At 70.5% G+C, this 228,675-nt stretch carries 222 protein-coding genes, 1 tRNA gene and 4 pseudogenes (2 of these 227 cut by a window edge); 81 read left to right on the top strand and 146 right to left on the bottom strand.

Features of this window, described 5'->3' with window-relative positions; all coding sequences use genetic code 11:
* A protein-coding gene (locus LY12_RS07395; RefSeq protein ID WP_253854244.1) for an MmcQ/YjbR family DNA-binding protein crosses the window boundary here: on the top strand, nt 1-413 show its 3' portion. Its footprint begins 1 nt before the window's first position; 413 of the gene's 414 nt are visible here — the last part of the coding sequence; its start codon straddles the left edge of the window (only 2 of its three bases are visible, at nt 1-2); the stop codon is at nt 411-413.
* Here the strand turns inward: LY12_RS07395 and LY12_RS07390 are convergent.
* From LY12_RS07390 to pafA, 7 genes are all read right to left on the bottom strand, one after another.
* On the bottom strand, nt 376-1,281 hold the full coding sequence (locus LY12_RS07390) for a diacylglycerol/lipid kinase family protein (protein ID WP_253854242.1): 906 nt from the start codon (nt 1,279-1,281) through the stop codon (nt 376-378). The genes LY12_RS07395 and LY12_RS07390 overlap by 38 nt on opposite strands.
* A complete protein-coding gene (gene tatC / locus LY12_RS07385) occupies nt 1,278-2,234 on the bottom strand; it encodes a twin-arginine translocase subunit TatC (RefSeq protein WP_253854241.1) in 957 nt (318 codons plus the stop codon). The genes LY12_RS07390 and tatC overlap by 4 nt, the downstream gene beginning before the upstream one ends.
* A 32-nt stretch (nt 2,235-2,266) precedes the next feature.
* Complete coding sequence (gene tatA, locus LY12_RS07380) at nt 2,267-2,638, bottom strand: Sec-independent protein translocase subunit TatA (RefSeq protein WP_253854240.1); 372 nt, start codon at nt 2,636-2,638, stop codon at nt 2,267-2,269.
* A 14-nt stretch (nt 2,639-2,652) separates the two neighbouring features.
* A complete protein-coding gene (locus LY12_RS07375; protein ID WP_253854239.1) occupies nt 2,653-2,916 on the bottom strand; it encodes a hypothetical protein in 264 nt (87 codons plus the stop codon).
* 4 nt (nt 2,917-2,920) lie between these two features.
* A complete protein-coding gene (locus LY12_RS07370; RefSeq protein ID WP_253854238.1) occupies nt 2,921-3,901 on the bottom strand; it encodes a helix-turn-helix transcriptional regulator in 981 nt (326 codons plus the stop codon).
* On the bottom strand, nt 3,898-4,881 hold the full coding sequence (locus tag LY12_RS07365; protein WP_253854237.1) for a helix-turn-helix transcriptional regulator: 984 nt from the start codon (nt 4,879-4,881) through the stop codon (nt 3,898-3,900). The genes LY12_RS07370 and LY12_RS07365 overlap by 4 nt, the downstream gene beginning before the upstream one ends.
* A gap of 81 nt (nt 4,882-4,962) precedes the next feature.
* Complete coding sequence (gene pafA / locus LY12_RS07360; RefSeq protein ID WP_253854236.1) at nt 4,963-6,321, bottom strand: Pup--protein ligase; 1,359 nt, start codon at nt 6,319-6,321, stop codon at nt 4,963-4,965.
* A gap of 101 nt (nt 6,322-6,422) precedes the next feature.
* Here pafA and LY12_RS07355 point away from each other — a divergent pair, with 101 nt between their 5' ends.
* Complete coding sequence (locus tag LY12_RS07355; RefSeq protein ID WP_253854234.1) at nt 6,423-7,925, top strand: bifunctional phosphatase PAP2/diacylglycerol kinase family protein; 1,503 nt, start codon at nt 6,423-6,425, stop codon at nt 7,923-7,925.
* 64 nt (nt 7,926-7,989) lie between these two features.
* On the opposite strand, the gene prcA is transcribed toward LY12_RS07355, so the two are convergent.
* The 4 genes from prcA to dop all read right to left on the bottom strand — a co-directional run bounded on the left by prcA (nt 7,990) and on the right by dop (nt 11,625).
* Nucleotides 7,990-8,793, bottom strand: coding sequence for a proteasome subunit alpha (gene prcA, locus LY12_RS07350; RefSeq protein ID WP_253854232.1), 804 nt, complete (start codon nt 8,791-8,793; stop codon nt 7,990-7,992).
* Nucleotides 8,794-8,892: 99 nt separating this feature from the next.
* On the bottom strand, nt 8,893-9,753 hold the full coding sequence (gene prcB / locus LY12_RS07345) for a proteasome subunit beta (protein ID WP_253854230.1): 861 nt from the start codon (nt 9,751-9,753) through the stop codon (nt 8,893-8,895).
* A gap of 79 nt (nt 9,754-9,832) precedes the next feature.
* A complete protein-coding gene (locus LY12_RS07340) occupies nt 9,833-10,027 on the bottom strand; it encodes a ubiquitin-like protein Pup (RefSeq protein WP_183787437.1) in 195 nt (64 codons plus the stop codon).
* Nucleotides 10,028-10,122: 95 nt separating this feature from the next.
* Nucleotides 10,123-11,625, bottom strand: a complete 1,503-nt coding sequence (gene dop / locus LY12_RS07335) for a depupylase/deamidase Dop (RefSeq protein WP_253854228.1) — start codon at nt 11,623-11,625, stop codon at nt 10,123-10,125.
* Between the two features lie 38 nt (nt 11,626-11,663).
* Here dop and LY12_RS07330 point away from each other — a divergent pair, with 38 nt between their 5' ends.
* The gene (locus LY12_RS07330) at nt 11,664-12,173 is read left to right on the top strand and encodes an NUDIX domain-containing protein (protein ID WP_253854226.1); all 510 of its coding nucleotides are present in this window, start codon (nt 11,664-11,666) and stop codon (nt 12,171-12,173) included.
* A gap of 8 nt (nt 12,174-12,181) precedes the next feature.
* On the opposite strand, the gene LY12_RS07325 is transcribed toward LY12_RS07330, so the two are convergent.
* The 4 genes from LY12_RS07325 to arc form a co-directional block, all read right to left on the bottom strand.
* Nucleotides 12,182-12,856 (bottom strand): hypothetical protein, encoded by a 675-nt coding sequence (locus tag LY12_RS07325; RefSeq protein ID WP_253854224.1) that lies wholly within the window; start codon nt 12,854-12,856, stop codon nt 12,182-12,184.
* Between the two features lie 48 nt (nt 12,857-12,904).
* Nucleotides 12,905-13,843, bottom strand: a complete 939-nt coding sequence (locus LY12_RS07320; protein WP_253854222.1) for an aldo/keto reductase — start codon at nt 13,841-13,843, stop codon at nt 12,905-12,907.
* Between the two features lie 60 nt (nt 13,844-13,903).
* On the bottom strand, nt 13,904-14,293 hold the full coding sequence (locus LY12_RS07315) for a hypothetical protein (RefSeq protein ID WP_253854220.1): 390 nt from the start codon (nt 14,291-14,293) through the stop codon (nt 13,904-13,906).
* 162 nt (nt 14,294-14,455) lie between these two features.
* Nucleotides 14,456-16,270, bottom strand: coding sequence for a proteasome ATPase (arc, locus tag LY12_RS07310; RefSeq protein ID WP_253854218.1), 1,815 nt, complete (start codon nt 16,268-16,270; stop codon nt 14,456-14,458).
* Between the two features lie 631 nt (nt 16,271-16,901).
* On the opposite strand from arc, the gene LY12_RS07305 reads away from it, so the two are divergent.
* Nucleotides 16,902-17,705 (top strand): hypothetical protein, encoded by an 804-nt coding sequence (locus LY12_RS07305; protein WP_253854216.1) that lies wholly within the window; start codon nt 16,902-16,904, stop codon nt 17,703-17,705.
* A gap of 102 nt (nt 17,706-17,807) precedes the next feature.
* Here LY12_RS07305 and LY12_RS07300 read toward each other — a convergent pair whose 3' ends face one another.
* Nucleotides 17,808-18,629, bottom strand: a complete 822-nt coding sequence (locus LY12_RS07300; protein WP_253854214.1) for a tRNA (adenine-N1)-methyltransferase — start codon at nt 18,627-18,629, stop codon at nt 17,808-17,810.
* A gap of 76 nt (nt 18,630-18,705) precedes the next feature.
* Nucleotides 18,706-19,848, bottom strand: a complete 1,143-nt coding sequence (locus LY12_RS07295; RefSeq protein ID WP_253854212.1) for a site-2 protease family protein — start codon at nt 19,846-19,848, stop codon at nt 18,706-18,708.
* A 145-nt stretch (nt 19,849-19,993) separates the two neighbouring features.
* Between LY12_RS07295 and LY12_RS07290 the strand changes: the two genes are divergently transcribed.
* Both LY12_RS07290 and LY12_RS07285 read left to right on the top strand, forming a co-directional pair.
* Entirely contained in the window at nt 19,994-20,956 is a 963-nt protein-coding gene (locus LY12_RS07290) for a RecB family exonuclease (protein ID WP_253854210.1), read from the top strand.
* Nucleotides 20,957-21,069: 113 nt separating this feature from the next.
* Nucleotides 21,070-21,999, top strand: coding sequence for a ParA family protein (locus tag LY12_RS07285; protein ID WP_253854208.1), 930 nt, complete (start codon nt 21,070-21,072; stop codon nt 21,997-21,999).
* 97 nt (nt 22,000-22,096) lie between these two features.
* Here the strand turns inward: LY12_RS07285 and hisG are convergent, their stop codons facing one another.
* The 3 genes from hisG to LY12_RS07270 all read right to left on the bottom strand — a co-directional run bounded on the left by hisG (nt 22,097) and on the right by LY12_RS07270 (nt 23,982).
* Complete coding sequence (hisG, locus tag LY12_RS07280; protein ID WP_253854206.1) at nt 22,097-22,942, bottom strand: ATP phosphoribosyltransferase; 846 nt, start codon at nt 22,940-22,942, stop codon at nt 22,097-22,099.
* A 17-nt stretch (nt 22,943-22,959) separates the two neighbouring features.
* On the bottom strand, nt 22,960-23,223 hold the full coding sequence (locus LY12_RS07275) for a phosphoribosyl-ATP diphosphatase (RefSeq protein WP_253854204.1): 264 nt from the start codon (nt 23,221-23,223) through the stop codon (nt 22,960-22,962).
* A 63-nt stretch (nt 23,224-23,286) separates the two neighbouring features.
* Complete coding sequence (locus tag LY12_RS07270) at nt 23,287-23,982, bottom strand: HAD family hydrolase (protein WP_308292079.1); 696 nt, start codon at nt 23,980-23,982, stop codon at nt 23,287-23,289.
* Between the two features lie 172 nt (nt 23,983-24,154).
* Between LY12_RS07270 and LY12_RS07265 the strand changes: the two genes are divergently transcribed.
* Nucleotides 24,155-24,982, top strand: a complete 828-nt coding sequence (locus tag LY12_RS07265) for a PAC2 family protein (RefSeq protein ID WP_253854979.1) — start codon at nt 24,155-24,157, stop codon at nt 24,980-24,982.
* Complete coding sequence (locus LY12_RS07260) at nt 24,979-26,115, top strand: MFS transporter (RefSeq protein ID WP_253854202.1); 1,137 nt, start codon at nt 24,979-24,981, stop codon at nt 26,113-26,115. The genes LY12_RS07265 and LY12_RS07260 overlap by 4 nt, the downstream gene beginning before the upstream one ends.
* A 35-nt stretch (nt 26,116-26,150) precedes the next feature.
* Here the strand turns inward: LY12_RS07260 and LY12_RS07255 are convergent, their stop codons facing one another.
* Genes LY12_RS07255 through LY12_RS07245 form a run of 3 tightly spaced genes read right to left on the bottom strand, consistent with a single transcriptional unit; the run spans nt 26,151 to nt 28,878 of the window.
* A complete protein-coding gene (locus LY12_RS07255; protein ID WP_253854200.1) occupies nt 26,151-26,984 on the bottom strand; it encodes a metallophosphoesterase family protein in 834 nt (277 codons plus the stop codon).
* A 22-nt stretch (nt 26,985-27,006) separates the two neighbouring features.
* Nucleotides 27,007-28,257, bottom strand: coding sequence for a cysteine--1-D-myo-inosityl 2-amino-2-deoxy-alpha-D-glucopyranoside ligase (gene mshC, locus LY12_RS07250; protein ID WP_253854198.1), 1,251 nt, complete (start codon nt 28,255-28,257; stop codon nt 27,007-27,009).
* Between the two features lie 9 nt (nt 28,258-28,266).
* Nucleotides 28,267-28,878: a TetR/AcrR family transcriptional regulator gene (locus LY12_RS07245; RefSeq protein WP_253854196.1), complete on the bottom strand. Its 612-nt coding sequence runs from the start codon at nt 28,876-28,878 to the stop codon at nt 28,267-28,269.
* A gap of 192 nt (nt 28,879-29,070) precedes the next feature.
* On the opposite strand from LY12_RS07245, the gene LY12_RS07240 reads away from it, so the two are divergent.
* Nucleotides 29,071-30,426: a cytochrome P450 gene (locus LY12_RS07240; protein ID WP_253854194.1), complete on the top strand. Its 1,356-nt coding sequence runs from the start codon at nt 29,071-29,073 to the stop codon at nt 30,424-30,426.
* 70 nt (nt 30,427-30,496) lie between these two features.
* On the opposite strand, the gene LY12_RS07235 is transcribed toward LY12_RS07240, so the two are convergent.
* Together LY12_RS07235 and LY12_RS07230 are read right to left on the bottom strand one after the other, a co-directional pair.
* Complete coding sequence (locus LY12_RS07235; protein WP_253854192.1) at nt 30,497-32,449, bottom strand: vWA domain-containing protein; 1,953 nt, start codon at nt 32,447-32,449, stop codon at nt 30,497-30,499.
* Nucleotides 32,450-32,489: 40 nt separating this feature from the next.
* Complete coding sequence (locus LY12_RS07230; RefSeq protein ID WP_253854190.1) at nt 32,490-33,917, bottom strand: sigma 54-interacting transcriptional regulator; 1,428 nt, start codon at nt 33,915-33,917, stop codon at nt 32,490-32,492.
* A 79-nt stretch (nt 33,918-33,996) separates the two neighbouring features.
* Between LY12_RS07230 and LY12_RS07225 the strand changes: the two genes are divergently transcribed.
* Entirely contained in the window at nt 33,997-34,812 is an 816-nt protein-coding gene (locus LY12_RS07225; protein WP_253854189.1) for an Rv1486c family protein, read from the top strand.
* Nucleotides 34,813-34,904: 92 nt separating this feature from the next.
* Here the strand turns inward: LY12_RS07225 and LY12_RS07220 are convergent, their stop codons facing one another.
* From LY12_RS07220 to fabG, 3 genes are all read right to left on the bottom strand, one after another.
* Nucleotides 34,905-35,951, bottom strand: coding sequence for a ferrochelatase (locus tag LY12_RS07220; protein ID WP_253854977.1), 1,047 nt, complete (start codon nt 35,949-35,951; stop codon nt 34,905-34,907).
* A 157-nt stretch (nt 35,952-36,108) separates the two neighbouring features.
* Nucleotides 36,109-36,876, bottom strand: a complete 768-nt coding sequence (fabI, locus tag LY12_RS07215; protein WP_253854188.1) for an enoyl-ACP reductase FabI — start codon at nt 36,874-36,876, stop codon at nt 36,109-36,111.
* A gap of 165 nt (nt 36,877-37,041) precedes the next feature.
* Nucleotides 37,042-37,746 carry a 3-oxoacyl-ACP reductase FabG gene (gene fabG, locus LY12_RS07210; RefSeq protein WP_308292078.1) on the bottom strand — a complete coding sequence of 235 codons (705 nt, stop codon included), beginning with the start codon at nt 37,744-37,746 and terminating at the stop codon, nt 37,042-37,044.
* A gap of 330 nt (nt 37,747-38,076) precedes the next feature.
* Between fabG and LY12_RS07205 the strand changes: the two genes are divergently transcribed.
* The gene (locus LY12_RS07205) at nt 38,077-38,553 is read left to right on the top strand and encodes a tRNA (cytidine(34)-2'-O)-methyltransferase (protein WP_253854186.1); all 477 of its coding nucleotides are present in this window, start codon (nt 38,077-38,079) and stop codon (nt 38,551-38,553) included.
* A 32-nt stretch (nt 38,554-38,585) separates the two neighbouring features.
* Here the strand turns inward: LY12_RS07205 and LY12_RS07200 are convergent, their stop codons facing one another.
* From LY12_RS07200 to LY12_RS07180, 5 genes and pseudogenes are all read right to left on the bottom strand, one after another.
* On the bottom strand, nt 38,586-39,569 hold the full coding sequence (locus LY12_RS07200; protein WP_253854185.1) for a VWA domain-containing protein: 984 nt from the start codon (nt 39,567-39,569) through the stop codon (nt 38,586-38,588).
* Nucleotides 39,566-40,555, bottom strand: coding sequence for a DUF58 domain-containing protein (locus LY12_RS07195; RefSeq protein ID WP_253854184.1), 990 nt, complete (start codon nt 40,553-40,555; stop codon nt 39,566-39,568). The genes LY12_RS07200 and LY12_RS07195 overlap by 4 nt, the downstream gene beginning before the upstream one ends.
* 9 nt (nt 40,556-40,564) lie before the next feature.
* Entirely contained in the window at nt 40,565-41,638 is a 1,074-nt protein-coding gene (locus tag LY12_RS07190) for an AAA family ATPase (RefSeq protein ID WP_253854182.1), read from the bottom strand.
* Nucleotides 41,639-42,119: 481 nt separating this feature from the next.
* Nucleotides 42,120-42,503: pseudogene (gene mobA, locus LY12_RS26350) on the bottom strand (molybdenum cofactor guanylyltransferase); the annotation flags it as partial.
* Nucleotides 42,500-43,879, bottom strand: coding sequence for an NlpC/P60 family protein (locus LY12_RS07180; RefSeq protein ID WP_253854180.1), 1,380 nt, complete (start codon nt 43,877-43,879; stop codon nt 42,500-42,502). The pseudogene mobA and the gene LY12_RS07180, both read right to left, overlap by 4 nt.
* Before the next feature lie 155 nt (nt 43,880-44,034).
* Here LY12_RS07180 and LY12_RS07175 point away from each other — a divergent pair, with 155 nt between their 5' ends.
* The gene (locus LY12_RS07175) at nt 44,035-44,547 is read left to right on the top strand and encodes a hypothetical protein (RefSeq protein WP_253854179.1); all 513 of its coding nucleotides are present in this window, start codon (nt 44,035-44,037) and stop codon (nt 44,545-44,547) included.
* 283 nt (nt 44,548-44,830) lie between these two features.
* A complete protein-coding gene (locus LY12_RS07170) occupies nt 44,831-46,324 on the top strand; it encodes a flagellar basal body protein FliL (RefSeq protein WP_253854177.1) in 1,494 nt (497 codons plus the stop codon).
* 111 nt (nt 46,325-46,435) lie between these two features.
* Here the strand turns inward: LY12_RS07170 and LY12_RS07165 are convergent, their stop codons facing one another.
* Together LY12_RS07165 and LY12_RS26235 are read right to left on the bottom strand one after the other, a co-directional pair.
* Nucleotides 46,436-46,729 (bottom strand): nitroreductase family protein, encoded by a 294-nt coding sequence (locus LY12_RS07165; protein WP_253854176.1) that lies wholly within the window; start codon nt 46,727-46,729, stop codon nt 46,436-46,438.
* Nucleotides 46,730-46,889: 160 nt separating this feature from the next.
* Nucleotides 46,890-47,102, bottom strand: a pseudogene (locus LY12_RS26235) (nitroreductase family protein); the annotation flags it as partial.
* A 298-nt stretch (nt 47,103-47,400) separates the two neighbouring features.
* On the opposite strand from LY12_RS26235, the gene acnA reads away from it, so the two are divergent.
* Nucleotides 47,401-50,226: an aconitate hydratase AcnA gene (acnA, locus tag LY12_RS07160; RefSeq protein ID WP_253854175.1), complete on the top strand. Its 2,826-nt coding sequence runs from the start codon at nt 47,401-47,403 to the stop codon at nt 50,224-50,226.
* Nucleotides 50,227-50,403: 177 nt separating this feature from the next.
* Here acnA and LY12_RS07155 read toward each other — a convergent pair whose 3' ends face one another.
* Nucleotides 50,404-51,000 carry a hypothetical protein gene (locus LY12_RS07155; RefSeq protein ID WP_253854174.1) on the bottom strand — a complete coding sequence of 199 codons (597 nt, stop codon included), beginning with the start codon at nt 50,998-51,000 and terminating at the stop codon, nt 50,404-50,406.
* Between the two features lie 94 nt (nt 51,001-51,094).
* Between LY12_RS07155 and LY12_RS07150 the strand changes: the two genes are divergently transcribed.
* The 3 genes from LY12_RS07150 to LY12_RS07140 all read left to right on the top strand — a co-directional run bounded on the left by LY12_RS07150 (nt 51,095) and on the right by LY12_RS07140 (nt 53,238).
* Nucleotides 51,095-51,634, top strand: a complete 540-nt coding sequence (locus LY12_RS07150; RefSeq protein WP_253854173.1) for a TetR/AcrR family transcriptional regulator — start codon at nt 51,095-51,097, stop codon at nt 51,632-51,634.
* 47 nt (nt 51,635-51,681) lie between these two features.
* Nucleotides 51,682-52,359, top strand: coding sequence for an NAD(P)H-dependent oxidoreductase (locus LY12_RS07145; RefSeq protein ID WP_253854172.1), 678 nt, complete (start codon nt 51,682-51,684; stop codon nt 52,357-52,359).
* Nucleotides 52,360-52,677: 318 nt separating this feature from the next.
* Nucleotides 52,678-53,238: a GNAT family N-acetyltransferase gene (locus LY12_RS07140; protein WP_253854171.1), complete on the top strand. Its 561-nt coding sequence runs from the start codon at nt 52,678-52,680 to the stop codon at nt 53,236-53,238.
* Here LY12_RS07140 and LY12_RS07135 read toward each other — a convergent pair.
* The 5 genes from LY12_RS07135 to LY12_RS07115 all read right to left on the bottom strand — a co-directional run bounded on the left by LY12_RS07135 (nt 53,210) and on the right by LY12_RS07115 (nt 58,520).
* On the bottom strand, nt 53,210-53,755 hold the full coding sequence (locus LY12_RS07135) for a nitroreductase/quinone reductase family protein (protein ID WP_253854169.1): 546 nt from the start codon (nt 53,753-53,755) through the stop codon (nt 53,210-53,212). The two genes, LY12_RS07140 and LY12_RS07135, sit on opposite strands and share 29 nt — an antisense overlap.
* 207 nt (nt 53,756-53,962) lie before the next feature.
* Nucleotides 53,963-54,934: an L-histidine N(alpha)-methyltransferase gene (egtD, locus tag LY12_RS07130; protein WP_253854167.1), complete on the bottom strand. Its 972-nt coding sequence runs from the start codon at nt 54,932-54,934 to the stop codon at nt 53,963-53,965.
* Entirely contained in the window at nt 54,931-55,704 is a 774-nt protein-coding gene (gene egtC / locus LY12_RS07125; protein ID WP_253854165.1) for an ergothioneine biosynthesis protein EgtC, read from the bottom strand. Before egtC ends, egtD begins: the two co-directional genes overlap by 4 nt.
* 3 nt (nt 55,705-55,707) lie before the next feature.
* Nucleotides 55,708-57,003: an ergothioneine biosynthesis protein EgtB gene (gene egtB / locus LY12_RS07120; protein WP_253854163.1), complete on the bottom strand. Its 1,296-nt coding sequence runs from the start codon at nt 57,001-57,003 to the stop codon at nt 55,708-55,710.
* A gap of 263 nt (nt 57,004-57,266) precedes the next feature.
* Entirely contained in the window at nt 57,267-58,520 is a 1,254-nt protein-coding gene (locus LY12_RS07115) for a glutamate-cysteine ligase family protein (RefSeq protein WP_253854162.1), read from the bottom strand.
* A gap of 481 nt (nt 58,521-59,001) precedes the next feature.
* Between LY12_RS07115 and LY12_RS07110 the strand changes: the two genes are divergently transcribed.
* The 5 genes from LY12_RS07110 (at nt 59,002) to LY12_RS07090 (ending at nt 64,557) form a co-directional block, all read left to right on the top strand.
* Nucleotides 59,002-59,580 (top strand): TetR/AcrR family transcriptional regulator, encoded by a 579-nt coding sequence (locus tag LY12_RS07110; RefSeq protein ID WP_253854161.1) that lies wholly within the window; start codon nt 59,002-59,004, stop codon nt 59,578-59,580.
* Between the two features lie 241 nt (nt 59,581-59,821).
* Nucleotides 59,822-61,138, top strand: coding sequence for a hemolysin family protein (locus LY12_RS07105; RefSeq protein ID WP_253854160.1), 1,317 nt, complete (start codon nt 59,822-59,824; stop codon nt 61,136-61,138).
* Nucleotides 61,135-62,181, top strand: a complete 1,047-nt coding sequence (locus LY12_RS07100; protein ID WP_253854159.1) for a hemolysin family protein — start codon at nt 61,135-61,137, stop codon at nt 62,179-62,181. The genes LY12_RS07105 and LY12_RS07100 overlap by 4 nt, the downstream gene beginning before the upstream one ends.
* Complete coding sequence (locus tag LY12_RS07095) at nt 62,171-63,067, top strand: 3-methyladenine DNA glycosylase (RefSeq protein ID WP_253854158.1); 897 nt, start codon at nt 62,171-62,173, stop codon at nt 63,065-63,067. Before LY12_RS07100 ends, LY12_RS07095 begins: the two co-directional genes overlap by 11 nt.
* Before the next feature lie 86 nt (nt 63,068-63,153).
* Complete coding sequence (locus LY12_RS07090) at nt 63,154-64,557, top strand: YdhT family protein (protein ID WP_253854157.1); 1,404 nt, start codon at nt 63,154-63,156, stop codon at nt 64,555-64,557.
* Between the two features lie 249 nt (nt 64,558-64,806).
* On the opposite strand, the gene LY12_RS07085 is transcribed toward LY12_RS07090, so the two are convergent.
* Nucleotides 64,807-65,376 carry a MerR family transcriptional regulator gene (locus LY12_RS07085; RefSeq protein ID WP_308292076.1) on the bottom strand — a complete coding sequence of 190 codons (570 nt, stop codon included), beginning with the start codon at nt 65,374-65,376 and terminating at the stop codon, nt 64,807-64,809.
* A 358-nt stretch (nt 65,377-65,734) separates the two neighbouring features.
* Between LY12_RS07085 and LY12_RS07080 the strand changes: the two genes are divergently transcribed.
* Nucleotides 65,735-66,319, top strand: coding sequence for a TetR/AcrR family transcriptional regulator (locus LY12_RS07080; protein WP_253854155.1), 585 nt, complete (start codon nt 65,735-65,737; stop codon nt 66,317-66,319).
* Nucleotides 66,320-66,325: 6 nt separating this feature from the next.
* Here LY12_RS07080 and LY12_RS07075 read toward each other — a convergent pair whose 3' ends face one another.
* From LY12_RS07075 to rpmB, 19 genes are all read right to left on the bottom strand, one after another.
* Nucleotides 66,326-66,799: a bifunctional nuclease family protein gene (locus tag LY12_RS07075; RefSeq protein ID WP_253854153.1), complete on the bottom strand. Its 474-nt coding sequence runs from the start codon at nt 66,797-66,799 to the stop codon at nt 66,326-66,328.
* A gap of 293 nt (nt 66,800-67,092) precedes the next feature.
* Nucleotides 67,093-67,860 carry a transcriptional regulator FtsR gene (ftsR, locus tag LY12_RS07070; RefSeq protein ID WP_253854151.1) on the bottom strand — a complete coding sequence of 256 codons (768 nt, stop codon included), beginning with the start codon at nt 67,858-67,860 and terminating at the stop codon, nt 67,093-67,095.
* Nucleotides 67,857-68,309, bottom strand: coding sequence for a glycogen accumulation regulator GarA (gene garA, locus LY12_RS07065; RefSeq protein WP_183652303.1), 453 nt, complete (start codon nt 68,307-68,309; stop codon nt 67,857-67,859). Before garA ends, ftsR begins: the two co-directional genes overlap by 4 nt.
* 138 nt (nt 68,310-68,447) lie before the next feature.
* Nucleotides 68,448-68,840 (bottom strand): glycine cleavage system protein GcvH, encoded by a 393-nt coding sequence (gcvH, locus tag LY12_RS07060; RefSeq protein ID WP_253854149.1) that lies wholly within the window; start codon nt 68,838-68,840, stop codon nt 68,448-68,450.
* 117 nt (nt 68,841-68,957) lie between these two features.
* Complete coding sequence (clsA, locus tag LY12_RS07055; RefSeq protein ID WP_253854970.1) at nt 68,958-69,527, bottom strand: cardiolipin synthase ClsA; 570 nt, start codon at nt 69,525-69,527, stop codon at nt 68,958-68,960.
* Between the two features lie 309 nt (nt 69,528-69,836).
* Nucleotides 69,837-70,085: a hypothetical protein gene (locus LY12_RS07050; protein WP_253854147.1), complete on the bottom strand. Its 249-nt coding sequence runs from the start codon at nt 70,083-70,085 to the stop codon at nt 69,837-69,839.
* 141 nt (nt 70,086-70,226) lie between these two features.
* Nucleotides 70,227-71,963 (bottom strand): AMP-binding protein, encoded by a 1,737-nt coding sequence (locus tag LY12_RS07045; RefSeq protein ID WP_253854145.1) that lies wholly within the window; start codon nt 71,961-71,963, stop codon nt 70,227-70,229.
* A gap of 56 nt (nt 71,964-72,019) precedes the next feature.
* The gene (locus LY12_RS07040) at nt 72,020-72,868 is read right to left on the bottom strand and encodes a crotonase/enoyl-CoA hydratase family protein (protein ID WP_253854143.1); all 849 of its coding nucleotides are present in this window, start codon (nt 72,866-72,868) and stop codon (nt 72,020-72,022) included.
* Between the two features lie 102 nt (nt 72,869-72,970).
* Nucleotides 72,971-73,240: an HPr family phosphocarrier protein gene (locus LY12_RS07035; protein WP_253854141.1), complete on the bottom strand. Its 270-nt coding sequence runs from the start codon at nt 73,238-73,240 to the stop codon at nt 72,971-72,973.
* A 21-nt stretch (nt 73,241-73,261) separates the two neighbouring features.
* Nucleotides 73,262-74,821 (bottom strand): PTS fructose transporter subunit IIC, encoded by a 1,560-nt coding sequence (locus LY12_RS07030; RefSeq protein ID WP_253854140.1) that lies wholly within the window; start codon nt 74,819-74,821, stop codon nt 73,262-73,264.
* A complete protein-coding gene (locus LY12_RS07025) occupies nt 74,818-75,270 on the bottom strand; it encodes a PTS sugar transporter subunit IIA (protein ID WP_253854138.1) in 453 nt (150 codons plus the stop codon). The genes LY12_RS07030 and LY12_RS07025 overlap by 4 nt, the downstream gene beginning before the upstream one ends.
* A 1-nt stretch (nt 75,271) precedes the next feature.
* Entirely contained in the window at nt 75,272-76,216 is a 945-nt protein-coding gene (gene pfkB, locus LY12_RS07020) for a 1-phosphofructokinase (protein WP_253854136.1), read from the bottom strand.
* The gene (locus LY12_RS07015) at nt 76,213-76,974 is read right to left on the bottom strand and encodes a DeoR/GlpR family DNA-binding transcription regulator (RefSeq protein ID WP_253854134.1); all 762 of its coding nucleotides are present in this window, start codon (nt 76,972-76,974) and stop codon (nt 76,213-76,215) included. Before LY12_RS07015 ends, pfkB begins: the two co-directional genes overlap by 4 nt.
* A gap of 814 nt (nt 76,975-77,788) precedes the next feature.
* Complete coding sequence (cobA, locus tag LY12_RS07010; protein ID WP_253854968.1) at nt 77,789-79,036, bottom strand: uroporphyrinogen-III C-methyltransferase; 1,248 nt, start codon at nt 79,034-79,036, stop codon at nt 77,789-77,791.
* Nucleotides 79,037-79,075: 39 nt separating this feature from the next.
* Nucleotides 79,076-79,528, bottom strand: a complete 453-nt coding sequence (locus LY12_RS07005; protein WP_253854132.1) for an ankyrin repeat domain-containing protein — start codon at nt 79,526-79,528, stop codon at nt 79,076-79,078.
* Between the two features lie 55 nt (nt 79,529-79,583).
* Nucleotides 79,584-79,814 carry a 30S ribosomal protein S18 gene (gene rpsR / locus LY12_RS07000; protein ID WP_253854130.1) on the bottom strand — a complete coding sequence of 77 codons (231 nt, stop codon included), beginning with the start codon at nt 79,812-79,814 and terminating at the stop codon, nt 79,584-79,586.
* Nucleotides 79,815-79,824: 10 nt separating this feature from the next.
* Nucleotides 79,825-80,130: a 30S ribosomal protein S14 gene (gene rpsN / locus LY12_RS06995; protein WP_253854128.1), complete on the bottom strand. Its 306-nt coding sequence runs from the start codon at nt 80,128-80,130 to the stop codon at nt 79,825-79,827.
* Nucleotides 80,131-80,281: 151 nt separating this feature from the next.
* Nucleotides 80,282-80,449: a 50S ribosomal protein L33 gene (gene rpmG, locus LY12_RS06990; RefSeq protein WP_253854126.1), complete on the bottom strand. Its 168-nt coding sequence runs from the start codon at nt 80,447-80,449 to the stop codon at nt 80,282-80,284.
* The gene (gene rpmB / locus LY12_RS06985; RefSeq protein ID WP_253854124.1) at nt 80,449-80,685 is read right to left on the bottom strand and encodes a 50S ribosomal protein L28; all 237 of its coding nucleotides are present in this window, start codon (nt 80,683-80,685) and stop codon (nt 80,449-80,451) included. The genes rpmG and rpmB overlap by 1 nt, the downstream gene beginning before the upstream one ends.
* Nucleotides 80,686-80,735: 50 nt before the next feature.
* Here rpmB and mrf point away from each other — a divergent pair, with 50 nt between their 5' ends.
* Together mrf and LY12_RS06975 are read left to right on the top strand one after the other, a co-directional pair.
* Entirely contained in the window at nt 80,736-81,992 is a 1,257-nt protein-coding gene (mrf, locus tag LY12_RS06980) for a ribosome hibernation factor-recruiting GTPase MRF (protein WP_253854122.1), read from the top strand.
* A 7-nt stretch (nt 81,993-81,999) separates the two neighbouring features.
* Nucleotides 82,000-82,260: a type B 50S ribosomal protein L31 gene (locus LY12_RS06975; RefSeq protein WP_253854120.1), complete on the top strand. Its 261-nt coding sequence runs from the start codon at nt 82,000-82,002 to the stop codon at nt 82,258-82,260.
* A 49-nt stretch (nt 82,261-82,309) separates the two neighbouring features.
* On the opposite strand, the gene LY12_RS06970 is transcribed toward LY12_RS06975, so the two are convergent.
* The 4 genes from LY12_RS06970 to LY12_RS06955 all read right to left on the bottom strand — a co-directional run bounded on the left by LY12_RS06970 (nt 82,310) and on the right by LY12_RS06955 (nt 87,373).
* Entirely contained in the window at nt 82,310-83,791 is a 1,482-nt protein-coding gene (locus tag LY12_RS06970; protein ID WP_253854118.1) for a pyridoxal phosphate-dependent decarboxylase family protein, read from the bottom strand.
* Complete coding sequence (locus tag LY12_RS06965; protein WP_253854116.1) at nt 83,788-85,134, bottom strand: MFS transporter; 1,347 nt, start codon at nt 85,132-85,134, stop codon at nt 83,788-83,790. Before LY12_RS06965 ends, LY12_RS06970 begins: the two co-directional genes overlap by 4 nt.
* A 142-nt stretch (nt 85,135-85,276) precedes the next feature.
* The gene (locus LY12_RS06960) at nt 85,277-86,296 is read right to left on the bottom strand and encodes an LLM class F420-dependent oxidoreductase (RefSeq protein ID WP_253854114.1); all 1,020 of its coding nucleotides are present in this window, start codon (nt 86,294-86,296) and stop codon (nt 85,277-85,279) included.
* A gap of 102 nt (nt 86,297-86,398) precedes the next feature.
* Nucleotides 86,399-87,373 (bottom strand): oxygenase MpaB family protein, encoded by a 975-nt coding sequence (locus LY12_RS06955; RefSeq protein ID WP_253854112.1) that lies wholly within the window; start codon nt 87,371-87,373, stop codon nt 86,399-86,401.
* A 104-nt stretch (nt 87,374-87,477) separates the two neighbouring features.
* On the opposite strand from LY12_RS06955, the gene LY12_RS06950 reads away from it, so the two are divergent.
* Complete coding sequence (locus LY12_RS06950; protein ID WP_253854109.1) at nt 87,478-88,089, top strand: TetR/AcrR family transcriptional regulator; 612 nt, start codon at nt 87,478-87,480, stop codon at nt 88,087-88,089.
* Between the two features lie 12 nt (nt 88,090-88,101).
* Here the strand turns inward: LY12_RS06950 and dmpG are convergent, their stop codons facing one another.
* The gene (dmpG, locus tag LY12_RS06945) at nt 88,102-89,130 is read right to left on the bottom strand and encodes a 4-hydroxy-2-oxovalerate aldolase (protein ID WP_253854106.1); all 1,029 of its coding nucleotides are present in this window, start codon (nt 89,128-89,130) and stop codon (nt 88,102-88,104) included.
* Entirely contained in the window at nt 89,127-90,044 is a 918-nt protein-coding gene (locus tag LY12_RS06940; RefSeq protein WP_253854105.1) for an acetaldehyde dehydrogenase (acetylating), read from the bottom strand. Before LY12_RS06940 ends, dmpG begins: the two co-directional genes overlap by 4 nt.
* Nucleotides 90,045-90,084: 40 nt before the next feature.
* Between LY12_RS06940 and LY12_RS06935 the strand changes: the two genes are divergently transcribed.
* Together LY12_RS06935 and LY12_RS06930 are read left to right on the top strand one after the other, a co-directional pair.
* Complete coding sequence (locus LY12_RS06935) at nt 90,085-90,954, top strand: IclR family transcriptional regulator (RefSeq protein WP_253854103.1); 870 nt, start codon at nt 90,085-90,087, stop codon at nt 90,952-90,954.
* 88 nt (nt 90,955-91,042) lie between these two features.
* Nucleotides 91,043-91,441, top strand: a complete 399-nt coding sequence (locus tag LY12_RS06930; protein ID WP_253854101.1) for a pyridoxamine 5'-phosphate oxidase family protein — start codon at nt 91,043-91,045, stop codon at nt 91,439-91,441.
* 30 nt (nt 91,442-91,471) lie between these two features.
* Here the strand turns inward: LY12_RS06930 and LY12_RS06925 are convergent, their stop codons facing one another.
* Entirely contained in the window at nt 91,472-92,179 is a 708-nt protein-coding gene (locus tag LY12_RS06925) for an MBL fold metallo-hydrolase (protein ID WP_253854099.1), read from the bottom strand.
* 210 nt (nt 92,180-92,389) lie between these two features.
* Between LY12_RS06925 and LY12_RS06920 the strand changes: the two genes are divergently transcribed.
* From LY12_RS06920 to LY12_RS06910, 3 genes are all read left to right on the top strand, one after another.
* Nucleotides 92,390-92,860 (top strand): hypothetical protein, encoded by a 471-nt coding sequence (locus LY12_RS06920; protein WP_253854097.1) that lies wholly within the window; start codon nt 92,390-92,392, stop codon nt 92,858-92,860.
* A gap of 109 nt (nt 92,861-92,969) precedes the next feature.
* Nucleotides 92,970-93,713 carry a decaprenylphospho-beta-D-erythro-pentofuranosid-2-ulose 2-reductase gene (gene dprE2 / locus LY12_RS06915; protein ID WP_253854095.1) on the top strand — a complete coding sequence of 248 codons (744 nt, stop codon included), beginning with the start codon at nt 92,970-92,972 and terminating at the stop codon, nt 93,711-93,713.
* Between the two features lie 197 nt (nt 93,714-93,910).
* A complete protein-coding gene (locus LY12_RS06910) occupies nt 93,911-94,822 on the top strand; it encodes a universal stress protein (RefSeq protein ID WP_253854093.1) in 912 nt (303 codons plus the stop codon).
* A 13-nt stretch (nt 94,823-94,835) separates the two neighbouring features.
* Here LY12_RS06910 and LY12_RS06905 read toward each other — a convergent pair whose 3' ends face one another.
* The 7 genes from LY12_RS06905 to LY12_RS06875 all read right to left on the bottom strand — a co-directional run bounded on the left by LY12_RS06905 (nt 94,836) and on the right by LY12_RS06875 (nt 100,876).
* On the bottom strand, nt 94,836-95,831 hold the full coding sequence (locus LY12_RS06905) for a DUF3048 domain-containing protein (RefSeq protein WP_253854091.1): 996 nt from the start codon (nt 95,829-95,831) through the stop codon (nt 94,836-94,838).
* A 142-nt stretch (nt 95,832-95,973) separates the two neighbouring features.
* Nucleotides 95,974-96,558 carry an Rv1733c family protein gene (locus tag LY12_RS06900; protein WP_253854088.1) on the bottom strand — a complete coding sequence of 195 codons (585 nt, stop codon included), beginning with the start codon at nt 96,556-96,558 and terminating at the stop codon, nt 95,974-95,976.
* 266 nt (nt 96,559-96,824) lie between these two features.
* Nucleotides 96,825-98,054, bottom strand: a complete 1,230-nt coding sequence (locus LY12_RS06895) for a styrene monooxygenase/indole monooxygenase family protein (RefSeq protein ID WP_253854086.1) — start codon at nt 98,052-98,054, stop codon at nt 96,825-96,827.
* Nucleotides 98,047-98,688 carry a GTP-binding protein gene (locus LY12_RS06890; RefSeq protein ID WP_253854084.1) on the bottom strand — a complete coding sequence of 214 codons (642 nt, stop codon included), beginning with the start codon at nt 98,686-98,688 and terminating at the stop codon, nt 98,047-98,049. Before LY12_RS06890 ends, LY12_RS06895 begins: the two co-directional genes overlap by 8 nt.
* Nucleotides 98,663-99,004: a DUF742 domain-containing protein gene (locus LY12_RS06885; RefSeq protein WP_183653775.1), complete on the bottom strand. Its 342-nt coding sequence runs from the start codon at nt 99,002-99,004 to the stop codon at nt 98,663-98,665. The genes LY12_RS06890 and LY12_RS06885 overlap by 26 nt, the downstream gene beginning before the upstream one ends.
* Before the next feature lie 64 nt (nt 99,005-99,068).
* On the bottom strand, nt 99,069-99,506 hold the full coding sequence (locus tag LY12_RS06880; protein WP_183785860.1) for a roadblock/LC7 domain-containing protein: 438 nt from the start codon (nt 99,504-99,506) through the stop codon (nt 99,069-99,071).
* Nucleotides 99,503-100,876, bottom strand: coding sequence for a sensor histidine kinase (locus LY12_RS06875; RefSeq protein ID WP_308292075.1), 1,374 nt, complete (start codon nt 100,874-100,876; stop codon nt 99,503-99,505). Before LY12_RS06875 ends, LY12_RS06880 begins: the two co-directional genes overlap by 4 nt.
* 501 nt (nt 100,877-101,377) lie before the next feature.
* Between LY12_RS06875 and LY12_RS06870 the strand changes: the two genes are divergently transcribed.
* The 3 genes from LY12_RS06870 to LY12_RS06860 all read left to right on the top strand — a co-directional run bounded on the left by LY12_RS06870 (nt 101,378) and on the right by LY12_RS06860 (nt 103,335).
* Nucleotides 101,378-101,893, top strand: a complete 516-nt coding sequence (locus LY12_RS06870; RefSeq protein ID WP_253854080.1) for an ATP-binding protein — start codon at nt 101,378-101,380, stop codon at nt 101,891-101,893.
* A 50-nt stretch (nt 101,894-101,943) separates the two neighbouring features.
* Nucleotides 101,944-102,600: a 5,6-dimethylbenzimidazole synthase gene (bluB, locus tag LY12_RS06865; RefSeq protein ID WP_253854966.1), complete on the top strand. Its 657-nt coding sequence runs from the start codon at nt 101,944-101,946 to the stop codon at nt 102,598-102,600.
* A 99-nt stretch (nt 102,601-102,699) separates the two neighbouring features.
* Complete coding sequence (locus tag LY12_RS06860) at nt 102,700-103,335, top strand: phosphoribosyltransferase (RefSeq protein WP_253854078.1); 636 nt, start codon at nt 102,700-102,702, stop codon at nt 103,333-103,335.
* A 26-nt stretch (nt 103,336-103,361) separates the two neighbouring features.
* Here the strand turns inward: LY12_RS06860 and LY12_RS06855 are convergent, their stop codons facing one another.
* The 3 genes from LY12_RS06855 to LY12_RS06845 all read right to left on the bottom strand — a co-directional run bounded on the left by LY12_RS06855 (nt 103,362) and on the right by LY12_RS06845 (nt 107,200).
* A complete protein-coding gene (locus LY12_RS06855) occupies nt 103,362-103,916 on the bottom strand; it encodes a DinB family protein (RefSeq protein ID WP_253854076.1) in 555 nt (184 codons plus the stop codon).
* A gap of 208 nt (nt 103,917-104,124) precedes the next feature.
* Nucleotides 104,125-105,864 (bottom strand): pyruvate dehydrogenase, encoded by a 1,740-nt coding sequence (locus LY12_RS06850; RefSeq protein WP_253854075.1) that lies wholly within the window; start codon nt 105,862-105,864, stop codon nt 104,125-104,127.
* A 124-nt stretch (nt 105,865-105,988) separates the two neighbouring features.
* Entirely contained in the window at nt 105,989-107,200 is a 1,212-nt protein-coding gene (locus tag LY12_RS06845; protein WP_253854074.1) for a TetR/AcrR family transcriptional regulator, read from the bottom strand.
* A gap of 155 nt (nt 107,201-107,355) precedes the next feature.
* On the opposite strand from LY12_RS06845, the gene LY12_RS06840 reads away from it, so the two are divergent.
* The 12 genes from LY12_RS06840 to LY12_RS06785 are packed head-to-tail and all read left to right on the top strand — an operon-like array spanning nt 107,356 to nt 120,643.
* Complete coding sequence (locus LY12_RS06840) at nt 107,356-108,243, top strand: oxygenase MpaB family protein (protein ID WP_253854073.1); 888 nt, start codon at nt 107,356-107,358, stop codon at nt 108,241-108,243.
* A complete protein-coding gene (locus LY12_RS06835; protein ID WP_253854072.1) occupies nt 108,243-109,052 on the top strand; it encodes an MlaE family ABC transporter permease in 810 nt (269 codons plus the stop codon). Before LY12_RS06840 ends, LY12_RS06835 begins: the two co-directional genes overlap by 1 nt.
* Nucleotides 109,052-109,897: an MlaE family ABC transporter permease gene (locus LY12_RS06830; RefSeq protein ID WP_253854071.1), complete on the top strand. Its 846-nt coding sequence runs from the start codon at nt 109,052-109,054 to the stop codon at nt 109,895-109,897. The genes LY12_RS06835 and LY12_RS06830 overlap by 1 nt, the downstream gene beginning before the upstream one ends.
* Nucleotides 109,898-109,899: 2 nt before the next feature.
* A complete protein-coding gene (locus tag LY12_RS06825) occupies nt 109,900-111,213 on the top strand; it encodes an MCE family protein (protein WP_253854964.1) in 1,314 nt (437 codons plus the stop codon).
* Nucleotides 111,210-112,244, top strand: coding sequence for an MCE family protein (locus LY12_RS06820; RefSeq protein ID WP_253854070.1), 1,035 nt, complete (start codon nt 111,210-111,212; stop codon nt 112,242-112,244). Before LY12_RS06825 ends, LY12_RS06820 begins: the two co-directional genes overlap by 4 nt.
* Nucleotides 112,241-113,248: an MCE family protein gene (locus tag LY12_RS06815; RefSeq protein WP_253854069.1), complete on the top strand. Its 1,008-nt coding sequence runs from the start codon at nt 112,241-112,243 to the stop codon at nt 113,246-113,248. The genes LY12_RS06820 and LY12_RS06815 overlap by 4 nt, the downstream gene beginning before the upstream one ends.
* The gene (locus LY12_RS06810; RefSeq protein ID WP_253854068.1) at nt 113,245-114,354 is read left to right on the top strand and encodes an MCE family protein; all 1,110 of its coding nucleotides are present in this window, start codon (nt 113,245-113,247) and stop codon (nt 114,352-114,354) included. The genes LY12_RS06815 and LY12_RS06810 overlap by 4 nt, the downstream gene beginning before the upstream one ends.
* Complete coding sequence (locus LY12_RS06805; RefSeq protein ID WP_253854066.1) at nt 114,351-115,604, top strand: MCE family protein; 1,254 nt, start codon at nt 114,351-114,353, stop codon at nt 115,602-115,604. The genes LY12_RS06810 and LY12_RS06805 overlap by 4 nt, the downstream gene beginning before the upstream one ends.
* Complete coding sequence (locus tag LY12_RS06800) at nt 115,601-116,875, top strand: MCE family protein (protein WP_253854064.1); 1,275 nt, start codon at nt 115,601-115,603, stop codon at nt 116,873-116,875. Before LY12_RS06805 ends, LY12_RS06800 begins: the two co-directional genes overlap by 4 nt.
* Entirely contained in the window at nt 116,875-117,678 is an 804-nt protein-coding gene (locus tag LY12_RS06795; protein WP_253854061.1) for an Rv1363c family protein, read from the top strand. The genes LY12_RS06800 and LY12_RS06795 overlap by 1 nt, the downstream gene beginning before the upstream one ends.
* An 11-nt stretch (nt 117,679-117,689) precedes the next feature.
* On the top strand, nt 117,690-119,528 hold the full coding sequence (locus LY12_RS06790; RefSeq protein WP_253854059.1) for an AMP-dependent synthetase/ligase: 1,839 nt from the start codon (nt 117,690-117,692) through the stop codon (nt 119,526-119,528).
* Nucleotides 119,525-120,643 (top strand): acyl-CoA dehydrogenase family protein, encoded by a 1,119-nt coding sequence (locus LY12_RS06785; RefSeq protein WP_253854057.1) that lies wholly within the window; start codon nt 119,525-119,527, stop codon nt 120,641-120,643. The genes LY12_RS06790 and LY12_RS06785 overlap by 4 nt, the downstream gene beginning before the upstream one ends.
* A gap of 95 nt (nt 120,644-120,738) precedes the next feature.
* On the opposite strand, the gene LY12_RS06780 is transcribed toward LY12_RS06785, so the two are convergent.
* Nucleotides 120,739-121,950, bottom strand: a complete 1,212-nt coding sequence (locus LY12_RS06780) for an ROK family transcriptional regulator (protein ID WP_372493480.1) — start codon at nt 121,948-121,950, stop codon at nt 120,739-120,741.
* A 399-nt stretch (nt 121,951-122,349) separates the two neighbouring features.
* Between LY12_RS06780 and LY12_RS06775 the strand changes: the two genes are divergently transcribed.
* On the top strand, nt 122,350-123,360 hold the full coding sequence (locus tag LY12_RS06775; RefSeq protein ID WP_253854053.1) for a sulfite exporter TauE/SafE family protein: 1,011 nt from the start codon (nt 122,350-122,352) through the stop codon (nt 123,358-123,360).
* A 64-nt stretch (nt 123,361-123,424) separates the two neighbouring features.
* Here LY12_RS06775 and LY12_RS06770 read toward each other — a convergent pair whose 3' ends face one another.
* Both LY12_RS06770 and LY12_RS06765 read right to left on the bottom strand, forming a co-directional pair.
* Complete coding sequence (locus tag LY12_RS06770; RefSeq protein ID WP_253854962.1) at nt 123,425-128,953, bottom strand: ATP-binding protein; 5,529 nt, start codon at nt 128,951-128,953, stop codon at nt 123,425-123,427.
* 360 nt (nt 128,954-129,313) lie between these two features.
* A complete protein-coding gene (locus LY12_RS06765; RefSeq protein WP_253854051.1) occupies nt 129,314-130,027 on the bottom strand; it encodes a GntR family transcriptional regulator in 714 nt (237 codons plus the stop codon).
* A gap of 359 nt (nt 130,028-130,386) precedes the next feature.
* On the opposite strand from LY12_RS06765, the gene LY12_RS06760 reads away from it, so the two are divergent.
* Nucleotides 130,387-131,346 (top strand): HTD2 family dehydratase, encoded by a 960-nt coding sequence (locus LY12_RS06760; RefSeq protein ID WP_253854049.1) that lies wholly within the window; start codon nt 130,387-130,389, stop codon nt 131,344-131,346.
* A gap of 49 nt (nt 131,347-131,395) precedes the next feature.
* Entirely contained in the window at nt 131,396-132,577 is a 1,182-nt protein-coding gene (locus tag LY12_RS06755; protein ID WP_253854047.1) for an acyl-CoA dehydrogenase family protein, read from the top strand.
* Between the two features lie 66 nt (nt 132,578-132,643).
* On the opposite strand, the gene LY12_RS06750 is transcribed toward LY12_RS06755, so the two are convergent.
* Together LY12_RS06750 and LY12_RS06745 are read right to left on the bottom strand one after the other, a co-directional pair.
* Complete coding sequence (locus LY12_RS06750) at nt 132,644-133,405, bottom strand: 3-hydroxyacyl-CoA dehydrogenase (protein WP_253854045.1); 762 nt, start codon at nt 133,403-133,405, stop codon at nt 132,644-132,646.
* A 107-nt stretch (nt 133,406-133,512) separates the two neighbouring features.
* The gene (locus LY12_RS06745; RefSeq protein WP_253854042.1) at nt 133,513-134,487 is read right to left on the bottom strand and encodes an NAD(P)H-dependent flavin oxidoreductase; all 975 of its coding nucleotides are present in this window, start codon (nt 134,485-134,487) and stop codon (nt 133,513-133,515) included.
* Nucleotides 134,488-134,750: 263 nt separating this feature from the next.
* Between LY12_RS06745 and LY12_RS06740 the strand changes: the two genes are divergently transcribed.
* A complete protein-coding gene (locus LY12_RS06740; protein WP_253854040.1) occupies nt 134,751-135,845 on the top strand; it encodes a CaiB/BaiF CoA transferase family protein in 1,095 nt (364 codons plus the stop codon).
* Between the two features lie 79 nt (nt 135,846-135,924).
* Nucleotides 135,925-136,137 carry a hypothetical protein gene (locus LY12_RS06735; protein ID WP_253854038.1) on the top strand — a complete coding sequence of 71 codons (213 nt, stop codon included), beginning with the start codon at nt 135,925-135,927 and terminating at the stop codon, nt 136,135-136,137.
* Nucleotides 136,138-136,194: 57 nt separating this feature from the next.
* Here LY12_RS06735 and LY12_RS06730 read toward each other — a convergent pair whose 3' ends face one another.
* The 6 genes from LY12_RS06730 to LY12_RS06705 all read right to left on the bottom strand — a co-directional run bounded on the left by LY12_RS06730 (nt 136,195) and on the right by LY12_RS06705 (nt 143,854).
* Entirely contained in the window at nt 136,195-138,234 is a 2,040-nt protein-coding gene (locus LY12_RS06730) for an acyltransferase family protein (protein ID WP_253854037.1), read from the bottom strand.
* A 441-nt stretch (nt 138,235-138,675) separates the two neighbouring features.
* The gene (fahA, locus tag LY12_RS06725; protein WP_253854036.1) at nt 138,676-139,845 is read right to left on the bottom strand and encodes a fumarylacetoacetase; all 1,170 of its coding nucleotides are present in this window, start codon (nt 139,843-139,845) and stop codon (nt 138,676-138,678) included.
* A gap of 4 nt (nt 139,846-139,849) precedes the next feature.
* On the bottom strand, nt 139,850-140,710 hold the full coding sequence (locus LY12_RS06720) for a hypothetical protein (protein WP_253854035.1): 861 nt from the start codon (nt 140,708-140,710) through the stop codon (nt 139,850-139,852).
* Complete coding sequence (locus LY12_RS06715; protein WP_253854034.1) at nt 140,707-141,906, bottom strand: homogentisate 1,2-dioxygenase; 1,200 nt, start codon at nt 141,904-141,906, stop codon at nt 140,707-140,709. The genes LY12_RS06720 and LY12_RS06715 overlap by 4 nt, the downstream gene beginning before the upstream one ends.
* Before the next feature lie 178 nt (nt 141,907-142,084).
* Nucleotides 142,085-142,618 (bottom strand): MarR family winged helix-turn-helix transcriptional regulator, encoded by a 534-nt coding sequence (locus LY12_RS06710; protein WP_253854033.1) that lies wholly within the window; start codon nt 142,616-142,618, stop codon nt 142,085-142,087.
* A gap of 324 nt (nt 142,619-142,942) precedes the next feature.
* Nucleotides 142,943-143,854: an oxygenase MpaB family protein gene (locus LY12_RS06705; RefSeq protein ID WP_253854032.1), complete on the bottom strand. Its 912-nt coding sequence runs from the start codon at nt 143,852-143,854 to the stop codon at nt 142,943-142,945.
* A 170-nt stretch (nt 143,855-144,024) separates the two neighbouring features.
* Here LY12_RS06705 and LY12_RS06700 point away from each other — a divergent pair, with 170 nt between their 5' ends.
* Nucleotides 144,025-144,645, top strand: coding sequence for a TetR/AcrR family transcriptional regulator (locus LY12_RS06700; protein WP_253854030.1), 621 nt, complete (start codon nt 144,025-144,027; stop codon nt 144,643-144,645).
* A 129-nt stretch (nt 144,646-144,774) separates the two neighbouring features.
* Here the strand turns inward: LY12_RS06700 and LY12_RS06695 are convergent, their stop codons facing one another.
* The 8 genes and pseudogenes from LY12_RS06695 to LY12_RS06665 form a co-directional block, all read right to left on the bottom strand.
* Nucleotides 144,775-145,326, bottom strand: a complete 552-nt coding sequence (locus LY12_RS06695; RefSeq protein WP_253854028.1) for an RNA 2'-phosphotransferase — start codon at nt 145,324-145,326, stop codon at nt 144,775-144,777.
* Between the two features lie 903 nt (nt 145,327-146,229).
* Nucleotides 146,230-146,643, bottom strand: a complete 414-nt coding sequence (locus tag LY12_RS06690; protein ID WP_253854026.1) for a hypothetical protein — start codon at nt 146,641-146,643, stop codon at nt 146,230-146,232.
* Between the two features lie 607 nt (nt 146,644-147,250).
* Nucleotides 147,251-147,439, bottom strand: a complete 189-nt coding sequence (locus tag LY12_RS26345) for a DUF7878 domain-containing protein (protein WP_443678882.1) — start codon at nt 147,437-147,439, stop codon at nt 147,251-147,253.
* An 11-nt stretch (nt 147,440-147,450) separates the two neighbouring features.
* Entirely contained in the window at nt 147,451-147,885 is a 435-nt protein-coding gene (locus tag LY12_RS06685; protein WP_253854023.1) for a hypothetical protein, read from the bottom strand.
* Nucleotides 147,886-148,494: 609 nt separating this feature from the next.
* Nucleotides 148,495-149,151 (bottom strand): hypothetical protein, encoded by a 657-nt coding sequence (locus LY12_RS06680; RefSeq protein WP_253854021.1) that lies wholly within the window; start codon nt 149,149-149,151, stop codon nt 148,495-148,497.
* Nucleotides 149,152-149,801: 650 nt separating this feature from the next.
* Nucleotides 149,802-150,983, bottom strand: a pseudogene (locus LY12_RS06675) (IS3 family transposase).
* Nucleotides 150,984-151,151: 168 nt separating this feature from the next.
* Entirely contained in the window at nt 151,152-151,544 is a 393-nt protein-coding gene (locus tag LY12_RS06670; protein ID WP_253854016.1) for a hypothetical protein, read from the bottom strand.
* Nucleotides 151,541-161,926 carry a LamG-like jellyroll fold domain-containing protein gene (locus LY12_RS06665; protein ID WP_253854014.1) on the bottom strand — a complete coding sequence of 3,462 codons (10,386 nt, stop codon included), beginning with the start codon at nt 161,924-161,926 and terminating at the stop codon, nt 151,541-151,543. The genes LY12_RS06670 and LY12_RS06665 overlap by 4 nt, the downstream gene beginning before the upstream one ends.
* Before the next feature lie 726 nt (nt 161,927-162,652).
* Here LY12_RS06665 and LY12_RS06660 point away from each other — a divergent pair.
* The 3 genes from LY12_RS06660 (at nt 162,653) to LY12_RS06650 (ending at nt 164,480) form a co-directional block, all read left to right on the top strand.
* Nucleotides 162,653-163,654 (top strand): NucA/NucB deoxyribonuclease domain-containing protein, encoded by a 1,002-nt coding sequence (locus LY12_RS06660; protein ID WP_253854012.1) that lies wholly within the window; start codon nt 162,653-162,655, stop codon nt 163,652-163,654.
* Nucleotides 163,651-164,238 carry an SMI1/KNR4 family protein gene (locus tag LY12_RS06655; protein WP_253854010.1) on the top strand — a complete coding sequence of 196 codons (588 nt, stop codon included), beginning with the start codon at nt 163,651-163,653 and terminating at the stop codon, nt 164,236-164,238. The genes LY12_RS06660 and LY12_RS06655 overlap by 4 nt, the downstream gene beginning before the upstream one ends.
* 89 nt (nt 164,239-164,327) lie before the next feature.
* Nucleotides 164,328-164,480 (top strand): hypothetical protein, encoded by a 153-nt coding sequence (locus LY12_RS06650; protein ID WP_253854008.1) that lies wholly within the window; start codon nt 164,328-164,330, stop codon nt 164,478-164,480.
* A gap of 120 nt (nt 164,481-164,600) precedes the next feature.
* Here LY12_RS06650 and LY12_RS06645 read toward each other — a convergent pair whose 3' ends face one another.
* Complete coding sequence (locus tag LY12_RS06645) at nt 164,601-165,362, bottom strand: SDR family NAD(P)-dependent oxidoreductase (RefSeq protein WP_253854006.1); 762 nt, start codon at nt 165,360-165,362, stop codon at nt 164,601-164,603.
* A 25-nt stretch (nt 165,363-165,387) separates the two neighbouring features.
* Between LY12_RS06645 and LY12_RS06640 the strand changes: the two genes are divergently transcribed.
* Nucleotides 165,388-165,531 carry a hypothetical protein gene (locus LY12_RS06640; protein ID WP_253854004.1) on the top strand — a complete coding sequence of 48 codons (144 nt, stop codon included), beginning with the start codon at nt 165,388-165,390 and terminating at the stop codon, nt 165,529-165,531.
* A gap of 18 nt (nt 165,532-165,549) precedes the next feature.
* Here LY12_RS06640 and LY12_RS26230 read toward each other — a convergent pair.
* Nucleotides 165,550-165,747: pseudogene (locus LY12_RS26230) on the bottom strand (MarR family transcriptional regulator); the annotation flags it as partial.
* A gap of 81 nt (nt 165,748-165,828) precedes the next feature.
* On the opposite strand from LY12_RS26230, the gene LY12_RS06635 reads away from it, so the two are divergent.
* A complete protein-coding gene (locus LY12_RS06635) occupies nt 165,829-167,154 on the top strand; it encodes an ISL3 family transposase (protein WP_253854960.1) in 1,326 nt (441 codons plus the stop codon).
* A gap of 179 nt (nt 167,155-167,333) precedes the next feature.
* Here the strand turns inward: LY12_RS06635 and LY12_RS06630 are convergent, their stop codons facing one another.
* Nucleotides 167,334-167,855: a DnaJ family domain-containing protein gene (locus tag LY12_RS06630; protein ID WP_253854002.1), complete on the bottom strand. Its 522-nt coding sequence runs from the start codon at nt 167,853-167,855 to the stop codon at nt 167,334-167,336.
* A gap of 143 nt (nt 167,856-167,998) precedes the next feature.
* Between LY12_RS06630 and LY12_RS06625 the strand changes: the two genes are divergently transcribed.
* A complete protein-coding gene (locus LY12_RS06625) occupies nt 167,999-168,199 on the top strand; it encodes a PspC domain-containing protein (protein WP_253854000.1) in 201 nt (66 codons plus the stop codon).
* A gap of 18 nt (nt 168,200-168,217) precedes the next feature.
* Here the strand turns inward: LY12_RS06625 and LY12_RS06620 are convergent, their stop codons facing one another.
* Nucleotides 168,218-169,141 (bottom strand): LysR family transcriptional regulator, encoded by a 924-nt coding sequence (locus LY12_RS06620; RefSeq protein ID WP_253853998.1) that lies wholly within the window; start codon nt 169,139-169,141, stop codon nt 168,218-168,220.
* A 265-nt stretch (nt 169,142-169,406) separates the two neighbouring features.
* Between LY12_RS06620 and LY12_RS06615 the strand changes: the two genes are divergently transcribed.
* Nucleotides 169,407-170,651: a Glu/Leu/Phe/Val dehydrogenase dimerization domain-containing protein gene (locus tag LY12_RS06615; RefSeq protein WP_372493457.1), complete on the top strand. Its 1,245-nt coding sequence runs from the start codon at nt 169,407-169,409 to the stop codon at nt 170,649-170,651.
* A gap of 140 nt (nt 170,652-170,791) precedes the next feature.
* Here the strand turns inward: LY12_RS06615 and LY12_RS06610 are convergent, their stop codons facing one another.
* Complete coding sequence (locus tag LY12_RS06610) at nt 170,792-171,625, bottom strand: acyl-CoA thioesterase (protein ID WP_253853996.1); 834 nt, start codon at nt 171,623-171,625, stop codon at nt 170,792-170,794.
* A gap of 165 nt (nt 171,626-171,790) precedes the next feature.
* On the opposite strand from LY12_RS06610, the gene LY12_RS06605 reads away from it, so the two are divergent.
* Nucleotides 171,791-172,369, top strand: coding sequence for a YdcF family protein (locus LY12_RS06605; RefSeq protein ID WP_253853994.1), 579 nt, complete (start codon nt 171,791-171,793; stop codon nt 172,367-172,369).
* A gap of 192 nt (nt 172,370-172,561) precedes the next feature.
* Here LY12_RS06605 and LY12_RS06600 read toward each other — a convergent pair whose 3' ends face one another.
* Nucleotides 172,562-173,026 carry a hypothetical protein gene (locus tag LY12_RS06600; protein ID WP_253853992.1) on the bottom strand — a complete coding sequence of 155 codons (465 nt, stop codon included), beginning with the start codon at nt 173,024-173,026 and terminating at the stop codon, nt 172,562-172,564.
* A 365-nt stretch (nt 173,027-173,391) separates the two neighbouring features.
* Between LY12_RS06600 and LY12_RS06595 the strand changes: the two genes are divergently transcribed.
* A tRNA-Pro gene (locus LY12_RS06595) sits at nt 173,392-173,465 on the top strand.
* Nucleotides 173,466-173,555: 90 nt separating this feature from the next.
* Here LY12_RS06595 and LY12_RS06590 read toward each other — a convergent pair.
* From LY12_RS06590 to LY12_RS06460, 27 genes are all read right to left on the bottom strand, one after another.
* Nucleotides 173,556-174,701 (bottom strand): tyrosine-type recombinase/integrase, encoded by a 1,146-nt coding sequence (locus LY12_RS06590; RefSeq protein WP_253853990.1) that lies wholly within the window; start codon nt 174,699-174,701, stop codon nt 173,556-173,558.
* Nucleotides 174,685-174,891, bottom strand: a complete 207-nt coding sequence (locus LY12_RS06585; protein ID WP_253853988.1) for a helix-turn-helix domain-containing protein — start codon at nt 174,889-174,891, stop codon at nt 174,685-174,687. The genes LY12_RS06590 and LY12_RS06585 overlap by 17 nt, the downstream gene beginning before the upstream one ends.
* A gap of 198 nt (nt 174,892-175,089) precedes the next feature.
* Complete coding sequence (locus LY12_RS06580) at nt 175,090-176,337, bottom strand: DUF3631 domain-containing protein (protein WP_253853987.1); 1,248 nt, start codon at nt 176,335-176,337, stop codon at nt 175,090-175,092.
* Entirely contained in the window at nt 176,338-176,691 is a 354-nt protein-coding gene (locus tag LY12_RS06575; protein WP_253853986.1) for a WhiB family transcriptional regulator, read from the bottom strand.
* Entirely contained in the window at nt 176,691-177,209 is a 519-nt protein-coding gene (locus LY12_RS06570; RefSeq protein ID WP_253853985.1) for a hypothetical protein, read from the bottom strand. Before LY12_RS06570 ends, LY12_RS06575 begins: the two co-directional genes overlap by 1 nt.
* A 91-nt stretch (nt 177,210-177,300) precedes the next feature.
* Nucleotides 177,301-177,765, bottom strand: coding sequence for a single-stranded DNA-binding protein (gene ssb, locus LY12_RS06565; RefSeq protein ID WP_253853984.1), 465 nt, complete (start codon nt 177,763-177,765; stop codon nt 177,301-177,303).
* Nucleotides 177,766-177,767: 2 nt separating this feature from the next.
* Nucleotides 177,768-177,971 (bottom strand): hypothetical protein, encoded by a 204-nt coding sequence (locus LY12_RS06560; protein ID WP_253853983.1) that lies wholly within the window; start codon nt 177,969-177,971, stop codon nt 177,768-177,770.
* The gene (locus LY12_RS06555) at nt 177,968-178,393 is read right to left on the bottom strand and encodes a hypothetical protein (RefSeq protein ID WP_253853982.1); all 426 of its coding nucleotides are present in this window, start codon (nt 178,391-178,393) and stop codon (nt 177,968-177,970) included. The genes LY12_RS06560 and LY12_RS06555 overlap by 4 nt, the downstream gene beginning before the upstream one ends.
* Nucleotides 178,394-178,448: 55 nt before the next feature.
* Nucleotides 178,449-179,081: a hypothetical protein gene (locus LY12_RS06550; RefSeq protein ID WP_253853980.1), complete on the bottom strand. Its 633-nt coding sequence runs from the start codon at nt 179,079-179,081 to the stop codon at nt 178,449-178,451.
* A 50-nt stretch (nt 179,082-179,131) separates the two neighbouring features.
* On the bottom strand, nt 179,132-179,362 hold the full coding sequence (locus tag LY12_RS06545) for a hypothetical protein (protein WP_253853978.1): 231 nt from the start codon (nt 179,360-179,362) through the stop codon (nt 179,132-179,134).
* Nucleotides 179,363-179,400: 38 nt separating this feature from the next.
* Nucleotides 179,401-179,904: a M23 family metallopeptidase gene (locus tag LY12_RS06540; protein WP_253853977.1), complete on the bottom strand. Its 504-nt coding sequence runs from the start codon at nt 179,902-179,904 to the stop codon at nt 179,401-179,403.
* Nucleotides 179,905-180,105: 201 nt separating this feature from the next.
* Nucleotides 180,106-182,421 carry a hypothetical protein gene (locus LY12_RS06535; protein WP_253853976.1) on the bottom strand — a complete coding sequence of 772 codons (2,316 nt, stop codon included), beginning with the start codon at nt 182,419-182,421 and terminating at the stop codon, nt 180,106-180,108.
* A complete protein-coding gene (locus LY12_RS06530; RefSeq protein ID WP_253853975.1) occupies nt 182,418-183,254 on the bottom strand; it encodes a DUF2637 domain-containing protein in 837 nt (278 codons plus the stop codon). The genes LY12_RS06535 and LY12_RS06530 overlap by 4 nt, the downstream gene beginning before the upstream one ends.
* Entirely contained in the window at nt 183,251-183,586 is a 336-nt protein-coding gene (locus LY12_RS06525; protein WP_253853974.1) for a hypothetical protein, read from the bottom strand. Before LY12_RS06525 ends, LY12_RS06530 begins: the two co-directional genes overlap by 4 nt.
* Before the next feature lie 14 nt (nt 183,587-183,600).
* Nucleotides 183,601-183,810 carry a hypothetical protein gene (locus LY12_RS06520; protein WP_253853973.1) on the bottom strand — a complete coding sequence of 70 codons (210 nt, stop codon included), beginning with the start codon at nt 183,808-183,810 and terminating at the stop codon, nt 183,601-183,603.
* Nucleotides 183,807-184,205: a hypothetical protein gene (locus LY12_RS06515; protein WP_253853972.1), complete on the bottom strand. Its 399-nt coding sequence runs from the start codon at nt 184,203-184,205 to the stop codon at nt 183,807-183,809. Before LY12_RS06515 ends, LY12_RS06520 begins: the two co-directional genes overlap by 4 nt.
* Before the next feature lies 1 nt (nt 184,206).
* The gene (locus LY12_RS06510) at nt 184,207-184,440 is read right to left on the bottom strand and encodes a hypothetical protein (RefSeq protein ID WP_253853970.1); all 234 of its coding nucleotides are present in this window, start codon (nt 184,438-184,440) and stop codon (nt 184,207-184,209) included.
* A gap of 8 nt (nt 184,441-184,448) precedes the next feature.
* Nucleotides 184,449-184,865 carry an SsgA family sporulation/cell division regulator gene (locus LY12_RS06505; protein WP_253853968.1) on the bottom strand — a complete coding sequence of 139 codons (417 nt, stop codon included), beginning with the start codon at nt 184,863-184,865 and terminating at the stop codon, nt 184,449-184,451.
* Nucleotides 184,865-185,119, bottom strand: a complete 255-nt coding sequence (locus tag LY12_RS06500) for a hypothetical protein (protein WP_253853966.1) — start codon at nt 185,117-185,119, stop codon at nt 184,865-184,867. The genes LY12_RS06505 and LY12_RS06500 overlap by 1 nt, the downstream gene beginning before the upstream one ends.
* Nucleotides 185,116-185,412, bottom strand: coding sequence for a hypothetical protein (locus LY12_RS06495; protein WP_253853965.1), 297 nt, complete (start codon nt 185,410-185,412; stop codon nt 185,116-185,118). The genes LY12_RS06500 and LY12_RS06495 overlap by 4 nt, the downstream gene beginning before the upstream one ends.
* 46 nt (nt 185,413-185,458) lie before the next feature.
* Nucleotides 185,459-186,016, bottom strand: a complete 558-nt coding sequence (locus LY12_RS06490) for a transglycosylase SLT domain-containing protein (RefSeq protein ID WP_253853963.1) — start codon at nt 186,014-186,016, stop codon at nt 185,459-185,461.
* 158 nt (nt 186,017-186,174) lie between these two features.
* Complete coding sequence (locus LY12_RS06485; protein ID WP_253853961.1) at nt 186,175-186,399, bottom strand: hypothetical protein; 225 nt, start codon at nt 186,397-186,399, stop codon at nt 186,175-186,177.
* Between the two features lie 100 nt (nt 186,400-186,499).
* Nucleotides 186,500-186,718, bottom strand: a complete 219-nt coding sequence (locus LY12_RS06480; protein ID WP_253853959.1) for a hypothetical protein — start codon at nt 186,716-186,718, stop codon at nt 186,500-186,502.
* Entirely contained in the window at nt 186,715-187,236 is a 522-nt protein-coding gene (locus LY12_RS06475) for a hypothetical protein (RefSeq protein WP_253853957.1), read from the bottom strand. Before LY12_RS06475 ends, LY12_RS06480 begins: the two co-directional genes overlap by 4 nt.
* Nucleotides 187,233-187,436, bottom strand: a complete 204-nt coding sequence (locus LY12_RS06470) for a hypothetical protein (RefSeq protein WP_253853955.1) — start codon at nt 187,434-187,436, stop codon at nt 187,233-187,235. The genes LY12_RS06475 and LY12_RS06470 overlap by 4 nt, the downstream gene beginning before the upstream one ends.
* A gap of 221 nt (nt 187,437-187,657) precedes the next feature.
* Nucleotides 187,658-188,119 (bottom strand): NUDIX domain-containing protein, encoded by a 462-nt coding sequence (locus tag LY12_RS06465; RefSeq protein ID WP_253853953.1) that lies wholly within the window; start codon nt 188,117-188,119, stop codon nt 187,658-187,660.
* The gene (locus LY12_RS06460; protein WP_253853951.1) at nt 188,119-188,403 is read right to left on the bottom strand and encodes a hypothetical protein; all 285 of its coding nucleotides are present in this window, start codon (nt 188,401-188,403) and stop codon (nt 188,119-188,121) included. Before LY12_RS06460 ends, LY12_RS06465 begins: the two co-directional genes overlap by 1 nt.
* A 115-nt stretch (nt 188,404-188,518) precedes the next feature.
* Between LY12_RS06460 and LY12_RS06455 the strand changes: the two genes are divergently transcribed.
* From LY12_RS06455 to LY12_RS06430, 7 genes are all read left to right on the top strand, one after another.
* Nucleotides 188,519-188,887, top strand: coding sequence for a GntR family transcriptional regulator (locus LY12_RS06455; protein ID WP_253853949.1), 369 nt, complete (start codon nt 188,519-188,521; stop codon nt 188,885-188,887).
* 247 nt (nt 188,888-189,134) lie between these two features.
* Nucleotides 189,135-190,349: an NsdA family TPR-like regulatory protein gene (locus LY12_RS06450; RefSeq protein ID WP_253853947.1), complete on the top strand. Its 1,215-nt coding sequence runs from the start codon at nt 189,135-189,137 to the stop codon at nt 190,347-190,349.
* Nucleotides 190,346-190,867 carry an rRNA adenine N-6-methyltransferase family protein gene (locus tag LY12_RS06445; protein ID WP_253853945.1) on the top strand — a complete coding sequence of 174 codons (522 nt, stop codon included), beginning with the start codon at nt 190,346-190,348 and terminating at the stop codon, nt 190,865-190,867. Before LY12_RS06450 ends, LY12_RS06445 begins: the two co-directional genes overlap by 4 nt.
* A gap of 378 nt (nt 190,868-191,245) precedes the next feature.
* The gene (locus tag LY12_RS06440) at nt 191,246-191,893 is read left to right on the top strand and encodes a DUF5753 domain-containing protein (protein ID WP_253853943.1); all 648 of its coding nucleotides are present in this window, start codon (nt 191,246-191,248) and stop codon (nt 191,891-191,893) included.
* Nucleotides 191,894-191,895: 2 nt separating this feature from the next.
* Complete coding sequence (locus LY12_RS06435) at nt 191,896-192,093, top strand: DUF397 domain-containing protein (protein WP_183652512.1); 198 nt, start codon at nt 191,896-191,898, stop codon at nt 192,091-192,093.
* A 1,836-nt stretch (nt 192,094-193,929) separates the two neighbouring features.
* Nucleotides 193,930-194,310, top strand: a complete 381-nt coding sequence (locus LY12_RS26225; protein WP_372493456.1) for a DUF6281 family protein — start codon at nt 193,930-193,932, stop codon at nt 194,308-194,310.
* 357 nt (nt 194,311-194,667) lie between these two features.
* Complete coding sequence (locus LY12_RS06430; RefSeq protein WP_253853941.1) at nt 194,668-195,159, top strand: hypothetical protein; 492 nt, start codon at nt 194,668-194,670, stop codon at nt 195,157-195,159.
* A 118-nt stretch (nt 195,160-195,277) separates the two neighbouring features.
* Here LY12_RS06430 and LY12_RS06425 read toward each other — a convergent pair whose 3' ends face one another.
* Nucleotides 195,278-196,366: an oxygenase MpaB family protein gene (locus tag LY12_RS06425; RefSeq protein ID WP_253853939.1), complete on the bottom strand. Its 1,089-nt coding sequence runs from the start codon at nt 196,364-196,366 to the stop codon at nt 195,278-195,280.
* Nucleotides 196,367-196,463: 97 nt separating this feature from the next.
* Between LY12_RS06425 and LY12_RS06420 the strand changes: the two genes are divergently transcribed.
* A complete protein-coding gene (locus tag LY12_RS06420) occupies nt 196,464-197,150 on the top strand; it encodes a TetR/AcrR family transcriptional regulator (RefSeq protein ID WP_253853937.1) in 687 nt (228 codons plus the stop codon).
* Nucleotides 197,151-197,211: 61 nt separating this feature from the next.
* On the opposite strand, the gene LY12_RS06415 is transcribed toward LY12_RS06420, so the two are convergent.
* Complete coding sequence (locus LY12_RS06415; protein WP_253853935.1) at nt 197,212-198,348, bottom strand: AI-2E family transporter; 1,137 nt, start codon at nt 198,346-198,348, stop codon at nt 197,212-197,214.
* A 252-nt stretch (nt 198,349-198,600) separates the two neighbouring features.
* Here LY12_RS06415 and LY12_RS06410 point away from each other — a divergent pair, with 252 nt between their 5' ends.
* Nucleotides 198,601-199,635, top strand: a complete 1,035-nt coding sequence (locus LY12_RS06410; protein ID WP_253853933.1) for a DUF389 domain-containing protein — start codon at nt 198,601-198,603, stop codon at nt 199,633-199,635.
* 13 nt (nt 199,636-199,648) lie between these two features.
* On the opposite strand, the gene LY12_RS06405 is transcribed toward LY12_RS06410, so the two are convergent.
* The 4 genes from LY12_RS06405 to LY12_RS26070 form a co-directional block, all read right to left on the bottom strand.
* On the bottom strand, nt 199,649-199,870 hold the full coding sequence (locus tag LY12_RS06405) for a lipopolysaccharide assembly protein LapA domain-containing protein (protein ID WP_253853931.1): 222 nt from the start codon (nt 199,868-199,870) through the stop codon (nt 199,649-199,651).
* 13 nt (nt 199,871-199,883) lie between these two features.
* Complete coding sequence (locus LY12_RS26075) at nt 199,884-202,481, bottom strand: winged helix-turn-helix domain-containing protein (protein ID WP_253853929.1); 2,598 nt, start codon at nt 202,479-202,481, stop codon at nt 199,884-199,886.
* Nucleotides 202,482-202,604: 123 nt separating this feature from the next.
* Nucleotides 202,605-203,114, bottom strand: coding sequence for a DUF1269 domain-containing protein (locus LY12_RS06395; protein WP_253853927.1), 510 nt, complete (start codon nt 203,112-203,114; stop codon nt 202,605-202,607).
* Nucleotides 203,115-203,170: 56 nt separating this feature from the next.
* A complete protein-coding gene (locus tag LY12_RS26070) occupies nt 203,171-205,864 on the bottom strand; it encodes a LuxR C-terminal-related transcriptional regulator (RefSeq protein WP_253853925.1) in 2,694 nt (897 codons plus the stop codon).
* Between the two features lie 243 nt (nt 205,865-206,107).
* Here LY12_RS26070 and LY12_RS06385 point away from each other — a divergent pair, with 243 nt between their 5' ends.
* The 3 genes from LY12_RS06385 to LY12_RS06375 are packed head-to-tail and all read left to right on the top strand — an operon-like array spanning nt 206,108 to nt 208,662.
* Nucleotides 206,108-206,494, top strand: a complete 387-nt coding sequence (locus tag LY12_RS06385; RefSeq protein WP_253854956.1) for a DUF7144 family membrane protein — start codon at nt 206,108-206,110, stop codon at nt 206,492-206,494.
* Nucleotides 206,495-206,527: 33 nt separating this feature from the next.
* Entirely contained in the window at nt 206,528-206,770 is a 243-nt protein-coding gene (locus LY12_RS06380; protein ID WP_253853924.1) for a DUF8691 family protein, read from the top strand.
* Nucleotides 206,767-208,662 carry an alkyl/aryl-sulfatase gene (locus LY12_RS06375; RefSeq protein WP_253853922.1) on the top strand — a complete coding sequence of 632 codons (1,896 nt, stop codon included), beginning with the start codon at nt 206,767-206,769 and terminating at the stop codon, nt 208,660-208,662. Before LY12_RS06380 ends, LY12_RS06375 begins: the two co-directional genes overlap by 4 nt.
* 76 nt (nt 208,663-208,738) lie before the next feature.
* Here the strand turns inward: LY12_RS06375 and LY12_RS06370 are convergent, their stop codons facing one another.
* The gene (locus LY12_RS06370) at nt 208,739-210,190 is read right to left on the bottom strand and encodes an MFS transporter (RefSeq protein WP_253853920.1); all 1,452 of its coding nucleotides are present in this window, start codon (nt 210,188-210,190) and stop codon (nt 208,739-208,741) included.
* 98 nt (nt 210,191-210,288) lie between these two features.
* Between LY12_RS06370 and LY12_RS06365 the strand changes: the two genes are divergently transcribed.
* The 3 genes from LY12_RS06365 (at nt 210,289) to LY12_RS06355 (ending at nt 212,991) form a co-directional block, all read left to right on the top strand.
* Nucleotides 210,289-210,873 carry a TetR/AcrR family transcriptional regulator gene (locus LY12_RS06365; protein WP_253853918.1) on the top strand — a complete coding sequence of 195 codons (585 nt, stop codon included), beginning with the start codon at nt 210,289-210,291 and terminating at the stop codon, nt 210,871-210,873.
* Between the two features lie 159 nt (nt 210,874-211,032).
* The gene (locus tag LY12_RS06360; RefSeq protein WP_253853916.1) at nt 211,033-211,716 is read left to right on the top strand and encodes a YdcF family protein; all 684 of its coding nucleotides are present in this window, start codon (nt 211,033-211,035) and stop codon (nt 211,714-211,716) included.
* Nucleotides 211,717-211,860: 144 nt separating this feature from the next.
* On the top strand, nt 211,861-212,991 hold the full coding sequence (locus LY12_RS06355; protein WP_253853915.1) for a hypothetical protein: 1,131 nt from the start codon (nt 211,861-211,863) through the stop codon (nt 212,989-212,991).
* Nucleotides 212,992-213,070: 79 nt separating this feature from the next.
* Here LY12_RS06355 and LY12_RS06350 read toward each other — a convergent pair whose 3' ends face one another.
* Together LY12_RS06350 and LY12_RS06345 are read right to left on the bottom strand one after the other, a co-directional pair.
* Nucleotides 213,071-214,309, bottom strand: a complete 1,239-nt coding sequence (locus tag LY12_RS06350) for an RNA polymerase sigma factor (RefSeq protein ID WP_253853912.1) — start codon at nt 214,307-214,309, stop codon at nt 213,071-213,073.
* On the bottom strand, nt 214,306-214,674 hold the full coding sequence (locus tag LY12_RS06345; RefSeq protein WP_253853910.1) for a YciI family protein: 369 nt from the start codon (nt 214,672-214,674) through the stop codon (nt 214,306-214,308). The genes LY12_RS06350 and LY12_RS06345 overlap by 4 nt, the downstream gene beginning before the upstream one ends.
* A gap of 220 nt (nt 214,675-214,894) precedes the next feature.
* Here LY12_RS06345 and LY12_RS06340 point away from each other — a divergent pair, with 220 nt between their 5' ends.
* The 3 genes from LY12_RS06340 (at nt 214,895) to crcB (ending at nt 216,456) form a co-directional block, all read left to right on the top strand.
* Complete coding sequence (locus LY12_RS06340) at nt 214,895-215,539, top strand: dihydrofolate reductase family protein (RefSeq protein ID WP_253853908.1); 645 nt, start codon at nt 214,895-214,897, stop codon at nt 215,537-215,539.
* A 138-nt stretch (nt 215,540-215,677) separates the two neighbouring features.
* Nucleotides 215,678-216,082 carry a fluoride efflux transporter FluC gene (locus LY12_RS06335; RefSeq protein WP_253853906.1) on the top strand — a complete coding sequence of 135 codons (405 nt, stop codon included), beginning with the start codon at nt 215,678-215,680 and terminating at the stop codon, nt 216,080-216,082.
* The gene (crcB, locus tag LY12_RS06330; protein ID WP_253853904.1) at nt 216,079-216,456 is read left to right on the top strand and encodes a fluoride efflux transporter CrcB; all 378 of its coding nucleotides are present in this window, start codon (nt 216,079-216,081) and stop codon (nt 216,454-216,456) included. Before LY12_RS06335 ends, crcB begins: the two co-directional genes overlap by 4 nt.
* Nucleotides 216,457-216,481: 25 nt before the next feature.
* Here crcB and LY12_RS06325 read toward each other — a convergent pair whose 3' ends face one another.
* Both LY12_RS06325 and LY12_RS06320 read right to left on the bottom strand, forming a co-directional pair.
* The gene (locus LY12_RS06325) at nt 216,482-217,435 is read right to left on the bottom strand and encodes an LLM class F420-dependent oxidoreductase (RefSeq protein ID WP_253853902.1); all 954 of its coding nucleotides are present in this window, start codon (nt 217,433-217,435) and stop codon (nt 216,482-216,484) included.
* Entirely contained in the window at nt 217,432-219,525 is a 2,094-nt protein-coding gene (locus tag LY12_RS06320; protein WP_253853900.1) for a S9 family peptidase, read from the bottom strand. The genes LY12_RS06325 and LY12_RS06320 overlap by 4 nt, the downstream gene beginning before the upstream one ends.
* 179 nt (nt 219,526-219,704) lie before the next feature.
* Here LY12_RS06320 and rocD point away from each other — a divergent pair, with 179 nt between their 5' ends.
* The gene (gene rocD, locus LY12_RS06315; RefSeq protein WP_253853898.1) at nt 219,705-220,961 is read left to right on the top strand and encodes an ornithine--oxo-acid transaminase; all 1,257 of its coding nucleotides are present in this window, start codon (nt 219,705-219,707) and stop codon (nt 220,959-220,961) included.
* Nucleotides 220,962-220,997: 36 nt separating this feature from the next.
* Complete coding sequence (locus tag LY12_RS06310; RefSeq protein ID WP_253853895.1) at nt 220,998-222,365, top strand: DUF2252 domain-containing protein; 1,368 nt, start codon at nt 220,998-221,000, stop codon at nt 222,363-222,365.
* A 57-nt stretch (nt 222,366-222,422) separates the two neighbouring features.
* On the opposite strand, the gene LY12_RS06305 is transcribed toward LY12_RS06310, so the two are convergent.
* From LY12_RS06305 to LY12_RS06285, 5 genes are all read right to left on the bottom strand, one after another.
* Complete coding sequence (locus LY12_RS06305) at nt 222,423-223,859, bottom strand: NAD-dependent succinate-semialdehyde dehydrogenase (protein ID WP_253853893.1); 1,437 nt, start codon at nt 223,857-223,859, stop codon at nt 222,423-222,425.
* Between the two features lie 163 nt (nt 223,860-224,022).
* Nucleotides 224,023-225,438 carry an Nramp family divalent metal transporter gene (locus LY12_RS06300; protein WP_253853891.1) on the bottom strand — a complete coding sequence of 472 codons (1,416 nt, stop codon included), beginning with the start codon at nt 225,436-225,438 and terminating at the stop codon, nt 224,023-224,025.
* 82 nt (nt 225,439-225,520) lie between these two features.
* Complete coding sequence (locus tag LY12_RS06295) at nt 225,521-226,138, bottom strand: bifunctional 4-hydroxy-2-oxoglutarate aldolase/2-dehydro-3-deoxy-phosphogluconate aldolase (RefSeq protein WP_253853889.1); 618 nt, start codon at nt 226,136-226,138, stop codon at nt 225,521-225,523.
* A gap of 40 nt (nt 226,139-226,178) precedes the next feature.
* Nucleotides 226,179-227,933 carry an IlvD/Edd family dehydratase gene (locus LY12_RS06290; protein ID WP_253853887.1) on the bottom strand — a complete coding sequence of 585 codons (1,755 nt, stop codon included), beginning with the start codon at nt 227,931-227,933 and terminating at the stop codon, nt 226,179-226,181.
* Between the two features lie 253 nt (nt 227,934-228,186).
* Nucleotides 228,187-228,675, bottom strand: partial view of a mandelate racemase/muconate lactonizing enzyme family protein gene (locus LY12_RS06285; RefSeq protein WP_253853885.1) — the end only. It continues 648 nt past the right edge of the window; the window shows 489 of its 1,137 coding nt (coding positions 649-1,137); the start codon falls outside the window, past its right edge; its stop codon occupies nt 228,187-228,189.

Below are 228,675 nucleotides of genomic sequence, written 5' to 3'. Positions count from 1 at the left end.
TGACCCCGGAGCGGCTGAAGGCGGCGTGTCTGGCGCTGACGGGCGCCGGCGAGGAGTTCCCGTTCGACGAGCACCTGAGCGTGTTCAAAGTGAGCGGGAAGATGTTCGCGTTGTCGGCACTCGGGCGCAGGCCGCTCAGCGTGAATCTCAAGTGCGATCCGGAGCTCGCGCTGCAGCTGCGGGCCTCGTATCCGGCGATCACGCCCGGGTGGCACATGAACAAGCGGCACTGGAACACGGTGGTGCTCGACGACGGGTCACTTCCCGAGCAACTGATCCTCGACCTCGTCGAGGACTCCTACGACCTCGTCGTCGCCAAGCTGCCGCGGGAGATGCGGGAGCGGCTCGGGTGGAGGACGCTCGCCGAGGAGAACGTCAGGCGAGGACCGTCAGGGCCTGCGGGACGCAGCTGATCGACACCGGCAGCGTGTCCAGCGGATCGCCGTCGGCGAACACCGGCCAGCAGGCCCCACCGGCCGTGCCGGCGTGGGCCAGCTCGACGGTCCGTGCCCGCAGTGTCGTGACGGCAGGGTGCTCGACGTGCCTGCCGGAGCGCAGTCGCGGCAGCACCCGCGCCAGTTCGCGGTAACCCACCTTGCCGACGACGGTCACGTCGAGCAATCCGTCGTCGGGGTCGGCGCCGGGACACACCGGGATGCCCGCGCCGTACCAGGGTGTGTTGCCGACGGCAACGAGCATCGCCGGCAGGGTGCGCACCTCGCCGTCGGTGGTGACCCGGATGTCGCCGGCCCGGAAGGACGCGATCTCCGCGGCGATCGCGACGTCGTAGCGGCGTGGACCGCGGGGCCAGCGGAGCCGGTTGGCCCTGTCGTTGACGGCGGCGTCGAAACCGCTGCACAGCACGGTACCGAACCACGTGTCGTCGGCTCTGCCGAGGTCGAGCCTGCGCCGGTGGCCGGTGTGCAGGGCGTGGACGAGCGCATCCACGGCCGCGGCGGGGTCGCCGGGCACGTCGAGGGCTCGGGCGAGGTCGTTGCCGGTGCCCGAGGGTACGAGACCGAGTGCGACGGGCGTGCCGGCACAGAACTGCACGGCTTGATGGGCCGCGCCGTCGCCGCCGACGACGACCAGCGCGTCGAGGCCGGCTTCGCGGGCCGTCTCCAGCCGCCGCCGCGCGCCCTCGACGGTGTCGGCGTCGATCACCTCGAGCCGCGCGACGTGGGGCCGCAGCCGTGAGGCGACGGCCCCGGCCAGCCGCGCGGCGGCTCCCCTACCGGATCCGGGGTGGAAGGCCAGCGCGACGCGAGGACCGCCGGTCACGTGATGTCGTCGGTGCCGCCGCGCCGGCGGCCGTCGGCGTCGTCATCGTCCACGGTGCTCGGGGTGTACTCGAACGGGGCAGGCTCGTCGTCGGCCAGCTCGTCCCAGCCCTCGACACCGCGTTTCCGGTCGAGTCTGCGGTCGTGGAAACGCGTGATCTGGAGCGACACCTCGAACAGGATGCACAGCGCGCCCGCGAGACCGATCATCGAGAACGGATCCGCGGGCGTCACGAACGCCGCGAACACGAACATGATCATGATGATGCCGCGGCGCCACCGCTTCAACGTCTCGTAGCGCACGACGCCGACCCGGTTGAGCATGATGATGAGCAGCGGCAGCTCGAAGCTCACACCGAAGATGAGCAGCAGCGACAGCACGAACGAGATGTACTTGTCACCGGTGAACCAGGTGGCGAACTCGCCGGCACCGAAGGTCGTGAGGATCTCCAGTGCGTGCGGGGCCATGAAGTAGGCCAGCAGCGCGCCGCCCGTGAACAGCAGCGACGCGATCCCGACGAACGTCATCGCGTACTTGCGTTCCTTGGAGTACAGCCCGGGCGCGATGAACGCCCACAGCTGGTACAGCCACAGCGGCGAGAGCAGGACGGCCCCGGCGCTGAGACCGACCTTCATCTGGATCATGAACGCTTCGAACGGCACCGTCTGCAACAGCTGACAGTCCCCGCCCTTGGGGTAGCGCTGTTCCTGCGGGATGGCGCAGTAGGGCTCGGTGACCAGGTCACCGAGCGTCGGGATCGGGCCGATGCTGTGACCGAACCACAAAAAGCCGATGATCCCGCCCGCGACCAGGGCGAGCAGTGCGTAGCCGAGCCGGCGGCGGAACTCGTAGATGTGCTCGACGAGCGACATCGTGCCGTCGGGGTTGTGCCGACGATTTCGAGCCTTCCGTTTACCGCCCCGGCCCTCGCGCTGTGCGGAGGTGTCTCCCACGAAAGCGTCCGTTCTCGATCCTTGCGGTGCGGTCAGCCGTTCCTCTGTGCCTGCTCGGCGGATTGCTGCTGCTTGAGCTCGTCGAGCTGGCGCTGCAGCTGCTCCACCTGGTCACCGGTCGGGTCCGCCGACTTGGCATCGGTGATCTCGGCGTCGGCCTTGACCGTCGTGGCCGGGATCTGCCTGGCGTCCGCCGTCGTGGTGGACGTCTTCGTGGAGTCGGTCGAGGTGGACTCGTCGGAGTCCTGCTCCGACTGGTCTCCGCGCATATCCTTGGTCTCGGCCTTGAAGACCTTCATGGACTTGCCGATCGAGCGGGCCGCGTCCGGCAGGCGCTTGGCGCCGAACAGCACCACGACGACGAGCACGAGGATGATCAAGTGCCACGGCTGAAGGGCGTTCATATTGGGTGGCCTCCCTATTCGTTCAGACCCGATCGTACTGGCTCGGACGGCGATTCCGAACCGATTCGGGCACGGCGGGTACGAAGGTCGCGAACGGCGACGCCGACCGCGGCCGCGCGGGCGCGGAGCATGCCCAGGCGGGATTCCACGTCCGACCGCACGACCTCGGCGGCGCGGCCGAGTCTCCTCGCCGCGCTCGCCGATCGGAGCACTGCGAGGACGAGCACGATGAGCCCGGCCACGGCGACGGCGGCACTCAGCACGTAGAACACGTCCACCAGCCTACTGTGAGCCGGTGATCGACAGGTGACGTGCTCGTGCCAACCCGGCGGCGGCACGGCGCTGCACGGCCACCGCGAGTTCACCGGGCCGTTCCACCGTCGCGCGACCGCCGAGCCCGAGGACGAGCCTGACCATCCACGACTCGTCGCCATAGCGCATCCGGACCCGCAACCGGCCGCCGTCGAGTTCGGCCAGCTCCTCACACGGGTAGTACTCGGCGACCCACCGTGCGTCGGGTTCGAGCACCAGGTCGGCCTCCGGGTAGCTCTCGTGGGCGGAGAACACGCCGTCGGAGACGTCGGCGTGCCGCGCGTGGGGCGGCGGCGCCGCCGGTTCGTCGAGCACGTCCAGTTCGTCGATGCGGTCGAGCCGGAACAGTCGCACGTCCTCGGCACGGCGGCACCAGCCCTCCAGGTAGCTGTGTGCCTGCACGATGAGCAGCCGCATCGGGTCGACCGTGCGCTCGGTGACCCGGTCGTTGGACGCCGCGTAGTACCGCATCCGCACGGCACGGCCGAGCTGCAGCGCCTCCCGGACGGTTTCCCGCGTGCGCGCCGTCGCCTCGTGTTCGCGGACACCGTTGCCGACGACCACTCCCGCGGGCTCGGCGGCACCCGCCGCCTCCTCGATCTTCGCGATCGCACGGCCGACGGCGTCGGTGTCGACGACACCGGGCGTCTCCGCGAGCGCCTTCAGCGCGATGACCAGTGCACTCGCCTCACCACCGGTGAGCCGCAGCGGCCTGCGCATCCCCGCGTCGAACGTCACCGACACGGTGTCGCCGTCGAACGACAGGTCGATCAGATCGCCGGGGCCGTACCCCGGCAGGCCGCACAACCACAGCAACTGGAGGTCCTTGCGCAGCTGTTTCGGCGTGACGTCGAAGTCCTGGGCCGCCTGGTCGATCCTGATCCCCGGCCGGGCCAGCAGATACGGCACGAGAGCCAGCAGCCTCGGCATCCGGTCCGTGGCCGCGCTCATCGCATCCCTCCACCGGCGGCGGCGACCCGTTCGAGCCGGTCCACCACGGCCTTGGCCAGCACGTCGGGCGCCAGTACGGCCACGTCGGGGCCGTGGCCGGCGATCCAGTCCGCGGCACCCTCCGGGTAGTGCAGCTCGAGCTCGACGACGTCGCCGTCCTGGCCGTCGACCGTGCGGCGTTCCAGCACTCGCGCGTGCCTGCGGATCCCGGCGGCCCTGCCTTCGGCGAGCCACAGCCGGGCCGTCGTGGCCGGGGAGCCGTCGTCACTGACGGACGTGCCCACCACGAAGTCGAGCAGGTTGACGTCCTCGGGCCTGCGTACGGCTGCCCGCTCCCCCGTCGTCACGACCTCGCCGCTGATACGTGAGAGCCGGAAACAGCGCGGGGCGGCGCGGTCCCGGTCGTGGCCGACGACGTACCAGCGCCCGCGCCACGACACCACGCCCCACGGTTCGAGCGTGCGCGTACGCCGCTCGGGCGAGTCGGACCGCCGGTAGTCGAACCGCACCGTCCGGCCTGCCTGCACCGCCGCCAGCAGCGGCGCGAACGCGGGTTCGGTGTGCACCCGCGGTTCGACCATGGCGTGTGCCCGGTCGTCCACCTCGACACCGGCGGCGCGCAGCTTCACCAGAGCGCCGTGGGCCTGCCCGGTCAGGTCCGGCGAGTCCCACAGCCGCGCCGCGAGCGCCACCGCGGTCGCCTCGTCGGGCGCGAGGTCGATGTCGCCGAGCTCGTAGTCACGGCGCGCGATCCGGTACCCCTCGGGGTCGAACGCCGAATGGGTGCCGGTCTCCAGCGGGATACCCAGCTCACGCAACTCGGCCTTGTCACGTTCGAACATGCGTAAGAACGCCTCGGTGCTCGCCGCATCGGCGTAGCCGGGCACGATGCCCCGAATGCGCTCGGCCGGCAGGTACTGCCGGGTGGACAGCAGCGCCAGCACCAGGTTGACCAGGCGTTCTGCACGGGCGGTTGACACCTCACCAACCCTAGCTCCCCCGGCTTCGCACGTCCGGGAGGTCTCCCCCTGCGCGCCCCGCACGCCACGCGACCGGCACGGCTAGAGCGAGTTGATCAGCCTGTCGACGCGTTCGTCGACGGCCCGGAACGGGTCCTTGCACAACACCGTCCGCTGCGCCTGGTCGTTCAGCTTCAGATGCACCCAGTCGACGGTGAAGTCACGGCCCGCCTGCTGCGCCGCGGCGATGAAGTCGCCGCGCAACTTCGCCCGCGTCGACTGCGGCGGCGTGTCCTTGGCTGCCTCGATCTCTCCGTCGTCGGTCACCCGCTGCACCAGCCCCTTGCGCTGCAGCAGGTCGAAGACGCCGCGGCCACGCCGGATGTCGTGATAGGCCAGGTCCAACTGCGCGACCCGGGGATCCGACAGGTCGAGGTTGTGCTTGGCCCGATACCGCTCGACGAACCGGTGTTTGATCGCCCAGTCGATCTCCGTGTCGACGAGGGAGAAGTCCTGCTGCTCGATCGCATCGAGCGCGCGGCCCCACAGGTCCACCACCCGGCGCATCAGGGGACTCGCGTCGGTCGCCTCGACGTGCTGCACCGCCCGCGCGTAGTACTCCCGCTGGATCTCCAGCGCCGAGGCCTCCCGACCCCCGGCCAGTCGCACCTGCCTGCGGCCGGTCATGTCGTGGCTGATCTCGCGAATCGCACGGATCGGGTTGTCCAGGCTGAAGTCCCGGAACTGCACACCCTGCTCGATCATCTCCAGCACCAGGTGCGCCGTGCCGACCTTCAGCAACGTCGTCGGCTCCGCCATGTTGGAATCCCCGACGATCACGTGCAGCCTGCGGTACCGCTCGGCGTCGGCGTGCGGCTCGTCGCGCGTGTTGATGATCGGCCGGGACCGCGTCGTCGCGCTCGACACGCCCTCCCAAATGTGCTCCGCCCGCTGCGACAGGCAGTACACCGCACCCCTCGGCGTCTGCAGCACCTTGCCCGCGCCGCAGATCAGCTGCCGCGTCACCAGGAACGGCAACAGCACGTCCGCGATCCGCGAGAACTCGCCCGCGCGCGTGACCAGGTAGTTCTCGTGACAACCGTACGAGTTGCCCGCCGAATCGGTGTTGTTCTTGAACAGGAAGATGTCGCCGCCGATGCCCTCGTCGGCGAGCCGGCGTTCGGCATCGACCAGCAGATCCTCGAGGATCCGCTCCCCCGCCTTGTCGTGCGTGACCAGCTGGGTCAGGTCGTCGCACTCGGCGGTCGCATACTCCGGATGCGAACCCACGTCGAGGTAGAGCCGTGAACCGTTGGACAGGAAGACGTTCGACGACCGGCCCCACGACACGACACGCCGGAACAGATACCGCGCCACCTCGTCGGGCGAGAGCCTGCGCTGCCCGTGGAACGTGCAGGTCACTCCGAACTCGGTTTCGATCCCAAAGATCCGCCGCTGCATCCCTCAAGCGTAGGCGGTCAGCGCCCGGAACTGGGGAACGAAATCGCGGCCTCCTCGGACTCCACCCCCGGCCCCCAGTGCCGTACGGCAGCATATCGGCCATGACACCGCCGCTGCTCCGCCGCGTCGCCGCACTTCAGCGCGTCGGCCGCCCCGACCGCAGGCTGATGGCCCGCAGCGCAGCCCTACCGCGCACCCGCGCCGACACCGCGCTGACCATGATCACCCGGTCGGCGGACAAGGCGCTCCTGTGGTGGGTCGTCGCAGGTCTCCTCGCAGCTCGGGGCGGCGCATCCCGGCGAGCCGCACTCCGCGGCATCGGCAGTGTCGCCTTCGCAAGCCTGAGCGCCAGCTTCGTCGCCAAGGAACTCCTGCCACGGCGCCGCCCCGCGGCCACCGCCGTCCCGCACCATCGCAGGCTGGCCCGCCGGCCCGAGTCGTCCTCGTTCCCCTCCGGCCACGCCGCCTCGGCGGCCGCGTTCATCACCGGCACGTTCCAGGAATCGCCCGCCGCAGGCCTGGCGCTGCTGCCGCTCGGCGCGACCGTCGCCTACTCCCGCGTCCACACCGGGGTCCACTGGCCCACCGACGTCGGCGCCGGCGCCGCACTCGGCATCGCCGCCTCGTTCGCCACCCGCCACTGGTGGCCCGTACACGACGACCGGCCCGGCCGCACCGCCCACCGCGCCGACGCACCCCTGATGGTCGACGGGGAGGACATGCTCGCCGTCGTCAACCCCGCCTCCGGCGACCCCGCCGACGACCCGACCGCCGAGGTCCGTTTCGCATGGCCGAAGGCCGACCTGCTCTACCCCACCCCCGAACACGACCTCCGCAGCCAGATCACGGCCGAGATCGCCCGCCGAACCGACCACGGCCACCCCGTCCGCGCGCTCGGCGTGGCGGGCGGTGACGGCACCGTGGCCGCCGTCGCCTCGGTCGCCGCCGACACCGGCCTGCCACTCGCCCTCATCCCCGCGGGCACGCTCAACCACTTCGCCCGCGACGTCGGCGTGCGCTCCATGCCCGACGCCGACGTCGCCACCGAACACGGCTCGGCGGTCGGCATCGACCTCGGCGAGGTGTCCGTGCACGGACCGAGCGGCGCGCACCGGCGGTGGTTCGTCAACACCGCCGGCCTCGGCGGCTACCCGGAAATGGTGCGGTTACGCGAAAAAATCGAACAGCGGCATCCCAAATGGCCGTCCGCCGTCCTCGCGACGGTCCGCGTCCTCCGCCGCGCGAAACCGTTCCCGGTGCGCCTGAACGGCAAGCAGGCCCTCGTGTGGCTCGTGTTCGTGGGCAACGGCACCTACGCGCCCAAGGGATTCTGGCCCAACCGCAGGCCCGCACTCGACACCGGACTGCTCGACGTGCGCTACCTGCGCGCCGACGTCCCCTACTCGCGAGCGCGCTTCGTGCTCTCGGCCGTCACGAAGACACTCCACGCCAGCCACGTCTACCGCCAGCGCGACCTGCCGGCGCTCGACGTCGAACTACTCGACGGCCACCGCAGGCTCGCCACCGACGGCGAAATCGGCCCGCTCGGCCGCCAATTCCGCTTCCGATCGCGGCCCAGCGCGCTGACGATCTACCGTCGATGACCGGCGGCCACGGGCCCGGCAGCACCGGCGCGACCCGGTGCCACCGCCGAACCCGCGAAACCGGTCAACCGTCGGACTTCCCGTCACCTTCGGGGTTCCCGTCACCTTCGGAACCCGAATCGCTGCTGTCGGCCGCCTCCGTGCGAGCGGGCAACAGCGCATCGAGCGCGGCGCCGGTGATACGGCGGAACTTCCGCCCCGGCCGCTCCCGCTCCAGCACCGCGACCTCCAACTTGCTCGGCTCGCCCTCCTGCGCCGAACTCGACGAGCTGCCGCCGTTCGTCCCGCTGCCGGACGAGGCGGACGGGCGGAACGCCTCCGCCGCGACCCGCACCGCGTCGGACAGCTCCATCCCGTCGGAGAAGGTCTCCTTCAGCTTCGTGTTGATCGCATCCGTCTGGCCGCCCATCACCACGAACTGCGGCTCGTCGACGATCGACCCGTCGTAGGTCAAGCGGTACAGCTCGTCCGCGTCGGCGTTCGCCCCGACCTGGGCGACACAGATCTCCACCTCGTACGGCTTGAGCTGCTCGGTGAAGATCGTGCTCAGCGTCTGGGCGTAGACGTTCGCCAGCGCCCGCGCACTGACGTCACGCCGGTCGTACTGGTAGCCCTGCAGATCCACGTGCCGGATACCGCCCCGGCGCAGGCTCTCGAACTCGCTGTAGCGGCCAACCGCGGCGAACCCGATGCGGTCGTAGATCTCCGACACCTTGTGCAGCGTCGGCGACGGATTCTCCGCCACGAACAGGACTCCGCCCCGGTATTTGAGCACCACGACGCTCCGACCGCGGGCAATACCCTTCCGCGCGAGTTCGGAACGCTCCCGCATCAACTGTTCGGGCGAGGCGTACAGCGGCATCGACACTTGCGTTGGCTCCGCTCTGTTCGGGGATGGGAAGCTGACGGATGGCGAACCGGGCGCGACCGAGCCGTGTGCCGGGCCACGTCGGGCCCGGCACACGGATCAGCTGCGCCAGTCCTGCTGGGCCGCGCGGTCGGCGACGACGGCCTCCGCGACGGCCGAGGTCTCCTCCGTGGGCAACTGCACGGCACCGTGCTCCGCGGTGATCGTGACGACGCTCGGATAGATCTTCCGCGCGATGTCCGGTCCACCGGTCGCCGTGTCGTCGTCGGCGGCGTCGTAGAGCGACTCGATCGCCGCCCGCACCGCGCCGTCCTGATCGGCGTCGGGGTCGTAGAGCTTCTTCATCGCCGACTTCGCGAACACCGACCCGGAACCGATCGCGTGGAAACCCGCGTTCTCCTCGTACCGGCCGCCCGTGACATCGAACGACACGATGCGCCCCGCCCGCTTGGGATCGGACGCCTCGATGTCGTAACCGACGAACAGCGGGACCACCGCGAGCCCCGCCATCGCGGCGTCGAGATTGCCGCGCACCATGGTCGCCAGCTTGTTCGACTTGCCGTCGAGCGAGAGCGACACACCCTCGATCTTCTCGTAGTGCGCCAGCTCCACCGTGTACAGCCGGACGAGCTCAAGAGCGATACCCGCCGTGCCCGCGATCCCCACGGCCGAATAGGCATCGGTGACGTAGACCTTGTCCATGTCACGGGTCGCAATGAGGTTGCCGCTCGTCGCGCGCCGATCGCCCGCGATCAGCACCCCGCCGTTGAACGTCGAGGCCACGATCGTCGTGCCGTGCGGCGCGTCGAGGTCACCGCCCGAGGTGCCCATGCCCGCGGACCGCTTGCTCGGCAGCAGATCCGGCGCCTCGGCGCGCAGGAAATCGGCGAAGGACGACGTCGTCGACGACAGGTAGGCGGAGGGCAGCGCAAAGCCCGAGTTGCGCGGAATCTGTTCCATGCGTGCTCGTAGTTCCCATCGACGAAAGGGACAGTACCGAAATGTTGATCAGCGAGCCTAGGTCACGCGAGCGCCTGCGTCACTCGCCGCCCTTCTGCACGTAGGCCCGCACGAAGTCCTCGGCGTTCTCCTCGAGGACGTCGTCGATCTCGTCGAGGATCGTGTCGACGTCCTCGCCCATCTGTTCACGACGTTCCTGACCGGCCGGGGCTGCGCCTTCGGCCTCGTCCTCGGAGTCGCCGCCGCCGTGCTTCTCGACCTTCTCCTGAGCCATTGCCGCCTCCCGGTGTGACCGATGAGCCTTCTGCGCCCAGCCTACCCAGAGGAAGGGCGATTCGGGACGATCGTTGTCGGAGTGGTGATCTTCTCCTACTCCGATCCGGTCAGTGCCTCGACCAGTTCCTCCGCCGTCTCCGCCCGGTCCAGCAGGGCACCGACGTGCGCCTTCGTTCCCCGCAGCGGCTCCAGCGTCGGAATCCGCACCAGCGAATCCCTGCCCACGTCGAAGATGACCGAGTCCCACGACGCCGCCGCGATCGAACTGGCGTACTTCTCCAGCGTGCGACCACGGAAGTAGGCCCGCGTGTCCTCAGGCGGCGTCGTGACCGCCCGCTGCACCTCGTCCTCGCCGACCATGCGCTTCATCGACCCACGCGTCACCAGACGGTTGTACAGGCCCTTGTCGAGGCGCACATCCGAGTACTGGAGGTCGACCAGGTGCAACCGCGGCGCAGCCCAGCCGAGCTGGTCACGTTCGCGATAGGCCTCGACCAGCCGCAGCTTGGCGGGCCAGTCCAGCCGGTCGGCCGCGTCCATGGGGTCGTTCGCGAGCGTGTCGAGCACCTCGCCCCACACCCGCAGCACCTCCTTGGACTGCTCGTCCCCACCGGTCCGCTCGACGTGCGCCGACGCCAGCTCGTGGTAGGCGAACTGCAGGTCGAGCCCGGTGTACTTACGACCACCCGCGACGTCCACGGTCGTCTTCAGTGACGGATCGTGACTGATCTCGTGCACCGCGCGCACCGGCTCGTCGAGTTTGAGGTCGTCGAACCGCACCCCCGCCTCGATCATGTCGAGCACCAGCGCGGTCGTGCCCACTTTCAGGTACGTCGAGTACTCGGCCAGGTTCGCGTCGCCGATGATGACGTGCAGCCTGCGGTACTTGTCCGCATCGGCATGCGGTTCGTCACGCGTGTTGATGATGCCGCGCTTGAGCGTGGTCTCCAGCCCGACCTCGACCTCGACGTAGTCCGAACGCTGGGACAGCTGGAACCCCGGCTCCTCACCCTGCGGGCCGATACCCACCCGGCCGGAACCGGTGACCACCTGACGCGACACGAAGAACGGCGTCAGCCCCGTGATGACGGACGTGAACGGGGTCGCCCTGTCCATCAGGTAGTTCTCGTGCGTGCCGTACGAGGCGCCCTTGCCGTCCACGTTGTTCTTGTACAGCTGCAGTTGCGGCTGGCCGGGCACGGTGGCGGCACGCATCGCCGCCTGCTCCATGACCCGCTCGCCCGCCTTGTCCCACACCACGGCGTCCCGTGGATTGGTCACCTCCGGAGCCGAGTACTCCGGGTGGGCGTGGTCGACGTACAGCCGCGCGCCGTTGGTGAGGATCACGTTGGCCGCGCCGAGGTCTTCGACGTCGTTGTCCTGCGTGGGCTGGCTGGGGCCGGTGAGATCGAAGCCCCGCGCATCCCGCAACGGTGACTCGACCTCGTAGTCCCAGCGCGCGCGCCGGGCACGCGGAATGTCGGCCGCCGCCGCATAGGCCAGCACGACCTGAGTGGAAGTCAGCACCGGGTTGGCGGTGGCATCGCCCGGGACCGCGATCCCGTATTCCACCTCGGTTCCCATGATCCGCCGCATGCCACCACCCTACGGGCGCCTCGTGCCACGATCACCTCATGGGCGGTGACGAGCTCGTTGCGATCTACGACGCACACGCACGCGCCGTCGGCGCGACGACCAGGGCCGACATGCGCAGTCGCGGGCTGTGGCACGCCGCCGCCGTCGTACTGGTCCTTTCAGGCGACGGCGGGTCCGTCTACGTCCACCGGCGGACCGCGACCAAGGACGTCTACCCGTCGGCACTCGACTGCTGGGCCGGCGGTGTCGTCGCCGCGGGGGAATCGCCGGACGAGTGCGCGGCACGCGAGCTCGCCGAGGAGCTCGGCATCCGCGGCGTGACGCCGCGCCCCCTGTTCGTGTGGCCGTTCACCGCCGGCTCCGTACGCTGCCACAACTTCACGTACGAGGTGCACTGGGACGGCCCCGTGGTGCACCAGCCCGAGGAGGTGGCCGACGGCTGGTGGACGCCGCTGCCGCTGCTGCGGCGGCGGCTCGCCGACGACGACGGCACGTTCGTGCCCGACGGCCGCCTCGGCGCCCTCGAATGGTTCCGCCGCTACGCCTGACGGGCCGCTCAGGCGTACTTGCCGACGGCGAGCGGCGCGAGGCGGTGCACGGCCTCCGTCGCACTGCCCTGGTCGGCCGCCCGCACCTCGACCGTCGACAGCGTGTCCTCGGCCGCGATGACGACGGTGCAGGTCGCCACCTGGCACCACGCGTTCGTCTCGACACCCTCGGGTGCGCCGCTGACAGGGAGCTCTTCGCCGCCGCACGCGACCTGCCCCGCAAGCACGTCGGCGGCGGATCGGTCCTCGTAGCGCGTCACGAGATGGTGCAGCGTCGAACCCGTCGGGTAGCGCCACGCACGCTCCTGAACCTCCGCGGCACCGGACTGCTGGGCGATCGTCGCGAGACACGTCGGCGCGGCGGGATCCGCACCCGCGGTCGACGGCGCGATCGGCACGACGCCTTCCTCCGCGACGTCCTCGGCGGTGAGTAGAACGCCCTGCCCTGCGGGTTGCGCGGGCCCGGTACCCGCAGGCCCGTCCCGCCGCTGCGACGGCGCACTTCGGGAGCCGCCGTCGGACGGCGGCGCCGCCGCGGCGTCGTCGGAGCGCTCACCCGTGGCCTGCCGGTCGTCGTAGTACGTGTCCAGGTCGTTCTCGCGGTCGGCGCAACCGGCCACGACCGTCAGCAGCGTGATCGCCACGGGCAGACCGGCCATGGTGGTCGTTCGTGCGCGTCGCACCTGTGTCTCGTCCTCTCCGACTCGCTCACTGGGCGCTCGCGACAGTAGTCACTCCCACACGAGCTGCGACCGGCGGGCCCAGTATTCGTGCGGGTTCTCGCGCAGCTCGGCGAGGTTCTCCAGGTCATCGCCTGTCAGCTGCAGATCGGCGGCCGCCAGGTTCGTGTCGAGCTGCGCCACGCCGGCCGGGCCGACCAGCACGACGTCGGCCCATTCCTCCGCGTACGCAGCTGCGAGCGCCACCGCGTCCGGGGTGGTTCCGTGGGCCCGCGCGATGCCGGCGACGACCTCCGGCGGGTCGACGGCCAGCACGCCGTTGGCCAGCGTCTCCTTCAGCTGCACCAGCACGCCCGCCCGGTACGCCTCGGCGAGCGCCAGCCCGGCCGACGATTCGAGCACGTTCCACGTCGACTGCACGGCCGTGAACAGCCGCCTGCCGTCCACGGTCAGCTCCAGTGCCCGTCGGATCGTGTCGGCCTGAGCGGGACCGGAGGTCGAGAACCCGACCCGCACGCCCGCGTCGACGAGTTCGGCGAGTGCCGCCTGCAGTCCCTGATCGGCGAACAGCGCACTGTCGGGCGTCAGCGAATGCACCTGGTACAGCGCGGGCGCGGCGGGCAGCGTGTCGCGCGTCTCGGCCCACTGTTGCCGGAACCGCGCGAGTGAGTGTTCCTTGACCTCGTGCACGTCGGCGTCGGTCCGCCAGTCGCCGACGTAGGCGTATCCCCACTTACTGGACACCGTGACGTCGGCGTACCCCCTGGCGGCCAGCCACGCGGCGAGGAACTCCTCGGCCCTGCCGTACGAGCGCGCGACGTCCACGCGGCGAACTCCGGCCTCGTATGCGCGGTCGAGCAGGGCGAACGTCGCGTCGCGCATCGCCTCGACGGTGCGTTCCGCGGGCAGTTCGGAGCTGCGGCCGAGGTTGATGTACGCGGGCCGTCCCAGCGAAGCGAGACCTACCGCCGTCCGTGCGATGTTGTTCATGATGGGCACGGTAGCTGGCCGGGCTCAGGGTGGCCGCTTAATGCCCCGCCGTATAGGCCGTTATACAGTTGGCTCGGTTGCGCGCCGTCGCATCAGCTCGAGGAACTGGTCGGCCGACAGCACCTCGCGATGCAACTTCTCGAGCCGCGCCGCAGGCGCGCGGACATACCCCTTGCCGAACACCGGTGCTATCTGCCGCAGGCTGGCGCCCGCCTCACGGGCAGCCAACAACGTCCAGTCGGAGGCGTTCGCACACGCCGTCGATGCCTGCCGCAACTCCCCGAGCAGCGCGATCAATTCCTCGGCCTCCAACTCCCCCACTGCGACCGCCTCCGCCGTCTCCTCGAGCCACGCGAGTACCGCCGCCGCCGTGACGGGCGCGGCGGTACGCCGCTCCCCTGCGTCAGCCAACGCGTCCGACTGTTCGCTGGAAGAAACGTCATCACTCATGGGCCGCATTGTATAGGACGTTATACGCCGTCATGGCGTGCGACACGCGAGTGGCCCGCCCCGAACTCGCCGGGGCGGGCCACTCGATCGCCCGTGCCAGCGCCGTGGACATCACAGCGCTGTAGTCGGCTCGGCGCCGTGACTGTCACCGCACCGAGGTCGTCACAGGTACTGGCCGGTGTTGGTCGCCGTGTCGATCACCCTGCCGGAGTCCTGATTCTTGCCGGTGACGAGCGTGCGGATGTAGACGATCCGCTCGCCCTTCTTGCCGGAGATCCGGGCCCAGTCGTCCGGGTTGGTCGTGTTCGGCAGGTCCTCGTTCTCCGCGAACTCGTCCACGATCGCGTCCAGCAGGTGCTGCACCCGGAGACCCGACTGGTCGGTCTCCAGCACCGACTTGATCGCGGCCTTCTTCGCGCGGTCCACGATGTTCTGGATCATGGCACCCGAGTTGAAGTCGCGGAAGTAGAGCACCTCCTTGTCCCCGTTGGCGTAGGTCACCTCCAGGAACCTGTTCTCGTCGGACTCCTCGTACATCCGCTCGACGGTGTGCTGGATCATCGCATCCAAGGTGGCCTGCGAGTCTCCCGCGAACTCGAGAAGATCGTCGGAGTGGATGGGCAGGTCCGCCGTCAGGTACTTCGAGAAGATGTCCTTCGCACCCTCGGCGTCCGGCCGCTCGATCTTGATCTTCACGTCGAGCCTGCCCGGACGCAGGATCGCCGGGTCGATCATGTCCTCGCGGTTGGAGGCGCCGATGACGATGACGTTCTCGAGCCCTTCGACACCGTCGATCTCCGCCAGCAGCTGCGGCACGATCGTCGTCTCGACGTCCGACGACACCCCGCTGCCACGGGTGCGGAAGATCGACTCCATCTCGTCGAAGAACACGATGACGGGCGTGCCCTCGGACGCCTTCTCCCGAGCGCGCTGGAAGATCATCCGGATGTGCCGCTCGGTCTCGCCGACGAACTTGTTCAGCAGCTCGGGGCCCTTGACGTTGAGGAAGTACGACTTCGCGTCGGCGGCGTCGCCGGACACCTTCTTGGCCAGCGAGTTCGCCACCGCCTTGGCGATCAGCGTCTTACCGCATCCGGGCGGGCCGTACAGCAGGACACCCTTCGGTGGCTGCAGCTGGTACTGCCGGAACAGATCGGCGTGCAGGAACGGGAGCTCGACGGCGTCCCGGATCTGCTCGATCTGCCCGAAGAGGCCGCCGATGTCCTCGTACGCGACGTCCGGCACCTCCTCCAGCACCAGGTCCTCGACTTCGGCCTTGGGAACCCGCTCGTAGGCGTACCCGGCTTTGGAGTCGACCAGGACCGAGTCCCCGGACTTCAACTCCTCCGCCGCGAGCGGATCCGAGAGCCACACGACACGTTCCTCGTCGGCGTGCCCGACGATCAGGCCGCGGGCGCTGCCGCCCTCGGCCTCCGGGGAAAGCACCTCACGCAACGTGCACACCTCACCGGTGCGCTCGAAACCTCCGCTCTCGACGACCGTCAGTGCCTCGTTCAACCGCAGGGTCTGCCCGCGTTGCAACGATTCGGCCTCGACGTTCGGCGACACGGCGACGCGCATCTTCCTGCCGGACGTGAACACGTCCACCGTGCTGTCCTCGTAGGCCTCGACGAAGACGCCGTACCCGCTCGGCGGCTGCGCGAGCCGGTCGACCTCCTCGCGGAGCGTCAGCAGCTGGCTCCGGGCCTCACGCAACGTCTCGACGAGCTTCTCGTTCCGCTCGGTGAGCTGATCGACGCGCTCGGTCGCCTCGGCGAGTCGTTGTTCGAGGACGCGATTCTGCCGCGGCGAGTCGGTCAGCTTCCGGCGCAGCAGGGCGACTTCCTCCTCCAGCTGCCGGATCTGGCTGGCCTCGTCGCCGGCCGGGGTTTCCGCGGGAGACCCCGCGCTGGTCGCTCCGTTCGGTTCTGAAGAGTCGGCCTCCTCGTGCCGACCACCGGGAAGGTCGTGTTGCATTTCGGCACCTCCTCGGAATGCATTTGCTTCCACGGTACCGGCGATCACCGACAAGAAAAGCCTTCGGCACGTTACGGAATCGGTGCGTCGCGCGGGCACGACCGACTACCCACAGCTCCGCGCAGGGATGCAGAACTCCGCCGCACTGCGCATTTTCCACCGAACGGCCGCGGTCGCCCGCGCGCGTCGCGATCCCGCGGTACCCGCCGATGTGGACCGGACAACTCGACCACCCGCCACCGGCACGCACGCCCTGATCGACATGCGCCGCGACGTGGGCGGCCCGCGTCGCCGCAGCTCACCGCACGCACGAACCCGCCACAGCGCCCCCGGACCGGCGCCGCGGGCATCCCGTAGCACCCCGCCGCACCGCCCCGCCCGGCCCGCGACACCACGGGTCACAACCCCCACGGCCCGCACCGGTCGCCTCCCCCGACCGGCCACGGCGGGACGCGCGCAACCGCCGCGGAACACGACGGTCATGTCCGACCTGCTCGGTGCCGCCGACGTCACCGCCGACGCCGACGTGACCGACGGTGGTACACGGGTGGATGAGTGGCCGGAACGCACGCGGATACGATCTGGTTCCACCGAGGGGACCACAGTTCGCGCCGATGGTAAGGGGACCCGCATGACCTATCCGCCACAGCAGCCCGGTCAGCCGGATCCGTACGGCCAGCAGCCGGGCCCCTACGGCCAGCAGCCCGATCCGTACGGGCAGCAACCCGGTCCCTACGGGCAGCCCGGACCGCAGCACTACGGGCAACAGCCGCCCCAGCCCGGTCCCTACGGCCAACAGGACCCCTACGGCCAACAGCAGTTCGGCCAGCAACCGTACGGGGGCCAGCAGTTCGGCCAGCAGCCCTACGGCGCCCACCCCGGCGGTCCAGGCGGCCCCGGTGGTGAACCGCCCAAGAAGAAGACCGGCCTCATCGCCGGGATCTCGGCAGGAGCCGTCGTCCTCCTCGCGGGCGTGTTCGCGTTCACCGCATGGGTCGCCCCCGGTTTCCTCCTCGACGACGAGGAACAGTCGGCCGACGGCAACAACAACGCCTCGCCGGCGACGAGTCAGTCGGGTGAGCCGACGTCGTCCGGCTCGGAGACCTCTCCGGAGACCGAGACCAGCGAGAGCGCGCAGTCCGGTGAGCGCGCTCCCGGCGCCAAGACCACCCCCGAGGCGACCGCGCAGGTCATCGTGGCCGGATTCAACGCCGGTGACCGGCAGGCCGTTTCCGAGACGATCTGCCTGAGCAAGCCGCAGGACGTACCGCCGATCCCCGACGGCGTGCAGATCGAGATCGCCGGTTCCGCGCAGGTCAGTGGCGACGCGGCGAAGGTTCCCGCCAAGAACGCCACGCAGAACCGCGACTACTTCATCGTGCTCAAGAACGAGGGCGGCGCCTGGTGCTACCTCGGCGACCAGGTCACGTCCTGACGCGACGTCCGAGCGAGCGTCGGAGCGGTACCGGCGGTCCGGTGCAGACACCACCACCGGCACGCCCGGCGCCGGGCCGGTGCCTCCCCGGCGCCGGCCCGCTCAGCCCCGGCTGGGCCTGCGCTGCTGCCGGGGCGGGGTGACCCCGTCGGCCAGCCGACGGGTCGTCAGCAGGAACGCGGTGTGCGCGACCATCCGGTGTTCCGGCCGCACCGCGAGGCCGACGACGTGCCACGGCCGCAGCACGGTCTCCCACGCCTGCGGTTCGGTCCAGCACTGCTGTTCGCGCAGCGCCTCGGTGACGGCCGACAGCTGCGTCGTCGTGGCCACGTACACCACCAGCACGCCGCCGGGGATGAGATTCCGGTGCACCGTCGGCAGCACGTCCCAGGGCGACAGCATGTCGAGGATCACCCGGTCGACCTCGCCCTCGTGCTCGGCGAGATCACCGCGGTGCAGCTCCCAGTTCTCGGGCCGGTGCCCGAAGAATCGCTCGACGTTGCGCTCGGCGTGCTCGGCGTGATCGTCCCTGACCTCGTAGGACGTCACGCTGCCGTCGGCCCCGACGGCCCGCAGGAGTGAACAGGTCAACGCTCCGGAGCCCGCACCGGCCTCCAGAACCCGCGCCCCAGGGAAGACGTCGCCCCACATCACGATCTGGGCGGCGTCCTTCGGGTAGATGACCTGGGCGCCGCGCGGCATCGACAGGACGTAGTCCGACAGCAGCGGCCGTACCGCGAGATAACTCGTGCCGCCGGCGGACGTGATGACGGACGCCTCGGGCTTACCGATGATGTCGTCGTGAGCGAGCGCGCCGCGATGGGTGTGGTACTGCTCGCCCGCCGCGAGCACGATCGTGTAGTGCCGTCCCTTCGGGTCGGTCAATTGCACACGATCCCCGACACGGAACGGTCCTGCGCTCACGAAACTCCCAATCTCACACCCGCTGCGGCACGCCTTCGGCGGCGCTCGATCGTCCCAGACCGGCCCGGTGAGCGGCTCAGCGGGTACGGCGGCCCGCCGACAGCGCCGCGCGCAGATCGTCGCGGTGCAACACGCCCGCGGGCCTGCCCTCGTCGTCGACCACGAGGAACTGCCAGGCGGCGACCTCCGCGACCCGTTCGATCACGGCGTCGCCCGCTTCGGACTCGAGCAGCACCGTCTCCGCGCGGATCGGCTCGGCCGCAAGTTCGGCGGGCGCGCGGGGCGATTCGGCCGCGAGTTGTTCGGCCGCGGTCTCGTCGAGCAGCCCCGCCGCGACCCCGTCGGCCCGCACGAGCACCACTCCCCTGCCCGCCGACGCCGACAGCGCCGACTCCACCGGGCTCTCGGCCGGCAGCTGCAACACCGGACGGGTCAACTCGCCCAACGCGAGCCCGACCGGCCAGCTGCGGCGCTGTTCGGCGGCCATCTCACCGGTCGCTCCGGTGACGACGAACCACGCCGTCACCGCGCAGACCCCGAGCCGCAGCCAGCGGTCGTCACTGCCCTCCGCCAGGCCCCACAGCGCCCACACCAACAACGCCAGCGCGACCAGGCCGCCGCCGAACACGGCCACACGCGTGCCCGACGCCCGGTTTCCCGTCAGCGACCACACGCCGGCCCGCAGCATGCGCCCCCCGTCGAGGGGCAGGCCGGGAAGCAGGTTGAACACACCGACCGCGAGGTTGGCCACCGCGCACTGGGCGACGAGCAGCCACACCGCGCCGCCCGGAGGAACGGCCACCAGCAAGAGCCCGCAGAACACCGCGAGCAGCACCGACACGAGCGGCCCCGCCGCCGCGACCAGGCCCTCCTGCTTCGGCTTCTCCGGACTGCGCGCCACCTCGGACAGCCCGCCGAGCAGGAACAGCCGCAGCCTGCGCACCGGGATCCCCAGCCGGAGCGCGACGAGCACGTGGCCGAGCTCGTGGGCCAGCACGGACAACCCCAGCAGCACCGCGAACGCGCCGGCCAGCGCCCACGACACGCCGGGACCCGCTCCCGGCAGCAACCTGCCCACCAGCGGGCTGTACAGCACGACGATGAGCAGCGACCCGACCCACCAGGACGGGGAGAGCAGCACGGGCACACCGTCGACCCGGAACAGCAGCAACCCGCCGTCGGTGACGGTCCCGCGCCGGGACCGGCTCGTCGTGTTCACCAGGCGAGGGTAGAACGCACCGTGTACGAGCCCCGTTACCGCCGCGCCCTGCCGGCGCCGTTCCCACACCCGCGCCGCGCCGGTGGCCGTGATCCGTTCCTGTCGGGAGCGCTCGTTAGGGTTCCGGGCATGACCGAGGGCACGCATGACTGACACGACGGCCTCCGCCGAGCCCACCGCAACCGTGACCACCGGAACCGAGCCCGCCGGAACGTCGTCGCCCGGCGCCGCGGCGGCGACGGACGGTGACCCGGCTCCGCGCCGGCGCCCCGCGCTCTCGCCGTCCCGCGCGGGCGATTTCAAGCAGTGTCCGCTGCTCTACCGGTTCCGGGCGATCGACCGGATTCCCGAGCCGCCCACGAAGGCACAGGTCCGCGGCACGCTGGTGCACTCGGTGCTGGAGCGGTTGTTCGCACTCCCCCGCGGCGACCGCAGCCAGGAGCGGGCCCACGCGCTGCTCGCCCCGACGTGGGAGGAGCTCTCGCGGGAGAGCCCCGAATGGGCGGAGCTGTTCGCCGAGGACGAAACGGGCCCGGACGGCCATGCGGCCGGGTGGCTCGACGGTGCGGGCAAGCTGCTCGACGCGTACTTCGACCTCGAAGACCCCGACCGCCTCGAACCGGAGGCGTGCGAGCTGCACGTCGAGACCCAGCTCGGGTCCGGCGTACGACTGCGCGGCTACGTCGACCGGCTGGACGTCGCACCGACCGGGGAGATCCGGGTCGTCGACTACAAGACGGGCGCCGCACCCCGCGCGATCGGCGAGGCCAAGGCGCTGTTCCAGATGAAGTTCTACGCGGTGGTGCTGTGGCGCACCCGGGGTGTCGTGCCCCGGCAGCTCAAACTCATGTACCTGCGCGACGGCCAGGACCTGGCCTACACCCCCGACGAGGACGAACTGGCACGGTTCGAGCGCACCCTCGAGGCGATCTGGTCGGCGATCCGCACCGCGGGCAGGACCGGCGACTTCCGCCCCAGCCCGAGCAAACTGTGTGACTGGTGCGCCCACCAGTCACTGTGCCCTGCGTTCGGCGGCACGCCACCGGAGTACCCCGGCTGGCCCGAACCCGACGACGGGGAGGAGACCGCGGCCGACCGCGCGGATTGACCTCGCCGAGAGCCGTGACAGGATCGACCGGCACGCCGGGCGCGATCAGCGCCGCACGCGAGTGCTGATCGACTACTCTGTTCCCGGCAATCGAGATCCAGGAGCGGCGCACAGTGCAGATCACCTCGGTGGTCAATCAGAAGGGCGGGGTCGGCAAGACCGCGCTGAGTGTCGGCGCCGCCGCCGCACTCGCGGAGCGGGGCCGCCGCGTTCTTCTCATCGACCTGGACCCGCAAGGGCACGCCACCACGGAGATGCTCGGCCTGCCCGAGGTTCCAGCCGACCGGCCCAGCCTCGCCAAGGCACTCACCAAGACGTGGCGTGGCCCGGTCGAGGAGCTCGTCGTCCCGCATCCGCGCAGCAACGTCGGCCGGGGCGGAGCGTTCGACGTCATCCCCACCTCGCCCGGCATGTTCGACCTGGTCCGCAGGCTCGACCAGTTCCGGGTGCCGGGCTGGCAGCTGGCACGCGTCATCCAGTTCGCCAACTACGACCACGTCGTCATCGACTGTCCGCCCGCACTCGACGTACTCACCAACAACGCGCTCGTCGCCACCAGTGGACTGCTCATCCCGGTCCAGCCGGACCGCACCAGCATCCGTGCGCTGCGGCTCATGCAGGAGCAGATCCGCCACCTGGAAACCATGGTCGAACGTCCCCCGATCGACTACTACGGCCTCGTCCCGGGGCTGTACCGGCGTCCCATCTCCGGCTACGCCGTCACCGCGTTGCGGGAGCTGGAACAGTTCGGCATCCCGGTGCTGCCGCACGTGCCGCTCGGTGTGGTGATGAACGAAGCCGCCGCACGCGGCATGCCCGTCACGACGTTCGCCCCGGAGACCACACACGCCGCCGCCTTCCGCGAGGTCGCCCGCGCGCTGGACGAATCACCGGGCACCGCGCCGCAGGCGCCCGCCGCTCCGGAGCAGGACTTCGACTTCGAGGACTTCATCACCGACGTGGCCCACACCCGCAACGCCAACGACAACGGCGCTCGCAAGAAGCTCTACGACCTGCTGCCGAAACGCAGCAAGGACCACTAGGGCTGGCGCCCCCGCGGATCCTCACCCATACCTGCCACAAGACCCGGCCCGGCAGCGCAGCGCGCTGCCGGGCCGGGTCTTGTGGCCTGCCGACGTGCTACAGGCGGCAGGAGCGGATGTCCGAGGCGAGGATCGCCTTCGCGCCGACGGCGGCGAGCTCGTCCATCACGGCGTTGACCTTCTTGCGCGACACCATCGCCCGCACCGCCACCCATTCCGGATCGGCGAGCGGCGCCACGGTGGGCGATTCCAGGCCCGGCGTGATCGCCGTCGCCTGTTCCAGCAGCGACCTCGGGCAGTCGTAGTCGAGCATCATGTAGTGCTGGGCGAACACGACGCCCTGCAACCGCGCGGTGAGTTGCTCCACCGCGGCGGTCTCACCGTTGCCGCTGCCGGTGATGACGACGGCCTCGGAGACGCAGATCGGGTCACCGAAGGCCACGAGGTCGTGCTGCCGCAGCGTCCGGCCGGAACCCACGACGTCGGCGATCGCCTCGGCGACCCCGAGCTGGATCGAGATCTCGACGGCCCCGTCGAGGGGGATGACCTCGGCCTCGACACCCTGGCGGGCCAGGTCGTCCCGGACCAGCCGGGGGTACGACGTGGCGAGCCGTTTGCCCTGCAGGTCCGCGACGGTCCAGTCGCGGTCGGCCGGGCCCGCGTAGCGGAACGTCGAGCCGCCGAACCCGAGTGCGAGCTTCTCCTGCACGTCCGCGCCCGAATCGAGCGCGAGGTCGCGGCCGGTGATGCCCAGGTCGAGTTCGCCGGAGCCGACGTAGATCGGAATGTCCTTCGGCCGCAGGAAGAAGAACTCCACGTCGTTGACCGGGTCGAGCACCGTCAGGTCCCGCTGCTCATGTCGCTTGCGGTAGCCCGCTTCACCGAGCATCTCCGACGAGGGCCCGGCGAGCGCACCCTTGTTCGGCACCGCGACACGCAGCATCTGATGTCCTCTCTCGTTCACAGGTACCGGTAGACGTCGTCCATCGAGACGCCCCGGCCGATCATCAGCACCTGAACCCGGTACAGCAGCTGCGAGACCTCTTCGGCCAGCCGCTCGTCGGATTCGTGCTCGGCGGCGATCCACACCTCGCCCGCCTCTTCCAGCACCTTCTTGCCCTGCGCATGCACGCCGGCGTCCAGCGCAGTGACGGTGCCCGAATCCGCGGGACGGGTGCGGGCGCGCTCGGTCAGCTCGGCGTACAGCTCGTCGAAGGTCTTCACGCGGGGAATCCTGTCATCCGCGCCGCAGCGGCCTTCGAGCGGCCTGGCGCGTAATGCCGCAGGTCACCGGCTCCGGATCAGTCGGGACAGCGCACCGGTGTCGACCCCTACCAGCGAGGGGCGGAACGTCCGGCCGGGACTGCGCTCCACGGGCACGTCCGCCTCGACGACCAGCACGGCGCAGCCCGCCTCCTCAGCCGACGTCGCGCCCACCGGCGAATCCTCGACGGCCACGCACGCAACCGGGTCAACGCCGAGCAGCCGCGCGGCCCGCAGGTACGGCTCGGGGTGGGGCTTGTTCTTCCCGTCGACCTCGTCGCCGCACACGGTGGCGGCGAAGAACTCTCGCCCGATCGTGTTGAGCGCGAGTTCGGTCAGGCCGCGCTCGGTCGACGTCACCAGCGCACACGGCACGCCCGCGGCGCGCAGCGTCTCGAGCGCCTCCCGTGCGCCCGGCCGCCACGGCAGCGCGCCGGAGAACAGCTCCGCCGTGCGGCCGCGCATCCAGTCCGCGACCTCGTCGGCGGCCTCGTCGGTCACCGCAAGCCCCGCGAGCTCCAACAGCCGGCGGGACGTCGCGGCCATGTTCGACCCGACGAGCGCCGTTCGCTCCGCGGCGGTCAGCTCCCCGCCCAGGCGCTGCGCTCCCTCGGCCAGCACCACGTCCCAGAGCTTCTCGGAGTCGACCAGGGTGCCGTCCATGTCCCACAACACGGCGGCCGGACCACCCGCACCGGGGCCGGGGGACGGATCGATCACGGGCATCTCCTCGGGTCGGCGAACACACCGCGGGCCGCGGCGGCCCGTCCAGCCTACGGCGGCGGGGCGTACCGATGCCGGGACGTACGCTGGGCGGGTGAGCACGCCCTTCAACGACTTCACCGGTGGCGACACCGGCGGCGACGAGCCCCGGCAGCGCCGCGGCCCGGTCATGATCGCCTGTTTCGACGGCTTCAACGACGCCGGCGACGCCGCCAGCACCGCCCTCGAGCATCTCGCGCTGAACTGGGACGCGACACCGTTGGCCGAGCTCGAACCGGACGACTACTACGACTTCCAGGTCGCCAGGCCGACGGTGCGGATGGTGGACGGGGTGACCCGCAGGGTCGAGTGGCCGACGACGCGGCTGTCGGTGTGCCGTCCCGCGGGCGCCGATCAGGACGTCGTGCTGGTCCAGGGCCCCGAGCCGAACATGCGGTGGCGGGCGTTCTGCGCCGAGTTGCTCGAGCACGTCGAGCAACTCGGGGTGCAGACCGTGATCACGATCGGCGCACTGGTTGGTGACACTGCTCACACCCGGCCGATCCCGGTGACCGGCACCGCCTACGACGCGGACGCCGCGAAACGGTTCGGGCTCGAACGCGAGCGGTACCAGGGCCCGACCGGGATCGTCGGCGTGTTCCAGGATCTGTGCGTGCAGGAGGGCGTGCCCGCGGTGTCGCTGTGGGCGGTCGTGCCGCACTACGTGTCGCACCCGCCGTCCCCGAAGGCCACGATCGCGCTGCTGAACAAGCTCGAGGACATCCTCGACGTGGGCATCCCGCTGGGTGCGCTGCCGGAACAGGCCGAGGACTGGCAGAAGACCGTCAGCGAGATGGCCGACGAGGACGAGGAGATCTCCGAGTACGTGCGCTCACTCGAAGAGCGGGGCGACGCGGAGGTCGACCTCGAAGGAGCGAGCGGCGACATGATCGCCGCCGAGTTCGAACGCTATCTGCGGCGGCGCAGGAACGACGGACCGGGCACCGCAGGCCGGTGACCGCCGCGGGCGATGCACCCGCGGCGCGAGCAGGGCTGCAGCTGGGCGCGCTGCTCGGCCCGTTCGGAGGCGGGGTCGTCGCGGCCATCCTGCCCGAGATCGGGTCGAGCTTCGGGGTGCCCGCGCAGACGGCGGCCTCGTCACTGACCGTGTACCTGCTGCCGTTCGCGGCGCTGATGCTGGTGTCGGGCACCCTCGGGCAGCGGTGGGGACCTGCCCGCACCATCCGGCTCGCCTACGTCGCGTACGCGGTGGTCACGCTCGTGGCGGCCGTGGCGCCGTGGTTCTGGCTGTTCCAGCTCAGCCGCGGACTGCAGGGATGTGCCAACGCGTTCACGACCCCGTTGCTGATGGCGCGGCTCGCGGCAATGACCCCACCGGACCGGCTCGGCAGAGCACTCGGGGTGTTCGGGGCGATGCAGGCCGTGGGCCAGACCTCCGCGCCACTGGTCGGGGGACTCGCGGCCGAGGCGTCGTGGCGGTGGGCGTTCGCCGGCATCGCGCTGGTCGGCGCCGTGCTGGCCGCCTGGCCGCTGCCCGCCGACGACGAGGCCGGCCGGGACACCGCCGGCGGCCTCCGCGACCCGTGGCGCGCGTCCGTGCTGCTTCCGGGGCTGGCCGCGTTGGCGGCGTGGGGATGCTTGGGAGGGCTGTCGTTCCTCGTGGCGCTGCGCATGGAGGACGCGTTCGGCTTCGGCGCCGGGCTGCGTGGCCTGTTGCTCACGGGTTTCGGCGCCGCCGGCTTCCTCGCCGCCCGGTTCGCCGGCACCGCCGCGGACCGTTTCGGCGGCCGCCTGACGGCACTCACCGGGCTGCTCACCGGCGCCGCGCTGGTACTGGTCATCGGCGCAACCGGCGTGGCACCCGTCGCCGTGGCCGCGTGGGCGGCGGCGGGCGTGTGCGGCCAGCTGGTACTCGTCGCCGTGAACACGACTGTGCTCTCGGACGAACGGCCAGGGCGCAGCGGCGCGATCTCGGTGGTGCAGGCGATGCGGTTCCTCGGGATGGCGGCGGCGCCGGCGGTGTTCACGGCGCCGTACCACGCCGACGCACTGCTGGGCTTCGCACTGCCCGCGGCGGTGCTGCTCGCCGCCGCCCCGCTCACCGTGAGCCTGGCCAGGGCCCGCGGCTGAGCCCGAGACGGGCCGGCCCGCCGGCGGTCAGCAGGTCAGTCGGACGTCAGCACCTGGCGGTACGCCACCGGCCCGCGGGCACGCGAGCGCCACTCGCGTGGATAGCCCAGCGACACCTCCTCGAAGCGCACCCCGTCGGCATACGTGGTGCGAGGGATGTGCAGGTGCCCGTACACGGCAAGCCGGGCACGGAACCGGAGGTGCCAGTCCTCGGTCCGCGTCGTCCCGCACCACATGGCGAACTCCGGATAGCGGAGCGGGGCGGTGGGATGCCGGTGCAACGGCCAGTGCGACAGCAGCACCGTCTCGTGGTCGGCGGGAATCTCGGCCAGGCGCTTCTCGCTCAGCGTCAGCCGGTCCTCGCACCACTCCGCACGGCCCGCGTACGGCTCGTGGCCCATCAGGTATTCGTCGGTGCAGACCACGCCGGCCTCCCTGGCCTGCCGCAGCGCCTCGTCCAGCGGGGTGCCCTGCGCCGACGGCGTCCGCCAACTGTAGTCGTACAGCACGAACAACGGCGCGATCGTCAGCGGGCGATCGGCGTACGGCCACACGGGGAACTCGTCCTCGGGGGTGAGCACCCCGATCTCCCGGCAGCGGCGGACCAGCTCGTCGTAGCGTGCCCTGCCGGACACCTGGTCGGGGTCCTTCGCCGTGGTCCACAGCTCGTGGTTGCCCGGAACCCACACGACCGTGGCGAACCGCTCGCGCAGCTGCTCCAGGGTGTCGACGACCGTGCCCAGCCGCTCACCGACGTCACCGGCCACCAGCAACCAGTCCTCCGGCGTGTCCGGCCGGATCACGTCGGCGTGCGCCTCGTTGCCGGTGTGGGTGACGTGCAGGTCGCTCGTGGCGTAGAGAGTTGGCACGCGGCCCACGGTATCGCCCCTGCTACAGAGCGACACCGAGCAGCGCGTCGGCCGCCGCACGGATCGCCGCCGGAGCGTCCTCGTCCCCACCGGAGCCGTGCTGCCCGCCGCGCAGCGCCTCGTCCGCCCACGCGTCCAGCGCCGCGAGTGCCCGCGGGGTGTCGAGGTCGTCGGCCAGGTGTTCGCGGACCCGGGCGATCGTGTCGCCGGCGGCGGGCCCCGCGGGCAGCCGCGCGGCCTCCCGCCACCGGGCGAGTCGCTGCTGGGCCGTCGCGAGCACCTCGTCGGTCCACGCCCGGTCGTCGCGGTAGTGGCCGGCGAACAGTCCCAGGCGGATGGCCGCCGGTTCGACGTCCGCGGCCCGCAGCCGCGACACGAACACCAGGTTGCCCTTCGACTTGGACATCTTCTCGCCGTCGAGACCGATCATCCCGGCGTGCACGTAGTGCCGCGCGAACGGATGGTCGCCCGCGAGTGCCTCGGCGTGGGCGGCGCTGTACTCGTGATGCGGGAACGCCAGGTCCGAACCGCCACCCTGCACGTCGAAACCGACCCCGAGCTGGTCGAGGGCGATCACGCTGCACTCGATGTGCCAGCCGGGCCTGCCGGGGCCGAGGTCGGACTCCCAGTACGGCTCCCTCGGCCGCTGCGCCCGCCACAGCAGCGCGTCGAGCGGGTCCCGTTTGCCGGGCCGCTGCGGGTCGCCGCCCCGCTCGGCGAAGAACCGGTCCATCGTCTCGGCGTCGTAACCCGACTCGTAGCCGAACCGGCCGGTGTACGAGCGGTCGAAGTAGACGTCCGGGTACTCGGGATCGTCGACCCGGTAGGCCGCGCCGGAGGCGAGCAGCTTCCCGATGACCTCCACGATGCGCGGAATGGTCTCGACGGCGCCGATGAAGTCATGGGGCGGCACCACCCGGAGCGCCTCCATGTCCTCGCGGAACAGCGCCGTCTCCCGCATCGCGAGCACGACCCAGTCGTCCTGGTCCCGCTCGGCACGTTCGAGCAGCGGATCGTCGATGTCGGTGACGTTCTGGACGTAGTGCACCTCGTGCCCGGCATCGAGCCACAGCCGGTGCACCAGATCGAACGCGAGATACGTCGCGGCGTGCCCCAGGTGGGTGGCGTCGTACGGCGTGATGCCGCAGACGTACATCCGTGCTGTGCGGCCGGGTGAGACGGGGCGGATCTCACCGGATGCCGTGTCGTACAGCCGCAGCGGGCGGGACTCTCCGGGGACACGGGGCACGGCGACCGAGGACCAAGTCTGCATGCCTCAACCCTATGTGCGCCCGGACGTGTCGTTCCCGTCCGGTGGGAAGGACGCCGACCACAGTGTCGCCAGTCCGGCGAGCAGGTCGTCGGGTGTGGGCACGCCGTCCGGGTCGACCAGCGACTGCACGGCGAGGCCGTCGCAGACAGCCACGACGAAGCTCGCGACGGCCCGGCACCGGGGATCGTCACCGCGAGTCCCGTCGTCGAGCGACTCGGCCACCAGGCGTGCCACCCGCACCCGGCAGGTGCGGTACAGCTCGGCCAGCTGCCGCCGCAGATCCGGTGCACGTTCAGCCTGGGCGAGCGCCTCGATGTACGACACGAGCAGCCTGCGCCTGCCCGCCAGTCCCGTCAGCCACGCGGCCCAGGTCACGTGGCCGCGCTCGATCGGCGAGGCCGTCGGGTCCGCCATGGCGAGTTCGGCGAGCTGATCGGTCCACTCCTCGAACACGGTCGCGATCGCCGCGTTCAGCAGACCGGCCTTGGAGCCGAAGTGGTAGCCGATGGACGCCAGGTTCGTGCCGGAGGCCGCGACGAGGTCCCGCGCGGTGATGTGCGCGTAGCCCTTGTCCTCGAGCAGCGTCCGCGCGGCGGCGAGCAGGTCGTCCCGGTGGCTCACGCCGAGCAGCGTACTGCGCGCCGCCCGCCGCGGATCGGAATCCGCCGGGCGTGGCCCGCAGACTCCGCGGTCGCCGGTGGACAGCAGATCTATACGGGCGTATAAATCCCCTCAAGGAGCAAGCGACGACGCGGACCACCCGTGCCGTATCCGGCGCCGGTGCGACCACCCTCCGCGCAAAGGAGCGCGCCCATGACGACGACCGAGTCCTCGCCCGCCGGGCAGCGCACGGCTGTGCGCACCGACGACGTCTCCGCGACGACCCCGCCACCGGGCCCGCGCCTGCACGAGGCGATCCAGACCCTGCTGTACGGCTCGTACCGGCATCGGTGGCTGCCCCGGGTACGCCGCCGCCACGGCGACGTGTTCCGGCTGCGGATCTTCCCCGAGCGGGACGTCGTGCAGCTGGCGAACGTCGAGCACATCCGTGCCGTGTTCGGCGGTCCGGCCGAGGTGTTCCACGCCGGCGAGGGGAACGTCATCCTCAAGCCAGCCATGGGCCGCCACTCGGTCCTGCTCACCGACGAGGACGTGCACCTGCGGGCCCGCAAACTGCTCATGCCCGCGTTCAACGGCGCTTCCCTGCGCGGTTACCGCGACCTCGTCACCGAACTCGCCGAGGCCGAGGTCGACGGCTGGCGAGCGGGCCCGCTGCGCTCGCACGAGCGGATGCAGGCCGTCACGCTCGAGATCATCCTGCGCGTCGTGTTCGGGGTCGCCGAAGGACCGCGCCTCGACCGGCTGCGCGCACTGCTCCGGCGCATCGTCGACATCGGCCCGATCGACATCCTCGGCTGGCATCAACCGAAACTGCAGCGCTTCGGGGTGTGGAAACGCGACGCCGAGGTACGCAGGGCGGCCGACGAACTGATCTACGCCGAGATCGCCGACCGCAGGAACGCCGGAGACCTCACCGAGCGCCAGGACGTGCTGTCGCGACTGCTGGCCGTCGGCGACGGCGCGGACACCGACGGGCTCACCGACGCCGAACTGCGCGATCAGCTCGTCACCCTGCTGCTCGCCGGACACGAAACCACGGCGACCGCCCTGGCGTGGTCACTGCACGAACTCGCCCGCGACCCGGGCAGACTCGCCGACGCGGTCCGCGCCGCCGACGCCCACGACGAGAAGTACCTGGAAGCGGTCGTGAAGGAAGCGATGCGGCTGCACCCGGTCATCTCGGAGGTCGCCCGTGTCGTCACGCGCGACATCGAGATCGGCGGCTACCGGATTCCCGCGGGCCACACCGTCATGCCGTCGATCACGATGGTGCAGCACGACCCGGAGCACCACGACGATCCCCACGCGTTCCGGCCGGAACGGTTCACCGATTCCGGGCCCGCCACCGGCACGTGGTTCCCGTTCGGCGGCGGGGTGCGCCGCTGCCTGGGTGCGGGCTTCTCGCTGCTCGAAGCCGCCGTCGTGCTCGGCGAGGTGCTGCGACGCCACCACGTCGCCCCCGACCGGGCCCGCCCCGAACGCGCCAAGGCCCGCAACATCACGATGGTTCCGAGCCGCGGCGCACGCCTCGTCGTCACCCCACGCTGACCCAGACCCGCATGTCCTGCACCCAGGCACGCGTGTCCTGCACTCAGACACGCGGCCGGCCCTGCGATGCTCAGTCGCGTCGGCTGCGCAGGTAATCGCCCACCACGGCGGCGCCCAGGCCGTCGACGTCGGGTGCGAGCACGCGCCCGCCCGCGCGGCGCGCGAGCAGGTCCACGAACGCCTCCAGCCGCGGATCGTCACCGAGCCGGAAGACCGAGAGCGCCGCACCCGACGCGGCGAGCCGGTCCACTGCGGACAGCGTCTTGGTGAGCGTCACGGGGCTCGGCGGGTAGTCGAACATCGCCTCGCCGTCCGGTTCGAGATGGGCGGTGGGTTCGCCGTCGGTGACCATCAGCACCACGGGTTGCGCGCCCGGGTGCCGCCGCAGGTGCCGCCCGGCGAGCAGCAGCGCGTGGTGGGCGTTCGTCCCCTGTTCCCACGTGCCGTCGAGCGCCACCAGTTCGGGCAGCTCGACCTGCCGGGCGTAGCGCCCGAACGTGATGATCTGGAGTGCATCCGCACGGAAGCGGGTCGAGATCAGTTGATGCAAGGCCAGCGCGGTGCGCTTCATCGGCAGCCACCGGTTCTCGGCGACCATCGACCAGGAGGTGTCGACGCACAGCGCCACCGCGGCCCGCGAACGGTGTTCGGTCTCGGCCACCTCCACATCGGACACGTCGAGCCACACCGCAGGACGGCCTGCCGACGCGGTGCGCAGCACCGCGTTCTGCACCGTCCTCGACACCGCCCACGGCTGGGTGTCCCCGAACTGCCACGGCCGGGTCGACCCCGTGACCTCACCCGCGGAGCCCGCCGCCGTGGTGTCACGCTCCCCACGCCCGGCCCGCAACGCGCGGACCACATCGGACAGTGCCGTCTCCCCCAGCCTCCGCAGCGCCTTCGGCGACAGCCGCAGCGAACCGTCCGGCGTGCGTTCGACCACGCCCTGCCTGCTCAGCTCCCGTTCCAGTTCGGCGAGCCTGCGCGCATCCACGGCGGCGTCGCCGCCGAGCTGGCGTTCCAGCGACTCGACGTCGATGTCCTCGAGGCGGGCGCCGGGATAGCTCTGCGCCAGCTGCTCGGCGAGCGCGTCCAGTTCGGACAGGTCCGTCATCGCCCTGGCGCCCTCGGCCAGTCCGAGCGGATCGTCCCCGCGGAACCGGCCGGACGAGGACCGGTCCTCCCCCGGCCTCGCGGCCCGCAGCTGTTCGTCCAACCGCGACAGCTGCTCGGCGATCCGCGGGTCCCCGAACGCCTGCCGGGACAGCTCCGCGAGCTCCTGCTGCTGCTCCGGGGTCATCGAGTTCAGCGCCCGCTGCGCCGCCGCCGAGCGTGCGGCCAGCGCGTCGATCAGCTCGTCCACCGTCGACGGGTTCTCCGGGAAGAACTCGCCGTGCCGCCGCATGAACTCGGTGAACCGCTCCTCGACGTCGGCATCCCCGCGGGCGTGCGCGGCGAGCAGGTCGTTCAGGTCGGCCAGCATCGCACCGACCCGATCGGCGTCCTCGGCCGTCGCCTGTTGCAGCGCCTCCTTCATGCCTTCGAATCGCGACGCCAGCAGTTGCTCTCCCAGCAGCCGCCGGATCCGCTCGTAGTTGTCCCTGCCCGTCTCCGACCGCCACTCGCGGTCGGCGAGCTCCGACACCGCGCCCGCCGTTCCCGGCGGCAACGCGTCCAGCTGCATCTCCTCGAAGCGGGCGTCGTCGGACGGGTCGGCCGCCAGGCTCTGCCGCTCCGCCGCGAGCGCCTCGTCGAGCAGCCGCTGCACCTTCTGCAAGGTGCCGTCCAGCCGGTGGCGGCGCTGGATCTCCGACCGTCGCTGCCACACCCTGCGGGTGAGTTCGTCCAGCCCGGCCGTCGCCCTCGTACCCCGGCGCAGCAGTTCGCCCATCGCCGAGCGCGGCGACGCGCCCTCCATGACGTCGCGGCCGATCTCGTCGACCGCCTCCCGCAGGTCCACCGGCGGCGCCAGCGGATCGGGACCGTCGTGATACGGCCCGTACCGGTATCCGTCGGGATTCATGACCGCCTCCACGGGACTCTGTGGGCCGTCGGGGTCGTGCTCACGCCCCGTAGACCGTCGCCGGGCCGCCGTCGTCGCCCGGCTCGCGGACGTCCTTGGCGACCTTCCTGCCGAGATACAGCGATTCGAGTGCCAGCTCGACCGCCGCCGCGATCCGCGCCGGCGCGTCGCCGGGACCCGCACCGCACCGCTCCGCCACGTCGTGCAGCACCGGCAGCTCCGGCAACGCGGCGAGCAGCTCCCGGCCACGGACCCGCTCACCCGTCTCGACCGGGTGCCCCTCGGTCACCGCCTCCGCCAGCGGCGTCAGATCCAGTCCCGCGAAGCGGGCGCGTGCTGTCTCGGCCACGGCCACCCGCAGCAGGTGCACCAGCTGTTCGAGCTCACGTCCCTCTTCGCCGGGTTCGAATTCGAGCTTGCCGCGCAGCACCTCGGGAACCGACTCGAGATCCACCGGGCGCGCGACCGCCGGCTCCTCACCCGTCAGCGCGCCGCGCCGCAGGGCCGCAGCGGCCACCGTCTCGGCGGCCGCCACCGCGAACCGTGCCGACACCCCGGATCGCTGGTCGATCATCGTCGCCTCGCGCAGCAGGCGCACGAACCGTGCCAGCACCTCGACCAACGGGTCGCCGACCTCCGCGACGAGCTCCGCCTCCTGCCGCACGAGGCCGATCTCCGCATCCAGCCTGCGCGGGTAGTGCGTACGGATCTCCGCCCCGAACCGGTCCTTGAGCGGGGTGATGATGCGGCCACGATTCGTGTAGTCCTCGGGATTCGACGTCGCGACGAGCAGCACGTCGAGCGGCAGCCGCAGCGTGTAGCCGCGGACCTGGATGTCGCGCTCCTCCATCACGTTCAGCAACGCCACCTGGATACGCTCGGCCAGGTCGGGGAGCTCGTTGACCGCCACGATCCCGCGGTGCGCCCGCGGGACCAGTCCGAAGTGGATGGTCTCCGGATCGCCGAGGGTCCTGCCTTCGGCGACCTTCACCGGGTCGACGTCGCCGATGAGGTCGCCCACCGAGGTGTCCGGCGTGGCGAGCTTCTCGGTGTATCGCGCACTGCGATGCAGCCAGCGCACCGGGAGGGCGTCGCCGAGTTCGGCCGCACGGCGGCGTGACGCGGGTGTGATGGGTTCCAGCGGGTGTTCGGCCAGCTCGGAGCCGTCGATGGCGGGGGTCCACTCGTCGAGCAGCCCGCCGAGGGTCCGCAGCAGCCGGGTCTTGCCCTGCCCTCGTTCGCCGAGCAACGCGACGTCGTGTCCTGCCAGCAGCGCCCGTTCCAGCTGCGGCACGACCGTGTCGCCGAACCCGACGATGCCCGGCCACGGCTCGCGGCCTTCCCGTAACGCCGTAAGCAGATTGGCTGCGATCTCGTCCTTGACGCCGCGCGGCGGGTGGCCCGCGGCACGCAGCTCACCTACGGTGCGTGGCAGGTCTGCGGGCGCGGTCTCCTCTGAGGCATTCACCCCGGCCAGCCTATCGCCGCTGCGACAGTCGCGTCACGACCCGCGACCCCGCCCGCCCCGGCCGGTACCCTCGGGCGCTGTGTGTTGTCCCAGTGCGACTCTGGCTGTGTGGTCCTCGGCGTGGCTCCACGGCGCGGCCGCGTCCGACAACGTGCTCGACGCCCTGCGATCGTGGGGCGAAGCGCACGAGGTGGTCGCCGCCGACGACACCACCGCCGCCGCCGTCGACCTGCCCGTGACGGGCAGTTTCCCGGCCCAGCCCGCCCACCTGCTGGGCACGTTGCGGAGACTCGGCGTGACCGACGCCCGCCTCGTGCTGCCGGTGCCGGGCGACGTCCGCGGCCTCGGCGGCGGCGGGGAACTGCCGAAGGCCGCCCTGGCCGCGGGCGAGGCCGTCGTACTGCCCGGTGCCGGCTACGGCATCGTGCCGCGGCACATCGCCGAAGGACTCGTCCGTTGGACCGTCCACCCACTCGCCGCCGCGGGCTCCGTCACGCCACAGGACGTGGGACTGGACCACGTGGGTCTCGCCGAGGCCGAGCACGGGCTGACCGATGCCATCCGGGACAGCGCTGGCGCCCTGCAGGCACTCGACGTGGCCAGCGAACGGTCGAGTGTGCGTGCCGAACTGTCGGCCCAGCTGCGCGCGCGGCCCGCACCCGACTGGCCGGAGGGCACGCCGGCGCGGGCCTTGCGGGTGCTGCAGCGCGCCGAGGAGATCGGCGCGATCCTCGAGGTCGCCGCGGCCGAGGAACCGGGCGGTGCCCTGTCGGCGTCGGCGGCCGAGCGGCGCGCGGACGCGCTGCGTCCCCTCTCCGAGGCGGTGCGCACCGCGAGGTGCGCGGCGGTCAACGAGGCGGTGCGGGTGTTCGTCGAACAGACGAACCGACGGTGACGTTCGAACGCCGCGCCGTATAGGCCGTTATACATGCCGGTGGTGGGTGGACCGCGTCAGGTGTCCACCCACCGGCCGGACGCGCGGAACGCTCAGCTCGTCGCCGGGCGCCTCACCGGCGCACAGCATCCCTCCGCGCACGGCGCACCGTTCAGCGTGCACCCTGCCACCGGGAAGGCCTCCGACAGCTTGCGCGCTCCCCCACCGGTGAGGTGCTCCTGCGCGAGTTCGACGACGAGTTCGGCGAACCGCGGGTCCCCGTTCGGAGTGGCCGCACGGGCGAAGCCCATCCCGAGCTCGGCCGCCCGGTCGGCCGCCTCGTTGTCGAGATCCCACACGACCTCGAGATGGTCCGAGACGAAGCCGATCGGACTCACCACGACGTCCCGCACGCCCTGCTCGTGCAACGCGTCGATGTGGTCGACGATGTCCGGCTCGAGCCACGGAACGTGCGGCGGCCCCGACCGGGACTGCCACACGACGTCGTGCTCCTCGACACCCGACTGTGCCGCCACGAGCCGTGCGGCCTCGAACACCTGCTTCGAGTACCGCTGCCCGCCCGTCTCCGGCGGTCCAGCCGCGGCATCCGCGGCCGTCGGGATGGAATGCGCGGTGAAAACCGTGCGCGCCGGACGCCCGTCGAGCTCCGCGTGGGCGGCCCGGACGGCGTCGGCGTTCGCGGACACGAACAGCGGGTGATCGAAGAACTGGCGCAGCTTCAGCAGTTCCGGTGCACCGTCACCGACGGCGGCGCGGGCGCGCTCGATGTCCTCGTCGTACTGGCGGCACGCCGAGTAGCCGCCGTAGGCGCTCGTCGGGAAGACCAGCGCCCGCTGCACACCGTCGGCGCGCATCCGTTCGAGGGTGTCCTCCACCAGCGGATGCCAGTTGCGGTTGCCGAAGTAGACGGGCAGTTCGACACCGCGCGCGGCCAGTTCCTCCTCCACCGCCGCCATCGCCTCCCGGTTGAGGCGGTTGATGGGCGAGACCCCGCCGAAGTGCCGGTAGTGCTCGGCCACTTCCTCGAGCCGTTCGCGCGGCACTCCCCTGCCCCGCGTCACGTTCTCCAGGAACGGCATCACGTCGTCCGGGCCCTCCGGTCCGCCGAACGACAACCACAGCAGCGCGTCGTAACTCACGGTGCCCATCTTTCCGCTGTGGCCCACCGCACGCGGCACCGGGTCGGCCCTGTGGTGCGGCGAGGCCGACCGTCGCCCGCGCCGGGGCCGATTCGGACGAACCCGTCGCCCGCGCATCGTGCACCGCCCCGGCGCCGCCGCGGCCCGCGGCCCGCGGCTACTGACCGGTGGCGTGCACCCCGCCGTCAACCATGATCATCGAGCCGGTCGTGGCGGGCATCCAGTCCGAGAGCGCCGCACAGATCGTCTTCGCCACCGGTGTCGGGTCGGTGGTGTCCCAGCCCAGCGGCGCACGGTCGCCCCAGCCGTCCTCGAGTTCGCCGAATCCCGGGATCGACTTGGCCGCCATGGTCTTGACCGGCCCCGCCGACACGAGGTTCACCCGCACCCCGTGGGGACCGAGGTCACGCGCGAGGTAGCGGTTGACCGACTCCAGTGCCGCCTTCGCGACTCCCATCCAGTTGTAGGCAGGCCAGGCGACGCGGGCGTCGAAGTCCATGCCGACGAGCGCCGAACCGGAACTCAGCAACGGCAGCACCGCCTTCGCGAGCGCCTTGTACGAGTAGGCGGACACGTCGACGGCCTTGCCGACATCCTCCGACGGCGCGTCCAGGAACGGCGAGCCCAGGCAGCTCTCCGGCGCGAACGCGATCGAGTGCAGCACGCCGTCGAGCCCGTCGACGTGCTCGCCCACGCGGTCGGCGAGCGTGTCGAGGTGTTCGGGGTTCTGCACGTCCAGTTCGACCACGGGCGCCGGCTCGGGCAGTCGTTTGGCGATGCGCTCGATCAACGACATCCGGCCGAAGCCGGTCAGCACCACCTGCGCACCCTGTTCCTGCGCCGTCTTCGCGGCGTGGAACGCGATCGACGCGTCCGTGATCACGCCGGTGATCAGCAGGCGCTTACCTTCGAGCAGTCCCGACACGGAGTTCTTCCCTTCGCTGTGTACCGATGGTGGCGGCGGTGATGCCGATTGAGCGGAATGCGGCGCGGCTCGGATGACCGATGCGTGCAGCCGCAATCCCGTGCGCGAGCCGCGGTGCGCACGCGCGCCCAGTGTCTCGCGCGGGGTCGAGTGGCTCGCGTGCGGTCAGTGCCCCATACCGAGGCCGCCGTCGACCGGAAGCACGGCACCGTTGACGTAGGCCGCGTCGTCGGAAGCCAGGAACCGCACCATGTGGGCGATGTCCTCCGGCTTGCCGTACCGGCCCGCCGGGATCTGCGCCAGCGCCGACTCCCGCTGCTGCTCGGTCAGCTCACCTGTCATGTCGGTGTCGATGAAGCCCGGCGAGACGACGTTCGCCGTGATGTTGCGCGAACCGAGCTCGCGCGTGATGGAGCGGGCCACGCCGACCAGGCCCGCCTTGCTCGCCGCATAGTTCACCTGGCCCGCGCCGCCGGACATGCCGACGACCGACGAGATGAACACGAGCCGGCCCCACTTCGCCCGCAGCATGCCGCGGGTGGCCCGCTTGGCGACGCGGTAGGCACCGGTGAGGTTGGCGTCGACCACGCGGGTGAACGACTCCTCGTTCATCCGCATCAGCAGCGTGTCGTCGGTGATGCCGGCGTTGGAGACCAGCACCTCCACCGGGCCCTGATGCTCCTCGACCGCGGTGAACGCGGCGTCGATCTGCTCACCGTCGGTGACGTCGGCCTCCACGCCGAACAGCCCCTCGGGGGCTCCCGATCCGCGGTGGGTCACCGCCACCTGATGTCCGGCATCCGCGAGACCGCGCGCGATCGCCAGTCCGATGCCGCGGTTGCCTCCGGTGACCAGAACCGACCGTCCCACGAGAAACCTCTCCTCACGCCGCATGGCAAATGTCCGCCGTGAGGCTATCCGGCATCGGCCCCGCCGGTTGCCGGTACCCGCAGGTAACCCGGCCGCGCCGGCCATGGCCTTCGCCACACGGCCCCGGCCCGCCCCACGGCGGGTCCGCGCCGTGGGGCGGGCCGCTGTTTCCCCATTGCTCGTCGCCGCGCCGACCACGGGAGCACGGGACAAACCCGCGCGCGATCCGCCGGACGCGGTCGGCAGAATCGGTGCAGCCGTCCGGCGCCCGCACCGAGCGCACACGACGCCACGCACCCCGCACCGTACGTACGAGGAGTAGCCACCGACGTGTTCCGGGTCGTCTTCTACCACCCCGAGATCCCGCCCAACACGGGCAACGCGATCCGGCTGTCGGCCAACACCGGCTGCCAACTGCACCTGATCGAACCGCTGGGCTTCGGATTCGAGGACAAGCAGCTGCGCCGCGCCGGGCTCGACTACCACGACCTGGCCGACGTCCACGTGCATCCGAGCCTCGACGCGGCCTGGGAAACGCTGCTGCCCGCGAACGTCTACGCCTTCACCGCGAAAGGCGACCGGCTCTACACCGACGTGTCCTACACCGACGGCGACGTGCTGCTGTTCGGCCCCGAATCGACCGGCCTGCCGGACGAGGTACTCGCCGATCCCGCGATCAGCGAGCGCGTGCACCTGCCGATGCTGTCGACGTCGCGGTCGCTGAACCTGACCAACACCGCCTCGATCGCCGTGTACGAGGCCTGGCGCCAGCACGGGTTCCCCGGAGCCCGGCCGTCCGGGAGCTGAGGCCCGGCATCCGATCCGCTCGGCAGGCGCGGTCAGTCGGGCAGGCGCCTGCCGATCAACAGCGAGCTGGCCGCGGCGCCGAACAGCACGAGCGTGCCGAGCACCACCCAGGGTCTGCTGGCGTCGGTGTCCTTGGTCTCGTACCCGATCTGCTCACCGAGGCTCTCGTAGACCTCGTCGAGTTCCTCGGCCGTGGCGGCCTTGTAGAAGTCGCCCCCGGAGAGGCGCGCGATCTCCCGCATCGAGGCGTCGTCGACCTGCACCGGCACGTCCTTGCCTTCGATCTCGACGCTGCCGTGCGAGGTGCCGAAGGAGATCGTGCTGACCGGGATGTCCTTCTCCTTCGCCTTCGTCGCCGCCGTGAACGCGCCGCGGGGGGCGTACTCGTCCTGCGGCACCGTCTGCTTCCCGTCGGTCATGAGCACGATCCGGGCCGGGGGCGGCCCCTGCGCGCCGCCGACCACGGCGGAGAAACTCTCGACCGACTGCATCGCCGCGAAGATGCCCTCACCGGTGGCCGTGGACTGCGCCAGTTTGAGATTCCGGATCGCGTGGGTGACCCCGTCCCGTTCCGTCGTGGGCGCCACCAGCACGGTGGCCGTGCCGGCGAACGAGATCAGCCCGAGGTTCACGCCCGGGGTGAGCCCTTCGGCGAACTGCGACGCCGCGTCCTGCGCCGCCTTCAGCCGCGTGGGTTCGACGTCGGTCGCCTCCATCGACAGCGACACGTCCATCACGAGCATGACCGTCGCCCGGTTCCGCGGGACCTTCTGCTCCGCCGTCGGCCCGGCGAGGGCGAACGTCAGCAACAGCAGCGACACCACCAGCAGCGCCGACGGCACGTGCCGGGTCCACCGCCTTCCACTCGGCGCGACCCGTTCGAGCAGCGCGAGGTTCGAGAACCGCATCGTCCGCTTGCGGCGGGAACGGACCGCCACGACGTAGCCGACCACCACCGCGGCGACGACGATCAGCAGCAGGAACCACCAGGGTGCGGAGAAGCCGGTCAGGTTCATGACGCCGCTCCCGACCAGCCGCGTTTGCGGGCGACCACGAACCGCACCGTGTCGGCGATCCAGTCGGAGTCGGTACGCAGCACGAGATGCCCCGCCCCTGCCTGGCGCAGCGCACGGGCCACGTCACCGCGGTGCTGCTGCGCTGCCGCGGCGAACTCCTTGCGCAGCTGCGCCGATGCGTGCACCTCGCGCTGCCTGCCGGTCTCCGGGTCGGCCAGCACGATGTCACCGACCTCGGGCAGGTCGACGTCCCGCGGGTCGAGCACCTCGACCCCGATCAGGTCGTGGCGCCCTGACAGTCCCCGCAACGGCCGCTGCCACGCCGTGTCGCCCAGGAAGTCGGAGACGACCACGGCGAGCCCACGGCGACGGGGCGGCCTGCGCAGCTGGTCGACGAGTTCGGCCAGGTCGCCGCGCGTGCCCTCGACGGCACGGGGCATCTCGGCGATCCGGCGCACCAGGTTGCGGGCGTGCGCCCGCCCTCCCCTGGCCGGCACCCGCACGGTCTCCGCGCCGTTCGAGATGAGCGCGCCCACCCGGTTCCCGCCGCCCAGTGTGAGATGTGTGATCGCCGCGGCGGCGCAGACGACGAGATCACGTTTCTCACACGCGGCCGTGCCGAAGTCGAGGCTCGCCGAGACGTCCGCGACGATCCACGTCTCCAGCTCGCGGTCGGCGATCGTCTCGCGGATGTGCGGCGTCGTGGTGCGGGCGGTCACGGCCCAGTCCATCCGCCGCACGTCGTCACCGGGCTGGTACGGCCGCGCCTCCCCCGGTTCCGACCCTGGCCCCGGCACCAGGCCGAGGTGGTTGCCCTGGAGCAGCCCGTCGAGCCGGCCGCGGACCTCGAGTTCGAGCGTCCGCAGCCCCGCCGCCAGCCGGTCACCCCGGAGCACGGGCGGAGCCCACGGCGGACGTCCTTCCCTGCTGCCGGCACCGCTCCCGCCCGCAGCGGGCGGATCCACGGGGTCGTTCGTGCGCGCCATGTCGACCGGTTACCTGCCCGGTGCGCCGGCCGCGACGGGCGGCTGGCCGCCCTGCGGACCCTGCGGCCTCGCGGTGACCTGGGGCAACGGCACGGTCTGCAGGATGCGGCTCACGATGTGGTCGAGGGGCACTCCGTCGGCGAGCGCGTCGTAGGACAGCACCAGCCGGTGGCGCAGCACGTCCCCGGCGACGTCGACGATGTCCTGCGGCAGCACGTAGTCACGCCCGCGCACGAGTGCGAGCGCGCGGGCCGCGGCGATGATGCCGAGGCTGGCGCGCGGTGAGGCGCCGTAGGACACCCAGCCGGCGACGTCGGACAGGCCGTGGTCGTTCGGGGTCCGGGTGGCGAGGACGAGGCGGACCACGTAGTCCACGAGCGCGTGGTGGACGAACACCTGCGACGCCGCGCCCTGCAGCCGGACCAGTTCGTCGGGGGTGAGCACCGTCTGCGGCTCGGGCGCGGCCACACCCATCCGGTAGACGATCTCGCGCTCCTCCTCGGCCGTCGGGTACTCGACGATGATCTTGAAGAGGAACCGGTCGCGCTGCGCTTCCGGGAGCGGGTACACGCCTTCGTTCTCGATCGGGTTCTGCGTGGCGAGCACGAGGAACGGGTCCGGCATCGGGAAGGTCTCCCCGCCGAGGGAGACGTGCCGTTCGGCCATCACCTCGAGCATCGCCGACTGCACCTTCGCGGGCGCACGGTTGATCTCGTCGGCCAGTACGAAGTTCGCGACCACCGGGCCGAGCTCCACGTCGAACTTCTCGCTGCCCTGGCGGTAGATCCGGGTGCCGAGGATGTCGGCCGGCACGAGGTCGGGCGTGAACTGCACGCGCGAGAACGACCCGCCGACGACCTTCGCGAACGTCTCGACGGCGAGGGTCTTCGCGACACCGGGCACACCTTCCAGCAGGAGGTGACCTTTCGCGAGCAACCCCACCAGCATGCGCTCGACCAACCGGTCCTGGCCGACGATGACCCGCTTGACCTCGAACACGGTCCGTTCGAGCAGCTGGGCGTCGCGTGCCGGTGCGCCGGGTTCCGCCCCGTTCGCGTTGTCGGGGGTGCCGGGCTCGGTCACACCTAACCTCCTTGCCGGTGATCTTCCCTCTCGCCGGGACCGTACCGCTCGCAGGCGCGTGCCCGTTGGGTGAGGTGGAGGGTCCCATGGAACCCGACACGCGGTATGACGACTGTGAACCGCTCCGGCCTCACGGCAGGTCGCCGGGCGTGTCGACGTCCGCAGCCTCGTCGCCGAGGGCGGGCACGTCGACGATCGTCAGACCGCCCAGCACCCGGCGCAACGCGAGCCCGGCCGGCCGGTCGGGAAGCGCCGCACGCAGCGAGGCCGTCCGCCACGCGCCGGCCAGCCACTGCCGGTGACCACCGGCGTCGACCAGCACGGCGCCGTCCACCGCGCCGGTGCGGTGCCCGCCCGCCTCGCCGGGTGTGGTCGTGCCGGGTGCAGCCGGGTCGGCCGGGTCGGCCGGGACCGTGTCGTCGAGGGTTCCGCCGCCCTGCGGCGCACCGGAGCCCTCGGGGTCACCACCCTGGTCGCGGTCGAGTGCGCCCAGCAGGCGTTCCACCGCCGTGGCCGTGATGCCGCGCAGATCGGCGGCCAGCACCACGACGCGCGACCGGTCGACGAGGGCCAGGCCTGCGGCCAGGGCCGCGACCGGACCACCGCCGGGAGGGTCCTCCCGCGTCCACCGCACCCGGATCCCGGCACCGCTCACGCCTGCGCGCCGCGGCCCGACCACCACGACCGGGTCGGCGCCGGAGAGCGCGTCGAGGGAGCGTGCGAGCAGGGTGCGACCGCCGATCTCGAGCATCGGCTTGTCCACCCCGCCGAGCCGGCGGGCCTCGCCGCCCGCGACGACGAGGCCCGCGTAGGGCTCCGGAGCACCGGGCGAACGCCGCGTCGCGGCCCCGGCCGGCGTCGTCACCCGATGAGACGCGTGGCGTACGGGAGGATGTCGCCGTACCGCACCGGAACCACGCGGACGTGGCCGCCGGAGTACGGTGCCTCGATCATCTGCCCGTTGCCCAGGTACATGGCGACGTGGTGGATGCCGCCGTTGCCCCAGAACAGCATGTCGCCGCGACGCATCTGCGACAGCGGCACCTTGCGCCCCGAGTCGTACTGGTAGCCGCTGTAGTGCGGCAACGCCTGCACCCCGGCGAACGCGTAGATCATCAGGCCCGAACAGTCGAAGCCGATCTTGGCGTAGTCGCCGTGGGCGTCGGCGACGCCGCCGTCACGGATGCCGTACGTCGGGCCGTGCGCGTTGCCGCCGCCCCAGGCGTACTGCACGCCGAGTTGCGACATCGCGCGCTGCACCGCGGCCTCGACGCTCGCGCCCGCCGGTGCCGAGGCGGGCTGGGCCTGCGGGGCCGGGGCGGAACCGCCCCCTCCTGCCGCCGCTGCGGCGGCGGCCTGCGCCTGCGCCTCCTCCTCGGCCTCTTTCTCGGCGAGCCATTCCCGGTAGCGTTCGCGCTGCCCTTCGAGCCCGCCGACGTGCGCGCGAGCCTCGCTGAGCTGTTGCTCGACGGCCGCCTTCTCGGCCTGCAGTTCCTCCGCCTTGGCGGCCTGCCTGCTACGCGCCGTGACGGCCGCCTGCTGGGCCTGTTCCGCCGCGGTCTTGGCCTCTGCGGCCTCGGCGCGCTTCCTGCGCGCCTTCTCGAGTGCCTGCCTGGCCGCGGCCTCCTTGTTCGACTTGCGCACCTGGGCACGTTTCATGCTGCCGAGCGCGTCGAGTTCGCTGTCGCCGACGGCGCCCAGCAGCTGCTCGCGCGCGAGCAGATCCTTCGGCGAGTCGGCGCCCAGGTAGGCGCTCAACGAACCGATCGTGGTGCCCTGCCGGTGACTCGCCGACACGAAGCGGTCCAGGGACTGGCGCGCGTTCCGGATGGCCCCCGAGGCGGTCCGGACCTCGGCCCTCGCCGACTCGGCGCGGGACGCGGCGGTATCGGCGGCCGCCCGCGCGCGCTGCAGATCGACCCTGGCCTTGTTTGCTTGTTCCAGCTTCCGTTCCACTCGGTTCCGCAGCGTGGTCAGCTTGGCGTCGGCGTCGGCGAGCCGACTGGTGAGCCGTCCGACCTGACCCGCCTTCTCGGAGGCTTCCGCCCGGCCCGCTTCGAGCTCCGCGTCGCTCGGGTTGGGCGGGGGCGGTGGCACCGCGACGGCCGTACCCGGCGCGCCCACCAGCACGGCGAGCACGAACGCTCCCGCCGCCAAGCTGCGCCGGGACCTCGTCCCGCCCGGCCGCGCCGTCGACTGCGACGCCGACGACTGCACCGTCCGGCCCACGCTCGTCCGCATCCGATCCCACCTCCTGCTACTCCGAGCAGAACTGTGCCATCACCACCACTGCATCACCATTCGCCACAGACGAAACATCGGTCTCGCTCGTCACATTTCCCCGTAGTGGGGGACCCACGTCCGGAATGTCCGGCAAACCCGGCAAGATGAGGGACATGTCCGCCACGCGCCCGAACGCCGTCGTGACCCGCGTCGCCGCGACCGCACTGACCGGCGTCGGCATCGTCGTCGCCGTGGTGGGCACGTTCCTGCCGTGGTTCCAGTCCGGCGACGTGGCGCGGAGCAGCTACGAGACGGCCGGGCTGATCGAGCACTTCCGGCTGGCGGGCGGGGCCGAGCAGGCACTGGCCGGGTGGGCGGCCGTTCCGCTGGCCGCGGCGGTGTGCGCCGCCCTCCTCGTGACGCGGTTCGTCCGCACCGCCGCCCTGCTGTGCCTGATTCTGTCGCTCGCAATGGGAACCGTCGCGGTGCTCGTCGCCGTCCAAGCCGGCGAACGTGATCAGGGGCCGATCGGGATCGCCCCGACCGGTCCCGTCGTCACCGCGATCGGCGCGGGCCTGGCGGCCGTCGCCGCTATCGGCACCGTGGCCGTGGCCGGACGAGCACGCGGAGCCGGTGGGAGCGGCGGGGCGCAGTGGGCCGCGGCCGGCGGCCCACGACGCGGCTGAAACACCGGCGGCACCACCGGCGACGACATGCAGAGCACGACACGCGGAGGGGGCGTCACCGACCGTTCGGATTCCCGGTGACGGGAGCCCGGCGAGCACACCTCGTGCACGCGTCGCGGGCGGCCGCCGGACAACGGAACAGAACACGCACCGGAACAGTGCACGCACCGGGTTCGACACACACAGGACACACAGGACAGACACCGACAGGGATCGACACACGCAGGTATCAACGCAAGCAGGGATCGACGCAGACAGAGATCAAGACAGACAGGCGGGAATCGTGACCACTCCACAAGGCCCCGGGGACCCGTGGGCGAACCAGCCCGGCGGCTACCCGGGCCAGCAGGGACCGTACGGACAGCAGGGTCCCCAGTACGGCCAGCCCCAGTACGGCCAGCCACAGCAGGGCGGCTACCCGTACGGCGGCCAGCCACAGGGCGGCCAGCCGCCGTACGGACAACCCCCGCAGGGATACGGGCAGCAGGGATATCCGCAGCAGCCCTACGGCCAGCCCGGCCAGTACGCGGGCGACCAGCAGGGCGGCTACGCTTCCGCACCGCAGCCCCCGGGTAAGGGACGCAAGCGCGGGCTGATCATCGGGCTCGTCGTGGCACTCGTGGTCGCCGCCGGTGCCGTCGGCAGTTATTTCGCGTTCTTCCAGCAGAGCTCCGTAGCCGCGGGTGCCTCCTCCCCGACCGACGCCGTGCGCAAGCTCGCGACGTCGTTCGAGGGCGGTGACCTCGCGGGGACCCTGACGACCTTCGCCCCGTCCGAGTCGCGGCTGCTGACCGACTCGCTCGACGAAGCGGTCGCGGAGTACAAGCGCCTCGGCGTGCTCACCGAGGACGCCGACCCCGAACAGCTCAGCGGCCTGAGCATCACCACCAAGAATCTGCGCTTCGACGAACAGGGCGAGGAGCAGGTCAACGACCGCGTCACGATCACCAAGCTCACGGGCGGCACGATCACCATCAAGGGCAACGCCGCCGAGCTGCCACTGACGCCCGAGGTCAAGGAACAGCTGCTCGCGGACGCACCTGTCGACGAGGAGACCACGACCATCGACATCGCCGAGGACGTGGACGAACCGATCCGCGTCGCCGCCGTCGAGGAGAACGGCGAGTGGTATCCGAGCCTCTTCTACACGATCGCCGACAACGTCCTGCAGGAAGAAGGCCTCGAGTGGCCGTCGCAGTCGATCCCCGCGGAAGGCGCCGGTTCCCCCGATGACGCCGTCAAGGGTGTCGTCAACGCGGCGCTCGACGGCGATCTCGAAGGCGTCATCAAGCTGCTTCCGCCGGACGAGATGGCGGTGCTGCACGACGTGGGCCCGCTGCTGGTCGACGCGGCGGGCGACTTCGAAGGCCCGCCCGACGCGGAGGTCACCGACCTGCAGACGGAGACCGCCGAGATCACGGGCGGCACGCGCGCCACGATCACGTCGGTGACCGTCTCGGTCCAGGGCAGCACCGTCACGGTCGCCAAGTCCGGCGACTGCTACGAGATGCAGGCCCAGGGCAGGAGCCAGCGGATGTGTGCCGACGACATCGCCCGGCAGGCTGCGGCCGACGCCGGCGACATGCCGCCTGCCGCCGCGCAGATGATCTCGAACCTCGCCGACGGGGTCATGAAGCAGGGCGTCGGCGTGGTGACCACGGAGGTCGACGGCAAGCACTACGTCAGTCCCGTACGCACGCTGAACGAGCTGGGCATGACGGTCGTCCGGAGCATGCAGCCGGAGGACTTCAAGGCCATGCTCGAGAGCGGCTACTGAGCCCGGCGGACGGACGAACTCAGGACTGACTACCTCAGGACCGAGGACGACGGGCCCCGGCACCACTTCACGGGTGCCGGGGCCCGTTCTCGCGGGTAAGGCGACCGGGTGTCAGCGCCGGGCGTGGACACCCCACGTGCCCCAGTGCACGACGTCCTCGACCGGGGCCCGCTTCGGCCGGGCCCACCGGCCGCGCTCCGGGTAGCCCATCGGGACCAGCGCCATCGTCAACGCGTCCTCGGGCAGTCCGAGCAGCGCGCGCAGCTCGTCCTCGTGGCCCGCGTAGAGCGTGGTCAGCGACGTGCCGACGCCGTGAACCCGCGCAGCCAGGCACAGGTTCTGCACAGCGCCGTAGATCGAGGCGCCCGTGCGGGGGTCGGCGGCCGCCGCCGCTCCCCGCAGCACCGGGAACACCCACACCGGTGCGTCTTCGAGGTGGCGCCAGGTGCTCGGCGCCCCGGAAACCGGCCGGGCTCAACCCCTCGGCCGTGCCCGCGAGGAACTCGTCCCGGCGGTGTCCGTAGGCGCGCTCCCAGTTGTCGCGGTACCAGGGCGCGATCCGGCGTTTCACCTCCGGATCGGTGACCACGACCCAGCCCCACTCCTGCCGGTTCCCACCGGAGGGGCCTCGGACGGCGGCATCCAGGATCTCCCACAGCACCTCGTCCGGAATCGGGTCCGGCGAGAGGTAGCGGCGGGCCGGCGTCGAATGCAGCACGTCGAGTGCACTCGGCACCTCGTCGCGGGATCCGGGGTCGGCGGTCGCGCCGTCGGTCATGGTCGGTTCCTCCCAGTCGTCGGTGGTCGCGGCACGGGCCGGCTGCCCACCGCCCGGCCGCAGGCAGCCTACGGGGATCGGTGATCAGCTCCGGCGTCGCTGCGCACGAGGCGAACCGGAACGGCGGCGGATATCACACGTTTCCGGCGAGATCGGGCCGCACCCTTGCTTGAACCAAAAAAAGGACAAGCGTACTGTTTATGGCGCAGGGATTGTCCGAGCCCACCTCTGCGGGCGCGACGGGGGTGCGCAAGACTCGGCCCTGGGTACCCGAACTAACCGCCGCATGGAGTGAGACGTGACTGCACCCGCCAGCAAAAACAGCTTCGGCGCTCGCGACACATTGAAGGTCGGCGACGCCTCGTACGAGGTGTTCCGCCTGAACAAGGTCGAGGGCTCGCAGCGGCTGCCGTACAGCCTGAAGATTCTCCTCGAGAACCTTCTGCGCACCGAGGACGGCGCCAACATCACCGCGGAGCACATCCGCGCCCTGGGCAACTGGAATCCGCAGGCCGACCCGTCCACCGAGATCCAGTTCACGCCCGCCCGCGTGGTGATGCAGGACTTCACCGGCGTGCCGTGCGTGGTCGACCTCGCCACGATGCGTGAGGCCGTCACGGCCCTCGGCGGCGACCCGGACCAGGTCAACCCGCTCGCGCCCGCCGAGATGGTCATCGACCACTCGGTGGTGATCGACATCTTCGGCCGCGCCGACGCGTTCGAGCGCAACGTCGAGATCGAGTACGAGCGCAACAAGGAGCGCTACCAGTTCCTGCGCTGGGGCCAGAACGCCTTCGAGGAGTTCAAGGTCGTCCCGCCGGGCACCGGCATCGTCCACCAGGTCAACATCGAGCACCTGGCGCGCACGATCATGGCCCGGAACGGCCAGGCCTACCCGGACACCTGCGTCGGCACCGACTCGCACACCACGATGGTCAACGGCCTCGGCGTGCTGGGCTGGGGCGTCGGCGGCATCGAGGCCGAGGCCGCGATGCTCGGCCAGCCGGTGTCGATGCTCATCCCGAAGGTCGTCGGCTTCAAGCTCACCGGCCAGATCCCGCCCGGCGCCACCGCGACCGACGTCGTGCTGACGATCACCGAGATGCTGCGCAAGCACGGCGTGGTCGGCAAGTTCGTCGAGTTCTACGGCGACGGCGTCGGCGCCGTGCCGCTGGCCAACCGCGCCACGATCGGCAACATGAGCCCCGAGTTCGGCTCCACCGCCGCGATCTTCCCCATCGACGAGGAGACGCTCCGGTACCTCAAGCTCACCGGCCGCTCCGAGGAGCAGCTCGCGCTCGTCGAGGCCTACTCCAAGGAGCAGGGCCTGTGGCACGACCCGGCCCACGAGCCGGAGTACTCCGAGTACCTGGAGCTGGACCTGTCGACGGTCGTCCCGTCCATCGCCGGTCCGAAGCGCCCGCAGGACCGCATCGAGTTGACCGACGCCAAGGCCTCGTTCCGCAAGTCGGTGCGCGACTACGTCCAGGACGACCAGGCCACGCCGCACACCCAGATCGACGAGAAGGTCGAGGAGAGCTTCCCGGCCAGCGACGCGCCCGCGCTGTCGTTCGCCGACGAGGACTCCGTCGCGGTGCAGTCGGCCGCCAACGGTGCCGACGGCCGCCCGTCGAAGCCGGTCACGGTCACGTCCGAGGATCGCGGCGAGTTCGTGCTCGACCACGGCGCCGTGGTGATCGCCTCGATCACGTCGTGCACCAACACCTCGAACCCGTCGGTCATGCTCGGCGCCGCGCTGCTGGCCCGCAACGCCGTCGAGAAGGGCTTGTCGGCCAAGCCGTGGGTCAAGACGTCGATGGCCCCGGGTTCGCAGGTCGTCACCGACTACTACGAGAAGGCCGGCCTGTGGCCGTACCTGGAGAAGCTGGGCTACCACCTGGTCGGCTACGGCTGCACGACCTGCATTGGCAACTCCGGTCCGCTGCCGGAGGAGATCTCGCAGGCGATCCAGGAGAACGACCTCACGGCCGTCTCGGTGCTGTCCGGTAACCGCAACTTCGAGGGCCGGATCAACCCCGACGTCAAGATGAACTACCTGGCCTCGCCGCCGCTGGTCATCGCCTACGCACTCGCGGGCACCATGGACTTCGACTTCGAGAACCAGCCGCTCGGCCAGGACGAGCAGGGACGCGACGTGTTCCTGCGCGACATCTGGCCGTCGCCGCAGGAGATCCAGCAGACGATCGACTCGGCGATCACGCAGGAGATGTTCACCAAGGACTACTCCGACGTGTTCGACGGCGGCGAGCGCTGGAAGGCGCTGCCCACACCCGAGGGCAAGACGTTCGAGTGGGATGCGGAATCCACCTACGTCCGCAAGCCCCCGTACTTCGAGGGCATGGGCGCCGAGCCGGAGCCGGTCACCGACATCTCCGGTGCCCGCGTCCTGGCGCTGCTGGGCGACTCGGTCACCACGGACCACATCTCCCCCGCAGGCGCCATCAAGGAGGATTCGCCCGCGGGCCGGTACCTCAAGGAGCACGGCCTCGAGCGCAAGGACTTCAACTCGTACGGTTCGCGCCGCGGTAACCACGAGGTGATGATCCGCGGCACGTTCGCCAACATCCGGCTGCGCAACCTGCTGCTCGACGCTGTCGTCGAGGGCGGGGTCCAGGGCGGCTACACCCGCGACTTCACGCAGGAGGGCGGCCCGCAGGCGTTCATCTACGACGCTGCCCAGAACTACGCCGCGGAGGGCACGCCGCTGGTCGTGCTGGGCGGCAAGGAGTACGGCTCCGGGTCGTCGCGTGACTGGGCGGCCAAGGGCACACGCCTGCTGGGCGTGCGCGCGGTGATCGCCGAGTCGTTCGAGCGCATCCACCGGTCGAACCTGATCGGCATGGGTGTCGTGCCGCTGCAGTTCCCGCAGGGCTCCTCGGCGTCCTCGCTGGGCCTGGACGGCACGGAGACCTACGACTTCGCCGGCATCACCGAGCTGAACAACGGTGTGACGCCGTCGACGGTCAAGGTCACGGCCACCAAGGCCGACGGCCAGCAGGTCGAGTTCGACGCCGACGTCCGCATCGACACCCCCGGGGAGGCGGACTACTACCGCAACGGCGGCATCCTGCAGTACGTGCTGCGGAACCTGACCACGTCCTGATTCCGTATCCGCCGCAGGCGCCCTGCCAGGCGAAGACCGCGGAGCCCAGCGACCCCCGCAACGCCCTGAATGTCACGGCGTTGCGGGGGTCGTCGGGTTTCGAGGAGTCGAAGGCGGCGTCCTTCGATACCTCGGATCAGGGGAACGGCAGCATCCCGGGCGCTACCCCAACGCGAGTCACTCCCCTTCGTGGAGCGTCTGGATCTCCGCACCAAGGCGGTCAGCGGCGGCAGTGGCTTCCGAGGCGGCATCACGCCAAGCCGGGAAGTTCGACTCGACCCAGTGTCGACGCGCATCGAGAAGGTGCCGGATGTAGGCATCCTCGAGATCCGTGAGTTGCCGCTGACCACGTCGGACACGGCCGTACACGACGGGGTTCTGCTCTGCGAGGTCGAAGAGCCCGTCGATCGCATGCACGGCCTGGCCTGCTTCTGTGAGCTCGACGACCATGTCGTCGGGCAGTGGAATGCCGATAGTTCGATTGGCTCGTCGCACGGAGTCGCGACGACGTCCCCGAATGACGTACGACCCAGCGACGACTGCTATCCCGACGACGGTCACGATCACGCCCACGGGCCACCGTGGCGTGGCCAGGGTGAACGCGTTGACCACCGGTGCATACCAGAACGGCCAAGCGACCTTCCGGGCAATGTCGTTGGCGCGCGCATCGCGGACGGCTCTGGCCTGAGCCGGCCTGTCGGCGTCCGACGCGGCGCGGACCATCGATTCGGTGGCGTACGGAAAATAGCGCGCGGCCGGCGGGTCGGTCTCCATGTGTTGCATCCTCGCCACTGGCACGTGCGCGGACAATCCGGTGCGTCAGTTCGTTCTCGCGCCGAAGGTAAAACGATCGTGATACCTTGGTGGTGTGACGACCACTCGTGAACGCATCATCGCCGGCACCGAGGCCGTGTTCGACGAGCACGGATTCGCCGGCGTCGGCATGGACCGGCTCACCGAGGCATCCGGGGTCTCCTCCCGCACGCTGTACAAGCACATGGGAAGCAAGACCGGTCTCATCGCCGCGGTACTGGATGCTCGCCGGGAACGCTTCGACCAGGCCTTCGACGTCCTGACTATCGAGGACCTCTTCGCGACACTGGCGTCCTGGGCCGACACCGAGGGGGCGCGCGGCTGCCTGTTCCTCCGAGCCCTGGGCGAGGACGGGCGCAGCGCGCCGGAAGTGGATCGCGCGGTGTCGGATTACCGCGACCTGTTGCAGCGCGCCATGGCACGCATCGTCGAGCACGAAACCGGCCGGACGGACGCAGTCCTGGCCGAACAACTGCTCGTGCTGTTCGAGGGAGCGACGGCCGCGATGTCCTACCGCGGACGTCAGGCCATCGACGCCGCACACGCCGCAGCGAAGTCCCTCATCGGCGGGCTCATGGGAGCCACGCCTTCCTGAGTCACGCCGAACCGAGTCAGGCCACCGTCCCGACGAACGGAGTCCGCATGCATCTGCTGACCCTCTTCTCCCACCCCTTCACCGATCGCTACCCGGCCGCCGTGATGGAGGCCTTCCACGAGGCGTTCGAACGGGCAGGGCACACCATCGACGTCCTCGACCTGCACCGGGAGGGCTTCGATCCCCGTTTCACCGACGCCGACCACGCGCATTTCTGGGGCGGTCCGGTCCCGGACGGGATCGCCGAGATGCACCGGCGGGTCGAGGCCGCGGACAGGCTCGCCTTCGTCTACCCCGTCTACTGGTGGGGGATGCCCGCGATGATGAAGGGATGGATCGAGCGTGTCTTCACCGGCGGCTGGGCGTACCAGTACGGCGCCGGTGTCAACGACCGCGGCAAGCAGCCTCTCCACGCGCTGCTGCCGAGCATCCCCACCGTGCTCATCGGCGTGGGCGGTTCGAAGCAGCGCACCTACGACAGATACGGCTACCACGAGGCGATGCGCACCCAGATCGCTGTCGGCATCTTCGCCTATTGCGGTATCGACGACGTCGAGAGTCACCTCATCTACGACGTCGAAGGTGATCACAACGCACCCCAGCGCGAGGCCGGGCTGACTCAGGCGCGTGGCATCGCCGAGGCATTCCTCGCGCCGGACCGGGTGGCGCGGACGGCGAAGGCCGACCACCTGGCCGCTCGGCAGGGGATGCTGTCATCGCTCTGACCCGGCCGGTGTCCGAGGAAGACGGCGGCTGCTTGGGCCACGGGTCCGCTGCGCAGCGCCGCTGCAGGTCACGTACGCGGGCCATCGGTATCCGGGCAAGCACGAACCACTACCGCAACGGCGGCATCCCGCAGTACGTGCTGCGGAACCTCCCGGCCAAGCCCTGTTCCACGCGACACACGGCGTGAGCCTTCCGGCTCCCGGCGCCGTTCGCGGCCGGCGGCCGGTGCGATCGCGTGGTCGGGACCTGTCGTGCGACGCGCCCGCCGGAGGCGTTAATCGGTCGCGCGCCGGCGGTGGTGATGGTTCCGTGTCGGAGTGATCCCCTCCGACGTCTTTCGCGACCTGCCGAACCTGACCGACGACCGGCTGCGTCTGGTCCCCCTCGCCGAGGAGCATTTCGACGGCGTGCGGAGGATGCTCGACGACCCGGTCGGCCGCCGGTTGACCGGGACGCACCACACGTTCACCGACGAGGAGGTGAGGCGGCACCTCGCCACCCGGGCCGACCACCACGACCGCGCGGACTGGGCCATCACGGACGCGGACACGGGCGCCTTCGTCGGCGAGGCGGTGTTGCACGAACTGGACGCGCCGAACGCCACCGCGGGTTACCGCATCTCGCTGCTCGGCCCCGAGGTCTTCAGCCGCGGGTACGGCACCGCGGCGACGCGGATGGTGCTGAACTACGCGTTCGACGTCGCCGGTCTGCACCGCGTGGGCCTCGAGGTGTTCGATTTCAACGTCCGCGCCCAGCGGGTCTACGAGAAGTGCGGATTCGTCCGGGAAGGCATCCATCGCAGCGCGCTGCACTGGGACGGCATCTGGCACGACGTGATCGTGATGGGGATCATCGCGAGCGATCCACGACCGGCGTGAGCACGAAGATCGGAAACGCACGGCCCGCCTGCTCCCGTTCCATGCCGTAGCCGGGCCAGAACGCCAACAGCCGACGCCACATGGCGTCGCGGTCCAGACCGGTGAGTTCACGGGCCCGCACCGGGATGTCACGACCGTGTACCAGCACCCGCGCGTCCGGGCAGGCGCGCAGGTTGAGCGCCCAGGCCGGGTCGTGGGCGCGGCCCCAGTTCGACCCCGTGACGACGAAGACCTCGCCCCCGCCTGCCTCGGTGCCGGCGGGTTCGTCGCCTCGGGCTTCGTCAGCCGGGGCCTGACGATCGGGCATGTAGAGCAGATTGTTCTCCCGCGCCTGTCCGGTACGCCGCCCCGTCGTGGTCAGCCGCAGCGACGGCAAGCCGGCGATGCCGACGAGACTGGCCCGTCCCCGCGAGGCTCGGTGCAGGCGGGTATCGGCCCACACGATGCCCTCGGCGAGCTTCATCAACGACCGTCGTCGGCCCAGCACCCGGGCGACGGCGGGCAGAGGGTTCCGCATACCGGACATTCGATCATTCCCGAGGCACCTGCCGCACGCCGGTTTCCCGCCGGTTGTGCAACCGATCCCCGCGCGCCGGCCTCACGGCGGAACTACGGCGGCGGCACACGGCGTGGACCACCGAGCCGCTCCGCCGCCACGAGGGTCGATCCGCCGTGCCGGCGCACCGGCCGCAGAACACGCGGTGGTGAGCGCAGGACACGCGGGTCACACGGCGCGGGCGAGGGAGACGCCGAACCGGTTCGCCTCGTCGGTCCACCAGTGTTCGCGGGCGAAACCCGCGTCGGCGAGTTCGGCCCGCACACCGTCGGGCCGGAACTTGGCGGAGACCTCCGTCCGCAGGTGCTCGCCCGCGCGGAACTCGGCGTCCAGTCCGGCGCCCGGGACGTGCACCACGAGGTCACGACGGGCCCGCAGCCGCATCTCGATCCACTCGTGCTCGTCGTCCCACACCGCCACGTGGTCGAAGTCGGCCGGGTCGGCGTCCGCGCCCAGTCGGGCGTTCAGCACCGTGAGCACGTTGCGGTTGAACTCGGCCGTCACACCGCGCGCGTCGTCGTAGGCGGCCACGAGCGTGGCGGGATCCTTGACGAGATCGGTCCCGAGCAGCAGCCACTCCCCCGGCTTCAGCACCGCGCGCACCGACCGCAGGAACGCCGCGCGCTCGGCGGGCGGGAAGTTGCCGATCGTGCCGCCGAGGAACGCCACCACTCGCGGCGGCGCCCCGGGCAGCTCGCCGAGGTTCACGGTGAAGTCCCCGACGACACCGTGCACGGCCAGGTCCGGGTAGTCGGCGGCGATCGCCTCGGCAGCCTCGGTCAGCGCCGAGGCCGACACGTCCTGGGGCACGAAGCCCGTCAACGTGCCCGCCGACCGCAGGGCGTCGAGCAGGGCACGCGTCTTCTCACTCGACCCGGCACCGAGTTCCACGAGCGTGCGCGCCCCGGTGGCCGCCGCGATCGCGGGAGCCTCGCGCAGCAGCACCTCCCGTTCGGCGCGCGTGGGGTAGTACTCGGGCAGCGCGGTGATCTGTTCGAACAGCTCGCTGCCCCGCGCGTCGTAGAACCAGGTGGCGGGCAACCACTTCTGCGGCGCGGACAGTCCTTCCCTGACGTCGCGCCGCAGCGCCGCGGTCAGGTCCTCACCGGTGCGGTGTCGTTCGATGATCACGTCGTTCACGCGGAGCTCCGTTCGTCCAGGGGCAGTGTCGTGCTGGTGACCTCGCCGGTGGTGTCCCGGCGGGCGACGACGACGTGCCCGTCCGGCACGGGCCGCCACCGCGGGTCGCCGTCGTGGGGTTCGGAGGCAACGCTCACGCCGTCGGCCGCTGCGCGGACCGACAGCGAGTGGCGCCACGCCGTCGCGACCAGCAGGTCGTGGCCTGCGAGCACGAGGTTCAACCTGGACCCCGGCGCGGCCCGGTCCACATCGGACACCAACCGGGCCACTTCGGTCACGGGCTCACCGCCCTCGGCCAGCCGGCGGCGCAACAACGCCCACAGCAACGCCGAATCCGTGCGTGACTCCAGCCCCAGGAGGTCGACGACCGGCAGCTTCTCCGCGAGTCCCGCGACCGACGACGGCCAGCCGGCGACCACGCCGTTGTGGCTGAACATCCACCGGTCGTCGACCAGCGGAGCACACGCCGCCTCCTCGACCGGCATGCCAGGGGTGCCCGACCGCACCGCCCCGACGAACACCGGCGACCGCAGCGTCTCGGCGAGCCGCGGCAGCGCATCGTCGGTCCACAGCGGACGCGCGCGGCGGTACTGCACCGGCGGTCCTGAGTCGTCGGCCAGCCAGGCGAGGCCGAATCCGTCGGCGTTGACGGTGCCCCCACCGCGCATGTCCGCGGGAGCGTAGGACTGCACGAGCAGCGCGTGCGGCGCGCTCAGCAGCGGACCGGCGGGCGAGGTCGGCGTGCCGAGGTATGCGAGATGCCGGCACACCGCTCACACCACCTCGTCCCGGGACAGATCGCGCGCACAACGGAAACCCGTGAAGATCTGCCGCCGGATCGGGAAGTCCCAGTTGCGGAACGTGCCGCGGATCGCCACCGGGTCCGTGCCGAACGAACCGCCGCGAAGCACCTTGTGGTCACTGCCGAAGAACACCTCGGAGTACTCCCGGTACGGGAACGCCGCGAAGCCCGGGTAGCCCGCGAAGTCCGTGGCGGTCCACTCCCAGACGTCGCCGATCAACTGGTGTGCCCCGACCGGCGACACGCCGTCCGGATAGGCGCCGACCGGGGCGGGCCGGAGGTGCCGCTGGCCGAGGTTGGCGCGCTCGGCCGTGGGTTCCTCGTCGCCCCACGGGTAGCGCAGCGAACGGCCGGTCGACGGATCGTGCCGGGCCGCCTTCTCCCATTCCGCCTCCGTGGGCAGCCGTTTGCCGGCCCACGCGGCGTAGGCCTCCGCCTCGTGGAACGACACGTGCAACACCGGCTCGTCGGCCGGGACCGGTTCGTCGACGCCGAACCGCCTGCGCCGCCAGCGGCCGCCGTCGCGATACCAGAATCGCGGCGCGCCGATGCCGTTGCCGGTCACGTACGCCCAGCCCGCCTCGCTCCACCACCGCGGATCGGTGTATCCGCCGGCGTCGACGAACGCGGCGTACCGCCCACTCGTGACGGGGACCGTGTCGAGCGCGAACGCGTCGACGTGGACCTCGTGCGCCGGCCGTTCGTTGTCGAGTGCCCACGGCTCGACCGACGTCCCCATGACGAACGACCCCGCGGGCACGACGACCTCCTCCGGCAGCGGTCCGGCACGCCGGCCGGGCGGTGCGGGCGCGTCGAGCAGCGGGTCGCCTCGCCGCAGCTGGTGGGTCGCGAGCATCGTCTCGTCGTGCTGCTGCTCGTGCTGGGCGATCATGCCGAACGCGAACGCCGACGCGGTCAGCCCGCTGCCCTCCAGCGGCACGCGGTCGAGGGCGTCGAGTGCCTTCTCCCGGACCTGCCCCACGTAGGCGCGCGCTTCGTCCGGCCCGAGCAGCGGCAGTGCCGGCCGGTCGGAACGCGGATGCTGGAACGCGTCGTAGAGATCATCGATGTCGGGGCGCAGCGGTTCACGCCCGCCGACGTCCCGCACGAGCCAGATCTCCTCCTGACTGCCGACGTGCGCGAGATCCCACACCAGCGGCGACATGAGCTTCGAATGCTGCCGGGTGAGCTCCGCGTCGTCGATGTCGGTCAGCGCCGCGGTGCGCCGGCGTGCCCGGTCCAGCGCGGCGGCCGCCCGGGCACGCAACTCCTCGGCGGAGCCGGCCCGATCCGGCCCTTCCGGCGCGGTACCGGGTGAGGCCGTGGGACCGGGTGAGGCCGTAGGACCGGGTGAAGCGGTCGGCGCTGGTGGAAGAGTGGGGCTGGGTGAAGGAGTGGGAGCCGGGGCAGGATCGGACGTGGCCATGCTTCCTCCTCGAACAACAACGGAAACGACAACGGGAACGGCGACGGTCAACGGGTCGACGCGCAGGGGCTCTCGCACACCGGCCGGCGGGACCGGTTTCGGCGTCACCCGGTGCGCGGGCGGCCGTCCAACCGCGCTGCGACGGCCGTGACGATCTCGTCGGTCAGCACCGGCGGCAGGTCGAGATCGGCCAGCCCGTCGCAGCCGAGCTCGGCGACCGCACGTGCGCCGCGGTGCAATGCCGGATCGGCGAGGCCCAGCCGGGCGGCATCGGCCCAGCGGCCCTCGGTGGGCGCGCAGACCTCCCGGACACGATCGACGACCGCGGGCGTGCGCACCAGCGCAACCAGCAGTGCGACGGGATCGACCCAGCGACCGGGCGGCTGGGCGTCGATGTAGCGCACCTCGAGGTGCCCACGCGGGCGCACCGGCGTGAACAGCGTGGTCAGGTGGTAGTCCAGGTCCGCGAACGTCGGTGGTGCCCAGTGCCGCGCGGCGCCGCGGCGGGCGATCCAATCGGCGAACGTCAGCCGGGACGGCGCGTCCCACGATCCGGCCGTCCGCCTGCGCACCATCAGGGGTGTGTCCAGCACGCGGGATGCCCAGCGGGCGGGCGGGTCCGCGACGGCGTCGCCGGCTGCCGCGGGGTCGGTCCGCGCCGGTTCGGTGTCCATCACGGCCCGCCAGCGCGCCGAGGCGTACCCCGTGTCACGGCCGGTGTGCGTGCGCGAGTTGGCGAACAACGCGAGCAGGACCGGACCGAGGGCGTGCACCGCCGCCCACCGGGCCGGAACCGCGACGGCCTCACCGGCGTCGACGCACACCTGTACCGCCGCGGTGCTGCACATCATCGTCTCCCCGCCCGGGCCGAACGCCGCGAAGCGGCGCTGCATCGCCGCGTACCGCTCGGTGTCGAGGATGCGCACGGGTGGACGCAGCGGGTCGATCGCCCGTTCCCCCAGCACCAGCCCCTCCCCGGCGAGTAGGTCGGTGACGTGGGCCAGATCGGCCTCCGCGTCGGTCATCAGGCCCCGCAGCGACGTGTGCGGCCGCGTGGAGATCTCCACCTGGCCGCCGGGTTCGAGGGTGAGGGCCGACCCGGAAGGCAGCGGCGCGGCGCGACCCCCGGGCACCAGGGTGGCCGGCGCGTGCCCACCGAGCGCGCGGCGCAGCCGATCGGGGTCCGGAGCGCGGCGCGGGTCGACGGCGTCGTGGACGAGGAACTCGAGCTCGGCACCGGTCAGCCGCGGCGGACCGTGTTTGAAACAGACCGAGGCGACGTAGGCCTCCCCTTCGGCGCGATCGGCGACCGCACACGCCGCGACCTCCGCGGCCGCCTCCCTGGCGCCCGCGGACACCGCAGCACCAGCAGGGCCGTCAGCGCCGGCCGGGCCGGATCCGGCGCCCGCCGAGTCGCCCGGCGCCGGATCTCCGGGAGCCGGGTTCCCGGTTGTGGGATCACCCCTCGTGGGATCACCCGTCGTGGGATTGCCGGACGTGGCGACCCCGGACATCGAGGCGTCCGAGGGTGAGGTGTCCCGGCGTGGAGTACCGGGAGTGGGGGTGTCCGGGGTTGGAGTGACAGAACCGTGCATCGCCGTCATGCGACCACCGCATCCGCTCGGGGACCGTCGATGTCGGACGCTACCGGCGCCCACCGACAATCGCAGCCTCTGCACGGGCACCCGCACGCAACGCCCCAACGCATTGCCTCCAACGCGATGTCCCCAACGCTCTGCCCGCAACGCACTGCCCGCACGGATCCCGCCGAGCCGACCTCACCTCCCAGTACGTACGTACGGTTTGCGTCCTCTCCCCGGCCGGTGTCAAGATCGATGAATGCCACGGGTCAGCCAGGACCACCTCGAGGCGCGTCGGCGCCAGATCCTCGACGGTGCACGCCTGTGTTTCGGGCGGTTCGGCTACGAGGGTGCCACCGTCCGCCGGCTCGAGGAGGCGACCGGCCTGTCACGCGGTGCCATCTTCCACCACTTCCGCGACAAGGAGTCGCTGTTCCTCGCGCTCGCCGAGGACGACGCCGCCCGCATGGCCGACGTCGTCGCCGAACAGGGACTGGTCCAGGTGATGCGGGACCTGCTGGCCGGTGACTCCGAACACCCGGCCGACTGGCTCGGCACCCGCCTCGAGGTCTCCCGCAGGCTGCGCACCGACCCGGAGTTCCGCGGCCGGTGGGCCGAGCACTCGCAGCAGCTCACCGTCGCCACGCGCAACCGGCTCGAATGGCAGCGCCGGTCCGGGAACCTGCGCGACGACATCGGTGTCGGCGTCCTCGCCGAGTATCTGCAGCTCGTCCTCGAAGGCCTGGTCTCCCACCTCGCCATGGGCCTGCCCGCGGACGATCTGGAACCCGTCCTGGACGTCGTCGAGGACAGCGTCCGCCGCCACCGCGGCGACTGAGCCCGCTCACCCGCAGCCCGGGGCGCGGCCGGGCCGGATTCGGGAACTCCGCCGCCGTCGCCACCGTTTGTCCTGGTTAAGATACCCCTGTTCCCTGTCGGTCCGTGTTCTCCGAGGAGTTGACGTCGTTCGTGCGCGATGCGCAGTCACCGGGAGACAGTATTCGGCCGGGTGACAGACCCGGCTCGCTGATGTCTCCCCTTGTCCGCCCCGTCCGTCCCGGCCAGGGCGGCGCAGCCTGATGGACGTCCTGCTCACCGTCGGGGGCCTGCTGGTCGTCGTGCTGCTGACCGTCGGCACCGGGCTCGCGGTGGCCGCCGAATTCTCCCTCACCACACTCGAACGCAGCACCATCGAGGCCAACGTCCGCCAGGTCGGCGACCGCCGATCGAAGACCGTGCTCAAGGCGCACCGGACGCTGTCGTTCCAGCTGTCGGGCGCCCAGGTCGCGATCACGCTCACGACCCTGCTGACGGGCTACGTCGCCGAACCGCTCCTCGGGAAGGTCATCCGCCCGGCCCTGACCGGACTCGGCCTGCCCGACAGCGGCGCGCGCGGGGCGTCCCTGGTGCTGTCGATGCTGTTGGCCACCGCACTGTCCATGGTCATCGGCGAGATGGTGCCGAAGAACCTCGCCGTCTCGCTGCCGCTGAAGACGGCGCGGGCGGTCGCCGGATACCACTCCCGGTTCTCCGCGCTGTTCCGCTGGCTGATCACGCTCATGAACAACAGCGCCAACGTCGTCGTCCGCAAGCTCGGCGTCGAGCCGCAGGAGGAGCTGCGCTCGGCGCGTTCGCCCCAGGAACTGGGCTCGATCGTGCGCACGAGTGCCGCCAGCGGCACCCTCGACGTCGCGACGGCCCAGCTGCTCGACCGCTCGTTGCGGTTCGGCGAGCGCACCGCCGCGGAACTGATGACCCCGCGCGTACGGGTCGCGTCGCTGCACGTGGACGACACGGTCGCCGATCTCGTCGACCTGTCCCGCAGCACCGGCCTGTCGCGCTTCCCCGTGTACCGCGAGGACCTCGACGACGTCCAGGGCGCCGCGCACGTCAAGCAGGCGTTCACCGTCCGCGCCGATCAGCGCCGCACGGTGCCGATCGGCTCGGTGATGCGACCCGTCCCGACCGTGCCCGAGTCGCTGCCGGGGGACGCACTGCTCGACCGGCTCCGCGCGTCCCGGTTCCAGCTCGCGATCGTGGTCGACGAGTACGGCGGCAGTGCCGGACTCGTCACCCTCGAAGACGTCGTCGAGGAGATCATCGGCGACGTCCGGGACGAGCACGACGACCGCGAGGAACCGTCCTCGCAGCAGATCGACGCAGCCAGCTGGGCCGTCTCGGGGCAGCTGCGCGGTGACGAGGTCGCCGACATCACCGGGTTCGCGATGCCCGACGGGGACTACGAGACGATCGCCGGCCTGATCCTCGAACGGCTGGGCCGCATCCCCGACGTCGACGACGCGGTCGACATCGACGGCTGGCGGCTCACCGTCACCGAGATGGACCGGCACCGCATCGCCGAGGTCCGCGTCGAGCGACGGGAGGTGGCCGCGTGAACGACTGGGTCGCCATCTCCCTCATCGCCGTCCTACTGGCGTTCAACGCGTTCTTCGTCGGCGCCGAGTTCGCGCTCATCTCCTCCCGGCGCGACCGCCTCGAAGCGCTGCTGGCCGCGGGCACGAGCCGCGCCAAGATCGTCATCAAGGCGGGCCAGAACGTGTCGCTGATGCTCGCCGGGGCGCAGCTGGGCATCACGGTGTGCTCGCTGCTGCTGCTCCAGTTCGGCGAACCGGCGGTGGCGCACCAGCTCGAGGCCGCCGTCCACGCTCTCGGCGTGCCGATTCCCGAGTACGTGATCCACCCCGTCGCCTTCGTCGTCACGCTCGTGGCCATCACCCTGCTTCACGTGCTGGTCGGTGAGATGGTGCCGAAGAACATCGCGATCGCCGAACCCGAGCGGATGGCGCTGTGGCTCGTGCCCGTGCATGTGGCGTGGGTCCGCCTGGTGCACCCGTTCCTCTGGTTGCTCAACGGCATCGCCAACGGGGTTCTCCGGCTGATGCGGGTGGAGCCGAAGGACGAGGTCGACACCGGTTACACCTCCGACGAACTGGCCGCGCTGCTCAGCGAGTCGCGCCGCGAGGGACTCATCGAGCACGCCGAGCACCGGCGCCTGTCGCAGACCCTCTCGTCGGCCGACAAGACGGTCGCCGACATCGTCGTGCCGATGGCAGATCTCCGCACCGTGCCGGATCATCCGACGCTCGGCGACGTCGAGGCCGCCGTGTCCGCGACGGGGTTCTCCCGCTATCCGCTGCGCGCAGGCGACGGCCGGCTCGTCGGGTACCTGCACGTCAAGGACGTCCTCGCCCACCTCGGCGACGATCCGGGCGCACAGGTCCCTGCGAGCAAGATCCGCCGGTTGACCGAGCTACCGGTGCACGCGCGCCTCGACACCGCCCTGTCGGCGATGCGCCGGGAAGGCAGCCACCTGGCCACGGCCACCGACGACACCGGCGCGGTGATCGGCGTGGCGGCGTTGGAGGATCTGGTCGAGGAGTACGTCGGCACGGTGCGGGACGGCACGCATGTCACCTGACACGGTGCTCACCGAGCCGGAGTGGCGTGCCCGCGAGGAGGCCCACACCGCGCGCATGCGGCCGTGGACCGGTCCACACCAGGCGCGACGGTCGCGCGGCGAGAAGCATCCCGTACTGGACTTCCTGTTCACGTACTACTCGCTGCCGCCCTCGCAGCTGGAACGCTGGCAGCCGGGGCCGGAGGTGCTGCTCACCGGGGGCGGCGCCGCCCGGTTCCTCGACCGCACCGGGTACGTGGCCACCACCGGCGGCGTCCGTGCCGATCCGGTGCTGCCGCCCAAACGCGCCCGCATGGCGCGCTACGTGGTCTCCCTGCTGGAGGCGACGGGGGCACGGCCACCGCGGCTGAACTGCTTCGGCCTCCACGAATGGGCCATGGTGTATCGCCACCCCGCCGAGGAGGTCCGACACGCTCAGTTACCGCTGCGCCTGGGATCCGCGGGCACCGACGAGGTCGTCGAGAACCTCGACATCCGCTGCGGCCACTTCGACGCCTTCCGGTTCTTCACCGAGCAGGCGCGGCCACTGAACACGGTGCAGCCGACCCGCGAGACGCAGCGCGACCTCGACCAGCCCGGTTGCCTGCACGTCGGTATGGACCTGTACAAATGGGCCTACAAGCTCGGCCCGCTCGTACCGTCGGAGCTGCTGGGCGACTGCTTCGAGCTGGCGGCCGACATCCGCGTACTCGACATGCGCGCCAGTCCCTACGATCTCTCGGCGCTCGGATACTCCCCCGTGCGCATCGAGACCCCGGCGGGGCGGGCCGAGTACGCGCGGCAGCAGGCAGCGTTCGCCCGGCGCGCGGCTCCGCTACGCGAACGGCTGATCACCCTCTACCGCGGGTTGCTTTCGGCGACGGAAGTCGGATCCGAATCACAGTGACCCAGCGGGCTGGGCTGTTAGGGTGGTTACGTTTTTGTCACGTCGACAGAGTGTGATCAGCACTCCGTGCAGGTGAGAGGACGCGAATGGGGCGGCACTACCGAGCCGAGGACCCGGCTCCCGGGCAGCCTGATCCGCTGCGTAAGGCCAGACAGGCGATCGGCGGCGCACGTACGGGCGGCTCGCCGGAGGACTGGTTCCGCGACACCACGACGCCGCCGGCGTCGTACCGCAGCACTCCGGGCTACGCACCGGCACCGAACGACGTCGTGTCCACCTCGCCCGCGATGCACCCCGTCGCACCGGCCCCCGACGCGGACGAGAGCGCGGCCGAACTGACCACGCGCATCGAACCCGTTCCGGCCGACGGCGACGGCCGCGGCCAGGACGCGGCGGCCGCGGCCAGGCCCCCTCGCCCGCGGCCACGTCCCGAACGGCCACGCCACCACGACGCCGGCCACCCGGTGACGTCCGGCGCTGCCGCGACGTACGGCTCCGCCGAGACATCCGGCTCCGCTGTGACATCCGGCTCCGCCGAGACATCCGGCTCCGCCGCGGCGCCCCCTGCTGCTGCGGCCGGGCGTCCCGGCAACGCCGCCGCGTCCGTGCCGGAGGCCGCGAACGCATCCGGTGCCGCTCGGTCCGCAGGCGCCACTCCGCCCCCCGATGCCGCCCCGGGTGCGACTCGGTCCGGCACGGGCTCGTCCGGCACGGCCGGCGACCGCGACGCGGTGACATCGACCGGCGGGCGCCGGCGTGTCACCGCCAGCGGCCGCCACAGCGCGGTTAGCGCGACAGGTGAACGCAGCGCGGTTAGCGCTACCGGTGAACGCAGCGCGGTCAGCGCTACCGGTGGCCGCCGGGCCGTGACGTCGACGGGCAGGCACGGCACGGTCACCTCGACGGGCAGTCATCGCGCGGTGGACAAGAAGCCCAAGCGGAGAATCGCGGCATGGCCCGTGGCGTGCGGTGTGCTCGTGGTGCTCATCGTGGTGGGGATCTTCGGCTGGAACTGGGCCGACGGCGTGCTGTCGAACCGGGCCGAGGCCCAGGCGGCGGCGTGCCAGGAAGGCCGCTCCACGCTGCGGGTGGCCACCGCCCCGGCCGTGGCCGAACCCGTCCAGGAGGCGGCCAAGGCTTGGAACGACGACGACACCGTGGTCCACGGGCATTGCATCACCGTGAAGGTGCAGCCGGGCACGCCCTCGGAGGTCTTCACCGACCTGACGGGCGATCGCACCCGCGGCACCCCCGCCGCATGGATCACCGGCGACACGGCGTGGTCCGACCGCCTCGCCTCGAAACAACCCGACCGGATCGGCGCCTCCCCCGAGAAGCTCACGTCCGGACCGGACGGCACGTTCACCTACGTCAGCCTCGCCGGCAACGGCGTCGACACGGTGCAACAGCGGGCCGCGCAGTCGTTCCGTGCGCACCTGACTTCGCCGGAGCAGCAGAAACGATTCGCCAAGGCCGGGTTCACGGGCTGACCGAGTCGCCGGACCGCGCGCTGCGTTCGCGGTCCGGCTCCCTCCCTTCCGGGCGGTTCTCGACCCGTCGACGGCAGGAAGGAGAGGAGGAAGCCGACCCACCAGCGACGTGCCGTATAGAACGTTATACAGAACGGGTCGGCCGGTGCACACAATGACGCCCGAACACTCGCGAGCGTTCGGGCGCTGTAGCCGTTCGGAAACTGTGGTCGTTCGGTGCGGCGATGGTCGCGCCGAACGAGGCGTGGTTCAGCCGGTGCGGCGGGCGTTGCGCCGCTGCGACAGCTCGTCGGCCATCGGGGTGTCGAGCTCTCCACCATCGGCACGCTCCGCGGGAAACTCGTGCAGCGAACCGCTGATCTCCTGCATCGCACCACTGACGGCGATACCGAACACGCCCTGCCCACCCTGGAGCAGATCGACGATCTCCTCCGGTGACGTGCATTCGTAGACGGTCGTCCCGTCGGAGAACAGGGTCACCCGCGCCAGGTCGCGCACTCCCCTGCCGCGCAGGTGGTCGACCGCGACCCGGATGTTCTGCAGGGAGATCCCCGTATCGAGGAGCCGCTTGATGATCTTCAGGACCAGCAGGTCCTTGAACGAGTACAGCCGCTGCGATCCCGAACCGTGCGCCGTGCGGATACTCGGCGCGATCAGCTTGGTACGCGCCCAGTAATCCAGCTGACGGTAGGTGATTCCGGCGATTTGACAGGCCGCTGGGCCACGGTAGCCAACCAGCTCGTCCGGCAGCGAGTCGTCGGGAAACAACGCTTCCTGCTCGCCACCGTCGATGCCCCTGATCGGACTGTCGTCGACCACGCATGCCTCCTCTCGCCCGGCCGCGCGGCCGACGAAACAAGACCGCCGACCCGGACGGGTCGACCGGTACGACCCACGCCCGTGGGGCCCGGTCGCCGGCCACGGCGCGTTTCGTCGCTCTTCGAACGGTATGCCTGCCCCACGGGGCGGTCAACGCGACGCGCGGGCACCGTGACGACATCTCGACCCGATTACCCGTTTGCCATGTTTTACTTGGTCGAGTAATTTGTTACTCATGCAGGTAAATCGGCCGTCCACCACGACCTCAGACACTGCAACTTCACACCCTGGGGCCTCGGACGCCTCCCCTGTCGGCGACGCCGACCTCAGCGATTTCGGTGCGGGCGCCGGGCTGACGGTGACCGAAGACGTCCGCCGCAGGCAGATCATCGACGCCACGATCGCCACCATCGCGGACCTGGGCTACGCGAAGACCTCGTTCGCCAGGATCGTCGAACGGGCGGACCTGTCGAGCACCCGGATGGTTTCCTACCACTTCGCCGGCAAGGCCGATCTCGTCCAGGCGACCCTGGGAACCGTCGTCGACCGGCAGGACACGTTCGTCGCGCAGCGACTCGGCGAGGAGCGGGACCTCGGCCGCCTGCTGCTCGGCCAGCTGACCGGCGAGGTCGCCTTCCTCGCCGCCCATCCGCGGGAATCGGCCGCGCTCGTCGAGATCGGCACCCACGCGGCCACCGCCGACGATGCGGACGTCTCGGCTCAGGTCGTGTATGCGATCCGGTTCGGCAGGCTCGAACGGCAACTCGCCCAGGGCATACGGCACGGGGTGTTCCGCGAGCTCGACCCGAAGGTCATGGCACTCGTCATGCGCCAGGCCGTCGACGGCGTGATCCTCCGCCTCCGCCGGGAACCCGACCTCGATCCGGACGCCTGCGGACGCGAACTGACCGACCTGTTCGACCGGGCCGTCCGCGCGGACTGACGATGACTACGTGTCGGCGCCGCGGAAGTCCTCCGGCGAGACGGAGTCGAGGAACTCGCGGAACTTCTCGACCTCGTCCTCCTGCTCGTCCGGGATGATCAGGCCGGCTTCGTCGAGCACGCCCTCCTCCGCATGAATCGGCACGCCCATGCGGAGGGCGAGCGCGACGGAGTCACTGGGCCGTGCGGACACCCGCACGTCGCCGTCGAACACGAGTTCGGCGAAGAAGGTGCTCTCCTGCAGGTCGGTGATGATCACCTGTTCCAGGTCGCGGCCGAGGCCGCCGATGACGTCCTTGAGCAGATCGTGAGTCAGCGGACGGGCGGGCCGCACGCCTTGCTGTTCCAAGGCGATCGCAGTCGCCTCCACCGAGCCGATCCAGATCGGCAGGTACCGCTCGCCGTCCGTCTCCCGCAGCAACAAGATCGGCTGGTTCGCGGGCAGCTCGACCCGGACGCCGACGACGCGCATCTCGCTCATCGGGCTTCGCCTCCCTCTCTGCGCGCGGGCTGCAGCGCTAGCGGTGGATCAGCCGTTCGGCCGGCCCACGCGGATTCCACGCGGACACCGCCGACGCTACCCGCCATCGGTGCGCTGTGCTCGCTTCTCACTCTCGCCGGCCCGGTCTCTTCGAGCCCGCCTTCAACCGTACGTCATCCCGGGCGCTACACCGAAGTTTCGCCACCCGGCTGCTGCGGCCGTGACCGCCGCAGTGCTCCGTCCGAGCGCCACCGCCCGCCGCCGAATGCCGGCGGGCGGAGCGGCCGTGCGCCTCACCCGTGGGTCAGCCCCCGGATGCCCGTCTTCACCAACAGGGTGTGCAGCGTGACCGACAGCGCCGCCAGTTCGCGGACGAGCTCGTCGCCGCGTTCCCTCGCGCCCTCGTCGCGGTGCCGGTACACCGGCGCCACGACCTGCTCGAGCAGTCCGACCTCGCGGTCGGCCGAGACCCGCAACGCCCGCAGGTGCCGCGGTTCGATGCCGAACGCCCCCATCGCGGTGACCGTCTTCGCGATCGTCACCGCGTCGGCGTCGTAGAATCCACCGGCACCGGGCCGGATCAGGCCGTACTGGACGAGTTCGGCCAGCTGCGCCTCGTCGATCTCCGCTTCGGCCAGCAACTGCTCCACCGACAACCGTGCCGAGGTCTCGCCGGCGAAGTCGTCCGCCGTCGGCGCGGGCACCCCGACCCCGGTGTCACGAGCGTCGAGGGGAACCAGCCGCCGCGCGGGGCGCAGCTCGGGGTCGGACTCGCGTTCGTGCCCCGGAGCCGCACCACGATCCATCGCGTCGAGCTGCTCCTTGATGACCTTCAGCGGCAGATAGTGATCACGTTGCGCCGTCAGGACGAACCGGAGCCGCTCCACGTCGGCGGTCGTGAACTGACGGTAGCCGGACGGCGTACGAGCAGGCCGGACCAGACCCTCGGATTCGAGAAACCTGATCTTCGAGATCGTCACCCCGGGGAAATCGTTGCGCAGTTGCGCCAGCACGGCCCCGATGCTCAAACCCTCGCGTGGTTGCCGTCCGGCAGCCGTCACTGCGCCCCCTGGCCTCCGGTCAGGAACACCAGACGGAATTTGCCGATCTGCACTTCGTCGCCGCCCGCCAGGACGGCCTGATCGACCGGCTCACGGTTGACGTACGTGCCGTTGAGGCTGCCGACGTCGATCACGACGAAGGACCCGCCTTCGCGGCGGAACTCCGCGTGCCGCCGCGAGACGGTGACGTCGTCGAGGAAGATGTCGCTGTCGGGGTGCCGACCCGCGCTCGTCGTGTCGCGGTCGAGCAGGAATCGCGAACCCGCGTTCGGGCCCCGCTTGACCACCAGCAACGCCGAACCCGCGGGCAGCGCGTCAACGCCGGCCTCCTGCGGCTCGACCGCCGGCGCCTCCTGCCCTTCCCCTTCCGACAGGAAGTCCGCCCGGAACACGGAGGTCTTCTCCGGAGCTCCCTCCGGGGGAATCTCGGGCCCGTCGTTCGTGCTCACCTGAGCTCTCCTTACGCACTGACAGTGTGTCGCTTGGTCTTCTCACCGCCCGTGGTCGCGAAACCGCAGGCGGCCATGAAACCTGGTGCGCCTCAACGTACCGCGCGGTCGGCCGCGCGCAATGCCCGGGCTCCCCGATCAACTCCCGGTCAGGCGCTGGTATGCCTCGGCGTCGAGCAACCCCTCCAGGGTCGCCGGATCGGCGACGCGGAGCTCGACGAGCCAGCCCTCACCGTAGGGGTCGCCGTTGATCAGCTCCGGGGTGGCCGTGACCGCGTCGTTGACGGCGATGATCTCACCGTCCAACGGTGCGTAGATCTCGGACACGCTCTTGGTCGACTCGACCTCGCCGACGGTGTCACCGGCCGCCACCTCGGCGCCGGCCTCCGGAAGATCGACGAACACCACGTCGCCCAGCTGGTCCTGGGCGTACTCGGTGATACCCACCCGCACGACGCCCTCGTCGCGCTCGGCGACCCATTCGTGGTCCTCGGTGTAGCGCAGTTCCTCCGGTGTGGACTGTGCAGCCAAGGTCGTTCCCCTTTCACTCCCTGCGTGGCCACGAACGAGGGGAATCGTCGCACGGCGCCGCGATCACGTCAGGCCGACGTCGTTCCCACGCGCCCGGCGACTGCGTTCACGACCGGCTCAACCGGCCGCCCTGCGCCTCCGGCTGCGGCGGTCGCGCGTCACCGCCAGCAGGGTCTGCGCCGCGTAGAGCACGCCGGACCACACGTACAGCACACCGCCCCAGATCGTGAACGCGTAGGCCAGCGGAGCCGCGATCGTGGCCGCGGTCGAATCCCCCTGGACGAGCAGCAACAGCGGGAAGGCGTACATGAGGACGAACGTGGCGCCCTTGCCGACGTAGGTGACCTCGGGTGGCGCGAACCGGTTGTACCGCAGCACCAGGACGCAGATCCCCGCGACGCCCTCGCGCAGCAGCAGCACGCCGACGGCCCACCAGGGGACGATGTCGCGAAGCAGGAACGCCACGAGCGTGGCGACGATGTAGAGCCGGTCGGCCGCCGGGTCGAGCAGCTGTCCCAGCCTGCTCATCTGATTCAGCCAACGGGCGAGTTTGCCGTCGAGCCAGTCGGTCAGCCCGCTGAACACGAGGATCGCCAGCGCCCAGCCGTCGGCGTGGGGGCCGAGCAGCAGCCACAGGAACACCGGGACACCGGCCAGCCGCAGAATCGACAGCAGGTTCGGCGGCATGACGGCCTGCCGCAGCAACGACGGCGCGTCCGCAGCGGCGGACCCGGCCCTCACAGCCGAGTCACCCGGGTCCTCGTCACCCGGGCCCTCGTGAGCCACCGTGCCCCCTGTTTCCGCTGGGCCCGTGTTCCCGCCCGAGCACTGACGGCGGGCTTCCCGGCCCGTCCGCTCCCCCGACCCCGCAGACTCGTTCACCCGTTCACCGTATCGAGCCACCGGGCGCGGGTGGCGTGGCCGGCCTCACCGGGCAGCTCACCGAACAGCGGCCCGCTGCGGTGCCGACACGGCGGTGCGGACGACCGGTGCCGGTCACCGGGCGCGGTGGTAACTCCAGCCGCGGCGGCACAGCTCGTCACCGGTGAGGGCCTGCGGCCGGCCGTGCCGGTCCATGCCCATCCAGCGAGGGCGGCCGGTGGGGTTCTCGAGCACGTACGGCCTGCCCTGACTCCACACGACCGTGCAAGGCGTCGTGGGTGGCGCGCTCGTGGTCTGCCGGGACGCCTTCGCGTCACGCTGCGCGCCGGGATTCCGGGCGGTGCGTTGCTCACTGTCGTTCATCACCCTGGTTATCGGCATCGCGGGACGCGGCGTTAACCGGCCGCCGTGTGGTTCACCCGTCCGCGCGGCGGGCCCGTCCGCGTGAACAGTCCACAGCAGACTGCGCACGCGACCGGGACGTCCGCTCCGCCGTGCGGCCGGTCAGCCCTTCACACCGGGGAAATCCTCGTCGCGGAACTCCCCTGCCGGGCGCTCCGCTGCGTCGTTCTCCTTGCCGCGCAGCTCGACCCTGCGAATCTTGCCGGAGATCGTCTTCGGCAACTCGGCGAATTCGAGCCTGCGCACCCGCTTGTACGGCGCCAGGTGCTCCCGGCAGAACGCGAGGATGCTCTCGGCGGTCGCGCCGTCGGGAGCGTACCCCGAGGCGAGCACGACGTACGCCTTCGGCACGGCCAGGCGGACCGGGTCCGGAGCGGGCACCACGGCCGCCTCGGCGACCGCCTCGTGCTCCAGCAGCACGCTCTCCAGTTCGAACGGTGAGATGCGGTAGTCCGAGGCCTTGAACACGTCGTCGGTGCGGCCGACGTAGGTGATGTAGCCGTCCTCGTCGATCGAGCCGACGTCACCGGTGTGGTAGTAGCCATCCGCGAACGCCGTGGCCGTGCGCTCCTCGTCGCCCGCGTAGCCGACCATCAGACCGGTGGGCCGCCGCGACAGGTCGAGACACAGTTCGCCCTCCGTGGCAGGCTCGCCGCTGGCCGGGTCGACCAGCACGACGTCGAAGCCCGGCACCGCCCGGCCCATCGACCCCGGTTTGACCTGCTGCCCCGGCGTGTTGGCGATCTGCACCGTGGTCTCGGTCTGGCCGAACCCGTCGCGGATGAGCACGCCCCACGCCGCCCGCACCTGTTCGATGACCTCCGGGTTCAGCGGTTCGCCCGCGCCGACGACCTTGGTGGGCGGTGTCGGCAGCGCACTCAGGTCCGCCTGGATCAGCATCCGCCACACCGTCGGCGGGGCGCAGAAACTCGTGACTCCACATCGCTCCAGCTGGGCCAGCAGGGCGTCGGCGTCGAACCGCGTGTAGTTGTACAGGAAGACCGTGGCCTCGGCGTTCCACGGCGCGAACACGTTGCTCCAGGCGTGTTTCGCCCAGCCGGGCGACGCGACGTTCAGGTGCACGTCGCCGGGTTCGAGGCCGATCCAGTACATCGTCGACAGGTGCCCCACCGGGTACGACACGTGCGTGTGCTGCACCAGTTTCGGCTTGGCGGTCGTGCCCGACGTGAAGTACAGCAGCAGTGGGTCGGTGGCCTGCGTCGTGCCGTCCGGGGTGAACGCGGCGTCGGCCGAGTAGGCGTCGGCGTACGACAACCAGCCGCCCGTGGGTTCGCCGACGGCGATACGCGTGTAGCCGCCGGGAACGTCGGCGAACTTTTCCGCATCGGCCGACCGCGCCACGACGTGCCGGGCCTGTCCCCGGTCCACGCGGTCGCGCAGGTCGGCGGGCCCCAGCAGCGTCGTCGCCGGGATGAGCACGGCACCGAGCTTGATCGCGGCGAGGATCGTCTCCCACAGCTCGACCTGATTGCCGAGCATCAGGATCAGCCGGTCCCCGCGCCGCACGCCCTGGGCGCGCAGCCAGTTCGCCACCTGGTTGGACCGGCGTGCCAGTTCGGGGTAGGTCCACCGGCCCTCGGTGCCGTCCTCCTCCACGATCCACAGCGCATACCGGTCGGCGTTGGCCGGATCGGCCGCCACGCGGTCGAACCAGTCGAGCGCCCAGTTGAACTCCGTCAGCTCGGGCCAGCGGAAACCCTCGCGTGCCGTGTCGTACTCCTCGCGGTGGGCCACCAGGAAGTCCCGGGCACGCCGGAACTCGTCGTGACCGTCCCGGCCGGCCGGGTTCGAGTGGGCGGTGTGGGCCTCGTTGCTCACGTTCGTGTTTCTCCTCGCTCGCCAGTGTCCGGTGCCGTGCTGTCTGCTGCCGGGCGCTATTCGCCGGTGAAGTGGGGCGGGCGCTTCTCCAGGAACGCCTGCACCGCCTCACCGAGGTCCTTGCTGGGCAGGAACGCCGCGTTCCACGCGGACACGTACCGCAGCCCGGCGTCGACCTGCTGCTCGGTGCCCATGGACAGTACGTCCTTGATCCCCCGCACGACCAGCGGAGGATTGGCCGCGAGTTCGGCGGCCAGCTCGCGCGCGGCGGTCAGCAGCGCGTCCCGGTCGGGGTGGACGTCGTTGACGAGGCCGATCTTCTCGGCGCGTGCGGCGTCGATGTCCTTGCCGGTGAGGGCGAGCTCCCGCAGGTGCCCCTCGCCGATGATCCCGCCGAGGCGCTGCAGGCTGCCGATGTCAGCGACGATAGCGACCTTGACCTCCCGCACGCTGAACTGTGCGTCGGCGCTGGCCAGCCGGATGTCGGCACCGGCGATGAGGTCGACGCCGCCGCCGATGCACCAGCCGGACACGGCGGCGATCACCGGTGTGCGGCACTTGGCGACCGTGCTGACGGCGTCCTGCATCGTCCGCACCTCGTCGAGGAACCGGGTGCGCGGACCCGCCTGGGCGTCGCCTGCGAGGAACTCGCTCCACCCCGGCAGCATCGCGTTCAGGTCGAGACCGTACGAGAAGTGCTTGCCGCTGCCAGCCAGCACGATCGCCCGCACGTCGGGGTCGGCGTCGAGCGCCCGGAAGACCAACGGCAGTTCACGCCAGAAGTCCGGGCCCATGGCGTTGCCCTTGGCGGGGCCGAGGAGCGTGACCTCGGCGATGTGACCGTCACGGCGGATGTCGAAGGCGACCGGATTCTCGGGCAGTGTGGCGGTGTGCTCGGCGTTCATGGCCGTCATCCTCGCTCACGTGCCGGCCGCCGCCGACAGGGCCCGCGCGCACCGGCCGCCGGGACGGCGCGGGCCGGGTGAGGCCACCCGGCCCGCGCCCGGTCACGACCCGTCGTGATCCGTGGCGACGACCGCGGCCAGTTCATCCAGCACACGCTCGGCCTCGGGCCCGTCGGCGCGCAGGACGACCTCGTCGCCGTTGCGCGCGCCGAGGCCGATCACCGACAGCACGCTGCGCGCGTCGACCGGGTCGGCGCCGGCCTTGCCGATCGTCACCGGCACCGGCTGGCTCGCGGCCGCCTTGGCGAACACGGCAGCGGGCCTGGCGTGCAGGCCCACCGCCGAGCCCACGGTCACGTGACGTTCCATCATCGGATGCTCCTTCCCTGTCGGCTAACCCTGCTGGGCGCCGATGAGTCCCTGTTCCGGTGCCACGGCCGCGGGCTCCGGCCTGGCGGGCCGCTCGCGGCGGCCGATGCTCTTGACCGCCACCAGGCAGCCACAGGTGACGACCATTCCCGCGGCGACGGCGACGAGGTACAGCAGCGGCGAGCCGACCAGTCCGACCACCCAGATCCCGCCGTGCGGTGCGGGCGAGGTCGCGCCGAACGCGACCACGAGCGCACCGGTCGTGGCGCTGCCCGCCATCAGCGACGGGATCACGCGCAGCGGATCGGCTGCGGCGAACGGGATGGCGCCCTCGGTGATGAACGACAGCCCGAGCAGCCAGGCGGCCTTGCCGGCGTCGCGCTCCGCCCGCGTGAACAGCCGCCGGCGGACGACGGTCGCGAGCGCCAGCCCCAGCGGGGGCGTCATGCCGGCCGCCATGACCGCGGCCATGATCACGGTGTCACCGCTGGCCAGTGCCGCGATGCCGAACGTGTAGGCGACCTTGTTGACCGGGCCGCCCGTGTCGAAGGCCATCATGAGGCCGAGCAGGCCGCCGAGCAGCCACGCCGTGCCACCGGAGAGACCGGCGAGCCAGTCGGTCATGCCGCTCTGCGCGGCCGCGATGGGTTCGCCGACGACCACGAGCATCAGCAGGCCGACCACGAAGCACGCCACGAGCGGGATCACGACGACCGGCATCACGCCGGCGACGCCGCGTGGCACCTTGATCCGTTTCAGCCCCATGACGACGAAACCCGCGAGCAGACCGGACACCAGGCCACCGAGGAATCCGGCGCCGATCGCGCTGGCGAGCAGCCCGCCGACGATGCCCGGCGCGATGCCCGGCCGGTCGGCCATGCCGAACGCGATGAACCCGGACAGGATCGGGACGAGCATGTCGAACGCCGTCGAGCCGACCTTGAACAGCACGCCCGCGATCCCCGCCTCGCCGAGCAGGTCCGCCGGGTCGGAGATGCCGTCGTAGTGCACGCCGCGGAAGTCGCCGCCGTCCACGACGGCCGCGATCTCGGCGCCGCCGACCAGGAACGCGACGGCGATGAGGATGCCGCCGGCCGCGACGAACGGGATCATGTAGCTCACGCCGGTCATCAACCATTGGCGCAGGCGCGTGCCCGCCCCGGCGTGCGCGTCGACCGCGGTCTCCGGTTCGGGTGCCGACGGGACCGGTTCCGGCTCACCGCCGGGCCCCTCCGAGGTCTCGGCGGAGGCGGCGGTGTCGGTGGGGGTGTCGGCGGCGGACCTGGCGGCGGTCGCGGCCTGTTCGACGAGAGCGGCGGCGTCGTTGATCGCGGCTTTCACGCCTGCCGTGACCTGTGGTTTGCCCGCGAACCGCTCGCGGTCGCGCACGTCGACGTCGGCGGCGAACACGACCGCGTCGGCGGCCGCGATGTCGTCGGCGGACAGTGGTGCCGAGCCGGCGGAGCCCTGTGTCTCGACGGAGATCTCGTGCCCCGCGGCGGTGGCGGCCTGTTCGAGGGCCTCGGCGGCCATGTAGGTGTGCGCGATGCCGGTGGGGCACGCGGTGACGGCGACGAACTTCATTGTCCGAACACCTCCTCGCGGACGAGGCGCACGACGGACTCCGCGTCGGAGACGTCGAGCAGCGACTGGCGGAACGACTGGTGCATCAGGCGCCGGGCGAGCGCACCGAGCACGCTGAGGTGCTCGTCATCGCCGCCCTCCGGCGCGGCGATGAGAAAGATCAGGTGTGCCGGGCCGTCCGAGGCACCGAAGTCCACACCGGACTTGCTGCGCCCGAAGCCCAGCGTCGGCTCGGTGACGTGCGCCGACCGTGCGTGCGGGATGCCGATGCCACCTTCGATACCGGTGGGCATCTGCGCCTCCCGCTCGCGCAGGTCGGCGAGGAACCCGTCGAGATCGCTGACGCGGCCCGCTCCGGCCAGCTGCCGGGCCAGGCCTGCGGTGACCTCTTCGCGGTCACTGCCGCGGAGATCGAGGTCGACGAAGTCGGCGGTGATCAGTTCGGCCATGTCAGCACTCCTCTTCGAGTACGCGATCGCCGTCGACCGCGGGGTGGATCGTGACGCCGACGCGGTCGACGTCGGGCGGTGCCGGCATCCGGCTGCCGGCGAGCCCGGTGGCGGCGGCGCCCCATGCCAGCGCCGCGGGCAGCGCCTCCCTGCCGCCCCCGGCGGCGAGGAAGCCTGCGAGTAGCGCGTCGCCCGCGCCCACGCTGCTGCGGGCGGCCTCGACGGGCGCCTCGCCGTGGAGGACGCCGCGGGAGTCGGCGAGGACAGCCCCGTCCGGGCCGAGGCTCGCGAGCACGGCCCGCGCCCCCCGTGCCCGCAACACCTCGGCGGCACGTGCGGCGTCGCCGAGGGTGCGGACGGGAATGCCCGCGCACACCGCGAGCTCCTCCCGGTTCGGTTTGACCAGGTCGGGTTCGGCGGCGAGGCTCCGCGCGAGTGCCGGGCCCGACGAGTCGACGGCCACGCGGACCCCTGCGGCCCGCGCCGACACGACCAGTCGCGCATAGCAGTCGGCTGTGGCCTCCGGCGGCAGACTGCCGCAGCCCGCGACCCAGGTCGTGCCGTGGCTGCACGCGGCGAGAGTGGACTCGAGCAGCGCGTTGAGTTCCGACTCCGCGCACGCGGGGCCCGGCAGGTTGAGCTTGGTGACCGTGCCGTCAGGCTCGGCGAGTGTGATGTTGGTGCGGGTCCCCTCGGCCACGGGCACCGCGCGGACCGCGACGCCCTGCTCGTCGAGCAGCTCGGTGAGGCGGGCACCCTCGGCACCGCCCGCGAGCAGCACGGCTGCCGTCTTGCGGCCGTGTGCGGCGAGCGCACGCGAGACGTTGACCCCCTTGCCACCGGGGTCCACATGCGACCGTTGCGCCCGCAGCACCTCGCCGCGGCGCAGGGACGCGACCTCGACGGTGTGGTCGATGCTCGGGTTGGGCGTCATGGTGACGATCACGACCGCACCACCTCGGGTCCGGCTGCGGCGAGCCGCTCCCCCAGCTCGGGGTCCAGTCCACTGTCGGTGACGATCACGTCCGCCTCGGAGAGGTCACCGAAGCGCGCGAGACAGTCGTTGCCCGCCTTCGTGTGATCGGCCAGTACGACGACCCGGCGCGCGGCCTGGATCATCGCCCGTTTCACGGCGGCCTCGCCGGTGTCCGGTGTGGTCAGACCCCGTTCGGCGGACATGCCGTTGGTGCCGAGGAACGCCACGTCGACGTAGGTGTCGGCGAGTGCGCGCAGCGTCCAGTCCTCGACGGCCGCCATCGTGCGGCCCCGGACCTTTCCGCCCAACAGCAGCACGGTCAGCTGCGGCCGCACGGCCAGCGAGGCGACGAGCGGAACCGCGTTGGTCACGACGGTCAGTTCGCGGTCGTTCGGCAGGATCTCGGCGAGCCGGGCGGTGGTGGTGCCCGCGTCGAGCAGGATCGAGCCCTCGTTCGGCAGCTCGGCGAGGGCCGCCTTCGCGATGCGTTCCTTCTCCGAGGTCAGAACCGCGTCGCGGTCGGCGAGGCCGGGCTCGAACCCGAGCCGTTCGACCGGAATGGCGCCCCCGTGCACGCGGCGAAGGAGGCCCTGCCGTTCGAGGACGGTGAGGTCGCGCCGGACCGTCTCCGTCGTGACGTCGAAGTCGGCGGCGAGCTCGGCCACGTCGGCGCGACCCTCGGCGCGGGCCCGCTCGGCGATCTTCCGCTGACGCTCCTGTGCGTACATGTGGCTTTCCTTGCCGGTTTGCTTTGGTTTAGTTGGTTATATGTGGGTTACGAGCGGATGTCAACCGTGTGCGGGACGCGAATGCACAACGCACCGCCGCACGCCGGTTCCAGACCCAGCCCGTGTTGCGCCTCCAAGGGCGCGTGTTGCGCATCCGGGGGCGCGTGTTGCGAATCCAGGGGCGCGTGTCGTGCATCCGGGGGACGCTGCTGCGAACTCGCGCCCGGCGCCGCCGGACGCCGGGACCGACCGCGGCACCGTCGGCTGCGGCCACACGCCGACCACGACTCGGAGACGGCACCGGCTGGGAGACAACACCGACTCGAAGACGACAAGGGCGCGGGCGGGGACGACACCGGACCCTCGATCGACGAACGCATCGCGGCAGCGGAACGGCACGCCGGAGGGCACCGGCGCCGCGGACACGGCCGCCCCACACCGACACCGCGAACCCGTGACCACGAGGCCATGAGGCCATGAGGCCATGAGGCCATGAGGCCATGAGGCCATGAGGACGGGGCCAATACCACGGAGCCGTTGCCCACGAGGCCGTTGACGACGACGGCTCTTGGCCAGGAGCACGCGACCACGGAGTCAGAGCCCGGAGTCACAGCCCGGAGTCACAGCCCCGAGAGCGAGTCACGGCCCGAAAACACGGTCGTGAGAACACGGCCCCGAAGACACGGTCGTGAAGCCACGAACATCGCGACGACGGCGACCCGGGCAGCCCCGCCGGTACCGGGCGAACACACACCGCACCGACGGCGAGCCGTCCCGGCAGCGGGTGGTCACACCACCGGGACGGCGGCGGAGGTCAGGACTCCTGACCGAGCAGGTCGACGACCGGGCCGATCACCGTCACCGCGGGCGGCCGCATCCCCTCCCGAGCGGCGTCCGCGCCCACTTCCTTCAGCGTCGAACGCAACACCTTCTGCGTGCGCATGGTGCCGTCCTGGATCATCGCGACCGGAGTGTCACCCGGCCTGCCCGCGGTCATCAGCGCATCGGCGAACCGGTCGATGCGCTCGACGCCCATCATCAGCACGATCGTGCCGCGCATGCGGCCCAGGGCATCCCAGTCGGTCAGGGACGTCTCGTGGTCCGGCGGCACATGCCCCGACACGACGACGACCTCGTGCGTGACACCGCGGTGGGTCACCGGCACGTCGGCCAGAGCCGGAACGGCGAACGCGCTGGTGATGCCGGGGACGACCGACACGGCCACCCCGGCTTCCGCACAGGCGAGCAGCTCTTCGAAACCGCGGCCGAACACGTACGGGTCGCCGCCTTTGAGACGGACGACGAACTTGCCGGCCTTCGCGTTGTCGATCAGTGCGCTGTTGATGACGTCCTGGCTGGCCGCGCGGCCGTAAGGGATCTTCGCCGCGTCGATCACCTGGACGTGCGGCGGCAGTTCGTCGAGCAGTTCGCGCGGCGCGAGCCGGTCGACGACGACCACGTCGGCGCGTGCCAGCAGCCTGCGGCCGCGCACGGTGATCAGCTCGGCGTCGCCGGGTCCACCACCGACCAGCGCCACACCGGGGTCGGGACGGCGGAGGCCGTCGGCCGCGTCGTGGCCGTAGCCGGGCCCGGGATCCGCCGCGGCGCCGGAGCGCAACGCGTCCAGCAGACTGTCGCGCACAACGGCGGAGCGCTGCGGTTCGCCACCGGACAGCACGCCCACGAGCACGCCGTCGTTGCCGCCCACGGCCGGTGTCACGGCACTGCCGTCGGGGCCGGAGTCGGCGCGCACGCAGAAGATCCGCCTGCGGTCGGCCTCGGCGCACACCGCGGCGTTGACCTCGGCGTCGTCCGTACAGGCCAGGGCGTACCAGGCGTCGGCGAGATCACCGTCGGTGTACTCCCGCCGGGTCCAGGTGATCTCACCCTCGTCCGCCATCGCCCCGACCGACGGGGTCGTGTCCGGGGAGACGAGTTCGATGACGGCTCCCGCCTTGACCAGGCGTGGCAGCCGCCGCTGAGCGACGGTGCCGCCGCCCACGACGACCACGCGCCGTCCGGTGAGGTCGAGTCCGACCAGGTAGTGCTCCTCCTGCGCCATGCCAGTCAGCATGACGCATATCCTGTCCGGTCGATGCGCTCAGGGCCCACGCAACGTGAGCAGTTCCTCTGCCCCGAACATCCGAGCGGTCTCCACCGCGGTGGGTTGACCGGCCTCCGGATCGGCTCCGCCGTCGAGCAGCGCACGCACCACGTCGGCCTCGCCCTTGAACACGGCACCGGCCAGGGGACTCTGGCCGCGGTCGTTGAGCCGGTCGGGATCGGCACCCCGCTGCAGCAGTGCGGCGACCGTCCCGGCGTGGCCGTGGTACGCGGCGAGCATCACCAACGTGTCACCGCTGTCGTTGGACAGGTTCACCGGCACACCCGCGTCGACGTAGGCGGCCAGCGTGTCGGTCTCACCGCCACGTGCGAAGTCGAACACGCGCGCCGCGAGTTCCAGCAGCTCCGGGTCGATCTCGCACGCCGCGGCGGGCGGCCCTCCGGCGCTGCCGGCCCCACCGGGTGCGGTGTCTCGCTGCCGCTCCGTCATGCGGCCAGGGTGCCACGTTCCGGCGCACAGCGCCCGGCGCCGGAACGTGGAGTGCTCAGCCCTTCTTCACGGGATAAGGCAGCAATGCCATCTCTCGGGCGTTCTTGATCGCCCGCGCGACGTCCTTCTGCTCCCTCGGCGTCAGGCCGGTGATCCGTCGGGCGCGGATCTTGCCACGGTCGGACACGAACTTCCGCAGCAGAGCGGTGTCCTTCCAGTCGACGAACTCGACACCCTCGGCGCGCAGCAGGTTCCGCTTGCGGCGCTTCTGCGGTGCAGGCTTCACTGATCTCCTCCTACCAGCTCGACTTGCTCACACCCGGCAGCTCGCCCCGGTGGGCCATCTCGCGCAACCGGATCCGGGAGAGACCGAAGGCGCCGTAGTAGGCGCGCGGACGGCCGTCGACGGCGTCACGGTTCCGGATCCGCGTCGGGCTCGCATCACGCGGCAGCTGCTGCAACGCCGACACGGCTGCGCTCTTCTGCTCCGGGCTGCTCCGCGGCGAACGGATCGTCTCCTTGAGCGCCGCACGACGTTCGGCATGACGCGCCGCGACGACCTTGCGCCGTTCGTTCTTCGCGATCTTCGACTTCTTGGCCATCAACGCTCCTCGGTGTCTTGCGGGACACCCGCACCCGGTCGCGCCGACGAGCAGGGGGCTCCGCGATCGTCACTCATCAGCGCTCCTGCGTCTTGCGGGACACCCGCACCCGGTCGCGCCGACGAGCAGGGGGCTCCGCGATCGTCACTCATCAACGCTCCTCCCTGAACTCGACGTGCTTGCGCGCGACGGGGTCGTACTTGCGCAGCACCATGCGGTCGGGATCATTGCGCCGGTTCTTGCGGGTCACGTACGTGTAGCCGGTCCCCGCCGTGGACCGCAGCTTGACGATCGGGCGCACGTCGGTGGTGCTCGCCATCAGAGCTTCTCCCCTCGCGAGCGCAGGTCCGCCACGACGGCGTCGATCCCGCGCTTGTCGATCGTCTTCATGCCCTTCACCGAGACCCGGATCCGGACCCAGCGGTTCTCCGACGGAACCCAGTAACGGCGCTTCTGGATGTTCGGTTCCCAGCGCCGCGACGTGCGCCGGTGCGAGTGCGAGACCTGCTTGCCATAGCCCGGCGCGCGGCCGGTGACCTGGCAGATCGACGACATCGACCCTCCCTAGTTGGTGTTGATAATCGTTTTCATTTACAGTACACGACGTGATCGATCCGCACCGCACACCCCTGGTCCTGCTCACCGGTCTCGCCGAGCCGCCGGTCCGGCTGCTCGCCGACCGGCTCACCGCCGACACCCCCGGGACCGCCCTCGTCCACCACGACCTGCGCCACGCCGACGACGGCGTCATCCGGCGGCTCGTCCGCCTCGGCTCGGCGGAACGGATCGGGAGCGTGCCGCTCGACCACGGGTGCGTGTCCTGCACGCTGCGCCAGGACCTGCTGCCGCTCCTGCGTGCGCTGTCCCGCAGGCCCGAGGTGGAACGCATCGTCGTCCGGTTGGACGAGGCACTGGAGCCGGAGTTGGTGTGCCGCGAACTGCACACGGCCCTCGTTGACGACACACCCATCACAGCGGACGTCGAGGTGGAGGCCGTGATCACGGCGATCGACCAGGAATCCTGGCTCGGGGCGGCCACCGGCGACGCGGCGCTCGGCGAACTCGACCTCCACGCCGGGCCCGACGACGACCGGACCCTGGCCCAGGTGGCGGTGGCCCAGGCGGAGTTCGCCGACGTCCTCGTGCTGGCGGGCGAGGCTCCCGACGCCTGGACCGCGGCCCGCACCGGCGCCGTCCTCCAGCGGCTGGCACCGCGCGCGGCGCTGCTGGACCTCTGCGGCGCCGACACCGCCCGGCTACTGGGCGCCGTGCCCGGCGACGGCCACCGGGGAACGCCCCGCGACCCGCACGGTCCGCTGGTGACCGGACAGCCGCCGCTCGACCCGGACTGCGGCGTCACGTTCCTGACGTTCACCGCGCAGCGCCCGTTCCATCCGCAACGGCTGCACGAGGCACTGGACGTCCTGCTCGACGGTGTCGTGCGCACGCGGGGCCGCGCGTGGCTGGCGGGCAGGCCCGACGATCACCTGTGGGTCGAGTCCGCGGGCGGTGGTCTGGGCATCCGCCTCGCCGGCAGCTGGCTGGACTCGCCGCACGGTCCCGGCTGGGACGACGTCTCGCCGGAACGCCGCACCTTCGCCGCGCTCCGCTGGGACCCGGTGTGGGGTGACCGCGTGCAGGAACTCGCCGTGCTCGCCCATCGGGCCGATCCGGCCGACATCGACCGCACCCTGCGCGGGGCACTCCTCACCGACGCCGAACTCGCCGAAGGACCGGAGGCCTGGCATCACTACCCCGATCCGTTCGCCGCGGGGCACGACGAGTCCCGTGACGACGACACCGCAGGCGCCGAACCCGCAGGCGCCGGCGATGGCCCGACGATCCGACACGACGAGAGGTGACGCACCGATGAAACCCGACATCCACCCCGAGTACCACCCGGTGGTCTTCCAGGACGCCAACACCGGAGACCGGTTCCTGACCCGGTCCACGGCGACCTCGGACCGCACGATCGAGTGGGAGGACGGCACGACCTACCCGCTCGTGACCGTCGAGATCAGCTCCGCATCACACCCGTTCTGGACGGGTACGCAGCGCATCATGGACAGCGCGGGGCAGGTGGAGAAGTTCCGCCGCCGCTACGGCGGCACCTCGCCGGGGCGGCAGTAGCGACGCGCAGGGTGACGCGGCAGGCCGGGGCGGTGACCGCGGGCACCGATCACGGCCGGTAGAGCAGCCCGAGGAACTCGGCGAGCAGTCGTTCCCGCAACCGCGGCGACGCCGCGGCGAGCATCGTGTTGATCCCGGCCATCCGGTCCGGCAACCGGATCGGACGGCCGGGGTCGGCACCGTCGCCGGTACCCGTGTCCAGACCGGCCGCGGCGAGCACGTCGGCGAACTGCCGGGCGGTGAGTGTGTCCGGGTCGAGAACACCGATGAGGGCACGCAGGTCGGCGTCGAGCGTGACGGGGCCTGCGGCCCGCGCTGCCGCCACCGCCTCGCGCACCGCCGTCACCAGCGCGTCCTCGTGGCCGCGGTTCACGGCCGTGATCGTCAGGTGCAGGTTGGCGGGCGAGGATTCGTGGGGAAACTGCGGCTGCACGTGCCAGCCGCGCGCGGCGAGTTCATCGGCGACCGTGAACAGGTCGAAACCCGGCTCGCCGTCCAACGCGACGGCCAGGAGTGTCGCATCGGGATCGCCGAGCACCCGCAGCCCGTCGACCGCGGTGATCCCGTCGCGGATCCGCTCGGCGGCGGTGCGGGCGGATCGGGCCAGCCGCGCGTAGCCGTCGTCGCCGACGTGGCGCACGACAGCCCACGCCGCGGCCAGCGGCCCACCCGACCGGGTCGACTGCAACGTCGGGTTGAGCATCGTGTAGCCAGGCCAGTCGGCGCTCGCGAAGTAGTGTCCGCGGCGCAGCTCCGGATCGGCGTGCAGCAGCACCGACACGCCTTTCGCGCAGTAGGCGTACTTGTGCAGGTCCACCGACAGGCTCGTGACCCCGGGCACCGACAGATCGAACGCGCCGGGCCCGCCGCGCGCGCCGTCGCGGCGCAGGTACGGCAGCACCCAGCCGCCGATGCACGCGTCGACGTGCATGCGCACGCCGCGTTCCCCGGCCACTGCGGCGAGCTCCGGGATCGGGTCGATGACGCCGTGGGCGTACGACGGCGCGCTCCCGACGACGAGCACGGTGGTGTCGTCGACAGCCGCGGCCGTCGCGGCCGGATCGGCACGGAAGGTCGTGGGATCCACCGGCACACCGACGACGCGGACACCGAACAGGTGCCCCGCCTTGCGGAACGCCGCATGCACCGTCGATGGGACGACGATCGACGGGTCCGCGACGTCCCGCCGTCCCTCCCGCGCGGCCAGTACGGCCAGCAGGCACGACTCGGTGCCACCGGACGTCAGCGTCCCGACCGCGCCCGGTTCCCCGCCCAGCAGCCGTATCGCCGCGCCGACCAGGTCGTTCTCCATGCGCAGCAGGCTGGGGAACGCCGTCGGGTCGAGGCCGTTGGCCGAGCCGGCCGCCGCGTGCGCGCGTGCGGCGAGTTCGTCGAGCTCGGCGAGACCGCTGTCGTAGACGTAGGCGAGCGTGCGGCCACCGTGGGTCGGTGCGTCACCGCGCCGCAGCAGGGCGAGTTCGGCGAGCACCTCCTCGACACCGGTCGCATCGGGATTCGCGCCGGGGATCACGCGCCTCCTCCCCCGGTCGCCGCGCCCGCGTCCCGTTGGGGCCGACGGTCGCCGAGGACGCTCCGTCGCAGCAGGGGCAGCGCGAGCGCGACGAACACGGCAGGCAGCACCGAGAAGCCGAGGGTGATCGCCGTGACGGCGCTCTCGGGCTGGGTCGCCGTCGCCTGCCCGCTCGAGACGTATCCGCCGATGGCCAGCACGAGCCCGAACAGACCGGGCCCGACGGCGAGACCGAGCGTCTCGGCTGCGGTCCAGACGCCCGCCGTGATCCCCGCCCTGGTGGCGCCCGTCCGCTCCTCCTCGGCCGAGATCAGGTCCGGCAGGATGGCCAGCGGGAACACCTGGATGCCGGCATAGCCCACACCGGCGACCGCGACGAAGACGAACACCGCCGGGGTCGCCATCAGTGGGGCGAACGCGAGAGCGGCCAGCGCGCAGGCCAGCAGCACCGACGACACCCGGAAGCCCGTGAGTTTGCCACCGCTGCGGCCGATGCGGTCCCACACGGGCATGACCAGCAGTGCGGGGCCGACGAACCCCGCGAACAGCATCGACTGCAGATCGGGGTCGCCGAGCACGTACCGCGCCACGTAGTTGACACCGGCCAGCAGCGTCGCGACGCCGAGCGCCTGCAGGAAGTAGACCGCCAGCAGCCAGCGGAACGCGCGCCAGGACCGCATGGTCCGCAGCAGCTCGCGCCAGCCCGGCGTGGGTTCGCGCAGCCTGCCGACGGGCGCGCCACGGGTGCCCGTGTAGACGGCGACCGCGCCGAGCGCGATGAGCACGCCGACGAACACCCCCATGACGCGGTAGCCGGTGGTGCCGCCGAGCCCGCTCGCGATGGCCGGTGCGACCGCACCGGAGACGAGGATCGCCAGTGCGAGCACGCCGATGCGCCAGGTCGTCAACCGTGTGCGCTCGTGGTAGTCCTCGGTCAGCTCCGCGGGCAGTGCGTTGAACGGAACCTGGAAGAACGCGAACGCCGTGGCACACACGAAGAACACGACCACGACGTACCCCGCGTCCGCGGCCGTGGAGCCGAGCCCCGGCCCGGCGAACAGCGCGGCGAAGCAGACCGCCAGGACCAGTCCCCCGGCCAGCAGGAACGGCCTGCGGCTGCCGTGCTTGCGCAGCACGCCGTCCGAGATCCGACCGGCCACCGGATTGAACAGCACGTCCCATGCCTTGGGCAACAGCACGATCGCCCCCGCCAGCGCGGCGGGCACGGCCATGGTGTCGGTCAGGTACGGCAACAACAGCAGCCCCGGCACCGTCCCGAACGCGCCCGTGGCGAACGACCCGAGCGAGTATCCGAGACGGGTCCTGGTGCCCAGCGCCGACATGTTCCTCCTCGGACGATGTGAGTGGAGGAATCGTGTCACCCGCACCGCCTCACCCGAATGCGACCCCGCCGTGCGCCGGCGGTGTGGCTCGGCCGGCGGCGGTCGGGGTGCGTGGTTCGGTGAACGGGCGCGGTTCGGCGGGTCAGGACAGCGCGTCGGCGACCCGGCGCAGCGTCGCGGCGTCCCCGCGGACGAGCAGCGTCGTCACGACCGTCTCCTCCCACGCCTGCAGCTCGTCGCGGATCTTCGCGGGCGGGCCGATCAGCGACGTGTCCTCGACCAGCGACGTCGGGATCGCTGCGGTGGCCTCGTCCTTGCGGCCTGCGAGGTACAGGTCCTGGACCTTGTCGGCGACGTCGGCATAGCCCATGCGCGCGAACACGTCGTGGTGGAAGTTGACGTCCTTGGCACCCATCCCGCCGATGTAGAGCGCCAACGACGGTTTGATCAGCGCCGCGGCCTGTTCGACGTCGTCGTGCACGATCACCGGGACCGACGCGGCGACCTCGAAATCGTCCGGCCGGTGCCCGCGTGCGGCGAAGCCCTCGTCCAGGGCCGCGCGGTAGAACGCGTCGCTCTTCGGTGAGAAGAACAGCGGCAGCCAGCCGTCACAGATCTCCGCCGACAGCGCCACGTTCTTCGGGCCCTCGGCGGCGAGGTGGATCGGGATGCGCGGGCGCAGCGGGTGCACCGTGGACTTGAGCGCCTTGCCCAGGCCGGTACCGCCCTGCAACGGCAGTTGATACTGCCTGCCGTCGTGGGTGACCGGCTCCTCGCGGGCGACGACCTGCCGCACGATGTCGACGTACTCGCGCGTCCTGGCGAGCGGTCTCGGGTACGGCTGGCCGTACCACCCTTCGACGACCTGCGGTCCGGACGCGCCGATCCCGAGGACGAACCGCCCGCCGGAGAGGTGATCCAGGGTCAGCGCGGCCATCGCGGTGGCCGTCGGCGTGCGCGCCGACAGCTGGACGATGTCGGTGCCGAGCGTGACGCGGGAGGTCGCCGATCCCCACCAGGCGAGCGGGGTGAGGGCGTCGGAACCGTAACCCTCGGCGGTCCACACCGAGTCGAACCCGAGCTGTTCGGCCGTCGTGATCGCCTCGAGCGCCCCGTCCGGCGGCCCGGACGACCAGTACCCGAGGTGGTAACCGAGCTTCACGTCGCATTCTCCTTCAACCGCGCTGTCGTCGGATGCCTGTCTTCGGTGCCGCTGTGGTGGGCGCTGCTGTGTCGGGTGCCGCTGCCGGGCCGGGGTCGTCGGTCAGCCCGTGGGCCGGTGTTCGGCGGGCACGTAGTGGATGGGCAGGGACCGCTCCGACTCGGGCGGCAGGTTCCGGGGCGGTGTCTCGACCGTCGGGGTTGCCGCCGGGTCCATGCCGAGCGCCCGCCGCCAGCCCGCCCTCGCCCGCGGATGGTACCGCCGCTGCCAGGGAACGAGGCGGAACGCGAACCGGATGGCCGTGCCCACCAGCCGGTGCAGCCGCTCGTCGCGCGGCGACCACGAGTAGCCGAGCCGCTCGCGCACCGCCGCGTCGTACATGCCGACCGTGAGCCATACGAAACTCCGGTGCACCAGCGGCCGCACCGGCGTCCACAGCGGACCGGGAAGCCACCTCAGCAGCGGCGGCCTGCCGATCCGAGAGAGGTCGAGGACGTCGCGGGTGGCCTTGTTGTCCTCGAGCACGTCGCGGCACATGCGGTCCCAGTACTCCTGGAAGTCCTCCCAGGTGTCCGGCACCGGCCGCATGGACATGCCGTACATCCGGTACCAGCGCTTGTGCTCGTCGAACAGCTGCCGCCGCTGCGCCTCGGTGAGCCCGCCCATGAAGTTCTCGGCGATGATCAGCGTGCTGACGAAGAACGTCGCGTGTGCCCAGTAGAACGTGTCGGGGTTGAGGGCATGGTATCGGCGGCCGAACCTGTCGGTGCCGTGGATCGTGTCGTGATAGCCGCGCACCTCCCGCGCCGTGGCGTGGGCACGGGGACCGTCGTAGATCACGCCGCCGATCGGGTACAGCGAGCGGAACAACCGCTCCCAGCGTTCGTCGAAGAACCGGGAGTGCTCCTCGACACCTGCGCCGAGTTCGGGGTGCATGTTCTGCATGCTGCCCGCCCACAGCGCGATGAGCAGTCCCCGCCAGTCGCCGAAGATGCGCCAGGTGAGCGAATCGGGTCCGAGCGGCTCCGGGCCGCGACCCGCGGCCTTCGGCGGGGTCCGGGTCCTCTCCTCCGTCATCGCCTGCTCCCCTGGTCCTGGTCCAAAATGTGACTACGACCGTTGTCAACTTCGGCGCTCACGGTACGGTCGACAACGTCCGTGGTCAATCGAGGGACGTTCACATGACTACCGAAAGCCGCACCTGGGCGGGGACCACACTGGCCGACCGCAAGGCAGCCCGCAGGCGACAGCTGCTCGACTCCGGGCTGACCCTGCTCGGCTCCGACGACGGCGCCGCCCTCAGCGTGCGCGCGGTCTGCCGCCACAGCAGGCTCACCGAACGCTACTTCTACGAGAACTTCGCCGACCGCGACGAACTCATCGTCGCCGTCTACGACGCGCTGGCCGCCGAAGCCCACCGTGCCCTCGTCGACGCCGTGGCGTCCGCGCCCGCCGAGGATCGTCCTGCCAGGGCGAAGGCCGCGGTCACCGCCTTCGTCGAGCTGATCATCGACGACCCCCGCAAAGGCCGCGTACTGCTGTTGGCGCCGCTGTCCCACCCCGCCCTGAGCCGCAGCGGGGTACAGCGCATCCCGATGTTCGCCGCACTCGTACGGGACGAGCTCTCCGCGGGCACCGACGAGGAGGATCGCGCGATGACAGCCACCGCGCTGGTGGGCGGACTCGCCAACCTGTTCACCGCCTACCTCGACGGCACCCTCGACGTCGGCCGCGACCGGCTCGTGGCCCACTGCGTCAAGCTCGTCCTCGGTGTCGACGCGCTGCACAGCTGACCCCACCCGCACTCACGCACCCACGGCGTCCCCGCGGGCGGCCACGAGTTCGAGTGCGATGTCGATGATCATGTCCTCCTGGCCGCCGACGTAGCGCCGCTCCCCGACGCGATAGAGGATCTCGTGCGCGGGCACGCCGTACCGCTCGGCCGCCCGTTCGGCGTGCAGCAGGAAACTCGAGTACACACCGCCGAATCCCTGCACGATCGACGAGCGATCCATGACCGGCAGGCGCGTGATGAACGGCTTGACGACGTTCTCCGCCGCGTCCATCAACACGTCCTTGTCGACGCCGGTCTCGACCCCGAGCCGGTCGAACGTCGCGGCGAGCACCTCGGTCGGCGAGTTGCCCGCGCCAGCGCCGAGCGCCACGAGCGATCCGTCGATCTGCCGGGCGCCCGCACGGTGGGCCAACACCGAGTTGGCCACGCCGAAGCTGAGGTTCTGGTGCCCGTGATAGCCGACCTGGGCGTCGTCGCCGAGTTCGGCCACGATCGCCGCGACGCGGTCCGAGGCGTCCTCCAGGATCAGTGCACCCGCCGAGTCGACGACGTACACGCACTGACAGCCGGCGTCGGCCATGATCCGTGCCTGCTTCGCCAGCGCCTCCGGCTCGGACATGTGCGAGAGCATCAGGAATCCCACGGTTTCCAGGCCGAGGTCCCTGGCTGCCGTGAAGTGCTGTACCGACACGTCGGCCTCGGTGCAGTGCGTCGCGATGCGCACCGCACCCGCGCCGAGGTCCGCGGCGGCCCGCAGGTCGGTCACCGTGCCGAGCCCCGGTAGGAGCAGCACCGCGATCCGTGCCTGCCGCGCCTCGTCGACGGCCGCGGCGATCAGCGCGGCTTCGTCGACGAGGGAGAAGCCGTAGTTGAACGTCGACCCGCCGAGCCCGTCGCCGTGGCTGACCTCGACGAGCGACACCCCGGCGCTGTCGAGTGCGCGCACGGTGTCCCGCACGTGCTGCTCGGTGAACCGGTGCGCCATGGCGTGGCTGCCGTCGCGCAGGGTCGTGTCCACGATCCGGACCGGGGCCGTCATGCGTGCACCGCCTTCTTCTCGAGCAGCCGCTCCGCCATGAGCTCGCCGACCCGCGCGGCCGCGGCGGTCATGATGTCGAGGTTTCCGGCGTAGGCGGGCAGGTAGTCGCCGCCCCCGGCCACTTCCAGGAACACGCCGACCCGGGCGTGACCGTTCCAGTCGGGGCGCGGGTCGTCGAACTGCGGCTCGGCCTTCACCGTGTAACCGGGCACGTACTCCTGCACCCGCCGCACCGTGTCGTGAATGGACCGTGCGATGGCCGTGCGGTCGGCATCGGGGTCGATCGCGCAGAACACGGTGTCCCGCATGATCATCGGCGGGTCCATCGGGTTGATGATGATGATCGCCTTGCCGCGTTCGGCGCCGCCCACGACTTCGAGGCCGCGGCCCGTCGTCTCGGTGAACTCGTCGATGTTGGCGCGCGTGCCCGGACCCGCCGACCGCGACGACACGGACGCCACGATCTCGGCGTACGGCACGGCGGTGACACTGCTGACCGCGTGCACGATCGGGATGGTCGCCTGCCCACCGCAGGTGATCATGTTCACGTTGGGCACGTCGAGGTGCTCCTGCAGGTTCACGACCGGGCACGTGAACGGACCGGTCGCCGCCGGGGTCAGATCGACGGCCCTGATGCCGGCCTCGGCGTAGCGCGGTGCGGCCGCCAGGTGCGCCTTCGCCGACGTCGCGTCGAAGACCAGGTCCGGCGTCGCGTCCCGGGCCAGCAGCCAGTCGACGCCGCCCGCCGAGGCCTCCACACCGAGCGCCTCGGCGCGCGCCAGGCCTTCCGAGGCCGGGTCGACGCCCACCATGTAGCGCACGTCGACGAGCTCGCTGCGCTGCAGTTTCGCCAGCAGGTCGGTGCCGATGTTGCCGGGGCCGACGATCGCGGCCACCGCTCGAGATCTGCTCATGGGGATGACGCTGCGGCACCGCATACGCCAGGATCAACGCATGTGTCCCGCTCACCGGAACAACGACGTCGCCCGCGACCCGAACGGCGCCGATGACCCCGCCTCCCCCGTTCGGCGCCCCACCACGGCCCGGGACGGTGCCGGGGCGACCCCGGCTCACGGCACCCCACCGGCGGACGGGACCGCCTCGACGGCGGCGAGGGTGGCGGCGCTGCTGTCCGCGTTCCGCCCCGGCGACGAGGCGCTCGGCGTGTCCGAACTGGCCCGCCGGACCGGCGTGCCGAAGTCGACCACGCACCGGCTCACCGCCCACCTGGCCGACGAGGGGCTGCTCGAACCGGCGGGCAGGGGCAGACTGCGACTCGCATTGAAACTGTTCGAGATCGGCCAGCTCGCCGTGGCCCAGCGGGGCCTGGTCGACGCTGCCCGGCCGTATCTCGCCGACCTGCGCGAGGCGACCCGCAACACCGCGCATCTGGCCGTCCTGGAGGGCACCGAGGTGGTCTACCTCGACATTCTCCGCGGCCCCGACGCACCGACACTGCCGTCACGCGTGGGCGGACGGTTTCCCGCGCACGCCACCTCCGTCGGCAAGGCGATCCTGGCCTTCTCCGCGGAGTCCGTTGTGGACGATGTGATCACCGCCGGGCTGAGCCGGATCAGCCCGCGGACCGTGACGGCGCCGGGACTCTTCCGGTCCCAGCTGGCCACGATCGCCCGCGACAGTATCGCCTACGACAGGGAGGAGTCCGGGGTCGGCGTGGTCTGCGCCGGGGCGCCGCTGCTCGGCTCCGACGGCACCGCGGTCGGCGCGCTGTCGCTCTCCGGGTGGACGAACCGGATGCGCCTCGACCGCGTCGCTCCGGCCGTCCGCACCGCCGCACTGACCCTGTCCCGCCTGCTGCCCTGAACGGCGGCCCCGGTCAGGGCGCGTCGTTGGGGGCGACGCGGCAGGTGGCCGACCCGAGGGCGGGACCACGGGCCAATAGGGTGAGCCCATGGCCCACACCACCGAGCCGAGTGACGACGTGACCGAGTTCTGGCGCGAACGCCGCATCGCCACGCTGACGACACCGCGGGCCGACGGCACGCCCCACGTGGTGCCCGTCGGGGTGACCGTCGACGAGGAGTTCGCCGTCGCGCGGGTCATCTGCTCCGGCGACAGCGTCAAGGCCCGCAACGTCCGCCGCGGCGGCCACGAGGGCGTGCCGGTGGCGGTGAGCCAGGTCGACGGCCGCAGGTGGTCGACACTCGAGGGGCGCGCCGTCGTGCGCGACGACGCCGACGCGGTCGGCGAGGCGGAACGGCGCTACGCCGAGCGATACCGCACGCCGCGCGTCAACCCCAACCGGGTCGTCCTCGAGATCACCCTCACCCGCAGGCTCGGCATGCGCTGACCGCGGCCCGGTCCCGCTCCGGACTCGGGGTCAGCCGCCGAACATCGCGCGGAACTGCTCCAGCGACGAGGCACGGTAGACGAAGTTGTTCTCCGTGACCTCCGACAGCGGCGCCGACGGCTCGGCCGAGTAGAGATGCCCCGGGTGCACGACCGGGTCACCGGACAGCCGCGCCAGTGCCTGCAGGCTGTGATACATCGCGTCGGCGTCGCCGCCCGGAAAGTCCGTGCGCCCGCAGCCTTCCAGGAACAACGTGTCGCCCGCGACGAGCTTGTCGCCGACGAGGAAGCACTGACTGCCCGGGGTGTGGCCCGGGGTGTGCAGCAACCGGATGCCGACGGCCCCGACCTCGAGCCGGTCGTCGTGCTCGTGCGCAACGAGATCGCCGGACACGCCCGTGGTGCGCCGGACCCATTCGGCCTCGGCGTCGCTGACGTGCACCGGAACCTGCTGCCGTTCCAGCAGTTCGGCCAGCCCGGGCAGCGAGAAACCCATGAAGTCGCCGCCCACGTGGTCGGGGTGGTGGTGCGTGACGAGCACGCCGGTCAGCCGCATGTCGTCGGCAGCCAGCGTGTCGAGCAGGTCGCCTGCCGCGTACGCCGGGTCGACGACCACGGCCTCCCGCGTCTCGGCGTCCCCGATGAGGTAGGCGAAGTTGCGCATCTGGGTCGCGACGGGATCGCCCACGGCGAAGTCCCGGCCCGCGAGCAATTGGCGGAAGTACAGCCGATCGGACATGGCGCGCAGGCTACCGGTCTCGCCCGGCGGGTACGCCGCCGCAGTCCCGGGTACCCGGCCGCGCACACGCACCGCCTCGACGTCCGCCGAGTGCGGCGGCGCCGGGGCCGTGGCGGCCGTTCGGGCGGCATCGGTGGCCGCGATGCGTGGCCGGGTGGTCACGGATGCGACAATCCCGGGACCTGAATCCGCCGGCGGGGAGGGCCTCTCATGCATATCGGGCGTGCCACCGCCGGCATGGTGCTGGGCATCGCGATCCTGTTCACCGGCGCGGCGAGCGCGGCGCTCGACCCGGTCGCCGTCGACCAGGCCCACCGTGCGCCGCATCACCCGCCCTCACGCACCGCGGACGGCCCCTCCCCCGCACCGGAGACCGCCCGTCCGCACACGGTGCGCATCCTCGTCTCCGGCCCGGACGACACCCTGATGCGGGTGCTCCGCGGTGGCCGCGGCTCCCAGGTGGCACTCGGCGGCGAACCGTTCGATCACTCCTTCACCGAACCGCCGGGCAGCGACGGATACCTCGGCATTCAGGTGGCGGCGGCCAGCAGGCAGGCGGACGGGCCCGCCGTACGGTGCCGCATCACCGTCGACGGCGACGTCGTGGCACAGCAGCGCACGGCGAGCCCGGACGAGAGCGGCCTGGCACAGGTCCGGTGCACGGTGCCCCGCGGCGTGTAGGACCGCATTCCGTCGTGGCCACGGCATGCGCGGTCGCCGGACGGGATGCAGTCGGCGGACGGGGACGCGCGGTCGGCGCCGCTGCGCACGTCCGCCACAATCGACGGTCATGAACGGAACCGTCGTCGTCCTCGGCGGACGTAGCGAGATCGGCCTCGCCGTCGCCCTGCGCCTCGTCCGCGGCGGGGCGACCGATGTCGTCCTCGCGGCGCGCCGCAGCCACGATCTCGACGAACAGGAGCAGACCCTCCGGCACGCCGGGGCCACGTCCGTGGCCCGGGTCGAATTCGATGCCGACGACACGGCGCGGCACGCCGAGGTGCTGGGCGAGATCATGACCGCCCACGGCCCGGTCGGCGTCGTGATCACGGCGTTCGGGATCCTCGGCGATCAGGCACGCGGCGAACGCGACGCGGCGCACGCGCTGCAGATCGTCCACACCGACTACACCGCACACGTCAGCGCCCTGACCCACCTGGCGAACCTGCTGCGAGCCCAGGGCAGCGGCAGTCTCGTCGTGTTCTCGTCGGTCGCGGGGGTCCGGGTGCGGCGCGCCAACTACGTCTACGGCTCGGCGAAGGCCGGACTCGACGGGTTCGCGAGCGGACTGGCCGACGCCCTCGCCGGCAGCGGTGTGCACCTGCTGCTCGTGCGGCCGGGCTTCGTCGTCGGACGCATGACCGAAGGCATGTCCCCGGCTCCGTTCTCCAGTACACCGGACCAGGTCGCCGACGCCACCGTCGCCGCCCTGCAGGCGGGCCGCGCCGCGGTGTGGGTGCCACGGATCCTGCAGCCGGTGTTCTTCGGCATGCGCCTGCTGCCGCGTGCGCTCTGGCGACGACTCCCCCGCTGAACGCCCCTCGCCCCGCCTGCGCCGCATCTCACGGCGCCCAGGGTTCATCGGCACCGTGTTCTTCGGCACCGTGTTCTTCGGTGCCGTGTTCTTCGGTGCCGTGTTCCGGCGCGGGGCGGAGTTTCGCCGCGCGCCGCGCGTCCGGCCGTGGCGTACCGTCACCATCGAACGGACGTGATCACGAACGGAGACCGCCGATGACCGAGACAGGCCGTGGCCAGGGACCCGTCGTCGTCGGGACCGACGGTTCCGAAACCGCGTTGCGCGGAGTGCAGTGGGCGGCGCGGGCCGCGGCCGTCCGGCGGGCACCGCTGCAGATTCTGCACGCCTCCGGGTATCCGGAGCGGTACACGGGCGAGTCGATGCTGCCGCCCGAGTCGTTCAAGGCCGAACTGCGCCGTCAGCGGTGGGAGTTCCTGCACGCAGCGCGGCAGTCGGCCATCGACACCGTCGCCGCATCCGGACTGCCCCGGCTCGACGTGGAGACGGTGCTCGATCCGGAACAGCCGATTCCGGCGCTGGTCCAGGCCTCCGCGTCCGCACGTCTGCTCGTCCTCGGCACGTCGGCGCACCGCAGCATCACCGGCCTCATCGTCGGCTCCACGACCATCGCACTCGTCGGCCACGCCCACAGCCCCGTGGTGTCCGTGCGGGGCGACGTCGGCGACACCGGCGAACCCGATCGCAGGCCCGTCGTGGTCGGTGTCGACGGCAGCCCGTTGAGCGAACGCGCGCTGGGGTGCGCGTTCGACGAGGCCTCGTTCCGGAGTGTCGCGCTCGTCGCGGTGCACACCTGGAGCGATTCCGACACCTCCGCGTTCCGCGAAACACACGTCGACTGGGAACCGCTGCGTGACACCGAGGAGCGGCGCCTCGCCGAACGCCTCGCGGGCTGGCGTGAGCGCTACCCCGACGTGCCCGTGGAGCGGGTACTGGTCAAGGACAAGCCCCGGCACGAACTGCTCGAATGGAGCCAGCGAGCGCAGCTCGTCGTCGTGGGCAGCCGCGGCCGCGGTGGTTTCCGCGGCCTGCTGCTCGGCTCGACGAGCCACGCCCTGATCCACAACGCCGGGTGCCCCGTGTTGGTCGCCCGTCCCGAGGACGGCTGACGGGCTGGGTCGGTCACCGTGGGGTGAGCAGCACCCACACCGGCCCTTCGCCGACGGGAATCCGCCGTCCGTCGCCGGTGCGGTACGTGGTCTTCTCCCCGCCCGACGGCCGTGACCAGGTGCCGTCGAAGGCCCTGCCGTCGCGCAGGATCGTCGCCTCACCGCGGCCGACCGTGACGGCGACCGGCGACAGCTGTCCGCCGGAGTCACGCACCTGCCGGCCCTCGCGCACGGCGACCCGCTGCACGACGACCGTGCCCGCCGTGACGTCGCCCGCCTCGCGCGTCCGCAGCGGCGCACCGTCGAACGACACCCGCCACCCGCCGTCGCCGGGCGACCAGGTGAACCGGTAGCGCGCGGCACGGAAGTCGACGGTGCGGGTGTCGGTCCGTGTACCGCCGGCCGGGGCGGCTCCCGACTCGGTCACCGGCTCCGGTGCCCGCTCCCGGTTCTGGCCCGGCAGCCGGTGCGGGCGGACGTACAGGTTGTGCGGAATGGGCCGGTCGTTGCCGCGGAAGTACGCGCCGGGCCGCGTCTTGTCGGTCACGAGCGTGATCGGGGCACGCCGCAGCAGCGGCTCGATCTCCGGTGCACCGCCCGAGTACACCAGCACCGGTCTGCCGAACTGGCGAACGAGCGCGATGTCGGTCTCGCGGGCGCTGCGCACCGGACCGGCCACCTCCGGCAGTCTGCTCGCGTACACCGCCGCCAGCCGGGTCAACCCGCCTTCGACCGGCTCGACGTACACGATGTCCGCCGCCGACAGTCCGGTCTGCGGACGCGCCTCCTCCACGTTGTCGATCTTCACGACCACGACGGGTCGCCGCGGCGGGCCGCCGTCCTCCGGTTTCTGCCGTTCCGAGCGGGTGGGCTCGCCGCCGCCACCCCGGCCCGCATCCTCACCGTTGCCGTCGCCGCCGCGGAGCAGCAGCAGCGTCGCCGCGAGCGCGGCGATCAGGAACACGGCCACCGCCGCCAGCAGCCGGAACGCGGGGCGCGACACGGCCATGACCGTCTACCCGGCAGGCCCGGCCGCACGGACCGCGACAGCCGCGGGCAGCGCCGCATTCCCGTGCGGCACTATCCGCCACAGCACTGCCCGCCACGGCGGTGCCGTGGACCGGTCCGGGGCGCTGGCACCGATCATGTCGTCACTGCCGGGCCCAGTCCTGGGACACGCGTTCCCATTCACGGTCCCACCAGGCCTGCCGGGACCGGGTGAGCAGCGTCCGGAACGCGCCGTAGCCGAGGCCACAGGCCCCCGCGACGAGGAGCCACAGGGCCACGCCGGCACTCGCACCGTCGACGATCGCACCGGTCCGTGTCACCGGCGGCGTCGTGACAGCCCCGCTGTGGTCGACCCATATCGTCACCTCCGTGCCACGGGTGGCGCCGCGGTAGGCGGGCACCGAACCGGTGCGCTCCCCGCCGTCCGGCGCCGTCCACCGCGCCGGCGCACGCACATCGTGCGCATGGCCTGCGGTCGCCGACACCGGGGCCTTCGCGGTCAGCTCGGCGGTGACCCGGTGGGTGGCGGCCGCATCGCGCGCCGCGTCGTCGAGCCTGCCCGCGTAGACGTCACCGCCCCAACTGACCGCCGCGGGCACCGCCGCGATCACCAGCACCACGATCATCGCCAGCAGCCTGCCCTCCCAGCGATCACCACTCCGTGCCAGCGGGTTCCTGCCCGGACGAATCCGCCGCCACGCCCGCGTGAACCGTCCGTCCGATCCCACGCCTGTCACCGTTCTCCCCTCTCCGGCCGCTCCGAGTGCGCCCTGCGGCGGGAACACGCCGCAGGTCCCGCGCCTGTCATGTTCCCGCCGGAGCTGCGGGCTATTCAACTCATCGCAGGCGCATCCCACCTGAAGGAGTCTCCGAACGGACTACGGCGGGCCGGCACATCGACGATGTGCCGGCCCGCCGTAGTGATGCCGAAGCCGGAGCGGCCGTGAGCCGGACCGGGAACCCCATCCGGCTCATCCGCCGATGGGGACGCCGGTCAGGACACGCTGGCCAGGTATTCAGCCGTCTTCTGCGGGTCCATGAACCAGTGCTGGTAGTCCGACGGGTCGGAGAAGCCGTTGGCGAAACGCTTCGCCACGACCGGGTTCTCCTGCGCCGCACCCAGGATGTCCATGACGTGCGGGGGCGGCGGCGTGAGGAGCGCGTTCGTCCAGTTGGTGACGTGCTGGGCGTACTCCCAGTACGTCTCGAACGTGTCGGTCATCCACGCGTCGTCGAAGGGCTGGTCCCCGCGCTCGAGGATCGACCGCAGGTACGAGTCGGCGCACTTGGCCGCATTGTTCGAGCCCTGCCCGGTGATGGGGTCGTTGGCGACCACCACGTCGGCCATGCCGAGCACCTTGCCACCGGACGGCAACGTGCCTACCGGCTTCCGGATGACCGGCGTGTAACCGCCCGCCAGCGTGGCGCGGTCATCGGTCAGCTCCGCACCCCGCGCGCGCTCGTACTCCCACGGCACGTACTGCTTCATCAGCGACAGCGTGCGGTCGAGGTGCTCCTGCGGGGAGGGCCGATCGGTGAACACGTCGAGCGGCCCACCGGGAATGCCCTCGAAGAACATGATCTCGCAGTTCCCGCTCAACGTGAGCCCCGGAATCATGAACAGTTCGCCCACGCCCGGGATCAGGTTGAACCGCACCGCGCGGTTGTTCGGGTGCTCCGGTCGGGTCTCGACGCCGTGGGCGTACACCACCGACAGGGCACGCTGCGGCTTCGTCCACACCGAGCGCTCGTTGTCACGGTCGAACAGCTGCACCAGCTCGCCCTTGCCCGCGGCGACCACGGTCAGGTCGTACATCGTCGACAGCGAGTTCAGGTCCGCCGTCGTCACTCCGTGGATGACGAGCTTGCCGCCGCGCTGTTCGAACAGCTCCAGCCAGCCGGCCATCTTCACGCGCTGGTCCACCGACTGGCCGTAGTTGTCGAGCCAGCCGATCCAGTTCATCACCCGGCTGGAGTCCTCACCCGCGACCGAGACACCGAGCCCGTCGACGGTGACGCACTCGGCCTCCCACAGGTTGAGGCCCTCGCTGCGCTCGGTCTGCAAGGCGTCGTTGAACATGCACTGGGTCGACATCACGCGGCCGCCGCGGATCTCGTCCGCGGTCCGTGCCGACATCACGGTGACGTCGTATCCGTGCTGCTGCAGCGACAGCGCCAGCTGCAGCCCGGACTGGCCGGCTCCGACGACCAGAATCTTACGCATGCGTTCGTGCCCTCCCGGGGTCAGACAGTTCGGCCAGCGCCAGCGTGTAGCTCACCAGCTCACGCAACGTCTCGGCCGTGGATTTCGGCTCCCGCGCGTCGACGGTCACCAGCGGGATCGACTCGTCGAGAGCCAGGGCGTCCCTGACGTCGTCGAGGTCGTGGTGCATCTCGCCGTCGAACCGGTTCACCGCGACGATGAACGGCAGGTCCGAGTCGTTCTCGAAATAGTTGATGGCCGCGAAGGACTGGTCGATCCGGCGGGTGTCGACCAGCACCACGGCGCCCAAGGCACCGCGAGACAGGTCGTCCCACAGGAACCAGAACCGCGCCTGGCCGGGCGTGCCGAACAGGTACAGCAGGAGGTCGCTGTGCAGCGTGATCTTGCCGAAGTCCATCGCCACGGTCGTGGTCGACTTCTGGGCGGTGCCGGGCGCCTCGTCGATGCCCGTGCCCGCCTCGGTCATCCAGGCTTCGCTGTTGATCGGCGGCACTTCGGACACGGATCCGACGAAGGTGGTCTTGCCGACGCCGAAACCGCCGGCCACCACGATCTTCGCCGAGACCGCCAGCTCATCCGGCTCGCCGCCGGCGGCCGCCTGCGCGCCGTCAGACCGGTAGCCGCTTGAGTCCATCGAGGATCCTCTCGAGTACGTTCCGATCGTGCGCATACGCGTACGCCGTGGGGTGGATGTAGATCGCTCCCTGGGCCGCCAGGTCGCTGACCAGCACGCGGATCACGCCCAGCGGCAGTCCCAGCGACACCGACAGCTCGGCGATCGACACCCGCGTGCGCGCACGCTCGTACAGCCGACGCGACTCCGGCATCAGCGAGTCGGCCAGGCTCGGGTCATAACGCGGCACCGAAATCAGCGTTTCGACGAGCAGGTCGTAACGCGGTTTGGTGCGGCCGCCGGTGAGCGCGTAAGGACGGATCCGCTTGCTGCGCATCCGGTTCGGCTGACCGGCCCCATTCTCTGTGGACACGGTGGTCACTTCCTCACCAGTGGGGTCGTCACGCCTGCGCCCTGCGGGCGGTCAGCACGCGTCGCATGTCGGCACGGATTTCCGGGGTCAGGGCGTGGCCGGCGTTCCGGACGAACTGGGTCATCTCGTACGCCACCACCTTCATGTCGCAGTCGGGCCCGGTCAGCACGGCGAGTCCGGCGCCGTTGCCGATGCCCATGAACAGGAAGTAGCCGTGGGTGAGCCGGATGATGATCTGCTCACACCCGCCCTTGTCGAACAGCGTCGCGCTGTTGCGCGCGAGGCTGAGCATCCCGCTCGCGATCGCCGCGAGCTGCTCCGACTCGTCCGTCGAGACCTCGTCGGATGCCGTCAGCGGAAAACCGTCCGAGGACATGATCAGCGCGTGCGTGACCCCGTGGACCTTGCGGACGAAGTCGTTGATCAACCACGCGAAGTTCTGTTTGCCTGAGACCTGGGGATTCACTCGGCCGACTCCTCACCCACGTCGTCGAGCCTGCGGTGCTTGGCTCGCGGGGTGTCCTCGCCGTCCTGGCCCGCGTCGGCGTTCTCCGCGGCGAGCTGCTCGCCGTCAGAGAACGCGTCCAGGTCGGCCAGCAGCCGGTCGTGGCTCTCCTCCATCGACACCGGGTCCTCGAGCACGTCCTCCGGCGCCGACATCGGCTCGTCACCCGTGCCCGACCCGGCACCGGAGCCCGCGCCGGCGGCGCTGGCGTCCTTCAGGCTCTGCGACACCCGGCGGGGCAGCCCGCTCGCGGTCGTGCCGCCGGTCGCGTTCGAGGACGGACGTGGCCGCGGGCGCGGCGACGGCGGCTCCTCGACCGGCGCCGGTTCCGCCGCGGGCGCGGTGGTGTCGGCGACAGGCGCGGTGGTGTCCGCCGCGGGCGGTGGCGGGGTCGCCGCCGCACCGGTCTGCTGCGGCACGCGCTGCGGGAGTTGGCCCGAGATCGCGCCCGTGGAGCGTTCCGGCGGCTCCGGGGCCGGCTCGACCAGCCCCGGCCCCTGCGAATAGAAGACCGTCTCGTTGCCCGACCACATCGCGTCCGGCACCTCGGTGACGAGCGCGAGCGGCAGCAGCACCGTGGCAGTCGTCCCGCTCGGCAGCCGGTTGGCCAGCGACACGGTCAGCTTGTGCCGGTCGGCCAGCCGCCGTACCACGGTCAGGCCCATGCTGCGGACCGCCTCGTCGTCGATGACGTCGTCGACGTCCGTCTCGGACGGTGACAACCGCCGGTTGAGATCGTCCATCCGCTCCGGGGGAAGGCCGATGCCCTCGTCCTCGATCCGCAGCAGCACACTGCCGCTGTCGGTCAGATGGGCGCTGACCCGCACCGGCGCGTTGGGCGGCGACTGGTTCGCCGCGTTGTCCAGCAGTTCGGCGAGGAGCCTGCTGATGTCCTCAGCCGCGAACCCGGCGACGCCGAGCGAGGCGACCCGCCCGATGGTGACGCGGGAGTACTGGTCGATGGACGACATCGCGCCGCGCACGACGTCCACCAGCGACAGCGCATCGGTCGACGGGCCGCCGGCCTCCTTACCCGCGAGCACCCGCAGGTTCTCGGCGTTGCGGCGCAGCCGCGCCGCAAGGTGGTCGAGGCGGTAGAGCTGACCCAGCCGCTGCTCGTCCTCCTCGTCGATCTCCATCTTCTCGAGTTCCTGCAGCAGGGTGTCGACCAGGTTCAGGTCACGCAGCGCGAGGTTCGCGCACATGTCGACCAGGGCCTGCTGCTGTTCGCCACCGCGCGCCGGCAGCGGCTGCGCCAGAGCGGCGATCGCCGTCCCTTCGGATCCCTCCCCGTCCTGCCGCGGAGGATCCAGCAGCTGTGCCGCCGCCACCCGGGAGCGGTCAAGTAACACACGCGAGCGCTCCAGAATTTCCCGCGCTCTCGCCCGCCTCGCCATTCGGTGTCCACACTTTCTTGAGTCTCGCGTACGGGCCTCGGAATTCGGCCGTATGTCCCCCGACCAACGGTGGCCTATGCAAGCAGACGGCCCTGCCGATGTCCACCAGCAGTCCCTGCCTTGTCGCACGCGGTAATGCCTTACTCTCACCACCGCAAAGAAGTGTGGCGTGCACCCGTTCGTGGGACACGAATCACGGTCCGTGACCCATGTACTGCCACACAGATCACACCTAGAGTGGCCGAATCCCTGACGGTCGGCGGCCGGACGTGCGATCCTCGCGAGTGGTGTGCCCGCCCGTGCCACCGTCAGGCGCGCCGAACCCGGAGACAGCCCGACCACATCGACCCCGCACGACAGCCCTCGCACCGACAGCACCCGGGCCCGCCACGCGGCTGGCGGTTCCCGCCGACACGCGCCGCGGAAGGATCACGAGTGAGCAGCCACACCGCACAGGTCGACGACATCCGGCTCGTGGCCATGCCGAGCGCGCTGAACTGCACGACCATGTTCGTCGAGTTCTCGCTGACCGAGTGGCGGCTGCCGATGCTCCGCGACACCGCGTCCGAGGCGGCGCGCGCGCTCGTGCAGAACGTGCTCGACCATGCCGACGGCAACAACCCGGGGTTCGTGAACGTACGGCTCCGGTTGAAGGGCGACTGCCTGGTGATCGAGGTCGAGGACGACCAGCTTGCCCACGCCCACGACGAGGCACCCGTGATCGACGGCCGCCGTACGGGCGCGGTACCGGTGCAGGGCCGCGGCAAGCTCGTCTGGTGCGAGGTGGCCCTTCCGCCCGGCATGTCCGCCACGCAGGTGCGGTTGCCGCATCGCGGCGAACGGCGCAACCTGCCGCCCGAGGCAGCGGCCCGGCCCCCCGAACAGCCGCAGACGGTCGACCCGGCGCTCGCCGACCGGGTGCTCGTCGGCCTGAAGAACCGCGAGTGGTGAGCGCGCAGCAGGACCGGGGCGGCCCGTCGGCCGGCGAGCCCGGTGCGGACGTGGCCGGCGGCGCCTCCCCCGGTGAGGTCGCGGACCTGTTCTACTCCCTGTGCGGGCGGCGACGGGACGTGCGCGGGCAGTTCACCGGCGAACCACTCGACGATGCCGTGCTGCGGCGCATCCTCGGCGCAGCCCACTCCGCACCCAGCGTCGGCCTGAGCCAGCCGTGGGACTTCGTGCTCGTGCGCGACCGCGGGACCCGCGAGGCGTTCCGGGAGCACGTCGCCGCCGAGCGCGACACGTTCGCCCGCGAACTCTCGGGTGAGGCCGCCGCGACGTTCTCGAAGATCAAGATCGAGGGCATCCTCGAGTCCACGCTGTCGGTCGTCGTGACCTACGACCCGGACCGCGGCTCCCCCGCCGTGCTGGGCCGGCACGCGATCGCCGACGCCGGGCTGTACTCGGTGTGCCTGGCCATCCAGAACCTGTGGCTGGCCGCGACCGCCGAGGGGCTGGGAGTCGGCTGGGTCAGCTTCTACCGCGAACCCGTGCTGCGCGAACTGCTGAGCATCCCCGAGCGGGTCCGCCCGGTCGCGTGGCTGTGCCTGGGACCGGTGACGCACCTGGAACCGGCCCCTGACCTGGAACGGCACGGCTGGCGCACCCGGCTTCCCCTCGACGCGGTCGTGCACGCGGAGCGCTACCCCGGCTCGTGACCCGCACGCGCAGAACCGCCCGGCCGGGCGCTGGACACCCGCGGCCGCGGGCGCGCACCCTGAACGTGGAGACGTTCCCCGCGTACGGAGCATGCGCGCATGGAGTTCACCGACCGCCGCGACGCCGGCCGTGAGCTGGCCGCCCGCCTGCACCACCTGGCCGGGCAGCGCCCACTCGTGCTCGGTCTGCCCCGCGGCGGTGTCGTCGTCGCCGGCCCGGTGGCGGAGGCGCTCGGCGGGGAACTCGACATCATCGGCGTCCGCAAACTCGGCGTACCCGGTGATCCGGAGCTGGCGCTCGGGGCGATCGCCGAAGGCGGCACGATCGTCGCCAATCCGGACGTGCTGCGCCATCGCCGGCTCGGTCCCGCCGACCTGGAACGCGCCGCGGCCGAGGCGTTCCCCGAACTGGACAGGACCGTCGCACGACTGCGCCGCGGCAGACCGCCGATCTCGCTCGAAGGCCGTTGCGTGATCGTCGTGGACGACGGCATCGCCACGGGCGCCACCACCCGCGCGGCGTTGCATTCGGTGGCCTCGCGCGGCGCCCGGCTGCTCACTCTCGCCGTACCCGTGGCGCCCGCCGACGTACTCGAGGAACTGTCCTCGTCCGCCGACCGCACGGTGTGCCCGAACCCGCGGGTGTGGATGCGCGCGGTCGGTAACTGGTACCGCGACTTCCGGCCGGTGACCGACGACGAGGTCATGGCGCTGCTGCACCCGCAGCACGCGTGAGTCCCCGCCGGAAGTCGCGGCACCCGTCAACCCATCGTGCGGGCGCCGTCGACCGATTCCCTGATGATGTCGGCATGCCCGGAGTGCTGGGCGGTTTCGGCGGCGATGTGCTGCAACACCTGCCGCACCGACCAGTGCTCACCCGGCGCGAACCACGGCGCCTCTGGCAGCGGGAACGTCGCGTCGAGGTCGGCGGTGGCGAGGAACTCCTCGGTGCGCCGTGCGGTCTCGGCGTACTCGTCCAGCAGACCGGACAGGGTCTCGCCGGGCAGCATGCGGAACTCGTCGGATCGGTCCTCGGTGCCCGCCCCGGAGACCGCCCGCGCGTCGCCGCCCGCGAACGCGATCCAGGCGCGTTCCGTGGCGGAGACGTGCTTGACGATCCCGGCGAGGGTCAGGGCGCTGACGGTCGTGCGCCGGGCGGCCTGCTCGTCGTCGAGGTCCCTGGTGGTGAAGCGCAGGAACCAGCGCTGGCGCGCGAGCAGCCACGTGAGGTCCGCACGTTCGCGCTGCACCGTGTGCTCGTCGCGACGGTCGGCGGGTGCCGCGGTGGCTGCCGTGGAGGTCGAGGTCGTCGTCATGGTCGGGTTCCCTTCGTCTCGGCTGATGGCGGCAACGCTACGGGCGATAGCGGACAGGATCGGTCCGCTATCGGTCCGCTATCGCCGCTGGATCGTTCCGCCCACGGCGTGCCGTGGTCCGCCGGTGCCGAGGCGCCGTGCCCCGGCCGCCCGCCTCGCCCTGGCTCCCGGCATCACTCCACTTCGGACGTCCGTTGTGGACCCGCCGTCACGGACGCGGGATGTTGCGCAGATTGGAGCGAGCCAGTTCGACCATCTTGCCGACACCGCCTCCCAGCACCACCTTGCTCGCGGCGAGCGCGAAGCCCTTCATCTGCTGAGCCGTGATGTGCGGCGGCATCGACATGGCGTTCGGGTCGGTGACCACGTCGACGAGCACCGGACCCGGCCGTGCGAGCGCGTCCGCGAGCGCGGTGCGCACCTCGCCCGGTTCGGTGACGCGGACGGCCGGAATCCCCGCGCCCTGGGCGATGGCGGCGTAGTCCACCCCTGCGTGGTCGGTCTGGTAGTCGGGCAGCCCTTCCACCAGCATCTCCAGCTTGACCATGCCGAGCGACGAGTTGTTGAACAGCACGATCTTCACCGGCAGGTCGTGCAGCCGCACCGTGAGCAGTTCGCCGAGCAACATCGCCAGGCCGCCGTCCCCCGACATCGACACGACCTGCCGCCCCGGGTACGCCAACTGGGCGCCGACGGCGTGCGGCAGCGCGTTCGCCATCGTCCCGTGCAGGAACGACCCGATCACCCGCCTGCGTCCGTTCGGAGTCAGGTACCGCGCCGCCCACACGTTGCACATGCCGGTGTCGACGGTGAAGACCGCGTCCTCGGCGGCGAGGTCGTCCAGCACGTCGGCGACGTACTCCGGGTGGATCGGCATCCGGTCGCCGACCCGGCTGGTGTAGGCATCGACCACCGTCTCCAGGGTCCGGCAGTGTTCGCGGAGCATGTCGTCGAGGAAGCTGCGGTCGGCCTTCTGCTCCACCAGCGGCAGCACGGCACGCAGGGTCTCACCGACGTCGCCGTGCACGCCGAGTTCCAGTGGCGTGCGCCTGCCGAGCCTGCTCGCGTCGTGGTCGACCTGCACGGTCCGTTCGAGCGGAAGAAAGCCGTCGTAGGGGAAGTCCGTCCCGAGCAGTACCAGCAGATCGGCGTCCTGAGTGGCCCGGTAACAGGCGCCGTAGCCGAGCAGTCCGCTCATGCCGACGTCGTACGGGTTCTCGTACTGCACCCATTCCTTGCCACGCAGCGAATGCCCCACCGGGGCGTGCACCCGTCCCGCCAGCTCCATGACCTCGGTGTGCGCGTCGGCGACGCCGGCACCGCAGAACAGGGTGACCGTCCTCGCCCGGTTGAGCGCCTCGGCCAGAGCCCGGACCTGCGACTGCGGGGGCACGGCCACGGCGCGTTCGGTGATGAACGTGCTCGTCCCGGTCGGCCCGGCGGCGTCGCGGTGGGCCAGGTCGCCGGGCATCACCAGCACCGACACGCCACCGCCCGCGAGCGCGCGCTGCATCGCGATCCGCGGCACGCGCGGCACCTGCTCCGGGGTGGAGATCGTCTCGCAGTAGCCGCTGCAGTCGACGAACAGCCGTTCCGGATGCGTCTCCTGGAAGAAGCCGGTGCCGATCTGACTGGCCGGGATGTGCGAGGCGAGTGCGAGCACGGGTGCGCCCGTACGGTGAGCGTCGTAGAGTCCCTGGACCAGGTGGGTGTTGCCGGGGCCGCAGCTGCCGGCGCACACCGCGAGCCTGCCGGTCAACTGTGCCTCCGCCGCCGCGGCGAACGCACCGGCCTCCTCGTTGCGCACGTGCACCCATTCGATGCCGGGGCTGCGCCGGATGGCGTCGACGACCGGGTTGAGACTGTCGCCGACGACGCCGTAGATCCGCGACACACCGGCCTGCCGCAGTACCTCGATGAACTGATCGGCGACCGAGGTTCGGGCCATCTCGTACTCCTTCACGGATCGACGGTGCTTCGCCGACGATTGTCGGGGCGCCGCGCCCACCGCGCGATCCGAAACCGTGGCCTGCCTCGGCCCGGCACGCACCGGATCGCGCTGCGGAGTGTGATCAGCTCGCCAGTGCGGCGAACACGAGGTGTTTGATCTGACCGGCATCGGCGATGCGCTGTCGCCGAATGCAGAGGTCGTGCACGATGTTCAGTGCCGCGTGAACGGCGAGTCGCGCATAGGTGGCGCGCGTGTCGCCGCGCACGGCCATCACGAGCCGCACCCATTGCTCGACGTGCTCCCGCTGCACCTTCCGCAGCTGTCGCCGGTCGTCGTCGGGCAGGTTGCCGTGTTCGGAGCGGTACACCGCGGCCAGGTCACTGTCCGAATAGTTGTAATCGACGTAGGCATCGACGAGCGCCCGCAGCGCCTCGCCCGGTTCGGCGGCCGATTCGATGGCCGTGCTGGTCGTGACGGTCAGCCGGTCGGCGGCCCGGTAGTAGACCGCGGCGAGCAGTTCGGCCTTGCTGGCGAAGTGCCGGTACACGCTCGATCCGCCGATGCCGGCGGCCGCGCCGAGTTCCTCCATCGTCACGGCGTGGAAACCGCGTTCGCGGATCGGCCGCAGTGCCGCGACGACGAGCCGTTCCCTGCGGGAGACGAACCGGCTGGCCGCGGGCGGGACGGGAGACTCCTCGGCGAGTTCGCCGCCGAGCCGGGGCGGCAACCCGGTGGCGAGCACACCGAGCGCGATGCTCCGCAGTCCCCGCTGCGCCACCCGCGCCGACACGGTGGTGCGGTGGGTCGCCAGACTGGCGATCGCGCTCAGCGCCGCGGTCGCCACCGTGGCGCGGTCGGCCTCGGGTAGCCGGGGGCGTCCCTCGCCGACGAGGCCTGCGACGGTGTCCACCAGCCATTCCATGGTCGCGGTGAACCGTGCGTGGTCCTCGGGGTCGAGGTGCCGCCGCTCCCACTGGTACAGCTGCGCGCCTTCCCTGCGGTCGATGACCAGCGCGGTCAGTGAACGCACGATCGCATCGATGCGGGACCACGGATCGGTCGTCGCCCGCGCGAGCGCCGTCTCGACGGCGTCCCTGGTGGCGGCCGCCAGGTCGTCGGCCGCAAAGGTGAGGATCGCCTGCTTGTTCTTGAAGTGCCGGTATATCGCCGGTCCCGTGATGCCCGCTTCGGTGGCGATGTCGCCGAGCCCCACGGCGTGATAGCCACGCCGGCAGAACAGTTCGGCCGCGATCCGGGCCAGCTGCGCTCTCCGGTCGCCACGGCGACGCGACGGCGGGGCCGCCGGAGCGGAGCCGGTGTCCTGTTGCTGCAACGACGTTACCTCCGACTCGCTCCTGCGTTGTCTCGCCGACATCCCCGATTCTATCCCGTTACCGCGCGGCATCAGCACCGGAGACTCTTGACAACATCCCGTGTCAGGAAGCTACGTTAATCGCGATTCGCAATGGTGCCGAATGGGGAGTGGCCATGGTCGAGACCTCCGCCAGCGATGCGACCACGTTGCCCGGCTCCGGATCGGTGACGTGGCAACGGTTCGGTGTCGCTCCCGGCGCCCTGCTCGCCGGCACCGGCCTCCTGCTCCAGGTGGCCCACCCCGTGGTGGGCAGGGGCGTGCTCGACCACTCCGAGTTCAAGCAGCACCCGTGGAAACGCGCGTGGGGCACGCACCTGTCCACGCTGCGGTTCGTCTATGGGATGGGCGGCGGCGCCCACGCCGAGGGCGACCGCCTCATCGAGTTGCACCGGGACATCAAGGGCGTCGACGACGAGGGCAGGCGGTACCACGCGCTCAACCCGGAGGCCTACGCCTGGGTCCACGCCACGCTGGCGAAGTTCATGGTCGACACCGCGGCGTGGTTCTGCGAGCCGATGACACGGGCCGAACTCGACGAGATGTGGCGGGAGTGGCGCGCGATCGGCCTGGCGCTCGGCCTGAAGGCGCATCACCTTCCCGCCGACTGGGCGGGCGCCGAGACCTACTTCGACGAGACGGTGCGGGACCGCCTCGAATCGAACCGCAGCACCACCGACGTCCTCGAGGCCCTGACCCACCCGCAACGGCCCAGCCGGTTCCTGCCCACTCCACTGTGGAACGCCGGCATCGCCCCCGCGGCGAACCTGGTACGGCTGACCACCGTCGGCACGTTGCCACCGCCGTTGCGCGAACGGCTGGGCCTGGAGTGGACCGGCGCCGACCGGCGCAAGCTCGAACGACTCGCCGCGGTGGTCCGCGCCACCCACCGGCGGGCGCCCGAACCGCTGCGGTACTCCCCGTCGGCCTACTGGCTCATCGTCCGCGGCCGCCGCGCCGCCCGTCGCGGTACCTGCGCGCACGACGCCGCGCGGGCGGCCTGATGGCGTTCTCCCCGCCGCCCACCCGCACGGCCGTCGGCGACGCGTTCGCCCAGGCCGGCATGCTGCTGAGCTTCACGGCGAGCACCGTCGCCGCGCTCGGCCGCACCGTCGTGCGCCGCAGGCTGGCGTGGCGGGACGTGCTCGAACAGGCATGGTTCCTGGCCTCGGTCACGACACTTCCCTCACTGCTCGTCACGGTGCCGCTCGGCGTGGTCGTCGCGCTGAACGTGGGGTCGATGGCGGGACAGCTGGGCGCGGAGGGCTACGGCGGCGCGGTCGTCGCGTTCGTCATCGTCGCGCAGGCCTCTCCCCTGATCTGTGCGTTGATGATCTCCGGCGTGGGCGGCTCGGCGGTGTGCGCGGACCTCGGCGCGCGGACGATCCGCGAAGAGGTCGACGCCATGGAGGTCATGGGCATCCCCGCGATCGAACGCTTCGTGGTGCCGCGGGTGATCGCCGCGGTGCTGGTCACGACGCTGCTGGCCTGCCTGGTGATGGCGGTGGGGATCGGTGCCAGCTACGGCTTCCAGACGCTCGTGCTCGGCGATTCGCCGGGTGGTTTCCTCGGCAGCCTCACCGAGTTCTCCCGCGTCGAGGACTTCGTCATCGCCGAGATCAAGGCCGCGGCTTTCGGGGTGATCGCGGCGCTGGTGGCCTGTTTCAAGGGCCTCACCGCCAAGGGCGGGCCGAGCGGTGTCGGCGACGCCGTGAACGAGGCGGTCGTGCTCGCGTTCATCCTCGTGTTCGTCGCCAACACGGTGCTGACGGAGCTGTACGCGGCGATCGTCCCGGCGCGAGGGGCGTACTGATGGCCGCGCCGGTCTCGCGGCTGCCCGCGCGCGCGACGCGCCCCGTGGTGGACGGGTTCGCCGCACTGGGCACACATTCGACGTTCTACGCCCGCGTGCTCGCCGCCGTGCCCACGGTGCTGGTGCGGTACTGGCGGCACGTGCTCCGGCACGTCAACGACATCAGTTTCGGTTCGGCGTCCCTGCTCGCGGGCGGCGGCACGATCGGCGTGGTGTTCGCGATGTCGGCGGTGGCCAGCACCCAGATCGGACTGGAAGGCTATCGCGGGCTCGACATCATCGGCCTGTCCCCCATGACGGGGCTGATGTCGGCGCTCGTGAACACCAGGGAGATCGCACCGGTCGTCGCGAGTGTGGCGCTCGCCGCGAAGGTCGGCACCGGGTTCACCGCCCAGCTCGGCGCGATGCGCATCTCCGACGAGATCGACGCACTGGAGACCATGGCGGTGCCGTCGGTGCCGTTCCTGGTCAGCACGCGCATGGCGGCGGCCGTGCTGGCCGTCGTGCCGCTGTACCTGGTCGGGCTGTTCGCCTCCTACGCCGCGACGAGCCTGGCGGTCACGCAGATCAAGGGCCAGTCGAGCGGCACCTACGACTACTACTTCCAGCTGCTGCTCACGCCCGGTGACGTCGGCTTCTCCCTGCTGAAGGCCGTCGTCTTCGCGGTGATCATCACGCTGGTCCACTGTGGATACGGTTTTCACGCCGCCGGCGGACCCGAGGGCGTCGGCAGGGCCGCGGGACGTGCGCTGCGCACGAGCATCGTCACCATCGCGATCGTCGACGTGCTGCTCACCCTCACGATCTGGGGCACGCAGCCGACGCTGCCGGGCGTGGGGGCGTGACGATGCGCTCACGCCGCCGCGACACGAGCCGCGCCGCCCTGGCTCTCCGGGGACTCGCCGTCGCGACCGCGCTCGTCGTGGGCGCCGGCGTGCTCATCGCCGCGGGCAACGACGCGCTGCGACCCGCGCCGCAGGTCACGGCCATGCTGCCGGCGTCGGCGGGGCCGGTGCGGGAGAACTCGGCGGTGCAGTACCACGGCGTGACCGTCGGCAGGCTGACGTCGGTCGACGGCGGGATCGACGGCGCCGCGTTGCGGCTGCGCATGGACGAGGAGATCCTCGGGCAGCTGCCGGCCAACGTGCGGGTGCGGATACTGCCGCGGACGCTGTTCGGCGACCAATACGTCGACCTCGCCGTACCGCAGGGCGCCGAGCCGACCGGATCCCTGGATGCGGGAACCACGCTCCGGCCCGACACCTCGCGGCGCACCGTGCGGCTGTACTCGGCCTACACCCGGCTCTACGACGTGATCACCGCCCTGCGACCCGCCGAGCTGCAGGTCGCGATGAGCACGCTGGCGGACACGGTCCGCGGCCGCGGCGAACGACTCGGCCGCATGATCGACGACGCCGACGCACTGCTCACCGAGACCTCGCCGCTGCTGGAGACGCTCGACGAGAACATGGACACGGTCGCGCGGCTGTCGTCGGACGCCGAGGCCGCCACCCCGGACCTCCTCGCGACCCTGGACAACGCGACCGCACTCTCCTCCGTGATCACCGACGAGCGGCGCTCACTCGGGGCGTTGCTGGGTTCCGGGATCGACCTCACCAACGCGGGCCGCCGCGTCGTGTCCGACCACGCGGAGCGGCTCGTGACCCTCGCCGAGGCCACCGGTCCGATCGCCGACGTGCTGGCCCGTAACCCGGGTGCCACCGGGGAGACGCTCGACGCGGCGCGGTTCTTCCTGCAGCGCGGTGCGCGCACGTTCACCACGGGCAATTTCAAGATCAACGCCGCGCTGACGCTCGACCAGCCTTTCCCGTACACCGCGGAGGACTGCCCGCGCTACCCGGGACTCGCGGGGCAGAACTGCGGGCAGGCTCCCTCGTCCCGGCATGACCGGACGTTCCCGCAGCCGCAACAGCGTTCCGGCAGGGAGAGCGACAGTGCCGGAGCCCCCGCCGGTTCCGACAACGGTCCCGCAATCGGTGGCACGAGCGGCCCCGTGGGCAGTGACCAGGAGCAGCGGTCACTCCAGCAGCTCGGTCGTCTGCTTCCCGCAGGCCCGGACGCCCGGACCGCACAGGACCCGGGGCTGCTCGGCCTGATGCTGGGACCACTGGTGCGGGGCGAAACGGTGGTGGTCCCGTGAGGCTCACCCCGATCGTCACCAAGCTGACGGCCTTCGTCACGGCGTGCGTGTTCGCGGCCGTTCTCGTGGTCAACACGCTCACCGACCCGCTGCCCGGCGACACCCGCACATACCACGCGGTGTTCACCGACGCCCACGGTCTCTACGCCGGATCGGACGTCACGATCGCGGGCGTACGTGTCGGCACGGTGCGGGAGCTGCGCCTCGACGGTGGCCGCGCGCACGTCACGTTCGATGTCTCCACGGACCAGCACGTCCCCGTGGGCGTGCGCGCCGCCATCCACTACGCCGACCTGCTCGGCTCGCGGCATCTCGCCCTGACGTCGCGTCCCGGGCAGTCGGGCGGCACCGGCGAACGGGCCCGCGACGCCGCGGACCTCGAACCCGGCGCGACGATCCCCGCCTCCCGCACCCGCCCGCCGCTCGACCTGACCGCCCTGTTCAACGGGTTCAAGCCGCTGTTCGAGGCGATCGAACCCGGCGAGGTGAACCGGCTGGCACGCACGATCGTCGCGGTGTTCCAGGGCGAGGGCCCTGCGATCGAATCACTGCTGTCCAATGTGGTCTCGCTGACATCGACGGTGAACGGCAAGGAACGGGTCCTCGACCGCCTGCTGCGGAACCTGAACTCGGTCCTCGGCACGATGAACGGCCACACCGAACAGTTCACAGCCCTCGTCGACGGCCTCAAGCGCCTGACCTCGTACGCGGCGCGGCACCGCGGTGACATCGCCACCGCGCTCGACAGCGGCACGAAGCTGGCGGGCTCGCTGAACACGCTGCTGGCGGGCATCACGCCGAACCTGTCGGAGGACATCACGGCACTGAAGACGGTGAGTTCCTCGCTGGTGGGCAACACGGGCCGATTCGACACGCTCATGGCGGAGGCTCCCGAGCTGCTCGACACCGTCGGCCGCGCGACCGACTACGGCTCGTGGGTCAACGTCTACGTCTGCGACCTGCGCGTGGACGTGACGGGCGATGCTCCCGTCAACCTCAGCCCCGGGCCGCATTCGAAGGTGTGCCGATGAGCAGGCTGCGCACCCTCGTGTCGGCCCTGACCCGACGCGGCCCCGTGTTCTCCGGCGTGGCCGGTGCCCTCGTGCTGGCACTGCTCGTCGCGTCGGCGGTGGCGATCCCGCAGTTGCGGTTCCACGCCGACACGGCGGAGTTCACCGCGGAGTTCGGCAACGCGGCCGGACTCGCGGCGGGCGATCAGGTCCACGTCGCGGGCGTGCCCGCGGGCAGGGTCGTCGCCGTCGACCTGGCGGGTAATCACGTCGACGTGCGGTTCCGGCTCGACGAGGTGCAGCCGCTCGGCAGCACCAGTTCCGCCTCGGTGAAACTGGCGACAGTGCTCGGCACCCGCTATCTGGCGGTGCAGCCCCGCGGCGCGGGCGAACTCGCCGACGCCACCATCCCGCGGCAGCGCACGTCCGTTCCCTACAGCCTCGGCGACCTGGCAGGCGACGCGCACGGCACCACGGAGAAGCTCGACACGGCACAGCTCCGCAGCATGATCTCCACGCTCTCCGACGCCGCACCGGACGGCGAGGTGCTGGGCGATGCGCTCCGGGGAATCCGCCGGGCGGCGCGGATCGTCGGCGACCGGGGCGAGCAGTTCCAGCAGCTTCTCGGGGGCATCCGCACGCTGACGTCCACTCTGGCCGGACAGCGCGGCCACCTGACGCAACTGCTCGGCGACGCCGAGCTCGTCGCGGGGACGCTGAGCAGGCGGCGCGAGACGATCCGCACGCTCGTGCGGGAGGTGGACACGCTCACCGCCGCGCTCGAGAAGGTCATCCGCGAGAACCAGCCGGCGTTCTCGCCGCTGCTGTCCGACCTGCATTCGATCACCACGACGCTGAAGCGGCACGACCGCACCATCTCCCGGTCGCTGGCGAAGCTCGGGCCGGTGAGCCGCTACGTCACCAACGCGACCGGCAACGGCCCGTGGGGCGACGTCTCGGGCCCGGACGGCCCGCTGCCGGACAACCTGCTGTGCGTGGCCGCGCTCGTGGAGGGATGCCGATGACCGAGCGGTCCACGGCTGCGCACCGGCCCCGCATGCTCGCGCGCCTCGTGACGATCGGGCTCGTCGTCGCGCTCGTCGCCGCGACGGGGTGGTACGTCCTGCTGCGCCCGGAGCCGCAGCTGCGCATCTCCGCCGATTTCGCCACGGCCGACGGCATCTTCCCCGGCAGCCGGGTCGCGCTGCTGGGAGTGCCGGTCGGACGGGTCGAACGTACGCAGCCCCGCGGCGACTCCGTGCGGGTCACGATGTCCCTGCCCGGCGACACCCGGCTTCCCGAGCGGGCGAACGCCTACATCATGAACCCCGCTGTCATCAGCGACCGGTTCGTGGAGCTCTCCCCCGCCCACACCGGCGGGGCGACGCTCGACGACGGTGCGGTCATCCCCGTGTCCCGCACCCACGCCCCGGTCACCTGGGACGAGCTGACCTCGTCGCTCGACACGATCCTGACGACGTTCGGTCCCGACGGCGAGGGACGCGGCGGACTCGGCGAGCTCGTGTCCACCGCCGCCGACTCGCTGGGCGGCAACGGCCGCGAGTTCCGGGCCGCGCTCGACAAACTCGCCGGGGCGACCGAGGTGGCCGCGGGCAGCACCGGAGACCTCGGCGCGGTACTGGACAATGTGGACACGCTGCTGTCGGTGCTGAAGAACCACCGCTCCACGATCAACGAGCTGACCACGACGGTGACGACCGCCTCGAAGGACTTCACCACCCACCAGCAGGCGATCACCCGCTCGATCGGCAGGCTCTCCTCCGCCCTCGGCACGCTGAACACGTTGCTGCGCAGGCACGGAAACCAGCTGCCCGGCGACGTCTCGCGGCTGACCCGGCTCTCGACCACGCTGGTGTCCCGCAAGGAGCAACTCGCCGAAACGCTCGACACGCTGCCGCTCGCGCTCGACAACTTCGACCGCGCCGTGTCCGACGACGACCGGCTGCGCATCCGGCTGAACCTGTCGACCAACCTCCGCCAGTTCGGCACCACCGCGAAGCTCTGCGAGCGGCTGCCGCTCCCGCTGTGCAGCGGCGCCGGCATCGTCAACCCGGTCGAGTTCCCCAACACGCTCGGGATCCTCGACCTACTGAGCGGGGGCCGCCGATGATCCGCCTGCGCCTGCGCACCCGCCGTGTCCTCGCCGTGGCCGCGCTACCGGCCGTCCTGCTGCCCGCCGCCGGTTGCAGCCTCAGCCTGCAGAACACCGCCACCCTGGGCGGGCCCTCCGAGACCTACCCCGTCACGGCGGTGTTCTCCGACGCGGCGAACCTGCCCGAGGGCGGGATCGTCCGCATCGGACAGGCCGAGATCGGCCGGGTGACGGCGATCCGAGCCGAGGACTTCCTCGCCCACGTCGACCTCGCGATCGACACGTCGGTCCGGCTGCCGGCGAACACCGGGGCGCGACTGGAACTCACGTCGGCACTCGGCGACCAGTTCGTCGTCCTCGAACCGCCCCGGTCCGGCAACGGCGACGACCGGGGACCGTCCGGAGCGCCGAGCCCGTCGGGCGCGCCGAGCCCGTCCACAGCAGACGCCCCGGCGAACACGCCGCCAGGCACACCGCGCGGACGGACACTCGCCGACGTCGCCCGCATTCCGATCGAACGGACCTCCCGCGGACCGGACGTCGAGGACACGCTGGCCGCGCTGGGCACGCTGCTCAACGGGTCAGGCCTGCAGCAGGCCCGCACGGTGGTGCGCGAGGTGAACACCGCGCTCGGCGGCCGGGAGGCGAAGGTCCGCCGCATCGTCGAACGACTCGACGACGTCCTCGGCAGGCTCGCCCGGCGCGGCGAGCAGATCAGCGGCGTCGTCGATTCGATGGACACCGTCGCCGCGACGCTGAGGAAAGGCACGCCGACGCTCGAGAAGGGCCTGACCGACATCCGGCCGGGATTGCAGACACTGCTGGACGAGCGCACCCGGTTCACCGCGCTGCTGCGCAACGTCGGATCCCTCGGCACGACGACGCGCAGCCTGATCGACAAGGCCGGTGGTGCGCTCACCCGGCAGCTCGACCGGCTTCGTCCCACGCTCCGCGAGCTGTCCGCACTGGACGAGAAGCTGGGGCCGACACTGCAGTCGCTGACCCGGTTCTCCCGGGCACTGCGCAGCGCGACACCCGGCGACTACCTGAACCTCGACGGCACGGTCAACGTGCCCGCCGGTGTCGCCGAGTTGCTCGACATCGACCTCTACGGCGAGAACTCGGGCCGTCCCGCCCCCGACCTCGGCGCCGCGGCCGGCGGGCCGGACGGCGCGGGCGACGGCGGCGGCGCCACCGGCGCGGGAGCTCCCACCCGGGATCCGAAGCCGGGTGGTCTCGACCGGCTGCTGCGAGGGGGTCTGCGATGAGCAGACTCGCCGTCGCCCAGCTGCTCGTGTTCGCGCTCGTGGCCGTGGCCTGCGGCTACTACGTCGCCGACCGCGTGTTCGGCGAGAAGACCACCGGCGATCCGATCACCGTGACCGTCGCCATGCCCGACACCGGCGGGCTGCGCGCCGGCTCACGGGTGACCTATCGCGGCGTCGGCGTCGGTGAGGTCTCGGACGTGCGGATCTCCCGCGACCGCGAGGGCGTCGAGGTGATCACCTCGCTGCACCCCGGCACGCGCATCCCCGCCGGCGCCGACGCCGTGGTCACCATGGAGAGCCCGATGGCGATCCTGCGCCTCGACTTCCGTCCCGACGACCGTTCCGGGCCGTACCTGGCGACCGGCGACACCGTCACTGCCGACAACACCCGCAGGCCGCTCCCCCTCGAAACGCTCCTCGGCGACGTCGTCCGCCTCGCCGACACCCTGCCGACCGAGGACCTCTCCGTGCTCGCCGAGTCGCTCGCCACCGGGCTGCGGAACGCCACCGGCGACCTCGACCGCATCCTCGACAACACCGACACGCTCCTGGAGTTCGGCAGGCAGCGCACCGACCAGCTCGAACGCATCCTCGACAACGGGCGGCTCGTCGCCGAGTCGAACGGGTCCCGGCTCCGGGAGCTCGCCTCCGCCATGCGCGGTCTCAGCGGCGGGCTCCGCGAGACCGCCCCCGCGCTGCGGACACTGGTCCACGATGTACCGGAACCCGCGCGGCGCGTCACGAAGCTCATCGAACGCACGGAGCCGTCGCTCGGCACACTGCTGGGCAACCTCGTCACGACGACTCGGCTCGTGGGGATGCGCGGCCCGGCGGTGGAGCAGCTCCTGCGCTCGGCGCCGAAGGCCTTCCGTTCCCTCGGCAGCGTCGTCGACGGCGACACCGCCAACTTCTATCTCGTCGGCACCCAGGGGCCGGTCTGCTACAACGACACCCGACGCCGGGCGCCGCAGCGCACCGAGCCGCGCGCACCGCAGTGGCAGTGGCACTGCACCCCCGGACAGGACCTGAGCCAACGCGGCGCGCAGAACGCTCCCCGGCCCGACGCGGGCACGCCCACCGCCTCCGGCTCGGCCGCGAATCCCGACCCCGGACCTCCGGCGGGCGACACGCACCGCACCTCCCCCGACGCCTCCTCCCCCGAGCCCGCCACGCGTGGGCGCGCGCCGTTCACGCTCGGCACAACCGGTGGCCAGGCCGCCGTGCTCGGGCCCCGTTCCTGGTCCTCGCTGTTGTTGCAAGGAGTTCACTGATGCGCCTTCCCGTACCGGCCGGCCGGAAACCGTCCCCTCGTCCCCGCTCCGGCGCCGGCGATCCGCCCGACGCCACCGAGGATGCCGACGGCGCCACACCCTCCACGGAGGACGCGGCGCACGCACCCGCCGTCCCGGCCACCGTCTCCGTGACGCCCGGTACCGAAACCGCCGTGGCCGAACCGGACCACGCGACCGCCGGGCCTCCCGACTCCGCCCGGTCCGACTCCGCCCGGTCCGCGTCCGACACCGGCGACGACGACACCGGCGACCACACTGGCGACGACACCGGCGGCGAGTCCGACGGGCGCACCGCGACCGTGGCCGCACTGTTGCGACCACGGCGGATCATCGCCGCCTTGCTCGTCCTCGCCGTCCTCGGCGGACTCGGCTTCGCCGCGAGCGCGTTCTTCGCCCAGCGCGCCGAGGACCAGGCACGGACCGAGGCGGTTGCGGCTGCGAAGCGCTATGCGGTCGACCTGTCGTCGTACGACCACCAGGACCTCGACGGCAACTTCCAGGCCGTGGAACGCAACGCCACCGGCGAATTCGGACGGCAGTACCGACAGGTGAGCGACAACCTGACGCAGCTGCTCGAACAACACCAGGCGACCTCGGAGGGCAACGTCGTCCGCGCCGGGATCGCCGAGGCGACCGCCGACCGTGCCGTCGTCCTGCTCTTCGTCGACCAGACGATCAGCAACACCAACACCGAACAGCCCCGCGTCGACCGCAACCGGATGGAGATGACCCTCCTCCGCCGGGACGACCGGTGGCTGGTCGACAACGTCACCCTGTTGTGAGAGGACCCCGCATGCTCACCGAATCCGATGTACGCACCCGCCTCGGCACCTGGACCGTGCCGACCCTGGTTCGCCGCAACGCCGAGCGGTTCGGCGACCGACCCGCCCTGTCCGGGGCCGGCGGCACCCACACGTGGGCGCAGGTGCGCGAGCAGGTCGCGGCCGTCGCCCACGGGTTGTCGGCAGCCGGGCTCGGCCGCGGCGACCGCATGCTCATCGACGTCTCCAGCCGCCCCGAGCACTGGATCGTCGACGTCGCCGCGGTGCACCTCGGCGCGCTGCCGTGCACGACCTACGCCACGCTGTCGACCGAGCAGATCCGGCACGTCGCCACGCACAGCGCGGCCACGGTGGTCGTGCTGGAAGGCGGCGCGCAGCTGCACCGGTGGCGGCCCGTGCTCGACGAACTGCCGAACCTGCGCGCGGTCGTCGTCCTCGACGCCGCCGCGCTCCCCGGCGGCGAATCGGTGTTCGTCTCCTACGACGAGCTCCACCGTGGCGGCGCGGACCTGCACCGGCGGGATCCGGACGCCGTCGAGCGGTGGGCGGACACGGCGCAGCAGCCCGACCCGGTGTGCATGATCTACACCTCCGGCACCACGGGCGCGCCGAAAGGCGTGGTGCTGAGCCACGAGAACGTGCTGTACCAGGCCGCGGCCCAGGAGCTGATCCGTCCGGTCGAGGACCATCCGCGGATGGTGGCGTATCTGCCGCTGGCGCACGTGGCCGAACGCGTACTGGGCATGTACCTGCTGCTGTTCTCTGCGGGCCACGCGACCGTGTGCCCGGACCAGGCGCAGCTGGTGGCGACGCTGAAGGACACCCGCCCGCACGGCTTCTTCGGGGTGCCACGGGTCTGGGAGAAGATCGCGGCCGGCATCCAGGGCATCCTCGGCGGTCTGCCCGAGCAGCAGCGCGCCGCGATCGAACAGGCCCGCGAGGTCGCCGCGACCGTGTACCGGATCCGGGCGGGCGGCGACGAGCCGCCTGCCGACGTGGCCGAGGCGTTCGACAGGGCCGACCGGACGGTGTTGCGGCCGCTGCGCGAACAGCTCGGTCTCGGCGACGCCGAGCGGCTGGGCAGCGGCGCGGCCCCGATCCCGGCGTCGGTACTGGAGTTCTTCGGCAGCCTCGGCATGACGATCATGGAGGTCTGGGGCCTGTCGGAGACGACCGGCGCCGCGACCTCGACCCTTCCGGCGCGGTATCGCGCGGGCACCGTCGGCCTGCCGATGCCGGGCATGGAGGTGCGCATCGCCGAGGACGGCGAGGTCGAGGTGCGCGGCCCGCTGGTGTTCCTCGGCTACCTCGGTGACGACGGCAGCATCCGGCCGGACACCGATTCCGACGGCTGGCTCGCGACCGGCGACATCGGCTCCTTCGACGACGACGGGTTCCTCACCATCACCGACCGCAAGAAGGAGCTCATCGTCACCTCCAGCGGTAAGAACGTCGCACCGAGCAAGGCCGAGGGCCTGCTGCGCACCCATCCACTGATCGGCTACGCCGCCGTCATCGGTGATCGGCGGCCGTACGTCACGGCGCTGGTGACGCTCGACGAGGAGGCCGCACCGGCGTGGGCGAAGACCCGCGGCATCGACACGGCCGATGTCGGCGAACTCGCCGGCCACCCCGAGGTGCTGGCCGCTGTCGCTGACGCCGTCGAGGCGGCCAACGCGCAGCTCGCCCGGCCCGAGCAGATCAAGGACCACCGCGTGCTGCCGCGGCCGTGGACACCGGAGAGCGGTGAGCTGACCCCCACGATGAAGCTGAAACGCCGGGTGATCGGCGAACGCCACGCCGCCGACATCGAATCCCTCTACGCCGACGGAAAGGTGACCGCCCCGTGACACTCTCGACGCTCACCCAGCAACAGCAGGACTTCGTCGACGCCGTCTCCGACTTCTGCCGCCGCGAGGTCACCGACGACGTCGCGCGGCCGCACGACGACGTCCTCTACCGCAAGATGGCCGACCTCGGCTGGCTCGGCGTCACGACACCCGAGGAGTACGGCGGCGCGGGCCTCGGCATGCGGGATCTGTTGCTGCTGCTGGAGACCAGCGCCTACGGCAAGGCTCCGACGGGCGGCTACGCGACGTCGGTGATCACCGCGGCCGCGTTCGAGAAGTTCGGCACGCCCGAACAGAAGCACACGGTGCTCGGCGATTTCGTGGCCGGCGACGTGCTGGCCATCTCGATGTCCGAGCCCGGCGCGGGATCCGACGTCGGCGGGCTGACCTGCCGCGCCGAGCCGGCCGGCGGCGGCTGGGTCGTGAACGGGCAGAAGACGTGGTGCTCGAACGCCCACATCGCGAAGCACATCCTGCTGGTCGCCCGCACCTCCTCCGAGGGCGGCAAACACGAGGGGCTGACCATGTTCCTCGTGCCCGCCGATGCGGACGGCCTCCAGATCCACGGCATCGAGACGATGGGCGGCCGCGAGGTCAACGACCTCTACTTCACCGACTGCCGGCTGCCCGCCGAGGCGGTCGTCGGGGTCGAGGGCAACGCGTGGCCGCAGTTGATGGCCGGGCTGAACATCGAGCGGATGATCCTCGCCGGGCTCATGCTCGGCACGGCGCGGCGGATCTTCGACGACACGGTCGCCTACGTGGCCGAGCGGGAGCAGTTCGGCCGTCCGGTCGGCTCGTTCCAGGCACTCAAGCACCGGGTGGCCGACCTCGCCACCGATCTCGAGGCGACCCGCCTGCTGGTGCACGACGCCGCAGCGCGGATGGACGCCGCCCCGGGCGAGCTCTTCCCCCGCGAGGCGTCGATGGCCAAGCTCAAGGCGACCGAGCTGGCCAAGACCATGGCGCTGGAAGGCATGCAGATGATGGGCGGCTACGGCTACGCCACGGAGTACGGCATGGAGGCGATGCTCCGCTCGACCGTCGTGTCGACCGTGTACGGCGGAACCAGTGAGATCCAGCGCGACATCATCGGCCGGTCCTACGGGTTGTGACGCGGGGTGGAGCGGTGGTGGTGCGGCGGGCCGCGCACGACCCCCGCACCACCGCCCGGATGACGCCTCGCCCGGTGGTGAGGTGACCGGACCGGTCACACCTCCCGGTGATCGCGCGGCGCGGCGGCGCCGAGCAGCGACAGCGGGTGGTCGTAGAGCTGCGCGAGCAGACCCGTGCACGCAGCCATCGCCTGCACGTTCCGCCCGAACCGGGTCACGGTGATCAGGTCCGTGCCCGGCAGTGTCGTCGCGGCGGCGAACTCTTCCCGCACCGTGTCGAGATAGGTCGGCGCCTCCGTGATCGCCTGCCCGCCGAGCACGACCAGCTCCGGGTTGACCAGGTCCCGGCTCATCGCGATCGCCCGGCCGAGCGCCCGCGCCCGTTCGGTGAGGATCTCGCGCGCCCTGCGGTCGGTCTCGGCGGCCGCGACCAGGTCGCTCAGTGCCGAACCGGTGATGATCCCCGCGCTCCGGGCACGCTCGACGACCGCACGCTCGGCCACCGTCGCCTCCAGGCAGCCCGTCCTCCCGCACCCGCAGGGCACGTCGCTGCCGACCGGCAGGTGGGCGATGCTGCCCGACTGGCCAGGGCCGCGGTGCAGCACGCCGTCCACCGCCACGGCCACTCCGGCCATCTCCCGGGCGTAGAAGTAGAGCGAACTGGCCGCACGTCCGGACACGCCGAACAGCAGCTCGGCGGTCGCCATGGCGGGCACGTGCCCGTCCAGGTGCACCGGCAGCCCGGTGACCTGTTCCAGCACCGCTCTCGCGGGCACTCCCCGCCAGCCCAGCGGGCCGTGGTCGAGCAGTCCGCGGTCGGCGTCGACCTGCCCTCCGATGGCCAGGCCGACCCCGATGATGTGGCGCTGTGGCCACTCGGCGAGGAACGTGCTCACCTCTTCGCCGACGGCGCGCAGCACGTCGGTGGCAGAGCCCTGCGGAGTCGCGATGCGCTCGCTGCCCAGCAGCTGCCCGGACAGGTTGGTCAGACCGTAGGTCGTGGTCACGATGCCGATGTGGATACCGCACGCGGCGATCACGTCGTCGTCGAGCCGCAGCGGCACCGTCGGCCTGCCGATGCCCCCGCCGGTCGCCATCTCGGGTGCCTCCCGCAGCAACGCCAGGTCCGTCAGCGCCGTGACCTGCCTGCTGACGGTCGGCATGCTCAACCCCGTCAACCGTGCGAGCTCGGCACGCGACAACGGTCCGTCGGTCCGCGCCGCGGCCAGCACCGCGGCCGCGTTCGACTCCCTCACCCCGCCCGCTCCGGGGATGTCCCGGACCGACGCCGGTAGCCGCCTCGCCACTGGTGACCTCACTTTCGCCTCGGTCGAAACCCTACGTGCCCACCGCCCATCTCACCGGATTTCCCATCCCCGGAACCACCCGGGTATTAATTTCGCCGTGTTGCAGAATTTCTTTTCACCAAGTTAGAAAAACAGTGTCCCCGGCCACATTCCACATACCAGGAGAACGGTGGACCGAGTCGCGATTTCCGTGCCAACATCGAATCCGACGCCGGGCGCAGCCGGATTCACCTGGGGACGACCGACACGGCCGGCCCCACTCCCTGCGGCCGATCGTCCGAAATCCGTTTCGCCGCGGGACCGGGACGCCGGCCTCCCGGCGACAGCGAACACACCCGATACGGGCAATTCCACCCAACCCAGGAATTGCCGCTCACCTTTCGATTCACCGAGGTCGGCATGCACACACTGCTCCTGTTCGGAATGGCCGGGTTCCTGGCCCAGTTGGTCGACGGCTCGCTCGGCATGGCGTTCGGCGTCACCGCGACGACGACGCTGCTGGTGGCCGGCACCACGCCTGCGGTCGCGTCGGCGGCCGTACACCTGGCCGAGGTCGGCACCACCCTGGCGTCCGGCCTGTCGCACTGGAAGATGCGCAACGTCGACTGGCGTGTCGTCGCCACACTGGCCCTGCCGGGCGCCGCCGGTGCGGTACTCGGCGCCTACGTGCTCACATCACTGGCCACGTCGTCGGCCGAGTTGTGGATCACGACGATCCTGCTGCTGCTCGGCCTCTACGTGCTGATCCGGTTCGCGTTCCTCGAGCTGGGTTCGCTGATCACTGCGAAGCGGCCCGGCGCGCGCTTCCTCGCCCCGTTGGGCGTCGTCGCCGGGTTCGTCGACGCCAGCGGCGGAGGCGGCTGGGGCCCGGTCGCGACCACGACCCTGCTGTCGTCCGGCAGGCTCGAACCGCGCAAGGTCGTGGGCTCGGTCGACACGTCCGAGTTCATCGTGGCGATCGCCGCGAGCGTGGGCTTCCTGTTCGCCCTGTCGCACACCGACGGCATGAACTACACGGTCGTCGCCGGGCTGATGATCGGCGGCATGATCGCCGCACCACTGGCGGCCTGGCTGGTGCGCGCACTTCCGCCGCGGATACTCGGCGCGGCGGCGGGCGGGCTCATCGTGTTCACCAACAGCCGCGCACTGCTCGCCTCGCTCGACGCATCGACGCCGGTGACCGTGGCGGTGCTGGCGGGCATCGGAGTGCTGTGGGCCGCCGGCCTCACCGCCGCGATCCGTTCGATCCGCGCGGAACGCCGCGTGAACGTCCTCGCCGGCGAGACCGACCCGGACGACACCGCGCGCCCCGAAACCACGACCGAACCCGGCACCGCGACCGAACCCGGCGTCGGCACGGCGACTCGGCCCGCGTCCGCCGACCCGGACCGGCAGGCCGAACGCACCTGACGGCCCGAGGCCCGCGGGCGGAACGCGCGCTCCCCGCTCCGCCCGCGGGCCCGTGCCGCAGCGGTCAGGACCGTCCGATCGCCTCGATGATCGCCGGGCGCAGCTGTTCCGGCCGGATGACCTCGTCGACCGAGCCGACCTCGACGGCGCGGGCGATGCTGTGGATGCCGTCGAACTCCGCGGCCACCTCGCCGAGCTTGTCGGCCCGCACCTCGGCTCGCACCTCGGCCAGCGTCGCGGCGGCCGCGGCACGGTCGCCGCCCTCCGCGGCAGCCGCGGCGCGCTGTGCCTCCTGCACACGCGGATCCGCTGCAGTGCGCGCGTCGACGTCCCCGGAGAACACCACCGCCGCGGCCGGAGCACCGCCGAGCACCGAGGCGTACGACCCGTCGACCGCCAGTACCGTCATGTTCGGGTTGAGCGCCTTGGAGAACACCACGAACGCGCCCCCGTGGTACCGCGAGATCACGCAGAACACGATCGGCCCGTCGAAGTTGACGATCGCCCTGCCGATCTCCGCGCCGTACTCCAGCTGGAGCTTGCGCATCGATTCGGGACTGCCGTCGAACCCGGACAGGTTCGCCAGCACCACGAGCGGCCGGTTGCCGCTGGTCGCGTTGATCGCGCGGGCGGCCTTCTTCGACGACCGGGGGAACAGCGTGCCCGCGGTGTAGGTGTCCGGCCCGTCGGTCGGCGGGAACCCGCGGCGGGGCACCGGCCGGGACTCGATGCCCAGCAGGCACACCGGACGCCCACCCAGGTGCACGTCCTGCACGACGGCGGTGTCCGCATCGGCCATGCCCGCCCAGCGTTCCAGCACCGGGTGGTCCTGATCGGACAGCGCTCGCATCACGGTGCGGATGTCGAACGGCTTCTTGCGGTCCGGGTTGGACTCGGCAGAGAAGATCTCCCCGACGGTGCTGAAGTCGCTGCCCGCCACGTGGTGCGGGAACCCGGACACGTCGCGGCCGACCGGGTCGGTCGTGCCCGCCGCCCGTGGCTCGGTCTCCCCCGCTGCCACGTACGTGTGGTCGTAGTGCCGCATCAGCACGTCGCGCGCCCCCGCCAGGTCGGCGGCCCAGTACTGCGCCTGCCCGTTCGGCCCCATCACGCGGTCGTAGCCGCCGATGCCGAAGTTGTCCTCGGCCGAGACGCCACCGGAGAAGTCCAGCGACTGCTTGCCGGTCAGCACCATCGCCGAATCCGGTGTCATCACCAGGATCCCCTTGGTGTGCATCAGCATCGTGGCCTCGGCGTTCCAGTACGGCTGGGCACCGACGTTGATCCCGGCCACCACGATGTTGATCTCGCCGCCCGCCTGGGTGAACTCCACGATGCGCTTCAGCGCCGCCGCGACCCAGTCCATGTTCTCGGTACCCGAGTCCATGGCGATGCGCGCACCCGCCGACAGGGCGAACCATTCGACCGGCACCTGCATCCGGTCGGCCAGGTCCAGCGCGGCGACCACGCGCGCACACTCCGGTTCGGACAGCGACCCCAGCGACTTCGTCGGATCGCCCAGCAGCACCACGCGGGCCATCCCGTCGGGATGCACCGCCGTCGGGGTGGTCACCACGCCCGCGACGATCCCCGCCGTGTTGTGGCCCTTCGGCCGGTCGACGGGAACGAGCACGCCCGCCTCGTCCAGATCGTGTTCGGTGAACGTCCCGTCGCGTCCGGCGAGCATCGCGGTGAGCTCGTACGGGTACACCGCGCCGCGGCGCCGGGCCCGCAGCACCTTCTGGCCGTAGTCGTCGAGCGGCCGGATGTCCTCGGACGGCGGGTCGACGACCTCGACCTTCACGCCGGAACCGACGTCGTAGCCGATCCGCACGGCGGTGTCGCGCAGTTCGCCGTGCTCCTCGTCCGACCGGCGGCCGATCAGGAGCACCTCCTCCAGGCCCGCGCCCGCAGTGGTCGGCAGCACGCGGCGTGCGATGGCGTCCACCTCGTCGAGCGTCAGCCGGTTGGGCGGCCACACGTACAGCAGCACCCGGTTGGTGTCGAGTCGCTTCTTGGCCGGACGGCCCGCCTGCTGCTGGCGGATCGCCGCCACACACGCGTCGAGCGTGTCCTCGACGTCCGGCAGCGCCAGGATCCGGCCGGAGTCCTCGTCCTTCAACGGCGTCAGATCGCGCACCTGCGCCATCGCCACGAGGCGTTCGTCGGCCTCGTTGCCCTTGGCCACCGCGCGGTAGAGGTAGACCTCCTCGTCGTCCGACGGCAACCGCGTCAGGTCGAAGTTGCGCCACCGCGGCAGCTGCAGCCGCTGCGCGATCATCGGGTGCAATCCGCGGATCACCCGGTCCTCGACCAGCCCGTCGGCCGTGGCCGTGAACGTGAAGTGGTGGTGCATGGCCGCTCCGGTGCGGCCCGCGACACTGGCCGTGACGCGCACCGTGCGGTCGGGCAGCGGAGCCGCCGCGAGCTCACTCCGGAGCCGCTCGGCCATCGCGTCGGCGTCGCCGGGCTGGTCGGCCCAGGTCACGTAGACGTCGGCCACCACGTCGGCCTGTCCGTCGCTCGGCCCGTCGCCGGCCAGTGTGGCGACGGCGCCGAGCGCGTCGCCGAACCGGGCCATGTCGGTCGCGGTGCTGACGAGCCGGTACCGCTCCGGATCGGAACCGCCGGGGCGGTACTCACCGGTGACGCAGTCGAACCCGGCGCTGCGGGCCGTGTCGATCCCGTGCAGCCGCCGGGAACCGTAGTACCGCCGGGCGAGCACCTCGAGCATCGGCCGCTGATCGGTGCCGGGACGCACCATGCGCTGGGCGAGCACCCGGACGAGCGGTTCCGGCGTCGCGACCATGGCGGCGATGCGTTCCTCCCGGTCGGCCGCGTCCGGTTGCGCGTCGAGATGCCGCAGGTGCTTGCGCACCGCGGTGTAGCTCTCGGCCCGGTTGCGCCGGTACATGGGCTGGCCGAACCACCGGAACACCAGGCTCCGCGCCAGGTCCGTGACCACCGGGAACCGCAGCTGGGTCGCCACGACGAGGTGCTCAAGCGCCTCCCCGACGGTCAGCCGCACGGACTCCGGCGGAGCCGGTTCGGTCAGCCACTGCTGCAGCACCGCCGTCACGACGGCGGCGTCGGCCGCGCCGCGCTGCTGCGCCAGGAAGATCCGGAAGACCGCCTCTTCCAGCTCCGGGGTGCGGTCGAGTTCGGCGACGCCGTAGTGCCCGAGCACGCGGGTCAGCTTGGCCAGGAACCCCTCGGACAGCCCGGCACGCTCGGTGTCGAGGCTCTGCAGGTACGTGTGGAAGTACTCGCGTGCACTATGGACATTCGCCTCGGCGTCGTCCTGCTCGGGCTGCCCGCCCGCGGCGGGCCGGTTGCGCGTCAGCTCGCACAGGTCCCCGAACACCCGCAGCAGCCCGGCCTCCTCGGCCAGCGGGCGGGTTCCGTCGTCGGCCAGCTGGACGCGGGCCTTCAGGTACCCGGCGGGCGCACCGGCGTCCTCGTCGGGGCCGATGTCGAAGCCGAGCAGCCGCCAGTGCAACCGGTCCAGACCACGGCCGACCTGCTCGGTCGCGGTTCCTTCCGGGGGCGCGGCGGGCAACTCGAGATCCACGCGCTGCACGGACTCGGCGGTCTCGGCTGGCTCGGCGGTGTCCTCGTCGGCCATCGGTTCGAGCCGCAACAGCGGCGCACCGGCCTCGACCTGGCTGCCGACCGACACCGGGCGCTGCACCAGCCTGCCGCGGAACGGCGCCCGCAGCACCGTCTCCATCTTCATGCTCTCCAGCACGAGCACCGGCGCGCCCGCCTCGACCTCGTCGCCCGGCTCGATCGGTGTGGCCACGACGAGAGCGGGGGCCGGTGAACGCAGCACACCGCCCTCGTCGCGGCTGACCCGGTGGGTCACGCCGTCGACCTCGACCAGGTGCACCGGCCCGTGCGTGCCGGTCACGAGCCGGTACCGGTGGCCGTGCACGGTGACCTGGCCGCTGCGGTCGTCGAATCGTTCGAGCGTCACGTCGAACGCCGGTGCCGTGCCCGCCCCGTCGATCTCGACGCGGAACCGCCGGGGCCCGGTGCGCGCGATGGTCACGCGATAGCCCGCACCCCGCAGCTTCAGGTCGATCGCCGTGGCACCGTCGTGCCGCACCTGGGGCCGCCCACCGTGAGCCGTGGCGAGCAGCCGCTGCCGCTCCGCCTGCTCGCCCTCCTCGTAGGCCTCGACGGCCGCCGCGGCCAGCGCGACCCCCGAGTGTCGGTGGGACGCGAGCCTGCCCTCCGCGCGCACCCGGTCGATCCAGCCCGTGTCGGCGCTGCCGTCGATCACCTCGGGCGCGTCCAGCAGGTCGAGCAGGAAGCTCTTGTTCGTGGCACCGCCGTCGATGAGCACGGTCGTGTCCCGGACGGCACGGCGCAGCCGGGCGAGCGCCTCGTCCCGGGTGCGGCCGTAGGTGATGATCTTCGCGATCATCGAGTCGAAGTCGGCGGGGATGTCGTCGCCGGCACCGACGCCGGTGTCGACGCGGACCCCGGGACCGCTCGGCAGATTCAGCAGGGAGATGTGCCCGGGAGCCGGCGCGAAGTCGCGGTCGGGGTCCTCGGCGTTGAGCCGCGCCTCGACGGCGTGCCCGGCCTCCTGCGGCTGCGGGCCGGTCAGCGCGCCGCCTTCGGCCACGTGCAGTTGCGCCTTGACCAGGTCGAACGACGTCGTCGCCTCGGTGATGGGGTGTTCGACCTGCAGGCGGGTGTTGACCTCGAGGAACGCCAGCAGCCGCTCACCGGGGTGGTACAGGAACTCGACGGTCGCCGCACCGCGGTATCCGACGGCCAGTGCGAGTCGTTCGGCCGAGGCCTTGAGGTCGGCCACCTGCTCGGCATCGAGCCGCACCGACGCCGACTCCTCGATCACCTTCTGGTTGCGGCGCTGCACCGAGCAGTCGCGCACGCCGAGCGCCCAGGCCGTGCCCTGGCCGTCGGCGATCACCTGCACCTCGACGTGCCGTGCCCCGGTGACGAGCCGCTCAAGGAACACCACGCCGCTGCCGAACGCACGCTCGGCCTCGGCGCTGGTCCGTTCGTAGGCTTCCGCCAGATCATCGGCGGTCTCGACCACCCGGATGCCACGTCCGCCGCCGCCCGCGGTCGCCTTCAGCATCAGTGGGTAGCCGATGCCGCCCGCGGCGTCGAGTGCGCCGTCGAGCCCGTCGACCGGACCACGGCTCCACGGCGCGACGGGCACGCCGACCTCCTCGGCGATCAGCTTGGCGCCGATCTTGTCGCCGAGTTTGCGCATCGCCTCCGGGGACGGGCCGACGAAGGCCACGCCGAGCCGTTCACACAGCTCCGCGAACGCCGGGTCCTCGGCCACGAAACCCCAGCCGACCCAGGCCGCGTCCGCTCCCGAACCGGTCAGCGCGCGCTCCAGCACCGCCATGTCCAGGTAGGGCCGGTCGGCGGCGTTGCCCAGTTCCCAGGCGTGATCCGCTTCCCGCACGAACGTGGCGCCGCGGTCGACGTCGGTGTGGAAAGCGATCGTCTCGCGACGACCCCCGTCCTCGGCGTTGAGTTCGCGCACGGCACGGATGAGCCGCATCGCGGCCTCACCTCTGTTGACGATGGCGATGCGGGTGAACAACCTGGGCAAACCTCACAACCTGCTGTCACGTCCCGGGCGGTGACTCCGGGCTTTCGCGTTCGGGTTCTTCGCGTTCGGACGGCAGTGTCCGCGACACGCGCGCGGACACGGGCGAACCGGGTCCCGGCACACGTCCGTCCGCGCTTCCACAGCTTCCCCGGACGGGCGCCGGCTCCGGAATGATCGCAGCCGCCACGTCGCACCGGGGCGGTTTGTAGAGAACCACCAAAAATCGACGCGGTGGGACGCGGGCGGTACGAGCGTGGGCAGCCATCACGGTCGCCGCCGCGACCGGCCCGCCACCGCCGCCGAACGCGCCGACGGCCGGCCGCATTCCGCCGCGCGGGAGGCCGGTGCGGGTCAGGCCAGGAGGCCGTGGCCGGTCAGGTGGGCGACGAGCAGTTCGCCGATGTGCTCGATGTGCCCCGTCATCGCGCGGCGGGCGGCCTCCGGGTCCCTGGCGCGCAGCGCCGCCAGGATCGCCGAGTGGTCCCGGGCCGACGCCGACGGCCAGCCTTCGATCGTGCCGAAGAACCGCAGCGGCACGTAGTTGACGGTCAGGTTCAGCAGCGAGGCCATCCGCGCCGACCCCGAGGCCTTGTTGACCGTCCGGTGGATCTCGTGGTTCAGACTGTCGACCAGGTCGGTGTCGCCCGCCCGCTCGGCGTCGGCGAGCTCGTCCTGGACCGAGCACAGGCGGGCGATCTCGGCGTCGTCGAGGTGCTCGGCGGCGCGGGCAGCCAGTTCTCCGGCGATGTAGGCCTGTACCTGGAACAGGTCGCGTACGTCCCGGCCGGTGAGCGCCACCACGCGGTAGCCACGCCGCGGCTCCCACCGCACCGAGCCTTCACTGTGCAGGATCATGAGCGCCTCGCGGACCGGCGTCTGGCTGACGCCGAGCTGCGCCGCGAGGTGCTCGGTGCGAACGAACTCCCCCGGCGGGAACTCGCCGACCATGATGCCCTCGCGCACGTACGCGGCGACGCGCTCGCTCAGCTGCTGCTTGTCACCGAACGGGCCGGGCCGGGCAGGCACCGCCCGGCCGTGGAGCGCCGCTTCTGCGTTGTCGGTCACCGTTCGATTCTAGGCGGGACCGTGATCACCTCCGTCCGCGCCGGCGGACGGTGCTGCCCGCCGCGCCGGCAGTCCGTGGCGGACCGGGTGATGCGTCCCACACGGTCGACCACTGCGGCAGGATTCTATAGAATACACCCACCGTGGGAGGCGCCGGCCGACGGACACAGGCCGACGGAGCAGGCACAGCGCAACGGAGGTGCGCCGAGCGCCCGCCGTGCCGCCCGCGTCGACCGTTCGCCGACCGCGGGAGGTGGTGCCGCGCGACCGGCGTGCGGATCGGCCGTGGACCCGCGTCGGCGCACCTGCGCCGGTCACACCGGCCGCCCGCAACCGTCGACACGATCAGCAGGAGTGACATGGATCCGAACGGAACGGCGACGCCGCACGGCGCTACAGGGACGGGCGGCGCCGCAGGGACGGGCAGCACCGCGAAGACCGGCACCACCATGGACCCGAACGGCACCGCGGACCTGCGGGATCACCTCGACGGCTGGAACCCGCCGCCGGTCGGCGACGCCGGGATCGTCGCGGCGGAACCCGTGGCGGCGTTGTCGGCCCTGTTCGACCGGCCGGCGGCCGCGGTAGCCGGCGACCCGCTCCCCCCGCTGTGGCACTGGCTCCACCTGCTCGACTGGCCCGAGCAGCACCGGCTCGGGCCGGACGGGCATCCGCTCACCGGGCCGTTCCTGCCGCCCGTCCCGGACCGCAGGCGGATGTTCGCGGGCGGGCGGGTGCGGTCTCCCCGCCCCCTCGTCGTCGGGAACGCCGTCGAACGCACGTCGTCGATGACCGAATGCACCGTCAAGGACGGCCGCAGCGGTCAGCTCGCGTTCGTGACCGTCCGGAGCGACTGGTACCAGGACGGCGAACTGTGTGTCACCGACGAGCTGGACTACGTGTACCGCTCCGGCGACGAGGGACCGCGCACCTTCGACGTGCCTGGCGATCCACCGCCGGACGCCGAGGAGCCGTGGCGACTGGTCCCGGACACCTCGGAGGTGGCGCTGTTCCGGTTCAGCGCGCTGACGGCCAACGCGCACCGCATCCACTACGACGCGCCCTACGCCAGGAACGTCGAGGGCTATCCGGGGCTGGTCGTCCACGGGCCGCTGCTCGTGCTGCTGATGCTGGAGGCCGTCGGGCGCGCCGATTCCCGGCCGGTGACCGAGGTGCGGTTCCGGCTGCGGCGCCCGGTCTTCAGCGGCATGCCGATCCTCGTCCGCGGCGGCCCGGACGAGACCGGCGGGGCGGCCATGACCGTCGCGAGCGCCGCCGACGACCGGCACGCGACCGCGGACGTGCGGTTCCGCGGCTGACCGGCAACCGCCGGGCAACGAGACGACATCTTCGGAGAGGAAGCCGGTAGTGACGACCGAAGCCGACCTGGATACGGCCGAACAGGCCATTGTGGAGACCGTGCGTGACTTCGTCGATCGCGACGTGCGTCCGGTGGTGCGGCAACTGGAACACGACAACACCTACCCCGAGGCGCTCATCGAGCAGATGAAGCAGCTCGGGATCTTCGGCCTGGCCGTGCCGGAGCCCTACGGGGACGTACAGGTCTCGGCGCCGTGCTATGCGCTCGTGACCGAGGAGCTCGCCCGTGGGTGGATGAGCCTCGCCGGTGCGATGGGCGGGCACACGGTCGTCGCGAAGCTGCTGTCGGCCTACGGCACCGAGGAGCAGAAGCAGCGGTACCTGCCGCGGATGGCGACCGGCGAGCTGCGCGCGACGATGGCGCTCACCGAGCCCGGCGGCGGGTCGGACCTGCAGGCGATGCGGACGGTCGCCGCACCCGCCGACGGTAATGGGGACTCCTCAGCCGGTTACGTACTCAACGGTGCGAAGACCTGGATCAGCAACGCCCGCCGCGCCGGGCTGGTGGCCGTGCTGTGCAAGACCGATCCGGCTGCCGAACCGGCCCATCGCGGCATCAGCGTGCTGCTGGTGGAGAAGGACACACCGGGTTTCTCGGTCTCCCGTGACCTGCCGAAACTCGGGTACAAGGGCGTCGAGAGCTGCGAGCTCACGTTCGACGACTGCCGGGTGCCCTGCGATGCGCTGCTCGGCGGGGTCGAAGGCAAGGGATTCGGGCAGATGATGCGGGGGCTCGAGGTCGGCCGCATCCAGGTCGCCGCCCGGGCCACCGGCGTCGCGCGCGCGGCGTTCGACGACGCGCTCCGCTATGCGCAGGAACGTGAGTCGTTCGGTGTTCCGATCTGGCAGCACCAGTCGGTCGGCAACCACCTCGCGGAGATGGGCACCAAGCTCACCGCGGCGCGGCAGCTGCTGCTGCACGCGGCGCGGCGCTACGACTCGGGACAGCGCGCGGACATGGAGGCCGGCATGGCCAAACTGTTCTGCTCCGAGACGGCGATGGAGATCGCCCTGAACGCGGTGCGGGTGCACGGTGGGTACGGCTATTCGACCGAGTTCGACGTCGAACGCTACTTCCGGGACGCACCGTTGATGATCGTCGGCGAGGGCACGAACGAGATCCAGCGGAACGTGATCGTCTCCCAGCTGGTGGCCCGCGACGGGCTCTGACCGCCCGCGGCCCGGGTCGGCGCCGCCGCGCAGGGCGGCGCCGACCCGGACGTCGCGGGCATGCCGTCAGCGCGGGGCCATGCGGATCGCGCCGTCGAGCCGGATGGTCTCCCCGTTGAGCATCGGATTCTCGACGATGTGCCGCGCCAGCGAGCCGTACTCGGCCGGGTCGCCCAGCCGTGAGGGGTGCGGCACCTGCTCGCCGAGCGACTTGACGGCGTCCTCGGGCAGGCCCGCGAACAGTGGGGTCTCGAACAGGCCCGGCGCGATCGTGACCACGCGGATCTTCAGGCTCGCCAGGTCCCGGGCGATCGGCAGGGTCATGCCGACGATGCCGCCCTTCGACGCCGAGTACGCGGCCTGGCCGACCTGGCCGTCGTAGGCGGCCACCGACGCGGTGTTGACGATGACGCCGCGCTCCTCGCCGACCTCCTCGGTCTGCGACATACGCTCGGCGGCGAGCCGGATGACGTTGAACGTGCCGATGAGGTTGATGTTCACGACCTTGGTGAAGTCGGCGAGCGGGAACGCGCCCTTCTTCGACACGGTCTTGACCGCGTTGCCGATCCCCGCGCAGTTGACCGTGATCCGCAGCGGGCCGAGGTTCGCGGCGGCGTCGACGGCTGCTGCGACGTCGTCCTCCTTCGTCACGTCGCCCGGGGCGAACACGACGTTCTCGCCCAGCTGCTGGGCGACGGTCTCGCCGTCCGACGACGGCAGGTCGAGGATCACGATCTTCGCGCCCTGCCCGTGCAGCTCGCGCACGGTGGCGAGTCCGAGACCGGACGCTCCGCCGGTGACCAGTGCGACCGATCCTGCGATGTCCATGCGTTCTTCTCCTCCGGTGTACGACGATGTACAGGCTTGTGCCCGGGCAGCAGCGCCCGGGGCGTTGCCCGGCGGCGCCGGGTTCGCGTGTCTCGGGTTGTCGTGCCTCAGTGCACCAGCCCGGCGAGCCGGTCGTTGATCAGCTCGTCGGCGCCGCCCGCGATGCGCGAGACGAGGTCGGCGACCGTCGGGATGTCCTGGATGAGGCCCTGCACCAGGCCGGCCGACCAGATGCCGCCGTCGGTGTCACCCTCCTCCAGTACCCGGGTGCGGCCGCGGTTGCCGGCGACGAGGTCCCGCACGTCCTCGAACGCGCCCCCGTCGTCCAGAATGGACACGACTTCGCGGCTGACGCTGTTGCTCGCGACCCGCGCGGTGTTGCGCAGCGGACGGAAGATCAGCTCGGTGTCGCGCTCGCTGTGGTCGACCATGGCCTGTTTGACGTTCTGGTGCACCGGCGCTTCCCTGGTGGCGACGAAACGCGTGCCCATGTTGATGCCGTCGGCACCGAGTGCGAGCGCCGCGACCAGCCCTCGGGCGTCGCCGAACCCGCCGGAGGCCACCATCGGGATGGTGACCTTGTCGGCGGCCGCGGGGATCAGCACCAGTCCCGGGATGTCGTCCTCACCGGGATGGCCCGCGCATTCGAACCCGTCGATGGAGATGCCGTCGACGCCCAGCTCCTGAGCCTTCACGGCGTGGCGCACGCTCGTGCACTTGTGCAGCACCTTCACCCCGCCGCCCTGGAACGTCGGCAGGTGCTCGGCGGGGTTGAACCCGGCGGTCTCGACCACGGGAATGCCGGATTCGACGATCACGTCGCGGTACTCGGCGTACGGCGGCGGGTTGATCGACGGCAGGATCGTCAGGTTCACCCCGAACGACCTGTCGGTCATCTCTCGGCAGCGTGCGATCTCCTTGGCCAGATCCTCGGGGGTCGGCTGCGTCAGCGCCGTGAGGAAGCCGAGTGCTCCTGCGTTGGCCACGGCCGAGACCAGTTCGGCCGTGCCGACCCACTGCATCCCGCCCTGCACGATCGGATGGTCGACGCCGAACACGTCGCAGAATCGCGTGCGAACCATTGCGTTTCCTTTCGCAGGACGTCGGGAGCCGTCGAAGCTCCGCCAACAACACCGGCGGCACCGGAGATAGCACCGTCGCCGACCAGGAAAGCGTGCGCTTACCTCGCAGCGTAACCATGGGGGCGCCACGTCACTCGTGACGTACGTCTCCCCATCCGGCGGGCGGCGGGGAGCATGGTGATCACGCACCATCGAGGCGCCTGCCCGCTACTGTGACGGAGTCGGCCCACAACCAACGCCCGAACGACGAGGTGAACGACAACGTGCCTGGCCCTCTCAGTGGTCTGAAAGTCGTGGAACTGCCCGCCATCGGACCGGTTCCGCACGCCGGCATGATCCTGGCCGATCTCGGCGCGGACGTCGTCCGGGTGGAGCGCCCGTCCGGCGCGCTCGACATCCACGGCGGCGAACTCGACCATCTGATGCGGGGCAAGCGTTCGGTGGCGGCCGACCTCAAGGACGCCGACGGAACGCGGTTCGTCCGCGACCTCGTGGCACGGGCCGACGTGCTGCTCGAAGGGTTCCGGCCGGGCGTGGCCGAGCGGCTCGGCCTCGGGCCCGACGAATGCACCGCGGCCAACCCGCGGCTCGTCTACGGGCGGATGACCGGCTGGGGCCAGGACGGGCCGATGGCGAGGCAGGCGGGCCACGACATCAACTACATCAGCCTGACCGGGTCGCTGCACGCGATCGGCCGGGCCGAGGAGCCGCCCCCGCCGCCGCTCAACCTCGTCGGTGACTACGGCGGCGGTTCCATGTTCCTGCTCACCGGCGTCCTCTCGGCGTTGTGGGAGCGCGAGCGTTCCGGCAGTGGCCAGGTGGTCGACGCGGCGATGGTCGACGGTGCGAGCGTGCTCACCCAGCTGCTCTGGGCACTGCGCGGCGTCGGCGCCTGGTCCTCGGAGCGCGCGGGCAATCTGCTCGACTCGGGTGCCCCGTTCTACGACACCTACGTCTGCTCGGACGGCCGGTACGTCGCGGTCGGCGCGCTCGAATCGCAGTTCTACGCACACCTGATCGACGGTCTCGGCCTCGCTGCCGAGGCGCTGCCCGACCAGAACGACCGCTCCGGCTGGCCCGCGTTGCGGGCACGGTTCACGCAGGTCTTCGCGAGCCGCACGCGGGACGAGTGGGCCGCCGTCTTCGACGGCACCGACGCGTGCGTCACCCCCGTGCTGACCTGGGACGAGGTCGCCGACCATCCCCACGTCGCGGCGCGGCAGACGTTCATCGAGATCGACGGGGTGGTGCAGCCCGCCCCCGCACCGCGCTTCTCGCGCACGAGCCCGCCGGTACCCGACCCGCCGCACCGGCCGGGTTCCGACAACGACGCCGTGACGGCCGACTGGGGGCTCTGACCGGGAGCTGCCCGGCAACGCGGCACACCGCCCGCCCGCACCCGGACCGGTCACCGGCGGGACGGGAAGCCTTGGCAGGATGACCGGCATGGCCGACATCGAGATCCCGCGCCGCGTCGTGCACGGCATGATCGCGCTGTCCGTGCTGGCCGTGGCGGCGGTCGCGTTCATGCTGACCGAGGTCGAGCCGAACCTCGGCATGTGGGTGTTCGCCGTCGTGATGGTCCTCGCGGCCGTCGGTTTCTGGGCCGCGTACTTCTATCAGCGGGCGAAGAGCCGCCGCCGCGAATGAGGTGGACCCGGCCGGGGCGGCGGGAAATCGCCTCGCCCCGGCCGGGTCGCGGCGTGCTCAGCCGACGCGGTCGAGGATCCCGGACAGGCGCTCCCGCACCATCGGCGCCAACGTCTTCATGTACGCCTTCGTGATGTGGTTGTTGTCCAGGTAGACCAGCACGTTCCCGATCATCGGCGGGCATTCGGTCGGCGTGCAGAAGTAGTCGCTGAAGTCGGCGAAGTGCACGTTCTGCGGCATGTTCTCCACCGCCGTCCACGACGGCTGGGGGTCGTAGACCTTCTCGCGCGAGACCGAGCACGACGGGTGGTCCACACCGCGCTTCTCGGCACACTCGGCCAGGGAGCGGTTGTACCGCGGGTTGTCACGGGCGGCGATCACCGGGATGCCCGCCTCCTCCAGCGTCCGCCACTGCTCGACGTAGCCGGGTGGGGTGACCTCGTCCCGCAGCGGGTGGGCGTCCCGGCTGGCCATGGTGAACACGGCGTCGGGCTTGATCTCGAGGATCTCCTGCATGACCGTCTCGTTCCAGGCCGTGCACTCCGGGTTGTTGGGCGCCACCGTGGTGAGCGGGCAGCCGCCGCGGCCCATGGAGATGATCTCCCAGCCCGCCTTCTCCGCCGCGGGCCGCAGTGCGGCGTTGAACTGCTGCGAATGCGAGTCGCCTGCAACGACGATGCGCCGCGTCGGGTTCGGATGCAGGCTTTCGTTGCAGATGATCACGATCTCGTTCTTGTCCGAGTGGCGGCACTGCTCCTCGGTGAAGTTGTCGTACTGCTTGGGCAGCGCCGCGAACGGCGGGATCGGTTCGGCGTCGCCGGCGGCACGGGGCCCGTCGGGCGAGAGGACTTCCGCGCCGGGGTAGGCCGGGTCGTCCTCCTTCTGCACGAACGTGGCCCGTTCGACGGCAGCCAGCTGCCACGCACCCGCCAGGGCGAGCACGACCGCGAGCGTCGCCGCGCCGACCCGGTAGGACCCCCACACGGTGCGCGTGTCCAGTTTCGCCCGCAGTACCGGCTGTTCCACCAGGTGATAGGTCAGCATCGCCAGTGCCAGCGACACGGCGATGACGACCGCACCGCCGCGCAGGCCGACCTCGGGCCGGTCCCGCAGCATCACGTAGAACAGCAGCACGGGCCAGTGCCACAGATACAGCGAGAAGCTGAGGTTGCCCAGGTAGTTCAGCAGCCGTGACGAGAGGATGCGGTCGGCGCCGAGCACCGTGCCCGTTTGACCGGCCACCAGGACCAGCGCGGCCGCCACGACCGGCCACAGTGCCACGTAGCCGGGGAACATGGTGCCGACCTGCAGCACCAGGCCGCACAGCACGAGGCCCGCGACGCCGAGCCAGCCGAGCAGCACCCGGAGTGCCCTCGGCACGGCCAGCTTGTCGATGGCCAGCGCCACGAGCCCGCCGATGGCGAACTCCCACACGCGGGTCGCCGACATGAAGTAGGCGAACTGCTGGTCCGCGGCCGTGAGGTACACCGAGTAGGCCAGCGACCCGGCCGTCAGCACCGTCAGCAGGCCGATCAGCCACCGGTGCAGGTTCCCGCCGAGCCGCTTGACGACGAACGCGAACGCGGCGATCAACAGTGGCCACACGAGGTAGAACTGGCCCTGGATGGACAGCGACCAGAAGTGCTGCACGATGCTCGCCTGGTCGTGCTGGGCGAAGTAGTCGGCGGACTGGGCCGCCAGCTGCCAGTTCTCGAAGAACAGGGCCGAGGCGACGATCTCACCCGCGGTCTGCTCCCAGCGCGTCTCCGGCAGCAGGAAGTAGGCGCCGATGACGGTGCCGACGAGGACGGTCATCATCGCCGGGAAGAGCCGTTTGACGAACCGGCCCCAGGTGGCGCGGAACCGCACCCGGTCGCGCAGGCTCGCGCGGAAGAGCTGTCCGGTGATGAGGAAACCGGTGACGAAGAAGAACACGTCCACGCCGCCGGAGACCCGGTCCAGCCACACGTGGTAGATGACCACCAGCGCACAGGCGAGCGCGCGAAGGCCCTGCAGTTCGGGCCGGTACCGGGTCTTGCCCGGTGCCGGGGCGACCGGCGTCGACACCTCCGGCGGCGCTGGCGGCGACTGCGTCACGGCGTACCTCACTCTCCTTCTTTACCGGCGCTCCATGATGCCAACCCCCATTCAGGTGGTTTCCACCACTTCCGTGCACTGTGACGCAGAATGCGCCGAAAAGGTTGGCTCCGCCGCCGGGAAAATCGGAAACGATGTACGTCTCCCCTGGTCACCGCGTCGGGAGAGGGTGCGAACGCGGGCCTGGCCGCGGCCGGGACGTTCGGGGAGCGCGACGTCCGCGCGCCGCCCACCGCCGGCGTCCCGCGTCCGGAGCCGGAAGGGGGCGGCCGGACTCGAAGCCCGGCCGCCCCCTTCCGGCGGCACCGCGCCCGGGTTCAGTCCACCGCGAGCACCGCGGTGTCGATGTGGCCGCCGCGGATCATGCCGAACGACAGGGCGGAGTCGAAGCTCTCCTCACACGCCCGGACCCGCTTCTCGACCTTGCCGCCGCTCACGCCCTCACGTCCGGGCGGGCAGGATGCGGCCGGTGACGTCACCGAAGCCGATGCGGCCACCGTCTGCGCCCGGCGCGGTGGCGCTGATCGTCACCTCGTCGCCGTCCTCGAGGAACGTGCTCGTCCTCCCCGCCACGTCGACGGGTTCCTGGCCGCCCCAGGTGACCTCGATGAACGCGCCCCGTTCGTGCTTCCCGGAACCGGAGATCGTGCCGGAGGCGTACAGATCGCCCGTACTCGCGGCGGCGCCGTTCACGGTCAGGTGGGCCAGCATCTGGGCGGGCGACCAGTACATCTCCCGGTACACCGGACGGGAGACGACCTCGCCGTTCCAGCTGACGGCCAGGTCGATGTCCAGGCCCCAGTCCTGCTCCTCGGCCAGGTACGACAGCACCTCCGGCTCCTGCACCGGCCCGGCGACGCGGGCGGACTCCAGCGCCTGCAACGGCACCACCCACGCGGAGATCGACGTCGCGAAACTCTTGCCGAGGTTCGGCCCCAGCGGCTGGTACTCCCACGCCTGGATGTCGCGTGCCGACCAGTCGTTGACCAGCACGACGCCGAACACGTGCTCGGCGAACTCGGCGGTGGTCACCCGCGAGCCGAGCGGCGATCCGGCGCCGACGACGAAGCCGAGTTCCGCTTCGATGTCGAGGCGCTGCGACGGCCCGAACACGGGGCCGTCGTCGGTCTTGCGCTGTCCGCACGGGCGGGTGACGTCGGTTCCCGTGACCACGACGGTGCTCGACCGGCCGTGGTAGCCGACCGGCAGGTGCTTCCAGTTGGGCAGCAGCGGCTCGGAGTTCGGGCGCAGGATGCAGCCGAGGTTCGTGGCGTGGTGCTCGGAGGCGTAGAAGTCGACGTAGTCGGCGACGTCGAACGGGCGGTGCATCGTCACCGCCGACACCGGATGCACCGCCTCGTCGGGGATCTCCCCTGCGGCGAGGTCGGCGACCCGCCGCCGCACCTCGTCCCACCGGCCGCGCCCCTGTGCCATGAAGTCGTTGAGGGACGGGCGCGCGAACTCGGCGTCGCCGAGCGTCGCGGCGAGGTCGACGACCGAGTCGGCGACGCGCACGCCGACCCGCGGGCCGGTACCCGGCGTGGAGAACACGCCGTAGGGCAGGTTGTCGAGCCCGAACAGCGAGCCCTCGGGGATGGGGATGGTGGTCATGCGTTCACTCCTTGGCCGCCGCCGGCGCGGCGGGAATCAGGTCGAGTTCCACGAGCTCGGCGAGCGGCTCGAGGATGCTGCAGGTGCCGAACGAGACGAACGAGCGTCGCACGGTGCTGGCCCGCTCGGCGCCGAGGTCGCGGACCGCCGCGGCGATCGCCGCGCCGTCCCGCCGGGCCAGCAGCCCGGCGACCACGCTCTCGTCCGAGCCCTGCAGCGCTGCGTCGGTCGCGAGCAGCAGGTTGAGGAATCCGTGCTGTTCGAAGCCCGTCTCCGGATCGGTGTTGCGGATCGCGTGGTGCAGCCCCGCCGTGGCCTTGAACGCGATATCGGCACGTACGGCCGCGACGACGGCGGCCGCGAGCTCGGCCTCCCGCGGGTGCAGCTCGGCGCGGACCCCGCCGGTGCGGAACTTGGCCCGCAGACCGCGTTCCGCGAGCCCGGCGAGCACCGCCGGCCTGCGCTCGTCGCGCGGCACCTCGACGTGGATGGTCGCGTCCGGCAGGTCGAGCGCGTCGAGTTCGGCGAAGAACTCCCCCACGTCGCCGGGCACCGCGATCTCCGTGGCGACGATCCGCACGGGCAGCGCGGCCGCCGCTTCGACCGCGCCGGCGAGCTGGTCCGGACCCGCCGGTGCGGTGACCGCGAGTGCGAGCTCGTCGTCGGGCCGCAGCAACGGGCCCAGCTCGTCGAGGGCGGGCGCGGCCAGGACCAGTGGCCCGACGAGGTCACGGTAGGCGGCCGAGCGGTGGCCGCGGTGCCGGGACACCGCGTCGGGCAGCGGGGCGAGGCCCGGTGGGAACACCGCCGCGTCGTCACAGAGTCCGTGGGCGAACGCGGGCAGAGCAGGCGACGCCGGGGTCACCGGTTCGGCCCCCGCCCGGACCAGGTCCAGGCGTAGTTCGGGTCCTCGCACGCGAGGGCGCCCTCACCCAGTTCGAGCGGCCGGAACGTGTCGACCATGACGGCCAGTTCGTCGAAGAACTCCGCGCCGAGGCTCTTCTCCACCGCACCGGGCTGCGGGCCGTGCGAGTGGCCGCCGGGGTGCCAGGAGATCGAACCCTGTCCGATGCCCGATCCCTTGCGCGCCTCGTAGTCGCCGCCGCAGTAGAACATGATCTCGTCGGAGTCCACATTGGAGTGGTAGTACGGCACGGGCACCGACAGCGGGTGGTAGTCCACCTTGCGGGGGACGAAGTTGCAGATGACGAAGTTGTTGCCCTCGAAGGCCTGGTGCACGGGCGGCGGCTGGTGCACCCGGCCGGTGATGGGTTCGAAATCGTGCACGCTGAACGTGAACGGGTACAGGCAGCCGTCCCAGCCGACGACGTCGAACGGGTGCTCCGGGTAGACGAGGACGCTGCCGCCGATGCCGCCGCCGACGCGGTGTTTGACGTACACCGCCACGTCGGTCCCGTCCCGCAGCAGCGGTTCGGCGGGCCCGTGCAGGTCGCGTTCGCAGTACGGCGAGTGCTCCAGGAACTGGCCGTAGCGCGAGAGGTACCGCTTCGGCGGGGCGATGTGACTGCCTGCCTCGATCGCGTACGCCCGCAGCGGCCCGTCGCCGTGGGGCAGCCACCGGTGAGTGGTGGACATCGGCAGGAACACGTAGTCACCCGACGTGGCCTCCAGGCTGCCGAACACCGTCTCCACCGTCGCCTGCCCGGATTCGACGTAGACGATCTCGTCGCCGGTCGCGTTGCGATACAGCGGCGAGTCCTTCGTGGACACGACGTAGGACAGCCGCACGTCACCGTTGCCGAGGACGAGCCTGCGCCCGGTGACCACGTCCGTCTCGGCCCACGTCTCCTTCGGGAACAGGTCGTGCAGCTTCAGGTGCCGCGGCTTGAGCGGATGATTCGGCGTGGTGGACAGGTCGCCCGGCTCCCAGACCCGCGAGTCGACGATCGCCGACGGGACGCCGCGGTGGTAGAGCAGCGACGAGTCCGAGGAGAAGCCCTCCTCGCCCATGAGTTCCTCGTAGTACAGCCCGCCGTCCGGACGCCGGTGCTGTGTGTGGCGTTTCGGTGGCACGCTGCCGACCTGGCGGTAATAGGCCATGACTGCCTCCTTGCTGTCGCCTCGCCCGCGTACCCCGAGAGCACGCACACCTCACATTAGTTAATAGATGTACTAGTTTCAAGACGTAGGCAGGTCCAGCGGCGATGACAGGTGGGGCGTGGCCGACGGTGCTCGAGAGCGGCCGGCGGACCGCACGCTCGCTCGGGCGCCGAGAAACTCAGTTCCGGCCGCGGACGTCGAACTGGTCGCGGTTGGTGACGAGCTTGTCCAGCAGCATGATCAGGATGCGCTGTTCTTCCGGCGACAGCACGCCGGCCCATTCGTCCTCGCGCTCGTTGTGCACGCGGAAGACCTCGACCATCTCCTGATGACCCGTGTCGGTGAGCGACAGCAGCACCGAACGGCCGTCCCGCGACCCCGCCTCCCTGCTCAGTAATCCGTCGGACACGAGCGTCTTGGCCAGATTGGACACCGCGGCACGGCTCATTCCGGTCAGTTCAGCCGCCTTCTTCGACTCCAGCGGACCGGCCAGCCACGTGACGAACAACAGCCGGAACCCCGACCAGGACAGACCCCGTGGTCGGTGCACCGACGCCTCGAGGTCGTAGGTGACGATGTTCGACGCACGGTTGAGGGTCAGCAGCAGCTCGGTCGCGAGCTGGTGCCGGAAGCCGTACTCGCGGGCGAGCCTGCGATTGGCGAGCTCGACGAACGACCAGAAGTCCAGCTCGCCGGGATCACTCGCCGTCATGCCGCCAACCCTACCGCTCGGCCAATATAGTAAATACATAAACTACTATCCGATGGACCGGCCGTCCAGCCGTCGCCGGACCGCAGCCGTCGATGACGTACCGACGCGCGTCCACCTGCCCGCGCATGTCCTGCACTCGGCACCCCGTGTCCTGCACTCGGCACCGCGGGTTCTGCACTCAGCACTGCCGGGTCGCCGCCTCTCACCGGCGCGCGCTGACGCGGGACTGCGCTCACGCGGGTGCGCGCGATGTGGCCGCACGGACGTGCCCGGTACGCGCCGGCGCACGTCGCCCGCGCACCGGTCAGTCCGCGAGCCGGGCGGTCACACCAGGGGTTTGCCGGTGCGGAGCCGTCGCCGCACGTCGCGCAGGTAGGCGTTGTACGGGAACATGCGGAGCGGGATCGGTGACAGGCGGACCACCCTGCCGAGCACGCGGTTCATGGCGTCGAACCGCCGCTGTTGGCGCGGCGTCCACGTCAGCCGCATCTGGTCGCGGAACTCGCGCGGCAGGAATCCGGTGGTGACGAACAGGTTGAATCGGCGCAGCAGCAGGTGGAGCGGTTTCGGGAGGAACGAGGCGGTCGCGATGCCGTGGAGGTACTCGCGGACCGTGTCGTCGATGTGGACCTGCGCCAGGTTCCGCTGCCAGTACTCCTCGAACGCCGCGCGGCTTTCCGGCCACATGTCCTCGCGCACCTGCAGCGTCGTGCCGAGCGGGGCGGCCGAGCGGTAGATCTCGTCGAGCTCGTCGGCGGGCAACTCCCCCAGGTATGCGACGTAGACGTCTTCGAAACCCTTGTACAGGCACGCCGCGACCCACAACTGCAGCTCGGGGTCGAACGCGTTGTACTCGACCGGGCTCGACTCGTCGGAGCGCACCTGCGCGTGCTGCTTGTCGACGGCCCTGCGGTAGGCGCTGCGTTCCTCGTCGGTGCCGAGCATGGCGACCGCCAGGTAGGTCAGCGTGGTGCGCCCGCGTTTGAACGGTCGTTTGTAGACGTTGCCGTCGTCGACCTTGCTCTCCACCACGCCGTAGCCGACGCCGGGGCGCGCCAGCTGCATGATGATGTTCGCCGCCGCCGCGAGCAGCCCCGCACCGACGACGACGTCCCGGCGCAGGGTGGCCGCGGCGGAGGTGCCGCCGCCGGCCGCCCACTCCCCCACCCCGGCCTCGTCGCTCCGCTCCGTCCCGGCCACGGACCGCGGGGACCGGGCTGTCCGTTCGGTGCTCATCGGGCCTCCTTGCTCGACAAGATCCGCGAGGACCTCCACTGCACCCTGTTGACCTGTCGTGCCTCCGCCGATCCGCCCTCGTGGATTCGGCTGCCGTATCCGCCACATCTGCGAACGACTGTTGTCAGATATGAGACCGCGGTCGCGACGGGGATGTCAAGATGGAAGCCATGAGCAGCGCACCGCTCCGCACCTACGGCGGCGTCAGCGGCACCGACCGGCAGGCCGAACGCCGTGCCCAACTCCTCGAAGCGGGCCTCGATCTACTCGGCTCCGAGGAGGGGCCGCCGCACGCGCTCACGGTCCGCGGCGTGTGCCGCCGCGCGGGACTGGCCGCGCGGTACTTCTACGAGAACTTCGCCGACCGCGACGCGCTCGCGGCCGCGGTCTACGACCACGTTGTCGAGGGTATCGCCGCCACGACCCTCGAGGCTGTGCAAGAGGCGCCGGCCGACGCGGAGGCGAAGGTGCGGGCGGGACTGTCCAGGCTGGTGCGCACTGTCGCGGAGGATCCGCGCCGCGGCAGGTTGCTGTTCTCCCCGTCGATGGCCGACGCCGCGCTCGCACAGCGCCGGGCAGCCTCGACGCGCATGTTCGTCGGCCTGCTCGGCGTGCAGGCCCGCGAGTTCTACGGTGTCGACGGCGGCACGCGACTCGACATCCTGGCGGAGATGCTGGTGGGAGGCCTGGCGCAGACGCTCACGTCGTGGCTCGACGGCAGCCTCGAGGCCACCGAGGACGAGGTCGTGGACCACGGCGCGGAGCTGTTCCTCGCCGTGTCCGCCACCTGATCCGGACGGCCGAACCGTTCACACGACGTCGCGACCGCCGCCGAGCTCACCAGTGGCGTGCCGAACGCTTTCGCGGCGTTACCGTGCAAGCTATCCGAGCGTTATGGGACGACTCGACCGTTCCGGCCGCTACCCGGCCGGGGTGATGAATCGGGCGGGGACGTGGTCGGCAAGCCACACATGATCGTTGCCCGCGTAGAACGCGACCCCGGCCGATGACGCGGCCGTGGCGTCGATCGACAGGACGACCGGGTCCGCGCTCTTGCGACGACCGACTGCGACGGCTGTCCCGCGGTCCGCGGACAGGTGCACGAACTGCCGCCCCATCGGGGACAACCCGTCGACCTCGACCACGTCCCAGGTCCGCGGCGCGGTCCCGTGGAACAGCTGAGCAGGCGGCGTGTCCGGACGTTTCCGAATGCGCCCCGGCAACGAGTGACCGTACAACGCCCGAATGCGCTGCCCGTCGAGCTCATGCCGGCGTTTGGTCGACGTCTCGAGCATCCGCTCCAACGCCCCGCGGTCAACGGCCGGCCAGTCGCCTCCTTGCCGCCGCAACGCCGCGAGCAACTGCTCGACCGGGACCCAGCCCTCCTCGTCCAGCTCCAACTCGTACAGCCACGGCTCATGGCGTAGCGCGTGCGAGACCGCTCGGCTCAGATCGCCATCCCTCACCGTCACGCCGCAACCACCTCCGAACGCCGCTCGCCGATCTCAGCGACTACCCGAGGCATCGGGCTCTGTAAGCCGAGCGGCGAACCCTGTGCCGTACCCGTACGGATCATCTCCCGATGGGATAGGACTTGAGCACAACGGCATCGTTCCCCTGCTCCTCGGCAAGCGGATCCGGGTGTCACAGACATTGTCAGCAGACCCGCTACTGTTTGACACATCGCGACCCTGACCAACTACTCAACCGAAGCGCGCGACTCCGAATATCCTCTTCGTATACATCCCGGTTTTCGGGGTCGTCCTCCCACTCGCTTGCAAGTCCGACGAAAGCGCGTAACTCGGACTCAACGGAAGGCGCAAGTCGAGAAATGCGCCAAATTTCCCGAGCAGTATCGATCGGCTCCAACTCTCCGCTCGTAAGCAATCGAGCCACCTGAGCCGCTACGAGCGTGCCGGCCCGGGCCTCAGTCATCTCACACAGGCCCACATCGTCCGCGAGCGCACCAAGGAGAGATTCCACCTCCTCAGTCGCATCATCTGGAAGAACAGATAAGGCAACAACCTTCTCCTGGGTATCACCGTCGGCCACGAGGCACTGGGCCCAGTCAATAACATCGGACGGGCCAACGAGCCTCAAGAACCTCCGCGCCAGAAGAAGGTTCAGATCCTCCGCGAATCGGTGCGTCATGGCATCCACCAGAACTTGGTCTTAAACTCTGTTCGCAACCCTGACCGGGCGTTCTCGTACCAATGGGTCTCGAACTGAAGACCATCTTGCCCACGATACGAAGTGCTGCCCATCTTGGCCCAGTCCCGTGGATCGCCCCCATACTGCCGAGCCGACCGATCTGATGCTCGCAGCTTGACTCTACTTCCAGCCCCGGCAAGCGAGCGTCCAACCCCAGACGTCTGCTACTCACTGGCCAACTGGCACCCCAAGTTCCGACCCGCAACTGCGGCTTCGGCACCGCTCGCATTCTTTGCGGCTTCGCTGGTGTCTGTGAAGCCGTAGGACTCGCCTTCGCTGCTGCTGGCACCGGGTTCGGTGACGCCACCGTCGATGGCCGTGCATTCCCAGCCGGTGCCGTTGCGTCGGACTTCACCGCCGGTGGCGCATTCTTCGCCGATGAGGTGGCTGGTCTGCACACCGTCGGGCTCGGCGGCACCATCGGTCTGCTGTTGTGGTTGGTACGGGTCGGTGTCGCTGGTGGGGTTGAGGACTCCGAGGTGCACTGGTGGTGCGCCTTCGGCTTCCTCGATCGCACGCTGCACTGACGGAGCGATCACCGGGCGTGTCGAGGCGTCCGGCAGGGCGTGCGGGGTCATGGCGTCGTTGATGACCCGTTGGCGCCGCGCGGCCAGCCATGCTTGGTAGGCCCGCTGGGCCGCCGCGGGCGGTGGGCGCAGCAGCGGCCGCGGTCTGGCTACCGCACCATCAGTTCCAACGACGGCGGACCGGCCACGACCTCGATTCGGCCGAAGTCACCCTCGATCGTGTAGCGATCACCATGAACCTCGAATCGGTCGAACGAGCCGAGATCTTCCTCGTCTGAGGCATCGGTCGCAGGGACGCCGCACCCGCCCGTCCACTCACATGCCGTGACCGATGCGAAACATAAGCGGCCACGGCCGTAGCAGTACTGCTCCCCGGCCACTGGCGGCCGGTAATCGGGGTGTGACTCACGAAGGACCACATCGACATCGAAGGTCAGCCTCCCCTGCTCTGGGGTAAATGCCCAGCACCCAGCTGTCCTCGAGATAGACATCCTCGAACCCGGGGATACTCCAGTAGTCGCTCATCGCTGTCACCAGTCCCACTCGATCGGTGTGTGGTTTCCAAGGCTCTTCCGTGTGACTCGGTTGCCGTACGGATCGACGCGGAAGCCGTCTGCGTTGCGGAGCTCGACGTGCGGGCCACCGCTGCCAGGACGGTTCAATCCCGACGGCTCGGATCACCCAGCCATATCAACAAGCTCCGAGCGAGCTCGACCACGGGGAACCCAGGCTCGTCCAAGACGGTCACATGACCGTCCACCACGCGGAGGCGAGCATCCAGGGAGACCAGAAAGTCGACTCGGGCGGCGCCCCGACATTCATCAGTGTTCAAGCGGTCGTAGGTCATCTCCATCGCAGTCACCTCGCGTTGACCGAGAAGGCGTTGATGACTCGGCCATCGTTAGTAACGATCACACGGATCTTGGTTTCGCCCCGTGTTCGGACGACCCAGCTGACGGGCACGATCGCCCGGAAAGTGTCGTCCACCTGGTTCGGCAGAAACTGAACGCCATCAGACCGTAAACCCTGGGCCGCCAGCTCTGGTGCTTCGGCGATGTCGTCGGCAGCGAACTTGCCTCCTCGGATGCCGGATGATGCCAAATGCTTGTTCTTGATAAAGATCGACGATGCCAGCGAGGTCGGGTGGCTACGCGCGTACGTGGACACGTCCCACATCCGCGCGCGGACAGCGACCGGGCCGAGCCCGGGAGACCGAGCGGCGGCACGGTTACCGCGGATCAGCGATTCATCGGTGAACCGACCCAAGATCCCTGGACCACCTTTCAATGTCATGTCACTGTTCCCTCGCTCGGAAATTGTGGAGAAACGTTGCGCGGTCGGCAGATGGAAGAGGTACCTTGAAATCGGGCTCCGTAAAATCGGCCAGGGCCACTTCGGGGTGTACGAATTCGACCCCGACAGATCGCCAACATCCGTCTTTGATCTGTGATACCATAACCGCGAGGTCCCACGACCGCTCCGCCCATACGGCCCATGCGCCAGTACTTCCAGTAATTCCCACAACATTCGCCGTGTATGTCAGAGCCCCAGTGGGGTCCCCGCCGGGTTCGTGTGAAACGGCACCCCAGTAGTTCCGCGTCAGCTTCTCCCTCGGAAGCGTGAAGGCTGGGTATGAACCGTAGTTTTCTCGATAGTAGTCTGCGGTGGGCTCGAATACGCAAACACTGACGCTCTCGTCGTGGTGAGCATCAGCCAACGCCTGCAGGACGGGACCGAACCGACCCTCGATAGCCAAGTAGAACTGGCAAATGTCTACATTACCGCTCGCCGCCCGAAACGGCCACTGCGGAAGTCGAATCTCCACGTCCAACGCACGCTCTACACCTTCGAAGATTTGTTGGTAGCTGGCCAGGTCCGCCGGGTAAAAATCTGGTGCCATGGTCATGGCTTATATCCCAATCGGATTTCCAAGGTTTTCTCCGTAGATCCTTGCGGTGTGAAATCTGCCGTCCATCCTGGATAGCCGCTTGAGTTCTTGCCCCGGACGACGTACTTTGCACCGTCCATCGAAAAGATCTGGACTGTGCCATCCTTGGATGTACGGGATATCCATCCACTTCGTGTGAGCGTGTCGACGAACTCCTTGTGTGTGGTATCTGTCCCGACATTGCGAATCGATCGACCCTTAGTCAGATCGACATAGGTGCGGACGTCGCCGACACCTTCGACGGCCTCATCTCCGTACTTCGCGGCCTCGTCAGTGTCTGCGCGGAAGCCGTAGGGCTGGTCGCCGTCGCTGCTGAGGGTACCGGGCTGTGTGGCGCCGGTGTCGATGGTGGTGCATTCCCAGCCGGTGCCGTGGCGTCGGACCTGTCCGCCGGTGGCGCATTCCTCGCCCAACAGGTGGCTGGTCTGTATTCCGTCGGGTTCGGCGGCACCACCGGTCTGTTGTGGTTGGTACGGGTCGGTGTCGTCGGCGGTAGGGTTGAGCACTCCCAGGTGCACCGGTGGTGCACCTTCGGCCGCGTCGATAGCGCGCTGCACCGACGGGGCGATCACCGGCTGTTTCGACGCGTCCGGCAGGGCGTGCGGGGTCATGGCGTCGTCGATGACCCGTTGGCGCCGCGCGGCCAGCCAGGCCTACCACCCGAGTCCAGCCAACCACCGCCGCCGCAGCCCTACCCGTGACCGCCCGTTGCGAGTTCACCGGTACCGATTCCGATTCCCACTACGAAAGGAGTGAAACTCCACCCACTCGGACCGGTCGCCCCAGCGGATCAACACCGACAAAGGCGGCGTTACCACAGGAATGAGTCAGACCACGCCGGAAATCCGAATCATGTGATCTTTGGAGAAACCTGGATCAGATGCTCACGGATCCAAAACCGTTTGATTGCCATAATGTCGCCACCTTCTTCGGAGGTGCCCTCCTGCGCCACCACACCCGCCAAAGCTTCAGCGAACAAGCGAGCTGAACTCGGGGATCACACGAACGAGGCGTGGACGACCTCGATCTCCGATCCCCATGACGGCAGCCCCGAGCGAATCTCCGCATCCGTCGCGGCCGTGAAGTCGGGTGGCGAGACATCTCCGCCGGCAATGTCGCCGACGTAGAACTCAGCACCCGACCCGGCCGCCTGCAAGCTGGTCCCCGACGTGAGCTCAGCGGTGCAGGAAAACCCTGCCCCGGAATTACCCGGGCACCAACCCATGACTGCGGGGCTGCTGAAGGAAACTGTGACAGTGGGTTAGGCCGCCGGGGTGGCGGTGTGGCTCATGATGGTTTCGTATTCGATGGGGGTCAAGCGGCCGAGGCGGGTTTGGCGTCGGCGTCGGTGGTAGGTGCGTTCGATCCAGGTGACGATCGCGATGCGGAGCTCGTCGCGTGTGGCCCATGTGCGGCGGTCGAGCACATTGCGTTGGAGGAGGCTGAAGAAGCTCTCCATGGCGGCGTTGTCGCCGGCAGCGCCGACCTGGCCCATCGAGCCGCGCATGTGGTGGCGCCACAACGCTTGCTGCAGTTTCCGACTCCGGAATTGGCCTCCACGATCGCTGTGGAGCCGGCATCCGGCGACGCTGCCGCCTCGGCGGGCGACGGCTGACTCCAGCGCGTCGAGGGCGGGCTGAGAGGTCATGCGGTCGGCGATGGAATAGCCCACGACCCGGTTCGACCACACGTCCTTGACCGCGCAGAGGTAGATCTTGCCCTCACCGGTGGGGTGTTCGGTGATGTCGGTCAGCCATACCTGGTTCGGCGCCTGCGCGGTGAACTCCCGGCGCACGAGATCGTCGTGCGCGGGCGGACCGGGCCGGGCCTTGCGGCTGCGGCGTTTCTTACCGAACACGCACCACCACTCGTTCGCTGAGCAGATCTTCCACACCGTGCGGTCCGACACCTCGACGCCCGTGGCGGTGACCTCATCGTGCAACAGGCGATACCCGAATTCGGGGTCCTCGCGGTGAGCGTCGAACACGGCGGTGGCCAGATATGCCTCGGTCAGTTCGGCCTCGGTGACCGGCCTGCGCAGCCAGGCGTAGTAGTGCTGGCGATGGAGCTTCAAAACCCGGCACGTCACCGCCACCGGCACCCGGATCGGTGCGTCAGGGGCGGCCAACTCCTTCACGAGCGGGTAGAGCCTTTCCCGGCAGATTGCCCTGCGACAGATACGCCGCAGCCCGGCGCAACACCTCGTTCTCCTGCTCCAACAGCCGATTCCGCCGCTTGAGCTCCCGCAACTCAGCCGCGGCAGCAGCAGTGAGGCCGGGTTTGACACCGTCCTCGGCATCGGCCGCGCGCAGCCACTTCTGCAACGTCATCGGATGAACACCGAAGTCGCTGGCGACCTGCTCGATCGTCACACCAGGCTCGCGGTTACGCGCGACCCGGACCACGCGTCCTCACGGAACTCACGGGGGTACGGCTTCGGCACAGTGGCATCCTTCCACGCCCACCTCTCGGCAAGCGAACTCAGATGTCACAGACCCCTGCAGCAGCCCCCTGTAGTAATAGGCGCTCTAAGTCGCGACTACCTGGCCAACCCCTGCGCGACCGTCACCGGTCGGGACCACGAAGACATGCCCGACCTCGGACGTTCTGCTCATGACGCTGCGCCTGGATCGAGCACAACCACGACGCTACGAGCAAGTCCCGGCGGGTCGGCGTATACGCGAACACGCGTGTAGCCAGCTGTGGCCAGGCGAACCCGGTGAAGTGCATTCGCGACGATGCTTCCGAACTCGAGGGAAGCCTCAGGAAAAGAGAGGTCAGCATCCGACACGAGCTCCCCGGCCTCGGGACCGTCGCCCTCCAGCACGCTCAACGCCACATCGCCGTCCGTGTCCATCTGCGTTGCGATCACGACTGCGTGTTCCGAGGCGAGTGCTGACTCCTCGCCAGTGACCCACTCCGGCAGATCGACTGTCCCAGGAGCGTGGACGGAGACCTGCCCATAAACAGGAGGGATGGACGCCGTTGCGAGCAGTCGCTTCATTCCAGACCTCGGACAATGACTCGGAACAAGTCGCCTTCTCCAATGCTGTACTTCCGGTAGAATCTCGAGAGAACTCCACCCTGGATGCGTTGCTCACCGATCGGAACGCCTGCCACCCGGGCGCCAGCACCTCCTTGGCGGGTCGACGCGAATGGGTACTCGTCCGGGCTTCCCGGTCCACAGAATCCTTCGCAAGCGGCGGCACGGTTACCGCGGATCAGCGATTCGTCGGTGGTCCGAGCCAGGATCCTTGGATGGCCCTCGTCTAGCGCGCTTTGGACGTTCTCGGCGATGTTCGGCATCCGGGCGGCCTCGATCTCCAAGACAGGAAGTTCGACATTTGCGGCTCCAGCCTCTGTGCCGAAGCCGTAGGGCTGGTCTCCGCCGCCGCTGATTCTACCGGGTTCGGTGACGCCACCGTCGATGGCCGTGCATTCCCAGCCGGTGCCGTTGCGTCGGACTTCACCGCCGGTGGCGCATTCGTCGCTGATGAGGTGGTTGGTTTGGATGCCGTCGGGTTCGGCGGCACCACCGGTCTGTTGTGGTTGGTACGGGTCGGTGTCGTCGGCGGTAGGGTTGAGCACTCCCAGGTGCACCGGTGGTGCACCTTCGGCCGCGTCGATAGCGCGCTGCACCGACGGGGCGATCACCGGCTGTTTCGACGCGTCCGGCAGGGCGTGCGGGGTCATGGCGTCGTCGATGACCCGTTGGCGCCGCGCGGCCAGCCAGGCCTGGTAGGCCCGCGCGGCCGCCGCCGCAGCTGCAGCGGCCGCCTGGCCACCGCCGGGGTTGCCCAGCCAGCCACCACCGCCACCGGGGCCGCCGTCCGGGGAGTACGTCCAGGCCCGCCCCGGAAACGACGGCCGCCGATTCGGCCCCGAACCGGGCGAGGACCACCAGCCGTCGAAGTGATCACCGATACGGCCCGCCACCCGGGCGGCGCCCCGCCACCAGCTCTGGCCGGTGTTCTTCCACCACTTCGCGACGGTGGCGTCCCACATGTCCTTCAGGGAGCGCTGCGGGGGTCGAGGGGTCGGAGTCGGGGCGGGCGGCAGGCCGGTCGTCGCGTCCGAGGTCCACGACTCGACCCGGTCCGCCACATGCGGAGCCGCCGCCAGAGCTGCCGTAGCCGCAGTCGCACCCGCGACCGCCTTCGCGATCGTACCGATACCGATACTGATCCCGATCGTGCACACGCCGAAACACCGACCAGTCGGATCGGTCCGCCCCAGCGGATCACCACCCACAAAGGCATAGCGATTCGCGTTACCGACATCGCGGGGATCGAGACCGGTGGTGTCACGGGACGCGAACACGGCCGCGTCGGGCTGATACCACCGCACACCCATGTTCACGTTGCCCGAACCCGGATCGGTGTACTGGTGCTGATAACCCAGACCAGGCTCAACACCCTCACCGGCGGTCTGCTGCCCGAACGGACCGTAGGTGCGCGACCCGGCCAACTGCCCGTCCGCCGGATCGAACACCCCCACCAAATCCGTGTGCTGATCCGTCCACGCCACACTCGCCGAGCCGTCACCGGAGCCCACACCCAGCACATCCCCACCCGGGGTGTAGGTGTAGGAATCCGTCCCGTCACCGGTGACGTCGATACCGGTCCCGGCGTACGACAAGGCCGCATCACCGGCCGTAACCAACCGGCCCAACCCGTCGTAGGCGTAGTCGGTAGACCCGTCGGCGACCAGCTCATCGAACGCGTTGAACTGCACCTGCGTGGTCTCGCCACCGCTCGTGCGGGAGGTCAGCGTGCCCCGCGGGGTGTATGCGTAACTCGTGCCGTCCTTGGACACCAGCCGGTTACGGGCGTCGAACGTCGCCTCGGCCGCCCCGTCGCGCACGAGATTGCCCGCCGCGTCCCAGCCGTAGGCGTGGGCGCCGTCGCCGTCGTCGAACGACGTCAACCGCCCCGCCCGGTCATAGGAATAGGCGTTGTCCGCCGCACCCGCGATGCCCGTGGTGGTTTTCGACGTGAGCCGGTCGGCCTTGTCGTAGCCGTACGCGATCGCCGCGGTCACCGTGCCGTCCGGCGCTGTGATCTCGTCCGAGGTGAGGCGGCCCAGGCCGTCGTAGCCGAACGCCCGCGACGCCCCGCCGTCGCCGTACCCGGCCGAGGTCACCCGCCCGGCTTCGTCGTAGCCGTAGGACACACTCGTCCCGGTCAGCGGATCCGTCGCCGACGCCAGCCGGCCCGCGCCGTCGTAGCCGAAACTCGCCGTGCCGGCCTGCGTCGTCGCACTCACCTGACGGCCGTCGTCGTCCCACGTATAGCTCGACGACCCCGAGGGGCCCTTCGCCGAGACGAGATTCCCGCGATCGTCGTACTCGAACTCGTCGGTACCGCCGGGTGCGGACACACTCGTCAACCGGCCGGCTGTGTCGTAGGTGAACGTCCGGTCGGGCGTCGCCGCCGACGCCCCGCTGCCGACCTGCTTGGTCAGGTTGCCCAACGGGTCGTAACTGTTGGACACCGTCACCCCACCCGGCTTCACCAGCCGGGCCAGTCGCCCGTTCAGCCCGTAGACAGCGGTGTAGGTGCGATCTGCTTCGTCCGGGGTCTGCGCGGTGGCAGGCTCGACGGTCGACTCCGGCAGGCCCCACGCGTTGACGGTGAACACTGTCGCATTCCCGTTCCCGTCGGTGGCGCGCGTGACGTGTCCCGCCGCGTCGTAGCCGTAGCTCCGGGTGGTCGACTCACCCTCGGCCACCGGACGTGTCACCGACCGCAGGCGGTCGAGCGCGTCATACGTGCGGGTGGTGGTGTGGCCCAGTGCATCGGTGACACCGGTCCGGTTGCCGGCCCGGTCGTAGTCGAAGGTGCGCTTCCGCTGTTGCTCACCGGCGGCGTTCGTGTCCGATGCGGACACCCGGCGGCCGGCGAGGTCGTAGTCGTATCGCGTCGACCGCCCCGTCGGGTCCGTCGCGGTGAGCCGGTTGCCCGCGCCGTCGAACGTGGCCGTGGTGGTGTTTCCCAGCCCGTCCGTGCTCGACAACCTGTTGCCCGCATCGTCCCAGGTGGCCTTGGTGACCACTCCCGATGGACTGGTCGCCGTCGCCGGGTTGCCCAACTCGTCGTAGGTGTAGCGGGTCGTCAGATTCCGCGTGGGATCCGGGACACGCTCCACCACCGTCGACGTCGCGCGGCGACCGAACACGTCATAGGTGGCGTGGGTACGTGCACCGGTCGGGTCCGTCACCGACAGCCGTTCACCGAGCGGGTCATGGGTCGCGGTCCATTCCCCACCGGATTGCCCTGAGGACAACGGGGGATCCGTCCGGCCCCGCAGGTTGCCGAGTTCGTCGTAGCGGTACGTCGTCTCACGTCCCTGCGCGTCCACCGTCGCCGTGACGCGGCCCGCCTTGTCGTACCGGGTCCGCGTCGTCGGCGAGATCGCGTCACCGCCGTCCGGTGGTGTGTAACGCGGCAACGTCGTCGACGTCTCACGTCCTGCCGCGTCGAACGACTTCCGGGTGACGTTGCCGGCCGCGTCACGCTGGGCCACCGGCTCACCGAACGTGTTGTAGCCGATCGTGGTCGTCGGGCGCAGCGTACGCGGATCGTTTCCGCGGCTCTCGGCCTCGACCGGCGGCGCCGTCACCCCGACCTGCCGGCCGAGGGCATCGTACGAGTACTCGGTCGTGAAGTCTTCCGCGTCGGCGCCGGTGGCGGTGCCACGCGGGCCGACGGTCGCGGTCACGAGACCGGCCTGGTCCCTGGTGGTGCGTGTGGTCAGCGCCTCCGATCCGGTGTGGACGGTCCGTGACGTCGGTCTGCCGAGTGCGTCGAAATCGGACTCGACGTCGGAGTGCCGGCTGCCGTCGGCGTTCTTTCCCACGACGTGTACCGGGTTGTCGAGGGCGTCGTAGGTGGTTTCGCTGCTGCGAAGCACCTCGTCGCCCTCCCGGTCGACGGTCTTCGTCACGCGCCCGGCGTTGTCGTAGGACGTGGTCGTGGTGTAACGGCCGTGCCCGATCCACTTCTTGGTGGGCTGCCCGGCACCGTCGTAGCGGTACACGCCGGTGTAGAAGCGTTGTTTCTCACCGGTGTCCGGGTCGCTGCGCCCGTCCTCCACCGCTTCGGCTTCGAGCAAGTTGTCGTTGTAGTAGCTGAACGACCTGGTACGTCCCATCGCGTCGGTCACCGACGCGAGCCGCCCGGCAGGGTCGTACGCGCGTGATTCGAGCACCACATCGCGGGGCTCCTTGCCGTCACCGCTGTAGCCGTGCACGGTGCGCGTCGCAAGCTGGTGACGACCCGTGGTGTACGTGGCGGTGAACTCCGTTCCGGACGGGGCGACCTCACGGGTCACGGTGCCGAACGCGTCGTAGGTGGTCGTGGTGACCCCGCCCGCCGGGCCGGTCACGGTATGCACGCGACCGTGGTCGTCATAGGTGTAGGATGTGGTACGCGCTTCGTCCTCACCGGCGACGTCGTCCACGGTGACGTCGCTCAGCGTGCCGTCCGGGTTGTACGTGTTGGTCGTACGCCGCTGATGGGCGTCGTCGGTGACCCCGTTCGGCGCGGCCGGGTCGAGTCGCTCGACGAGCCTGCCCACGGCGTCGTAGCGATACGTGGTGGTGGCTGTGCCGATCGCGTCGGACGTCACGGTTTCGGAGGTCTTGCGGCCGAGCTCGTCGTAGTCGTACTCGGTGACTTTCCCCGCCGCGTCCGTGACCCGAGCCAGGTCTCCGGTCTGTGTGTAGGCGTAGCGAGTGACACCACCGGCGGGATCGGTCGTGGTCTTCAGCAGGCCCGCGGGCTCGGTACCGCCGCCCGCGGCGGTACCGCTGCCATCGGTGTAGGTGTGGGTGGTGGTGCGCTGCGCACCCCCGTTCGCTCCGGGGACGGACGCCGAAGCCACGTTGCCGTCCGCCGTGTAGGTGTAGCGCGTCAGGAACCGGTCGTCGTCCGGCCCCGACGAGCGGCCGTCGCGCGACTCGGTGACCTGTCCGTTGCGTGGATCCAGTGGATCGTCGTCGTTCCAGAAGTACGACGTGTAGGAGGTGTAGCACGCCTCGACGCCATCGTCCCGACACGCCGCCGAGGACAGCCGATTACCGTGAGCGTCGTTGACGAACCGGGTGACGTGCCCGTTCTCGTCGGTGACCTTCCGCACGAAACCGCCGGTGTCGTAGGCATACACCCGAGCACCGGGACCCGGCCGGTCGACGGAGACGTGCCTACCGCCCTTGGTCGGATCGAAGGTATGGGTCGTCCGGTCACCCGCCGGGTCCGTGGTGGTCACCGCGGTCGCGGCGACCGAGGCCGCGTAATGCGCCTGGATACGCGCAGCGTCGAGCGGCCGGTGATAGGTGGCGACCTCGCCGATCTGGCCTTCGAAGTAGCCCCAGCCTTCCGGGATCTGAGGCCAACCGTCGTCGAACCGCCCGGTGCCGACGAACTCGTAGCGATCGATGTTGGCGATACGGCCGTCAGCACGAGACCCGACCAACTGACCGTCGAGATACATCCGCTGCAGGCTGCCGTCACCGGTGAGCGCCACGTGATGCCAATCGCCGTCGTTGACGACGTTGTCGCTGGTGATGCCCGCGGTGTCACCGTCCCAGAATCCGCCGCGCAACAGGCCGTCGTTGCCGACGTACAGCACCGGATACGCACCGCCGCCGCTGTCACCCGGTAGGTCTCTGCCGGTGGCATACAGTGCGCCGCCCGTTCTCGCACTGGTCTTGAACCACATCTCGACCGACGTCCGAGTGCGGCCGTAGATCTGATGATCGGGCAGCTGCACGTAGCTCGAGGTGCCGTTCAGTCCGACGCCGCCGGAACCCGGCATGGCAGGTTGTGTCGAGGTGTCCACGTCGTGATAGGTCGCGGCCGTCGTGCCCGTGACGACGTCGGCCTTCTCGGCCGTCGTGACCTCGTCCAGTGGCCAGAGGGTGTGAACACCCCACGCGCGGGCAGTCTCTTCCTGCCACCCCTGATCGGTGCGTGACTCGTACAGCCCGGACACGGCCGTGGCGTGCAGCGCGTTCGGATACCACCCGACATGGGCGATCCGGCCGTCGAAGTAGGCCCAGTCACGATCGCCGATCTGCGGCCACTGGTTGGCCCGGGTCCAGCCGGTACCGACGAGAACGTGCTCACGCCGGTTCTCGATCGTCCCGTCCAGGGTGCCGATCTCCACCCCGTCGAGGAACAACGTTTGCGTGGTGTCGTCACCGGCCAGCACGACCTGATGCCAGTCGCCGTCGTTGACCACCGCCTCGCTGGCCATGCCCGGTGCCGAGCCCTGCCAGAAGTGTCCGTGCAGCTTCCCGTCGGTTCCGACGTACAGCAGCGGGACGGCACCGCCCTCACTGGACTCCCCCGGTAGGTGATCGGCCGTGGCGAACAGCACTCCGCCGTCGGACGCCGTGGTGTTGAACCACAACGACACCGATCCCTGACGAGTACTCCGGACCAGTCCGTCGGGCAGCCGCGCATAACTCGCGTTGCCGTCGAACGACCGAGCGTGACTGTTCGGGAACGGTCCTGCACCTCGTTGTCCGCCGTGATAGGTAGCCCTGCGCAATGCAGGTGAGCCGTGCGCGCTCGTTCCCTCGTTCTCGGCGAGGCGCCAGTGCGAGTCCGGCGCCGAGGAACGCACCTGGTTCCCGTAACGGTGCCCGTCGCCCTGCACCACAGGAGCGCCGATGGTGCGAGTGCCGTTGTTGGCGTCCGTATAGCGAGTAACCCGGTCGTCGGCCTTGTCATAGGCCAGGCTCGCCGCGACGGTTCCGCCCGGACGCGTGATTTCGGTCAGCACGTCGGCGGCCGTGTGACCGGCATGGTGCTCGGACACCGTCGACTGGCCGAGCGGATGCTGGTAGAAGGCGACCTCGGCGATCTGACCGTCGAAGTAGTTCCACGCTCCGCCGTCCGTCGCGGGCTCGGCGGGCCAATCACGGTCGTTGAGTGCGCCCGCGCCGAGGAAGTCGTACGGATCGATGTTCACCAGCTGCCCGGCTTGGGAGCCCACTTCGGCCCCGTCCAGGTACAGCGTTTGCGTGTCGTACGCCCCGGAGAGCACGACGTGGTGCCACTGCCCGTCGTTGACGGCCGCGTCGCTGACGATGCCGTCCACCGACCCGTTCCAGAAGTGCCCGTGCAGCTTGCCGTCCGATCCGACGTACAGCGCCGGCATCGACCCCTTCGGCTCGGCGTCCCCTGGGAGATAGTTGCTGGTGGAGAACAGCACGCCCTCATCGGTCGTGTTGAACCACAACTCGACCGACGCGTACTGCGAGCCGCGAACCAGATCGTCGGGGAGCCGCACGTGCGACGACGTTCCGTTGAACCCGGCTGCAGTGGACGGTGAACCGGCCAACGGACCGGATTGTCCGAAGTCGACGTCGACCGCGGTGCCGTCGACGTCACCCCAGAACCCGGGAACTTCGCTGACGGCAGTGCTGCCGCCGTTCTCGGACAATCGCCAGTACGCATACGGGTTGGCATCCATCGTGACCGTGCGATAGTGCGAAGCCTGCTCGTAGGCGTAACTCGTGCACGCCTGCGTCGGGTCACACACCTCCGTCAGGCGATCACCGTCGTACGTGTACGCCCACGTGTTTCCACCCGCATCGACCTCTGCGACGTGGCCACCGGACCACGTGAACGACAGCTTCCTGCCCGATGTCTCGTCGGTCGCCGTCGCCAGCTTTCCGGATTCGTAGGACAACCGCTGCACATGCCCGGCGACATCGGTGACGGTCGCCAACCTGCCCGCGCTGTCGAAGGCGTAGCGCATGGCTCCCGGAACTTTCAGCAGCCAGCCGCCGTTGTCTCGATCCACCACAGTGGAGCGCTCGCCAGGCGGCGCCTGATACGAGCCGTCGGCGTTACGCCCGAAACGTGCTTGACGGCCGTCGGGGAAGGTGACAACGACATTTCCCGTCCCGTCGCCGTCCGGCTTGACGCGACTGTCCCATGTCGTGGCCCACCCGGAGCCGAATGCGCCGTCCCGCCGCGGATCCCTGCTGTTGTACGTCCGCTGGACAGCCAGATTCGGTCCCGCCGCAGCTACCGACGCGTCGGTGTCCCGGCCCGTGAAGTTCCCGATGCCCGGGTCCACCTCGGCCTCGTCCTGCGCCGACGCCAGGTGGCTCGTGATCGCCGGCTGCGGCACCGTGGGAGACAGGGTCGCCGCGCCGGTCCAGGCACTCCTCGACTCGGTGTCCGAGAGCTGCCCGTACCAGGTGTAGTCCTGACTCCACCGCAGCCGTCCCTCGGGAACCGACCACCGGGGCGAATCCTGCCACTCCGTCTGCGTGCAATCGGCGCCGGACGAGTCACACAACTTGAACCGGTACTGCAGCCCCTTGCCCGGATACGCGTCCCGATCGCGCCCTCGCAACGTCAAGGTGGGAGTCAGCGTCGGGGACTCGTAGTTGCTGGGCGGTGATGCAGAGCCGACCACCGGTGTCTGGTTGCCGATCGTGAAGAACACGGCCTTGGACATCGGCGCACCGGACCACGAGAACCTGGCCACGCCCCTGCGGCCCATGTCCCATCGGATCTTGTACCGCCCCGGCGGTACCTGTTTCACCCGAGCATCGATCGTCACCGACTGGCCCGGCGCGACCTTGCGGGGCATCTTCGTCCACGCAGCATTGGTCCCGTACTCGAGTTCCCGGCCCGAGGCCGCGTCCCAGATCCGGTAGCCGAGCTCGTAGCCGTTCGTCGGCGTCCAGGTGTCCTTGCCACGGTTCGTGACCTGCACCTGCATACGTCCGTCATCGCTGGACGACACCGTCTGCGTCATCGCACCGACGCCGTATTCCGCCCAGTACGGGGTGTAGGTCACGGCCAGCGACGGCGCGTTCGCCGACGATGCCGACGCGAACTTCTTCCATCCGTACGAATCCGTTGTCGACGCACGCACCGTCAACCCGTGGTTCGCCTTGCCGTGCGTCCAGCCCTGGACCAGATTCCGGCCACGATCGCCGAGGTCGATTCCGACCCAACCGGAGCTGCACCCGGAGTCGTGACCGCGCGCGAAGCGTTTCGTCGCCAGCTTCGCGCCCCACGACGGGCCGGGCCACGACTTGTTGCCGCCCACCGACCACGACTGCGTCACCGGATGCACGGTTACCGGCCGCGCCTGACACGAATAGGACCAGGTCTCGTACATCCACAACTTGGTGCCCAATACGCGCTGTCCGGCCAGCTCGGACGACACGTTGCCGAACTTCAGGTACGCAGCGGCCTTGTTCCCTCCGCCGTTGTAGGTGCCGACGCTCAGGTTCGGCTCACCCGAATAGTCGTTCGTGTAGGGCGAGAGCACGTACGTCGAACCAGGGCTGTCCTTCCTGCTGACCGATGGATCCACTGCCACGGGAAACTCGCGTGAGGGATCCCGCAACCATTCCTGGTCAACGCTCACCCGCAGAACCGGCTCGGCCGAGTCACCGATGAGCTCATAGTCGACGTCGTACGAGCGCACGCCCTCTCCGGAGTGGGGATCCCGCGCGGCGTCCTCCATGAACCCCGGCGGGATGCGGCCCGCCACCGCGTCGTCGGCGTCGCGCAGCACGACCGAGCCCTCGTCGTCGATACTCGCGGTCACACCGTCGAGATGCAGCGGGAACTCCCAGACCGCGGGGGCATCCGCCGAGTGCAGAATCATTTTTTCCTTGATTCCCATCGGCGTCGCCTGCAAGATGATGTCCGCATCGGACCGAACGTCCTCATAGGTGACACTGCGGCCATCCACCGTGCCGTGGACCGGCTCGGCATCGGCCAAGCCGAAACCGAAGGACCCTTGATCGCCGAGCGACGTGCTCGCGAGCTCCGAGGCTGTCGCCACCCGCGCGAACCGTTTCGCATCCGAATCAGCCGCGGTCACGAACCGCTCGCCATCGGCCTTGAGCGTCGAGTCGATCCGTTGCCACTGTCCGTTCTCGTCACGAAAGAAGCGGCGTCCCTGGTACATCCGCAGTGTCCGAGTGCCATCCGCGTTCTCGAAGACACGACGTTTCGGCCCGCTGTCCTCGGCGACGAGCTGCGAGGTCGCCTTGTCGAACCCCTTCACATCGGCGGGCGTGTCTTTCGCCCCGACCTCGACGCGGGCGTCAGGAGCGGGAGCCTCACCCAGTTCCGGCGTCGCGGCGCGTTCGTCCGGAGGTAGACCGCCTGGCTGCGGAGCCGCGTTGTGCTGGGCGCGGTTTCGCCGCGGTTCGGTCGCCTCCGCCGGCACGCGGTGAGATCGGCCGGCTGCCGAACCGTAGTGCTGTTCAGGGAGTTCGCCCTGCGCCGCCAACGCGGACCTGGTCATCGGCGGGGCGCTCAGCAAACCGACCAGGATCACCGCCACCAAGACCAGCGACCACACCCGGACACCGACCCGCCCCAACGACAGCAACACGCAAACCTCTCACAGACATGGAGAAGGGCGAGCCACTCTGGCTCGCCCGAATGTCGAACTCGAACACAGCGCACACGCGACGTCGCGCCGAGCACGGCGGAACATTAGGCAACTCGGACGGCTTGCGACACCTTCTGCGACCGAACCGTGATCACATCGCGTCCTTTTAAAATGGCACAAATCACAAGACCGGGCGACCTGCTGGCGTCAATCCGCCGCATGGATCAAAAATCTTGACTCGAAGCGCTGACCTGCGAAAACGTCACGAACCACCTCCCGCAACGTGTACACACCATTCCGGTAACGATCATGCAGCTACGGGTATCAACCTCGCTGTCCGGTAATTCACTTCCGATCAGGACACTTCGTGAGAATCCCAACATGTCATGATTCTAATAATCTTTAGTCCCCATTCTTCGCAGTTCAGCAAATCCACCTGTCCGGCGTGGACTGCCTCATTCCTGTCGTGACGCCGCCTTTGTGGGTGGTGATCCGCTGGGGCGGACCGATCCGACTGGTCGGTGTTTCGGTGTGTGCACGATCGGGATCAGTATCGGTATCGGTACGATCGCGAAGGCGGTCGCGGGTGCGACTGCGGCTACGGCAGCTCTGGCGGCGGCTCCGCATGTGGCGGACCGGGTCGAGTCGTGGACCTCGGACGCGACGACCGGCCTGCCGCCCGCCCCGACTCCGACCCCTCGACCCCCGCAGCGCTCCCTGAAGGACATGTGGGACGCCACCGTCGCGAAGTGGTGGAAGAACACCGGCCAGAGCTGGTGGCGGGGCGCCGCCCGGGTGGCGGGCCGTATCGGTGATCACTTCGACGGCTGGTGGTCCTCGCCCGGTTCGGGGCCGAATCGGCGGCCGTCGTTTCCGGGGCGGGCCTGGACGTACTCCCCGGACGGCGGCCCCGGTGGCGGTGGTGGCTGGCTGGGCAACGGCGGCGGTGGCCAGGCGGCCGCTGCAGCTGCGGCGGCGGCCGCGCGGGCCTACCAGGCCTGGCTGGCCGCGCGGCGCCAACGGGTCATCGACGACGCCATGACCCCGCACGCCCTGCCGGACGCGTCGAAACAGCCGGTGATCGCCCCGTCGGTGCAGCGCGCTATCGACGCGGCCGAAGGTGCACCACCGGTGCACCTGGGAGTGCTCAACCCTACCGCCGACGACACCGACCCGTACCAACCACAACAGACCGGTGGTGCCGCCGAACCCGACGGAATACAGACCAGCCACCTGTTGGGCGAGGAATGCGCCACCGGCGGACAGGTCCAACGCCACGGCACCGGCTGGGAATGCACGGTCCTAGATGGCGACACCGCCCAGCCCGGTACCCTCAGCAGCGACGGCGACCAGCCCTACGGCTTCCGCGCAGACACTGAAACCACGAAGAACGTTCCGACGGTCACGTTCAGTCGGAGCCGCGCGCCGGGCATCGCGCAGAATTTCGATAACGCCGTAGCGAACGGCGCTCCGACGAGGCTTACGCGGGTTGGTGATGCGGAAAGTAAGGCCAACCGCCGGTCTGCACTGCGCGGCCGAGCCCGTCCTCCCGCCGGCCAGTCGCTGGACGAGTATCCGTTCGCTTGCTCCGAGCAGGGTGGCTGTGGTTCCTTCGTCACCCCTGTGCCGGTTGTAGAGCAGCACTACCAAGGTGGAGTGTTGAGTCGGTTCTTCCAGGACAATGGCGTTGACCGAGGCGACCCCTTCGACGTGACGTTTGGACCGTGATGACTGACGAGCTTACTGAATCCTTGGCCAGTATCGAGTCGGCGCTTGGCCGCCTTGGCCGAGAGCTTCTGCTGCGGCTGCTGCAGAATGGTCTGTCATCGGATGTCGTGAGGTCGAAGCTCGACGCGGTCGGCTTGTCATCCACTCCGGAGTTGGAGACGGTGTACGGCTGGCGGAACGGGACTGCGTCGGACGCTCCGGCGATTCTCGATGACATCCAGTTGTTTCCCGGTTTCTATTTGCTCTCACTCGACGATGCTGTGACCAACTACCGGGCGTTCGCCGTCGACGATCGTTGGATGCCCGGTTGGCTTCCAGTGTTCGCCAATGGTGGCGGCGACTTCTACATTGTTGATCTCACTGCTGCAGGTGCCGCAGCGGTTCGTCGTTTCTGGATCGATGAGGCTGAGCATCCGGTTGAGTTCTCATCGTTGGGCGCGATGATGACGACACTGGCGCGGGGATTCGAGCGCGGAATCTTCTATGTGGACCCCCAGGGTTACCTGGAGATGGATGACCTGGTGTTCGGCCGACTGGCGATGGAGATGAATCCGGACATCGCCTACTGGCGCGAGTTGACCTGAACGCACTCGGAGGGACTGTCCAGGAGCCACCGAAATGATCAGCCGGGTAGCGCTTTGTCCTTGCCAGTTCGGTCGACGATCGCGACGGTATGACCATCGAACTCACCCGTGATGATGGGCGGCGGGTAGCCGAAGTGTTCGAAGACGACAAAACCGGTAATCGCACGGTAAGTGTCTTCGAGCAAGATGTTCCACTCGAAGCGATGGAGTGGCTTCTTTCAGAGGTGGCGGCGAGACTATGACCGTTGACCACGCCGCCGAGTATCTCCGCACGCTCGATGATCGCCCAGCGATGCAACGTGGCTCTTCACAATCCAGGGTGTGGGACCCAGCGATCTGAGTCGCAGGTCGTAGGCGCGTGGTTATCGGACGATGACGGTGCCGCCGTTGACGGTGATGGTTTGTGCTGTGACCCATCCGGCGTCTTCGCTGATGAGCCAACGTACTGAGGCGGTGATGTCTTGGGGTTGGCCGACGCGGCCTACGAGGGTCTGGGAGGCGGCGCCTTCGATCATGGTCGCGCTGGCGCCGTACCCGCCAGCCTCGAAGAAGTCGGTCGCCGCGACGAACCCGGGCGCGAGGGTGTTGGCGGTGATGCCGCGGCGGCCGACGCGAGTGGCGAGGTCGCGTCCGTATCCGCTTAGAGCCGCCTTGGCCGTGGCGTAGGGGCCGCCGGCGCCATCGAGGCCTGCGGTGGACCCGATCAGGACGATGCGACCCTGACCGTCAACCATGAGCGGCAGGACGGCCTCGATGGGCAAGATGGCGCTGAACAGGTTCTTTCTCAGTGCCTCGGTCCACGCTTCGTCGACCTCCTCGGGCGAGGTGCCGGGGTCCTTGAAGTCCCCTTGTCCTCCGGCGGCGGCCACGAAGGCCTTCACGGGGCGACCGTCTACGGCGTCGAGGAGTGCGGTGGTGCCCTGGTGGGTCGAGATGTCGGCGACTGCGGTGTGCAGGCGGTGGGGGGCGGCGGACATCGACCTGGTCTCCTCGAGCGGGTCCGGGCGCCGGCCGACGATGAGGACGTCATGTCCGAGCTTGGTCTGGTCGAGCGCGATGTCGCGCCCCATGCCGGTCCCGCCGCCGGTGACGATGATTAGTGGTCGGCTGACATCAGTTGTCATTTTGCTGTCCGTTCATGGAGTTGTCGTGGTGGTCTGCGCAGAGCGTGAGCGCTCGGGCGAATCGGATCCGCTCCTGGCGGTCGAGTGGCGCAAGAAGCCGTTGTTGGGCTGCCTCGACGTGCGGTCGTGCCCGGGCCAGGGCCTGCTGACCGTCGGGGGTCAGGGCTAGGTGATACCGGTGCGAACCCTGGGTGGGTGCTCGGTGGAGTAGGCCGCGCGACCTCATGCCCGCGGTCAGCTTCCCGAGCGATTGGGGTGTGACGAGGAGGTATCGAGCGAGGTCGGCGTTGCTGGGATCTGCATGCCGGGAGATGTAGTCGAGCGCGCCGTACTCGGCGCCGGTCAAGCCGAGAGTGTCGAGAGCTTGTGCGACGTTGTTCCGCATCGCGCGATGGAATCGAGTGGCAGCCACGCCGATGTCGTGCCCTTGATCGGCCCCACCGTCAGTCATGTAAACCAAGCTTACATGGTAAGCAGTAGGACTTCCTTCGAGGCTCCAGATTTGGCCAGGTTCTGCCGACTCGACGAACTCGGCCTGGCAGTGACCGGTCAACGACTCGAGCCTGAGTGCACTGTCCTCGTGTGCCGAGTCGTCGAGCGACCCGACTCTGACGAGCAGTGGTGTCGTCGGTGTGGCGGTGGAGGTGTCCCGCGAGACAGCGTGTCTCGTCGTCTTGCGCATGAGCCGTTCGGGTGGCGACCGACCGCACTGCTGCTCACCATCCGTCGCTACCGGTGCACCCAGTGCGGCCACGTGTGGCGCCAAGACACCAGCGCCGCGGCTGAGCCACGAGCGAAGCTCTCCCGTCGGGCCCTGGCGTGGGCGCTCGAAGCGATCGTCGTGAAGCACCTCACCGTGGCTCGCGTAGCTGAGGCACTTGGCGTCGCGTGGAACACCGCCAACGACGCCGTGCTCGCCGAGGGCAAACGCGTCCTGATCGACCAGGAGCAGCGCTTCGATGGTGTCACCGCGATCGGCGTCGACGAACACGTGTGGAGACACACCAGGCGCGGCGACAAGTACGTCACCGTGATCATCGACCTCACCGCAATCCGCGCAGGCACAGGGCCCGCACGCCTGCTCGACATGATCGAGGGCCGCTCGAAACAGGCACTCAAGACCTGGCTCGCCGAATGTCCGAGATCGTGGCGCGAGAGGATCGAGGTCGTCGCGATGGCCGGGTTCACGGGGTTCAAGACCGCCGCCGCTGAGGAGTTGCCCGACGCTGTCGCGATCATGGACCCCTTCCATGTCGTGCGGCTGGCCGGCGACGCCCTCGACCGATGCCGACGACGAATCCAGCAGATCATTCACGGACACCGCGGCCGCAGGGACGACCCGCTCTACCGCGCCCGACGGACGCTGCACACCGGTACCAGCCTGCTGACCGACAAGCAGAAGGACCGCCTCGCAGCGCTCTTCGCGGTCGAAGAGCACATCCAGGTCGAGGCGACTTGGGGCATCTATCAGCGGGTGATCGCTGCCTACCGCGAACCCGACCGTAGGACCGGCCGCGTGCTTATGTCGAAGCTGATCGACTCGATCACCACTGGTGTCCCCAAGGCGCTCGAGGAACTCACCCGACTCGGTCGAACCCTGAAGCAGCGCGCCGACGACGTCCTGGCCTACTTCGACCGACCCGGCACCTCGAATGGACCCACCGAGGCCATCAACGGCCGCCTCGAACACCTCCGCGGCTCCGCGCTCGGGTTTCGCAACCTCACCAACTACATCGCCAGGTCCCTGCTCGAGACCGGCGGTTTCAGACCGCAACTACACCCTGGTCTGTGAAGAGCCTGCAACGTGTGTTCCCCGCCCTGGCCACCGAGCTCGACGAGCCATACCGACCGCATCGACTGCCAGGTGGGCGCGCTCGGACACCACAACGGCACCGCGTGATGAGCGGGTACAGCCCCCTACTCCCCCACCGCCGCGCGCGTTCCCAGGCCCAAGCACCGACACGGCCGTGCTCAGTCACGGCGTCGGCGCCACCACCGGCGACGTCGGCGCGGTGCGGGCCCCGGCTCCTCGGCGCGCTCTTCTTCCGACCGCGACTCCTCCCCTGGTGTTCCGGGTGACACGTCCGTGGCGGCGGGCCGTGGGCGGTCGTGGGCGCGGCGCCACTCGTCGAGGACGTCGTCGACGTCGACCGGTTTCAGACGGATCCGCGGCCCTTCACCGGAGCGGATCCACGCAGCGATGCGCAGGTTCAGCTCCCGCACGACCTCCCGCACCTCGTCCTCGCTCCGCAGTGCGGCAGCCGCCGACGGCAGGTTCTCGATCTCCTTGCGCAGCCGCAGCGGTTCCGGGAGCGCGGCGTCGATCGACAGACCCTCGCGCTCGACATAAGTACTCAGCCAGTCGCGATCCAGGCCGGTCAGCGGTTTGCCCGCGCCCGGCAGCGCGTCGAACTCGCCGCGCTCCTGGGCTTCACGGATCTGCTTCTCCACCCACGACTCGAAGTCGACACCCGGCGGTTTGCGTTCGGTCATGGCCCCACCTCACCCGCGATGATCGCGCCGGGCGATACTCCCCCGCAACCGCCCGCGACAACGGTGCCGGAGGTCGCGATCTCGGGGCCCATATCGGGGACGTCCCCGATGCCGCACGCGCGCCGGGCGAGCATGGTGGAGGTATGACGACACCGACCACCACGAAACTCACCCGTTCGCGCCACGACCGCATGCTCGGCGGAGTGTGCGCGGGCCTGGCCCACCGCTTCGGCTGGAAGCCGCGGACGATGCGCCTCGCGTTCGTCGCCTCCTGCCTGCTGCCCGGACCGCAGTTCGTGCTCTACATCGCGCTCTGGATCGTCATCCCTGCCGGCGACCGCTGACCCGGCGGCGTCTTCCGGTCACGGCAGCGTCGCGCTCGCCCCGAGTCCCTTCTCGGCCGCGGCGGCGCGCACCGCCTCGATGACCAACCGGAGCGACGGCCGCGGCGTCCCTTTCGCCCGGTAGGCGATCGACACGCGCCGCATGACCGGTTCGGTCAGCGCGATGATGTCCACGCCGGGCGGCAACAGCGACAACCCGAGATCGGACACCAGCGTGACGCCCAGCCCGGAGCCGACCATCGCCAGTGCGGTGGCCTGTTCCTCGACCTCGTGGGCGATCCTCGGTTCGAATCCCCGCTGCTGACAGGCGATCCGGACGGCGCGGCCGAAATGCGACCGCGGCCCCGCCAGCACCCACGGGTGTTCGGCCAGATCGAGCAGCGACACCGCGGGTTCGGGCACGACGCCGGTCGGCACCGCGGCGTGCAGCCGCTCCACCGCGACGACCTCGCGCGCGAGCGCCGGATCCCACGGCATCGGATAGTCCGAGTAGTCGATCACGAACGAGAAGTCGAGCGTGCCGTCCCGCACCGCACCCGCCGTCTCCTCGGGCGCCAGTTCGCGCGTGCGCACCTCGATGCCGGGATGTTCCGAGGCCAGCGCCGTGAGCGCGGGCGGCAGCAGCCCCGACGCCACCGACGCCCACACCCCCGCCGTCAGCCGCGCGGACAACCCGTCCTGGGCGTTCTCCAGCGCATGCGTCGCCCGGCCGACCGAGTCAAGGATCTCCTCCGCGTGCTCGGCCAGCAGCGTGCCGAGCTCGGTCAGCTGCACGCGACGTCCCAGCCGTTCGAACAGCTGCACGCCCACGTCGCGTTCCAGTTGGGCCAGCTGCTGCGAGACGGCCGATGCCGAGTAGTGCAGTGCGCCGGCCGCCGCGGTGACGGTTCCTCTCCGGTTCAGTTCGCGCAGCATGCGCAGACGGTGCAACGACAGTTCCATGGCCGTCAGCGTAGACATGTGGGCCTGTGCAGGAAGCGTGAACGGTTCCGTGCGTGATCTTTAACTGGACGCGCAGCCGTCCCCGGCCCCACGCTGTAGGTAGCGGGCAGGCAGCGGGCCAACACAGCATCAGCGCAGCTGAGCACCGATCCTCACCGACGAAACGGCACACCGCCGAGTGGCGGTGGACGCTGCCGTTTTCAGGTGCGCCGGCCCGGCAGCAGGCGAGCAACAGGCGACACGACATGGTGGAGGTGCGTTTCAGGTGACCACGATGGAAAACCGTCCAGCGGCCGGCGGCACCGCGGCCGGCACCCGGGCCGCGGGCGCGACCGACATTCGCACCAGCGAGCCCCTGCTGCGGCTGACCTGGACCGACCCGGTCACGGGTGCCCAGGGTTTCCTCGTGGTGCACACCCTCGCCTCCGGCCTGGCGACCGGCGGCACGCGGATGCGCGCGGGCTGCACCATGAAGGAGGTCGAAGACCTCGCCCGCGGCATGGCCGCCAAGACCGCGACGTTCGACCTGCCCGTGGGCGGCGCGAAGGGCGGCATCGACTTCGACCCGAAGGACCCTCGCGCCGTCGAGGTCCTCGAACGCTTCTGCCAGGCGATGCGCCCGTGGCTGGACGCGCACTGGGTCACGGCCGAGGACCTCGGTGTGCCGCAGCACCTGATCGACGACGTCTTCGACCGGCTGGGGCTGGAGCAGAGCTACCACGCCGCCATCAGCCGGGCCCCGCACCCGGAGCGCACGCTCCGGCGGGTGCAGGCCGGGTTGAACGCGCCCGTGCCCGGTGGCCTGCTGCTCGGCGACGTGATCGGCGGCTACGGCGTCGCCCAGGCCTGCCTCGGCGCGGCCGGTGCGTGGGGCTGGGAGCACGAGACGACCACCGTGGCGATCCAGGGCATCGGCACGATGGGCGGCGGCGCGGCGTTCTACCTGCACGAGGCCGGAATGCCGGTCGTGGCCGTGGCCGACGCCGCGGGCACGCTGTACCGGCCGGAGGGACTCGACGTGCCCGCGCTGCTCGAACTGCGCGACGCCTACGGCGAGATCGACCGGACCCGGCTGCCCGAGGACGTGCAGCAACTGCCGCGCGACGCCGTGATCGGCACCGACGCCGACATCCTCGTTCCCGCTGCGATCTCGTACGCGGTCACGCCGGACAACGCCGCCGACGTCGCGGCCAAGGTCGTCGTCGAGGCCGCCAACTCGGCGACCACGCCGGAGGCCGAGGCGATGCTCGCCGCCCGTGAGATCCCGGTCATCCCGGACTTCGTCGCCAACGCCGGTGCGGCGGCTTGGGCATGGTGGCTGCTGCTCGGCTACGTCGACGCCGACCCGGCGACGTCGTTCCACCGGCTGCGCACCGAGATGCAGTCGAGGGTGGCCGTGCTGCTGAGCTCGTGGGACGTCGACGGGACGCCGCTGCGGGAGACCGCGTGGCAGCTGGCCTCCGCCAACCGGGAGGTCCTCGCCGAGGCTCCCGACGTGGCGATCCCGTAGTCGCCGCCGGACCAGGAGCGGGCCCCGGCGCCACGTGGCGCCGGGGCCCGCTTCGCCGTGTGCAGGTACGTCACCGTTCGCCCGTGGCGGTGACGGCCGGTCCACCGGGTGCCGCGGCGGCGCGGCGGGTGGTGGCGGTGTCAGCCTTTGAAGTACACCAACTGGTGTGTGGTGGCGAGCAGCTCGCCGCCGACGCCCCACAGGCATGCCGACTGGTCGAAGTAGCTGCGCCCGAAGCGGTTCGAGCGGGCACGGGCGAGCACCGGACGGGTGCCCTGGTCGGCGAGGACGGCGTCGTCGGCATGGAAGTAGGTCGTGAGCGAGATCGTGCCCGCGGGCACGGCCTGTCCGCGGCGCAGGAAGACGCGCGGATAGAACACGTCGCACAGCGATGCCAGGGCCGGGAAGTCGAGCGGGCGGGCCGGGGCGTCGCGGACCCACAGCATCGTCGTCGAGTCCGGCGATTCGGGGGCTCCTTCGAGTGCGGGCAGCGCACCGTCGAGGAACCGCATCTCGTAGTTCTTGGCCCACTCCACGTGATCCGGCATCGGCGTGACGGGCACGGCCTCCGGCTCGGGCACGTCCGGCATGGTCGTTTCGGTGTCGGCCCACGTGTCGCGCCGGGCCGCGTACACCGCCGTCGCGGTGGTGGCCACCGTGCCGTCCTGGATCAGTTCGAGCGACCAGTGCTGGGTGGAGCGGTTGGTCCGGGACGGGCGTGCCGACACGGTGAACTCGCCGTCGGCGACGGGCCCTGCGTAGTTGACGGTCAGTGACACCGGCACGCCGAGGCGCTCGGGGTGGCACTGCACGGCTTCGAGCAGCGTCGCCGCGGTGATGCCGCCGTACGGTCCGACCATGTTGGCGTAGGCCGGGTGGGTCTCCCCCGTGTACACACCGCCCGTGTCGGCGGGCTTCAGCGCGACGGCCCCGTCGAACGGGTGCTCACCGCCGGCCGGGCCGACTCCACTCATACCTGCCTCCTCGGTCCGCCCCGCGCCACGGGACGTCGACATGCTCAGCACCGCACGGTAATGCGGATCGCGCCACGGGACGCTGCGGGAGCGACCGTGATCACAGCGCACGTCCGCGGCGGCGACCGCGAGCGCGGCACGCCGGTACGGGCCTACGGTCGGGGTATGCGTGTGACGACGGCGGCCGCTGCGGTGCTGGCCGTCCTGGCGTGGGGCGAGGTCGAGCATTGGCGGTCGTCACGGCGGTGGCTCGGCACGTCCCGCCACGGTGCCGGGCCCGACGCGGTGGTCGTGCTCGGGTATCGCAACCGGGGCACCCGGGCGAACGCCGTCAACCGCTGGCGCGTGCGCGCGGGTCTGCGGTCGCGCACACCGGGTGCGCGGTTGATCCTGACCGGCGGTGCGGTGGCGGGGCCGGTCCCGGAGGCGACCGTGATGGCTGCCTACGCTCGCGGTGCCCGCGGCTACGACGGGCCGTTGCTGACCGAGACGGCGAGCCGCACGACGTGGGAGAACGTGGTCAATGTGGTGCCGCTGATCGAGGACGCAGGCCGGATCGTGGTCGTGTCGCACGCGCTGCACGCGGAAAAGGCGCGGGTGTGTCTGTGGCGCACGCGGCCCGACCTTGCCGCCCGGTTGGCGCGCGGGCGGGAGTACCGGTTCGGCGAATGGATTCTGGCCAAGCCCGCATTGGCCGTCGCCGGAAGACGCAGGCTGCGCGCCTTGCTGTCACCGCCGCGGTGACGACAGCCGGCAATGGGTTCGAGGTGGCACCGCTCCGCACGTTTCGTGCTTGTCGTTGGCCGGTGGGCCTGGCGGTGTCGTTCGCGTCGTATGTCTGTCGGGCCGTCGTGCTTGTCGTTGGCCGGCGTGGCGCCGATGGCGGCCGGCGCCACGCCGGCTGCCGGTCGCGTCTCGCGTACCGCGGCTCAGGGGTCATTCGGCGTGGTCTTCGATCGACGGGCTCAGCTGCGGATCGCGGCCGCGCTGACCGGGAACCGGTGCCACGACCGGACCCGCCTGCCGCCGGGACCGCCGGTCGCCCGCGGCACGCCCCCGGGAGTCGAGGCGTTCCTCCACCAGGACGTTCTCGTGCATGTTGGTCAGCACGGTCATGGTCACCGCGTGGGCCGCGGCGAGCAGCAGGAGGAGCACGCCCAGGTTGCCGACGGTCGCGCGGAGGACGCCGCCGCCGAAACCGAAGTCGAGCACGGCGACCAGTGCGAGCACACCGAGCATCAGCAGGTGGAACAGCACGCTGACCATGCGGGCCTGCGAGCCAGCCGACGTGTCGTCCACATCGGACAGGTAGCGCTTCCCGCTGCGATACAGGATCTGACCGTCCGCCACGATCATCAGTGCGCCCAGCACGAGGAAGGCCAGAAAGGCGTCGTCGGGCATGTCGGTCTCCCTTCACCCTGCGAGAGGTGCGTCCATCGGGTAACCGGGAGCGCGCGCCACGGAAACGATCGCGGCCGCGTGGTGTGTCCCAGCACACCGCCGGGATGCGAACTGCCGCCTGTTCGGCCGTCCACCGGTCGGCCCAGGAGGCACCGGGGGCCGCAGCTGGGGCCAACCGTGCGCGTGCGACGGGCGGCCGAAGCGGGACGTGACCGGCGGAGACGGCGATCGGCCCTGCGCACACGCCTCGCCGGGACCGCGGCCAGTCGGCTCGACCTGAACCGTCCGGATCTTCACGACCCGCTGTAAGGCCGCCATCGTGGACGCGGTACAGTACCGACATCGCTTCGAAGCGAGGCGATGGCCGGGCTGTGGCGCAGTTTGGTAGCGCACTTGACTGGGGGTCAAGGGGTCGCAGGTTCAAATCCTGTCAGCCCGACCGGCAAAGCAAGGCCGTGACCTGCACTTTTGCGGGTCACGGCCTTGTTCTTGTTCAGCCAGCTCGCCGACCGAGTGACTATCTGAGTGACTACTCCCTCGGTTTGCGGGCGAAGATGTCGTCCATCGCCCTGGCCGCTTCCTCCATCACCGGCCGAATCTGGTGCCGGTAGACCTGCTCGGTAACCCCGGTTCCGCTGTGCCCACACAGGCGCGCGATCCGCTCAAGTGAAACGCCGTTGTCCGACAGCAGCGACACGAAGCTGTGCCGTAGCTCCCGGGGCGTCCACTCCCCCGGCGTGAGCCCTGCGCGCCGGACAACCTTCCGGAAGTCCCGGCGAACGTTGTGCGCGTCGAGCTCGGTGCCGTTCCTTGTCGCGAAGACCAGCGCCTCCGGCGCAGCGTCCCTGCCAAACCGAAGCCTGTGGAGCCTGAGCGCCACTGCGGCACGAAGCGGGAGCGCGAGAGTCCGCCTTGACCGCTTCGTCTTCGTGTCACCGCCCTCTCGAACCGACCGCCACACTGAGATCGACCGAGGCGCAGCCGTTCCCGCCGTTGGGCCACCGACCAGGTCCACGTGTTCCCACCGAAGCGCTCGCAACTCCTCCGTACGAGCCCCCACGAGCAGCGACAACACCACGTACGCGTGCATCCTCGGCCAGCTCTCGGCAGCGTCCAGGACAGCTTCCGCCTGCTCCAACGTCAGCGATTTCGACGGCCGCCCCTCAAGTCCCGTGGGCACGTCGCACAAGGCCACAACATTTCGCCTGACCTTGTCGCGAGCCTGCGCGTGCTTCACCGCCCTATTCAGGAGTGAATGCAGCAGCCGAACCGTTCGCGTACTCACCCGCGTAGCGACGTCGGCAAGCCATTTGTCCACGTCCTCGGCCGACAGGTCCCGAAGCCTGCGTTTTCCTAAGCCGGGCACGATGTGCACGCTGGCCAGATTGCGGTAGTTCTGCACCGTCTCGGGAGACCGTCCTGGGAGCCCATACGTAAGCCATGCCTCTACGGCGTCCGCGACTCTGTAGTTCGGCGACTCCGCGGGAAGGCCATCGTCCAAATCCCGAATCAGCTCTCGAAGCTTCTCCTTCGCCTCCGTTTTCGTTTTGCCTGACGTCTTTCGAGTTCGCCGCTTTCCGTTCGACATCCAGCCGACGGTTACCTCTGCGATCCACCGCTCCCGCGAAGAGTCCCAGTAGAGCGAACCTTCTCCACGTTCACGCCGCTTGGTCATGGGTTTCCCTCTCGGTTTCGGTGATGAGCAGTCGCACGAAGCTGTTGATCGCCTCGGCTGGAATGAGCCGAGAACGGCCCACTTTGACCGAAATCAGGCGACCCGCTCGGATCTGCTCGTAGAGCACGGAGCGGCTCATCGACAGCAGTTGCATGGCTTCCGGAATCGGGTACAGGTGCCGCGCAGGCACGGCGGTCCCCTTTCGATCGTGTGGCTTGTGTTGACCGGGTTCGGATTGCATCGAGGAACTCCCGGATAACGTTGGTGCGGGGTTGCCGTCCCATCCGTCCCAAGCGTCCCGGTGCTGGTCAGGGCGGGACGCTTTGAGTTGGTGGGACGCTTTGATCCGTCCCAACCGGCCGGTTGGGACGGTGTGGTGCGGTGTGGTTCAGGCGGTCTCGGGTAGGGCGCGCAGGGCGGGTGCTGGCGGGGCCTCGCCGGGCGTGTCGGTGGGACGGTTCGGGGCGGTGGGACGCTTTGATCCGTCCCAGGTGTTCGAAGCGTCCCGCGCTGACCTGGGCGGGGACGCTTGGGACGCTTGGGACGGATCCCCTCCCTCGTCTTCGTCGGGCGGGCAGTAGCGGGTCCAGGCGTCGGCGAAGTCGCTGCGGTCGTAGCCCTTGCGTTGCCCGTCGGCGAGGCGGACGTTGTGCGAGTGGATGCCGTACTCGCGCAGCATCGCGCCGAGCTTGTGCGCGGTCAGCCCGGTCGGTCCGTAGTCGCCCCACGGGGATTCGGGCATCCTGCGCAGCCGCTGCAGCAGGTCGGTGGTGTAGAGCGAGTCGTCGTCGGCGAAGGCGGTGCGGCAGTCGATGAGTAGGCGCATGCGGTCGCTCATTTCGACGGTGTCGGCGGCTTCTTGGGTCATGGCGACGGCGGCGGTGCGGGCGCGGTCGGGCCAGTCGCCGCCTGCGTGGTCGGCGACGGCCACGAGGGGTTCCCAGGTGTCGGCGGCGCGGTCTTCGACGGGCATGTCGGGCACGGCGTTTTCGAGCGTGTCGAGGTCGGCACGGAGCCATTCGGTGAGGTCTTCGGCGAGCTGGCGCAGGTGCGGCCGGTCGCGGCGGGAGCGGTAGGGGGCGGCGCTTTCGCCGGGTGCACGCCGTCGCATGTGCACCACGACGGCGCGGTCTTCGATGGTGTCGGGCATGGCGCCGATCCCGGCGAGGGCGGCCATGGCGAAGGTGGGGATGGTCTGGACTTCGGCGCTGGCGGCGTCGTAGCGCAGGGCGGGCCGGTCGCGCTGGTGTCCGGCGTTGAGCACGCCGCGCAGTTCCTCGTTATCGCCTGCTTTGGCGCCGAAGATGGTGTCGGCCTCGTCCACGAGCAGGGTGGGCGGATCGATGTTGATCGACCGGTACACCGCGGCCGGGCTGGCATTGACCGTCATCAGCGGCGTGTGACACGTGGCCTCCACGACGTCGAGCAGCCTCGACTTGCCGCAACGCCGCTCGGGAGCGCGGATCACCAGCCGGGGCGCGTGGGCCCAGGCAGGCTGGGCGTGACTGGCGGCGATCCACAGCACGACGGCGTCGGCGGCGAACTCGGAGGGCATGACGACGTACCGGGTCAACGCGTCCCGCAGCGTGGTCAGCAGGGCCGCGCCGGTGTCCGGCGTGGCGGTCTCGGCGGTCATTCAGGCTGCCTCTTCCCGTTGTTGGTGGGTGCGACGGCGGCGGAGTCGGCGTTGGTGGGTGGAGGTGCCGCCCCAGATGCCGACGAGGTGGTGACGGGTGGCGAAGTCGGCGCATTCGGCGCGGACGGGGCAGGTGGCGCAGACCTGGTAGGCGGTGCGGTTGGTCAGCAGGTTCGGGTTGTCGTTGACGGGGAAGAACGCCTCGGGGTCGGTGTCGCGGCAGTGCCCGTCTTGTTGCCAGTTCTCGGCGGCGGGGCGGATGCCGAGGTCGGCGAGCGTGGCCCGGCCGCGGGGTTTACCGGCGTAGTGCCCGCCCACGGCGGTGGCGCCCGCGAGGCTGCGGAGGGCGGGCATCAGGCCGCCACCGCCGTCGCCGGGGCGTCGATGCCGTGTGCGGCGGCGTCGGCGCGGGTCTTGAGGGTGTCGATGCGTGCGGTGTTGTCGAGCAGGTCGGCGAGCACGTCGGCGGGTGCGGTGTCGGCGGCTTGTTGGAGGCGGCGGCCGTGTTCGGCGACGGCGCGTCGCCAGGCTTGGCGCAGCACCGCGGCTTTGAGGTGGGCGGCGGTGTAGGCCGCTGCGGTGTGGCTGGCGCTGCCGTAGGCGTCGGCGAGCCACCGGGTGAACCGGTGTTGGGCGTGCTCGCCTCCGGCCCGGCCGGTGGCGCGGGCGTGATCGAAGAGGTTGACCGGACTCGGGTCGCGGTCGCCTGCGACGACTTCGATGGCCAGTTGCAGGGCGTGCGCGGCGGCCGGGTCGGCCAGGTCGTCGGCGTTCATCCCGGCCAGCACTCGGCGGGCGGTGTGGTGGTCGAGCCAGAGCACACAGCCGACAAGCTGCACGTCCGGGTCGGTGAGAGCGGTGGCGGAGTCCATGAGTGTCTCCTTGGGAGCGACAAGGCGGAGCTGGTCGAGGGGCGGGGCGGTGGCCGGGTGGCAAGCCCCGGCCACCGCCGTGGGGTCAGGTTCAGAACGGCGGCGTGTCCGCAGCTCCGGCGGGGGCGGGCGCTGCCGTGGTCCACGGGTCACCGGCGGGCGCGGTGGTGGTGGTCGTGGCGGCGGCGTTGCGGGTGGCCTTGCGGACGGTGGCGGTGGCCCAGCGCAGGCTTGCGCCGATCTCGGTCACGTCGACTTCGAATGAGGTGCGCTGGTTGCCCTCGTTGTCGGTCCACTCGCGCTGGCGCAGTTGGCCGGTGACGATCACCCGCGCGCCTTGTTGGAGCGATTCGGCGATGTTCTCGGCCATCTCGCGCCAGCAGGTGCAGCGCAAGAACGTGGCGCCGTTGTCGGTCCACTGGCCGGTGTTCTTGTCGAACCGGCGGTCGTTGGCCGCCAGGGTCACGTTCGCCACTGCGGTGCCGGTCTGAGTGAAGCGCAGCTCGGGTTCACGGACCGCGGTGCCGACGATGGTGATCTCGGGAAGTCCAGGCATGTTCAGTTCTCCAATTCGGTGGTAGGCGGGTACTGCAGGTGCCATGTGGCGTGCGCGAGTTGCAGGCGGCGCGGCTCGTGATCGAGCCGGACAAGCAGGTACTGATCGCGGAAGCCAGTGATCGTTCCGGGGAGCCCGTCGACAACCACGCGGCTGCCGCGCTTGGCGGGTACGCCGTAGTGGCGCCGGATGTAGTCGAGGCTCATCGGCTGGCCCTCGCGAGCCGTTCGGCGAGCTGGCGGCGGGCTTCGGCGTGGCCCTGCCACCGGTGGTAGTCGGCAAGGCTCTCGGCCGGGCAGTTCTTGAGTGCCGTGATGAACTGCGGGCGTTCGTCGAGGAAGTCGGTCACGGCGGGCGGGGTGTCGCCGAGCAGGTCGGTGAGGCGGGCGGCGTGGGTGTGGGTGCGGTGGTGCAGCTGGCGCTCGGTGCGGAGTTGCTGGGCGAGCGTTTCCTGCTGGTGGTCGCTCCAGGCGAGGTCGACTTCGAGGCTGCGGGCGTAGGTGGCGAGCTGGTCACGCTCGCCTTCGACCACGGCTTCGCGGGAGAGGGCTTCGCGCAGGGCTTCGATGAGGGCTTCGTTCTCGCGTTCGAGGTCGGCGACGTAGGGGTCGGCAAGCGGTGCGGCCATGGGTGGTGTGGTCCTTTCAGTACGCGGGCTGTGGGGTTGTGGGCGTGGGTGGTTGTCAGCGCTGGGCGGCCCTGGCGGCCTGGGTGGCGCGCACGGACTTGAGTGCCCTCTGGGCACGGAGGCGGAGCTCGATCACGTCCTCGCCCATGTCCTCGTAGCGCGCTCGGTCGGTGCGGAAGGCGGTGGCGAACTGCTGGAAGGTGTAGGCGCGGGCCTTGGCGGCGATCTGCTTGGTCACTTTGATGTCGGCGGGGTTGAGTTCGCCGGACTTGAGCAGCTCGTCGGTGGCCTCGAGAACCTGGCAGCGGCAGGCCCACAGCGTGGCGACGGCGCGCTTGTCTACCGCGATCAGCTCGGGGGCGGCGCGCTGGGGCTTCTTCCGCGACGAGGCGGCGGGCGTCGCACGTTTCGCGGTCGGCTTGCTCGAGGTCGCCTTCGTCTTCGTCGATGTGGTCTTCTTCTTGGCGCGGGGTTTGGTGGCCTCCAGGCGCTGGGTGAGGGCCTTGGCGCACTGGTGGCGGCCGCAGATCTTGTTGGTGGTGTCGACCTGGCGACGCTGGCGGCACACGGTGCACTTGGCCTTGGTCCGCGTCGCCGTCGTGGGCTTGGCCTTGCCGGACTTGGTGGCCGCGGCGCGGTTCGCGCTGGTGTTGCGGGCGGGGGTCTTCTTCTTGCCGAAGCCGAACATGGGCGTGGTCCTTTCTCAGGCGGTGATGCGTGGTGGCAGGCGCGGGGGGCTTACTTGGTGGTGAGGGTGTTGATGGCGTCGTTGAGCAAGAACAGCTCGCTGTACTCGCGGGGGCGCATCTTGCGGCTGGTGAGGGTGCGGACGCGGCGCTGCAGGCCGGTGAGGCCGGATTTGCGGTAGCGGCGGCTGACGTCCTTGCGCAGGTCCTGGCGCACGCTGGCCATTTCGAGCTCCCAGAACCCTTCGGCCGCTTCGAGCTGGCGCGGGTTGATGCGTCGCATGGGCAGACTCCGTTCGTCGTGACGAGGGACGTGGGTGGTTAGAGGTGGATGCCGCGGGCGGTGAGCCAGTCGCGGGGGTCGGTGCGGTTTGCGCGTTGGCCGTCGGGCCAGACTTCGAAGTGCAGGTGCGGTCCGGTCGACTGGCCTTCGCTGCCGACGGCGGCGATGCGCTCGCCGCCGCGAACCCGGTCGCCAGCGGTGACGCGGTAGCGGGCCATGTGGCCGTAGACGGTCACGTCGCCGCTGGGGTGTTTGATGCGGACCCAGTTGCCGAAGCCGGTGGCGGGTCCGGCTTCGACGACCTTCCCGTCGGCGGCGGCGCGGATCGGGGTGCCGTGCGGGGCGCCGATGTCGAGGCCGTAGTGCTGGGTGCCCCACCGCGGCCCGAACTCGGACGTCACCGCACCCTCGGCGGGGGCGGCGAACCGCGGCGCGGCGTTGGCCTCGGCGCCGGGTCCGGGGGCGGTGGGTAGGTGGTGTTGGGCGTAGGCGACGGCTCCGACGACGGCGCCGAGGAGCACGATCCGGCCGAACGTTTTCACTGCGAATCCTCCCCGTTTGATCACGGTGAGTAGTGGCTTTGGGCAAGGGGGTGCCGTGGCGACGTCGCGAGGGAGGGAGTCGCCTGGCGTGGCGGGTGTCGGTGCTGTGGCCCGGTTTGTGGCCCGTCCAGGGAGGTGCCTCCCCTGCCTCCCTGGACTCCCCGGGTGATCGTTTGGCGAGGTCAGGACTGGGGAGGCGGATTAGGGAGGCGTGTGGGGAGAACTCCCCTCATCCCCAGGCGCCTCCCCGGGGTCAACGTCGCCTGCAGCGCGCTGCGTTGACGCGGTTTCGTCACGGTTTGTGATGGCTTCGTGGACGAGGTCGGAGCGGACGACCATGTAGCCCTGGTACTTGCGTGGCTCGGCGTCGAACTGGCGGAGGTAGCTGGTCAGATCGGCGAAGGTCCAGCTTTCGTAGTGGGTGTGGTTGTGTTCGGTCAGGCGCTGCAGAACCTGTTGGGTGCCGAGGCGTGGTTCGTGTCCGAGGGCTTCGGCGATGTCGAGCAGCGGGTCGACGTCCTCGCCCTGGTCGGTGTCGTCTGCGGCGGGGGTGACGGTGCGGCCGTGGTTGTCGAGGATGCGCATTGCGCGGTCGATGACGGGGTAGGCGTCCTTGGTGTCGACGAAGTAGGACTTGGTGATCAGGAAGGCCATGCCCTCGCCGATGGCGTCGAACTCGCCGGTGGCCACGAACGTGCCGCGGTCCTTGCCAGGGCGCAGGTCCTGCGGGCGAGCGCCCATGTCGGCGGCGTCAGCGAGGACCATCTTGGCGGCTTCGGCGTTGGGCACGTACAGCCCGAGTCGGACGTGGGCACCTTCCCGCACCGGTGCGGGGATCGCGGTGGGGTCGGGGCGCTGGGTGGCCTGCCAGAGCTGGATGTTGACCGCGCGCGCCTGGTCGTGGAGTCGCTTGGCGGCGCGCCAGGCCCGCGCGTCGGCTTTGGTGGTGCCGATCGGGTGCGGTGACTGGTACAGCACCTGGCATTCGTCGATGTAGGCGAAGATCGGGTGGAAGTCCGATCCGGGCTGGCGGGACAGCTTGCGGGGAATGGCGCCCTTGACGCCCAGGGCGCGCTTGCGGTCGTAGCGGCGCATCATCTCGGCCACGAGGTCTTCGAGCATGGCGCACGTCGCTTCGGCCTGTTCGTCGGCGCTGCCTTCGATCAGAGTTGCGGCGCGCGGGGCGAACATGGACCAGTCACCGTCGCCCTTGAGGTCCGCGATGCGCAGTTCGACGGTCGGGTCCAGCGCGACACTCAACGCGTGGATGCGCAGCATGGCGGTCTTGCCCTGCTTGGACACCGCACCGACCAGGCCATGCCGAGCGAGTGCGCCCTGTTCGACGGGTTCACCGCGCATCGTGACGCCCCAGGGGATGCCATCGCGGAACACGTCGAACTCGCCCTCGGCCAGCAGCGGCCAGGTCGGCGCGGGACGGTCCATGGTGCCCTGGTCAGCGATCCACAGGTCCAGCACACGCGCGTCGGCTTCGGGCTGACGCTGGGGGTAGACCTCGTGCTTGTGGCGTCCGAGGTTGCCCGCGAGGCGTTCGACCTTGTCCGGGTGCAGGAAATCGGCGGCGACCACGCCGAACGGCAGGCGGATCTGCACGTAGGTGCCGCCGCCCTGCTGGCGCGGCACCACGTCGTAGAGCACCGGCTCACCGGCCTTGAGCGCCTTATCCAGCCCGCTGACCTTGCAGTGCGACAACGCCTTGGTGAGCATGTCCTCGTTGATCACCGCATAGGTTTCGGCCGTCTCGGCGTGCTGGGCCTGCGACTGCGCCCACGCCGGAACGGCGTCGTCCTGCTTGCGGCCTTCGTTCCACAGGTAGAGCGCGCCCCCGGCAGTGGCGGCGAGCACCAGGAGGGCGCCGTAGGCGGTGCCGAACCACCAGGCCCACCGGATCGCGTCGAGCATGCCGGTGATTGGGGCGATGAACAGCGCGAGGTCTTGCCCGCCGATGGCCAGAGCGGTCCCGGCCAGCAGCAACAGCACGCCGAGCCCGGCCAGGCCCGCGCCGAGGGCCTTGAGCAGCTTCACCGGCGAGTCGGTCCAGTCCATCTTCCGCTCGTGCTTGCGCTGGTTCTCGGCGCTCTTTGCCTCGTGCCAGTAGCGCAGCGATTCCTGATCGCCTGCGGCCTCGGCGGTGCGCATCTGCCGTTCGAAACGCGCGCTGCCGTGGCTGTCGCGGAAGCGGCGCACTACGGCGCGCGTGCCGTAGACCGGGTAGAGCGCGTGCCGCACCGCGGCGCGCGTGCCCGCCGCGGCCACGGGCGCGGTGCGGCGCACCGCGACGACCGCGCCGGTGGCCATGCGCTCGCGCGCCGCCGTTGGAATCAGGCGCGTGTTGTAGGCCTGGCGCGCCTGGTCGGTGCGCGCCGGGGCGCGCTCGTCGTCGCCGTCGATGACTTCGGCGTCGACCACAGTCGGCGCGTCGTCGCGGTCGGTGGGCAGGTACACCACGTTCGCCTGCTCGTCGTGGCCGTGTGGGGTGTGCTCGTCGCGGGGGCTCATGCGGCCACCTCCTCAGCTTGTGTCGGGTCGGTGTGCTCGTCGCGGGGGTCGGTCGTCGTGTCGGCGTGCTCGGTGCGCCAGGTGGCGAGCCACTTGCGCGCGGTGCCGGGGTGCGCGCCGGAGGCTTCGGCCAACTGCGTGCCGGTCACCTCGTCGGCGCGCCCGGCGGCACGCGCCTGCTCAAACAGCGCGCGCGCCTTCTCCCGCGCGTCGCCGTTGCCCGTCCGCGCCGAGGTGGTCGGACGCGCAGCGCGCCGAGGCGTGGCGGTGGCGCGCCGGGGTGCGTCGTCGACGCGGGGCGCGGCCTCGACGGCCGCGGGGTCGGTCTCGGTGCGCGGCGCTTCAGCGGGCGCGTCGGTGGTCGGTGCTTCTTCCGGCGCGACGGGTTCGGCGGGTTCGGCGGCGGGCGGCTCGTTCTGGTCGGTGGTGGCCGTCTCGGTGTCGGTGCGGCGGCCTTGCTGGGCGAGGAGTTCGGTGGCCAGTGCGAGTGCGAGCGGGGGCCAGGCGGCCACGAGCCTGCCGGTGAGGGTGGGTTCGGCGGCGGCGATGTTCGCCGCGATGGAGGCGGCGATGCCCAGGGCGAGCGAGACCTGAGCGACCCAGTGGGCGGACTGGCGGCGCCAGCGGGCCACCAGGATCGAGGTGGTCGCGGCGACCAGCAGCCCGTCGACCGACAGCGGCAGCAGGTGCGAGCGCCACCCCTCGCCCGCCCCGTGGGCGAGGTCTTGCATGTGGGCGTAGCTGATCACCGCGGCCACAACGGCCACGACACCGACGGCGGCGAGGTTGATCCGCTGCATCGCGATCGAGGGCTGGTGTGTCGGCGTGCTCATCCTGTCTCCTTCCACCGGCCGCGGGCGGCGGGTTCGATCTCGCTATCGGTCTCGTCATCGCCGCCGCGGCGGGCGCGGCGTTCGCGCCAGGCGGCCAGGTGCGGGGCGAGGTGGGGTGCGGCGCGGCTGTAGGCGATCCATCCGGCCGCGGCGGCCGTGGCGGCCCACCAGCCGGGCCAATGCAGAACCCCGGCAACCCCGGTGCCGCCCAGGGCGATCAGCTCGGGCAGGCGCCACCCGACCCAGGCGGTGACGCGCTCGCGGCGGCTCCCGTCGACGTCGGCGGCGGGGACGGTGAGGTCGGTGCGGGTGTCGGTGTCGGTGGGGCTCACGGGCGGTCTCCTGTTCAAACGGCCCCCGAGGGCGGTGGTGGTCGGTGTGGCGGTGCGGGCGGGCGGGCGATGGCGTCCATCCGGCGGGTGGCGGCATCGAGCACGCGGGTGGCCAGTACCAGCGGCAGGCGGATCAGGTGCAGCAGCAGGAATCCGGCCAGCCCGGCCAGCAGGCGCAGCAGGGCGGGCGTGCCGTAGGTGGCCTGCACCTCGAACAGGCTCATGTCTGCCCACCCCCGCCACTCGCGTTGTCGGCGGCGTCGAGGGCGCGCGCCAGCATTGGGGCGGTGTGCTGCGCCGTGGTGTCGAGGTGGGTCAACGCGTCGGTGTAGTCGCGTCCCTTGACCAGCACCGGCCGGTTCGTGGTCGTCCGACCCGTGACGGCCACGTCGATCGAGGCATCGGCGCACCTGTGCAGGCGCACCGCCGGTGCCGTGAGGGTGGCGGCCCACTGCAACGCACCTGCGGCGTTGCCGACGCGCCACTCCCACTCGAAACGTGTGTCAATGCCGAGTAGGCCCAGGTGCAGTTCCGGTAGGCCGGGATGCGCCTCCAGGTGGTCGGCAATGGCACGGAACGGCGTCGCCTGGTTCGGGGCCGGGTGATGGGTCTTGGTCATCTCAGGCCACCTCCTCGGTGGTGTCGGCGAGGTTGAGCAGGTCGAGTTGGTTGGGTGCGTGCCAGGCGCCGTCGCGCCATTCGGCGTCTTGGGCGATGCCGAGTTCGGCGCGGATGAGTGGCTCGGTGCGGGCCAGCCACGCCTTCCGCTTGCGCTCGCCGAGGTCGCGCCATTTGCGGCCGGTCTCGGCCTCGTAGCGGGCGATCGCGCGGTTCTTCAGTCCGATCGGAGTCATCCGCGCCATCACCCCTCACCCCCGAACGCGAGCGTGGACAGGGCGTGGTCCCAATTGACGTGGTCGGACTCGGCGCCGAGCGGTACGAGCAGCTCGGTCTGCTCGATGAGCCGTTCCAGCGGGGCGCGGCCGACTTTGAGGATGGCCACGCCGGTCGGTGAGGTCAGGCCGATGCCGATGCCCTCGGCGGTGGGGGTGATGAGCACGTCACCCTCGCCGGTGGGCCGGTTGAGCCCGTCGGCGATCAGCTCGCGGGCGAAGGTCCACGGCACCGCGGGCCCGGCGGTGTGGACGAGCATGCTCACCGCCCACGGGTCGGAGGCGACGTAGGTGAACGTGACCGGCAGCAGAGTGCCGTCGCGGGCCACGCCTTCGAGGAAGGCGCGGGTCTCGACGACCACGCCGCGGGGTTCGTAGTTGTGCATCACTGCTCACCTGCCTCGGTGTCGATGCGGACGTAGAACTCATCCAGGCGGCCTCGCAGTAAGCGGTAGAGCGAGGCGGCGGAATCAACGGCGGCTCCGGCGACCCAGACAGCGCCGAAGAGGAACCACCAGGCCAGATGTCCTTGCGCGTACAGGCCGATCACGAGCACGGCCAGGCCACCGCAGACCAGGGCGCCGAGTCCGTGCTGCACGGCATCGAAGGTCTTCTCAACACGGTTGATGCGCGCGCTCATCGCAGACCACCCGCCGTGATCTGCTCGGCGACGTCGCGGAAGGCGGCCACGGCGCGATTGACCGGCGAGAACACGTCGAGGGCGCGGTCATAGGCCGGGTCGTGCATCACGGCGTCGGTATGCACGCTGCCCACTCGGTCGACAGCGCCGTCACGTACCAGCGCCGACCACTCAGTGACGGCCGCGTGGGCGTCCGACAGGGCATCGGCGGCGCGCTCGCGTGCCCGGTCAAGGTCGGCCTGGGTCGGTGTGGCCGTGGCCGTGGCCGGAGTAAGAGTCGTGTTGTCGGTCATGGGGCACACTCCTTGCGGGTGTTGAAGGTCCACAGTGGAAAGACGGTTAGGCGGCGGCGCGGTAGTCGGCGGCCTGTGCTCGGACTTTGGCGACGTACCAGTCGGCGCGGTTGTAGGTGAAGATCGCGTCGTAGATGTCGCCGTCGGCGAGGCCGGAGTCGCACAGGTAGTGCGCTGCCGCGTGTACGGCGGTGGCTGGGTTGTACTGGTCGGGCCCGATGTCGGGGTGGGCCTGGCGGACCCCGTCGAAGGTGGCTGGGAGGAATTGCATGGGTCCGGCGGCTCCGGCGTAGTTCGCGCCGGAGTGCACTCCGGGAAGGTCGGTGCGGCCGTGGTTGGTTTCGACCTTCCCGACCCCGGCCAGTAGGGACCAGTGCAGCGGCCCGCACACGCTGGCGTACTTGCGGTACAGCGCCAGGTAGCGGGGCGGGATGTCGGCCACGGGCCCGCCGGAGACTGCCGGGGCGTGCCCTGCGGTCTTGTCGGTGGGTTCGCTGCCGGGTGCGGCTCCGCCGCCGGTGGCGCCGGTGTCCTCGGCGGGCTTGGCGGCGACGATGGCGACCGCGGCGCAGGCCATGATCAGCCCGGTTCGGCGGCGGCTCATCACCGCTCACCCCAGGCCACGAGCGGGGCGCAGGCCGGGTTTTGCGCAGCGCCTATCATCAGAAGACTCCATTCGTTTCCGTGGTTGATTCGGTGGAGAGCCCGGCCCGGCGGGCAGAACTGTGGCGGTTTGGGCCGCCGGGCCAGGCGCCCCGAGTGCTAGGCGGTCAGATCGCCCCACAGGTCGGTGACCAGTCCTTCGATCGCGGTGAACGCGGTGTTCATGAACTCCTGCAGCGGTGCGCCGACGACCGTTCCCATGAGCAGGAACGCCAGCACCACACCGGCGATGACCGAGCCGAGTTGCAGGGTCGAGTCCTCACCGCGGCAGAGCACGGCCACGATCGCGAGCATGAGCAGCGTCAAGACGAGCGAGAGCGTCATCGGCTGATTCCTTCCGTGGTTGATTCGGTGCAAAGCCCCAGCCCGGCAGGCATGTGGTTGGCGGTTTGGGCCACCAGGCTGTTCGCGCGCCCCGTGTGGTTCACCGGCGCTTGGTGAGGCGCTTGCCCTCGCGTTTGCCGTCGGCCAGGAACACGCCGGTGAGGGTCAGCAGGGCCACCGATGTGGGGGCCGTGATGATCCAGCCCGCTTCGTCGCTGATGGCGCCCTGTGTGCGGTGGACGTAGTACAACGCGCCCAACGCGGAGAGGCAGATGACCAGGAACAGGGTGATGTACAGCGCGGTGAGGATCTTGTTCATTGCGGGTCCTTCCGTGTCGGTTCGTCTGTGTGCTCGGCGCGGAGGGCCAGGGCGGTGGTCACCAGCGAGGCGGCGACGGAGATCAGCCGGTGCGCGGCCTGGTCCATCTCCATCAGCGCGGTGCCCGGGCCGCCCTCGTCGATGACGCCGTCGCGGCGCTGCACGGTGGCGTGGTCCAGGTAGCCGCCCTTGCCGATGGCCTTGCTGCGCAGGAACTTTTTCAGCGGCTCGCGCCGGTCGATCACGTAGTGCGTCGCGGCGTTGAGCGCGTGGCCGGTCAGCCACGCCCGCACCGGCACCCGATGCCCCAGCACCCGCGTCACGGCCCACCCGGCCGCGGCCTGACCCGCGGTGTAGGTCGCCACGTGGCGAGCGCAGTGCTTGGCACCCTCCCGACCCGGTCGGGCCTTGCCCTGCGCATCCACCGAGGACTGCAGGATCTGATCGCAGTACGGGTGCACGTCCGAGAACGTGGCCTGCAGCGCCGCGAACAGGGCCAATCCGCGCAGCCGGTTCATCGACCGCTCCGGACGGTCTTGCGCTTGGCCGGACGCGAGTCGTCCTTGTCGCGCTTGCTGAACGCCACGACTCCCAGCACACCCGCGGCGACCAGGCCGCAGATTCCCGCGGTCCGCATCAGCTCCGGATTGGCCGTGCCAACAGTGAGGACGGCGGCCAGGATCAGGCCCAGGAAGGCGAAGAACGTCTTGTCGGACATGAGAAACGGTTCCTTTCAGTGGTGGTGATTCAGTGACTGCGCACGCCGGGCGAACTCCGCCGCGCGCTGCCGCTCGACAGCGGCGTGTTCACCGCGGGACTCCTGCGCAAGCCGGGCATGCACCCCGGACAAGCGCTCGAACCACGCGGACATCTCGGAAGCGCCAGCGCCAGGCGCCGGACGGTGCAACCCCAGGCACGTCAACTCAGACAAGGCGGCCATCACAGGACTCCCCACCAGGGCTGACGCCGGGCGGCGTCGCGGATGATCTGCCTGTGATCGAAGGCCAGCGGCAGCCAGTCGAGCCCGAGCACGTCGGCCACCGGCAGCCAGTGGGCCTCCGTCGCGTCGTCCCCGGCGATGGGCATGAGCTGCGGGGCGAGCGTGCCGACCGTCGTGGCGTAAGCGAAGGTCACGTAGCGACCCCGCGGATCACGACCCGGAGCGGCATACACCCCGACCGGCTCCACGCTGCCGATCCGCAACCCGGTCTCCTCGGCCAACTCGCGATGCGCGGCGACCTCGGTGGACTCGCCTGCATCGACGTGCCCACCCGGAAGGGCCCAGTGCCCCTCGAACGGGTCCCAGCCCCGGCGAATCAGCAGCACGCACGGCCTATCGCGCTCGTCCAAACTGAACAGGGCCACATCGGCGGTCAGGTTGGCCATCTCGTCACGGCCCATCACGCGGCCTCCTCGCCAGTCAACGGGCGGGTGGTGTGCGGATCGTGCGACCGCCTCACGGGTCGAAGTCGCACGATCCGCCGCCTCGAATCCCCCAGTTCAATCCGGCGCGAGAACCGACGGGCCGTCCCGGCGATGTTCGGCAGAGCCTCGCTAACGACGCGGTCCGCTTCGTCGCGCTCATCCATCGCTAGCTCTTCTTCCTGAACTGCGGAGATGTAGTCATCAGTCGCGAACTCGACCGCTTCACGCGCGGTCCGGTCCGTGATCCGTGCCGTCCTCATTCGTTTCCTCCAGTCCGTGTGACCAATGCTGACATTAGTCAGCTTTGGTCACATAGTCACTGCTCTTTCCGGGTGATTCGTTGGTCAGGGTTGGTCAGGTCGGTATGCTCGCGGCATGGAAAGTGGACTGCCTGGCCTGGCCCCGTTCGAGCGAGTTGCTGCGTTAATGCGAGACGCTGTTATCGCTGGTCACTGGACTCCGGGAGAGCAGCTACCAAGCAATCGAGTTCTCGCCGAGCAGTACGACGTATCGCTCCCGACACTGCAGCGCGCTGTCGGCGTTCTCCGGGATGAGGGCTGGCTCCTGTCCCGCGGATCGGTCGGAGTCTTTGTTGCCGACCCGCTGCCCGAGGCGAAACCGTCCGCGTCATTGTCCGAGCTACGCGAGACCGTGGCGAAACTCCAGGGCGCCGTGACCGAACTTGAGCGCCGGGTCTCTGGCATCGAGAGCAGCTCGGAAACGACTTCGTCATCCGCCGAGTGAAGGGCACGGCACCGATTGCAACCACGAACTTCGCAGCCCTCGTTGTTGATCCGCCCTCCCATACCGGTCGACCGTGCATTCCCCACGACTTCCTCCTTGCCTAGTGGCTTCCGCGGCGTCGCTGCCGTTGACAACAAGAATCGGCGAGAACAAGCGGTGTCGGTAGATGATCAGAGGGTGACTCGATTGAGCCTTGCTTCGAGTCACCCCCACCTGACCAGGGAAAAGGCGACGTAGGGGGCGTCAGTTGGGGGAACCGTCGAAGCTGGAGCGAGCGCGCATCGCTAAGGACTGGTCAATTCCCGAAGTGTGTCAACGCCTGGCGGCTGCACGCATTGAACTCGGTAACGGCATGCCGCCGAAGCCGGAAAGCCTGAAGCGCATGTTCCAGGACTGGAAGAACGGCAGGCGACGGCCCACCGACTGGCAGGACGAACTGTGCGCCGTCTTCGAGATGTCGCCCGCAGCACTTGGCATTGCGGAGGAAGAACCACCCTCGACGCCCCTAGCCATTCCCCGGGCGCTGCCGAGCGTCGCCGAGTACGGCGACGACGCCTTCCTCGAATCCGCCCGCGGCTATCTCGGCCACCTCGTCGCGCTCGACAACCGGTTTGGCGCGGCCGACATCGTGCCGATGGCCGTCCGATACTTCAAATCGCTCAAAGACCTGCTGGGTACCGGTGCATACGACCCGAGCATCGAGCGTGACTTACAGGCGGTTACAGGTGAGATCGCGGAGTTGGGCGGCTGGCTAGCGTACGACGCCGAACGGCACGACCTGGTACGCAAGCTGAACCAAGAGGCGCTGTACTACACGCAGCTCGCCGGGGACCGAAGTATCGAGCTTCTGACGCTGCAGAACGCGAGCATGCACGCTGGCGCCATGGGCCGCCCGAACGAAGCGCTGCAGCTCGCGAATCGTGTGCTGAACGGCTTCGACCTCTCGCCTCGGCTGCGTGCCCTGTTCCTCACCCGAAAGGCCCGCGCGCTAGCGCAGGCGGGCGATGCAGGCGCGCTGCCCTTGTTTGACGAAATAATGTCGCTCTACCTCGAAGGTGTCGGCGACGACGATCCGCCGTGGGCATGGTGGATCGACGAACGGGAACTTGCGTGGCACAAAGCGATGGCTACCGATGCACTGCGCCCCAGTGGTGCGGCGCTGCCGGAATTCGAGCATTCCGTCGAAGCAACTGACCCGAATGAGATGCGGAGCCAGTACCTCCACCGCGCCTACCTGCTACAGGCTCAGATAGGCGCGTCTTCCTGGAGAGAAGCAGAACAGACAATCAACACGTTGCTTCCGCTCATTCCACAAGTTGAATCGACACGCACCAAGGTGCTCATCCGGGAATCGATCGCGACGATTGCCAGCGGGCCACAGAAGGTTCCCGACGGAATACAAACCGGAATCGCGAAGCTCGGTATCGCGTTGGACGACGCGGATGCATTGGAGGTCCTGTGAACAGGGACGAACTACACGCCTTGGCCGACCCGGCTTTCGAGCAGTACTTCCTGGTCTCGACGAGCAAGTTGAACCTGCTCTTCGCCGCAGCCGACATTCGACCGAGCGACGCGGTTCTCGAAGTCGGAGCGGGAGCGGGCACAGTCGCGCGCAACATGCCGCCGTGCGCGAGCCTGACCGTCGTGGAACTCGACACGCGGCTGATCGACGCGCTCCGGCGGGAAGTGCCACACGCAGACGTGCTCCAAGGCGATGCCTTGCAGATCGCGCAAGAACTCCACTACGACGTGCTGATCGGCAACCTGCCCAACGTCGTGACCGAATCGCTCATCGACCTGCTACCGCAGCTCTCGTTCCGCACGGCCGTGCTCGCCACCGGCCAGCACTCCGACTTCAGCCGCCTACCTCCGGAGTTCACCGTCAGCGAGGTCACCACGATCACCGGCGACGACTTCAGCCCGCCACAGCCGAGCGTGTCCCGGATCGTGCGGGTGGCGCGCCGGGTGTCGTCCGAGTAGAGCAACGCTCAGCCCCGCGTCCTACGCGCCGAAAGACGGGGAACCAGTGTTCTCTCGACGCATGGGACTAAGCATTTGAGCGGAGGTCCTCGTGCCGTGGCCTCAACTCTCCTGAGTGACTATCTGAGTGACGACAGGGGCAGAAAGCCGCGGACGTACACGGACACTCATGGACGTGAGTGACGCGCACAAACGGGCTCTGACCTGGTGTTTTTGACCCCTCAGGTGCCTGGGGGTCAAGGGGTCGCAGGTTCAAATCCTGTCAGCCCGACCGGCAAGGGGCCGTTTACGCAGGTAGACGGCCCCTTTTTCATTGCCCTGAACGCAGCCGACCCCGGGGCATGTCACATTCATGACACACGCCCGGGGTCGCCCCTCATGCCGCATCCAGCTCGTCCAACAGCTTCGTCCGTCGCAGGTCGAGCACGCCCCGTCTGGTGGACGGAGTTCATCGGCCCGGACTGGAGCGAAGCACTCGCGTATCACCTGGACCTCGAAAGCGAGGCCACACGGATCGACTCTTGGACCATCGATCTTGTCCCTGGCTTGCTGCAGACCCGGGACTACTCCGCTGCCCTCATGACCTCCCGCGTGGACGTGCCATCTGAGCAGCTGGAGCGTCGACTAGCGCTGCGGGAGCGTCGCCAAGAACGCGTCCAGAACGGGTCCTTGGAGCTGTGGGCGATCCTCAGTGAGGCCGTCCTTTACGGGCAAATCGGCGGCCCCGACGTCCTCCGAGGCCAACTTGAGTACTTAGCCGGACCTCCAGGCAACGTCACGGTACAAATTCTGCCGTTCACAGCGGGTGCACACAGCGGGCTGGGGACCAGCTTTCACCTGCTCGCGTTCGCTGGCTGGCCCACCGTTGGATATCAAGACACCATCCAGCAGGGCCTTTACTATGACGACCCGGACGTCGTGAACGGCCTCACAAGGACGATTGACGACGTCCGCGCCACGGCATTGAGCCCGAGTGCATCGCGCGAGATGATCGCTCGGCGAGCGACAGAACTGAAGGGTGAGTGACCATGCTCGATCACCAATGGAAGAAGAGTTCGTACTCCGACGGCGGCGGTAACTGCCTCGAGGCGCGGCTCACCGAGACCGACGGCGTCGAAGTCCGCAACAGCAAGGCCCCGGAGCTGGGCTCGGTCAAGTTCACAGCGAGTGAGTGGGATGCCTTCATTGCCGGAGCCAAGGATGGCCAGTTCGAGATCCCGAGGTAGACCCGACCCGCTTCGTTCAAAGAGCCCCGAGCCGCGAGGATCGGGGCTCTTTTTCGTCCCGTTCGCGCCCTTCACTGGCACCGCATCAGACGCACTCTGCACAGGCCCGAACCACTCCGTTCGAGGGAGCGCCACAGCCCGCCGTAGAGGCTGTGTTCAGACTTTCTCTTCTTGTTCAAGGCGGCGCCTGACGGCGCCGCGCGGCCTCGCCCTTCCTGCTCCGACCGAGCCTGCGCGCGGGGCATGCGGCCTGGCGGCCGGTCCCCGCGCGCATCGGCCGGAGCCGAGGCAGGCCGCACACACCATCGGCACGCGTTGACCAGAAGAAACAGAAGCCCTCGCCGGGCGGGCAGGCTCCGGGATGGGCCCGAGGTGCGTAGCGGCAGCGCTGACGGGTGCCGGCCCGGCGAGTGCTGGTCCATCCCGTCGCCTGACCTGATGGCTATCACGCCGCATCAAGGCCGCAAGCCTGGATCTCACACGCGCCAGCAGCCGTCAGCGGTTGCGGCCTTGACACGACGTGATCGAGACGCCATCAGGCGACGGGATGGACCAGCACCCAGCCTCGTGTGAAGAAGCTACTTGTCGCGGGCCTTAAGCTGCGGTGATGTCTGCGTCTCCACCAGATCCAATTACGACCATCGACGTAGCTACGGCTGTCGGAACAGTAGGGAGCGCAATATTCACGGGCGCCGCTGTCGCAGTCGCCTTATTCATCTCCCACCGCGACTCACGCCATGCCGATGCGGAACGTAAGGACCGCGACATGGCGCAGGCTCGGCTAATCGTCGTTTCACCACCGACGACAAGGGGAGGACGCCACGTTGGCCTATCGATCACCAACTACAGCACAGCACCTATATTCGACGTGGACGTTGATTTCGTCGTGTACTACGAGGACCCGAACGTGCAAGGTTTACCCAGCAAGGGCACGACCGACCCGGTGCTCGTGCTTGCCGCCGGGGAGTCCAAGACATACGGCGTAGTGGTTACGGACCTGGACGGCAAACCAGTAGTCGCTACGGCCAACTCCCCTATTCACGAGCCAACTCGCCGCGAGTTACACGTGACTTTCATGGATGCCGCTGGTCTGAGATGGCAACGAACGGGTCTCGGCCAACCGGTACGGCTTATCGAGGCGGAACCTCGTTCACGTCGAGGTTGGTGGCTTCCATGGCGTCACAAGGGCTGATCGCGATAGCCACTCCAGTGCGAGCGACGGAAATGCCTCCCCGGCGCGCGATAGCCATTGTCAAGGAACGCTGACGAGAGCGTGAGGCCAAAGCGGGTGTCGCAGGTTGATCGTCCGACCGCCCCGTGCGTGGCATGCCACATTCATGTCACATGCGACCGGTAGACGCCAGCAACCGACAACATACAACCACAGCGAAACGCCTGGTCAGGAGACGCTCGCTCGCCGCCAGTGCAGGCCAAGCTAGGCGCGAACAAGGTCAAGGGGTCGCAGGTTCAAATCCTGTCAGCCCGACCGGCAAGGGGCCGTTTACGCAGGTAGACGGCCCCTTTTCGATGTTCCGGGCATGCGACCCACCGGACGGAACCGAGGCAGGCCGCACACACCATCAGCGCACCTTGACCGGCAGAGAAGTCCTCGCCGGACGGGCAGGTCTCGAGGAGGACCGGAACCGACCTGCGCTCCGGTCCGCGGGCGGCCGGGACGCGTCCTCCCAGAGGGCTTTCACCCAACATCACGGGGCAAGCCTGGCAACATCAGCCACCGGACCCGAGGCAGTTTTCCCCTCGACACCAGCGTGGCCGGGCTACGCCGGGTCGACGGGATGCCACCAAGGCCCCCCTGCAGCGTGAGGAGTGGAGAAGATGTCTGGAAGGCGCGGCAGGCTACTCGCAGTCAGTATCACTGTGACGCTACTCGGGTGCTTCGGTACCGCATGCCAGCCCGGAGGATCGTCAACTCGTGAGTCGAGCGTCTGCGCCTTGTCGGTTAGGTTCGACGGGCGCACATACGAGTCGGACGCAGGCATTGTTCCGGCGAGTGAAACACGGCGAATCGGAACAGGGCACTACCCACCGTGCGATGATGCCTCCGGCAACTCGGGCGGATCATCACCTGCGAAGGTAGCGGCTATCGATGGCATCGACACCGCCACAGCGGTAGCCGTATACAACACAGGAGGGTGGCGCGCACTCGTGCCACGCGGCCAGCCGATCCCGTCAAACATGCCAGCCGTCAGGCCTTGATTCTTACTGTCGCCCTGGAACAGCCCGCACAACATTCGCGCAACGCGGCAACCGACATACGGCCGTTACCGGTGTGAACGCCCCCTCTTCATTACCCACGGGACCCCGCGTCATCCGAAACTGCTGCGATAGGTCGAGCGCTGAATCGCACAAACCGACTCATGGGCACAACGCAGGCCCGCGACGCACGGCCCCGCCCAGGCTCCCCCGGACCGAGCCTGCGTACGAACCGCGTGACCGGGGTCCGATCCGTGAGGCGGTGGCCGGGTCGAACACCACCACGTAGCTTTCCGACCAGCTGTAATGGAGCCTCTCGCACCGTCGATACACGGGGCATCAACCCAGCGGGGAGGGCGAATGAACCGCCCAACAGCAGCCGTCCTGTGCGTGCTCGCCGTGCTCGTCGCCGGTTGCACCGACGCCACCGACCAGGCACCGCAAACGCCGCCACAGCACCCGACATCCAGCTCGCCGGACTCCGCACCGTCGACACCCGGCCGGCCGGCCACGACCGCGGCGGCACGCACCGCCGAAGTACCCACACCACCCCAGGGCACCCGGGCACCACCGACCGCCGGCTACCAGTGCCTCGAAGGGGACGCGGCGATCTACGACGTGTGCGCGGACCACGAAGCCTGGCTCGAGGGCCAACGCGAGTACGCCCGATGCCTCGAGCACGACGGGACATGGGACGTCCGGTCGCAGGCATGTGTCCACCGGCCGAGCACCGCTGCGTCCAACCCGGACAGGATGCCCTCGGACCCAGAGTTCCGTGACTCCAACGGCGAAACCTACGAAGAGTACTGCGCACGAACGAAACAGCCGCTGCACAGCTGCGCCGCGGGCTAGAACCCGTCGTCCCGCGCTCGATCGGACGCCGACCGGCCCGCGAACCATCCACAATGGATCTCAGATGGCCGAAACCCGGCCGAAACCCGGCCGGAAACCAGCCGCCGGATCAGGCGCGTCACCGCCGAGGGGCGAGACCCCCGATGTGGTCCTGGGACTCCAGCAACCCCTCGTCGGACGGCGTCCCGTGCTCGTCGAACACGCGGGCACGCTGTTTCCGGCGCATGTCCTCGTGGGCCTCGGCGGGCACGTCGAACCCGTAGGCCTCCTGCGCCTCACGCGGCGTCAAAGTGCGCTGCTCCACGGCCGGAATGCCCAGCTTGGCCGGCGCCACGATCGGCACCCCTGCCGGCGCCATCATCCCGACGAAACGGAAGTACGCGTTGAGCGAGCGGTGCAGCAAAGCATGGATCGCCTTGTTGGGCGGCGAAACGAGGAGATCGGTCAACCGCCCCTGTTTCAGATCGAACATCTTGCGGACATAGCCCGGATAAGTGGCGACGATCCCCTTCCGCAGGAAGAACAGGACGGGTTTGAGCGCGACCCGCTTCCACGCCGCCAGGTCCGGCGGCAGCGCGATGTCCAGCCGCAGAATGAAGTCGACCATGTCCTGCGCGGCCTCGGAGGAGGCCAGATGCGGCCGCCAGCTCTCGAAGTACGCGATCACGTCCTCCCGGCTGCGCGGAACCGTCGCCGGGTCGATCGTCTGCAGCTCGGCGGCGCGGGCACACTCCCGCCAGTACTGGCTCTCCTCCTCCGCGGAAAGACGCCCTGGCCCGAACTTCTCGTAGCAGTAGAGGATCGAGTGCCACGCCGTCATGTGGATCCACAGCTGCGACGAAGGCGCGTTGGCGTCATACCGGCCGCCGGTGACCGGATCGTGCCCGATGGCCTTGGAATGCACCTTGACCAGCACGTCCGCGGCCTTGGCCGTGGGCTCGCTGGCGCCGAAGGCCACCATGCCGAAGTAGCGGATGGTGCGGGCGTAACGCGTGTGCGGCCGATACTTCACGCCGCCGGCCTGCACCACGGCCGCGGTCAGGTTGGGGTCGAGATGCTCGATGGTCACCGCGCGGGCGAAACCGAGCACGTACGACGTGGGATGACTCCACACCTTCCACGTGACCGAACCCGGTCCGAAGAACCCGTTGTCGGCGGGCGCCTCGAACCGCGAAGCGAGCTGTGCGCGGGTCTTGAAGCCGAGCATTCGACGTACCACCTTCGTTGGCCGGTCACGTGCGTACAGCACTTCCTACAGGGCTGTAGCTTCGCACAAATTGACAGAGGTGCAATATAGTTGCGGCGTGACGTCCACTACCCCCGGCAACTCGCGCCGGCGCACCCACCGCAAGCGGGCCTACGCGCCACGCCTTCCGCTCGCGGAGCGTCGCGAGCACCTGCTCGACGCCGCACTGCGGGTGCTGGCGCGCGAGGGCTACGACCGCATCTCCATCGAGGCGATCGCCAAGGAGGCGGGCGTCACGCGACCCGTCGTGTACGGCGCGTTCGACGGCCTCGAACCCCTCCTGAACCACCTCCTCGACCGCACCCAGCGGCGCGCGCTGGACGCCGTCGCCCGGTTCATGCCGGAGAACCCGGACCTCTCGGATCCGGACGGCTTCCTGCTGGAGCTCGTCGCGGGCGTGATCGACGCAGTACGCGCCGAACCCGAGGTCTGGGGCCCGGTACTCGGACTCATCCAGGGAGCACCCGCCGTGGTCCGCGACCGGATCGAGGGCGACCGCCGCGCCATCCGGGCCCGATTCGAGCACCTCCTGGCCGTGGGCCTCGAGATCCGCGGTGGTCCGGACCTCGACGTCGAACTGCTCTCGCACATGATCTTCGTGTCGGTCGAACATTTCGGACGCCTCGTCCTCGAGGAGCCGGAGAGGTTCACCCGCGAACGCCTCGTCGACGGCCTGGCCGGACTACTCGCCGCCGTGCAACCCGGGCCCGCACCGGACGGCGCCGCAGCCGGCGGCGACCGGTGAGCTGATCCACGTGCCCGATGGATCCGGCCGCCTGCGCCATCGGCGCGCGAGTGGCGCGACCTCACCCCGCTCCGTCCCGTTGCTCACCGCCGCCGGCGGACGGATCGGCCTCCGGCGGCTCGGCAGCCGGCCGCTCCGGCACGGCCACGAGCGCGCTGTTGGCCAGCAGGGCGTCGACCCACCTGGCCCTGGGATCCACATCGACCAGCACCGCCTTCGTCAACAGGGTCAGCGGCACCGCCAGAATCGCCCCGACCGGCCCGAGAACCCACCCCCACAGCACCAGCGACACGAACGTCGCGATCGTCGAGAGCCCCACCGCGTTACCCACGAACCGGGGCTGGATCACCGACTGCACGACGAAGTTCAGCACACCGTAGACGGCGATGACGCCGACCATGAGGCGCCAGTCGCCCTCCAGCAACCCGAGAATCGCCGGCGGCGCGACACCGAGCACGAACCCGACGTTGGGGATGTAGTTCGTCATGAACGCGAGCAGCGCCCACAGCACCGGCAGCGGAATACCGAGCAACCACAGGGCGACACCGTCCAGCACGGCGACGATCAGGCCGAACACCGTCGTGACGAGCATGTACCGCCGAGTGCCCCGCACGAACCCCGCGATCGCGATGCCGATCCCCGGCCGGTCGGCGCTCACGGCGTTGCGGCGCGCGTCGGCACCGGACGCTTCCATGCTCAGGAACAACAGCAACGCGAGCAGGAAGAGCACACTCGCACCCACTCCGGTCACCGAGGACAGCAGCGCCTGGACGTAGCCGAGCACCCGGTTGAGATCCAGACTGGACGCCGCGGGCCGGAGATGTTCCGTGTCCACACCGAATCTGCCCAGTGCGGCCGTGGCCGACGACACCAGATCGTCGGCGCGCGCCGTGTACCGGGGCAGCAACGCGGCGAGCTGCGCAACCGACACGACCAGCACCGCGACCAGCCCGGCGAGCAGAGCGTACACCAGCAACACGAGCACGGCCGTCGCGACCCAGGCAGGGGCTCCCCACCGGCGCAGCAACTGCGACGCCGGGCTCACGGTGATCACCACGACCAGCGCCAGAAACAGCGGGCCGACCAACCAGGACGCCGCCATCAGACCGGCGATCACCACGACGGTCGAGGCCGCACCGATCAACAACACGACCGCGCGCGGCATCCCGCGCACCACGAGGTCCGGGCCGGCGGTCATGGCCGGGACGCTAACCGGCACCACTGCGGAACACCTCGTCCATACCGGATGAGAACCCGCCCCGAGACTCACCCACCCGGCGGACGTCCGGAGAGACCGCCGCAGCGCCGACGCCGGCACCCCACGTCATGGTCACCGCCGACCGGGGCGGTGACGAACGGCGTCACCGAACCCGCGTGCGCCACGCTGCCGGTGCGCGGTCATCCGCCACGGACGAGGACACCCGTCCCGCCGGCGGCGACGATCCACCGCATGACCCGAGTACCGCGCCGCGCACGGTGGGGCACCGGGCTGCGGTCCGGTCTCGCACCGGAACTGACGGCGGCCGACATCGACCGCATGGCGGCGAAACTGTTTCTCACGGATCGGACCCGACGGTCCGCGTTCTGGGTACTGCTGACGTTGTCCGCGATCATCTCCGGGACCGGCGTGGTGGCCGATTCCACCGCAACGGTGATCGGCGCCATGATCGTGGCACCGCTGATGACACCGATCCTCGGCACCGCGTTCGCGGCGGTGCTGTCCGACCGGCGCCGGATCGTCGCCAGTATTGCCGTAGTGCTCGGCGGCGCGGTCCTGGTCGTGGTCATCGGATACGCGCTGGGCCTGCTGGTGCCGGGGCCGATCGAGGCGGACACCAACTCGCAGGTCGCAGGCCGGGTCAGCCCACGGTTGATCGATCTGGTCTCCGCCCTCGCCACCGGGGTCGTCGGCGCGTTCGCACTCGTCCGCTCCGACGTGTCGGACACGTTGCCCGGCGTTGCGATCGCCATCTCCCTGGTACCACCATTATCGGTCGCCGGGCTGACGTTCGAGTCGGGCGCGGCGTCCCAGGCCTCCGGTGCACTGTTGCTGTTCGCCACGAACGTCGCGGCGATCGTCGCCACCGGCACCGCGATGCTGGCCGGCCGCCGCGTGCGCGCCGTCGCACAGGCATCGGGGTGGCCGACGGGGAAGCTCGGCACGCGCACGATCGCGGTGATCGCCGGGTTCGTCGTCGTGGTCAGCCTGCCCCTGGGCGTGGGCAGCTACCACGTGGTGCGGCAGGAACGGACGGTGGCGATCGCGCGCCCCGCCGTCGAACGGTGGGCGGCCGAACGGTCGTGGCAGATCACCGACCTCACCTACGAACGCGGTCGCATCCAGATCACCGCCATCGGTCGCATCGTCGCGGCCGACCGGCAGGGACTGCGCCGGGCACTCGACGACGCGGGGCTCGCGGACGTTCCGGCACGGCTGTCCCTCGTGGTCGGACGCACCAGCGACGTGGCCGTCAGCGGCCGGTGAGCGCCGCGCGCCGTCACCGTTTACGCGTCAGCAGGAACCCCGCGAGCGCCCCCAGCGCGGCCACGACGACCAGCGCCGTCCACAGCGGCGCCGACACCACGATCGTGAACAGGTGCATGTCCACGGTGTCACGGTTCTGCCCGACGAACAGCACCACGAGCACGGCGACGATCAGCGCTGCGATCTGCCGTGGTCCGATGCGGAAGCGACGGTGCGGGCCCGGTTTCGCGGTCACGACCCGCCTCCCTTCAGCCGTCCGTCGCATCGTGCGCGGCATCCAGGTCCGCGTGCCTCATCCGGCGCGGGTGAGGCACGCGGACGTCCCCGGCCGGCACGTCGACCAGTCCCCGCTGCCGCGCCTCGGCCAGGGCTCCTCTCCTGGTGTGGACTCCGAGCTTGGCGTAGACGGAGCGCACGTGCGTCTTGACCGTGTTCACCGAGACCCCGAGTGCCGCGGCGAGTTCCTCCAAGGAACGCATCGCGGCCAGGTGGCCGAGCACTTCCCGTTCCCGTGAGGTCAGCCGCACTCCCCCGTCGCCCGCGCTCCGCCCGGCGCCGAGGACCGCGTGCCGGATCGCCAGTCCGAACGGCTCCAGCGACCCGAATCCACCGGCATGCTCGACCAGCAGTCGGGCGATGCGCGGGTCTGCAACCACGAACGGCCTGATCAGGTGGATCGGCTCGGCGGCACGCAACGCGGCGTGGAGGAGCTCGAACGCGTGCGTCCGGCGCTCCGCGCTCAACGCCAGGCCGATGTCGTGCACCCGGCCGTGCACCTCGGTCAACATCGGCAGCACCGCCGGATCGCCGGCGCCGTCGGCACCCGGAACGCCGACCGGAACCCCGGCCGTCCACGCGCGGATCAGTGCCACTTCCGCACTCGGTCCGACACGCTCGCGCAACCAGTCGGCCGCCTCGCGGGCTCCCGAATCGTCCCCGGCCGACACCGCCCCGCCGGCCTCGGCCACCGCACCCACCGCTGCGACCTGCGCCGGCACCGGCGTCGCCCCGAGCGCCATCCGAGCCCTGCGCAGTCGCAGCAGGCCGGCGGCGCGATCCCCGCCGTCCATCCCAGCCGTCCCGGTCACCACCTCGACGAGGTAGGCGAGGACCGGGTGTCCCGTCAGGTCGACCCCGGCCGCGGCACCGATCGAACGGCGGGCGGCGTCGGGCTCGGCCCGCACCAGTTCGAAGAACGCGCCGACGAGCCGGTGCAGCACCAGCGACACATCGGGGCCGGGCTCGGTGCCCCGGTCCCGAGCCTCGTGGGCGGCGGCCGCGGCCCCGTAGTCGCCGGCGAGCCAGGCGGCCGCTCCCTGAGCCGGCTCGACATGGGCCAGGATCCCGTACAGGCCGTGCTCGGTGGCCAGCCTCTCCGCGGTTCGCAGCGCCTCTCGTGCCGGGTCGACGCGACGGTCGGTCAGCGCGATCCAGCCACGGTTCAACCAGGCCCATGCCTGCAGTTCGGGCCGGCCGACCCGTGCGGCGTCGCAGACGTCCGCCGGCTCCCCACCCCGGGACAACGCGAGGGCCGAACGGAGCAGGGTTCTCAGCACGCCGTCGACTCCGACGTCCGCCGGAACCGACGCGGCGACGTCCGCCGGGCCCGGACGTCCGGACTGCAGGTGCGCGACCGCCGCGACGAGCGACAGGTGTGGATCGCCGCGCAGGCACGGATCCCGGTCTGCGGTCTCCAGCGCCCGGTGCACGGCATCACCCGCGCCGCGGAGCAGGAGTGCGGGCCCGTACCGGACGAGCAGACGCCCCAGGAGTGCTGCGTCGTCGCACTGCGCGGCCTCGTCCAGCGCTTCGGACACCAGGCCTTCGCCCGCCAGTCCGGCAGCCGCCGTCGCGTGCAGCCTGCCGACGTCGTCGGGGCGGTGCCGTCGCAGGTCCCCGTACAGAAAACACCGCAGCATCGGATGCAGCCGATACCTCGGTTCCTGCGTGCCGATCCGGGCGACGAAGGCCCCTTCCCGCTCCAGGTCGGCGAGGACGGAGCCGGCATCCGGTCTGCCCGACAGCGCCGCGGCCAGCCGCGGACTCACCTCGGCGCAGACGCTGATGGCCCGGAGGAGCTCGCCGGTCCCCTCCGAAACGCCCGCCAGCACCTCCTCCACCAGGAAGGCGGCCACGGACCGCTCGTTCGCAGCGAACTCGTCGAGCAGGTCGGACCGGTCCGGATCGCGGCGCAGCGAACGAGCGGCCATGCGCAGTCCCGCCGCCCAGCCTGCGGTGCGCTCCACGAGCCGCGTGAGCTGCCCGGCGTCGAGCGTGACACCTGCCCGGCGCAGCAGCGCATCGGCCTCCGGTTCGGCGAACCTCAGGTCGCCGGCGCGCAGTTCGGCGAGATCACCGCGCAACCGCAGTCGGGCCAGCGGCAACGGCGGGTCCGCCCTGCTCGACAACACCAGTCGCAGATTCGCGGGCTGGTATCGGATCACGGTCTCGATTCCGTGCCAGACCGAGGGATCCGAGATCTCGTGCACGTCGTCGAGGACCAGCACGATCCGCCAGGGCAGTTCCTCCACGGCGTCGACGAACGCCGCCACCGAGCCCACCGCATCCCCTCCGCGACGGCACCAGCCGTGCAGCCCGTTTCCGTCCGGCACCCGGCGATGCCGCCGGATGGCGCGAGCCAGCGTGCAGAACAGCCGCTGCGGTTCGTTGTCGCGACGGTCGGCCGAGACCCAGGCCGTCCCCGGCCCGTTCGCCGCGACCCAACCGGCGAGAAGGCTGGTCTTGCCGTACCCGGCAGGGGCGCACACCATCGTGACCGGACGATGCGCGACGGCGTCGTCGAGCGCGGCGACCAACGTCTCACGGGCGAGCGACGTGGCCGGCACAGCCGGGACAGCCGTCTTGGTGTGCGGTACCGGGCCGTGCCTGCAGGAGGTCCCCGCCGGGCGCGCAGCGTCCGCCCGCCCGGTGACCGGCCGGTCCGACATGCGCCGCTCGCTGTTCACCGCTCAGGTGGCCGACTCGCGCACTTCCGCGTCCCCGAACACTTCCCGCAATGCGTTCTCCTGCTCGGCCGACAGATTCGTGAAGACCAGCTCGGCGCGGACGTCCCGGAACTCGTCGTGAACCCTGTCGATCACCGCATCCGACGTCATCACGAACAACGCCGACGTACCGGGGACGACGTCGTCACGGATGCGCCGGATGAAGTCGTCGTCGATACCGACGTCCCGCATCGAACCGCCCAGCGCACCGGCCGCCGCACCCATCGCCATGCCCAGCAGCGGAATGAAGAAGATCAGGCCGAACAGCGTCCCCCAGAACGCGCCACCGAGCGCGCCCGCACCGACGAGGTTGTGCAACTGGGTCGTCTTCGGACGGTTGTCGCCCTCGGTCCACGACACCGTCGCGGCATCGTGAACGGTGATCAGATTCTGTTTCGCGAGTGTTCTCAGCTTCTCGCTCGCCTCGCGCGCACCTGCCGGGTCGTCGAACTTCCACACACTCAACGTCGCCACCGCTGCCTCCTCCGTCCGATTACCACTCGGGGTACCCGCGGCGAGACGTCGAATCCTCATCGGGCGAAGGTGGGGTGCACGTCGAGCAGTCCGTGTGCCCGCGCGACGTCGACGGCGTCGGCCCGCTTGGTGACCCCCAGCTTGAGATAGATGGCTCGGGTGTGGGTCTTGACCGTGTTCAGCGACACCGTGAGGTCGTCGGCGATCTCGTCCAGCGAGCGGCCGGTGGGCAGCAGGCTCAGTACCGCGCGCTCACGCTCGGTCAACGTGGGCACGGTGTGTGGAGCCGCCACGCGGCGTGCGACGACGACCCGGCGCGCCAGCGGCTCGCAGGCACCGAACCGGCCGAGGTCGCCGCTCAGCATGTCCCCGATCACCGGCGGTGCGGCCACAAGCGGGTACAGCACGTTCTGCGACCGCGCATGCTCCATCGCCCGCGCCAACGCACGTTCGGCGTCGAGTGATCGGTCCGCCCACCGCTGGATCTCCGCATCGACCACCGCGCAGCACACCGTCGGCCACCGCAGGACCATCGGACGATCGTCGCTCACGGCCGGCGCGAGAACCCGCGCTGCCCGGCCGGGACGCCCCGACGCGAGCTGTTCACGCGCCAGCATCACGGCGACCTCACCGCTGCCAGGGGCGACAGCTTGGCACCGCTCCCTGGCACGTACCGCGACGTCCGGACGGTGCAGTTCGAGGGCGAACCGATGTTCCAGGAAGCCGCAGAGCAGGACCACGACGCCGGGCAGCCTGCCGGTGTCGACGGCTTCGTGCGCGGCGCGGACGCGACGAAGCCCCCGCATCCGCTCGCCTCGCTCGAACTCGGCGGCACCCCGCAGGGTCGCCGCGATGAACCGGGTTCCCTGCGCACCTGCCCGGTTCCGCTCGGCCAGCCGGAGCGCCGTGTCGGCGTGCCGCAGGCACCGCAGCGTATCCGCACGGAGCAGCGCCCCGTACCCGAGCAGCACGTGTGCGTCCGCACCGGCCGTTCCCTGGACCCGGCCTCCTGCTGCATCGGCCGCGACGGCATGCGACGCCAGCTCGGTCATCGACCGGAAGTCGCCGTGCAACGCCGCAACCCCGCCGAGTGTGGTCAGGCACCGGGCGGCCACGTAGTCCGAACGGGCTGCCCTGGCGGCCCTCAGTGCGGAGCCGGCCAGCGCACCGGCCTCGGCCGACCTGTCCCGGCACAGCAGCCGGTCCGCGCGTTGCAGCAGCGCCATCGCCTCCAGCGGGGAGGACGGCACGACCGGCGCGGCACCGCCGGCCACCTCCTCATCACCGGCCTCTCCATCGCCGGCCTCCTCGCCATCGCCGGATCGTCCGGTGAGGAGGCGAATCCGGGTTCCGACGAGGCGTCGCAGTGTGTCGATGTCGATGTCGGTGTCGGTGTCGGGCAGCAGCGCGGCCGCCCGGGCGAGGTCCAGCTCGGCCAGCTCCACCTCGCCCGCCTCCACCCGCACGAAGGCCGAGACGAGATGGAGAGTCCCGTCCCCGTCCGCGTCCCCGTCCGCGGTCTCGGCCGGCAGCGCCGCCAACGCCCGCCGCACGAGGTCGTGTTCTCCCGCGAGCACCGCCGCAACCGCGCACCGGTGCAGCACGGCGCGGATCGTGCCGGATCGGCCCGATGCGCACGCGTGAGCCAGTGCCGGCGCCGGTTCGCCACGCTCCGCGTACCATTCCGCGGCCACCTCGGCCAACCGCGCCGCGCGTTCCGGGTCCCGCCGGTGCAGGGCGGCACGTGCGTGGTCACGGAACGGTGCACGGACGCAGTACCGTGTGCCGTCGGGCACTCGCCGCCGGGCGACGACGGAACCGCGTTCGAGCGCGGCGAGCCTCGCTCCGGTACCGCGGCGGCCCGCCAACGCCGCCGCGAGTTCCGGACTCACCTCGTCGCACACGCTCAGCGTGGCCACCAGTTCCCGCTCCTGCTCCCCGAGCGTCGACAGCACCTCGCCGGCCAGCTGACCGATGACCGGCGAGGCCCGCACCGCGGCCGGCACGGTGTCCCGGCCGTCACCGACGTGCGCGGCCAGCTCCGATGCCGCATGCCGCAGCCCCGCCGCCCACCCTTCCGTGCCCCGCATCAGCTCGGACAACGTGGCGGCGGAGACGTCCAGCTCCGCTCCGGCCAGCAGCTGCGCCGCCTCGCCGGCCGTGAAGCGCATGTCCTCGGCCGACACCTCCGTCACGGTCACCCCGAGCCCCGACCGGGTCAGCGGCGCTCCCGGGACCACACGCCCGGACACGACCGCCCGGGCCGTGGGAGGCAGGCCCCGCAGCAGACCGGCCAGGCCGTGCAACGTCGCCCGGTTCGTGAGCTCGTGGACGTCGTCGAGCACGAGGACGGCGCCGCCGGGCGCGGTACCCAGAGCCGCGGCGATCTCGGCGACGAACGTCGGATCGTCACTCGGGCGCGCCGGAACGGACAACCCACGGTGCTCCCGGAGGGACGGCACTCCGGCCTCCACGGCCTGCAGCAGCGCCGACCAGAATCGCCGCTGGTCGTTGTCGTCGGCGTCCAGCGACACCCACACCGCAGCGGCGCCGTCCCGGCCGGCGCACCATTGGCTCAGCAGCGTGGTCTTCCCGGTCCCCGCGGGCGCGCACACCCACCCGACGCCCGCGGGCGGTACGCGGTCGAGGACCGTCGACAACCGTTCGCGTACCACGAGATTCGGCGCGAGAGCCGGAACCGTGGTCTTCAACCTCGGAACCCGGCTGCGGCGCGGGACGTCGTGCTGCACGGCGCACTCTCCTGCGGTCTCCCCCGGAAACCCTCCCCTTCCACGGTCACACCGCACGGCCGATCGCGCGAATCGCCACCCGATTCACCAACGACGGGTGACTCGCGGGTGAGCGGCCGGGCCCACCGTGGAGAACAGGACCGGGCCGGGGAGATCTCCGGCCGGCGTATACGGGAGAGAATCATGAGCGAGACGTATCCGGGCACCCGTGCCGGGGAGAGCGCTGCGAGCCGCCTCCACGACATGCGCCCCGCACAGGGCACCGGCTGGGTCACCTTCGCGAGCATCATGCTGGTCCTGGTCGGACTGTTCAATGTGCTCTTCGGACTGGTCGCCCTGTTCGAGCAGGACTACTACGTGGTGGGCGACGCGGGCCTGCTGGTCTTCGACCTGACCGGCTGGGGCTGGATCCACCTCGTCATCGGCGGCGCCGCCGTCCTCGCCGGTGTCGCGCTCACCACCGGCGCGACCTGGGCGAGGGCCGTCGCCGCCGGATTGGCCGGGCTGAACGCGCTCGCCCAGGTCGCGTTCCTGCCCGCCTATCCGGCGTGGTCGCTCGTCGCGATCGCCCTCGACGTCCTCGTCATCTGGGCCGTCGTGGTGCACGCGGGCAAACCGGCCGCCCGGTAGCCACCGAACGCGTCGCCCGAAGGAGGGGGACCGGTGCCGCCGACCCGCTACGAGTTCCGCGTGAGCGGACACCTGTCGGAAACCACCCGGCACGCCGTCGACCAGCTCGGCAGGCTCGAGGTCGTTCCGGCACCGCCCGAGACCATCATCTACGGAGTCGTGACCGACGATGCGCATCTGCAGGGCATCATCGGGTTGCTGGACACGCTCGGGCTCCGTCTCGTCGCACTGCAACGGGTTCCGGAATTCTCGTCGGAAAGGAACGACAGTCCATGACCGACACCGTCGCCAGCGCGGGCGTCGCCGCCGCGAACGCAGACCTCCAGGACCGGCTGCCGTTCTCCGACACGGCCGACACCCGCGACGCCGAGCGCGGGTTCATCGACACGATCCGGCCCGGGCAGGTGCACGCCGACGACGGGCGGGTGGTCTGGGACGCCGACGCGTGGGCCGACGTCCTGCGGAGCCCGCGGCCGGACACCGTGAACCCCAGCCTGTGGCGGCAGGCGCAGCTGGTCGCCCGGCACGGCCTCTACGAGGTCACCGGCGGCATCTACCAGGTGCGGGGGCTGGATCTGTCGAACATGACCGTGGTCGAAGGCCGCGAGGGGATCATCGTCATCGACCCCCTGTTGTGCTCCGAGACCGCATCCGCCGCCCTGGCCCTCTACCGCAGGCACCGCGGCGACAGGCCGGTCACCGCGGTGATCTACACCCACAGCCACGTCGACCACTTCGGCGGCGTGCGGGGCGTGATCAGCGACGACGCCGTGACCTCGGGCCGGGTGCCGATCCTGGCTCCCGAGGGGTTTCTGCACCATGCCGTGGCCGAGAACGTCTACGCCGGGACCGCGATGGCGCGCCGGGCAGCGTACATGTACGGCGCGGCACTGCCCGTCGGGGCCACGGGACAGCTGGGCGCCGGTCTCGGGATGACGGTGTCGACCGGAACGGTCACCCTGATCCCGCCCACGCAGGATGTCGGCGCCACCGGGCACGAGGCGGTTCTCGACGGCGTGCGCCTCGTCTTCCAGGTCACTCCGGGAACGGAGGCGCCGGCGGAGATGAACTTCCTCTTCCCTGACCACGGCGCGTTGTGCATGGCGGAAAACGCCACCCACACGTTGCACAACCTGCTTACCCTGCGCGGCGCGCAGGTCCGCGATCCGCACGCATGGGCCGCCTACCTCCACGAAGCGATCGAGATGTTCGCGGACTCGGCCGATGTCGTGTTCGCCTCGCACCATTGGCCGACCTGGGGCCGCGACGAGCTCGTCACGTATCTGTCCGAGCAGCGCGACCTGTACGCCTACCAGCACGACCAGACCCTTCGACTGCTCAACCAGGGCTATGTCGGCACCGAGATCGCCGAGATGCTGGAGCCGCCTCCCGGGCTCGCGAACGCGTGGCACGCCCACGGTTACTACGGTTCGCTCAGTCACAACGTGAAAGCCGTGTACCAGCGCTACATGGGCTGGTTCGACGGCAATCCCGCGCATCTGTGGCAGCACCCGCCGCAGCAGGCCGGGCGGCGCTACGTCGATGCGATCGGCGGCCCCGACGCACTCCTGACCGTCGCCCGGGGCGCCTACGACGAGGGTGATTTCCGGTGGGCCGCCGAACTGACCGGACACCTGGTCTTCGCCGATCCCGGCCACACCGCAGCGCGGGAGCTGCAGGCAGCGGCGTTCGAACAGCTCGGCTTCGGCGCGGAGAACGGACCCTGGCGCAACTTCTACCTCACCGGTGCTCTCGAACTGCGCCACGGCAACATCGGCACCCCGACCGTCACCGCCGCGCCGGACATCCTCGCGCAGCTGAGCCTGGCTCAGATCTTCGACAGCATGGCGATCCAGGTCGACGGCCCGCGCGCCGCCGCGATACAGGCCGGAATCGACTGGACGGTGACCGCCGAGGACGAACAGCACCACTGGACCCGGTTGTCGAACGGGGTACTCGTCCACGGCACGGGCACCGCCAGAGACTCCGCGGAAGCCCGCATCAGTATCGGACGGAGCGCGCTGATCGCGCTGGTCACCGGACGGTCGACACCCGAAGAACTGGAGCGTTCCGGCGATCTGGTCACCGACGGCCCCACCGACGTGCTCGCCCGGCTGCTCGGTGTGCTCGATCCACCCGATCCGGGCTTCGCCATCGTCACACCGTGACCGGCTGCGCGATGATGGCCGGTATGACAGCAGGAACGCGGTCCTAAGGCGTCCACACCGGTGGTCGCTCCTGTCGCTACACCGCCGGGACCACCTCCTCCGATCCCGTGCGGAACCGTCCGGCGACGATCGCGCTTCCCAGCGCGATCACAACCGTCAGCGCGAAGGTGAGGAGCAGGGCCGTGGACATCGTGCCACCACCCGCCGTGATCAGGCTGATCAACCCACCGCCGAGACCGGCGAGAAGCGCGGTCGCCAACGTCTGGGCCAGTTGCAGCGACGACGAGACCAGACCGAGACTCTCCGGGGTGGCGAGCCGCATGGTCTCCGAAGTGCTCGCGTTGACCGCGATTCCCATTCCGAGGCCACCGATCGCCCAGCCGACGACGGCCAGCACGGCCGGCACGGCCTGCACCAGGATCGCCATCGCGACGACAACGGAACCCACAGCCAGCACGAGCGATCCCAACGCGGTCGCTCGAGAGCGGTCGCGGGTCTTTCCACCGTCCATTGTGGCTTGCCAGAACGATCCACCGACCCACGTCAGCGCACCGACCGCGAGTCCCAGACCGGACAGTGTCGTGCCCACGCCGCGGAGTTCGGACATGCCCAGCGGCAAGAACGCCTCGGTACCGAAGTAGGCGCCACACAGGCCGGCACGGACCACAATTCCGGAGGCCACACCTCGCCGCGCGACCAGGGTTCCCGGCGGCGTCACATGGCGGAGTCCGACCACTGCGAGCAGCAGACCCACCACGGCACCGGCGACCACCAGCAACGCCGATCCCGCCTCCAGCGCCAACAGCAGGACGGCGGTGCCCACAGTGAGCAGCACACTGTTGAGCACGACGTTGTGGCGCCAACCGCGCGCCGGCTCGGCGGGTGCACCCGCCTCGACGAGGCCCCGCATCGCGGGAGTAGTCAACAACGCGGCACCGACCGCAATCGGCACGATGCCGACGAAGACCCACGGCCAACCGATCGTCTCGGCGACGAGCCCACCGATCGGTGGACCCGCCAGCGCCGGGATGGACCAGGCCGACGACAGCAGTGCGTACATCCTCGGCTGCAAGCGTTCCGGGTAGGTGGCCCCGATGGACATGAACGCGATCGCCATCACGCCACCGACCCCGAAGCCCTGCACCGCCCGTGCTGTGGTGAACACCGGCCAGCTCGGGCTGACCGCCGCGAGTAGGCAACCCGCGGCAAAGACCACGATCGAGACGGCGAACGGCGCCGCGGGGCCGTTCCGGTCGGCGGCACGGCCCGCCAGCACCGCACCGACGATGTTGGCCAGCATGAGGGCCGACAGGCCCCAGCCGAACGACCCGAGGCCACCGAGTTCACGAGCGACGACGGGCAGAACGGTGGCCACACCGAGTGATTCGAAGGCGACGACGCCCACCGTCATGATCACGCCCGACGAGAGAGCGCGATAGCGGCGGGCGAAGACGCTTCGCGTCGACTCGTCCGCACCGCCGTGACCGCCCGGCGGACGCGCCGCGGAGGCCTCATCTTCGTTGCTCATCCAACATCCCACTTTCGTTCCGTTTCGAACCGGAACGTAATTTCGGCGATGCTAGGCTGTCAACAACATCCGGCCAGGACCCGAAGACAGAGACCACATTGGCACGACCACGCGACGAGCGGATCGATCTCGCGACACTGAAGGCGGTGCGCGATCTGCTGACGGAAGTCGGTTATCAGCGCCTGACGCTCGACGCCGTAGCCGCGCGCGCCGGGACGACCAAGCCCGCCATCCGGCGCCGCTGGCCGGATCAGAAACACCTCGTGGTCGACGCGCTCACCGAGCACGTCGGTTCGACGCCGACACCGGACACCGGCTGCACGCACTGCGACCTGGTGGCCGGGATCGACACCCTGCGCCGCACCATGTCAGGGCCGCTGCTGACCCTCACCCTGCCACCTTTGGTCGCCGACCTGCGCAACGACGACGTGCTGCGCAACCGGTTCTTCGAAGGGTTCTTCAGCCCGCGACGCCAAACCACCGCGCGCGCCATCGAGCGCGGGATCGAGCGCGGCGACCTCCGCGAGGACGTCGACGTCGAACTGCTGCTCGACATGCTGGCCGCGACGATGACCTACCGCCTGCTGTTCGGTCACCAGCCCCTCGCCCCCGGCCTGAGCGAGGACATCGTCGACGTCGTGATGCGTGGCGTGGCCACCTCCCATTACGCCACACAGCACTGACCTCCGCCGTGACGCCGGACGGCCGCGTCCTCGCCGGCGGGAACCAGCCCCGATGGCGTCGACTCCGGCGCACTCAATGCCGACCGCCGACCAGACGGTGGCGCGACTGGACGAACACCTCGTTCTTCGCAATCGACTCACGAAAGGTGGCGCACGTCGGTGCCGTCCGGTGCAACATGGTCCGATTCCGTCCGCGCCGACGTCGAGACGTTGTGGCGCTTCCACCGGGTCGACGATCCGCCGCAGCCGGCCGACGTCGCGGTCGGCCTCGGCAGTCACGACGCCGGCGTCGCGGTGCACGCCGCCGAGCTGTACCGGCGCGGCCTGTTCCCCCTCGTCGTGTTCACCGGCGCCACCACACCGACCACCGCAGAGCGGTTCCCCCGCGGCGAAGCGGTCCACTTCCGCGAGATCGCGATACGCCACGGCGTTCCCGCCCGCGCCGTGCGCATCGAGACCGAGGCGACCAGCACCGTCCGCAACATCGACAACACCCGTGCCCTGCTCGCCGCCGAGGGCGTCACGCCCCGCAGCGTGCTGCTGGTCTCCCGCCCCTACCAGCAACGCCGCGCGCGGGCCGTGGCGGCCGCGCGATGGCCCGGCGTCGACATCCGCTGCAGCGGCGCCGCGCACGACCTGGACACCTATCTCGCCGGCATCGGCGAACCGGACCGGGTGGCGACCATGCTCGTCGGCGACACGCAACGACTCGAACTGCAGGGCCGTTCCGGCGAGATCGCACCCCAGGACCTCCCCGCCGACGTCCGCCGCGCCTACGAGCGTCTCGTCGCCGCCGGCTACACCGGCCGCCTCATCACGCCCCGCCGGGAGTCCGGCAGCTAGCCCGGGTCACGATTCCGATTCGTCCCGGTCACGGTCGCGAAACGACACCGTCACGACACTCTGCGTGAGAACGCGCATCCTAATCGGTGAGTCCTACCTCACCTCTCATGTTCACCAAAACGGAATGTGAGAACCTCGGCACCCATGCGGACAGCGGAGGTGGCCCTCTGGGTCGCGGTGGGCCTGGCAGCAGTGGCGATCATCGCCGTGTCGCTCGCCGGGTGGCAGCTCGTGGTCGCCCGCAGGCAGGCACAGCAGATACGCAGACTGGCCGCCGGGGTCCGCGACCTGTCCACCCAGACGCAGAGCCACGCCGGGCAGGCGGCCGAGGCCGACGAGAGCGCCCGCGATCAGGCGCGCTGGGCGTGGGAGCAGGTCAAACTCGCCAACACCCAGCTCGAACAGGCCCAGCAGGAGAACCAGGCCAGCGCCCAGGCCGAGCAGTGGGAATGGGCCTACGCCCTCACCATGGCGGCCCGCGAACTGGTCGACACCAGCACCGAACTCGTCCGCATCGGCCTCGACACCCAGGTGGCACCGCATTACCGCCAGTCAGCGAACCGGCACTACCGCCAGTCCTGCCAACGCTGGCAGGACACCATGATCAAGGCACTCTCACGCACCTCGCCGAGCCTGGAGGTGCAGCACCAGCTCATCGCGTTCGGCTACGTGCACCAGCGGCTGCACGGCCACATCGACGTCCTGCTGCGCGCCACGGAAACCGGCACGCTGTCCGACAAGGACCCCGTCGCACAGAGCGTCCACGCACTGCGCCACGAACTGGCCAACGTGCACCGGCAGTTCCAGCGCACGATCAGCGCCAGCCTCGCCACGGCCGGCGAGACCGAGTTCCACGACGCGGGCGCCGCCGACACCGGCGATCGCCACATCGAAGGCACGCCGGCAGGTGATGCGCCCTCGCGCGTCGCCGCCGCACCCGCCCCGGGTGTGCACGACGGAGCCGACCGGACCGCGGCGCACCCGCCGGCACGCCCGGCCACACACCAGGCTCGGCCGGCGGATCAACAGGAGGCCGTTCCGGGGGCTGCCCTGCAGGGCGGGACGGTGCAGAACGGTTCCGCGCACACCGGGCAGAACGGAAGTCATCGGCACGGGTCCCAGCAGGCCGCCGCGGCGCCGCCCGCCGCACCCCGCCAGATCGCCAACCCCGCCGCCGGGCGGGCACAACAAGCCCCGGACCCTGCGCCCGACGCGGGCAGCGCGCCCCAGGGACCGCCTGCGAAGGCGCGGACCGCGCAGGCGCGACCGGCGTAACGCCGCCTTCTCCCCCACCGCTGCCGGCCACCGCACGGCTCTCGGCGTGCGGCCGACTCCGGGACCGGCGTGACCGGGCTCAGTCCTCTCCCGGTGCCAGTCGCCGCATCCGGTCCCGCAGGTGTCGTTGTTCCGCGAGGTTGTCCGCAGCGGCGATCGCCCGGCGGTAGGCGGCCACCGCCTCGTCGGCCCGTCCCGACCGTTCCAGCAGGTGCGCGCGGACGGCATCCAGCCTCGGCAACCCGGGGCTGGCCGCGTCCAGTTCGCCGAGCGCGGCCAGGCCGGCGGTGTCCCCGTGCACCATGGCGTGCGCGACGATGCGGTTGAGCGCGATCGTCGGATTCGCGTGCCCGGTCACCGCCTCCAGCAGCCGGTACAGCACGAGGATCTCGTGCCAGTCCGTCCGGTCGGTGTCGGGCGCATCGGCGTGCACCGCGGCGATACACGCCTGCAGCAGGTACGGCCCGGGATCGACGCCCGGCACGGTCCGCTCGACCAGCGCCGTTCCCTCGTCGATCAGCGCGCGGTCCCACAGCGAACGATCCTGCTCGTCGAGCGGGCGCAGCACCCCGCCCCGGCCGATCCTCGCGGGCTGGCGGGCCTCGGTCAGCAGCATCAGCGCCAGCAGCCCGGCCACTTCGGCCGAATCGGGCAGGCTCAGCCGCAGCGCCCGCCCGAGGCGGATCGCCTCGGCGGCCAGGTCGGCGTCGCGCGGCGGCGAGCCGCCCGTCGTGTGGTGCGCCTCGGTGAACATCACGTACAGCACGTCCAGGACCGACGTGAGCCGCTCCGCCGCGTGCTCGGGCCGGGGCAACGCCCTGCCCACCGCGGCCAACGCGCGCTTGGCACGCGTGATCCGCTGGGCGATCGTCCGCTCCGGCACTTGGTAGACACCGGCGATCTGCGCCGTGCTCAGCCCCGCCACCGCACGCAGGGTGAGCGCGACCCGGCCGGAACGGGGCAGCTCCGGATGGCAGCACAGCTGCAACACCAGCAGCGAATCGTCCCGTTCGGCCGCCTCCGGGTGCACCGGCGGGTGCACGGGTGCGTCCAACCGCACCGCCCGCTCCTCGCGGTCCCTGCGGCGGGTGTCGCTGCGAACCCGGTCGACGTACCGCCGGCGCGCGGTCGACGTCAGCCAGCCCAGTGGATCGTCGGGCAGGCCGGACGGCCACTGCCGGTAGGCGTCGAGCAGCGCCTCCTGCACCGCGTCCTCGCACAGGTCGAACCGGCCGCTGCCGTAGCGGCGCACCAGACGGGCGAGGACCCGTGGCGCGGCTTCCCGCCACAGGTCCTCCGCCCTGCCGTCGTCGGTCATCCGTCTCCCAGATCGGCGAACAGCACCGGGCGCACCTCGAGCGCCAGTCCGGGAATGCTCGCGTCGGGGATTCGCCTCGCCAGCTCGAGGGCGCGCGCCTCGTCCTCGACGTCCACCAGGTAGAACCCGCCCAGGTACTCCTTGCTCTCGGCGAAGGGGCCGTCGGTCACCTCCGGCCCGTCGGTGCCGCTGCGGACGACCCTGCTCCGGCTCGGATCGGCGAGCGCCTGCGTCGCGACGAACTCACCGCTCTCCTTGGTCTCGGCCATGAACGCGCCGTGTCCCTCCCCGATCTGCTGTTGCTGCTCCTCGGTGAGGTTCTCCAGCACCGCCGGGTCGACCTGCATCAGGATCACGTACTTCACAGTCTCCTCCTCGGTCCGTGGTGCCGCCGCCGCGGCGACACACCAGGGGGGGTCGTCACCGATTCGGCCGACGCGACACCGTGCGGCGATCGCATTGCTCGTGGATTCTCACCGAGAATGCTCGTCGTCGGTGTCGCGAACCGCCGTCCGGTGACGACCACCCCGTGAACACGCCGCAGCCGGCGTGCTCACCGCGACGACCGACATCCGAGGAGACGACATGACACAGCGAGTCCGGGTCCACTGCATCACCGTCACCGCCGACGGCGTCGGAGCGGGTGAGAACCAGAGTTTCGACCGGCCCTTCGGCGACGTCGACCCCGGGGAGCTGTTCGCCTGGGCGGGCGCCACCGCCAGTTGGGTCAACCGCACCGAGCCGGGCGGCAGCCGGGGACTCGACGACTGGATCACCCGCGACTTCACCCGCGGCATCGGCGCCGAGATCATGGGCCGTGGCAAATTCGGCCCGCAGACCGGCCCGTGGCCGGATCACGAGTGGCAGGGCTGGTGGGGCGACGAGCCGCCGTTCCACACCCCCGTGTTCGTGCTCACCCACCACCCGCGCCCGACGCTCACCCTCGGCGAGACGACGTTCCACTTCCTCGACGCCACGCCGCGGCGGGCCGTGGAACGGGCCAAGGCGGCCGCGAACGGCGGCGACGTACGCATCGGCGGCGGCGTCACCACCCTGCGCGAGTTCCTCGACGCGGATCTCATCGACGACATGCACATCGCCGTCACCCCGATCGAACTCGGCGCGGGCAAACGGCTCTGGGACACGCCCGACGACCTGACCGACCGCTTCCACCTGGAACGCGTCCCGAGTGCGAGCGGCATCGTGCACCACTTCTTCTGGCGGCGCTGAGCTCTCCGGGGTCTCGCGGGGCGCTGCCGGCCGGGGCCGCGGTGGACCCGCGGCGTCGTGTCCACGGCGGGTACGTGCACCCGGGCGGTCCGGCGGGGCTGCCCGGGTGCACGGGCCGCGATCGGTGATGATGGGCGGATGACCGGTATCCGCCGCTGGGACGTGCTGCTCGCCGTGGCCGCGGGTGGCGCGCTCGGCAGCCTCGCACGCTACGGGCTCGGCGCGGCCCTGCCGTCGCCCGCGGGTGTCGCCACGCTCCTCGGCAACGTCGCGGGCTGCCTCGCCCTCGGCACCCTCATGGCCGTCCTGGCCCGGCAGACGCCGCAACCCCGGCTCCTGCGCCCCTTCCTGGGAGTCGGCGTGCTCGGCGGGTTCACGACGTTCTCGACGTACGTGCTCGACGCGCTCTCGACCGCCTACGACGGGCACCTCGTCGCGGCGTTCGCGTACGCCGCGGGGTCGGTCCTGGCCTCGCTGCTGGCTGTGGTCGCCGGTGTCACCGGCGCCCGCAGGCTGCTCGACCGGCCGGGGCGCGCGGCATGACGGCCGCGATGGTGATGCTCGGCGGAGCGGGTGGCGCGGTCCTGCGCTACCTCATCGACCTGCGGGTGCAACGCGGCCGCACCACCGCGTTCCCGTGGGGCACGCTCGCGGTGAACGTACTCGGCTCGGCACTGCTCGGGCTGCTCACCTCGTGGATACTGGCCGCGGGCACCGCAGGCGGCGCGGTGTTCGCGCTGGCGGGCGTCGGACTGTGCGGCTCGCTGACGACGTTCTCGACGTTCGGCTACGACACCGTGCAGCTGATCACCCAGCGACGACATCGCCACGCCGCCGCCAACGTCGTGGTGACCGTCCTCGCCGGATTCACTGCGGCAGTCGCGGGCCTGCTCGCCGGCGGCGCCGTGTGGGGCTGACCGCGGGAGCAGGCCGGGCGTCCCGTCACGCGGGTGCGAGCGCGCGCACCAGCGCCGCCGGATCACCGCCCGTGGTCAGCGGCATCAGCACCGGCGTCGTCACCCCGGCCTCGACGTAGGCCCGCACCCCCTCACGGCACGCCTCCGGGCTGCCGTGGACGATCAGCTCGTCGACCACCTCGTCCGGTACCAGTTCGACGGCACGCTTCCGGTCGCCCGCCGCCCACGCCTCCTGCATCGGAGCGAGCCGTTCGCCACGGCCGAGCCAGTCGTGGAACGCGCGATAGACCGGCACCGTCAGGTAGGCGCAGATGTGCCTGCGTGCCAGCGCCCGCGCCTCGTCGGCGTCCTCGGAAGGGCAGACGAAGATACGCGCCACCAGTTCGGCGTCCGGGCCGAGTTCACCGCGCACCGCCGGCACGTCGGAGGCCGCGAGCCAGTTCGTGATCGCACCGGCCGATTCGCGGCCCGCCATCCGCAGCATCCCCGGCCGCAGCGCCGCGACCATCACCGGCGGCGGCGTCTCGGGCGGACGGCCGAGGCGGAATCCGCTGACCGTGAACGTCGGATACTCCGCGGTGACCTTCTCCCCCGCCAGCGCCGCCCGCAGGAACCGCACCGTGTCGCGGGTCCGCGCGTACGGCTCGGCGAACTCGGCCGCGTTCCAGTTCTCCACGATCACCTGCGACGACGTGCCCACGCCGAGGACGAACCGGCCCGGCGCGCAGTCGGCGGCGCTCGCTGCGCTCATCGCCAGCAGGCCGGGGCCACGGGTGTAGACCGGTGCGATGGCGGTGCCGAGCCGCAGCTCGGGCGCCCACTGCGAGGCCAGCACCAGCGGAGTGAAGGCGTCCGCGCCGCCTGCCTCCGCCGACCACAGGTCCGTATAGCCCAGTTCCGGCAGCTGCGCGACGAGCTCGCGGTGCTCGGGCAGCGACAGCCCGTCGAGCGGAACCGTCAGTCCCCACCGGCCGGTCATGCGCCCGCCTCGACGCCGAGCTGCTGGTTGAGCCATCGCACCTGGGTGAGCATCAGTTTCTCCGCGACCTCCTCGGCCTGCGGTGTCATGTGTGTCGCCCCGGCCAGCGGCAGGAACGTGTGCCCGCGGCCCGCGGCGAGTAGCTCCGACGAGAGCCGCAACGCGTGGGCCACGAACACGTTGTCGTCGGCGAGCCCGTGCACGATCAGCAGCGAGCGCTCCAGTTTCGGCGCGTCGGTGATCAGCGAGTTGCGCTCGTACACCTCGGGCCGCTCGTCGGGGTGGCCGAGATAGCGCTCGGTGTAGTGCGTGTCGTACAGGCTCCAGTCGGTCACCGGAGCGCCCGCGACACCCGCGGTGAACACGTCCGGCCTGCGCAGGACCGCCGCGGCCGCCAGGTAGCCGCCGAAGGACCACCCGCGGATGGCGACCCGGTCGAGGTCGAGGTCGGCGAACCGCTCCGCCGCGGCGTGCAGCGCGTCGACCTGGTCGGCCAGCGCGACGTCACCGAGATCGCCCGCCATCGCGCGTTCCCACGCGGGCCCGCGGCCGGGCGAACCGCGGCCGTCGACGACGAGCACGGCGAATCCCTGGTCGGCCAGCCACTGCGGGGTGAGCATCGCGTTCCTGCTGCGCAGCACCCGCTGGGCGTGCGGCCCGCCGTAGGGGTCGAGCAGGACGGGCAGCGGCCCGTCGCCCGGTGCGTGACCGGTCGGCAGCACCAGTGCCGCGCGCAGCGCGCGCTCACCCAGTTGCAGCCAGTGCACGTTCGGCACCAGGCCGGGGTCGGCCGCCACGGACGCGATATCGGCGACGCGTTCGCCGCCTGCCAGCACGGAGACGCGGATGCCCGCGTACTCCGGGCTCCACGACGCCAGCACCGCCGCCTCGGCGGTCCCGGCTCCGTTGTGGACACCCACACCCTCCGACAACCGCCGTACCGCGGCGCCCTCGGTGCGGTAGACGTGGATCTGGGTCGGATCGTCGTCGGACGCGCTGAACAGCACCTCGTCACCGACGTCCAGCACCGACCGGACCTGCAGCTCCGCACCCGTCACGGGGGTGCCGTCGACGAACAGCCGGTACGCCCCGTCGGCCACCCCCACGTGCACGAGCCGTCCGTCCGGCGTCCACGCCGGGACGCCGGTGACGATCTCGACCCAGTCCGGATCCTTCTCGGTGTGCAGCAGCCGCGTCGACCCGTCGGTGACGTCGAGGGCGCGGATCTCGAGGCACTTCTGATCCCGCGACTGCACGGTCAGCAGCGGCGGCCCGCCCTCCGACCAGTGCACCGCGACGAGGTACTCCCACTCGCCCGCGGGCACGTCCAGACGCCGTCCGTCGAGGGTGACGACCGCCAGCGACACGGCGACGTTCGTGGTGCCCGCAGCCGGGTAGGCGACCGTGTTGACCGGCGACGCCGGGTTCGCGGGGTCGGCGATGTGCCAGCGCGGCACGTCGGAGCGGTCGCTGCGCGCCGCGAGCAGACTCCGCCCGTCCGGCGACCACCAGTAGCCGCGCACCCGGCGCATCTCCTCGGCGGCGATGAACTCGGCCAGCCCCCAGCTGACGTCCTCGGTCTCCTCGTCCTCTCCTGCCACGACCCGGTCCTGACCGGTCGCCAGCTCCACCACGTGCAGCTGCCGGTCCGCGACGTAGGCCACGTGCGTTCCTTGCGGGTTCGGCCGCGGATCGATCACCGCGGCGTCAACCAGCATCCGCACCGCACCGGTGGCCAGGTCGGCGGTGTAGAGCTTGCCGGACAGCGAGAACGCCGCGACGGTGCCCGCGGCGTCGGTCGCGTAACCGACGACGCCTCCCGAGGTCTCCCGGGCCCGTTCGCGCCGGGCCCGTTCCTCGGCGGGCAGGTCCTCCTCGCCGGGCAACAGTTCGGCCGCGTCGACGAGTTTCGACTCCTCACCGGAGGTCACGTCGAGCTGCCACAGGCTGTTGCGCCGGTCGTGGCCGGATTCGGAGCGGAGGAACAGCACGCGCTCGCCGTCGGGCGTGACCTGGAACTGCCGGGGCGTGCCGAGCGTGAACCGTTGGGTGCGGGCCTGTGCACGGAGGAAGGAGAGATCGTCTGTCACGGAAGGACACTCTGGCAGACCCGGCAGCAGCACTGCCACGGCCGCGTCCCCGGCGCCGCGCCGGCGGCCGCCGAGGGGACAACGAATCACCGCTGTGACCCGACGATCGCGCAACGATCCTCGCTTCTGCGCAATGCATTCCGGCTGATCTCGGTGCGGATCGGCCCTAATCTGAACGCATGACGACGTTCGCCGACCGCACCGCCGACACGCCCACGCCCTCGCACGCCGCCCCGGCGGCCACGGCCGACTACATCGCGCTCGACGAGCAGTGGAGCACGCACAACTACCACCCGCTGCCGGTCGTGATCGCCTCCGGTGAGGGCGCCACCGTCACCGACGTCGAGGGAACGACGTACCTGGACTTCCTGTCCGGCTACTCGGCCCTGAACTTCGGGCACCGGCACCCCGACCTCGTCGCCGCTGCGACGGAGCAGCTGGAGCGGGTGACGCTGACCTCCCGCGCCTTCCATCACGACCGGTTCGGCCTGTTCTGCCGGGAACTCGCCGAACTGACCGGCACCGAGATGGTGCTGCCGATGAACTCCGGCGCCGAGGCGGTCGAGTCGGCGATCAAGGTCGCACGCAAGTGGGCCCACCGGGTGAAGGGCGTGCCGGACGGGCAGGCGCGCATCGTCGTGGCCTCCGACAACTTCCACGGGCGCACCACGACCATCGTGTCGTTCTCCACCGACGAGGACGCACGCGCCGACTTCGGCCCGTTCACCCCGGGCTTCGACGTCGTGCCCTACGGCGACACCGAGGCACTCGCCGGTGCGATCACCGACCGCACCGCGGCGGTGCTCGTCGAACCCGTCCAGGGCGAGGCGGGCGTCGTCGTCCCACCGGCCGGATACCTGGCCGAGGCCCGCAGGCTGTGCGACGAGGCGGGGGCCCTGCTCATCGCCGACGAGATCCAGTCCGGCCTGTGCCGCACGGGCACCGTCTTCGCGTTGGAGCACGAGGGGGTGCGGGCGGATCTGTACACGCTCGGCAAGGCCCTCGGCGGCGGCATCGTGCCGGTGTCGGCGGTCGTCGGCCGCCGCGACGTGCTCGGCGTGCTGCAGCCCGGGGAGCACGGCTCGACGTTCGGCGGCAACCCGCTCGCCTGCGCCGTCGGCCGGGCCGTGGTGCGGCTGCTGTCGACCGGCGAGTTCGCCGAGCGTGCCACTGCTCTGGGCGAACGCCTCCACACCCGCCTGTCCGGGCTCGTCGGCCACGGCGTCGGCGCCGTCCGCGGCCGTGGGCTGTGGGCGGGGGTCGACATCGCCCCCGGCGGGCCGACGGGCCGCCAGGCCTCCGAGGCGCTGCGTGAACGTGGCGTGCTCTGCAAGGAGACCCACGGTTCGACGTTGCGGATCGCGCCGCCACTGGTGATCACCGAGGCCGAACTCGACCGCGGGATCGACGCGATCGAAGCGGTGATCACCGGCTGATCCCGGCGGGTTCCCGGCAACGGGCAGAATGGGGCCATGATCGATCTGCGCACGCCGGTGAGCACCGAGGACGTCGTGGCCCGTGGGAAGGCGCTGCGGGACGCCACGCCACCGGCCTCCCACGACCACGACGCGGCGAACCCGCAGCGCCCGGACGTGCTCGCCTACATCGAGGCGAGCAACGCCGGCCGGTTGCCGGAGCTGCTTCCGTTGCGGCACGGCCGCATGGCGGCGTCCCCGTTCGCGTTCTACCGCGGCGCCGCCGGGCTGATGGCCGCCGACCTCGCGGGGACACCGGCGAGCGGACTGCGCGCCCAGCTGTGCGGTGACGCGCACGCGGCGAACTTCGGGCTCTACGGCACACCCGACGGCGAGATCGTCATGGACATCAACGATTTCGACGAGACCGTGCCGGGCCCGTGGGAATGGGACCTCAAGCGCCTCGCGACGAGCCTCGTGCTCGCGGGCCGCGAAGGCGACGTGTCGGAGAAGAAGTGCCGCAAGGCGGCCGAGGACGTCGTCAAGTCGTACCGCCGCACGGTCCGCGAACTGGCCGAGGTGCCGTTCCTGCGATCGTGGAACGCGCTGCCGGACTCGTCGGTCGTGGAGAAGGCGAAGGCGGACGAGCTGATCGACGACTTCGAGAAGGCCGCGGCGAAGGCCAGGAAGAACACGAGCGCCAAGATCGCGGCGAAACGCACCGAGGAGTACTCCCACGCCTCCGGCGACAGCGGATGGCGGTTCACCGAGGAACCGCCGAAACGTACCCGCGTCGACGACGCCACGGCCGACGCCGTGATCACGAGCCTCGAATCCTATGTGGACACGCTGCGCGAGTCCCGGCGCAACCTCATCGACCGCTATTCGGTGTCCGATGTGGCCTTCCGCGTCGTCGGCACCGGCAGTGTCGGCCGCCGCGGCTACATCGCGCTGCTGCGCGGCAACGGCGACGAGGCGCTCGTGCTGCAGCTCAAGGAGGCGTGCCCGTCCGCGCTGGCCGACGTCCTCCACCCCGAGCCGTGGGAGCACGAGGGGCACCGCGTCGTGCACGGCGCGCGCCTGGTGCAGGCCGAGACCGACATCCTGCTCGGCTGGACCACTATCGAGGGCAGGCCGTTCATCGTGCGCCAGTTCCGCAACATGAAGGGCGACATCGACCCGACCGGCCTCGACGGCGGGCATCTCGACGACTACGGCAGGCTCGCCGGTGCGCTGCTCGCCCGGGCCCACACCCGTTCGCTCGATCCGCGGCTGCTCGCGGGCTACTTCGCCGAGGACAGCGACATGGACGAGGCTGTCGGCCGCTACGCCGTGCGTTACGCCGACCGGACCGAGGCCGACCACGCCGACCTGCTCGCCGCGATCAAGGCGGGCAAGCTGGCGGCCGAGTTCGAGGAGGACTGACGCGGCCGGTCCGGGCGCGACGACGGGTGGCGCCCCGCTCGGACCGGCCGCGGCGGCTCAGTGCGCGATGCTGACCGAGCGGGTGTTCAGGTAGGCCTCCATCGCCTCGTGGCCACCCTCGGAGCCGTAGCCGGAGTCCTTCACACCGCCGAACGGCAGCTCCGCCGACGGCATGGCCGGCATGTTCACCCACAGCATGCCCACTTCCACCTTCCGCGTCAGCGTGTCGGCGGCGGCCAGCGAGCGGGTGAACGCGTAGCCGGCGAGTCCGTAGGAGAGCCGATTGGCCTCGGTGATCGCCTCGTCGAGGTCGGTGAAGCCGCGGATCGCCGCGACCGGCCCGAACGGCTCCTCGTTGAACAGCCTCGCGTCGGACGGGACGTCGTCGAGCACCGTCGGCGCCCAGAAGTTGCCCGCGTCGCCGATGCGCTCGCCGCCCGCGAGGGTCGCCGCCCCGCGGCCCACGGCGTCGTCGTACAGCGAGGACATGGCGTCGAGGCGCCTGCTGTTGGCCAGCGGCCCCATCTGGGTGCCCTCGGCCAGACCGTCGCCCACCGACACGCCGGTGGCCGATTGCGCCAGCGCCTTGGCGAAGTCCTGGCGCACCGACTCGTGCACGAGGAACCGCGTGGGCGAGATGCACACCTGCCCCGCGTTACGGAACTTCGCCTTGGCCATGGTCTTCACCGCGAGCTCCACATCGGCGTCCTCGCACACGATCACCGGCGCGTGCCCGCCCAGCTCCATCGACACCCGCTTCATGTTCCTGCCGGCGAGCTCGGCGAGCTGCTTGCCGACCGCGGTGGACCCGGTGAACGTGATCTTGCGGATCGCCGGGTGTGCGATCAGGTACTCGGAGATCTCCGCGGGGTCGCCGTACACGAGCGCCAGGACACCCGCGGGCAGGCCGGCGTCCTGGAACGCACGCACCAGCGCCGCCGGGCTGGCCGGTGTCTCCTCCGGCGCCTTCACGACCATCGAACAACCCGTGGCCAGGCAGGCACCGAGTTTGCGCACCACCTGGTTGATCGGGAAGTTCCACGGCGTGAAGGCCGCCACCGGTCCGACCGGGTCCTTCACCACGAGCTGGCGGATCGACGGGTCAGCGCGGTGCGGCACCGTGCGGCCGTAGACACGCAGGCCCTCGTCGGCGAACCAGTCGATGATGTCCGCGCCAGCCAGGATCTCGCCCTTGGCCTCGAACAGTGGTTTTCCCTGCTCGCGGGTCATCAGGTCGGCGATCTCGTCGACCCGCTCCCGCACCAGCCCGGCCGCCCGGTGCATGATCGCGGCGCGCTGCGCGGGCGTGTAGTCACGCCACACCTCGAAGCCGCGGCGCACCGAGTCGGCGGCGTGGTCGAGGTCCCGGCGCGAGGCGCGGGCGACGCGGCCGATCACCTCACCGGTCGCGGGGTTCTGCACGTCGAGGGAACGTCCGTCCTCCCCGTCCCTCCAGTCGTCGTCGATGAAGAGCCGGGTGTCCGGATAGGTCATCTCGGAAAGCCTCCTTGATCGCGTGCGCTCGGTCTGCGGCAACGGGTGACGGGCGCCGCGGCCGAACGGCAGCGGACGCGACGTCGTCGCGGGGTGCACCGGCGGTGGTTCCCGCGCGCCGGCCACCCTCGACGTTACCGCGCATCGCCGCGCATCCGGACCGCTATGCGCCCGACAGGTCGAGACCCACCACCTCCATCACGGTGTAGACCGCGAGCAGCGTGATGGCGATGCTGCTGATGACGAAGGCGACCGTGAGCCACCCGTTGCGCTTGAACCGCGCGTCCACCTCCGTGGTGCGCAGCCGCCACACAGCGACGAGCACCGCCAACAGGAAGATCCCGGTCGCGATCGCGCCGATCTGCATCAGCACCAGCGGCGATCGCACGAACAGGAACATCACCATCCAGAGGACCGGCAGGCACACCGTGAAGATCTTCAGTACCCGGGCCCGAACCGTGGCGTCGTGCCAGTCGATCACGCCCATCAGCCCGAGCGTGTTGGTCCACAGTCGGGGCACCGCGGCCGCCGAGGCGATGTTGGTGGAGAACAGCACACAGATCGCGCCGACGAGGAACAGCGCCTCCGCCCACGGGCCGAGGGTGTCGGTGTACATCCGCGAGACGGTGGTGATCACCTGGTTGCCCTCGGGCACCAGGTTCTGCGGGTGCAGCACACTAGCGCCGACCACGTAGAACGACAGCGTCGTCACCGTGCAGATCAGCCACGACACGAACACGTCCAGCTGCATCACCTTGATCCAGCCCTCGGCGCGCCGCGCTCGTTCCTCCGTGCCGTCGTCGGCGCCGGTCCAGCGCGCGTACCCCTTCTCGAGGCACCAGTAGGTGTAGTTGGTCATGTCGTCGGCGCCGACACCGGTCGAGCCGAACATGGCGACCGCGAGTCCGACCGTGCCGGCGGGGATCGCGAAGCTCAGTCCGTCGCCGAAGTCCCCGGGACTGTAGGCGAACGGGGTGAACGGCAGCGCGAGCACGAGCGCCACGGTGATCAGTGTGAACAGTGCCACCGACCACGTCGTGATCGTCTCGACCACGCTGTAGCGGTTGCTGCGCAGCAGGCCGATGGTCAGCGCGGTGACGATGACGGCCCACGTGGTGAGGGACGCGCCGCTGAGCGGCTCGCCGACGATGGGCCACAGGATCGAGAACGCGGCGGCGGCACCCCCGATCACGCCGCCGCGCTGGAAGTTCTTCGCGATGTCGAGCCCGATCCACAGCCAGTTGATCCAGCCCATGGGGCCGATCCTCGGCGGAATCGTGGAATAGCCCGCCAGCGCGGTCCTGCCGTTGAGGATCGCCCACCGGGCGAGCTCCATCTGCACCCACACCTTGACCGCGGCGCCGACGATGACCAGCCACAGCAGGACGAACCCGGCGCGAGCACCCAGGGACGTCGTGACGAGCAGTTCGCCGGATCCCACCACCGAGGCGGTGAGCACGATGCCGGGACCGAGGTGACGCAGTCGGCCCCGCAGCGTCGTCGGCGGCTCCCGCACGTCGTCCGCGCGGAGCCGGTACGGGTCCTCGATGGGCGTGTCGGGCACGTCCTTGGTCGACATGACTAGGCTTCCTTTCGGGTCGGCGTCGTTGCCGGGAGGCCTGATGGACCGTTGCCGGGATCTGGTGACCGGGGCCGAGCCGCTAGCTCGCCGCCTCGACGAGGCGGCGAGCCTGCGTGCGCACCGTGTCCGGGTCGCCCGGGGAACCGAGCAGCTGCACGCCGACGCCCACGCCCGCGCAGCCCTCGTCCAGGCACGCGCGGGCAAGGTCGGGGCCGACACCTCCGGTGGCCAGCATCGGCACGTCGGGCAGCGGACCCTTCAGCTGCCGGAGATATCCCGCACCCACCGGGGCGATCGGGAACACCTTCACCACGTCGGCGCCGAGCCGGACCGCCCGCACCACCTCGGTCGGGGTGAACGCGCCGGGCACGGCACCGAGCCCGAGCTCACGCGCCCGTGCGATGACGGTCTCGTCCACGTGCGGCGAGACGACGAACCGGGCGCCCGCCTCCGCGGCCCGCGACACGTCGTCGGCGGTCATCACCGTGCCCGCACCGAGGGCGAGCGCGTCGCCGTGCTCGTCCCGCAACGCGCGGATCGCAGCGAACGGCTCGTCGGAGTTCAGGGTCACCTCGAACATCCGGATTCCCTCGTCCCACAGCAACGCGGTCAGGTCGAGACACTCCCGTGTGGACTGTCCGCGGTAGATCACCATCGCGCGGTGCTGCCGGACCTGTGCCAGGACGTCGTCGTCCATGGTCTCCTCACCTTCTGCGGGGCCGGTCGGATTCGGGGCGCTACAGGTGCCTTCGGGGCACGGCGTGTCCCCTTCTGCCCACGAGGAAGTCGAAGTCGGCACCGGTGTCGGCCTGCCGGACATGGGTGCGGTACAGCCACTCGTAACCGGACCCACGTCCGGCTGGCGCCGGGTTCTCGGCGTCCCCCTGCAGCTCGCTCTCGGCGGTTCTGCGGCGCAGCTCGCTCTCGGAGACATCCATGTCGATCCGGCGGCCGGGCACATCCAGCGTCACGCGGTCACCCGTGCGCAGCAGCGACAGCGGCCCGCCCCGCGCCGACTCGGGCGCGACGTGCAGCACCACCGTCCCGTACGACGTGCCGCTCATCCGCCCGTCGGTGATGCGCACCATGTCCCGCACTCCGGCGTCGAGCAGCTTCTTCGGGATCGCCAGGTTGCCGATCTCGGGCATGCCCGGATAGCCGGCGGGCCCGGCACCGCGAACCACGAGCACGGTCGAGGCGTCCACCGGAAGGTCCGGCGCGTCGACCTCGGCGTGGTAGTCCTCGATCGTGTCGAACACGAGCGCGGGGCCGGTGTGCCGCACCAGCTCCTCGGACGCGGCCGACACCTTGATCACCGCGCCGTCCGGCGCGAGGTTGCCGCGCAGGACGGCGGTGTGACCGCCTGCCTCGTGCACCGGTTCGGCGCGGGGCCGGACGACGTCGGTTCGCCAGTTCGGTGCCTCGGCGCAGTTCTCGCCGAGGCTGCGGCCGGTGACGGTGGCCGCGCCGGTGTGCAGCAGCTCGCCCAGTTCCCGGATCACGGCGGGAAGCCCGCCCGCGTGGAAGAACTCCTCCATGAGGAACCGGCCGGACGGCAACAGGTCCACGAGCAGCGGGACGTCGGCGGCGAGCTTGTCGAAGTCGTCGAGCGAGACGCCCACCTCCGCGCGGCCGGCGATCGCGAGCAGGTGGACCACCGCGTTGGTCGATCCGCCGATCGCCGCGTTGACACGGATCGCGTTCTCGAACGACCGGCGGTCCACGACGGACGACGGCACGAGCCCCTCCGCCACCATCTCGACGATCCGGCCACCAGCCTGTTCCGCGATGCGGTGACGCTGCGCGTCGACGGCCGGGATCGCGGCACTGCCCGGCAGTGACAGGCCGAGCGCCTCGGTCAGGCACGCCATCGTCGACGCGGTGCCCATCGTCGTGCAGTGCCCGGCGCTGCGGGACAGGCACGCCTCCGCGGCCGCGAAGTCCTCCCGACTCATCCGGCCCGCACGCACCTCTTCGCTGAACTGCCACACGTGTGTGCCGGACCCCGCGTCGCAGCCCTGGAACTTGCCGTTCAGCATCGGGCCGCCGGTGACCATCACCATCGGAAGGTCGGCACTCAGCGCGCCCATCAGCTGCGCCGGCACCGTCTTGTCGCAGCCACCCAACAGCACGACGCCGTCGAGCGGGTTGGCACGCAGCGTCTCTTCGACGTCCATGGCCATGAGGTTGCGGAACTGCATGGCCGAGGGCCGCATCAGCGTCTCGCCGAGCGAGATCGTCGGAAATTCGAACGGGACCCCGCCCGCCATGAGCACGCCGCGCTTGACGGCGTCGGCGACCTGCCGCAGGTGCGCGTTGCACGGGGCCAGGTCCGACGCACTGTTCGCGATGCCGATCACCGGGCGCCCGTCGAACATCGACGCCGAGTAGCCCTGGTTGTACATCTTCGACCGATGAACGAACCCGAGCTTGCCGTCCAGCCCGAACCACGCCTGGCTGCGGCGGCCGGACCGGGTGTGTTCTGGCGCCATCGTCACTCCACCGTGAGCACTCTGTGCATGTATGAACTGTGCATGTAATGAACTATTACAGCATACGATTTCGGTAAATTACATGCAATATGCCGCTATGAGTCCTCCGTGGGTACGGCCACGGCCACGTGAGCCCGGCATGTGGTGCTGCCGCGTGAGGCGACCGCATGATGCGGCCGCGTGAGGCCGGCGCGGGGCACCGTCCCGGCACGCCGTTCACCCCGGCGCGTGCCCCCGCTCGGCACGCGGACCGTCAGGCCACGGCGCGCTCCTCGGACTCGGTGACCGCTGCCACGGCCGCCTCGTCGAGCCGGACCCCGAGCCCCGGCAGGCCGGGCACGTCGATCGCCCCGTCGCGCGGCATCGGCGGATCGTGCAGCAGCGGATCCCGCAGCGGGTTGTCCCTGACGTCGTACTCCACCCCGGCCACCGGCTCGGCCAGGGCGGCGAGCTGCAACGTGGCGGCGAAGGCGACCGCTCCCCCGTACAGGTGCGGGAGAACCAGCTTGCCGTGCGCGGCCGCGAGGTGGCAGATCGCCATCGTCTCGGTCAGCCCGCCGGTCTTGGCCAGATCCGGTTGCAGGATCGCGACCGCAGGGGACGCGGCGAGGGAACGGAACTCCTCGACGCCGTAGTGGTTCTCTCCCGTGGCCAGGACCAGCCCGGTGCGCCGGTGCAGCTCCTCGAGCCCGTCGAGCGGATTGCCGCGCAGCGGTTCCTCCACCCACGACACGCCCGCGTC

It is taken from the genome of Prauserella alba (assembly GCF_024171735.1).
Lineage (GTDB): Bacteria > Actinomycetota > Actinomycetes > Mycobacteriales > Pseudonocardiaceae > Prauserella > Prauserella alba.
This window is presented reverse-complemented; position numbering and strand designations above follow the sequence as displayed.

Coding starts and splice junctions, on each gene's coding strand:
- tatA (WP_253854240.1), bottom strand. CDS start 2,638: ATGAACGCCCTTCAGCCGTGGCACTTGATCATCCTCGTGCTCGTCGTC.
- LY12_RS07370 (WP_253854238.1), bottom strand. CDS start 3,901: ATGAGCGCGGCCACGGACCGGATGCCGAGGCTGCTGGCTCTCGTGCCG.
- pafA (WP_253854236.1), bottom strand. CDS start 6,321: ATGCAGCGGCGGATCTTTGGGATCGAAACCGAGTTCGGAGTGACCTGC.
- LY12_RS07355 (WP_253854234.1), top strand. CDS start 6,423: ATGACACCGCCGCTGCTCCGCCGCGTCGCCGCACTTCAGCGCGTCGGC.
- prcB (WP_253854230.1), bottom strand. CDS start 9,753: ATGGAACAGATTCCGCGCAACTCGGGCTTTGCGCTGCCCTCCGCCTAC.
- LY12_RS07340 (WP_183787437.1), bottom strand. CDS start 10,027: ATGGCTCAGGAGAAGGTCGAGAAGCACGGCGGCGGCGACTCCGAGGAC.
- dop (WP_253854228.1), bottom strand. CDS start 11,625: ATGCGGCGGATCATGGGAACCGAGGTGGAATACGGGATCGCGGTCCCG.
- LY12_RS07330 (WP_253854226.1), top strand. CDS start 11,664: ATGGGCGGTGACGAGCTCGTTGCGATCTACGACGCACACGCACGCGCC.
- LY12_RS07320 (WP_253854222.1), bottom strand. CDS start 13,843: ATGAACAACATCGCACGGACGGCGGTAGGTCTCGCTTCGCTGGGACGG.
- LY12_RS07315 (WP_253854220.1), bottom strand. CDS start 14,293: ATGAGTGATGACGTTTCTTCCAGCGAACAGTCGGACGCGTTGGCTGAC.
- arc (WP_253854218.1), bottom strand. CDS start 16,270: ATGCAACACGACCTTCCCGGTGGTCGGCACGAGGAGGCCGACTCTTCA.
- LY12_RS07305 (WP_253854216.1), top strand. CDS start 16,902: ATGACCTATCCGCCACAGCAGCCCGGTCAGCCGGATCCGTACGGCCAG.
- LY12_RS07290 (WP_253854210.1), top strand. CDS start 19,994: ATGACTGACACGACGGCCTCCGCCGAGCCCACCGCAACCGTGACCACC.
- hisG (WP_253854206.1), bottom strand. CDS start 22,942: ATGCTGCGTGTCGCGGTGCCGAACAAGGGTGCGCTCGCCGGGCCCTCG.
- LY12_RS07265 (WP_253854979.1), top strand. CDS start 24,155: ATGATCGCCTGTTTCGACGGCTTCAACGACGCCGGCGACGCCGCCAGC.
- mshC (WP_253854198.1), bottom strand. CDS start 28,257: ATGCAGACTTGGTCCTCGGTCGCCGTGCCCCGTGTCCCCGGAGAGTCC.
- LY12_RS07240 (WP_253854194.1), top strand. CDS start 29,071: ATGACGACGACCGAGTCCTCGCCCGCCGGGCAGCGCACGGCTGTGCGC.
- LY12_RS07235 (WP_253854192.1), bottom strand. CDS start 32,449: ATGAATCCCGACGGATACCGGTACGGGCCGTATCACGACGGTCCCGAT.
- LY12_RS07200 (WP_253854185.1), bottom strand. CDS start 39,569: ATGAACCTGACCGGCTTCTCCGCACCCTGGTGGTTCCTGCTGCTGATC.
- LY12_RS07195 (WP_253854184.1), bottom strand. CDS start 40,555: ATGGCGCGCACGAACGACCCCGTGGATCCGCCCGCTGCGGGCGGGAGC.
- LY12_RS07180 (WP_253854180.1), bottom strand. CDS start 43,879: ATGCGGACGAGCGTGGGCCGGACGGTGCAGTCGTCGGCGTCGCAGTCG.
- LY12_RS07175 (WP_253854179.1), top strand. CDS start 44,035: ATGTCCGCCACGCGCCCGAACGCCGTCGTGACCCGCGTCGCCGCGACC.
- LY12_RS07155 (WP_253854174.1), bottom strand. CDS start 51,000: ATGGAGACCGACCCGCCGGCCGCGCGCTATTTTCCGTACGCCACCGAA.
- LY12_RS07145 (WP_253854172.1), top strand. CDS start 51,682: ATGCATCTGCTGACCCTCTTCTCCCACCCCTTCACCGATCGCTACCCG.
- LY12_RS07135 (WP_253854169.1), bottom strand. CDS start 53,755: ATGCGGAACCCTCTGCCCGCCGTCGCCCGGGTGCTGGGCCGACGACGG.
- LY12_RS07110 (WP_253854161.1), top strand. CDS start 59,002: ATGCCACGGGTCAGCCAGGACCACCTCGAGGCGCGTCGGCGCCAGATC.
- LY12_RS07105 (WP_253854160.1), top strand. CDS start 59,822: ATGGACGTCCTGCTCACCGTCGGGGGCCTGCTGGTCGTCGTGCTGCTG.
- LY12_RS07095 (WP_253854158.1), top strand. CDS start 62,171: ATGTCACCTGACACGGTGCTCACCGAGCCGGAGTGGCGTGCCCGCGAG.
- LY12_RS07090 (WP_253854157.1), top strand. CDS start 63,154: ATGGGGCGGCACTACCGAGCCGAGGACCCGGCTCCCGGGCAGCCTGAT.
- LY12_RS07075 (WP_253854153.1), bottom strand. CDS start 66,799: ATGAGCGAGATGCGCGTCGTCGGCGTCCGGGTCGAGCTGCCCGCGAAC.
- clsA (WP_253854970.1), bottom strand. CDS start 69,527: ATGCCGCCGAACCTGCTGTCGATTCTGCGGCTGGCCGGTGTCCCGGTG.
- LY12_RS07050 (WP_253854147.1), bottom strand. CDS start 70,085: ATGAACGACAGTGAGCAACGCACCGCCCGGAATCCCGGCGCGCAGCGT.
- LY12_RS07040 (WP_253854143.1), bottom strand. CDS start 72,868: ATGAACGCCGAGCACACCGCCACACTGCCCGAGAATCCGGTCGCCTTC.
- LY12_RS07035 (WP_253854141.1), bottom strand. CDS start 73,240: ATGATGGAACGTCACGTGACCGTGGGCTCGGCGGTGGGCCTGCACGCC.
- LY12_RS07030 (WP_253854140.1), bottom strand. CDS start 74,821: ATGAAGTTCGTCGCCGTCACCGCGTGCCCCACCGGCATCGCGCACACC.
- LY12_RS07025 (WP_253854138.1), bottom strand. CDS start 75,270: ATGGCCGAACTGATCACCGCCGACTTCGTCGACCTCGATCTCCGCGGC.
- LY12_RS07015 (WP_253854134.1), bottom strand. CDS start 76,974: ATGTACGCACAGGAGCGTCAGCGGAAGATCGCCGAGCGGGCCCGCGCC.
- cobA (WP_253854968.1), bottom strand. CDS start 79,036: ATGGCGCAGGAGGAGCACTACCTGGTCGGACTCGACCTCACCGGACGG.
- LY12_RS07005 (WP_253854132.1), bottom strand. CDS start 79,528: ATGACGGAGCGGCAGCGAGACACCGCACCCGGTGGGGCCGGCAGCGCC.
- rpsN (WP_253854128.1), bottom strand. CDS start 80,130: ATGGCCAAGAAGTCGAAGATCGCGAAGAACGAACGGCGCAAGGTCGTC.
- rpmG (WP_253854126.1), bottom strand. CDS start 80,449: ATGGCGAGCACCACCGACGTGCGCCCGATCGTCAAGCTGCGGTCCACG.
- rpmB (WP_253854124.1), bottom strand. CDS start 80,685: ATGTCGTCGATCTGCCAGGTCACCGGCCGCGCGCCGGGCTATGGCAAG.
- LY12_RS06975 (WP_253854120.1), top strand. CDS start 82,000: ATGAAACCCGACATCCACCCCGAGTACCACCCGGTGGTCTTCCAGGAC.
- LY12_RS06965 (WP_253854116.1), bottom strand. CDS start 85,134: ATGTCGGCGCTGGGCACCAGGACCCGTCTCGGATACTCGCTCGGGTCG.
- LY12_RS06955 (WP_253854112.1), bottom strand. CDS start 87,373: ATGACGGAGGAGAGGACCCGGACCCCGCCGAAGGCCGCGGGTCGCGGC.
- LY12_RS06950 (WP_253854109.1), top strand. CDS start 87,478: ATGACTACCGAAAGCCGCACCTGGGCGGGGACCACACTGGCCGACCGC.
- dmpG (WP_253854106.1), bottom strand. CDS start 89,130: ATGACGGCCCCGGTCCGGATCGTGGACACGACCCTGCGCGACGGCAGC.
- LY12_RS06940 (WP_253854105.1), bottom strand. CDS start 90,044: ATGAGCAGATCTCGAGCGGTGGCCGCGATCGTCGGCCCCGGCAACATC.
- LY12_RS06935 (WP_253854103.1), top strand. CDS start 90,085: ATGTGTCCCGCTCACCGGAACAACGACGTCGCCCGCGACCCGAACGGC.
- LY12_RS06930 (WP_253854101.1), top strand. CDS start 91,043: ATGGCCCACACCACCGAGCCGAGTGACGACGTGACCGAGTTCTGGCGC.
- LY12_RS06925 (WP_253854099.1), bottom strand. CDS start 92,179: ATGTCCGATCGGCTGTACTTCCGCCAATTGCTCGCGGGCCGGGACTTC.
- LY12_RS06920 (WP_253854097.1), top strand. CDS start 92,390: ATGCATATCGGGCGTGCCACCGCCGGCATGGTGCTGGGCATCGCGATC.
- dprE2 (WP_253854095.1), top strand. CDS start 92,970: ATGAACGGAACCGTCGTCGTCCTCGGCGGACGTAGCGAGATCGGCCTC.
- LY12_RS06910 (WP_253854093.1), top strand. CDS start 93,911: ATGACCGAGACAGGCCGTGGCCAGGGACCCGTCGTCGTCGGGACCGAC.
- LY12_RS06905 (WP_253854091.1), bottom strand. CDS start 95,831: ATGGCCGTGTCGCGCCCCGCGTTCCGGCTGCTGGCGGCGGTGGCCGTG.
- LY12_RS06895 (WP_253854086.1), bottom strand. CDS start 98,054: ATGCGTAAGATTCTGGTCGTCGGAGCCGGCCAGTCCGGGCTGCAGCTG.
- LY12_RS06890 (WP_253854084.1), bottom strand. CDS start 98,688: ATGGACTCAAGCGGCTACCGGTCTGACGGCGCGCAGGCGGCCGCCGGC.
- LY12_RS06885 (WP_183653775.1), bottom strand. CDS start 99,004: ATGCGCAGCAAGCGGATCCGTCCTTACGCGCTCACCGGCGGCCGCACC.
- LY12_RS06860 (WP_253854078.1), top strand. CDS start 102,700: ATGGAGTTCACCGACCGCCGCGACGCCGGCCGTGAGCTGGCCGCCCGC.
- LY12_RS06855 (WP_253854076.1), bottom strand. CDS start 103,916: ATGACGACGACCTCGACCTCCACGGCAGCCACCGCGGCACCCGCCGAC.
- LY12_RS06850 (WP_253854075.1), bottom strand. CDS start 105,864: ATGGCCCGAACCTCGGTCGCCGATCAGTTCATCGAGGTACTGCGGCAG.
- LY12_RS06840 (WP_253854073.1), top strand. CDS start 107,356: ATGGTCGAGACCTCCGCCAGCGATGCGACCACGTTGCCCGGCTCCGGA.
- LY12_RS06835 (WP_253854072.1), top strand. CDS start 108,243: ATGGCGTTCTCCCCGCCGCCCACCCGCACGGCCGTCGGCGACGCGTTC.
- LY12_RS06830 (WP_253854071.1), top strand. CDS start 109,052: ATGGCCGCGCCGGTCTCGCGGCTGCCCGCGCGCGCGACGCGCCCCGTG.
- LY12_RS06825 (WP_253854964.1), top strand. CDS start 109,900: ATGCGCTCACGCCGCCGCGACACGAGCCGCGCCGCCCTGGCTCTCCGG.
- LY12_RS06815 (WP_253854069.1), top strand. CDS start 112,241: ATGAGCAGGCTGCGCACCCTCGTGTCGGCCCTGACCCGACGCGGCCCC.
- LY12_RS06810 (WP_253854068.1), top strand. CDS start 113,245: ATGACCGAGCGGTCCACGGCTGCGCACCGGCCCCGCATGCTCGCGCGC.
- LY12_RS06805 (WP_253854066.1), top strand. CDS start 114,351: ATGATCCGCCTGCGCCTGCGCACCCGCCGTGTCCTCGCCGTGGCCGCG.
- LY12_RS06800 (WP_253854064.1), top strand. CDS start 115,601: ATGAGCAGACTCGCCGTCGCCCAGCTGCTCGTGTTCGCGCTCGTGGCC.
- LY12_RS06795 (WP_253854061.1), top strand. CDS start 116,875: ATGCGCCTTCCCGTACCGGCCGGCCGGAAACCGTCCCCTCGTCCCCGC.
- LY12_RS06790 (WP_253854059.1), top strand. CDS start 117,690: ATGCTCACCGAATCCGATGTACGCACCCGCCTCGGCACCTGGACCGTG.
- LY12_RS06775 (WP_253854053.1), top strand. CDS start 122,350: ATGCACACACTGCTCCTGTTCGGAATGGCCGGGTTCCTGGCCCAGTTG.
- LY12_RS06760 (WP_253854049.1), top strand. CDS start 130,387: ATGGATCCGAACGGAACGGCGACGCCGCACGGCGCTACAGGGACGGGC.
- LY12_RS06750 (WP_253854045.1), bottom strand. CDS start 133,405: ATGGACATCGCAGGATCGGTCGCACTGGTCACCGGCGGAGCGTCCGGT.
- LY12_RS06745 (WP_253854042.1), bottom strand. CDS start 134,487: ATGGTTCGCACGCGATTCTGCGACGTGTTCGGCGTCGACCATCCGATC.
- LY12_RS06735 (WP_253854038.1), top strand. CDS start 135,925: ATGACCGGCATGGCCGACATCGAGATCCCGCGCCGCGTCGTGCACGGC.
- fahA (WP_253854036.1), bottom strand. CDS start 139,845: ATGACCACCATCCCCATCCCCGAGGGCTCGCTGTTCGGGCTCGACAAC.
- LY12_RS06715 (WP_253854034.1), bottom strand. CDS start 141,906: ATGGCCTATTACCGCCAGGTCGGCAGCGTGCCACCGAAACGCCACACA.
- LY12_RS06710 (WP_253854033.1), bottom strand. CDS start 142,618: ATGACGGCGAGTGATCCCGGCGAGCTGGACTTCTGGTCGTTCGTCGAG.
- LY12_RS06705 (WP_253854032.1), bottom strand. CDS start 143,854: ATGAGCACCGAACGGACAGCCCGGTCCCCGCGGTCCGTGGCCGGGACG.
- LY12_RS06700 (WP_253854030.1), top strand. CDS start 144,025: ATGAGCAGCGCACCGCTCCGCACCTACGGCGGCGTCAGCGGCACCGAC.
- LY12_RS06690 (WP_253854026.1), bottom strand. CDS start 146,643: ATGACCCCGCACGCCCTGCCGGACGCCTCGACACGCCCGGTGATCGCT.
- LY12_RS26345 (WP_443678882.1), bottom strand. CDS start 147,439: ATGACCTACGACCGCTTGAACACTGATGAATGTCGGGGCGCCGCCCGA.
- LY12_RS06685 (WP_253854023.1), bottom strand. CDS start 147,885: ATGACATTGAAAGGTGGTCCAGGGATCTTGGGTCGGTTCACCGATGAA.
- LY12_RS06680 (WP_253854021.1), bottom strand. CDS start 149,151: ATGACCCCGCACGCCCTGCCGGACGCGTCGAAACAGCCGGTGATCGCC.
- LY12_RS06670 (WP_253854016.1), bottom strand. CDS start 151,544: ATGAAGCGACTGCTCGCAACGGCGTCCATCCCTCCTGTTTATGGGCAG.
- LY12_RS06660 (WP_253854012.1), top strand. CDS start 162,653: ATGTGGGACGCCACCGTCGCGAAGTGGTGGAAGAACACCGGCCAGAGC.
- LY12_RS06650 (WP_253854008.1), top strand. CDS start 164,328: ATGACCATCGAACTCACCCGTGATGATGGGCGGCGGGTAGCCGAAGTG.
- LY12_RS06645 (WP_253854006.1), bottom strand. CDS start 165,362: ATGACAACTGATGTCAGCCGACCACTAATCATCGTCACCGGCGGCGGG.
- LY12_RS06635 (WP_253854960.1), top strand. CDS start 165,829: ATGGTAAGCAGTAGGACTTCCTTCGAGGCTCCAGATTTGGCCAGGTTC.
- LY12_RS06630 (WP_253854002.1), bottom strand. CDS start 167,855: ATGACCGAACGCAAACCGCCGGGTGTCGACTTCGAGTCGTGGGTGGAG.
- LY12_RS06625 (WP_253854000.1), top strand. CDS start 167,999: ATGACGACACCGACCACCACGAAACTCACCCGTTCGCGCCACGACCGC.
- LY12_RS06620 (WP_253853998.1), bottom strand. CDS start 169,141: ATGGAACTGTCGTTGCACCGTCTGCGCATGCTGCGCGAACTGAACCGG.
- LY12_RS06610 (WP_253853996.1), bottom strand. CDS start 171,625: ATGAGTGGAGTCGGCCCGGCCGGCGGTGAGCACCCGTTCGACGGGGCC.
- LY12_RS06605 (WP_253853994.1), top strand. CDS start 171,791: ATGCGTGTGACGACGGCGGCCGCTGCGGTGCTGGCCGTCCTGGCGTGG.
- LY12_RS06600 (WP_253853992.1), bottom strand. CDS start 173,026: ATGCCCGACGACGCCTTTCTGGCCTTCCTCGTGCTGGGCGCACTGATG.
- LY12_RS06590 (WP_253853990.1), bottom strand. CDS start 174,701: ATGACCAAGCGGCGTGAACGTGGAGAAGGTTCGCTCTACTGGGACTCT.
- LY12_RS06580 (WP_253853987.1), bottom strand. CDS start 176,337: ATGACCGCCGAGACCGCCACGCCGGACACCGGCGCGGCCCTGCTGACC.
- LY12_RS06575 (WP_253853986.1), bottom strand. CDS start 176,691: ATGCCCGCCCTCCGCAGCCTCGCGGGCGCCACCGCCGTGGGCGGGCAC.
- LY12_RS06570 (WP_253853985.1), bottom strand. CDS start 177,209: ATGGACTCCGCCACCGCTCTCACCGACCCGGACGTGCAGCTTGTCGGC.
- ssb (WP_253853984.1), bottom strand. CDS start 177,765: ATGCCTGGACTTCCCGAGATCACCATCGTCGGCACCGCGGTCCGTGAA.
- LY12_RS06560 (WP_253853983.1), bottom strand. CDS start 177,971: ATGAGCCTCGACTACATCCGGCGCCACTACGGCGTACCCGCCAAGCGC.
- LY12_RS06555 (WP_253853982.1), bottom strand. CDS start 178,393: ATGGCCGCACCGCTTGCCGACCCCTACGTCGCCGACCTCGAACGCGAG.
- LY12_RS06550 (WP_253853980.1), bottom strand. CDS start 179,081: ATGTTCGGCTTCGGCAAGAAGAAGACCCCCGCCCGCAACACCAGCGCG.
- LY12_RS06545 (WP_253853978.1), bottom strand. CDS start 179,362: ATGCGACGCATCAACCCGCGCCAGCTCGAAGCGGCCGAAGGGTTCTGG.
- LY12_RS06535 (WP_253853976.1), bottom strand. CDS start 182,421: ATGAGCCCCCGCGACGAGCACACCCCACACGGCCACGACGAGCAGGCG.
- LY12_RS06530 (WP_253853975.1), bottom strand. CDS start 183,254: ATGAGCACGCCGACACACCAGCCCTCGATCGCGATGCAGCGGATCAAC.
- LY12_RS06520 (WP_253853973.1), bottom strand. CDS start 183,810: ATGAGCCTGTTCGAGGTGCAGGCCACCTACGGCACGCCCGCCCTGCTG.
- LY12_RS06515 (WP_253853972.1), bottom strand. CDS start 184,205: ATGACCAAGACCCATCACCCGGCCCCGAACCAGGCGACGCCGTTCCGT.
- LY12_RS06510 (WP_253853970.1), bottom strand. CDS start 184,440: ATGACTCCGATCGGACTGAAGAACCGCGCGATCGCCCGCTACGAGGCC.
- LY12_RS06505 (WP_253853968.1), bottom strand. CDS start 184,865: ATGCACAACTACGAACCCCGCGGCGTGGTCGTCGAGACCCGCGCCTTC.
- LY12_RS06500 (WP_253853966.1), bottom strand. CDS start 185,119: ATGAGCGCGCGCATCAACCGTGTTGAGAAGACCTTCGATGCCGTGCAG.
- LY12_RS06495 (WP_253853965.1), bottom strand. CDS start 185,412: ATGACCGACAACACGACTCTTACTCCGGCCACGGCCACGGCCACACCG.
- LY12_RS06490 (WP_253853963.1), bottom strand. CDS start 186,016: ATGAGCCGCCGCCGAACCGGGCTGATCATGGCCTGCGCCGCGGTCGCC.
- LY12_RS06485 (WP_253853961.1), bottom strand. CDS start 186,399: ATGACGCTCTCGCTCGTCTTGACGCTGCTCATGCTCGCGATCGTGGCC.
- LY12_RS06480 (WP_253853959.1), bottom strand. CDS start 186,718: ATGAACAAGATCCTCACCGCGCTGTACATCACCCTGTTCCTGGTCATC.
- LY12_RS06475 (WP_253853957.1), bottom strand. CDS start 187,236: ATGAACCGGCTGCGCGGATTGGCCCTGTTCGCGGCGCTGCAGGCCACG.
- LY12_RS06470 (WP_253853955.1), bottom strand. CDS start 187,436: ATGTCCGACAAGACGTTCTTCGCCTTCCTGGGCCTGATCCTGGCCGCC.
- LY12_RS06465 (WP_253853953.1), bottom strand. CDS start 188,119: ATGGGCCGTGACGAGATGGCCAACCTGACCGCCGATGTGGCCCTGTTC.
- LY12_RS06460 (WP_253853951.1), bottom strand. CDS start 188,403: ATGAGGACGGCACGGATCACGGACCGGACCGCGCGTGAAGCGGTCGAG.
- LY12_RS06455 (WP_253853949.1), top strand. CDS start 188,519: ATGGAAAGTGGACTGCCTGGCCTGGCCCCGTTCGAGCGAGTTGCTGCG.
- LY12_RS06440 (WP_253853943.1), top strand. CDS start 191,246: ATGCCGCATCCAGCTCGTCCAACAGCTTCGTCCGTCGCAGGTCGAGCA.
- LY12_RS06435 (WP_183652512.1), top strand. CDS start 191,896: ATGCTCGATCACCAATGGAAGAAGAGTTCGTACTCCGACGGCGGCGGT.
- LY12_RS26225 (WP_372493456.1), top strand. CDS start 193,930: ATGTCTGGAAGGCGCGGCAGGCTACTCGCAGTCAGTATCACTGTGACG.
- LY12_RS06430 (WP_253853941.1), top strand. CDS start 194,668: ATGAACCGCCCAACAGCAGCCGTCCTGTGCGTGCTCGCCGTGCTCGTC.
- LY12_RS06425 (WP_253853939.1), bottom strand. CDS start 196,366: ATGCTCGGCTTCAAGACCCGCGCACAGCTCGCTTCGCGGTTCGAGGCG.
- LY12_RS06415 (WP_253853935.1), bottom strand. CDS start 198,348: ATGACCGCCGGCCCGGACCTCGTGGTGCGCGGGATGCCGCGCGCGGTC.
- LY12_RS06410 (WP_253853933.1), top strand. CDS start 198,601: ATGACCCGAGTACCGCGCCGCGCACGGTGGGGCACCGGGCTGCGGTCC.
- LY12_RS06385 (WP_253854956.1), top strand. CDS start 206,108: ATGCGCCCCGCACAGGGCACCGGCTGGGTCACCTTCGCGAGCATCATG.
- LY12_RS06375 (WP_253853922.1), top strand. CDS start 206,767: ATGACCGACACCGTCGCCAGCGCGGGCGTCGCCGCCGCGAACGCAGAC.
- LY12_RS06370 (WP_253853920.1), bottom strand. CDS start 210,190: ATGAGCAACGAAGATGAGGCCTCCGCGGCGCGTCCGCCGGGCGGTCAC.
- LY12_RS06355 (WP_253853915.1), top strand. CDS start 211,861: ATGCGGACAGCGGAGGTGGCCCTCTGGGTCGCGGTGGGCCTGGCAGCA.
- LY12_RS06350 (WP_253853912.1), bottom strand. CDS start 214,309: ATGACCGACGACGGCAGGGCGGAGGACCTGTGGCGGGAAGCCGCGCCA.
- LY12_RS06340 (WP_253853908.1), top strand. CDS start 214,895: ATGACACAGCGAGTCCGGGTCCACTGCATCACCGTCACCGCCGACGGC.
- LY12_RS06335 (WP_253853906.1), top strand. CDS start 215,678: ATGACCGGTATCCGCCGCTGGGACGTGCTGCTCGCCGTGGCCGCGGGT.
- crcB (WP_253853904.1), top strand. CDS start 216,079: ATGACGGCCGCGATGGTGATGCTCGGCGGAGCGGGTGGCGCGGTCCTG.
- LY12_RS06325 (WP_253853902.1), bottom strand. CDS start 217,435: ATGACCGGCCGGTGGGGACTGACGGTTCCGCTCGACGGGCTGTCGCTG.
- rocD (WP_253853898.1), top strand. CDS start 219,705: ATGACGACGTTCGCCGACCGCACCGCCGACACGCCCACGCCCTCGCAC.
- LY12_RS06310 (WP_253853895.1), top strand. CDS start 220,998: ATGATCGATCTGCGCACGCCGGTGAGCACCGAGGACGTCGTGGCCCGT.
- LY12_RS06305 (WP_253853893.1), bottom strand. CDS start 223,859: ATGACCTATCCGGACACCCGGCTCTTCATCGACGACGACTGGAGGGAC.
- LY12_RS06300 (WP_253853891.1), bottom strand. CDS start 225,438: ATGTCGACCAAGGACGTGCCCGACACGCCCATCGAGGACCCGTACCGG.
- LY12_RS06295 (WP_253853889.1), bottom strand. CDS start 226,138: ATGGACGACGACGTCCTGGCACAGGTCCGGCAGCACCGCGCGATGGTG.
- LY12_RS06290 (WP_253853887.1), bottom strand. CDS start 227,933: ATGGCGCCAGAACACACCCGGTCCGGCCGCCGCAGCCAGGCGTGGTTC.